This is a genomic window from Variovorax sp. FW301-JW7, assembly GCF_058788795.1.
This window is the reverse complement of record NZ_JBYTBC010000011.1, coordinates 1-186,736: the sequence shown is the minus strand read 5'-3', so window position 1 is coordinate 186,736 and position 186,736 is coordinate 1. Positions and strand designations below refer to the sequence as shown.

The window sequence follows — 186,736 nt, the reverse complement described above, 5'->3', positions numbered from 1 at the left end:
GAAGCCTTCAGGCTCACAAAGCGGGTGGGTCAGTATTCGACGGAAATCTAGGGTCAGAGATTGGCGGAATCCAACAGACTGCGTGGACGAGAGAATTCGCACGCGGATGCCCGATTCAGCAGTCGCAACTTCAATGGCCTTGGCGAAAGTTTGCTTCGATCTTGTCCATGAGGAAATCAGCAGTTGCAGCCAGCCTTCTACCTGGCTTGCATCGGCTTCGACATGGATCGCGCACTGTGTGCGTAGCTGACGGCGCAGCCTACCGACTCTAGCGAACGCGCCACTCCTCTGCTCGCCATAGAGAACCACTACTTGCGCGGACTCTGTTGTGCGAAGTGCTTCGACGGATTCCGCTACAACAAGATCGGCAATCCTGGAGTCCGGAACCCACTCAAAGAACTGTCGAACTTCGTCGCGAAACGTCTCGGGAGAAAGGCTCGGACTTGTCACTACGCACAATCCGCGCTCCGACATTGTCGAGAGGGGGCGTCGCGGCTTGGCACGTCCTTCCCACTCCGGAAACACCTGCCCGGGTCCAATCAATTGCGACAGCTCAGAGGTGACTGCGTCGATGATGCTAGGACCACCTTTCCAATCCCAGACTGATCTGACGACCTTGATCCGAGGCGGACCTCGCCTGTCCAGTGCTTCAAAGGCTCGACCAATGGCAGTAGCCCGGAGTGGGTCAACCCATTGAGCAGCATCCACTACGCTGGAGTCACCGCCCCATTTTGCAAGGCCGCTTTTCGGAACAGTGCGCTCAAGCGACATCCCCGCTTTCGAAGGATCATCCCACCAGGCCCACTCATCGCCCTCCAGAAGGATGCCGAGCGCGGCTCTTGCCGCTGGACCGAGGTGGGCATCCTCTTCGCCCAGCCATCGAATGTCTGCTTGGTTCTTGTCCATGGGGATCCTCAAGGCCTTGCGCTCACTTCTTCCGAAGTGGCCTAGTGTTGCAAAATGTGTCGCAACTATAGGATACGGTGGGCCCCTTCCCTGTACAGCTAGGGAGAGATACGAAGACAACTGCGCTCGCGGAGCATTGCGACCCACTTGCGGCGGACTTGGACGAGCGAGGGTTGCGGCTTGTTTCTGTTAAAGCGTGGCTGCTGCTCGGATAACTTGATCTCCCAGCCGCCCGGATAGAAGAGCCCTGACGGAGGTTCGCAGACGACGTGGCAGGCGCGCACTGCCGTGGCAGGTGCAACGGCATGCGTTCTCCGCTCTGAGTTATTTCGTTTTGTTCGACTTGTCGTAGTCTGACTACGACAAGTCGAACAAATCAAAGCGGATGGCCGCTGAGAAGCTCAGCGCTGCGGCATATCCTTCACCGAATACCCAAGGCTCACAGTCGCATCCTCCGGAATCCCCGGCATCGTCGCATTCCACTCCTGCCACTGCGCCCGCATCGCCTCCAGCCGCTGCGGCTCCTTCTTCCCCAGGTTCGCGCGCTCGCGCTCATCGGCCGGAATGTTGAACAGGTACTCGTTGCCGTCGACCTTCAGGTACTTCCAGTCGCCGTCGCGCATGGCTTCCTGGCCGCGGTGGTTCATGCGCCAGTGCAGGGGGCGGCGGAAGGTGTGGGTGGCGTCTTTCAGCACGGGCATCAGCGACACGCCATCGAGCGGGTACGCCGCGTCGGCCTTCACGCCGGCGGCGTCGAGCATGGTGGCCGACCAGTCCATGGTCATGCACAGCTGGGTGCTCTCGCCGCCCTTGGCGATCACCTTCGGCCAGTGGGCAATCCATGGCACGCGGATGCCGCCTTCGGTCAGGTCCATCTTGCCGCCGACGAGCGGCCAGTTGTCCGAGAAGCGCTCGCCGCCGTTGTCGCTGGTGAACACGACGAGGGTGTTGTCGGCCATGCCGTGCTTTTCGAGCGCGGCCATGATCCAGCCGATGCCTTCGTCCATGTGATGGATCATGCGGCGGTACACGTGGATGTTGCCGCCCGACAGGTCGAACAGGTTGTCCTTCACGAGCGGCGCCTTGTCGGCGTCGTCGCGGGTTTCCCACGGCCAGTGGGGGGCGGTGTAGTGCAGGCTCAGGAAGAAGGGCGCCTCTTGCGTGGCCATGCGCTCGACGTAGTCGACGGCGCGCTTGGAGAGCACGTCGGTCAGGTAGCCCTCGTCGTCCTTGTGCTCTTCTTCGCCGTACCAGAGGTCGTGGCGGCCGGCCGAGTCGCAGTGGGTGAAGTAGTCGACACCGCCCGACATGGGGCCGAAGAACTCTTCATACCCCGAGCGCAGCGGGCCGAAGCTGGGCGGGTAGCCCAGGTGCCACTTGCCGATGAGCGCGGTCTTGTAGCCGCTGTCTTTCAGCAGCGACGGCAGGGTGGGGTGCTCGGTGGGCAAGCCCAGGGTGGTGCTGCCGCGGCTGCGGCTGTTGATGGGCTCTTCGGCCGCGCCGCGCAGGCGGTACTGGTAGCGCGCGGTGATCATCGCGAAGCGCGTGGGCGAGCACACGGGCGAATTCGAGTAGCCCTGCGTGAGCTTCAAACCGTTGGCGGCCAGGCCGTCGAGCACGGGCGACACGCGGCCAAAAGGCGCCTCGCGGCCTCCGTAGCAGCCGAGGTCGGCATAGCCGAGGTCGTCGGCCACGATGAAGATGATGTTGGGGCGGGTGCTGCGTGTCGTCATAAGTCGGAAGGTTTTTCGATCAGGGCTGGTAGCCGGATTTCTGCACGACCGGGGCCCATTGCGCCTTGTAGGCTTTGAGCATCGCGGCGGTCTGTGCCTGGGTGCTCACCACCGGCGTCATGCCGGCGTCCTTGAACTTGCGTTGGGTGTCGGGGTCTTGCATCACGGCGTGGATGGTGGTGGCCAGGCGTTCGACTTTCTCCTTGGGCATGCTGGCCGGCGCGAAGAAGGTGTTCCAGCCGGTGGCGGCGAGGTCGAGGCCGGCTTCCTTGAAGGTCGGAATGGTGGGCGCGAAGGGCGAGCGCTTTTCGCCCGACAGCGCCAGGATGCGCAGCTTGCCGGCGGTGTGCTGCGGCAGCACGACGTCTTCGGTGTCGACGGCAATGGGCACCTGGCCGCCGATCAGGTCATTCAGCAGCGGGGCGGAGCCGCGGTAGCCGATCACCTGGGTCTGCACCTTGGCCTTCTCGCCCACCATGAGGCCGAAGAAGTGCGGCAGGCTGCCGGTGGCGGGCACGCCCACGTTGGCCTGCTGCGGGTTGGCGCGCATCCATGCGAGCAAGTGGTTCAGCTCGCGCACGGGCAGGGTGGGCGACACGGCCAGCGCAAAGTCGTAGGCGTTGACGTGCGACACGGGCACGAAGTCGCGCTCGGCGTCGTAGCCGTTGTCCTTGAAGACGAGCGGCGCCACCACCATCACGGCGGGGTTGGCGAGCATCAGCACGTTCTGGTTGGCGGGCGTGGCCTTGGCCTGCTGCGCGGCCAGGCGGCCGCCCGCGCCGGGCTTGTTGTCGACGATCACGGGCACGCCGAGCTGGGCCGCGAGCTTGTCGCCCACGATGCGCGCCACGCGGTCGGTGGCGCCGCCGGGCGCGTAGCCGACGACGATGCGCAGCGGGCTGTCGAGTGCGGCTTGGGCGGCCTGTGCGCGCGCGAGCGTGGGGGCGGCGATGGCCGCCACGAGGCCGGCCATGGCCAGCACGGTGGCGAGGCGACGGCGGGCCGGGTTGAAGGAAGAAGCGAAAGCGGGGAGGGCGCGCGGGGTCATGAAGGGTGTGTCCTTGGTGTCGATCGGTCGGTCAGTCATTGGCCTGGAAGTTCACGGCCTTCATGATGCCGGCCCAGCGGGCAATGTCTTCGCGCATGGTCTTCACGAGCGCTTCGGGGCCGTCGGCCACGGGGTACATGCCGTTCTGCAGCAGCAGCTGGCGCACGTCGCGCGAGTTCACGGCGCGGATGATTTCGGTGCGCAGTTTCTCGGCGGTGGCGGGCGGCGTCTTCAGCGGCGCGTAGTAGGCGAACCACGCGGTGGCCACCACGTCCTTGTAGCCGCTCTCCACGAAGCTGGGCAGCTGCGGCATGAGCGGCGAGCGCTTGTCGCCGCTGGTGGCCAGCACTTTCACGCGGCCAGTGGGCAGCATCTGCTGCGCGCCGCCGATGGTGTCGAAGTACACGGGCACGGTGCCGCCCATCACGTCCTGGCGCGCGGGCGTGGAACCGCGGTAGGGCACGTGCACCATCTTCAGGCCGGCCGCGCGGTTGAGCATTTCGCCCAGGAAGTGCGAGGGCGTGCCGGCGCCGTACGAGCCGAAGCTCACCTTGTCACCCTGTGCCTTGGCCCAGGTGATGAACTCGGTCAGGGTGTTGGCGGGCACGTCCTTGTGCACGGTGAGCGCCAGCTCGAAGCGCGCGGCGTTCACCAGCGGCACGAAGTCCTTGATCGGGTCGTACGACAGGTTGCGGTAGGCGCTGGGGAACATGGTCATCATGCTCGCGGTGCCCAGCAGCAGGGTGTGGCCGTCGGGCGGCGCGGTCTTCACGGCGTCCACGGCAATGCGGCCGGCCGCGCCCGAGCGGTTGTCGATGATGAGCGGGCCCAGCGAATCGCGCACCTGGTGGGCAATGGCGCGGGTCAGCACGTCCTGCGTGCCGCCGGCGGGCACGCCGATGAGCACCTTGATCGGCTGGCCGGGGGTGAAGGCGGCGGGCTGCTGCTGCGCGAACGCAAGCGGTGCGAAGGACGCAAGGGGGGCAAGGGCCAGCCCGCCAAGGGTGGTCAGGGTGCGGCGGCGGGTCGGGTCGGGAAGCTGGGGCATCGTCAATCTCTCCGGGGTCTCGTTCGGCGTTCGGCAGGGTCTGTGCGTGGCCGGGGCGGGTGGCCGCGGCTGCGGACGATTCTGGAGACGCTACATTCGATTGATCAAATCAACCATCGCCCGGATTTACCCGGCCTTTCGAGACCCCGCCCCATGACTGCCGAAGACGCCGCCACCCCGCCGCGCCGCCCGCTGGACGACCTGCTGCTGTACCGGCTGTCGCGCCTGCTCGCGGTGGCGGGCAGCATGGTGATCCGGCTGTGCGAGGGCCGCTTCGGCATCACGCGGCGCGAGTGGCGCCTGATCGCGGTGCTGGCCAGCCGGGGCGAATTGGGCTCGTCGCAGCTGGCCGAGCATGCCCAGCTGGACCGGGCGCGCACCTCGAAGGCGGTGGGCTCGCTGGTGGCCAAGCGGCTGGTGTCGCGCACGGCGCTGGCGGGCGACCGGCGGCAGGTGCGGCTGGGCCTCACGGCGTCGGGGCAGGCGCTGTACGACGAACTCTTTCCGCTGGTGACGCGCATCAACGCCGAGCTGATGGGCACGCTCGACGCAGACGATGCCGCGCGCTTCGACGACGCGCTGCACCGGCTGCAGGCGCATGCCGAAACCATGGTGGCGCAGGCAGTGCTGCCCAAGGCCGACCGGGGGCGCCATGGGGCGGCGGCTGCGGCTGCAGGCAACGGCAAGAAGAACAGCACGGCGCGCAGCGGCAAGGCCGTCAGTCCACCTTCATCCCGGTCGCCTTGACGATGCGGCCGTAGCGCGCCTGTGCCGTGGCCAGGCGCGTGGCGGCGGCGGCATCGGTTTCGGCCAGCGGCACCATGTCGAGCGAGGCCAGGCGGGCCTTGAGTTCGGGCAGGGCCAGCGCCTTGTGCAGCGCCTGGCGCAGGGTCTGCATCACGGGCTCGGGCGTGGCGGCCGGCACCATGGCGAGGTAGAGCACTTCGAACTCCAGGTCTTTCAGGCCCAGCTCGCCGACGGTGGGCACCTCGGGCAGCAGCGGCGCGCGCTGGCGGCCGGTGACGGCCAGGGCGCGCAGCTTGCCGCCCTGGATCTGCGGCAGCACGCCCGGCGTGGCGACGATGCCGGCCTGCACCTCGTTGCCGAGCATGGCCATCACGGCCGGGGCGTTGCCCTTGTAGGGCACGTGCACGATCTTCGCGCCCGTGGCGCTCGCAAAGATCTCGGCGGCGATGTGGCCCGGGCTGCCGTTGCCGGCCGAGCTGAAGGTGGCGGGCTCGGCCTTGGCTTGCGCGATGAAGTCGGGCAGCGTCTTGGCCTTCACCGAGGCGGCGGTGGTGAAGCTCAGGCCCGACGAGCTGAAGATCATCAGCGGCTTGAGGTCTTTCGCCGCGAAGGGCATCGAGGCGTACAGGTGCGGGTTGACGGTGAAGGTGCTGTCGATGCCCAGCAGCACGGTGTAGCCGTCGGCCGCGCTCTTGGCCACGGCGTCGGCGCCGATGTTGCCGCCCGCGCCGGGGCGGTTGTCGACCACGAAGGGCTGCTTCAGGTCTTTCTGCAGCGCGTCGGCCAGCGCGCGCCCGAGGATGTCGATGGGGCCGCCGGCCGGGAAGTTGACGAGGAACTTCACGGGCTTCGCGGGGTAGCTCGCCTGGGCCTGCGCGGCCGGTGCGGCGAGGCCGAGGGCCAGTGCGGCGCAGGCGGCGGCGAGCGTTAGGCGGCGGCGCGCGCCAAAGGAAGAGGAAGGCTTCGAGGAAAAAATCGTGGTCATGGGCTGCTTTGTCTGTCTCCGTATCCACGGCACTCTAGAAGGCTGCGCGGCGCGGCACAACTGAAGTCTCTTCCGCCAGCTATTCCCTCTGGTTATATTTGAAAGCACGTCGCCCCACAGGCTTCGAGGAGAACCGCATGTCAGCCATGAACTTTGAGCGCCTGAAGATGCGCCACCTGCAATGCCTCGTCATGGTGGCGCAAGAGCGCAACCTGGTGCGCGCGGCCGAGGCGCTGTCGCTCACGCAGCCGGCGGTGTCGAAGACGGTGGCCGAGCTCGAAGAGATCGTCGGCCGCCAGTTGCTGCTGCGCCGCCGCCGCGGCGTGGAGCTCACGCCGGCCGCCGAGGTGCTGGTGCGCCATGCGGTGTCGGCGCTGCGCGGCCTGCGCGAAGGCCTGGGCCTGGCGATGGACCAGCCCGAGGCCGACCAGTTGCGCGTGGCGGTCGGCGCCTTGCCCAACATGGCGGCGCACCTGCTGCCCGAGGCGGTCGCGCGGCTGCATGCGGCGCACCCGGCGATGCGCGTGCGCGTGGTGAGCGGCACCAACGCGCAGCTCATGACGCAGCTGCGCCAGGGCGAAATCGACCTCGTGCTCGGCCGGCTGGCGCAGGCCTCGGCCATGGCCGACCTGGCCTTCGAGCAGCTGTACAGCGAGGTGCTGCTGCTGGTGGTGCGCCCCGGCCACCCGCTGGCGTCGCGGCGCAAGCCCACGCTCGACGCGCTGGCCGCCTACCCGCTGGTGCTGCCGGTGTCGGGCACGCTGATCCGGCACACGGCCGACGCCTTCCTCATTGCGCAGGGGCTGGCGCTGCCGGCCCGCCTGGTGGAGGCGACGGACACCAGCTTTGCCGTGGGCCTGTTGCAGCGCTCCGACGCGGTGTGGTTTGCGCCGCAGGGCGCGGTGGAAGGCTTCGTGGCGCGCGGCGAACTCCAGCGCGTGGCCATCGACACGGCAAGCACCGAAGGCCCGGTGGGCGTGACCGTGCGGCGCGGCAGCGAGACGGGCGAGGGCGCGCGGCTGCTGCTGGACACCATCCGGGGCATTGCGGTCACACGCGCTGCCTGAAGGGTTTCTTCAGGCTTCCTTCAGAATAGATCGAGCGCTCGGTCTAATAATTTGGGCGTGACCGAATTCCGCGAGAACCACCGTGCGCAAAGTTGACCCCGAACGCCAGCAGGCCAAGCGCCGCCAGATCCTGGAGGCCGCGGGCGACTGCTTTGCGCGGCGCGGCTTCCATGCCACCACCACCGCCGAGATCTGCGCCGCCGCGGGCATGAGCCCCGGCAATCTCTTCCATTACTTTCCCAGCAAGAACGCGATCATCGAGGCCCTGGCCGAAGAGGAGTGGCGCGACACGGCCGCGTACTTCGCCGCGATCGACGACGACCCGCCCGACCCGCTGGAGGTGGTGCTGTCTTTCCTCGACGTGGTGATGGTCTTCGCCTCCGACCGCAGCTACTCGCGGCTGGCGCTGGAGGTGGCCGCCGAGACCCTGCGCAACCCGGTGGTCTGCGCCAGCGTGGCTGCGGGCGACACCGAAATGCGCGACGGCCTTGCCGCCCTGCTGCGCAAGGCCGCGGCGCGCGGGCAGATCGACCCCGAGCTCGACCCCGTGCAATCGGCCAACTGGATCGCCGCGCTCATCGACGGTGTGTTCTCGCGCCTGGCGCTCGACACGGGCTTCGACCCGGCGCGCGAGGCCCCGATGCTGCGGCGCGTGGTGAGCCGCTTTCTCGCGAAGCCGGGGCGGGGCGCATGAACCCCACCCCCGTTGCAGTCGAGCGCCAGTCGCTCGTCGATGCGTTGCGCGGCTTTGCGCTGCTGGGCATCCTGGTCGTGAACATCGCGGCCTTTGCCTCGCCGTACTACGGCCAGCCGCTGCCCGACCCGATGATGCGTTCGGGGCTGGACCGCGTGGCGGCCTTTGCCGTCGCCTTCCTGTTCGAGACCAAGTTCTACCTGCTGTTCTCGTTCCTGTTCGGCTACAGCTTCACGCTGCAGATGCAGTCGGCGCAGCGCAGCGGCAAGCCCTTCGTGCCGCGCCTGGCGCGCCGGCTGGTGGCGCTGTGGTGCATCGGCGCACTGCATGCGGTGCTGCTGTTCCATGGCGACATCCTCACGACCTACGCGGTGCTTGGCGCCGTGCTGCTGGCCCTGCGCCACCAGAGCGACGCGGTGCTCGCGCGCTGGGCGCTGCGGCTGGTGCTGGCGACCGCGATGGTGTGGGGTGCCATCGGCATGCTCGCGATGCTGGGCGGCCCGGCGACCGAAGACGTTCTTCGCACCGCGAGGGCCGACGCGGCCTCGGCGCTCGCGGCCTACCGCGGCACGGCGGCGACGGTCATCCGCCAGCACCTGCGCGAGCTGTCGCAGGTGTGGATCGTGCTCGGGCTGGTGCAGGCGCCGATGGCGCTGGCGATGTTCTTCGCGGGCGTCATCGAGGGCCGCCGCAATCTGTTCGCGCGGGCCGAGCGCTACCGGCCGCTGTTCAAGCGCCTGCTGGTGCCCGGGCTGGTGCTGGGGCTGCCGGGCGCGGCCGTGTATGCGTGGACCGCGTCGGTCGTGCCGGGCTCGCGCTGGGACGTGCTGGGCCTGGCGGTCGGCGTCTTCACCTCGCCGCTGCTCACGGCGACGTACGTGGGCGCGATGATGCTGCTGTTCCAGTCGCGCTGGGGCGGTTGGCTGGCGCAGGCGCTCGCACCGGCGGGGCGCATGGCGCTGTCGAACTACCTGCTGCAGTCGGCGGTGTGCGCGTGGCTCTTCCTGGCATATGGGCTGCGGCTCATCGGCGAGCTCGGGCCGTTCATGAGCCTCATGGTCGCCTTCGGCATCTTCGGCGCGCAGATGCTGGTCAGCCGCTGGTGGCTGGCACGCTTTGCGTACGGCCCGGTGGAGTGGGTGCTGCGCGCCTTCACCAACCTCGAATGGCCCGCCCTGCGGCGTATGCAACGGTCACGTTGAGCGACGAGAATGCCCTCGTTCCAACGAGGAGGATGCGCCGATGAGTTCCATGGAAGACGTGTGGGCCTACCGTGAAGAGACGCTCTACCCGCGCCTGTTCGGCCCCGAGCGCACCGGCATCTACGTGCTGGACTTCGACGACTTCAAGGCGCTGGGCGCCGAAGACGTCGATCCGCGCTGGCTGCACCTGGGCGTGTTCGAGTTCGCGCCCACGCCGGTGCGCAACACCTGGCTGTACGTGACCTCGGGCGGCTCCACGCCCTGGGAAACGGAGCCGGCCGACTACGACCCCGAGGACTATTCGTGGATCGGCTCCGAGCTGGTCATCGAGGTGCCCTCGCAGCCGCAGGACCAATGGGCCATCAAGCTCCTGCGCCGCCTGCTCGCCTACAACGTGCTGCTCGCGCACTCGCACTTCGGCGAAGACAAGCAGCCCTTCGACTACGGCGACCGCATTCCCGTCGGCGAAGCGATCCGCGAGAAGGGCACCGTGGCCTTGCGGCATGTGGTGTTGATGGAGCCGAAGCACTACCCCGCGACGGCGCAGCTCGATTCGGGCCGCTTCGACTTCCTGCATCTCGTCGGCATCAACGATTCCGAACGCGACTGGGCCAAGGCCCACAGCTCCGAGGCGCTGCTGCGTTTGCTCGAAGTGCACGGCGGCGCGCCGGTGACTGACGCGCGGCGCAAGGCGGTCGTTTGAGCCGCGCCAAAGGTGCGGCCGCCGCCGGCGGTGCCGAGCGTTCGCACGGGCGAGCGCTCGAGCTGGCCGAGTCGCTCGGTGCGATGGGCCCCATCGAGGTCAAGCGCTTCTTCGGCGGCTTCGGCCTCGTGCAGGCCGGCGTGCAGTTCGCCTTCGTGATGAAGGGCACGCTGTACCTGCGCGTGGACGACGCCACCCGGCCGGAATTCGAACGCCTGGGCGCGGTGCCGTTCTCGTACGCGACCAGCGCCTCGACCGTGAAGGTCGCGAGCTACTACGAGGCGCCGGTCGATGCGCTCGAAGACCCACACGCCATGCGCGACTGGGCGACGAAGGCGCTGGCGAGCGCGCTGGGTGCGCGCAAGCACGTGCGCCGCAAGCTGGGTAGTTGATTCCTCAGCGCGACAGCAACGTCGACAGCTGAAACACCGCAAAGCCCAGCAGCAGCGCGCCCGACAGCTTGTTGATGCCCTGCAGCACGCGCGCGCCGAGCTTGTGCCGCACCATCGACACGATGCTCGACAGCCCCAGCCACCACAGCGCCGAGCCGAGGAACACCCCCAGCACCATCGTGAGCGCCGCACCGCTGCCGCTGCCCACATGGCCGCTGCCGAGCGACGCGAACACCGCGACGAACGACAGGATCGTCATCGGGTTGGCCAGCGTGAGCACGAACACCGACAGCAGCGCCTTCACCGGCGTGGCCGCGTCTTCCGCGGTGCGGGCCTGCGTGGCCGCCGGTGCGCGCAGCAACTGCACGCCCATCCACGCGAGAAAGGCTGCACCACCGAGCGCCAGCGGCACGCGCGCCGCGACCATCGTCGACACCACGGCCGACACGCCGAACGCACCGATCGCGCCGTAGCAGGCGTCGGCCAACGCAGCGCCGAGGCCGCTGAGAAAACCGATGGTTCGGCCGTGCGCGAGCGTGCGCTGGATGCACAGCAGGCCGATGGGGCCCACCGGCGCGGCGATCGACAGCCCGATGACGAGGGCCTTGAGAAAGAGAGCGAAGTCCATGCCGACGATTGTTCGGCGAGGCCTGCATGGCGAGAATGGCGAAATTCAGGCGTAAGGCATGCCTTGCCTGAAATCGGAAGCGAAACTCTCAATCGGGCCTGAAATCCATGGAAATCGACGCCAAGAACTGGCAGATCCTCGACGTGCTGCAGCAGGACGCGCGCACCTCGCTCACGGCGCTCGCGCGGCAGGTGGGGCTGTCGGTGCCGTCCACCTCCGAGCGCGTGAAGCGCCTCGAAGAGGCCGGTGTCATCGAGGGCTACCGCGCGGTGGTGTCGCCGCGCAAGGCGGGCTACACCGTGACGGCGCTGGTCGGCATCACCACCGCGCAACCCGACAAGGCCCGGCTGCTGAAGCTGCTCGGCAGCCGGCGCGAAGTGCTCGAGTGCTTTCACGTCACGGGGCAGGACTCGTACGTGCTGAAGGTGGTCGCGCGCGACATCGAGCACCTCGAAGCCTTCGTGAGCAGCATCAACCACCTGGGCGAGACGCGCACCTCGATCGTGATGTCGGTGCCGATCGCGGCGCGCGCGGTGGCGGCGCCGGCGGGTGTGGACGGGGCCCGCGCCGCAGCGGGCGCATCGAAGGCACGCGGCTCGTTGAACAACGAATGACACCGGCTGCGAACGTGTGTGATCAGCACGCGCTCGAAACTGACGGTTTTCAGGGGCAGTTGACAATTGCTGTCGGTGGGTGGGCTGGCTGCGGGATATGGTGCGAGCGCTCGCCGTGAGGCGGGTCTTCGGGATGAAAAACCAACTCCAACTCTGAACCATCACCACCATGTCTCTTGTTCTTCGTTCTCTGCTGGCCGCCGCATCGCTTGCGGCCTTCACCCTTCACGCACAGCCCCTGGACTACGACCACCAGGAAAGCTGGAAGGCCGTGCACGACAGTGCGCAATCGCCGATCGACATCGCCCCGCAGCAAGCCCGGCCCGGCGATGCGAGCGAACCGCAGGGCCTGCGCCTGGGCCGCACGCGCGCCAGGCTCGAGGTGGTCGACAACGGCCATGCCGTGGAGGTGGAGGCCCGCGGGCCGGAAGCCATGATCCGCGGCCGTCACTTCAAGCTGGCGCAGTTCCACTTTCACGCCGAAAGCGAGCACACCGTGGACGGCGCGCACTTTCCGCTCGAAGGCCACTTCGTCCTGCGCGCCACCGACGGCCGCCTGGCCGTGATCGCCGTGATGTACCGCGAAGGCGCAGCCAATCCGCTGGCCGGCAAGCTGCTCGCGGCGCTGGGCAAGGAGCACCATGGCGAGGTGCCGATGACGGACATTGCGGCGCTGCTGCCCGCGCGCATGGGCTACTTTCACTACCTGGGTTCGCTGACCACGCCGCCGCTGACGGAGAACGTCGAGTGGTACGTGCTGCAGGCGCCGGTGACCTTGTCGTCCGCCCAGATCGCCGGGTTTCGCGCGCACTACGGCCACAACAACCGCGCGCTGCAAGCGCTCAACGGACGCCCGCTGATTCGCTACCCGGCAGCGCACTGAGTCATCCACCGGGCCCGCCCAAAAAAAAGGTCCGCACCAGGGCGGACCGAATGGACCCGCCTGACGGGCTCCTGGAGAAACGGAACATCCGCGGGCGCAGGGCCGCCCGCGGTCATTCACTCACTTGCTTCCTTGCTTCTTTGCGCGTGACAGTCTTCCCTGATCAGAACGAGTGGCGCAACCCGACGTCGTAGCCCGTCGAGGTCTTGGGCACGAACACCCCGGTGTTCACGAAGGCGGGGCCGCCGACCGTGAGCGCCGCGCCGTTCTTGTTGCTGATGCGCGCGACGGTGGCGTACAGGGCGGTGCGCTTGGACAGGTTGTGGATGTAGCCGATGGCCAGCTTGTTGGCCTTGGGGTCGGCGACCGACGGCGTGAACGGCAGGTTGACGGCGTTGAGGTCGTACTTGACCTGTGAGTACGAGGCGCGGATCAGGCCTGGGCCGACCGGCGCGGTCACGCCGATCAGGTAGCCCGTGAGGTCGACGTCCGGCGCGCCGCCGGCCAGGGGCGTGACGGCGTAATCGCGCGTTTTCTTGATTCGCGACAATTCGCCGAACAGCTTGACCACGCCGAAATCGTAGGAGCTGCCGAGATTGAAGGTCTTGACGTTGTCGGTGGTGCCCGCATAGAAATTGTCGGCCGCCGTGCTGTTGCCGTACGACACGGCCACGTCGAACGGGCCATTGGCATACCCGACACGTCCGCCCAGATAACGGCCTGCGCGCGATGCCGCCGAATTGCCCGAATTGAGCGCGCCAAGTGCATTGACGCCAGGTGGCGTTGCTGTGCTGGGGTCGTATTTGGTGTTTTCATGCAGCGCGTACATGAATTGGCCATAAAAGCCGCCAAGATTCTTCGGCAGGAAATAGCCGATCGAATTGCTGGCGCGGTTGTAATTGAGGTCGCCGCCGAAGCCGCCCGAACCGCCGCCGGCGTTCGTGTTGGCGGCGGTGAAGATCAGGCTGCGGCCCACGCCGACGATGCCGAAGGGGTCGAACACGATGTCGTTCCAGGCCGTGGGCACGTAGTCGCGGCCCAGGCGCAGTTCACCGAAACCGCCCGACAGGCTGACCGTGGAACGGCGCTGGAAGGTGGTGATGCCGGTCTTGCCGTCGTCGGGGCTGATCGGCGCCTCGAGCCAGAAGCTGGCCGCAAGCCCGCCGCCCAGGTCCTCGGTACCGCGAAAGCCCAGCCGGCTCGTGGAATAGCCGCCCGAGCTCAGCGCGGTCTGGCTCGCGGTGCGCGTGCCCTGGTTCACGTAGAACGGGTTGAACAGCGTGGCGCCGTTCATGTCCTGCGATTTGGACGAGTAATTGCTGATGCCCGTGTCCACCACGCCGAACAGCGTGACGGAAGACTGTGCATTGGCGAACCCGACACCGAACAGTGCGGCGGCCGTGAGGAATTGTCTTTTCATTGTTGCCCTTGAATTGAATATGAAATTCATCGCTCCCACGCACCGCGTTGGAGCTCCGGTTCGGCGTGCGGAAATAAATTCAATTGATTTCTTCTGCCTTCCGCATGGTTCATGCGTCTGGGCAAATCATATCGATCGATTGCGACAGAAAAAGACCGAAACCGCCTTTTTCAATTACGTTTTCCGTGCAGCCGGGTTACGAATTGGAAAGCTCCGCTTGCCGCTTGCAGAGAATTGATGAATTGGTCTTCATCCTGTCGTTTTTGTAATTGAACCGTTCGCGCGGCGACGGTCCGAATTCCTAGCGTGTCGGCATGGCGAAGCAAAACCGCCATCGCCGAAGCGGGTGGTCCTCTTCGGCGTTCAACGAAGGAGATGACACATGACGAACAGGAAGATGGCCTTTGCGCTGGCGGCGATGGCCGCCGCAGCGCTCCCCCTGGTGGCCGGCGCACAAACCAGCCCGCAGCACGTCGAGGGGCCGGCGCATTTCGCGGCGACCGAAGCCGGCATCAAGGAGCACCCCGAAAACGCCGGCCCGGGCAAGACCGACGCCCAGGTGGTGGCCGAACTGCGCGCCGCGCAGCAAAGCCCCGAGTGGGCCGGCGTGCTGCGCTGGGGCGCACCGATCCCCGTGAAGGCCACGCAACCCCGCACGCGCGCGGAGGTGGTGGCCGAGCTGGAGCGCGCGCAGTCGCAACCGGGCTGGGAGCGCGCCTCGCGGCTGGGGGCGCCGATGGTGCTGCCGGCGGCGGCGCCTGCGCGGTAGGGGAGAAGAGAGAAGACGGCGGCGGGAGCTTCAGCCCGCCGTCGCGCCGTGCATCACCGGCGGCTGCCCCATCGCCGGATCATTGCCTTCGAAGCGCATCTTCGGCAGGAACTGCGGGTACTCGCGCTGCATGAAGTCGATGACGCCTTCGCGCACGTAACAGCGCAGGTCGAAGGCCAGGCCGGAGGTGGCGGCGGTGCAGAGCACGCGGACCTGCATGGTGCGTTCGGTGGCGTCGGTCACGCGCAGGTTGAAGAAGCGGCCGTCCCACTCGGGCGCGGCCTTCACGAGGCGTTCGACCTCGGCGCGCAGCGGCGCCAGCGGCGTGCCGTAGTCCAGGTAGAAGAAAACCGAGCCGAGCAGTTCGGCCGAATGGCGGGTCCAGTTCTGGAACGGCTTCTCGATGAAGTAGGTGAGCGGCAGGATGAGGCGCCGGTCGTCCCAGATGCGCACGACCACGAAGGTGCCGGTGATTTCCTCGACGCGGCCCCATTCGCCCTCGACCACGAGCACGTCGTCGATGCGGATCGGTTGCGACAGCGCGATCTGCAGGCCGGCGATGAGGTTGCTGAAGACGGGCTTGGCCGCCAGGCCCGCCACGATGCCGATCACGCCGGCCGAGGCCAGCAGGCTGGCGCCGACCTGGCGTGCGCCGGGGAAGGTCATGAGCATCATGGCGCCGCCGGCCACGACGACGACCGACATGGCGGTGCGCGCGAGCACGCGGGTCTGCGTGAGCACGCGGCGCGCCTGCAGGTTGTCGGAGATGTCCGAAGGGTGCTGCGCGAGCACGCCGTCGGCGAAGCCGCTGATGGCCTTGAGCACGAACCAGGTGCTGGCCGCGATGAGCAACAACCCCGTGAGATGCCGCACGCTGCCGATGAAGCGCAGGTCGTCCGGCGCCGCCTGCCACACCATCATGAGCGCCGCCAGCGGCAGCACCAGCCGCGCGGGGGCGGTGCAGTTGAGCACCATCGCATGCACGGCGGGCGCCGGGCGGGTGATCCGCCTGAGGACCATGCCCCCGATGCGGTGGGCGAGAAGGGCGAGGGGCGCGGCGATCAGGGCGGCAATCCAGGTGCCGAACCAGGGGTGTGCGAGGAGCTCTTGGGTCATCAGGCGGGGGTGGTCTTTGCTTCTGGGGTGGTGTCGTTCAGTGGTTGAAGAATGCGCGCTGCGTCGTCGCGCAGCTGCGTGGCGAGCGCCGTGGCCAGGTCGAGCCGGCGCACCAGCCAGGGGCTGATGTCGTTGTCGAATGGGTCAGGCAGTGGAATGGGGCCGCCGACGGTGGTGGCCCCCGTGCTCTCGGGGTGAGAGGGCCCTGCGATCGGAATGGTTCCCAGGGCGGCCTCGATGCGTTGCGCGGTGCGCACGAGCGGGCCTTCGATGTCGCCCGGCGTGAGGCGGTCGCGCCGCAGCACGAGCATCGACTTCACGGCGCTGAGCTGCGCGAGCAGCTGGTAGCTGTGGGCCTGCAGATGCTCCAGCGGTTCGAGCGGCGGCTGCACGGCGCGCGGTTCGGAGAGCGAGCGTTGCGTGGCCTGCACGAGCGCCGAGAGGCTGTCGTAGGCCTCGCGGCGCGCGAGCCGCCATTCGAGTTCGGGGCTGCTCTGGATGGCCTGCAGCTGGCCCAGGCCGAGTGCGAGCCGCGCATGGCGCGCCTGCGCGGTGAGCACGCGCGCCACCAGCGCCGGAATCTGCGTGCGCTCCCACGAGGGCAGCACGTAGCAGAAGCCCCAGGCCAGCGCGGCGCCGATGAGCGTGTCGGCGATGCGCTCGAACAGCGCGAAGATGGGCGCGGTGCCGGTGTTCAGCATGTGGGCCTGCAGCAGGCCCAGCACGGTGGCGGCCACGGCGGTGACGAGGTAGCGCCGCACCGCGAAGCTGTGGGCAATGGCCTGCGCGATGGTCACGGTCACCAGTAGCATCAGCGCCGAGGGGTGCGCCGACAGCAGGCCCACCGCGAGCACGCAGCCCAGCAGCGTGCCGGCGACGCGGCTGTTGCGCCGTTCCAGCGTCTGCGAGAGGCTGCCGCGTAGCACCACCACGATGGTCAGCAGGATCCAGTAGTCGTGCGAGCCCCAGGGCATCGACACGGCGATGCCGTAGCCGGCCGCGATGGCCAGCGCGGCGCGAATGGCGTGGCGCAGCGGCGGCGCGTCCCAGCGCCACAGCGCGAGGAAGGGGCGCAGCGACCAGTCGGTCGGGCTCACGAAGAGCTGCCAGTTGGCGCGCACCACGGCCAGGTTGGGCTCGGCGTCGCCGCGCGCCATGGCCGCCAGGCGCAGCACCTCGTCGTTGATGTGGCCGATGCGGCTGGCCAGCCCGCGCGCGAGCATGGCGGCCGAGGGGCCCATCTGGCCGTGCGTGTCTTCGTCGTCGGCCGTCACGTGGATCGCGGCCAGGCGCGGCCGGCGGTCGGCCACGGCGGCGGGGTGGCGGCGCATGAGCAGCGCGTCGGCCAGGCCGGCCGTTTCGTCGGCCAGCTCTTCGAGGATGCGGCGCATCTCAACCAGCGCCTGCGCGTGCGACGGATGGGCGCGCAGGACGTCCAGGTCGAGTTCGCTGGCGAGCAGCTGGTCGCGCATCTCGAGCACGATGATGAGCATGCCGGCCAGGCGCTGGCGGCGCGGCGTGCGTGGCGATTCGAGCACGATGTCGCGCGTGGCCTGCAGCTGGTCGGCCAGCGCGGCCTGCTCACGCAGCAGCTGGCCCAGCAGCGAGGCGGGGGTGTCGCGGATGTCGCGGGTTTCGTCCTGCGGCGTGAACTGGCTGGCCTCGGTGCGCATGAGCGCAGCCAGCGAAAACAGCACGTCGGCGATCGACTGGGTGCGAAAGCGCCCGTTGAGCAGCAGGTTGGCCAGCGTGGCCCACACCACGTACAGGCCCGCGCCCAGGCCGAACTCGGTGGTGCGCGCGATGGCGTCCGACAGCCCGGCGGGGGCGGGCGTGGCCATGGAGAAGATCATCGAGAACATCACCGCGATGGCGATGGGAATGCCGCGCTTGCCCCAGGCCATGGCCACGAAGGCCATGAAGGTGGCGGGCACCAGCAGCAGCCCGAGGCGGATCGGTGCGCCGTGCAGCATCTGCACCGCGAAGAACAGCGGCAGGCCGATGAGCGGCGCCGGCAGCATCTGCAGGAACTTGCCGCGGCGCGGGCCGGGCAGGTCGGGCGGCGCCGTGACGATCACGCCGGTGGCGGCGGCCGAGGCGGCCAGGGTGCCCAGCCACAGGTGCACCCCGCCCGAGATCACGAGCAGGCCGAGCGCGACGGTGAGCCCGCTCGCGACGTAGTGGCTCAGCGCAATGCGCAACGCCGCACGAACCCGCGCGGCGGCACCCGGCCCCGTCATCACTTGGCGGAGGCGTCGCCCTCGGCGGGCGCCTCGCGCTTGATGCGGGTGAGCTTGCGCGGGGCGGCCGGCGCGGCGGGTGCAGCCGCAGGGGCGTCAACGTTGCCGTCGAGCGGGGCGGCCGTCTGGTCGGTCACGGTGCTGCGGGCGTACAGATCGACCGAGGCGTCGTCGGGCGTCGAGCGGGTCGAGGCCGACACGGCGCGCACGCGGTCGCTGGCGCGCAGCTTGTCGTCCACGTTGGCGAACTTGGAGTACTTGGCGAGCAGCGGCACCAACTGGCCGTACACGCGCGGAGCGCCGGCCAGGCATTCGCGCTGGTCGAGGAAGTCGGGTTCGCCCGTGAAGTTGCCGATGAGGCCACCGGCCTCGGTCACCAGCAGCGAGCCGGCGGCCACGTCCCAGGGGTTCAGGCCGGTTTCGAAGAAGCCGTCGGTGAAGCCCGCGGCCACGTAGGCCAGGTCGAGCGCGGCGGCGCCGGGGCGGCGCAGGCCGGCCATGCGGGGCATCATGTCCGCCATGATGGCCAGGTACTGCTTGAAGTTGTCGCCGGTGCGGAACGGGAAGCCGGTGGAGATGAGGCACTCGCTGAGCTTCACGCGCTTGGACACGCGGATGCGGCGCTCGTTCATGTAGGCGCCGCGGCCCTTGGTGGCCGTGAACAGGTCGTTGCGCGAGGGGTCGTACACCACCGCCTGCTCGATCTTGCCGCGCACCGACAGCGCGATCGACACGCAGTAGACCGGGAAGCCGTGGATGAAGTTGGTGGTGCCGTCGAGCGGATCGATGATCCAGACGAACTCGGAGTCTTTGGCGCCGTATTCGGTGCCCGATTCTTCGGCCAGGATGCCGTGCCCCGGGTACGCGCCCAGCAAGGTTTCGATGATGACCTTCTCGCTGGCGTGATCGACTTCGGTGACGAAGTCATTGACCTGCTTCTGGGAGATGCGCACGGCCTCGACGTCGAGGGCAGCGCGATTGATGATGGCGCCGGCGGCGCGTGCGGCCTTGACGGCCACATTGAGCATGGGATGCAGGTTGGGGGACGACATTCTGGATTGTGAGAAGAACGGGTGGGAGAGGTCCCCAAGAATGCAATCTGGGCGACCCTGCGGTCCGGCGATGCGGGCGGCGAGAATCGGGCATTTTACCGGCTCAGCCCGTTTGTGTCTTCCCCACCCGTCATGCGCACCCGTTTCATCCTCATCCAGACCAGCCACGCCGGCAATGTGGGCGCCGCCGCCCGTGCCATGAAGACCATGGGTTTCGACGACCTGGTGCTGGTGACGCCGCGCTGGGCCAACGTGCTGCGGCGCGAGGAAACCATCCAGCGCGCCAGCGGCGCCCTGGACGTGCTGAACAACGCCCGCATCGTCGAAACGCTCGATGAAGCCCTCGACGGCGTGACCCACCTGTGCGCCACGGCCATGATCCCGCGCGACTTCGGCCCGCCCACGCGCACGCCGCGCGAGCACCTGGAGCCGCTGGCCACGCAGGGCGACCAGCACGTGGCCTTCCTGTTCGGCTCCGAGCGCTTCGGCATGCGCAACGAGGACGTCTACCGCTGCAACGTGGCCCTGAGCATCCCGACCGACCCGAAGTTCGGCTCGCTGAACCTGGGCGCGGCGATCCAGGTGGTGGCCTACGAATGGCGCCTGGCGCTGGGCGGCTACGGTGTGCGCGAGGCCATCGCGCCGGTGCAGGCGGCCGACGCGCAGGCCGTGGCCGGCATGCTCGACCACTGGGAGCGCTCGCTGGTGGACATCGGCTTTCTCGACCCGGCGGCACCCAAGAAGCTCATGCCGCGGCTGCAGCAGCTGTTCAACCGCGCGCAGCCCACGCCCGAGGAAATCCACATCCTGCGCGGCATCGCCAAGGCCATGAGCGATGCCACCCGCGAGCCGCGCGGCAGCTGAGCTGTCACAAAACCCCATCGCGCGTAAGCGAAGACGCCCGGCTTTAGACTGCCCGGCCCCTATCGATATAACGACAACAAAGGCAGCGATGTTCTCTCGACTGCGCGCCGACATCCGGTGCATCCTCGAACGCGACCCGGCCGCCCGCAGCGCCTGGGAAGTGATCACGGTCTACCCCGGCTTCCATGCCGTGGTGCTGCACCGCTGGGCGCACGCCTGTTGGACCCACGGTTTCAAGTGGCCGGCCCGCTTCATCGCGCACTGCGCGCGCGCCTTCACGGGCATCGAGATCCACCCGGCCGCCAAGATCGGCGAGCGCGTGTTCTTCGACCACGCCATGGGCGTGGTGGTCGGCGAAACCGCCGAGATCGGCGACGGCTGCACCATCTACCAGGGCGTGACCTTGGGCGGCACCTCGCTCTACAAGGGCACCAAGCGCCACCCGACGCTGGGCAAGAACGTGGTGGTGAGCGCCGGCGCCAAGGTGCTGGGCGGCTTCGTCGTGGGCGACGGCGCCAAGATCGGCTCCAACGCGGTGGTCATCAAGCCGGTGCCGGCCGGGGCGACCGCGGTGGGCATTCCGGCGCGCATCATCCCGTCGAAGGAAGGCGAGAGCGCCGACGTGGCCGCGCCGCAGAAGTTCTCGGCCTACGGCATCACGCAGGACGACGACCCGCTGAGCCAGGCCATGCGCGGCCTGATCGACAACGCCTCGAGCCAGGAGCACCAGATCGCGCTGTTGTGGCAGGCCATCGAGAAGCTGTCGGCGCAGCCGGGCACCAAGGACTGCGTGCCGGGCGACGCGGCGCGCGGCGAGTCGTTCGAGGCCGACAAGCTCACGCAGCTGATCGGCAAGTAGAAGAGGGGCAGAGGGCGCTGTCGCCGTTCAGGCGGGCGAGGCCCTGTCTCGCCGCAGGTTGTCTTCCAGCAGGTCGAGCGCATCGCCGTGGGCCAGCGCCCAGCCATAGAGCGCGCGCAAGGGCTCGACGAAGACCTCGCCCAGCGGCGTCAATGCGTACTCCACGCGTGGCGGCACCACCTGGAACACCTCGCGGTGGACCAGGCCGCCTGCCTCCGCCTCGCGCAGGGTCAGGGTCAGCATCTTCTTGGAGATGCCCGGCAGGGCGCGCTCCAGCTGCCCGGTGCGCATCGCGCCGTGGCTGAGGGCGTACAGCACCATCGAGGTCCACTTGCCGTTCAGGACGTAGTGGATGCGCCGCTGTGGACAGTCCTCGCGCAGGACCAGCGGCGTGTCGCCGGGCGGCGCCGCGACGCGCGGGACACGGCCCGCACGGTTTATCCGGTTCTTCATGGTCACTTTTTTATCCCTATCGCACTTTTACGTCACTACTTCCAGATTGGTGACGTGAAATCTACCATTCCTGTTTCGTTGCGAGGCATGGTGCCCGCCACACGACAGGAGCAGATTTTCATGAAAGCAGCCGTCATCCGATCCTTCGGCGACCCCGATCAGATCCAACTCGAAGAGGTCGCCACGCCGGTGCCGGGACCGGGCGAAGTCCTGGTCAAGGTGCTGGCCGTCGGCGTCAACCGACTGGATCACTATGTGCGCCTCGGGCAGATCGCCCCGGCCTTGCCGTTCCCGCACATCCTGGGTTCGGATGCGGTGGGTGAGGTCGCCGCACTGGGCACCGGCGCTTCGCGCTTCGCGGTGGGCGAGCGCGTGATTGCCATGCCCGGCTACCCGACCGACCCGGCAGAGGGGAACACCCGCCCGGTCACGGCCGCGGCCAGCTACGCGATTCCCGGCATTCACATGCCGGGCACCTATGCCCAGTACATCGTCGTGCCCGAGCACTGGCTGCTGCGCGACACCACCGGCCTGCCCGCCGAGCAGATGGCCGCGCTGCCGGTCTCGCTGCTGATCGCGATCCGCGCGGTGCAGGTCGTCGGCGAGGTCAAGGCCGGCGACCGGGTGCTGGTGCATGCCGGCGCGTCGAGCACCGGCATGATGAGCATCCAGGTGGCCCGCGCGCTGGGTGCGCGCGTCGTCACCACGGTGCAGAACGCGGCCTCCGCCGAACTGGCCCTCCGTCTGGGCGCCGAGCTGGCGATCGACACCGGCACGCAGGACTTCGTCGAGCCCGTGCGCGCCTGGAGCGGCGGGCAGGGGGTCGATGTCGCGATCGACAACCTCGGCGGCGATGTGCTGTCCAGGACCCTCGCGGCCGTGAAGCCCATGGGCATCGTGGTGGCGATGGGGTTCATGGCGGGCACCGACGTGCACTTCGACATCCGCAGTTTCTTCTTCGCCCAGCAGCAACTGCGCGGCACGCTGGTGGGCGACATCGAAGACTTCGCCGCCTGGCTCGACGCGATTCGGCTGGGCCAGATTCGTCCGCAGATCGACAGCGTGCTGCCGCTTTCTCAGGCTGGCGAAGCGCACCGGCGCATCGCGGCCAACGAGGCGCGGGGCAGCATCGTGCTGCAGCCGTGGGCGAGCTGAAGTGGGGCGCGCCATGGACGCTTCGCGTGCGACCGGGGACGACGAGGTGCTGCAGCGGCTGCAGGCCCTGGGACTCGCACTGCCCGAACCGCCGCCGCCGCTCGGGGCCTACCGCGCGGCGATCGAGGCGGCGGGCCTGCTGCATGTCTCCATGCAGGGGCCGGTGGTGGCGGGGCATCCGCTGCCGCGCGGGCTGCTGGGCGCCGAGTTGACGCTGGAAGAAGGCCGCCAGGCGGCCCGGCTGGCGGTGCTCAATGCGCTGGCCCAGGTGCGCCTGCACCTGGGCGGTTTTCAACGGGTGCGGCAGATCGTGCGGCTCGAAGGCCACGTCGCCTGCGTGCAGTCGTTCACCCAGCACCCGCAGGTGCTCGACGCCGCCTCCGAACTGCTGGCCAGCCTGTTCGACACGCGCGCGGGCCATGCGCGGTCGGTGTGCGGGGTGCGCAACCTGCCGGGCAACCTGCCGGTGGCCGTGACCCTGACCCTTGAAGTGGAACCCTCACGTCGCTGAGGTTGCCGATACCGCGGACGCCGCCTGGGCGTTCAGCGGTGCTCATTCCCACCACGCCTCACTCATTGAAGCGGTGCCGAGCGGCCCGTCGCCGACGTGTTCAGTTCGCTGAGCATGTGCACCAGGCGCGCCGTCGAGCGCGTGCCGAGCTTCTCGCGGATGCTGCGCAGCTGATGGTCGATCGTGGAGAGCGAGCGGTCCAGCTGGCGTGCGATTTCCTTGTAGCTCAGGCCGCCGGCCGCCAGCTTCGCCACCTTCAGCTCCGCCGGCGTCAGCGCCGCGAGGTTCGCCGGGGCCCGTTCGCTCTGCGCCTGCGCGAACCGGTGGGCGGCGCTCAGCAGCGGGCCCAGCGCGGTGCGGGCCAGGCCCGGCAACTCGTCGCACACGGCGTGCTTCCAGCGCGGGGCCCTGTGGTGCCAGTCGGCGCAGATCATGCCCACCGGCCGGTCTTCGTCGTGCACGGGAACCGCCAGCTTCGAGGCCGTGCCGGCCTGCATCAGCGTGGCGCGCAACTCCTGCGTGAAGCTGCGCTCCTGCGACACGTCGATGATGGGGGCGATGCCGCTGCCGCGCCAGACCGCGCGGATGCCCGGGTTGGCGGCGCTGAAGCGCAGGCCGATCACCGCAGGCAGCGGTTGCGACGGGCGCTGCACCTCGGCCGCGACCACGTAGTCATGCAGGTGGCCGCTGGCGTCGACATAGCCGCCGAAGCCGGCGTCGACGCGGTCGGCGTCGAGCGTGTCGCGCAGCCATTGCACCGAGATGCGCCAGCAGGCCTGCGGGTCGTCCAGGTACAGCAGCAGCTGCGCGGCCAGCTCGCGGCCCGGTCGCCAGGTGATCGCCCGCTCGCCTTCGAACAGGCGCCGCCGGAGCTGGCGTTGAAGCACAAGGATGTCGTGGTCTTCGAGCATGGGGGCCGGGCTGCAGTGCGGAAGTCGAATGCTACGGCCGGGCGTCCCCGGACGGAAGGGGCCTGCGTCCGATGGCACGCCGGAGTGGACCCGCGACGCTGCCGCCGGTCAGGCGAGCGTCGGGCCAGCGGCCGTCACGCCGCACCGCTGGCCGTCAGCGGGTCGTAGTCCGGCGAGCGCAGCAGCTCGTGCAGCTGGCGACGGCGCACGCCCATGTTGCCGCCGTCGAACAGCGGGAGCACCAGGGCGTCTTGCAGCATGCCGGCGAGCGGCAGGTCGTGGTCGTAGCTGTCGATGCCCACCACGCGCATCAGGTCGGTGATCACGCGCACCGCGGTTTCGGAGCCGTAGATCTTGGCCTGCAGCGCCAGCTCCAGCGCCGCGGGCGATTGCGTGTCCAGCGCGTGGCACGCGCGCCAGTTGAGGTAGCGCGAGGCCTCGATGGCGGTCTTGGCATCGGCCAGCGCATACCCCACGGCCTGGTGCTCGATGATCGGAAGGGTGCCGCCGCGGCATTGGGTCTTGGCGAAGTGCAAGGAGAAATCGAAGGCCCCCTGCATCAGGGCCGTGCCGAACACGCCGACCAGCGCCGCCGTCGCCGAGAAGCTGGCGGCCACGAGGCCCTTGCCGCTGCCCACCGGGCCCAGCACGTTGGCCTGCGCGGTGCGCACGCCCTCGAGGCGAAAGCGGGGCGTGAGGTGCGCGCGGTGGCCCATCGAATCGTGATAACGCTCCACCACGATGCCGCCCTCGGGCCGCGGCACGACCAGCACCGACAGCCCGCTGTCGGGCGGCGCGTCGGCGTCGGTGCGGCACACCACGCACAGCAGGTCGGCGCCTTGCTCGTCCCAGCCGGTCGCGCTCGAAATCCACTGCTTGGTGCCGTCGATGACCCACTGCCCGCCCTCGAGCCGGGCACGCGTGCGCGTGCCTTCGCCAGGGGCTGCACTATCGAAGTTGGCGCTGCCGCCGGGCTCGCTGTTGCACAGGGCGGCCAAGGGCGCGCCGGAGCCTTCCAGGAACGGCCCGAGAAAGGCCTTCTGCTGCTCGGGCGAGCCGCCGATCGTCACGGGCAGCAGGCCCAGCAGCGTGGCGAACATCGTGAGCGACACGTTGGGGTCGACGCGATAGAACTCCTCGGCCACCACGGCCATGTCCAGCATGCCCGTGCCTTCGCCGCCGAACGGCATCGGGATGATGCGCCGCAGAAAACCGGCCTTCACCAGCTTCTCGTAGAACGGACGCGTGGCGACGAAGCGCGCCAGCGGCGTGGGCAGGTGGCGCGTGGCCGGTGCGACCTCGGTCAGTACGCTGCGCGCGAAACGGCCGGCCGAGAGTTGCAACTCGCGCTGCGCGGGAGTGAGGGTGAAGTCGATCGGCATGGTGTCTCCGTTGTAGGTCTGTCCGGCTCGCGGCCCCAAGGTCGCAGGGCGGATGCGCCGGGTCGGCGGAATTGTCTGCCGGGGTCGGCCGCACCGCCTTCGCGAACATTCGCGATGCCGGTGGGCGCGTCAGGCCCTGTCCGAGGAGATGCGTGTCAGTGCGGACACGCGTGTGCATTGGCGCGGAGCCCGGCCACACAGCCTCCACACGAACCATTGAAGTTCGCTCGACGGCGGCGAAGCACGCCCCCCGCATCGCCCGGCGTGGCGCCGGGCCCGACGTCAGGAGCGCTTGGCGGAGGCGCCGTGCAGCGTGCCGTGCACGTGCCCCGCGTGCTGGCCGAAGGTCTCGGGCGAGAGTGCGGCGGTGTCCAGCTCCTGCAGGATGCCGCAGGCGCTCGCCGATTCGGGGCCGCCGCACTGCAGGCGCAGCGCCTTCAGCTGCTTTTCGAGCGTCTTCAGCTCGGCGATGCGCGAGGCCACGTGGCCGATGTGGTCGTCCAGCAGCTGGTTCACCTCGCCGCAGTCGTCCTGCGGCGCATCGCGGAATTTCAGCAGGCTGCGGATCTCGTCGAGCGTCATGTCCAGCGAGCGGCAGCGGCGGATGAAGCCCAGGCGCTGCGTGTGTTCGTCGTCGTAGATGCGGTAGTTGCCGTCGGTGCGCGCGGGCGCGGGCAGCAGCTGCTCGCGTTCGTAGTACCGGATGGTTTCGACCGGCGTGTTCGTGGCCTTGGCCAGGTCACCGATTTTCATGATGCGGCATCTCAAGGAAGTGGCAATCAACGGTTGACTCTACACCTGCTTCAGGGTTTCCAATGAAGGCATGACGAATCAGAACACCCTGAATCAGCCGGTGCCGCGTGCAGCGCCGCATGACCACGACCATGACCATGGACACAGCCATGGCCATGACCATGGGCACGACCATTCGCACGATCACGCCCCCGCCGCGCCGGCAACGGCCTGCTGCGGCAGCCCCGTATGCGGCAGCACTCCGGCATCGACCGAGCCGGCCGACCTGCCGAAGGGCGCCGTGCTGTTTCGCATTCCCACCATGGACTGCGCGGTGGAAGAGTCCGAGATCCGCCGCGCCCTCGAGCCCGTCGCGGGCGTGAAGGCCCTGCGCTTTCGCCTGAGCGAACGCACGCTGGCCCTCACGACCGAAGACGGCGCGCTGCCCGCTGCGCTCGACGCCATCCGCCAGGCCGGCTTCAAGCCCGAGCCGGTGGCATCGTCGACGGGGCAGAAGGCCGAGCCCGCGCGCTTTGCCGGCATGTCGACCGGGCTGGCGCGCCTCGTGGCCGCGCTGGTGCTGGCCATCGCGGCCGAGACCGTGTCCTTCCTGGCGCTCGACGGCGTGGGCTTCATGGCCGCCGAGATGGGGCTCGCGCTCGCGGCCATCGCGCTGGCCGGCCTGGACACCTACAAGAAGGGCTTCGCCGCGCTGGTGCGCGGGCGCCTCAACATCAACGCGCTGATGGCCGTCGCCGTCACGGGTGCCTTCATCATCGGCCAGTGGCCCGAGGCCGCGATGGTGATGGCGCTGTACGCCATCGCCGAACTCATCGAGGCCCGCGCCGTCGACCGCGCGCGCAACGCCATCCAGAGCCTGCTCGCGCTCGCGCCCGAACAGGCCGAGGTGCGGCAGCCCGACGGCAGCTGGCAGACCGTGCGCGCCGACGCGGTGGCGCTCGACGCCGTCGCACGCATCCGCCCCGGCGAGCGCGTGCCGCTGGACGGCGTGGTGCTCGAAGGCACCAGCGCCATCGACCAGGCCCCGGTCACGGGCGAGAGCATTCCGGTCGACAAGGCCGCGGGCGACGCGGTGTTTGCCGGCACCATCAACCAGACCGGCGCACTGGTGTTCCGCGTGACGGCCGTGGCGGCCAACACCACGCTCGCGCGCATCATCCATGCGGTGGAAGAGGCGCAGGGTTCGCGCGCGCCCACGCAGCGCTTCGTCGACAAGTTCGCCGCCATCTACACGCCCACCGTCTTCGTGCTGGCGCTGGGCATCGCGGTGCTCACGCCGTGGCTGCTGGACTGGACCTGGGTGCAGGCCATCTACAAGGCGCTGGTGCTGCTGGTCATCGCCTGCCCGTGCGCGCTGGTCATCTCCACGCCCGTGACGGTCGTGAGCGCGCTGGCCTCGGCCGCGCGGCGCGGCATCCTCATCAAGGGCGGCACGTACCTCGAAGAGGCACGCAAGCTCAAGGCCGTGGCGCTCGACAAGACCGGCACCATCACCGAAGGCAAACCCAAGCTGGTCGAGTCGGTGCTGATCGACAGGGCGGGCGGCGATGAAGGCGCGGTGTACGCGCTGGCCGCCAACATCGCCGGCCGTTCCGACCACCCGGTGTCGAAGGCCATCGCCCAAGGCCTGGGTGGGGCGGTCGAAGAAGTCGGCGACTTCACCGCGCTGCCCGGCCGCGGCGTGCAGGCCACGCACGCGGGCCAGCGCTACGTGCTGGGCAACCACCGGCTGATCGAAGAGCGCGGCCTGTGCTCGCCGGAACTCGAAGCCGAACTCAAGCGGCACGAAGAGGCTGGCCGCACGGTGACGCTGCTGGCATCTGAAAAGTCGGTGCTGGCGCTGTTCGCAGTGGCCGACACCATCAAGCCCTCGTCGCAAGCCGCCGTGGCCGAGCTGCGCGCGCTGGGCGTGACGCCCGTCATGCTCACCGGCGACAACACCGCCACCGCGAAGACCATCGGCGCGCACGCCGGCATCGACGACGTGCGCGGCAACCTGTTGCCTGAAGAAAAGCTCGATGCCATCCAGGCGATGCAGCAACGCTACGGCGCCGTCGCGATGACCGGCGACGGCATCAACGACGCCCCGGCACTGGCCAAGGCCGACATCGGCTTCGCCATGGGCGGCGCCGGCACCGACACCGCGATGGAGGCGGCCGACGTGGTCATCATGAACGACGACCTGCGCCGCATCCCCGAGACCATCCGCCTGTCGCGCCGCTCGCATGCCGTGCTGTGGCAGAACATCACCCTCGCACTCGGCATCAAGGGCGTGTTCTTCGTGCTCGCGGTGTTCGGCAGCGCGACCATGTGGATGGCGGTTTTCGCCGACATGGGGGCGAGCCTGCTGGTGGTGGCGAACGGGTTGCGGTTGATGCGGACCGAAAAGTGAGCGCGCTACGTCCCGTTGCTTGAGGACGTGTCAGGCAGGGCCTGGCGGGCCTCGAGCGCGGCGGCGATGCGTTCGAGGTTGGCGTTCATGCGCCGCGTTTCGACGATGTGATCCGACAGATAGTGGCGCACCTCTTCGATGTACTGGCCTTGTTTCAGGCCGCCGCTGCGGCGCATGAAGAAAATCCAGACACCGATGAGCAGCAGCATGGGGCCCCAGCTGATGATGAGTTCGACAAAGGTTCGCATGGTTCTCCCGAAGGCGTGAGAGGTGATGAAAGGGAAGTCGGCGCACAGCCGTGACGCAGGTTAGCGCAAGGTGGTCGGTCGCCGGCATCGGCGGCGCGCAGAACTCACTAACATCGGGCGACTTTTCCGTCTTCACGACTTCCCCGCCCATGTCCGTCACCACCCTCCTGCTGCAACTCGTCGTCATCCTCACCACCGCGCGCCTGTGCGGCTGGGTGCTGCGTCATGTGGGGCAGCCGAGCGTGGTGGGCGAGATGGCGGCGGGGCTGATGCTCGGGCCGGCGGTCATGGGGCTGCTCTTTCCGTCGCTGCATGTGCAGCTGTTCGCCAAGGAGTCGCTGCAAGGGCTGTCGTCGCTGGCGACGGTGGGGCTCGTGCTGTTCATGTTCGTGGTCGGGCTGGAGCTGCGGGCCACGCGCAACATGCGCGCGCAGCTCAAGGCGGCCGGGGCGGTGGGCGTGCTGAGCGTGGCGGTGCCGGTGGTGCTGGGCATCGCGATCTCGCCGATGTTGCATCCCACGCTCGCGCCGGCCGGCGTGGGCTTCTGGCCCTTTGCGCTGTTCATGGCGGCGGCGCTGTCGATCACGGCGTTTCCGGTGATGGCGCGCATCCTGAAAGACCGCGGCATGACGCGCACGCCCTTCGGCCAGCTCTCGCTGAGCGCGGCGGCGGTGGTCGACGTGTTCGCGTGGATCCTGCTGGCCTTCGTGGTCGCGACCATCGGCGCGGGCGAAGGCTATGCCGGCCTGCTGAAGACCTCGGTCGGCGTGGTGGTGTTGCTGGCCTTCCTGTTCTTCGGCCTGAAGCCGGCCTTCGCGTGGCTGCTGCGCGTGAAGGCGCCCGACGGCGAGCCGTCGACCACGCTGATGGCCTCGCTCATGATCGGCCTCTTGCTGTGCGCGCTGCTCACCGAATGGCTGCACCTGCATGCGGTGTTCGGCGCCTTCCTGTTCGGCGCCTGCCTGCCGCGCGACGACCGCCTGCTGCGCTCGCTGAGCGAGCGCATCGAGCCCATTTCCATCGTCGTGCTGATGCCGCTGTTCTTCGCGCTCGCGGGGCTGGGCACCACGGCCAACGCGTTCTCGGGCGCGAGCCTGGGCGCGATGCTGCTGATCGTGGGCGTGGCCACGGTGGGCAAGATCGCGGGCGGCGCGGCGGGCGCGCGCATCGCCGGCTACAGCTGGCGCGACAGCCTGGCCACCGGCTCGCTCATGAACGCGCGCGGGCTGATGGAACTCATCGTCATGAAGATCGGCCTCGACGTCGGCCTGATCGGCCCCGAGCTGTTCACGATGCTGCTGGTAATGGCACTCGCCACCACCGCGATGACCGGGCCGCTGATGACGCTGTGCATCGGCCGCAAGGCCCGGCCCGCCGAGACGGCACACGCCGAGTCCTGAGCCCGCACTTCAGCCGTTGCGGCGCACGCTGAAGCCGATGCGCGTCTCGCCGTTCTGGCTCGACGCGAACACCTGCCCGCCGTGCATGCGCGCGATCGCCTCGACGATCGACAGGCCCAGCCCGTGGTGGCGCGTGGAGCTTTCGCGCGCCTGGGCTGCACGGTAGAAGCGCTCGAACAGGCGCGGCAATGCCTCGGGATCGATCGGTGCGCCGCGGTTGACCACGGCGATGGTGTTGTGTTCTCCGCCAGGGCCCGCCGCAATCTCGATGCGCACGGTCGAGGCCGGCTCGGCAAAGCGGATGGCGTTGCCCAGCAGGTTGAAGAGGGCGCGCCGGATCAGCCCCGCGTCCGCCTCGGCCACGGCCTCGCCATGCACTTCGGCGCGCAGGCCGGCCTCGTCGAGCATGGCGTCGTAGAAGTCGATCACGTCGCGCGCCTGGTCCGCCAGATTCACAGGCGCCTTCGAGCGCGCCGAGGTGCCTCGGTCGGCCTTCGAAAGAAACAGCATGTCGGTCACGATGCCCGACAGCCGCCCCATCTCCTCGAGGTTGGAGGCCAGCACGCTTTGCAGCTCCTCGTTGCTGCGCGGGCGCGTCAGTGCCACCTCGGTAGAGCCCAGCAGGTTGGCCAGCGGCGTGCGCAACTCGTGCGCCACGTCGGCATTGAACGACTCCAGCTGCACATAGGCGCGCTGCACCCGCGCCAGCAGCGCGTTGAACTGCGTGATCCAGGGGCGCAGTTCTTCGGCGAAGGCGCCGGGGTCGATGGACTGGTGGACGTGGTCGGGCGTGATGGCCGCGGTGCGCTCGGCCAGCGCTTTCAGCGGTCGCAGCCCGCGCCGCACCAGCCATGTACCGGTGAGCGACACCAGCGCCGTGCCCAGCACCACCGCGCCCAGCAGCGTCCAGGCCAGCCTTTCGAGCAGTCGGGTGTCTTGTGCGATGTTCACGCCGACCTGCACCGACAGGTTGGTGTGGAAGTCGCCGTTCTGCCAGGGCACGACGATGGCGCGTCGCAGCCAGCGGCCCTGCGGCGGGGGTGTCGATTGGAAGAGCTCGTGGCCCGCGTTCGCGATCGACAGGGTCACGTCGTCCTGCATCGAGAAGAAGTCGTCGAGCTTGTGGCGCAGAAAGACGAGGTCGCCGCCTTTCTCGGCCTCCTTGAGCAGGTGCTCGACGAGCACCGTCTTCTGGTCGAGCGCGTCGCGCTGCTTGGCGCCGAAGCTCCAGGCCGTGACGAAGTAGATCGCCAGGCAGATGATGCTCAGGCCGAACAGCGTCTGTGCGGCGAACCAGAACGAGAGCCGGCTCTGGATCGAATGCGGCTTCGGGCTCATGCCCAGGAGCGGTCTTCGAGTACGTATCCCATGCCGCGCACGGTGTGCAGCAGCTTCACATCGAAGGGGTCGTCGATCTTGCTGCGCAGGCGGCGGATCGCCACTTCGACCACGTTGGTGTCGCTGTCGAAGTTCATGTCCCACACCTGCTCGGCGAGCGTGGAGCGCGACAAGATCTGCCCGCGCCGGCGCAGCAGCACCACGAGCAGCGTGAACTCCTTGGCCGTGAGGTCCAGCCGCGTGCGGTTGCGCATGCACTTGCGGCTCACCAGGTCGAGTTCCAGGTCGGCCAGGCGCAGCACCGTGGGCTCCTGCGTCTTGCCGCGTCGCAGCAACGCCTGCACGCGCGCCAGCAGCTCCGAGAAAGAGAAGGGCTTCACCAGGTAGTCGTCGGCGCCTTGCTGCAGGCCCTGCACGCGGTCTTCGACCTTGTCGCGCGCGGTGAGCACCAGCACGGGCACGTTCTTCGTGCGGCGAATGGCCTGCAGCACGGCAAAGCCGTCGATGCCGGGCAGCATCACGTCGAGCAGCACCAGTGCGTACTCGCCCTCGGTGGCGAGGTAGCGGCCTTCGATGCCATCGCGGGCGATGTCGACGACGTAGCCGTTCTCCTCCAGCCCTTTTTTGAGGTAGTCGCCCAGTTTGGGCTCATCTTCGATGACAAGAATTCGCATGGTACGGATCGTACCCAAGGCCTCTCGATAGGCTGGTTACGATTTAGTAATCCTATTGAAGGACAAAGCGCCGACACGCTGTCATACAGTGGGCCGGGCCCTCGGTTCGCAGGGCCTTTCTCGGTCGGCGGGTCACGCCCCGTCGATATACTTTTGTCAACAATGCGCCGCTGGCTCCTCATTTTCCTGCTGTTTCTCCTGCCTTTCCAGTACAGCTGGGCGGTGTCGGCAGCCTATTGCCTGCACGAAGGCGACAAGGGCAGCGGGCACTGGGGTCACCACGAGGACGAGCCGCGTGGCACCGACCGCACCCACGCGGGCGACGGCGCCAAGAAAGACAGCACCCGCCAGCCCAACGCGGCGGTCGGCCATTGCATCGTTGCCCATTTCGGGCAGGCCCAGCATGCGGACACCGCCGCCGCGCTGCCGGTCCAGGCGCCCGTGGCTTCGCAGCCGCTGCGCGCCGCTTCCACCGAACGCTTCGCCTCGCACATCGCCGAAGTGCCGGTGCGCCCCGACTGGTTGCTCGCCGCTTGATTCGGCGAGAGCACAGCACCTTTTCTTTTTTCTGATCCCACCGATCCGCTGAGCGCTTTTCGCCGAATTCGTCCGTCCGTTGTTTCGCAACCCAGGAGAATTCGATGCGCACGCTTTTCGTGCCGCTGGCCGTGTTGGCCTTGGCGGTACCCCCGGCCTTTTCACAGCAGACCCCGCAGGCGGCCGGTCCCTCGTCGTCCCTGTCGGCACCCGCCCGCACGCTGGAGCCCGAAGGCCCGCTGACCCTGCGCACCGCCGTCGCGCTGGCGCTGCAGGCCAACCCGGGCCTGTCGGCCGCGCGCCATGAGCAGGCCGCCGCCGACGGCGCCGTGGTGCAGGCCGGCGCCTGGCCCAACCCTACGCTCGACACGCAGCTGGAAGACCTGCGCCGCAACAACCGCACGACCACGCTGCAGCTGAGCCAGCCCCTCGAGCTGGGCGGCAAGCGCGCCGCGCGGGTCACGGCGGCCGAGCGTGCGCGCGACCAGGCGGTGTCGGCGCTGTCGGCGCGGCGCGCCGAACTGCGCGCCGCGGCCGTCACTGCCTTCTTCGACGTGCTGACCGCGCAGGAGCGCCTGCGCCTGGCGCAAGACTCGGTGGGGCTCGCACAGATCGCCACCCGCGCCGCGGCCAACCGCGTGGCGGCCGGCAAGGTGTCGCCGCTCGAAGAAACCAAGGCGCGCGTGGCCGAGGCCGGCATCCGCGTCGAACTGCTGCAGGCCGAAGGCACGCTGCGCGCGTCGCGCCAGCTGCTGGCCGCGCTGTGGGGCAACCCGTCGCCGCGCTTCACGCAGGTGGACGGCGCGGTCGACCAGCTGCCCACCCAAGCCGCCGCGCCCGAGGTGGCGCGCCGCCTGCCCGATGCGCCCGTGCTGCGCCAGGCCCGGCTCGAGGTCGAGCGCCGCCGCGCGCTGAGCGACCTGGAGCAGGCCAAGCGCATTCCCGACGTGACTGTGTCGCTCGGCGTCAAGCGCGTGCCCGCGTCGGAAGGCGAGGGCGGCGAGGCCGTGAGCAGCAGCCGGCGAAACCAGGTGGTGGTGGGCCTGTCGGTGCCGCTGCCGATCTTCGACACCAATCGCGGCAACATCGCCGAAGCACTGAGCCGCGAAGACAAGGCGCGCGACGAACTCGCCGCCGCCGAGTTGCAACTGGGCGCCGACGTGGCCCAGGCCAGCGAGCGCCTGCGCTCCGCGCGCGCCACCGCCGAGACGCTGCAGCGCGACGCACTGCCCGGCGCCGAGACCGCCTACCGCGCCGCCACCAAGGGCTTCGAGCTGGGCAAGTTCAGCTTTCTCGAGGCGCTCGACGCGCAGCGCACGCTGTTCCAGGTGCGCAACCAGTACCTCGTCGCGCTGGCCGAGGCGCACCGCGCGGCCGGCGAACTCGACCGCCTGCTGGGCACCGAGGGCGACGACATCGCCTCGAACGCGACGCCGAACGCGACGCCCAACGCGACGCCGATCGCGCGCTGAAGAAGAACACCGAACCGATTCCGACCATGACCACACCACACAACCGCACCACGTCCTCCGGCCGCAAGCAGTGGATCGCCATTGCCGCTGTCCTGCTCGCCGGCCTCGTCGCCGGCGCGCTCATCCTGCGCACCGCGCCGTCCAAGCCCGAGGCGGGCGGGCACTCGGAGTCCGCCGGCCATGCCGACGGTGAGCACCACGAGGAAGACAAGAGCCACGCCAAGGGCAAGGAAGACGACCACGGCCATTCGCACGACGAAGGCCATGGCGACAAGGAACACCACGCGGAAGAAGGCAAGGACGCGGGCAAGGACGCAGGCAAGGAAACGCCCGCATCGGCAGAGCCGCAGAAAGCCGCCGCCAACGCCCACAAGGAAGACGAAGAAAAGATCCCCTTCACCGACGAGCAGGTCAAGGCCGCCGGCATCGCCATCGACAGCGTCGGTCCGGCGCGCATCAAGACGTCGCTGCAGCTGCCCGGCGAGATCAAGTTCAACGAAGACCGCACGGCCCACGTGGTGCCGCGCGTGGCGGGCGTGGTCGACAGCGTGTCGGCCAACCTGGGCCAGGAAGTCAAGCGCGGCCAGGTGCTGGCCGTGATCTCCAGCCCCGCGCTCTCGGAGCAGCGCAGCGAGCTGCAGACCGCGCAGCGCCGGCTGGCGCTGGCACGCACCACGCACGACCGCGAGAAGAAACTGTGGGAAGAAAAGATCTCGCCGCAGCAAGACTTCCTGCAGGCCGAGCAGGCCATGCAAGAGGCGCAGATCGCCGTGGCCAACGCCAACCAGAAGCTGCTGGCGCTGGGCGCCACGCCCGGCTCGTCGGCGCTGGGCCGCTACGAGCTGCGCGCACCCTTCGACGGCATGGTCGTCGAGAAGCACATCTCGCTGGGCGAATCGGTGGGCGAGGCGGTCAACGTGTTCACCATTTCCGATCTGTCGACCGTGTGGGCCGAGATCAGCGTGCCCGCCAGCAGCCTGAACCTCGTGCGCGTCGGCGAGGCCGTGACCATCCGCGCCGGTTCCTTCGAGCAGGCCGCGCGTGGCACCGTGTCGTACGTGGGCTCGCTGCTGGGCGCGCAGACGCGCACCGCCACCGCGCGCGTCACGCTCACCAACCCGCAGCGCACCTGGCGCCCGGGCCTGTTCGTGAACGTGGAGCTGGTGGCGTCGGAGGCCGATGCGCCCGTCACCGTGTCGGCCGAAGCGGTGCAGACCGTGGACGACCAGCCCACCGTGTTCCTGCGCGTGCCCGGCGGCTTTGTGCCGCAGCACGTGAAGACCGGCCGCAGCGACGGCCAGCGCATCGAGATCGTGGGCGGCCTGAAGCCCGGCGCGGCCTATGCGGCCAGCGGCAGCTTCGTCGTGAAGTCGCAGCAGGGCAAGAGCTCGGCCACGCACACCCACTGAGGACGACCGCATGTTCGAACGCATCATCCGCTTCTCCATCGAGCAGCGCTGGCTGATCCTGCTGGCCGTGCTCGGCATGGCGGCGCTCGGCGTCTTCAGCTACCAGAAGCTGCCCATCGACGCCGTGCCCGACATCACCAACGTGCAGGTGCAGATCAACACCTCTGCGCCCGGCTACTCGCCGCTCGAAGCCGAGCAGCGCGTGACCTACCCCATCGAGACCGTCATGGCCGGCCTGCCGGGCTTGCAGCAGACCCGCTCGCTGTCGCGCTACGGCCTGTCGCAGGTCACGGTGATCTTCAAGGACGGCACCGACATCTACTTTGCGCGCCAGCTCGTGAACGAACGCATCCAGTCGGCGCGCGAGAGCATGCCGCCCGGCGTGTCGCCGGTGATCGGGCCCATCTCGACCGGCCTGGGCGAGATCTACCTGTGGACCGTCGAGACCGAAGAGGGCGCGAAGAAAGCCGACGGCAAGCCCTACACGCCGACCGACCTGCGCGAAATTCAAGACTGGATCATCAAGCCGCAGCTGCGCAATGTGCCGGGCGTGACCGAGATCAACTCCATCGGCGGCTACGCCAAGGAGTTCCAGATCGCACCCGACCCCGCGAAGCTGCTGGCGCACGGCCTCACGATGACCGACCTGGTCACCGCGCTGGAGCGCAACAACGCCAACGTGGGCGCGGGCTACATCGAGAAGCGCGGCGAGCAGTACCTCATTCGCGCACCGGGGCAGGTGAAGTCGGTGGAAGACATCGGCAACGTGATCCTGGGCAACGCCGGCGGCATTCCGCTGCGCGTGTCCGACGTGGCCGAGGTCGGCATCGGCCAGGAGCTGCGCACCGGCGCCGCCACCGACAACGGCCGCGAGGTGGTGCTGGGCACCGTCTTCATGCTCATTGGCGAGAACAGCCGCACCGTCTCGCAGGCGGTCGACAAGAAGATGCAGGAGATCAACCGCACGCTGCCCGCGGGTGTGAAGGCCGTGACGGTGTACGACCGCACGGTGCTGGTCGACAAGGCCATCGCCACCGTGAAGAAGAACCTCTTCGAGGGCGCGGTGCTGGTGGTGGCGATCCTGTTCCTGTTTTTGGGCAACATCCGCGCGGCCATCATCACCGCGACGGTGATCCCGCTGTCGATGCTCTTCACCTTCACCGGCATGGTGAACCAGAAGGTCAGCGCCAACCTCATGAGCCTGGGCGCGCTCGACTTCGGCATCATCATCGATGGCGCCGTGGTGATCGTGGAGAACTGCGTGCGGCGCCTGGCGCATGCGCAGGAGAAACACGGCAGGGCGCTCACGCGCAGCGAGCGTTTCCATGAAGTGTTCGCGGCCTCGCAGGAGGCGCGCCGGCCGCTGCTGTTCGGCCAGCTGATCATCATGATCGTGTACCTGCCGATCTTTGCGCTCACCGGCGTCGAGGGCAAGCTGTTCCACCCGATGGCCTTCACCGTGGTGATTGCACTGCTGGGCGCGATGATCCTGTCGATCACCTTCATCCCGGCCGCCGTGGCGCTGTTCATCGGCAACAAGGTCGGCGAGAAGGAAAACCGCCTCATGCTGTGGGCCAAGCGCGGCTACGCGCCGCTGCTGTCGCGCGCGATGAACGCCAAGCCGCTGGTCATCACCACGGCCGTGGTGGCCGTGGTGCTCTCGGGCCTGCTGGCCACGCGCCTGGGCACCGAGTTCGTGCCCAGCCTGAGCGAGGGCGACTTCGCCATCCAGGCGCTGCGCATTCCGGGCACCAGCCTCACGCAGTCGGTCGAGATGCAAAAGCAGCTCGAACGCACGCTGAAAGACAAGTTCCCCGAGATCGAGCGCGTGTTCGCGCGCACCGGCACGGCCGAGATCGCGTCCGACCCGATGCCGCCGAACATCTCCGACGGCTACATCATGCTCAAGCCCGAGAGCGAGTGGCCCAAGCCCAAGCGCACGCGGCCCGAGCTGCTGGCCGCTGTGCAGGAAGAGGTCGAGAAGCTGCCGGGCAACAACTACGAGTTCTCGCAACCGATCCAGCTGCGCTTCAACGAGCTGATCTCGGGCGTGCGCAGCGACGTGGCCGTGAAGATCTTCGGCGACGACATGGACGTGCTCAACCAGACCGCCGCGCAGGTGTCGAACGCGCTGGGCAAGGTGCCCGGCGCCGCCGAGGTGAAGGTGGAGCAGACCACCGGCCTGCCCATGCTCACCGTGAACATCGACCGCCAGAAGACCGCGCGCTACGGCCTGAACGTGGGCGACGTGCAGGACGCCATCTCGACCGCCGTGGGCGGTCGCGAGGCCGGCACGCTGTTCGACGGCGACCGCCGCTTCGACATCCTCGTGCGCCTGCCCGAGACCTTGCGCACCGACCTGGACGCCATCCGCCGCCTGCCGATCGCGCTGCCGAAGGGCGTGGGAGGCGCGGGCGGCGAAGGCCTGCGCACCAGCTTCATCCCGCTGGGCGAGGTGGCCACGCTCGACCTCGCGCCCGGCCCCAACCAGGTCAGCCGCGAAGACGGCAAGCGCCGCATCGTGGTGAGCGCCAACGTGCGCGGGCGCGACCTCGGCTCCTTCGTGGCCGAGGCCGAGGAAGCCATGCGCGCCGTGCGCATTCCGCCGGGCTACTGGACCGTGTGGGGCGGCCAGTACGAGAACCTGGCCTCGGCCACGCAGCGCCTGCAGGTGGTGGTGCCCGTGTCGCTGCTGCTGGTGTTCACGCTGCTGTTCGCGATGTTCGGCAACCTGAAGGACGGGCTGCTGGTGTTCACCGGCATTCCGTTCGCGCTCACGGGCGGCATCGTCGCGCTGTGGATGCGGGGCATTCCGCTGTCGATCTCGGCGGCCGTGGGCTTCATTGCGCTGTCGGGCGTGGCCGTGCTCAACGGGCTGGTGATGATCTCGTTCATCCGCAACCTGCGCGAGGGCGGCCTGCCGCTGGACGCGGCGATTCGCGAAGGCGCGCTCACGCGGCTGCGCCCCGTGCTCATGACCGCGCTGGTCGCCTCGCTGGGCTTCGTGCCCATGGCCATCGCCACCGGCACGGGCGCCGAAGTGCAGCGCCCGCTGGCCACCGTGGTCATCGGCGGTATCCTGTCGTCGACCGCGCTGACGCTGCTGGTGTTGCCGCTGCTGTACCGCATCGCGCACCGGCGCGATGAAGACGAGGTGCAGGAGGCCAACGCAGAACAGCAGCACGGCGCGCCCCTTGATCCCGCACTGCGAGGTTCCCATGGCCCATGAGCATTCACACGCTGTAGGTGGCAATGAAAAGGCGCTGCGCTGGGCGCTGGCGCTGACCTCGACCTACCTCGTCGCCGAGGTCATCGGCGGGCTGGTGTCGGGCAGCCTGGCGCTGCTGTCTGACGCGGCCCACATGGCCACCGACACCGTGGCGCTGGCCATCTCGCTGGCCGCCATCTGGCTGGGCAAGCGGCCGGCGGACAAGCGCCGCACCTTCGGCTACTACCGCTTCGAGATCCTGGCGGCCGTGGTCAATGCGGTGCTGCTGTTCTTCGTGGCGATCTACGTGCTCTACGAGGCGTACCGACGCATCTCGCAGCCGGCCGAGATCCAGTCGACCATGATGCTGCTCGTGGCCATCGGCGGCCTGGTGGTCAACCTCATCGGCATGCGCCTGCTGGCCAGCGGCAAGGACGAGAGCCTCAACGTGAAGGGCGCGTACCTCGAGGTGTGGGCCGACATGCTCGGCTCGGTCGGCGTGATCGCGGGCGCGCTCGTCATCCGTTTCACCGGCTGGGCCTGGGTCGACTCGGTGATCGCCGTCGCCATCGGCCTGTGGGTGTTGCCGCGCACCTGGCGCCTCTTGCGCGAGAGCCTCAACGTGCTGCTCGAAGGCGTGCCCGACGAGATCGACCTGCCCGAGGTCGAGCGCGCGCTGCAGGCGCAGCCGGGCGTGGCCGGCCTGCACGACCTGCATGTGTGGGCGCTGTCCAGCGGCAAGGTGAGCCTGAGCGTGCACGTGGTGTGCACGCCCGATGTGGTCGACCTGGCACCGCTGATGCTGCGGCTGCGCGGCCTGCTGGCCGAGAAGTTCGACATTCACCACTCGACCGTGCAGGTGGAGCGGGTGCCGTGCGAGCAGGCGGGAGAGACCCATGGGTTCGGGCCTGCGGTGACGGCGGGCTGACGCCAGAGCGGGCACAACAAAAAACGCAACAGTCGCACGGGGCGGCTGTCGCGTTCAGGGCGGCGCCGGTGGGGCGCCGCGTGGCCTGTTTGCAGGCTTAGAGGATGGTCACGTGGACCTTGTCCTCGACCAGCAGCTCGGCGGTGCCGGCGAGGTTGGTGTAGACGCTGTAGGTCACGCCGCCGACGGTGGCTGCATTGCCGATGGTCCAGCCATCGTCGCCGCCGAGCAGGCTCACATCGCCGTTCGCGCCGTTGACCAGCATCTGCACCTTGCCGTCGGCCATCACCATGTCGCGTGTGCCACCGGCCAGTACGTCTTGCGCGCTCAGCGCCAGCGTGTTGCCGCCCATGCCCAGGTCGAACTTCTCGAAGCCCTGCACTTTCGCCCCGAGGGCCGACAGGTCGATGTGCATGGCTTTGCCATCCATGACAAGGGTGTCGATGCCCACGCCGCCGTCGAGGCGCGCGAAGTCGCCGCTGTTGATGCGGACCGTGTCGTCGCCTGCGCCGCCATGCACCGTGTCGCCCGTTCCGACGTTGGTGAACGTGTCATTGCCGGCGCCGCCTTCGAGGCGGTCGGCGAAGCCGAGCTTGGCGATGATCTTGTCGTCGCTGTCGGTGTAGGCCTGGGTCGCGTGGTCGAGCACGTAGGCCTCGACTTCCGGTTCGATGTGGAACGTGCCTGCGCCTGCGTTCTGCAGTGTGACGGTCACCACGCGCTGGCTGAACGCGTCCAGCGTCACGCTCGTGCTCAGCGAGATCACCTTGAAGGAGCCGATGTCCACCAGCTCCGCCGAGGTGTAGGCGAAGGTCTTGGTGTGGCGGGCATCCGTGCCACCGATGAAGTTCTCGGTGTGGATGAGGTTGCCCTTGACGTCGAACACCTGGATCTGAGCGCCCATGGCGTTGTCGATGCCGGTGAGGCGCAGCGTGAAGTAGTTGGCCGGCTTGTTCAGGGTGAACAGCGCGTTGGCCTGCGTGGTGTCGCTGAGTGTCAGGCCCGCCAGCGTGGTCGTCGTCGCGGCCTTGTAGCTGAGGCTGCCCGTGGTCGTGACCTTGAAGCCGGTGCCGGCGTACACATCGCCCACCGGTGCCTTCTGCAGGGTGTCGCTTGCCATCGTCAGCGCGGCCGTGCCCACGACCTCGTAGGGCTTGGACACCGCGCCGAGCGCGCCGTCCTTGCCGATGACCTGCACGGTGACCGAGAAGTCTTTCGCGGCGCCTTGGTACGAGTAGGTCACGGTCGCCGGCACCTTGAGGGTGGCGGTGCCGCTGGCGATGTCGACCTGCGTCAGCACCTGGTCGTAGGTGCTCATGCCCCACTGCACATGCACCGTGTCGCCGGCCTTGGCACCCGTGCCGGCGAGCGACACGTTCACCAGCGAGCCGTCCTGCGCCTTGGTGGTGGTGTAGATGCCCTCGGCCTCCGCAATGCGCACGATGGACGGCGCCTCGGGGGCGGCCACCAGCGTGACTTCGCGCTCGGCCACCTCGCTGCTGTGCCCCTGGCCGTCGCTCACGCGGGCCTGCACGCGCCAGTCGCCGCCGTGCGCCTGGGTGTCCACGAAGGCCCACTGCTTGCCGTTGACCGTGGCGTCGTGCCAGGTCTGGCCGCCGTCGACCGACACCTGCACCTTCAGGCCGTAGGGCAGGGTGCCGCTGAGGCTGCCGGTGACCACGCGGCCCGCGCTGCCGTCGGCCGTGACGAAGTCGGTGGGCGCCCCGCTGTCCTTGCCCAGCGCGTCGATGGTGAGCGTCGTGCCCACGCCCAGCGTGACGGTCACGCCCTGCTGCACCAGCAGGTCGGCGCCGAAGCCCGAGTGCGCGTACACCGTGTAGACCACGCCGTCGAGCGTGACGGTGCCGGCCTGGACCCAGTCGCCCGGGAAGGTGCCGTCGGGCAGCAGGCCGCTCAGCGAGACCGTGTCGCCGGCATTGCCCTTGACCAGCATCTGCACGCGGCCGTTGGCCACGAACTGGTCGACCGCGCCGTTCTCCATCACGTTCGCCAGCGACAGGTTGAGCGTGTTGTTGCCCGTGCCGGTGAGGTCGACGACCTCGATCGAGCTGACCTTGGCGCCGAGCGCGACCAGGTCCAGCACCTGGTTGGCGCCGGTGAGCTTCAGGGTGTCGAGCCCGCCGTTGCCGGCAATCCCCGAGTCGCTGAAGTCGGCCACGGCGCCCACCTGGAAGACGTTGTTGCCCGCATCGCCGTTCAGCACGGCCGCGCTGTCGGCCGTGAGCGTGAACACGCCGGTCGTGGCGACCTTGCTGCTGCTGGAGATGCGGATGTCGTCGATCCACAGCTGGTCGTTGCCCCGCTGCCCCGCGTTGTAGTAAGTGGCGATTTCGAACCTGGAGAACGACTTGCCGGTCGACGAGACATCGATGTTGATGGTGCCGTTCAGGGGCGCCATGCTGGCGCTGTGCAGCAGGCTGCCGTCCTTGGCGTACAGCCGGATGGTGGCGTAGTTGTTGTTGTCGCCGATGTAGAAGCTGAGCTTGTTGCCCACGAGGCTGTCGTCCAGCGACACGCGGATGCTGCCTGCGACCCAGAGTGCGTTCGAGTACGGCTTCTGGTGCATGTACGGGGTGTAGTTGCTGGCGTACAGGCCTTGCGGGTAGGTCATGCCGTTGACCGAGCCGCCGCTGGAGGACAGGCTGTAGAAAGTCAGGCTGCCGAGCTTGTACGACGCGCCCGTGGGCAAGGCCCTCGCGCCGGTGATGGAATTGAAGTTTTCCAGGTACACCGACTCCCGCAGCGACTCGGCCGACACGTTGCCGGCCTTGTCCACGAGGCTGGCGGTGGTCTGGGCGCCGAGGGCGAAGGGCGCGTTGATGACGACGCGCCCGGCCGCCACGTCCGCGGCCGTCAGCACGTGGTCGTAGCGCTTGTCGCCGTTGGCCAGGCTGACGCGCCCGCCGATTTCGGCGTTCGCCTTGTCGAAGGCCACCGTGGCCTGCGCGCCGTTGATCGTCATCGCGGTCGGTGCCGCGGGCGCGGTGGTGTCCAGGGCCACGGTGTGCGCGCTGGTGGCGCCGGTGTTGCCCGCCGCGTCGATCACGCGCGTGTGCACCGTCCAGTTGCCGGTGTGGCCGTGGTCGTCCTGTGCGCTCCACTTGTCGCCGGTGACGATGGCCGGCTTCCAGGTGGTGCCGCCGTCGGTCGACACCTGCAGGGTCTCGCCCGCGCCCAGGGGCGCTGTCAGGCTGCCGCGCATCAGGCGGCCCGCGCTGCCGTCGTTGGTGAGGAAGTCGCTGTCGCTCGTGCCGCTGTCCTTGCCGAGGGCGGTGAGCGTGGCGGTCTGCGTCGGCGCCGTCGTGTCCACGGTGAAGCCGAACAGCTCGGACGGTGCGCTGGTGTTGCCCGCCCGGTCGATGGCGGCCACCGTGATGCGGTGCGGGCCTTCGCTCAGCGCGGTGGCCGGCGTGAAGGTCCAGTGGCCCGAGGCGTCGGCCTGCACGCGGCCGATCTCCACGCCGTCGTCGTACACGACCACGGTGCTGTTGGCTTCGGCCGTGCCGGTGAAGCCGGGGCGCGTGTCGTCGGTGGTCGCGCCGTTGCCGCCTTGGCTCCAGCCGTCGTCACCCGCGTTGCCGCCGAGCAGGTTCACATCGCCGTTGGCGCCGTTGACGAGCATCTGCACCTTGCCGTCGGCCATGAGCATGTCGCGCATGCCACCGGCAAGCACGTCGCTGGCATGCAGCGCCAGCGTGTTGCCGCCGGCACCCAGGTCGAACTTCTCGATGCCCTGGATCTTCAGGCCGAAGGCCGTCAGGTCGATGTGCATGGCCTTGCCGTCCATGACGAGGGTGTCAATGCCCAGGCCACCTTCAACGCGCGCGAAGTCGCCGTTGTTGATACGGATCGTGTCGTCGCCCGAGCCGCCATGGACCGTATCGCCCGTGCCGACGTTCATGAAGATGTCGTTGCCGGCACCGCCGCTCAGGCGATCCGCGAAACCGAGCTTGGCGATGATCGTGTCGTCGCCTTGGGTGTAGCCCTGGGTCGAGTGGCTCAGCACGCCGTCATCGGGGAGGGCGCCCACCACGACATCCGACGGTGCTTCGAACGTGCCGACCGCACCGACCAGCGTCGAGTTGGTGACCTTGACGGTCACGCCTTGCTGCACCAGCAGTTCGGCGCCGAGCGACGAATGCTGGTAGCTGTCATACGCCACGCCTTGTACCGTGACGCTGGTCTTCTTGATCCAGTCGCCTTGGTCGATGCCGCCGGCCAGCAGGTCGCTCAGGTTCACGGTGTCGCCGGCGTTGCCCTTGACCATCATCTGCACGCGGCTCTTGTCGCCTGTGTAGAACAGGTCGACGCCGCCGTTGTTCAGCACCTCGGCCAGCGACAGCGTCAGCGTGTTGTAGCTGGTGCCAGTGATGTCGATGATTTCCATCGAGCTCAACTTGGTGCCTACCTTGGTCAGGTCGAGCACGTGCCCGGGGCCAGCGGGGTGTCGACCTGGAAGCTCCATTGGCCGTTTTCGCCGACGGTGGCCTGGCCGAGTTCGCGCGTGCCGGATGCGTCCCTGACCATCACGGTGACGGTGTGGCCGGGCACGCCGGTGCTGGTGCCGCTGAGCAGCGGACGCGTGTCGTCGGTGGTGGCGCCAGGGGCCACGTTGCCGGTGACGCCGCCCACGGCGTCCATGACGCCGGTGATGGCCAGCTGGCTGGCGTCGGGCGGGGTCACGTCGATCTCGAAGTTGAACGCGGCGGAGGGCTCGCTCTCTTCGCCGGCCGGGTTGCGCGCGACCACGGTGATGGCGTGCAGGCCTTCGCTCAGGTCGCTCGAGGGCGTGAAGCTCCAGGTGCCGTCTTCGGCGACTTCGGTGGTGCCGATCTCGTTGTCGTTGTCGAGGATGACGATGGTGTCGCCCGGCGTGCCCCGGCCGCTGAATTCGGGCTGGCGGTCGTCGGTCACGCCGCCGGGGGCGATGCTGCCCAGGATGTCGCCGGCGTCGTCGGCGGCGCCGCCCACCGAAGGGGGAGGGGGCGCGAAGGGGGATGCGAGGCCGATGTTCTGGAAGGGGGCGACGCTGTTTGTCTGCTCGAGTGCCATGAAATTCCTGTGCTTGACATGAAGAAACGAGACCGCCTCGGCGCGCGAAAGAACGCAGCGTGAGCGACCGGTCTCCTGGGGTAGGGCACTCTAGAAAGAAGCCCTGTGCGAGGCCATCGGACGAATCTGAAAGCCGGGCGCAAAGGAATAGGCCGGTCCCGAAAGCGCGCACTAAGTCGTGCGGGACGGCACAAGACGATGTCGTGTCGCCAGGCAGAAACGAAAAACGCGACAGTCGCGCGGGGCGGCTGTCGCGTGGAGCGTCTCGCATCCGGCGCGGGTGGCGCCGGTGGGACGGGCTACAGGATGGTCACATGGACCTTGTCTTCGACCAGCAGCGCAGTGCCGGCGAGGTCGGAGTAGACGTGGTCGGTGACGCCGCTCACCGCGGCGTCGCTGCCGTGGGCCCCGCCGCCGTCGCCGGGCAGCTCGACCTCGCCGTTGGCGCCGGTGGCCTGCATCTGCACGGTGCTGTCGGAGGGCGCCGTCTTCAAGTCGAGGGCCGACAGGTCGATGTGCATGGCCTTGCCGTCCATCACGAGGGTGCCGACGCCCAGTGGGCCATGAACGCGCGCGAAGTCGCCGTCGCCATGGATGCGGACGGTGTCGTCACCCGCGCCGTCCTCCGACCGGTCTGCATAACCGAATCGGGCGATGTGCGCTTCATTGCTTTCGGTGAACGGTGAGGCTGCGTCCACCGGGTGTGCATCGGCCCCGGGTCCGGCCTCGCTGAACGTGCCGGCGGTGTTCTGCACGTTGACGGTCACGCCCTGCTGCACCAGCAGCGCGGCGTCGAAGCCCGAGTGCGCGTAGGCCTCGTAGACCACGCCGTCGAGGGTCACGTCGGCGCCCCTCACCCAGTCGCCGGGGTCGGTGCCGTTGGGCAGCGCGTCCGACAGCGTCACCGTGTCGCCGGCGTCGCCCCTCACCATCATCTGCACGCGGCCGTCGGTCACGAACTGGTCGAGCGCGCCGTTTTCCATCACGTCGGCCAGCGAGAGCTTCAAGGTGTTGTCGCCCGTGCCGGTGATGTCGATGATTTCGACGCCGCTGAGCTTGCCCGTGGCCGTGGTCAGGTCGAGTGTCTGGTCGGCACCGGTCAGGGTGAGGGTGTCCAGTCCCTCGTTGCCGATGACCTTCGCATGGCTGCCCTCGAAGTACGACACGTCGGGGAGCAGGAACACGTCGTCTCCCGCCCCGCCGTAGTGGACGTCGGAGCCTGCCTGGATTTCCTGCAGGGTGGGGACGTCCACCAGTTCAGGGTGCTGGTAGAGCACGGCGAGGGACAGGTTGTCGACTTCGATCCAGTCGGTCTCGATGCCGTCGACGAGCCCGGTGCGGATGTCGAAGGAGGCAAAGGAAAGCCCGTCGGGCATGATGAATTTCGCGTGTCCATCGGCCGGAAGGCTGTGGTCTTGTCCGAAGGTGCCTTCGAAGATGACCTTGCCCGATGCGTCGTAGAAGGTGATCGACTGCGTGGTTTGGGAATGCCGCCAGTCGAATTCGATGGCGTTGCAGGTGTTGCCCTTCAGCGAGGCACTTGTGGTGCCGCTGATGTGCCATGCCTGCCCCTGGTCGGGCGAGGCGCTGTCGAAGATGCCGTTGTTCGAAGCAGCGTCGGCTGCCGAATCCTTTCTTGTCAGCAGCAGTGCACCGGCATCGGCTGTTTGTCCTGGTGCAAGTTCGACGGTCTCACCGGCATCGAAGTCTTCCCGGTCGGCGTTCGACCGGATCACCATGTAGAGCGAATGATGGCCCGTTGCGCTGACCACCGCCGCGGCCAGGTTCAGCGAAACGTCGCCCACCGCAATGGTGGCCTGGCCTGCCGCCATGTCTGCCGCCGTCAACAGGTAGTCCACGTTCTGCTTGCCGTTGAGCAGGTGAATCCGGTCGCCCGGCGACACCGCGGTCTTGTCGAAGCTCACGGTGACTTGCCCGTTGCCGAGCACGACCGCAGTCGGCGCCTGGGGCGTGGCGGTGTCCAGGGTCACCGCCTGCGAGCTCACCGGTCCCACGTTGCCGGCCAGGTCCACCACGCGCGTCTGCACGGTCCAGTCGCCCGCATGGCTGTGGTCGTCCTGGGCGCTCCATTGCGTGCCGCTCACGAAGGCGGTCTTCCAGGTCTGGCCGCCGTCGGTGGACACCTGCAAGGTCTCGCCGGCCGCCAGCGATGCGCTCAGGCGGCCCGTCATCAGGCGCCCCGCGCTGCCGTCGTTGGTGGCGTGGTCGTCGGCGTTCATGCCGCTGTCCTTGCCGATGCCGGAGACCGTGCTGGTCTGCGTGGGCGCCACGGTGTCGACCTCGAACTGCCAGCCGTTGCTCGCGTCGCCGGTCTGGCCGATCGGGCCGGTGGCTGTGGCGGTGAGGTGGTGCGGGCCGTCGCTCAGGTCGTCCGCGGGCGTGAACGCCCAGGTGCCGTCGGCGCCGGCCTTGGTGGTGCCCAGGAAGTTGGCGCCGTCGTAGAGCGCCACGGTATGGCCGGGCTGCGCGGTGCCGTGCAGGGTCGGCCGGGCGTCGTTGGTGACCTCGCCAGGGGCCAGCATGTGGGGCATGCCCACGTCGTCGTAGACGTGCTCGATCACCGGGGGCGCCGGCTTGCTGGTGTCGATGATCACCTGGTAGCGCCCCGTCGGCGCTGTCTCGTTGCCCGCTGCGTCCTTCTCCACGAGCGTGAAGGTGTTCAGGCCCGCGGCCAGCGGCGATATGACTTGCAGCGACCACTGGCCGTTGTCGCCGACCACTGCTTCGCCCAGCGCATGGGTGCCGGTGCTGTCCCGGACCATCACCGTGACGGTGTGGCCGGGCTGGCCGGTGCTCGTGCCGGTGAGCAGCGGGCGTGCGTCATCGGTGGTCTTGCCGGTGGCCACGTTGCCGGTGATGCCGCCCACGGTATCGAGGACACCGGTGATGGACAGCTTGCTCGCGTCGGGCGGCGTGACGTCGATCTCGAAATGGAAGGGGCCTGAAGGTTCGCTCTCGTCGCCGGCGGGGTCGCGCGCCACGATGGTGATGACGTGGTGGCCTTCACTCAGGTCGGTGGACGGTGTGAAGGTCCATTGGCCGTCTTCATCCACGACGGTCTCGCCGATCTCGACGCCGTGGTCCCTGATGAGGATGGCGTCGCCCGGCGTGCCGCGGCCCTGGAACTCGGGTTGGCGGTCGTCCGTGACGCCGCCGGAGGCGAGGGTGCCCATGAGGTCGCCTGCGTCGTCGATGACGCTGTCCATGGTGGGCGGCGGTGGCGCGAAGGGCCGTGCGCCTGCTGTCTGATCGATGCTCGGGCTGTTGTCGATGAAGACGTTTGCCTTGTTGGATGCCATGCAGTTCCTATGCTCTGAAAAGGGAAAGAAAGATCGGATCGGGTGGCGAATTCACGCTGCTCGATCCGGCGGCCCGGGCGTCAGGAACTCTAGGAAGAACAGGGGAGCGGAACCATCGGACGGGTCCGATAAAAAGCCGGGGCGCGCGATGCGCACGCGAGCGCGCCCCTCGCGCATTGGCGAAGCAGGAGGTCTTCGGTGGTGAATGCCGCCGCGCGAGAACCGGCGGCGAAGGGACTCAGCGCGCGGCGCGGATCGCCGACTTCGGCCGGAAGGCCTTGCAGACCGTGTCGTCGGTCTCGAGGTACGGCCCGCCGATCAGGTCGATGCAGTAGGGCACGGCGGCGAAGATGCCGGGCACGCGCTGTGTGCCGTCGGCGTCCTTCAGCCCTTCGAGCGTCTCGGCGATCGATTTGGGCTGGCCCGGCAGGTTGATGATGAGGCTCTGGTCGCGGATGACCGCCACCTGGCGCGAGAGGATGGCGGTCGGCACGAAGCGCAGGCTGATCTGGCGCATCTGTTCGCCGAAGCCGGGCATTTCCTTGTGGGCCACGGCCAGCGTGGCCTCGGGCGTGACGTCGCGCAGCGCGGGGCCGGTGCCGCCGGTGGTGAGCACGAGCGAGCAGCCGGCATCGACCAGCTCGATGAGCGTGGCGCTGATGCGCGCAGTCTCGTCGGGGATCAGGCGGGCTTCGAACTCAAGCGGGTTTTTCAGCGCGCGGCCCAGCCACTCCTTGAGCGCGGGCAGGCCCTTGTCCTCGTAGGTGCCGCTGGAGGCGCGGTCGCTGATGGAGACGATGCCGATGCGGACCGGATCGAAGCCGCTGGCGCTCATGCGTCTTCTTCCCGGTCTTGCGCCGCAGCCGCTTCGGCGTGATCGTCGCCGCCATGCACCGCCAGCTGCGCGCGCACGAGCTGGAAGATCTCGCGGTAGGCCTTGCCCTGGCGCGGTGCTTCGCCGGCGGGGCCGGACTTCAGGTCCTTGCGGGCCTGGCGCACGAGGGCGCGCAGCTGCTGGGAGTCGGTGGCGGGGTGGGTTTCGATCCAGCCGCCGAGGGCGTCGTCGTCGGCGATCAGGCGTTCGCGCCAGCGTTCGGCCTCATGCAGCGCGGCGGCTTCGGCGGCCGGCACGGTGTTCTGCTCGGTCAGCGCCTGCTTCACGGCCTCGAGCACCTCGGGGTCGAGGGCGCGCATGAGCTTGCCGATGAACTGCATCTGGCGGCGCTTGCCCTCGAAATTGGTGATGCGTTTCGCCTCGGCGATGGCATCGACCAGTTTCTCGCTCAGCGGGAGGGCGTCGAACAGGCCGGCACGCAGGGTGAGCAATTCTTCGCCCAGTTTCTGCAGTTCGGCGCTCTCGCGCTTGAGTTCGGTGCGGCTGGCTTCGTCGGTGCCGCCCTTGAGCTCGCGCTTGAGCTCCAGGTCGAGTTCGCTGCCTTCGGCAACGAAGTGGCCACGGACGAAATAGCCTTTTTTGGGTTTGCGGGACATGGGGTGGATTCTGGGCTGCGCCGTGCGGCGCTGCAACGCGCACAGGGGGCGCGGAAGGGAAAACGTGAAACAGGGGGCGCAAGTATCATAGCCACCACATGACGACATCCTCCTCGCGCGCCGATTCCGGCTTCGCCTACAGCCGCTCCTTCTTCGAAAACCTGGTCGATTCGGCCCTGGCGCACGCCAAAAAGCTCGGGGCCACCGACGCCGGCGCCGAGGCCTCCGAGGGCTGCGGCCTGAGCGTCTCGGTGCGCAAGGGCGAACTCGAGAACGTCGAGCGCAACCGCGACAAGTCGCTGGGCATCACGGTCTACGTGGGCCACCGCCGCGGCAACGCCAGCACCTCCGACTTCTCCGAGGCGGCCATCCAGCAGACCGCCGCAGCCGCCTACGACATCGCCCGCTTCACGGCCGAAGACCCGGTGAGCGGCCTGCCCGACGAGGCCGACATTTCCAAGGACCACCCCGAGCTCGACCTGTTCCACCCCTGGGACGTGACCAGCGAGCAGGCCGCGGCCATGGCGCTGGAGTGCGAGGCGGCGGCGCTGTCGACCGACAAGCGCATCACCAACAGCGAAGGCGCCGGCGTCTCGGCGCAGCAGAGCCACTTCTTCAGCGCCCACACGCACGGCTTTCGCGGCGGCTATGCCAGCTCGCGGCACTCGATGTCGGTGGCGCCCATCGCCGGCAAGGGCGACGGCATGCAGCGCGACGCCTGGTACAGCTCGATGCGCTCGGCCGACGAACTCGCCAGCCCGCAGGCCGTGGGCCGCTACGCCGCCGAGCGCGCGCTGAGCCGCCTGAAGTCGCGCAAGATCAAGACCACCGAATGCCCGGTGCTGTTCGAGTCGCCGCTGGCCGTGGGCCTGCTGGGCGGGCTGGTGCAGGCCGTGAGCGGCGGGGCGCTGTACCGCAAGAGCACCTTCCTGCTCGATTCGCTGGGCAAGCCCGTGCTGCCCAAGCACGTCGACATCGCCGAAGACCCGCACGTGATGCGCGGCAAGGGCAGCTCGCCCTTCGACGACGAAGGCGTGATCACCCGCGCACGCAAGGTGGTCGATGCCGGCCGCCTCGAAGGCTACTTTCTCTCGACCTACTCGGCGCGCAAGCTGGGCATGAAGACCACCGGCAATGCCGGCGGCTCGCACAACCTGACGCTGAGCTCGCGCCTCACGAAGCACGGCGACGACCTCGACGCCATGCTGGCCAAGCTCGGCACGGGCCTGTTCGTCATCGAACTGATGGGACAGGGCGTGAACTACGTGACCGGCGACTATTCGCGCGGCGCGAGCGGTTTCTGGGTCGAAAAGGGCCGCATCGCCTTCCCCGTGCAGGAGATCACGATTGCGGGCAATTTGCGCGACATGCTGATGGGAATTGAGGCGATTGGCGCAGATGCTTACACTTTTGGCGCAAAAACCACGGGGTCGATCCTGGTCAATCGCATGAAGGTGGCAGGCGCCTGACAGGCCCTGTCGCTCGCAACGGCGCTGGCTCGACGACCCCTCCATTCAAGAACAGGGGACAGGACATGAGCAAACACAGCGCCGTACGCAAGCCGGCCCTCGAACACGAACTGCTGCGCGACCCGCGCCTGGGCTTCGAGCCGGCGGGCAGCAGTTCGGTGCGCTGCCTGCAGCACGGCGTGCCCTGGCCCTTCGACTGCTGGCACTACCACGACGAGTACGAGCTGCAGTGCATCAACCGCACCAGCGGCGACGCCTTCGTCGGCAACCACATCGGCCGCTTCGAGCCCGGCTATGTCGCCTTGGTGGGCGCGCGGCTGCCCCACACCTGGATCTCTCACGACGTGCCGCCCGAAGGCGTGGCCGACCGCAGCATGGTGATCCAGTTCCGCGACGAACCCCTGCGCAAGGGCGTGGACCTGTTTCCCGAACTGGAGACGGTGCTGCCGATGCTCGACCGCGCGAAGCTGGGCATCGAGTTCTTCGGCATCGGCGACCTCGTGCGCGAGCGCTTCGCGCGGGTGCAGAAGCAGGAGGGCATGGCGCGGCTGTCGGAGTTCATTGGCCTGCTGCACGAGCTCGCCAACTGGAGCGACTGGCGCCAGATCTCGAGCAATGCCGACCCGACCGACGAGGACCCGACGGCCAACACCCGCATGCGTCGCGTGCTTGACCACCTGCATGCGCACCTGTCCGAAGAGCTGTCGCTGCCCGCCGTGTCGGCCATCGCCAACATGGCCGAAAGCAGCTTCTCGCGCTACTTCCACAAGCACATGGGCAGCACCTTCACCGACTTCGTCACGCGGCTGCGCATCACCAAGGCCTGCGAGATGCTGCAGGTGTCCGACCGGCTGGTGAGCGACATCTGCTATGAGGTCGGTTTCTCGAATCTCGCGAACTTCAACCGCCGCTTCCTGCAGCTCAAGGGCATGACGCCCTCGGCCTACCGGCAGCAGGCGCAGGAGCGTTTCGGCCTGCGCAGCGTGCAGCACACGCCACTCGCTGCCTGATCTCTGGCTGATACGCGCTTGCCTCTTGGGCTAAACCCCGAGACGGCTTGGCAGCAAAGTATCAGATGCCCGGTGGGCGTGTAGGAGGCCCTTCGGATCGGCCGCCTAACCTTTGTTTCGTTGCTTCTGCCGGCATTTCGCCGGCAACTTGCACGAACAACAAAGGAGACACAAATGTCGATTCCGCATCCCCACCGTCTGGCCGGCCTCGCGCTCGCGCTGGCCACGCTGGCGCCCGCCGCGCTGGCACAGGTCTGCAAGGAGGACGTGCGCGTCCTGTCGCAGCCCCGTGAAGGCCTGACGCTGCTCGAGAAATCCAAGGACGAGTTCAAGCGCCTGAGCGGTGCCTCGTTCAGCGTGGACAACCTCAACGAGAACGACCGCCGCGCCAAGTCGCGCGCCGATGCGTCCACGGTCGGCAAGTACCACGTGTACTACGTCGACGAGGCCAACGTCGCCCAGTTCGTGCAGTCGAAGTGGATCGTGCCGCTCACGCCGTACTACCCGGCCAGCTACGACTACGCCGACTTCGACGCCGGCCGCCAGAAGGTCGCGACCTTCGCCGGCCAGGCCTGGTTTGCGCCCCTCACCGGCGGCGGCGACCTCATGGTCTACCGCAAGGACCTGCTGGAGAAGGCGGGCATCAAGCCGCCGGCCACGCTCGACGAGTTCGTGGCGGCCGTGAAGAAGCTCAACGACCCGGCCAACGGCGTCTACGGCGTGGCGCTGCGCGGCCAGCGCGGCTCGGGTGCCAACGTGTGGCGCTGGATGCCGTTCTTCCGCGGCTACGGCGGCCAGTGGTTCGACGGCGACAAGCCGGTCTTCAACTCGCCCGCTGCCGTGAAGGCGACCCAGACCTACCTCGATCTCTTCAAGTACTCCGCGCCCGGCACCAAGACGGGCGGATGGGACGAATCCACCGGAGCCTTCCTGGCCGGCAAGGTCGCGATCCTGGTCGAGTCGACGCCGCTGGCGGGCAACGCACTCGACCCCAAGATGTCGACCGTGGTCGGCAAGATCGCCTACGCCGTGCCGCCCGCGCCGCTCACCGGCGGCGGTTACGGCCACGGCCTGGCCATCGGCGCGCGCGCCAACAAGACCGAAGAGGCGAAGAAGTGCGCGGGCCTCTTCATCGCGTGGGCCACCTCCAAGGAGAACGAGCAGCGCCGGCTCGCGGAAGGCCAGTTCGGCGAACTGAACCGCACCAGCGTGCTGAGCAGCCCGGCGTTTGCCAAGCGCTACGGCGCCGACCTGGGCAAGGCGCTGGCCGACACGGGCAAGGTCACGGCGGTGAACTTCTGGCAAGACCCGGCCTGGCCTGACCTGGGCGACCGCTGGGGGATCATTCTGGAAGAGCTGATCACCGGCTCGCGCACCGACATCCAGGCCGGGCTCGACGAACTCGATGCCTACGCCAAGCAACTGATCGCGCGTCGCAAGAAGTGAGCATGCGTTCCCACAAAACACGGCTGCCGGCCGTGTTCATCGGGCCGGGGCTGCTCGTATTGGCGGTCCTGGCGCTGGTGCCGACGGTGTTCGCCATCGCCATCTCGCTGCAGGACCGTGAACTGGGCCAGGCCGACACGGCCTGGGTCTGGTTCAGCAACTACGTGCAGCTGTTCTCCGACCGGCGATTTCTGAACTCGGTGCGCGTGTCGCTGGTGTGGGAGGTGCTGACCGTCAGCGCCACCATGGCCCTGGCCGTGCTCATGGGCACGCTGATGCACCGCTGCGCCACGCCGCGCTGGCGCCAGGTGCTGTCGATGCTGTTCATCGTGCCGGTGCTGCTGCCGCGCGTGTCGGCCGCCTTCGTCTGGAAGTTCGCCTTCCATCCGCTGTTCGGCCTCATCACGTGGCCGTACAAGGCGATCACCGGCGAGCCGCTGGACCTGTTCGCCGACCCGGTGCTGGCGCTGCTCACGGTGGCCTTCGTCGACGTGTGGCAATGGGGACTGTTCTTCGGCGTCATCGTGCTGAAGCTGCTCGAAACCCTGCCACCGCAGCCCTTCGAGGCCGCGCGGCTGGACCACGCGAAGACCTGGGAGGTGTATGCCTACGTGGCGCTGCCGATGCTGAAGGCGCCGCTCATCAGCCTGGCCTTCGTGAAGATGGTGGAGTCGCTGCGCGCCTTCGACCTCATCTACGTGATGACGCGCGGCGGCCCCGGCATCTCGACCGAGACGCTCGACATGTATGCCTTCTCGCAGGGCTTCATCGAGTCGGGCCGCATCTCGTACGCGTCGAGCATGGCGGTGCTGATGATGGTCGCCTCCACGGTCGCGTTCACCTACATCTGGAAATGGACCAAACCGTCATGAAGAAGCTTGCCATCGGAACGCTGCTGGCGCGGCTGGCACTCGTCGCGGCCGGGCTCTCGGCCCTCGTGCCCGTGCTGTGGACCTTTCTCAACTCGTTCAAGAACCGGGTCGACATCGTCTCGGCCGTGCCCAAGTTCTTCTTCACGCCCACGCTCGACAACTACCTGTACGTGCTGAACCGTGAGGCCGTGGCCGCGGGGCTGGTCAACTCGATCGTGGTGGCGGGCGCGGCGGTGATCATCGGCGCGGTGCTGGGCCTGCCCGCGGCCTATGCATTGGCGCGCTATCCGCTGCGCTGGGGCAACGACATCCAGTTCTTCGTGCTGTCGATGCGCTTCCTGCCGCCGGTGGCGGTGGCCATTCCGCTCATGGTGATCTGGCTGCAGCTGGAGCTGTACGACTCGCGCGTGGCGCTCATCGCCACCTACACGCTGCTCACGCTCTCGACCGTGATCTGGCTCGCCATCCCGGCCTTCAAGGCGGTGCCGAAGGAAGTGGAGGAGGCCGGCCGTGTCGACGGCTACGGCCCCTACGCGATCTTCTTTCGCATCGCGCTGCCGATTGCCGCACGCTCGCTGGTGGGCGCCATCGCCTTCGGCTTCGTGCTGGTGTGGAACGAGTTCCTCATCGCGCTGATGCTCACCACCTCCGAGGCCAAGACGCTGCCCATCGTGGCGTCGGAACTCAGCCAGCTCGGGCGCGACGTGCCCTGGGGCATCCTGAATGCCTCGGTCATCCTGCTGTCGCTGCCGCCATTGCTCATGGTGGGCGTGCTCAGCGGTTTTCTCAATGCCGCGTTCAAGCGCAAGCGGGAGGCTGAATGAACCCCGCCGCTTCTCTTTCTCCAGAACCCAAAATGTCTGCCATCCGCTGTCACCACCTCATCAAGCGCTACGGGGAAACGCAGGTCGTCCACGCCTTCGATCTCGACGTGGCCGACAACGAGTTCGTCGTGTTCCTTGGCCCCTCGGGCTGCGGCAAGTCGACCATCCTGCGCATGCTCGCGGGCCTGGAAGATATCAGCGACGGCGACCTGCACATCGGCGGCCAGCGCGTGAACGACCTGCCGCCGCAGGAGCGCGGCATCGCGATGGTGTTCCAGAACTACGCGCTGTATCCGCACATGACGGTGCGCGACAACATCGCGTTCGGGCTCAAGCGCCTCAAGGTGCCCAAGGCCGAGATCGACAGCCGGATCAAGGAGGTCTCGGACACGCTGGGCCTGGAGCGCTACCTGCAGCGCAAGCCCACCGAGCTGTCGGGCGGCCAGCAGCAGCGCGTGGCGATTGCGCGCGCCATGATCAAGACGCCGAAGGTGTTCCTGTTCGACGAGCCGCTGTCGAACCTCGATGCCAAGCTGCGCAACCACATGCGCATCGAGATCGCGAAGTTGCACCAGACGCTGAAGACCACCACGGTGTACGTCACGCACGACCAGCACGAGGCCATGACGCTGGCCGATCGCATCGTGCTGCTGCGCGACGGGCGCATCGAGCAGGTCGGCACGCCGCAGGAAATCTTCGAGCGCCCGCGCTCGGCCTTCGTGGCCGGCTTCATCGGCACGCCGCCGATGAACCTGATGGAGATGGCGGTGCACGGCCTGGACGGCGGGCAGTGCGAGCTGCGCGGAGGCGGCGGCTCGGTGCGCGTCGATGCGCGCCGCTTCGCGCTCGAAGGCCGCGAGCGCGTGACGCTGGGCGTGCGCCCGGCGCACCTGCACCTCGATACCGCCAGGGTGAGCGGCGAAGGCTTTGCCGGCGAGGTCCAGCTCATCGAGTACCTCGGCAACGAAGTGCTGGTGAGCGTGGGGCAGGGCGACCAAGAGATCGCCGTGCTCCTGCCGTCGGCGGCAGGCCCCCGGCTCGGCGAGCCGCTGCGCTTCGTGGCCGATGCACAGCAGGTGCACCTGTTCGATGTGGCGACGGGCGCTTCGCTGCTGCGTCTGGATGCCGCGCTGCACTGAGTGGCGTCCCCGTTTCAACCCTCTGAGAAAGATGCAATGAAAGCACTGGTTCTGGAAAAGGCGCATGAGATCACGCTGCGCGATGTCGAACTGTCGCTGCACGTCGGCCCGCGCGACGTGAAGATCCGCATGCACACCGTCGGTGTGTGCGGCAGCGATGTTCATTACTACCAGCACGGCGGCATCGGCCCGTACGTCGTCGATGCGCCCATGATCCTCGGCCACGAGGCCTCGGGCGTGGTGGCCGAGGTGGGCGCCGAAGTCACCCACCTGAAGCCCGGCGACCGCGTCTGCATGGAGCCCGGCATTCCCGACATGGACTCGCGCGCCGTGCGCGAAGGCTTCTACAACCTCGACCCTGCCGTGCGCTTCTGGGCCACGCCGCCGATCCACGGCTGCCTCACGCCCTTCGTGGTGCACCCGGCGGCCTTCACTTTCCGCCTGCCCGACAACGTGAGCTTCGGCGAAGGCGCGATCGTCGAGCCGCTGGCCATCGGCCTGCAGGCCGCGAAGAAGGCGGCGCTGAAGCCGGGCGATGTGGCGGTGGTCATCGGCGCGGGCACTATCGGCGCGATGACGGCGCTGGCCGCGCTCGCGGGCGGCGCGGCGCGCGTGATCCTGGCCGACCTCGTGCCCGAGAAGCTGGCGCTGTTCGCCCACAACCCGGCGGTGACGACGGTCGACGTGCGCAGCACGAGCCTCGCCGACACCATGCAGGCCCTCACCGACGGCTGGGGCGCGAACGTGGTCTTCGAGGCCAGCGGCAGCGCGCGCGCCTTCGACAACGTGTTCGACCTGCTGTGCCCCGGCGGCTGCCTCGTGCTGGTGGGCATACCCGCCGCCAAGGTGGCTTTCGACATCGTCGCGATCCAGGCGAAAGAGGCGCGCATCGAGTCGGTGTTCCGCTACGCCAACATCTTCCCGCGCGCGCTGGCGCTCATCGCGTCGGGGCAGGTCGATGTGAAGCCCTTCATCTCGCGCACCTTCGCATTCGAGGACGGCATCGCCGCGTTCGAGGAGGCTGCGGCCGGGCGCGTCACGGATGTGAAGATCCAGATCGAATTTCCCGCCGCCGAAGCCGCCTGAACGCCCCGCAAGGGCGCGGGACAAGGGGAAACGCTGGGGAATGCAGTGGCAGGGCGCGGCTACAGTGGCTGCGCTTTGCCACTCGCCGCCCTGCGCGCTTCCTCGCCCATGCTCTTGCCGTTTCGCAATGTCGTTCTCACCGGTGCCTGCGGCGGCCTCGGGCAGGCGCTGGCGCGGGCGCTGATCGACAGCGGTGCGCGTGTGGCGCTGGTGGGGCTCGACACCGAGCGCCTCGCGGCGCTCGCGGCCCCAGCCGAAGGGCGCTGCAAGGCCTACACGCCCGACGTGTCCGACGGCCCCGCCATGCAGGCGATGGCGGCTGACTGGATGCAGCGCTTCGGCCCGCCCGACCTCGTGATCGCCAACGCGGGCGTGGCCGGCGGCTATGACACCGCCGAGGCCGACGACCTGGCCGTGTTCCGCCGCATGCTCGAGATCAACCTGCTCGGCGCGGCCACCACCTTCCAGCCCTTCGTGCAGCCGATGCGCGCAGCGGGACGCGGCGCGCTCGTCGGCGTGGCCAGCATCGCGGGCTGGCACGGCATGCCGGGCAACGGCGCCTACTGCGCGAGCAAGGGCGGCCTGATCCGCTATCTCGAAAGCCTGCGCACCGAGCTGCGCGGCACGGGGCTCACGGTGCACACGGTGAGCCCGGGCTACATCCGCACCGCGCTCACGGCCGGCAACCGCTTCGCGATGCCGGGGCTGCTCGAGGCCGACACGGCGGCGCGCCAGCTGCTGGCGGGCCTGGCGGCCCGGCGCGAAAAGATCGTGCTGCCGCGGCGCATCGGCTGGCTGTCGAAAGCGCTCGACCTGTTGCCCGCGCCGCTGCACGACCGCCTGCTGCGCGGCCAGCCGCGCAAGCCGCGCGTGGGCGAGGCGGGTGCCACCGCCATCCCCGGTCTGAATTCCCAGAAAGAACCTCCCCGCCGATGACGCCTTCCGCCACTGCCGTTCCGACACACGAACAGATCGCTCTCATCGGCGCCGGGCCCTCGGGCCTGGCGGGCGCCCGCAATCTGCAGAAGCTCGGCGTTCCGTTCCAGGGCTTCGAGGCGCACAGCGACGTCGGCGGCCTCTGGGACATCGACAACCCGCGCTCCACGGTCTACCACTCGGCGCACCTGATCTCGAGCAAGCGCACGACCGAGTTCGCCGAATTCCCGATGGCCGACACCGTGGCCGACTACCCGAGCCACCGCGAGCTGCGTCGCTACTTCAGCGACTTCGCCGACCGCTTCGGCTTGCGCGCGCACTTCCGCTTCGGCACGCGCGTGCTGCGCGTGGAGCCGGTGAGCGACGCGCCCGACACGCGCTGGCGCGTGAGCGTGGAGGCGCCTGACGGCACCGTGGAAACCGACGAGTACAAGGGCGTGGTGATCGCCAACGGCACGCTGTCGGAGCCCAAGCACCCGCAGTTCGAAGGCCACTTCGACGGCGAGCTGCTGCACACCAGCAGCTACAAGCACGCCGAGCTCTTCAAGGACAAGCGCGTGCTGATCGTCGGCGCCGGCAACTCGGGCTGCGACATCGCGGTCGATGCGGTGCACTACGCGCACAGCGTCGATATCTCGGTGCGGCGCGGCTACTACTTCGTGCCCAAGTACGTGTTCGGCAAGCCGGCCGACACGCTGGGCGGCAAGCGCCCGCTGCCGCCGTGGCTCAAGCAGAAGGTCGACGCCACCGTGCTGCAGTGGTTCACCGGCGACCCGGTGCGCTTCGGCTTCCCCAAGCCCGACTACAAGATGTACGAATCGCACCCGGTGGTGAACTCGCTGGTGCTGCACCACGTGGGCCATGGCGACATCGGCGTGCGCGCCGACATCGCGCGGCTCGCCGGGCGCACCGTGCATTTCAAGGACGGCAGCGCGCGCGACTACGACCTGATCCTCACGGCCACGGGCTATGCGCTGCACTACCCGTTCATCGACCGCGAGCTGCTCAACTGGCAGGGCATGGCGCCGCGCCTGTACCTGAACATCTTCTCGCCGCGCTTCGAGACGCTGGGCGTGCTCGGCATGATCGAGGCCAGCGGCATCGGCTGGCAGGGGCGCTACGAGCAGGCCGAGCTGCTGGCGCGCTATTTCCGCGCGCACGCGGCGGGCTCGTCCAAGGCTGCCGCCCTGCGTACAGCAGTGCAGGGGCCGCCGCCCGACCTGTCGGGGGGCTTCAAGTACCTGCAGCTGGAGCGCATGGCCTACTACGTGCACAAGGACACCTACCGCGCGGCCGTGCGCCAGGCCGCTGCCGCACTGGCTGACTGATCGTCTTTCTACAAGGGGTTCCGCGCATGCTGCCTGTCGACGAGATCCGCCTGCACTTCAATCCGGCTTCGCTGGTGCTGCTCAACGTGGTGCTGGGCTTCCTGATGTTCGGCATTGCGCTGGACACGCGCATCGACGACTTCAGGCGCGTGGCGCGCATGCCCGGCGCCATGGCAGTGGGCATCGGCGCGCAGTTCGTGGTGCTGCCGGCCGTGACCTTCGTGCTCACGCTGATCCTGCAGCCGGGCCCGAGCATCGCGCTGGGCATGATCCTCGTGGCCTGCTGCCCGCCGGGCAACATCTCGCAGATCCTCACGCACCGCGCGGGCGGCAACGTGGCGCTGTCGGTGTCGATGACGGCCATCTCGAACGCGCTGTCGATCGTGGTGATGCCGCTGAACTTCGCGTTCTGGGGCGGCCTGCATCCCACGGCCTCGGTGCTGCTCAAGACCATCGCGCTCGACCCCTTCGACATGCTGGGCCACATCGTGATGATCATCGGCATTCCCTTCGTGCTGGGCGTGGCCTGCGCGCACAAGCTGCCGGGGCTCACGGCGCGCATCAAGAAGCCGGCGCGCATCCTGAGCTTCCTGGCGCTGATCGCCTTCATCGTCGGCGCCATCGCGGGCAACTGGCGCTACTTCCTCGACTACGTGGGGCTCGTGCTGATGGCCGTGGTGATCCACGACGCGCTGGCCTTCGGCACCGGCTACCTGTGCGCGCGGCTCTCGGGGCTGGGCGACTACGACCGGCGCGCGGTGGCCATCGAGGTGGGCATCCGCAACGCAGGGCTCGGGCTGGTGCTGATCTTCAGCTTCTTCGGCGGGCTCGGCGGCATGGCCGTGGTGGCCGGCGTGTGGGGCTTCTGGGACATCATCGCGGGCCTGGCGCTGGCGAGCTGGTGGGGGCGCAAGCCTGCGACGCCATGAGCGAGGTCTGGAAGGCGTCCGCGCGACGCGTGTTGATCACCGGCGGTGACGGTTTCCTGGGGCGCAGCGTGCTCGCCGCATTGGCCGGGCAAGGCAGCTTCGAAACGCTGGTGGCACTCGACGTGCGCGAAGTGCCCACCGCGCGGCGGCTGCCCGGCGTGGTCTACCTGCAGCGGGACGTGCGCGACGACGGCATCGCCGACGTGCTGGCCGAACACGCGATCGACACGGTGGTGCACCTCGCGTCCATCGTCACGCCCGGCAAGGACTCGAACCGCGCCTTCGAGCATTCGGTCGACGTGGGCGGCACGCGCAACGTGCTCGACGCCTGCGTGGCATGCGGCGTGGGGCACATCGTGGTGTCGTCCAGCGGCGCGGCCTACGGCTACCACGCGGACAACCCGGCCTGGATCACCGAGTCGCAGCCGCTGCGCGGCAACCCGGTGTTCGCCTACGCCGACCACAAGCGGCAGGTGGAAGAGATGCTGGCCGACTGCCGCGTGCAGCACCCCGCGCTGGCGCAGACGGTGCTGCGCATCGGCACCATCCTCGGCGAGCGCGTCGACAACCAGATCACGGCGCTGTTCGAGAAGAAGCGGCTGATCGCCATCCGCGGCAGCGACAGCCCCTTCGTGTTCGTGTGGGACGAGGACGTGACCGGCGCCATCGCCCATGCGCTCGGCGGCGCGCCGCCCGGCTGCTACAACCTCGCGGGCGACGGCGCGCTCACCATCCACGAGATCGCCGCGTGCCTGGGCAAGCGCGCCATCGCCTGGCCGGCCGGCGTGCTGCAGGCGGCGTTGGCCGCGGGCTCGGCACTGGGCGTGAGCCGCTACGGGCCCGAGCAGCTCGACTTCCTGCGCTACCGGCCGGTGTTGCTGAACACCGCGCTGAAGACCCAGTTCGGCTATGTGCCGCGCAAGACCAGCCGCGAAGCCTTCGAGGCTTTCGTTGCGGCGCGTGCGCAGCAGGGAAGGCCGGTCACTTCCGCGTAGCGTCCGCCGGCGGCGGTGGCGCGATGAGGTAGTCGAGCATGCGCCGCGCATTGAGCGGCAGGTCTTGCGACGAGCGCACGCAGGCCATCAGCGTGCGCTCGGCCCAGGGGTCGGCGAGCGAGGCGCGCGCGATCTTCATCGAACGGGCGCAGCGCTCGGCCGCGGTCTGCGGCACGATGCCCACGCCGATGCCGTACTCGACCATGCGGCACACGGCCTCGAAGTTGCGCACGCGCACGCGGTAGGCCAGGTGCCTGGCGAGCGCGCGCGCATGCCCGGTGATCAGCTGCTGCAGCGCGCTGTCGGCGGGCAGGCCGACGAACTCGCTGTCGACCACCTCGGCCAGGTGCACGCGGCGCCGGCTGGCCAGCGCGTGGCCGCGCGGCATCACCAGCACGAGGTCGTCGCGGCGGAAGGGGTGGCATTCGAGGCCGTCGCTGTCGATGGCGTCGGAGACGATGCCGATGTCGCACAGCCCGCTGCGCAGGGCCTCCACGGTGTCGGGGCTGGCGCGTTCCTCGAGGTCGACCGAGATGCGCGGATGCTCGGCGAGAAAGCGGCTCAGCACCTCGGGCAGGTGCTCGGTGAGCGCCGAGGTGCCGCACATGAAGCGCACGTGGCCCTTGAGGCCCTGGCCGTACTCGCCGAGCTCGCCGCGCAGCCGCTCCATCTGCTGCAGCACGACGCGCGCATGGTGCAGCAGCGTGCGCCCGGCCTCGGTGGGGCGCACGCCCTGCGCGTGGCGCGTGAGCAGCGGGGTGCCGAGCGCGTCCTCCATGCCGCGCACACGCTGGCTGGCCGAGGCCAGCGTCATGTGCGAGCGGCCGGCGCCGGCCGTGAGGCTGCCGGCTTCGACGACGTGGAGAAAGAGCCGCAGGTCGGTCAGATCGAATCGCATGATGGGCCGCAAGGTAGCACGCCAGCCTCAGCCTGTGCCTGAGGCTGGCTGCGCGAAAGCCGCATTTCCAGCCGGTGAGTCGGTCGGCAGACTCCGCGGCGATGACGATCTCCAATGAAGCGATGGGCCTGTGGGCGGCGGCGGCCGCGGTGTTCCTGCTGGCCGGCCTGATCAAGGGTGTGATCGGCCTGGGGCTGCCGACCGTGGCGATGGCGCTGCTCGCGCTGTGGATGTCGCCCGCGCAGGCGGCGGCGCTGCTGATCGTGCCGTCGCTGGTCACCAACCTCTGGCAGACCGGGCCGCGCGCCAGCTTCGGCGCCGTGTTCCGCCGCATCGGTCGGATGCAGGCCGGCGTCGTGTTGGGCACGCTCGCCGGGGCGTGGTGGCTGGGCGTACCGGCCGGGGCCTGGGCCTCGCTGGCGCTGGGCGTGGCGCTGGTGATCTATGCGCTGTGGGGACTGACGGGGCGGCAGCTGCACGTGAGCGACGCACAGGCGCGCTGGCTGGGTCCCGTGGTGGGCGCCGCAACAGGGCTGGTGACGTCCGTGACCGGCGTGTTCGCGGTGCCGGCCGTGCCGTACCTGCAGGCGCTGGGTTTCCAGCGCGATGCGCTGATCCAGGCCATGGGCATCTCGTTCACCACCTCGACCGTGGTGCTGGCCCTGGGGCTGGCGGCCAACGGGAGCTACCCGGCGGCGGTGCTGGGCGGGTCGCTGGCGATGCTGGTGCCGGCGGTCGGCGGCATGGTGCTGGGCACCTGGCTGCGGCAGCGGCTGCCGGTGGCCGTGTTCCGGCGCTGCTTCCTGATCGGGCTGGCGCTGCTGGGGGCGTACATGGCGCTGCGCGCCGTCATGTCCGCCTGATCCCGTGAACGATCAGCTGGCGGCCAGCAGGGCCGCGCGCACGCGCTCGATGGTCTGGCGGTAGGGCAGGGCGAAGTCCTCGATGGCCGCGTCGGCGTCGAGCCAGCGGAACGAGAACACCAGGCCTTCTTCTTCGGGGCTGCCCGTGGCCATGTGCTCGAAGGTTTCGGGCAGGGCGCGGTGGTCGCGCATCAGGAAGATGTGCCAGCGCTGCGGATGGCGGTGCGTGTTGCCTTCGACGCCGGCTTCGCACTCGCGCTCCAGCGTGCCCAGCGATTCGAGCCGGCCGGCGAACACCAGGCCCGACTCTTCGAGCAGCTCGCGCCGCACGGCCGCCTCGGGCGACTCGCCGGGCTCGATGGTGCCCTTGGGCAGCTGCATGTTGCCGTCTTCGGGGTGACGGAACACCAGCAGCCGGCCCCGCGCATCGACCAGGCAGGCGCAGGCCTTCGGGATCGTGGCGACGGGCGCGGCGCCGAGCGGGCTGCTGCTGCCGTTCTTCATGGCGGTGGCCGCCTCAGGCGCCCGTGAGGGCGGCCTTGACCGCGGCGCTGACCTGGCCCATGTCGGCCTTGCCGGCCAGGCGCGTCTTGACCACGCCCATCACCTTGCCCATGTCGCCGGGGCCGGCCGCGCCGAGTTCGGCCACGATGGCCTTCACCGCGGTGGCGACTTCGTCGGCGCTCATGCGCTGGGGCTGGTACACCTCGAGCACCTTGATCTCGGCGGCTTCCTTGTCGGCCAGGTCGATGCGACCGCCGGTGGTGAACGCGGCGATCGAGTCCTTGCGCTGCTTGACCATCTTGTCGACGATGGCGATGACCATGGCGTCGTCGAGCTCCACGCGCTCGTCGACTTCCTTCTGCTTCATGGCCGCGAGCAGCAGGCGGATGGTGGCCAGGCGCTCCGAATCCTTGGCGCGCATCGCCGTCTTCATGTCTTCGGTGATTTGTTCTTTGAGAGTCATTCTTCGCAACCTTTCGGAAAAAACAAAAGCCGCGGCAGGTTTCCCTGGCGCGGCTGGTGCAACGGGGCGCTGGCGAGGACTTTCGTCGGGCCAGCTGCCCTGGGCGTTGCTTAGTACAGCTTCTTGGGGAGCTGCATGCTGCGCACGCGCTTGTAGTGGCGCTTGACCGCAGCTGCCTTCTTGCGCTTGCGCTCGGCCGTCGGCTTCTCGTAAAACTCGCGGGCGCGCAGGTCGGTCAGCAGGCCGAGCTTTTCGATGGTGCGCTTGAAGCGGCGCAGGGCGACGTCGAAGGGCTCGTTTTCTTTAACGCGGATGGTGGTCATTGATGAATCGTTGAAATGGATTTGGCCGGGGGAGATCGAGGCCCCAAGCCGGGGTTCCTCAACTGAAAAATTTTGTGGCCGTTGAGGGAAGGCCAAAAGTTAGCCCGCGATTATAGCGCGGTTGCACATGCGTGTGCGCTCGCCCACGCCCATTGGAAGTTGTATCCGCCCAACCAGCCCGTCACATCGACCACTTCGCCGATGAAATACAGGCCCGGCTGCTTCGATTCCATGGTCTGGGACGACAGATCGCGGGTATCGACGCCGCCCGCCGTCACCTCGGCCTTCTTGTAGCCCTCGGTGCCGCTGGGGGTGATCTGCCAGCGGGCGATGCGCTCGGACAGCGCCGCCAGCGCCTTGTCGGTGGCCTCGTTGACCGGGCGTTGCAGGGCCGGGTCTTCGCCGACCCAGGCGTCGGCCAGCCGCGAGGGCACCAGCGCGGCCAGCTCGTTGGCGATGCGTTTCTTCGAGCGTCGCTTGGCGTCGGACAGCGACTCGGCCACGTCCATGCCGGGCGCAAAGTCCAGCGTCAGCGGGGTGCCGGGCTTCCAGTAGCTCGAAATCTGCAGCACCGCCGGGCCCGACAGGCCGCGATGCGTGAACAGCAGGTCCTCCAGGAAGGTCATCTTGTCCTTCTTGCCGCCGGTCTCGATGCGCACCGGCAGCGCCAGCCCGGCCAGGCTGGCGTAGGGCGCCCAGGCGTCGCCGCCGAAGGTCAGCGGCACCAGCGCCGGACGCGGCGTGACCAGCCGCAGGCCGAACTGCTCGGCGAGCCGGTAGCCGAAGTCGCTTGCACCAATTTGGGGAATCGACAGGCCGCCGGTCGCCACCACGAGCTTGGGCGTGTCGATCGGGCCGCGCGTGCTACTGATTTGGTAGCGTCCGTCGACAAAGGCAATGTCGCCGAGCTTGCACGGCTGCCAGCGTTCGACGTTGCCGGCGGCGCACTCGGCCAGCAGCATGTCGACGATCTGCTGCGAGGAGCCGTCGCAGAACAGCTGGCCCTTGTGCTTCTCGTGGTACGCGATGCCGTGGCGCTGCACCATGTCGATGAACTGCTGCGGCGCGTAGCGCGACAGCGCCGAGCGGCAGAAATTCGGGTTGTCGCCCACGAAATGGCGCTGCGGGGCGCGCACGTCGAGGTCGCGGTTGGTGAAGTTGGCGCGGCCACCGCCCGAGATGCGGATCTTTTCGCCGACCTTCTCGCTGTGGTCGACCAGCAGCACGCGCAGCCCCCGCTGGCCCGCCAGCGCGGCACACAAGAGACCGGCGGCGCCGGCACCGACGACAACGACGTCAAAGGAAGAAGAAGGGGGGGAAGAAGAAGGAGAGCTCAAGCGGGTCCGTCCGCCGCCAGCACCGGCGGCGGGTTGTATTTGAGGTGGCCCACGTAGCGCAGCGGCTGCGTGGCGGCGATCGAGGGCACGTCGCCCTCGCGCATGTGGAGCAGGTCGGCCGGGCTCACCCAGCGCGGGTCTGCGTCGGTGATCGGCGCACCGGCCTGGCGGTAGGCCTCCAGCACGAACTGCGAGCAGAAGAACTGGTCGTTGCGGCTGGCGCCGAGCTGCACCATCGCCATGCCGCTGATGCAGTACGCGCTGACGGCCGAAGGAATCAGCGGCAGCTCGCACAGCCGGCGGTTCAGCACGAAGGGCGCGTTCAGCAGCACGCCGGCCGTGTTGTAGCGGGTGCCGACCTTGGAATTCGCCCAGTCGCGCATCTTCTCGATGTGGGCCGGTTCGAGGCCCGGCACGCGAAAGGCCACGACCATCTGCTCTTCGTCGACCACCTCGGCCAGCGGCCGGGCGCGCACGCCGGTGCCCACCGCCTCGGCGATCTGCCCGTCGCCCAGGTACAGCACGGCATGGCTCACGGGCGAGAAGGTGCCCAGGCGGATGCCGAAGGAGTTCACGGTGGCGATCGAGGTCAGCAGGATGTCGCCGGGCTCAAGCACGTCGGCGCCGATCAGCTCGCCGCCGTTGCCGGGGGCGATCACCGAGCTTTGCACACGCAGGCGCAGGCCGGAGGTTTCGGAGGGCAGGTCGATGCGCGTGGCGCAGGCCGAGAGCAGGAGCGGCAGCGCCGCGGCGAGCCCCGCAGCGCGAAGAAGGGAGGCCATGCTCATCCCTTCCACACGAACGGGAACTTCAGCTGCTTGAAGAAGCCGTTGGGCACGTAGTCGCCCAGCACGCCGTACTTCTCGGGCCAGAGCTTGGTGCTCTTCACCGCGGTGCCGAAGAGGTAGTCGAGGAAGGCGTAGTGCGCCGCGTAGTTCTTGTCGAGCGCCTCGATGTCCTGGCTGTGGTGCCAATGGTGGAAGTTGGGTGTCACGATCAGGTAGCGCAGCGGGCCCAGCCGCACGCTCACGTTGCAGTGGTTGAACACCGCCTGGAAGCCGACCACGACGATGTAGGCGTCGATCACGTCCTTGCTGAAGCCCAGCACGTAGATGGGCGCGAGCACCAGCGTGCGCGTGATCAGCAGTTCGAGGATGTGCTGGCGCGAGCCCGCCATCCAGTCCATGCTCTTCACGCTGTGGTGCACCGCGTGCAGGCGCCACAGCACCGGCACCTCGTGGTAGGCGCGGTGCGTCCAGTACTGCACGAGGTCGGCCACCAGGATGATCAGCAGGATGCCGGCCCAGAACGGCAGGTTGCTCACCCAGCCGCGGATGCCGTCGTTGGCGGCCCAGCCGAAGAGCTTGTGCACCATGAGGTTGGTGGCCAGCAGCACGAAGCCCACGATCATGTGGTTCACCACGAAGTGATGGAAGTCGGTCTGCCACTCTTCGCGGAACACGGGTTGATCTTTGCGCAGTGCAAAGAGCTTCTCGATGAAGATGAAGATCAGCGACGAACCCAGCAGGTCGAGGATGAACCAATCGAGCCCGATGTACGGCGTGTGGTCCGCGAAGTCGTGCAACGGCACCTTGTGCCCGCCCAGCAGCGCCGACACCACCACCAGCAGGAACGCGGCCGACGAGAGCCAGCGCGAGCGGTTGAAGATGATGTTGACCAGCGAGAGCCCGCCCGCAATGACCAGCGCCGTCAGCAGGATGACGCGCATCACGTCGACGTTGTAGCTCTTGCGCAGCTCGGGCGTCGTCAGGTACTGCGGGAAGTGGAAGGCCAGCACGCCCAGGAAGCACAGGGCGGCGAGGCTGAAGGCAATGGTGCCCGTGACCAGCCCGCGCCCGCGGCGCAGCTCGCCGTGGCTTTCGGTGAATTCGTTGAGTTTGTCGAGCATCCCTGCCTCTTCCTTCTTGTTCGTTGGGCCGGGCGGGATTTTAGGCGGCGCCCGGGCGGCGGCGCTACACTGCGCCTCCTCATGGCCCGCCGCTCCCTTCGTCGCTGCGTGACCGCGCTGTTCGTGGTCCTGTCGCTGCTGTTCTCGCAGCTGGCGCTGGCAGGCTATGTCTGCCCCGGCGCGTCGGACAGCCCGGGTTCGATGGCCGACAGGATGGCGTCGGGCGAGCCCTGCGAAGGCATGGACATGGCCCAGCCGGTGCTGTGCTTCCAGCATGCCGCCGACCTGTCGCTGTCCTTCGAGCCGGTGAAGCTGACCACGCCCTCGCTGCCGGCCATCGTGCAGCTCGTGGTGATGCCCCTGGTGCTGGTGTCGGAGGGCCACGTCCTTCCGCCGCAGGCCGTGCCGGAGCGGCAGCATCCACCGCCCGATCCCGTTTTTCTCGCCACGCGCCGACTGCGCGTCTGACATCTCCGTCGACTGACCGGTGCTGGTGCGGCGCGTCCGCTTGCCAGCGATTCGCTCGTTCGTTTGCGGAGTTTTCATGTTCATTTCCTTTTCGCGCGCGGCCGCATGGGCCGCCGCGCTGTTGCCGTACCTGGCGACGGCGGCCCCCCTGTCCCTGGAGGACGCGCTTCAGCGGGCGACGCAACGCTCCGAAGCCACCCGCGCCGCCCGTGCCGGCGTCGCCAGCGCCACGGCGGCGGCCTCCGCGGCCCCGCAGCTTCCCGACCCCACGCTGCGCATCGGCGTCGACAACCTGCCCGCGACGGGCGCGGACCGTTTTCACACCACGCGCGACTCGATGACGATGAAGCGCATCGGCCTCAGCCAGGAATGGCTGTCCGCCGACAAGCGCGCCGCGCGGCAGGCCGCCGCCGAGGCGTCGGTCGGGCTGGAGGCGGTGCGGGTGCAGGCCGCCGTGGCCGACACCCGCCGGCAGGCCGCGCTCGCGTACGTGGACGCTTTCTACGCCGGCGAGAGCCTGACGCTCGCGCGGCGCATGGAGCACCACGCGCACGAAGAACTGGAGGCCTCGCGCGCACGCCTGTCGTCGGCCGCGGGGAGCAGCCAGGACGTGCTGGCCCTGGCCGGCGCCAGAGGCATCGCGGAAGACGAGACGGCCGACCTCCTGCAGCAGCAGGAGGCCGCCGGCGTCGCCTTCCAGCGCTGGGTCGGCGTACCGCCCGACGAACTGCGGCCTCCGGGCGCCATCGCCGTACCGTCCGAAGCCGCCTACGTGGCCGCGCATCCCACGGTCGCGGCCCTGCAGCGCGATGTCGATGTGGCCAGGCAGACGGCGGCCGTCACCGCGTCCAACCGCAAGCCGAACTGGACCTGGGAGGTCGCCTATGGCCAGCGCACCGGCTACGCCGACATGGTGTCGGTGGGCCTGAGCATTCCTCTGCCCATCGCCCCCGGTGAGCGGCAGGACCGGGACACCGCCGCCAAGCTGGCCTTGGTCGAGAAAGCCGAGGCCGACCTGGCCGAAGCCACCCGGGCCGCGACCGCCGAGTACCAGGCGCTGCGCAGCGATGCGCAACGCCTGCAGCAACGCATCGACCGCTACCGCACGGGCGTGGTCGTTCCGGCCGGCCAGAGAACGGCGGCTGCAACGGCGGCCTACCGCTCCAACCAGGGCAGCCTCGTCACGCTGTTCGAGGCGCGCCATGCCGAGGTCGAAGCGCAGCGCAAGCTGCTGACGCTGCAGCGCGACCTGGCCAGAGCCCAGGTCCAACTGGCCTTCCGGCCGCTCACCACCGAGGGGGCCCCATGAACCGCACACGCACGATCGGCGCAGCGCTGCTGGCCGCCCTGTTGCTCGCAGCAGGCGCCTTCTACCTGGGGCGCACGACCGCCCCGTCCACGCAGGCGCCGGCGACCACGCCGTCCACCCCGGACGGCCGCAAGGTCCTCTACTGGCACGACCCCATGGTGCCGGGCCCGCGCTTCGACAAGCCCGGCAAGTCGCCCTTCATGGACATGCAGCTGGTGCCCATGTACGCCGACAGCGCCACCGGCACGGGCAGTGCGGGCGGCGTGCAGGTGAGCCCCACGGTCCAGCAGAACCTCGGCATCCGGTATGCCGGCGTGCGGCGGGCGCAAAGCGCCGCGTCCTTCGATGCGGTCGGCGCCGTGCAGTTCGACGAGCGGCTCAACGTCGTCGTGCAGACGCGTGTGGCGGGCTACGTCGAGCACCTGTCGGTCCGCGCGCCGATGGAGCGCGTGCGCAAGGGGCAGGCGTTGGCGACGGTCTTCGCGCCTGAATGGCTGGGCCCGCAGAACGAGCTACTGGCCCTCAAACGATCGGGTGTTTCCGCCGACCTCGTCGCCGCTGCGCGTGATCGCATGCGCGCGCTGTCCATTCCCGCCGAGCTCATCCGCCGCAGCGAGGAAACCGGCTCGGCGCAGGCGCGCTACGTGCTCACCGCGCCGTCCGACGGCGTGGTGGCCGAGCTGGGCGTGCGCGAAGGCGTCGCGGTCACGCCCGGCATGACGCTGTTCCGCATCGCGGGCCTGGAGAAGGTCTGGGCGGTCGCCGAGATCCCGGAAGCGCAGGCCGTGCGGCTCGCGCGCGGCCAGAAGGTCAGGGCGGTGCTCCAGGCCGATGCGGCCCAGTCGTTCGATGGCACGCTCGACGAGATCCTTCCCGAGGTCAGCGCAACCACCCGCACACTGAAAGCCCGCTTCGAAGTCGACAACAAGAACGGGAAGCTCACGCCAGGCATGCTGCTGCGCCTGCAGGTGACGGGGCCCGCCAGCACCCGGCTGGTCGTGCCGTCCGAAGCCGTGATCCGCACCGGCAAGCGCGCGGTCGTCATCGTGCGCAAGGCCGACGGCGCGTTCGAGCCGCGCGACGTGTCGACTGGCGCGGACCTCGGCGACGACACCGAGATCGTCTCGGGCCTGAATGAAGGCGAGCAGGTGGTGGCCAGCGGCCAGTTCCTCATCGACTCGGAGGCCCGGCTGCGGTCGGTGCTGGGCAGCATGGCATCGTCGGCAGCCACGACCGCACCGCCGGCCGCCGTGCTGCACCAGGCCGAAGGCAAGGTCGAAAGCGTGGCGCCCGACGGCCTCACGATCTCGCACGGCCCTGTCGCCACGCTCAAGTGGCCGCCGATGACGATGGGCTTTGCGAAGGCGACGCCCGAGGCGTTCCCGGACGTCCAGCCCGGCGACCTGGTCCGCTTCGAGTTCAAGGAAGGCGGCCCCACGGGCTACGAGCTGGTCTCCGTCCAGCGCATGCCACAGGGCGCCAAGCGATGATCGCCGCCGTCATCCGCTGGTCGATCGGCAACCGCTTCCTGGTACTGATCGCGACCCTGTTCCTGGTGGCCGTCGGGTGGTGGTCGGTGGTGCGCACGCCGCTCGATGCGCTGCCCGACCTGTCGGACACGCAGGTCATCATCCGCACGCCTTTCCCCGGCAAGGCGCCCCAGGTGGTCGAAGACCTCGTCACCTACCCGCTGACCACCACCATGCTCAGCGTGCCCGGCGCGAAGACCGTGCGCGGCTATTCGTTCTTCGGCGATTCGTTCGTCTACGTGCTGTTCGACGACAAGACCGACCCCTACTGGGCGCGCTCGCGCGTCGTCGAGTACCTGAACCAGGTGCAGAGCCGGTTGCCCGCCGGCGCCAACGCCTCGCTGGGCCCCGATGCCACGGGCGTGGGCTGGGTCTACGAGTACGCGCTGGTCGACCGCACGGGCACGCGCGACATCGGGCAGCTGCGCGCGCTGAACGACTGGTTCCTCAAGTTCGAACTCAAGACCGTGCCCGACGTGGCCGAGGTCGCCAGCATCGGCGGCATGGTGCGCCAGTACCAGGTGGTGCTCGACCCCGACCGCATGCGCGCGCTGGGCATCACGCAATCGGTGGTCGTGGCGGCGCTGCAGAAAGCCAACCAGGCCTCGGGCGGCTCGGTCGTCGAACTCGCCGAGGCCGAGTACATGGTGCGTTCGCGCGGCTACCTGCGTTCGCTGGACGACTTCCGCACCATCCCGCTGGCCGTGACGGGCGCCACGCCGGTGCTGCTGCGCGATGTGGCGACCGTGCAGGTTGGCCCCGAGATGCGCCGCGGCATCGCCGAACTCGACGGCGAAGGCGAGGTGGCCGGCGGCGTGATCGTCATGCGCTCGGGCAAGAACGCGCGCTCGACCATCGAGGCCGTCAAGGCGAAGCTCGAGACGCTCAAGCCCGGCCTGCCGGCCGGCGTCGAGATCGTGCCCACCTACGACCGCTCGCTGCTGATCGACCGCGCCGTCGACAACCTGCGCGGCAAGCTGATCGAGGAGTTCATCGTGGTGGCGCTGGTCTGCGCGGTCTTCCTGTTCCACCTGCGCTCGGCGCTGGTGGCCGTGGTGGCCTTGCCGATCGGCGTGCTGGCGGCCTTCATCGTCATGCACTGGCAGGGCGTCAACGCCAACATCATGTCGCTGGGCGGCATCGCGATCGCCATCGGCGCGATGGTGGACGGCGCCATCGTGATGGTCGAGAACGTGCACAAGCACATCGAGGCCTTCGAGACAGCGCAGGGCCGGCAGCCGACGGTGGCAGAGCGATGGCGGCTCGTTGCCGACGCGTCGGTGGAGGTCGGGCCGGCGCTGTTCTTCTCGCTGCTGGTGATCACGCTGTCCTTCGTGCCCGTGTTCTCGCTCGAGGCGCAGGAAGGGCGGCTGTTCTCGCCGTTGGCCTTCACCAAGACCTACGCAATGGCGGCAGCGGCGGGCCTGTCGGTGACGCTGATCCCCGTGCTCATGGGCTACCTTGTGCGCGGGCGCATTCCGCACGAAGGCGCCAATCCCGTGAACCGCTTCCTGATGGCCGTGTACCGGCCCGCACTGGAGCTGGTGCTGCGCTTTCCCAAGGGGACGCTGGCCGTTGCCGCGGTGCTGCTGGCGCTGACCGTGGTGCCGCTGATGCGCCTGGGCGGCGAGTTCATGCCGCCGCTGGACGAAGGCGACTTGCTCTACATGCCGTCGGCGCTGCCGGGGCTGTCGGTGTCGAAGGCGGCCGAACTGCTGCAGCAGACCGACCGCCTGATCAAGACCGTGCCCGAGGTCGCGCGCGTGTTCGGCAAGGCCGGCCGCGCGGACACCGCGACCGACCCGGCGCCGCTCGAGATGTTCGAGACCACGGTCCAGTTCAAGCCGAAGCGCGAGTGGCGCGCCGGCATGACGCCCGACCGGCTGATCGAGGAACTGGACCGCGCCGTCAAGGTGCCGGGCCTGACCAACGTGTGGGTGCCGCCCATCCGCAACCGCATCGACATGCTGGCCACGGGCATCAAGAGCCCGGTCGGCATCAAGGTGGCGGGCGCGGACCTGGCCACCATCGACGCGCTCACCACGCAGATCGAGGCGGTGGTGAAGGGCGTGCCCGGCGTGTCGTCGGCGCTGGCGGAGCGGCTCACCGGCGGGCGCTACATCGACGTCGATGTCGACCGCCTCGCCGCCGCGCGCTACGGCCTCTCGGTGGCGGACGTGCAGGCCGTGGTGTCCACGGCCATCGGCGGCGAGAACGTGGGCGAGATCATCCAGGGTCGCGAGCGCTATCCGATCAACGTGCGCTACCCGCGCGAGATCCGCGATTCGCTCGAGCGGCTGCGGCAGCTGCCCTTCGTCACCGACAAGGGCGCGCAGCTGCTGCTCGGCGATGTTGCGCGCATCGCGATCGAAGACGGCCCGCCGATGCTGCGCAGCGAGAACGCGCGGCTGTCGGGCTGGGTCTACGTCGACGTGCGTGGGCGCGACCTGCGCTCCGCCGTCAGCGACATGCAGGCGGCGGTCGACCGGGCCGTGAAGATGCCCGCGGGCTATGCGGTGTCATGGTCCGGCCAGTTCGAGTACCTGGCGCGCGCGACCGAGCGGCTGAAGCTGGTCGTGCCGGCCACGCTGGCGGTGATCTTCGTGCTGCTGTACCTGCTGTTCCGCTCGTTCACCGATGCGGCGCTCGTGATGGCGGCCGTGCCGTTCTCGCTCGTCGGCGGCTTCTGGCTCATCTGGGCGCTGGGCCATTCGATCTCGGTGGCGACGGCGGTCGGCTTCATCGCGCTGGCCGGCGTGGCGGCCGAGTTCGGCGTGGTGATGCTGGTCTATCTGAAGAACGCGCTGGCGCGGCGCCTCGATGCCGGCGAGCCGATGAACGACGAGACGCTCCTGACCGCGATCCGCGAAGGCGCTGTGCTGCGCGTGCGGCCCAAGGCCATGACCGTGGCCGTCGTGATGGCCGGCCTGCTGCCCATCCTGTGGGGCAGCGGCACCGGCTCGGAGGTGATGACCCGCATTGCCGCGCCCATGGTGGGCGGCATGGTCACCGCGCCGCTGCTGAGCATGCTGGTCGTGCCCGCGGCCTGGTATCTGTTGCGCCGCCGCGCCCCTTTGTCGTCTGCTGTTTCCAACCCCTCATCTCATCAAGGAGCCACTTCATGAACGTTTTCCATCCCCTTGCCTTCGCACTGATCGCCGGCCTGGCCGGTACCGCCCAGGCCCAGGCGCCGAAGAGCGAGCCTCCGCCCGCGAAGGCGTCCGCGCCGGGCATGCTGACCGAAGCGGTGGTCCAGAAGATCGACCCGGCCCGCGGCCTGATCGTGTTGAAGCACGGCGACATCCCCAACCTGGCGATGCCGCCGATGACGATGGGTTTCGATGTGGCCGAGAAGCAGATGCTTGAACAGGTCAAGCCCGGCGACAAGGTCCGGTTTCATGTCGAGGTGGTGAAGGGCAAGCCGACCGTCACGTACCTCGAAGCGGCGCGCTAGGTGCCGAACCGGCCGGCCTCGCCCGGCTGCAGCGCGGCTGCGGCCAGCCCCTGCAGCACATCGCCCACCACGATCACCGCCGGGCTGGCCAGCCCGGCCTCGGCGATGCGGGCCTGCAGGCCCTGCAGCGTGGTCACGAGGTGGCGCTGGTGCGGCAGGCTCGCGTGCTGCACCACGGCCACCGGCGTGTCGCCCGGCAGGCCGTGCAGCAGCTCGCGCTCGATGTGGCCGGCGCCCGAGACGCCCATGTAGATCACCAGCGTGAGGCGCGCGTTGTGCGCCGTGGCGGCCAGTGCGCGCCAGTCGGTCGGGTCTTCGGCCGCGCCGGCGCCGGTCTTGGCGTGGCCGGTGACGAAGACCACGCCCTGCGCATGGTCGCGGTGGGTGAGCGGCACGCCCAGCGAGGTCACGGCGGCCAGGCCGGCGGTGATGCCGTTGACCACGGTGCATTCGATGCCGGCGTCGCGCAGGTGTTCCACCTCTTCGCCGCCGCGCCCGAAGATGAACGGGTCGCCGCCCTTGAGGCGCACCACGGTCTCGCCTTCGCGCACGGCCGTGATCATGAGGCGCTCGATGAACGCCTGCGGCGTGCTCTTGCAGCCGCCGCGCTTGCCCACGTGCACGATGCGCGCGCCGGGCCGGGCGTAGGCCTGGAGCACGGCATCGTTCACGAGGTCGTCGACCAGCAGCACCGTGGCGGCCTGGATCGCCTTGACGGCCTTGACGGTCAGCAGCTCGGGGTCGCCGGGGCCGGCGCCCACCAGCGTGCAGCGGCCGGTGATGAGGGTGGAGGGGGTGTTCATGCGTGGGAGGCCAGTTCGGTGATGTGCCTGACTTGCGTCGCGATGGCTTCGGGCACGGGAAGCTCGCCGGCCAGCACGCGCTGCGTGTAGGCGGCCGTGGTGGCGACGTCGATTTCTTTCGGCAACCCAGGCACGTCGGCGGCGGTGCCGGCGGCCTGGGCCTGGAGTTCGCTGCGCACGCCGCGCACGAAGCCGTCGATCTGCGCGGTGCGGCGCGGGTCGGAGACCACCTCGCCTTCGAGGCCGCGCGAGAGCAGGGCGGTCATGCCCGTCAGCTCGAAGGTCTCGCCCATCGTGCGTGCGTATTCGGGGTGCGTGTAGCTGGCCACCACCACGCAGGGGCCGGTGGTCGGGCGCATCAGCTTGACCACGCTGTGGCCGGGGTTGCGCAGGCCGACCACGCGGCGCACGTCGAGCAGGCGCTTGAGCGCGGGGTTCAGCAACTCGGTCGGGGCAAAGCCCACCTGGCCGGCGGCGATCGGGCTGACCGTGGTCATCGGGGGCATGTCCAGGGCCGAAAGCACGTTCGATGCCAGTACGCGCGAGGTTTCGCTTGCGCTGCCGTGCACCAGCACCGCCAGGCCTTCGCGGGCCAGCAGCAGTGCCAGCAGCGGCGTGAGCACCGGCAGCTTGCGCGCGCCGTTGTAGCTGGGCAGCACGATCAGCGGTCCGCCGCGGGTCGTCACGGGGTTCAGGCGCGCGTGCGTGGCGTCGAGAAAACCGGCCATCTCCTCGGGCGTCTCGCCCTTGATGCGCATGGCCAGGCAGAAGCCGCCGATCTCCAGGTCGGTGACCGAGCCGTCCAGCACCTGGCCGAACAGGTCGCAGGCCTGCTCGCGCGTGAGCGGACGGGCGCCCCGCGCGCCGCGGCCGATTTCCTTGATGTAGTGGCTGATTCCCATGGGTAGGCGGATTGTCCCGCAACGCTTATGCCGGAATGTGAGTCGGCTTATGCCCCCACGGCCAGTGCCTCGGCCGGGGTGGCCCGCACCATGCGCTTGAGCTCCGGCACGCACGAGCCGCAGTTGGTGCCGCACTTCAGCGCTCCCTGCAGCGCCGCCAGCCGCTCGTCGGCGCTGCCGGTGCAGCGCAGCAGCTCGGCCTCGATGGCGCGGTCGGTCACGTTGAAGCAGGCGCACACCGGCTTGCCGCGCGACTGCACGGCCACCGGCGCGCGGGCGCCCGGCGACAGCAGCAGGCGGCCGTAGCTCTGGGCCGGAAGTTCCTCGCGCAGCAGGGTGGCGATCCAGGCTTCGGCGCTGGTGTCGCCGCCCAGCAGGAAGGCCTCGAGCCCGGCGCTGCCGTCGGCGCGGCGCACCAGCCGCGCGGCGCGGCGCTGGCCGCGGCGGTGGTCGGCGTAGCGCAGGGTGTCGGCGGTCTGCAGGCCCAGCAGGGCTTCGATCTGGCCGACCAGCGCGGCATCGGGCGCGTCGTGCGCGGCGGCGCGGAACAGGACGCCGCTGCGCTCTTCCTCGCCCGGCGCATTGCCCGCGAACGGCACGCAGGTGGCGAAGGGGAACAGCGCCATCAGCGGCTGCAGCGCGCGCTGCGCCGTGAGCGCGTCGCCGGCGGGCAGCCAGGCCATGGCCAGCAGCGACCACGGCAGCTCGGCCTTGAGGATCTTCACCGGCGTGTGCTTGAGCTCGGGCTGCTTCGAGGTCGGGCAGTAGGCCGGCGTGGTCAGCGCATTGATGCCCGCGAGCCGCACGCCGGTCGACGAGCAGCCGCTCAGGTACTCCTCGCCCCAGTGCATGGCGACGAAGGCCTGGCTCATGCCGATCTCGGCGCTGGCGCGTGCCGGCAGCAGGATCGAGCCGCGCTTCGACGTGAGGTGCACCAGGTCGCCCTCGCCGATCTGGCGGCGCGCCATGTCCTGCGCGTTCATCTGCACCACGGGCTCGGCCACGTGGCCGAACAGCTTGCCGACCGTGCCGGTGCGGCTCATGCCATGCCACTGGTCGCGCAGCCGGCCGGTGTTCAGTGAGAAGGGGTAGCGTGCCTCGCGCGCCTCGGCCACGGGCTTGTAGGGCGTGTCGACAAAGCGCGCGCGGCCGTCGGGCGTGGGGAACACGCCGTCTTCGTACAGGCGCACGCGGCCGGTGCGCTCGCCTTCCTTCAGCGGCCATTGCTGCGGACCGGCGCTCTCGAGCATCGCGTAGCTCAGGCCGGTGATGTCGAGGTCGCGCCCGCGCGTGGATTCGCGGTGCTCGTTCCAGACCGACTCGGCGCTCTCGTACGGGAACAGCGTGAAGCTGCGGCCCAGTTGCGCTTCGAGCCGGCGCGCAAAGGCCACGGCGATCGACCAGTCGTTGCGCGCCTCGCCCGGCGCCGGCACGGCGGGGCGCACGCGCGAGATGCGGCGCTCGCTGTTGGTCACGGTGCCTTCCTTCTCGCCCCAGGTCGTGGCGGGCAGCAGCAGGTCGGCGAAGGCGCAGGTGGCGGTGGTGGCGAAGGCTTCCTGCACCACGACGAACTCGGCGCGTTCGAGCGCGCGGCGCACCGTGGCCTGGTCGGGCATCGACTGGGCGGGGTTGGTGCAGGCGATCCACAGCGCGCGGATCTCGCCGTCGGCCGCGGCCTGGAACATCTCCACGGCCGTCTTGCCGGGCTTCTCGGGCACCGAGGGCACGCCCCACAGCGCGGCCACTTCGGCGCGGTGCTCGGGGTTGGCCAGGTCGCGGTGCGCGCTCAGCAGGTTGGCCAGGCCGCCCACCTCGCGCCCGCCCATCGCATTGGGCTGGCCCGTGAGCGAGAACGGGCCCGCGCCGGGCTTGCCGATCTGGCCCGTGGCCAGGTGCAGGTTGATGAGCGCGGCGTTCTTCGCCGTGCCACTGGACGACTGGTTCAAGCCCTGGCAATACAGGCTCAACGTGGCGGGCGAGGTGGCGAACATGCGCGCCGCCGCGAGCAGGTCGTCCTTCGGAATGCCGCACACCTGCGCGACCTTGTCGGGCGTGCACTCGCGCACCGTGGCCTTGAGCGCGTCGAAGCCGTTGGTGCGGGCCGCGATGTAGGCGGTGTCGGTCCAGCCTTCCCACAGCATCAGGTGCAGCATGCCGTGGAACAGCATGACGTCGGTGCCGGGCTGGATCGGCAGGAACAGGTCGGCGATCTCGACCGTGTCGGTGCGGCGCGGGTCGGCCACGACGATCTTCAGCGCCGGGTTCGCGGCCTTCGCGTCTTCGATGCGGCGAAAAAGAATCGGGTGCGCCCACGCCGTGTTGCTGCCCACGATGAACAGGCACTCGGCGTGCTTCAGGTCGTCGTAGCAGGCCGGCGGCGCGTCGGCGCCCAGCGTCTGCTTGTAGCCGGCCACCGCGCTGCTCATGCACAGGCGCGAGTTGGTGTCGATGTTGTTGGTGCCGACCAGGCCCTTGGCCAGCTTGTTGAAGACGTAGTAGTCCTCGGTGAGCAGCTGGCCCGACACGTAGAAGCCGACCGCATCGGGGCCGTGGTCGCGCACCACCTGCGCGAACTTGCCGGCGGCGAGGTCGAGCGCGTGGTCCCACGCCACGGGCGCGGGCGTGTCGTTGCGCGCGAGGCGCTGCAGGGGCTGCAGCAGCCGCGTCTGGCGCGTGACGGTCGCGCTGGCCGTGAGGTGCAGCGTCGAGCCCTTGCTGCACAGGCGCCCGAAGTTGGCCGGGTGGTCGGGGTCGCCGCGCACGCCGGTGATCTGCGCGCCGTCGGACTCGATGATCACACCGCAGCCCACGCCGCAGTAGGGGCAGGTGGACTTCGTTTCGTTCATGGGGGGCGCGGCCGGTCTCAAGCGGAAACGAGCGCGATGGTGCGCGCCGGGCCGGCCACGGGACGGGGCAGGTCGATGGCATGCGTTGCCAGCTCGTGTGCGTCCAGGTGCACCACGCCGTCTGTCACCTGCACCGCGAACTTCGGCGTGCAGCCTTCGTCGGGCGACTTGGCGCAGCCGTCGTCCAGCCCGATGGCCCAGTTGTGCAGCGGGCAGGCCACGCTGGTGCCGAACACGATGCCTTGGCTCAGCGGGCCGCCCTTGTGCGGGCAGCGGTCGAGCAGTGCGAAGACCTGGTCTTCGGCGTTGCGGAACACGGCCACGTCCACGCCGGCCGCGCGCGTTACGCGGCGCGCACCGAGCACGGGAATGTCGTCGATGCGGCAGATGGCTTTCCATTCGCTCATGGGGTGTTTCCTCTCTTTTCTTTGTCAGGCGGATTGGGCGATGTCGCTGGCGATGGCCACCGGCTCGAACTGCCGCACGTCCACCGAGGCCTGGGCCGACTCGAACCACGGATCGGGTTCGCCGTCGAGCGCGAACTGCAGCCGCTCCCACAGCGCCTTGCGGCCCTCGGCGTCTTCGAGGATCTTCTTCTTCACGTAGTCCAGGCCCACGCGGCCGATGTAGTGCACCGTGCGCTCCAGGTACCAGCCTTCCTCGCGGTACAGCTGCAGGAAGGCGCCGGTGAACTCCATCACTTCCTGGCTGGTCTTCACCTTCACGAGGAACTGCGCCACCTCGGTCTTGATGCCGCCGTTGCCGCCCACGTACAGCTCCCAGCCCGAGTCGACGCCGATCACGCCCACGTCCTTGATGCCGGCTTCGGCGCAGTTGCGCGGGCAGCCCGACACGGCCAGCTTGACCTTGTGCGGCGAGTACATGGCCCACAGCGCGCGCTCCAGGTCCTTGCCCATCTGCGTGCTGTCCTGCGTGCCGAAGCGGCACCACTCGCTGCCCACGCAGGTCTTCACCGTGCGCAGCGACTTGGCATACGCAAAGCCCGAGGGCATGCCGATGTCCTTCCACACGCCTTCGAGGTCTTCCTTCTTCACGCCCAAGAGGTCGATGCGCTGGCCGCCCGTGACCTTGACGGTCGGGATCTTGTACTTGTCGGCCGCGTCGGCAATGCGGCGCAGCTCGTCGGGCGTGGTGTGGCCGCCCCACATGCGCGGAATGACGGAATAGGTGCCGTCCTTCTGGATGTTGGCGTGGCTGCGCTCGTTGATGAAGCGGCTCTGCGGATCGTCCTTCGCCTCTTTCGGCCAGGTGCTGATGAGGTAGTAGTTGACGGCCGGGCGGCAGGTGGCGCAGCCGTTGGGCGTGCGCCAGCCCATGCCGCGGTACACGTCGGCGTGCGTGAGCCAGTGTTCCTTGCGGATGGCGTCGCGCACGTCCTGGTGGCTCATGTCGGTGCAGCCGCACACGGCCTTCTTCTTCGGCGTGGCCGAGTAGTCGCCGCCGGCCGTGAACATCAGGATCTGCTCGACCAGCCCGGTGCACGAGCCGCAACTGGCGCTGGCCTTGGTGTGCTTCTTCACCTCGTCGAGGGTGAACAGGCCCTTCTCCTTGATGGCCTTGCAGATGGTGCCCTTGTTCACGCCGTTGCAGCCGCACACCTCGGCGTCGTCGGGCATGCTCGCGGCCTTGCTGTGGCCTTCGTGGCCGATGTCGCCGATGTTCGATTCACCGAACATCAGCTTGTCGCGGATGTCGTGCACGCTGCGCCCGTCGCGCAGCAGCTTGAAGTACCAGCTGCCGTCCACCGTGTCGCCGTACAGGCAAGCGCCGATGAGCTTGTCGTCTTTCAGCACCAGCTTCTTGTAGACGCCGCCGAAGGGGTCGCTCATCACGATTTCTTCGGTGCCTTCGCCGCCCATGAACTCGCCGGCGCTGAACAGGTCGATGCCCGTCACCTTGAGCTTGGTCGACGTGAGCGACCCCAGGTAGCGGCCGATGCCGAACTGCGCGAGGTGGTTGGCCGCCACCTTGGCCTGCTCGAACAGCGGCGCGACCAGGCCGTAGGCGATGCCGCGGTGCGCCGCGCATTCGCCCACCGAGTAGATGCGCGCATCGGTCACGGTCTGCATGGTGTCGGTGACCACGATGCCGCGGTTGCAGTGCAGGCGCATCTTCTCGGCGAGATCGACATTGGGGCGGATGCCCACGGCCATCACCACGAGGTCGGCGGCGACTTCGGTGCCGTCCTTGAAGCGGATCGCCTTCACGCGGCCATCGTCGCCCCCGACGAGGTCTTGCGTCTGCGCGCCCATGAGGAACTTCAGGCCGCGGTCTTCGAGCGACTTCTGCAGCAGCTTGCCCGCCACGTCGTCGAGTTGGCGCTCCATGAGCCAGGGCATCACGTGCACCACCGTCACGGTCATGCCGCGCAGCATCAGGCCGTTGGCCGCTTCCAGGCCCAGCAGGCCGCCGCCGATGACCACCGCGTTCTTGTGCGTGCGCGCGGTCTCGATCATGTAGTCGGTGTCGGCGATGTCGCGGTAGGCGATCACGCCCTTCAGGTCCTTGCCGGGCACGGGCAGCATGAAGGGGTTGGAGCCGGTGCACATCAGCAGGCGGTCGTAGGCGGCCTCGGTACCGTCTTCGGCGCGCACGATGCGCTTGACGCGGTCGACCTCGACCACCTTCTTGCCGGCGTGCAGCGTGATGTGGTTGTCGCTGTACCACTCCCAGCTGTTGAGCACGATCTCGTCCACCGTCTGCTCGCCCGCGAGCACCGGCGACAGCAGGATGCGGTTGTAGTTCGGGTGCGGCTCGGCGCCGAAGACGGTGATGTCGTACAGGTCGGGTGCGATCTTCAGCAGCTCTTCGAGCGTGCGCACGCCGGCCATGCCGTTGCCGACCATCACGAGTTTCATTTTCTTCATGGGGCTGGACCTTTCAGGGAAATCAAGCGAACGACAGCCCGTGGCGCGCGGTCAGAATCGCGCCATGAGCTTTGAAGTGGACATCGGCTACAGCAGCCAGCGCGGGCCGCGCGACGCGAACGAAGACTTCGCCGGCACGGTGCATGCGCCGGCCGGCGACGAGGCGCGCGGGCTCATCGCCGCCATTGCCGACGGGGTCTCGAGCGGCGGACGCGGGCGCGAAGCGGCGCAGACCACGGTGATGGGCCTGCTGGCCGACTACTTCGCCACGCCCGCGACCTGGGAGCCGACCGCCGCGCTCGACCGCCTGATCGGCGCGCAGAACGGCTGGCTGGCCGACCACAACCGCCGGCGCCAGGGCAAGCAGGAGGGGGCCGGCACGGCGCTCACCACGCTCACCGCGCTGGTGCTGCACGGCCAGAGCTACACGCTGGCCCACGTGGGCGACACGCGTGCCTGGCGCGTGCGCGCCGACGGCGAGCCCGCGCAGCTGCTCACGCAGGACCACGCCTTCGACCACCCCGACATGCGCAGCCGGCTCACGCGCGCCATCGGCCTGGACGACCAGGTGCGCGTCGACTACCTGCAGGGCGACGTGCGCGTGGGCGACTGCTTCGTGCTCAGCACCGACGGCGTGCACGGCGTGCTCAAGCCGCAGCAGGTGGCCGCGCTCGCGCTGCAGGGCGACGCCGAGGCCGCGAGCGAGGCGCTGGTGCAGGCCGCGCTGGACGCCGGCACGCGCGACAACGCGACCGCGCTGGTGATCCGCGTGGTGGGGCTCGATGCGCGCCAGCTCGACGACGAACTCGGCGACGGCCGACGCCTCGCACCGCCGCCCGTGCTCAAGGTGAGCGACGTGCTCGACGGCTACGTCGTCACCGGCCTGGTGGCCGACACCGGCGTGCACCTGCTGTACCAGGCGCGCCATCCGGTCACGCGCGAGCTGGTCGCGCTCAAGACCCTGCACCCCTCGCGCGCCGGCGACCCGCAGGAGCGCGCGATGCTGGCGCACGAGGCCTGGCTGGGGCAGCGCGTGGGGCAGGGCGGCGGCTTCGTGCGCGTGCACGAGCGCGCGCCGGATGCCAGCGCGCTGTACATCGTGTTCGACTGGCACGGCGGGCGCACGCTCGAGCAGATGCGCAAGGACGGCACGCGCGGCACTGTGGCCGAGGTGGTCGCCGCGGCCATCGAGGTGAGCCGCGCACTCGGGCGGCTGCACCGCCACGGCGTGGTCCACCGCGACATCAAGCCCGGCAACCTGCACCGGGGCGACGACGGGCGCTGGCGCATCCTCGACCTGGGCGTGGCGATCTCGGGCCGCGAGGGCGCGGCGCAGCGCGAGCTGCATGCGGGCACGCCGAGCTACATCAACCCCGAGCAGTGGGAAGAGGGCGGCGTGGCCGACGCGGGCAGCGACCTGTTCGCGCTCGGCGCCACGCTCTACCAGTGGCTCGGCGGCCACCTGCCCTACGGCGAGATCGAGCCCTACCAGGTGGCGCGCTACCGGCGCGACCCGGTCGCGCTCTCGCGCCTGCGGCCCGACGTGCCCGTGTGGCTCGACCACCTCGTGCGCAAGGCGGTGGCCCGCGATTCGCGCGAACGCTTCGAGACCGCCGAGGAGATGCTGCTCGCGCTGGAGCGCGGTGCTTCGCGCCCCGTGAATGCGCCCGCCGCCACGCCGCTGATCCGCCGCGATCCGCTCGCGCTGTACCAGCTCGCGCTCGGCGTGTCCGTTCTCTTCAACGTGCTGCTCATCGTGTGGCTTCTCTTCCTGCCACGTTGAGCGGGGGTGGGCGAAGCGGGTCATGAACGGGCGGCCTTGCGAACGGGCGACGGCTTGGCAACCGCAGGCGCCGGCGTGACGCGCGCCCGTCCGCCCTTTTCGGCCCAGGTGCGCGTCCAGCGGATCTGCATCACGCGCATCACGCTCAGCATCGCCAGCGAGAGCGCACCGAAGAACACGAAGCCCCAGGCGTAGCTGCCCAGGTACTGCTTCGACAGGCCCATGGCGTTGGGCACCAGGCCGCCGCCGAGGGCGCCGATCTCGCCGATCATCGAGCCGGCCACGGCCGTGCTCGTGGGCCAGCGCAGCGGCACCAGCTGGAACAGCGCCCCGTTGCCCGCGCCCAGCGCGGCGAAGCACACGATCAGCAGCAGCGTGGTGAGCGCCAGCGAGCCCGACGAGAAGCCCACCAGCACGAGGCCCACGGCCACCACCAGCAGCACCACCGTGAGCGTGTTCACGCCGCCCCAGCGGTCGGACAGCCAGCCGCCCACGATGCGCACCGCCGCGCCCATGAAGGCCGCGAGCATCGTCAGCTGCCCCGCCTGCACCTTGCTCACGCCGAACTGGTCGTAGTAGTACGAGGGCAGGAAGGTCGTGAGGCCGATGAAGCCGCCGAAGGTCACGCCGTAGATCAGGCTGAAGACCCAGCCGTCTTTCTCGAACAGGCAGGCGATGTGCGCGCGGAAGCTGCCGTGCGGGTCCACGTCCGGCGGCTCCTTGGCGAAGACCACCATCACGACCATCGGGATGAGGATCGCGACGGCGGCCACGCCGTAGACCGCCTGCCAGCCCAGCCACAGTGCGAGCGGCGGGGCCACCAGCACCGACACGGCCGTGCCCACGTTGCCCGCACCCACCAGGCCCATCGCCAGGCCCTTGTGCTGCGGCGGGAACCAGCCCGAGCCCAGCGACAGCGCCACGCCGAAGCTCGCGCCGGCAATGCCCAGCAGCACGCCCATGGCGAGCAGGTCGTTGAAGCTCTTCACGAAGAAGAAGCCGAACAGCATCGCCACGGCGATGAGGCCCATCTCGACCAGCGTGGCCTTCTTGCGGCCGATGTACTGCGACAGCAGGCCCAGCGGAAAGCGCATGAGCGCGCCCGCGATGATCGGCACCGACAGCATCAGTCCCTTCTGCGCGGGCGAGAGGTTGAAGGTCTCGCCGATGAAGGGCGCCATGGCGCCGTTGAGCACCCAGATGCAGCAGGAGAACGAGAAGTACAGGAAGGCCGCGAACAGGGTCGGACTGTGGCCTGACTGCAAGAAATTCCTGAAACCTGACATGGCGTTCAAAGGTGCAAAAAGCCGCGGCCCGGCCTGGGGCAGGCCGTGTCGACGGACGGGGTTGGGGTCGGGGTGCCGGCAGCGGACGCTGTCGGCGTGGGGGTGTGCCCGGCCTGAGCGTGGCCGGGCGGGATGCAGGAGGCTGCAGCCTCATCACCAAAGCGGTGCTTCGTTACACCGCACCCCATCCAATGCAAGAGGCGTGCCTGCGAATGCAGGCTGGCGTGGCCTATGCTTCCCGGGCCTTGCCACACCTTGCCGCCATGTCCCTTCTCGTCGTCCTTTCCCCTGAAGCCGCTGACGGCGAGCCCTTGCCGGCGTCGCTGCAGCAATCGATCGATGCCGCGGGCGTCGCGGTGCTCGGGCGTGCGGGCTGCCACACGCTGGTGCAGCGCACGCAGGCGCTCGCACCGTCGATGGTCCTGGTGCATCTGGGCGAGGCGGCGCCGCAGCTCGATGCGTTGCTCGAAGCGCTGGCCCCCTGGGGCGGCGCACCGCCGTGTGCACTGGGCGTGATGAGCGCGCCGCTGGACGGCGCACAGCACGCGGCGCTCGTGGCCGCGGGCGTGCACGGGTGGGTACCCATCGAGAGCGCCGATGCGCTCGCCGCACTGACCGCGCAGGCGCAGGCCCGCTGGAGCCGCGAGGCCGCGCTGCGCACCGAACTCGACGCCCTGCGCACGCGCATGGACGAGCGCAAGTGGGTCGATCGCGCCAAGGGCTTGCTGATGTCCGCGCGCGGCATCGGCGAAGACGAGGCCTTCGGCCTGCTGCGCGGCGCCGCGATGCACGCCAACCTGCGGCTGGGCGAGGTGTCGCGCTCGGTCATCGAGGCCGCGCAGTGGGCCGAGGCGATCAACCGCGCGGGTCAGCTGCGCATGCTCTCGCAGCGGCTGGTGCGCGTGGCGGCGCAGCTCGCGGCCGGCATCGATGCGCAGCGTGCGCGCGTGCTGCGCACGCAGTCGACCGAGCGCGTGCAGCAGACGCTGGGTCATCTGACGGCCCTCGAGCTGGGACCGGCCGGCGTGCAGGCGCTCGGCGAGGTGCAGGCCGCGTGGCTCGCGCTGGCCGCGCTGCTGGTTGCCAAGCCTGCGTCGCAAGGGCTGGCTGCGATCGATGCGCGCGGCGAGGCCTTGCTGTCGGCGGCCGAGTCGCTGACGGACGCGCTGGAGGCCTCGGGTGCGCGGCGCGCGCTGCGCATCGTCAACATCTGCGGGCGGCAGCGCATGCGCGCGCAGCGGCTGGCCAAGGATGCATTGCTGGCCTCGACGCTCGCGGCCGGCGCCTCGCGCGAGCGGCTGTTGCCGACCATGAACGAATTCGAAGCCGCGCTGCTGGAGCTGGAGCGTGCGCCGCTCAGCTCGCCCGAGATCCGTGCCGGGCTGGCGAGCGCGCGCGACGAATGGCTGCGCCTCGTCGGCGGTGTGCAGGCGCTCGACAGCGCCGAGGGGCGCGCCACGCTGGTGCGTTCCAGCGAAGCGCTCGTGGACACCTTCGAGCGTCTCACGGGGTGGTACGAGCACAGCCTGCAGGTCATCATGTCTTGACGCCCGTCGTGCTGCGCCGACTGGATCAGGCCGCGGCCTTCTCCACATGCGCCTGGCGCGTGTAGAGAAAATCGATCACCGCCTTGCGCGCATGCACATAGGCCGGGTCTTCGGCCAGCGCCACGCGGTTGCGCGGGCGCGCGATGTCCACCGCCAGCACGTCGCCGATGGTGGCGGCGGGGCCGTTGGTGAGCATCACGATGCGGTCGCTGAGCAGCACGGCCTCGTCGACGTCGTGCGTGACCATGACGACCGTGCTGCGCGTCTTCTGCACGATGGCGAGCAGCTCGTCCTGCAGCTTGGCGCGGGTGAGGGCGTCGAGCGCGCCGAAGGGCTCGTCCATCAGCAGCACCTTGGGCTCCATCGACAGCGCACGCGCGATGCCCACGCGCTGCTTCATGCCGCCCGAGATTTCACCGGGCCGCTTTTGCGCGGCGGGCGTGAGGCCCACCAGCGCGAGCGCCGCGTCGGTGCGCTCGCGCAGCTGCGCCTTGCCCTCGGTGGCCGCGAACACGCGCTCGACCGCGAGGTACACGTTCTCGAAGCAGGTGAGCCAGGGCAGCAGCGAGTGGTTCTGGAACACCACGGCGCGCTCGGGCCCCGGGCCCTTGATCTCCTTGTTGGCGCACAGCAGCACGCCCTGCGTGGGCGTGGTCAGCCCGGCGATGAGGTTCAGCAGCGTCGACTTGCCGCAGCCCGAGTGCCCGATGAGCGTGACGAACTCGCCCTTGGCCACGTTCAGGTTCACGTCGCGCAGCGCGACGAAGCGGCCCTTGGGCGTCTTGAACGCCTGTTCGACGCCATGGATCTCGATGTACTTGCTGTCGTCGTTCATGACTTCACCTCTTCGAACGTGAATGCGGTGGCGAGCTTGATGAGCGCGAACTCCAGCACCAGACCGACGATGCCGATCACGAAGATCGCGATGATGATGTTGGCGACGTTGAGGTTGTTCCACTCGTCCCACACCCAGAAGCCGATGCCGACACCGCCCGTGAGCATCTCGGCCGCGACGATCACCAGCCACGCGGTGCCCACGGCCAGGCGCACGCCCGTGAGCATGTAGGGCAGCACAGCGGGAAAGAGGATCTTGGTGAGGATCTTCCACTCGCTGAGGTTGAGCACCTTGGCCACGTTCATGTAGTCGCTGGGCACGCGCTGCACGCCCACGGCGGTGTTGATGACCATCGGCCAGATCGAGCAGATGAAGATGGTCCAGATCGCGGCCGGGTTGGCGCCCTTGAACACCAGGAGGCCGATGGGCAGCCACGCCAGCGGCGACACCGGGCGCAGCAGGCTGATGAGCGGGTTGAACATGCGCGAGAGGAACTCGAAGCGCCCGATGGCGAAGCCGGCCGGAATGCCGACCGCCGCCGCGAGCCCGAAGCCCAATGCCACGCGCTGCAGCGACGACAGCACGTTCCAGCCCACGCCCTGGTCGTTCGGTCCCTTGCTGTAGAACGGGTCGCTGAACACCGTGAGCGCCTGCTGCCAGGTGGCCAGCGGCGAGGGGAAGCCGGTGGTGCTTTTCATGGCCACGATCTCCCACACCAGCACCAGCAGGCCGAAGCCCAGGAATGGCGGGAGCACGCGCATCCAGAAGGCGCGCAGATCGAGCGGCGTGCGGGGCTTTTGCTCCCTCTCCCCTCTGGGGAGAGGGCTGGGGTGAGGGGCAGCCTCAACGCGGGGCACAGCCTCACCCCGACCCTCTCCCGCACGCGGGAGGGGGAGAGAGACATCCATCGGCGAATGAAAGACAGCGCTGACCATGGTGCGTTTCTCCTCAGACATGGAGCTTGAAAGACTCGGCGTACTTCTTCGGGTCCTTGCCGTCCCACACGGAGCCATCGAAGAGCTTGCTGGTGCGCAGCACGTCCTTGGGCACGGGCGTCTGCGTGGCGGCGGCGGCCTGCTTGTAGATGTCGATGCGGTTGATCTCGGTGGCCACCTTCAGGTAGTCGGGGTGCTCCTTCAAGAGGCCCCAGCGCTTGTGCTGCGTGAGGAACCACATGCCGTCCGACAGGTACGGGAAGTTCACGGCGCCGCCGTTGTAGAACTTCATGTGGTTGGGGTCGTCCCAGCTCTTGCCCAGGCCGTTGGTGTAGCGGCCCAGGATGCGCTGGTTGATGGCGTCCACGCTGGTGTTGACGTAGCTCTTGTCAGCAATGGTTTCGGCCATCTTGTTCTTGTTCTGCAGGCCGGTGTCGATCCACTTGCCGGCCTCGAGGATCGCGGCCGTCACCGCACGCGCGGTGTTGGGGTACTTCTTGACGAAGTCGCCGGTGGTGCCGAGCACCTTCTCGGGGTGGTCCTTCCAGATGTCCTGCGTCGTGATGCCGGTGAAGCCGATGCCGTCCATGATCGCGCGCTGGCCCCAGGGCTCGCCCACGCAGTAGCCGTCCATGTTGCCCACGCGCATGTTGGCCACCATCTGCGGGGGCGGCACGGTGATGTTCTTCACGTCCTTGAACGGGTCGATGCCGGCCGAGGCGAGCCAGTAGTACAGCCACATGGCGTGCGTGCCGGTGGGGAAGGTGTGGGCGAAGGTGTATTCGCCCTTTTCCTTGGCGATGAGCTTGGCGAGCGAGGCGGCATCGACCGCGCCCTTGTCGGCCAGCTTCTTCGAGAGCGTGATGGCCTGGCCGTTGTTGTTCAGGGTCATGAGCACGGCCATGTCCTTCTTCGGGCCGCTCACGCCCAGGTGCATGCCGTACACGAGGCCGTAGAGCACGTGCGCCATGTCGAGGTCGCCGTTCACGAGCTTGTCGCGCACGCCGGCCCAGCTGGCTTCCTTGCTCGGCACGATCTTCACGCCGTACTTCTTGTCGATGCCCAGCACCGAGGCCATCACCACGCTGGCGCAGTCGGTCAGCGGGATGAAGCCGATCTTCACTTCTTCCTTCTCGGGCTTGTCCGAGCCCTGGGCCCAGACGGCGGCGCGCAGCGCGGGGTCGATGCCCACGGCGCCGAGGGCGGCGGCCTGCAGCACGCGGCGCCGGCTCAGTTTGGTTTTCAGCAGCAGATCGGACATGGGCGGGGCTCCAGAAGTGAAAGACAAAAACGAAAAGGCGTCCGCACCGCGCAGGGGCTGCTCGTGAACGAGCCCTTGCGGGATGGGGACGCCTTTGTCCGGTTCGGTGGGCCACACCCGCCGTTGGGTGCAACCTGCCTTTGAGACCTTGCGGTCCCGTGCCAAGGACTACGCAAGCGACGTGCCAGCTCGAACCCGCCGTTGGGAGCTATGGAAAAGATAGCTGGCAGGGCGCGCCGGTGCAGGGGAAAGTTCCTGCTGGCTCGCTAATCCGGGCGACGCACAACTGTTGTGCGCTGCACCAATCCAAGCGGCCCGGGTCAGCGCCGCGGTGCAGCCTCGAGCGGCAGGTAGTCGGCCATGGCCAGCATCGACTCGGCCACGTCGACGAGGCGGCGTTTCTGGTTCATGGCGGTCTGGCGCAGCATCTTGTGCGCCTCGGCCTCGCTCAGGCGGCGGTGCGCCATCAGGAGGCCCTTGGCGCGCTCGACGATCTTGCGTTCGTTGAGCGAGGCACGCACGGTGTCGAGTTCGTCGCTCATGGCCTGCAGGCGCTGCGACTGCTCCTGGACCATGTCGAGCACCGAGCGTTCGAGGTGGCGCCCGAGCTGCGCCGGCGTGGCGTCCTGCGCCTGCTGGGCATCGTCGAAGAAGAGCGCGCCGCCGGCCTGCGGCGCCAGCGTGCCGAGCAGCTGCCGGTAGGCCGCCAGCTCGCTGCGCGCCTGGGCGGTCTTGTGGTCGCACAGCGCGCGCAGGTCGGCCGAGAGGCGGTTCTCGACCGTCTGCATGGCGTCGATGCGCCGCGTGCAGCAGTCGAACCAGGCCTGGCTCAGCAGCGCGTCGGCCGGCACCGAGGTGGCGCCCTTGCGGCGCAGGCGCTCGAGCTCGGCGAGCACGGCGTCCGACTGGCTGTCGTGCCACAGCGTGCGCACCGCGTCGCCCGAGAAGTCGATGAACACCTGGAAGCAGCGCTCCTGCGACTCGATGAGGTGGCGCCACTGCTGGCGCTGCGCGTCGTCGCCCCGGCCCAGCGCGAGCGCGGCGGCGCCGAAGGCGCGCTCCTGGCCGGCGAACTCCTTGCCCTGCATGAAGTTGAACATCGCCACCAGCAGGCGCGAAATCTCGGGGTCGGTGGCGCCGTCGGCCGCCTCGAACACCACCGCCAGCAGGCCGGCCACGAGCTTGGCGAAGGCGGCCACGGCCTGCGCCGGCTGGAGCTCGAGCGCGTCGATGCGCCGGCGCAGCGCGGGCAGGGCGTCCAGGCCGGGCAGCACCCAGGCGATGCGGCTGAACAGGCGCGCGCCGTGGCCGGCGCCCACCGCGCGGTGGTGCTCGGCCTCGAGCCGGTCGAAGCCGGCGCGCACCTGCTGCTCGAGCGCCAGGCATTCGGCGATCTGCGGTGCGCGCTGGTCGGCGAAGCGCCCGCCGTGCGAGGCCAGGAACACGTTCGACATGCCGCGCTCGCGCTGCAGCGCATGCACGAGCCGCCCGATGGCGCCGACCAGCTCGCTGGTGCGCGCGAGCTGGTCCAGCGCGTCGATCTCGCATCGGCGCGCGGCAATCAGGAAGCTCAGGCCGGAAGTCATTCGTTGGGGGCGCGGAAGGGGCGCCTTCCGCTCGTGCAACTTCCGTGCCTCGCTTGCCCCTTCGCGGGCGCCGCCGGCGGGCGGCCCCTACACTCGGCGCCATGCTCTTGTTGGGAATCGAATCATCCTGCGACGAGACCGGCGTGGCGCTGGTCGAGTCGCACGGCGACGCGCTGCCGCTGCTGCGTTCGCACGCGCTGCACAGCCAGATCGCCATGCACCAGGCCTACGGCGGCGTGGTGCCCGAGCTGGCCAGCCGCGACCACATCCGCCGCGTGCTGCCGCTCACCGAAGCCGTCATGGCCGAGGCCGGACGCTCGCTGGCCGAGATCGACGTGGTGGCCTACACGCGCGGGCCCGGCCTGGCCGGCGCGCTGCTCGTGGGCGCCGGCGTGGCCTGCGCGCTCGGCGTGGCGCTGGGCAAGCCGGTGCTGGGGGTGCATCACCTCGAGGGGCACCTGCTGTCGCCGTTCCTGAGCGCCGATCCGCCCGAATTTCCGTTCGTGGCGCTGCTGGTGTCGGGCGGCCACACGCAGCTGATGCGGGTCGACGGCGTGGGCCGCTACGAACTGCTCGGCGAGACCATCGACGACGCAGCCGGCGAGGCCTTCGACAAGAGCGCCAAGCTCATGGGCCTGCCGTACCCCGGCGGCCCCTGGCTCGCGAAGCTGGCCGAAGAGGGCGACGCCGCGGCCTTCAAGCTGCCGCGACCGCTGCTGCACAGCGGCGATCTCGACTTTTCGTTTGCCGGCCTGAAGACGGCCGTGCTCACGCAGGCCAAGAAGCTCGGCGACCAGCTCGAGGCGCGCAAGGCCGACCTCGCCGCCTCCACGCAGGCGGCCATCGTCGAGGTGCTGCTGAAGAAGTCGCTCGCGGCGCTCGACCAGACCGGCCTGAAGCGGCTGGTGGTGGCCGGCGGCGTGGGGGCCAACAGGAACCTGCGCGAGCAGCTGAACGCCGCCTGCGCCAAGCGCAAGGTGCGCGTGCACTACCCCGAACTGCACCTGTGCACCGACAACGGCGCCATGATCGCCATGGCCGCCGCAATGCGGCTGCAGTCGGGCCTGTCGCAGGCCACCGAGCGCTATGCCTTCGACGTCAAGCCGCGATGGCCGATGGCATCGCTGATGACGCCCGAGACGCCGCAGCCGGAAACCGCGTAGCCGGCGCGCGTGCGCCGCGCCCCAGTGAAGGCAGCGGCAGCACGTCAAGCACATTGCGCCAGAGCTGGCGCCATTCGGGCCAGTCATGGCCGCCTTCGGTGGTGAACACGCGTCCCGGCGGCAGGGCGTCGGCCAGCAGCTTGTGGTTGCTGGCAAAGCGGTCGGCCAGGCCGAAACCCAGGTACAGCGGCGGCAGGTCTTTGGAGGGCTTCGGCGCCAGGTACTGCTGGAAGAAGGGCCAGAGCTTGCGGTCGGGCTCCTCGTCGGGCTGCGGCCCGGTGGGCGCCTGCCAGGTGCGCAGGCCGCCGGCCTTCTTGATTTCCGCGCCGAGCACGCGGCGCCCGAGGTAGGGCGCCAGCGCCACGATGCCGTCCACCGAGCCCGGCCGCGCCAGTTCGTGGATCAGCGCGCCGAAACCGCCGATGGAAATGCCGACCAGCCAGATCGAGGTGTAGCCCTTGGCCCGCTGCGGCTCGATGACGTCGGCATGCAGCCGCTCGCTGAGGGTCTGGTCGTAGTAGTAGGAGACGTCCGCATCGACCAGCAGCGCATCGGCTGCGAGGTGCCGTTCGCGCACGGCGCTGATGAAACCCTCGCGCTCGAACTCTTCGGGCTTGAGGTAGGCCCCCGGCAGGAAGATCAGGAGCGTGTCGGACCGTTCGTTGTCATTGGCTGACTGCAGGTGCGTTTTCATGGTGCCTTGAGGCACACCCGCTGTCCGCACCGCCCCGGGAACTCGATGCGTTTACGAGATGCCCACGAAGAAGAAAGTACTAAAAAATCGTCACATCATGTGACGTTATCCAGCGCTATTGTGAATACGACGCTTGTTTAAAGTCAAAACAAGCTGTCACTAACATTTTCTTCGTGGGGGCATCGGTCCGACTAGTTGATCTGCAAGTGCGAAACCTGGCTTGCCGGCACCAGCTTGCCGAGCTTCAGGGTCAGCACGCCGTTCTCCAGCTTGGCTTCGCTGGTGGCCAGGTCGATGGCCTGCGGCAGCTCGTAGGCGAGCTTGATCTGGCGTTTGGCTTCGGCCTTGCTTTCGATGCGGACCACGGCGCCTTCGATGGCCACCGACAGGTCTTCACGCGACAGGCCGGGCACGTCCAGCGACAGGGTCCAGCTCTTGTCGTCCTGCTCGACCAGGGGCGAGCGGCGGGCGCCGGCGAAGGCGTCGTTCACGAAGCGCTCGAAAGCGCGGTCGTGGGCACGGGGGGCGAAATGCGCGCTGCGATGGGTGGGGGTGAAGAACATGGCGAAAACTCCAGGGTGAATGAACACAATGGGGACATGGAATGTGTGTCCCGTACACTGCGCGGCCTTTCCATCGTGAGTGCCGCTTGACACCTCATCTAGGCGCATCGGCACGCGTTTCAAGACAATGAAAACCCCCTTTATTTGGCGTCGCCAGGCCTTGAAATTCGCAGCGGCGGCGCTATGCGCGACCCCGTTCGCCGGCTTCGCGCAGGCCTCGCAGCCCGCCCCGATCCGGCTGGCGCTCATCGAGAGCATGAGCGGCCCGTTTGCCAACACCGGCGAAGCCGTGTTCCGCAACCTGCTGTGGGCCGTGGAGCGTGTGAATGCACGCGGCGGCGTGAAGCTGCCGGGCGGCGCACGGCCGCTGCAGCTGGACCGCTACGACAGCAAGGGCCAGAACGAAGAGGCCCTGTCGGCACTGCGCGCGGCCATGGACGACGGCACTCGCATCGTGCTGCAGGGCAATTCGTCGGTGACGGCCGCGGCGCTGATCGATGCCATCGACAAGAACAACGAGCGCGACCCGTCGCGGCGCGTGATCTTCCTGAACTACTCGGCCGTCGATCCGGTGCTGACCAACGAGCGCTGCAGCTTCTGGCACTTCCGCTTCGACGCCCATGCCGACATGCGCGTGGCCGCGCTGATGGACGTGGTCAAGGACGACGCGGCGCTCAAGCGCGTCTACCTGATCGGCCAGGACTACAGCTTCGGCCAGGCCGTGCTGCGCGAGTCGCGCCGCCAGCTCGGCGTGCAGCGCCCCGACGTGGAGATCGTCGGCGACGAGCTGCACCCGATGGGCAAGGTGAAGGACTTCGCGCCCTACGCCACCAAGATCCTCGCCAGCGGCGCGCAGGCCGTGGTCACCGGCAACTGGGGCAACGACCTCACGCTGCTCGTGAAGGCCGCGCGCGAAGCCGGCTTCAACGGCAGCTTTTACACCTTCTACGGCAATGCGCTGGGCGCGCCAGCCGCCATCGGCGACGCGGGCATCGGCCGCGTGGTGGCCGTGGCCGACTGGCTGCCGAACGTGCAGACACCGCAGTCCGAGGCCTTCTACCGGGCCTTCCGCACGCGCTTTCCGCGCCCGGCCGACGACTACGTGCACATGCGCATGCAGCTCTTGGTCGAGTCGCTCGCGCAGGCGCTGGAGCGCGCGGGCAGCACCGAGGCCGTGCCGCTGGCGCGCGCGCTGGAGCAGGCCGACGTGAGCCTGTACGGCCAGCGCGGGCGCATGCGCGCGGCCGACCACCAGTTCCAGCAGCAGCTCGTGGTGGGCGTGATGGACAAGCAGGGCAAGCCCGGCGTGCAGTTCGACGTCGAGGGCTCGGGCTACGGCTTTCGCGTGATCAAGACGATCGCGCCCGAGCGTGCCGAGCAGCCCACCTCTTGCAAGATGAAGCGCCCCTGAGGTGCATGACCCCGACAGCACAGGAACTCCCAGACATGCGTGAAGCCATCCACCACCTCGAAGCCTCGAAGATCCGCGAAGTCGCCAACGCCGGCATGGGCCGCGACGACGTGCTCGCCTTCTGGTTCGGCGAGAGCGACGAGGTCACTCCCGAGGTGATCCGCCAGGCGGCCATCGAGTCGCTGCAGCGCGGCGAAACCTTTTATGCGCACAACCTCGGCCTGCCCGAGCTGCGCGAAGCCATCGCGCGCTACACCAGCCGCCTGCACCCGACGGTCGATGCTTCGCGCATCGCCGTCACCTCAGGCGGCGTGAGCGCGCTGATGCTCGCGGTGCAGGCGCTGGTCGACGCGGGCGACGACGTGGTTGCCGTCACGCCCGTGTGGCCCAACCTCACGGCGCAGCCGGCGATCATGGGCGCGCAGGTGCGCACGGTGTCGCTGGTGCCGGTGAACGGGCAGTGGACGCTCGACCTGTCCGCGTTGCGCGCGGCGGTCACGCCGAAGACGAAGCTGCTCATCGTCAATGCGCCGAACAACCCCACGGGCTGGACGATGACGCGCGACGAGCAGCAGGCCGTGCTCGACCATTGCCGCCAGACCGGCACCTGGATCCTGGCGGATGAGGTGTACGAGCGCCTGTACTTCGAGCCCACGCCGAACGGTTGTGCGCCGAGCTTCCTCGACATCTCGACGCCCGACGACCGCCTCGTCGTGACGCACAGCTTCTCGAAGAGCTTCCTCATGACCGGCTGGCGCCTCGGATGGCTGGTGCTGCCGCCGGCGATGGTCGACGGCATCGGCAAGTTGATCGAGTTCAACACCTCGTGCGCCAGCGTGTTCACGCAGCGCGCCGCCATCGCGGCGCTCGCGCACACGGCCGACATCACGCCGCGCGTGGTCGCGCACCTGAAGCAGTGCCGCGACACGCTGGTGCCGCTGCTGGCGGCCGTGCCGGGCGTGCAGGTGGCGCCGGCCAAGGGCGGCATGTACGCCTTCTTCCGGCTCGAAGGTTTCGGCGATTCGCTCGAGCTCGCCAAGCGCCTCGTCGCCGAAGCCGGCCTGGGGCTCGCGCCGGGCAACGCCTTCGCGCCCGAGGCGCAGGGTTGGTTGCGCTGGTGCTTTGCGTCGAAAGACCCGCAGCGGCTCGTGCAGGGCGTCGAGCGGCTGCGCGGCTGGCTGGCCAAGCAGCAGGGCTGAGGCTTTCCGGCATGGCGTCGAGGTCCGCGCCCGTCGATGCCGTGCGCATCCGCGGATCGGCGCTGCCGGGCCTGCAGGCGATTGCGGCCGAATCGAGTCGCAGCTTTCCGCGCCACATGCACGACGTGTTCGGCATCGGCGTGATGGACCGCGGCGGGCAGCGCTCGGCCAGCGGGCGCGGCGCGGTCGAGGCGGTGCGCGGCGATGTCATCACGGTGAATCCGGGCGAGGTGCACGACGGTGTCGCGATGCGCGGTGAAGCGCGGGCCTGGCGCATGCTGCATCTGGCGCCTGCGCTGTTGTCGGATGGCGCGCCGCCGGGGTTCGAGCTGACGCGGCCGGTGCTGAGCGATCCGGCGCTGCGGCTGGGCTTCGACCGGCTGTTCACGGCCGTCGTCGAAGGCGACGACGCGCTGGCGCTGGAGCAGGGCGTGCTGCAACTGCTGCGCGATGCGCCCGGCGCACGGGCTCCTGAATCGCCACGGCGCGTGGCGCCGACAGCGATGGAACGCGCACGTGCACGCATCGCCGACGACTGCATCCACGCGCCCACGCTCGCCGAACTGGCGCGCGAAGCGGGCCTGAGCCGCTACCAGCTGTTGCGCGGCTTCGCGGCCGCCTTCGGGCTGCCGCCGCATGCCTGGCTGCAGCAGTGCCGGCTGTCGCGCGCCCGCCGGCTGATCGCGCAGGGCAGGGCGCTGGCCGATGCCGCAGCCGGTGCAGGCTTCTCTGACCAGAGCCACATGACGCGGGCCTTCGTGCGCTTCCTGGGCTTCACGCCCGGGGCGTATGCGGCGGCGCGCTAGCTCGATTCCTGCAATTTCGTTCAAGACCGCCGCGCCCCTGGCGGGAGACGCTCGCGCTTTCTGCAAAACGGAAGGCGATCAGGATGTCGGAACGAAGCAAGGGAATGTGGCTGTGCGCGCTCGCGATGGTCACGGTCGGCAGCACGGTGGTCGCGAGCAAGCTCATCGCCAGCGGCCTGCCGCCGTTCACGGCCACCGCGCTGCGCTTTGCACTGGCGCTGCCCGTGTTCCTGGCGCTGATGGGGTTCATGCGCGTGCGCTGGCCGCGCCCGGACCGCCACGACGCCGTGCTGCTGCTGTGCCAGGCGGCGGCGGGCAGCGTCGGCTATACGGTGCTGCTGATCCTGGGTGTGCGCTGGGCGCCGGCCGCCGACGCGGGCGTGGTGACCGGCACGCTGCCGGCCATGGCCGCGCTGGTGGCCGTGCTGGCGCTGCGCGAGCGGCCGGGGCGCTTCCTGGTGGGCGGGATCGTGCTTGCGAGCCTGGGCGTGCTGGCGATCACGCTGCGTCCGGGCGACGGAGGTGGCGAGCGCACGTCGACCGCGCTGCTCGGCAACCTGCTGGTGCTGGGGGCGGTGGCGCTCGAGTCGCTGTTCATCCTTCTCAACAAGCGGCTGCGCGTGCCGCTGGCGCCGCTCGTGCAATCGACCGCGATGGTCGCGCTGGGGCTGCTGCTGTCCGTCGTTCCCGCGCTGCTGGAGCGCGCGTGGCTGCGGCCGATACCGGGCGAGGCGCTGGCCGGGGTGGCCTACTACGCGCTGGTGCCGACGGTGGCCGGCTTCCTGCTCTGGTACGCGGGCGCCGCCCGGCTGCGGGGCGCCGAGGCGGCGCTGTTCACGGCGCTGATGCCGGTGTCGGCGCTGGTCCTGGCCGCGTGGTGGCTCGGGGAGGCCGTGGGGTGGGCCCAGGTCGCCGGCGGCGCCTGCGTGCTCGGGGCCGTGGGGCTGGTTTCGCTCGACGGAAGGCGGCGGGAAGGAGCGGTCAAGCCGTCCGATGTATACTCCCAAAGCTTTGCATGCCGCAAGGCGCACGGTGAGGGCAGTTCCAGTGCTCACCGCAAGTCAAACATCCCGGAACAAGGAAATTCAACATGATCGCAGCCTCCATCAAGGCCGAAGTTGTCAAGGACAACGCCCGTGCAGCCAACGACACCGGCAGCCCCGAAGTGCAAGTCGCACTGCTGACCGCCCGTATCAACGAGCTGACCCCCCACTTCAAGACGCACGCCAAGGACCACCACGGTCGTCGCGGCCTGCTGCGCATGGTCAGCCGCCGTCGCAAGCTGCTCGACTACCTCAAGTCCAAGGACGCCGAGCGTTACACCGCGCTGATCGCCAAGCTGGGTCTGCGCAAGTAATTCGAATCGCATGAAAAAACGCCTGGGTTAGTCCGCTAGCTCAGGCGTTTTTTACTTCGCGATCCACTTTCGGAGTGCCCAACAGAGCGAAGCTGTGTCATTCCAATGAAGTTCGCCCCGAGCTTCGCTGGAATGGCATCGTGTTCTGAGCAGCCTCCGCCCCTTGCGAATCCTGTGTGATTCGCTATCAAAATAGGAGCAATAATGAGCCTCTTCAACAAAATCACCAAGTCCTTCCAATGGGGCGACAAGACCGTCGTCATGGAAACCGGTGAAATCGCCCGTCAGGCGACCGGCGCCGTGCTGGTCGACATCGACGGCACCGTGATCCTGGCGACCGTGGTCGCTTCCAAGACCGCCAAGCCGGGTCAAGATTTCTTCCCGCTGACCGTCGACTACATCGAGAAGACCTACGCAGCCGGCAAGATCCCCGGCAGCTTCTTCAAGCGCGAAGCCAAGCCCAGCGAACACGAAACCCTGACCAGCCGCCTGATCGACCGTCCGATCCGCCCGCTGTTCCCCGAAGGTTTCCTGAACGAAGTGCACGTGGTGATCCACACCGTGTCGTTGAACCCTGAAGTCGACGCCGACATCGCCGCCATGATCGGCGTGAGCGCCGCGCTGTCGATCTCCGGCATCCCGTTCAGCGGCCCGATCGGTGCCGCCCGCGTGGGTTACATCAACGGCCAGTACGTGCTGAATCCGGGCCCCACGGCCCGCAAGGATTCGCAGATGGACCTCGTCGTCGCCGGCACGCAAGCCGCCGTGCTGATGGTCGAATCCGAAGCCCAGCAACTCAGCGAAGAAATCATGCTGGGTGGCGTGGTGTTCGGCCACGAACAGGCCAACATCGCGATCAACGCGATCCACGACCTCGTGCGCGACGCCGGCAAGCCGGAATGGCTCAAGGAAGGCACCTGGGTGCCTGAAGCCAAGGACGAAGACTTCATCGCCAAGATCAACGGCCTGGCCGAAGAAAAGCTGCGCGCCGTCTACCAGATCCGCAGCAAGCAAGCCCGCACGCAAGCCCTGCGCGAAGCCAATGCCAGCGTCTTCACGGCCCTGAAGGCTGAAGGCGCCGAGTTCGACGCCGGCAAGGTCAGCGACCTGCTGTTCGCGATCGAATCGCGCATCGTGCGCGGCCAGATCCTGCAAGGCGAGCCGCGCATCGACGGCCGCGACACGCGCACCGTGCGCCCCATCGAAATCCGTAACTCGGTGCTGCCCCGCACCCACGGCTCGGCGCTGTTCACGCGCGGCGAGACGCAAGGCCTGGTCGTCACCACGCTCGGCACCGAGCGCGACGCACAGCGCATCGACGCGCTGGCCGGCGAGTACGAAGACCGCTTCCTGTTCCACTACAACATGCCTCCCTTTGCCACCGGTGAAGTGGGTCGCATGGGCTCCACCAAGCGCCGCGAAGTGGGCCACGGCCGTCTGGCCAAGCGCGCGCTCGTCGCCGTGCTGCCGACCAAGGAAGAATTCCCGTACACCATCCGCGTGGTGTCGGAAATCACCGAGTCGAACGGCTCCTCGTCGATGGCTTCGGTCTGCGGCGGCTGCCTCTCGATGATGGATGCCGGCGTGCCCATGAAGGCGCACGTGGCCGGTATCGCCATGGGCCTGATCAAGGAAGACAACCGCTTCGCGGTGCTGACCGACATCCTGGGCGACGAAGATCACCTGGGTGACATGGACTTCAAGGTGGCCGGCACGACCAACGGCATCACCGCGCTGCAGATGGACATCAAGATCCAGGGCATCACCAAGGAAATCATGCAGGTCGCACTGGCGCAGGCCAAGGAAGCGCGCATGCACATCCTGGGCAAGATGCAAGAAGCGATGGGCGAGGCCAAGGCCGACGTGTCGCAGTTCGCACCGCGCCTGACCACGCTGAAGATCAACCCCGAGAAGATCCGCGACGTGATCGGCAAGGGCGGCGCGGTCATCCGTGGTCTGCAGGAAGAAACCGGCACGACGATCAACATCGACGAAGACGGCACCATCACCATCGCCTCGACCGATCCGGAAAAGGCCGAATTCGCCAAGAAGCGCATCGAGCAGATCACCGCTGAAGTCGAAATCGGCAAGGTCTACGAAGGCCCGATCACCAAGATCCTGGACTTCGGAGCACTGGTCAACCTGCTGCCCGGCAAGGACGGCCTGCTGCACATCAGCCAGATCGCGCACGAGCGCGTCGAGAAGGTGACCGACTACCTGAGCGAAGGCCAGATCGTGAAGGTCAAGGTTCTCGAGACCGACGAAAAGGGCCGCGTCAAGCTGTCCATGAAGGCCCTGACCGAACGTCCGGCCGGCATGGAATACAGCGAGCGCCCGCCGCGTGAAGACCGCGGCGATCGCGGTGACCGTGGTGGCGACCGCCGTGAGCGTTCGGACCGTGGCGATCGCGGCGGCGACCGTGGTGGTGATCGTGGCGAGCGCGCACCGCGCTTCAACGACCAGCAGCAACAGCCCCGCGGCGAGCAGCAACAGCAGCCCGCCGGCGAGTCGCAGCAGCAAGCGCCGCGCGAACCGCAGGAGTAAGCAGTGAGGCGCGACGGCCTGGTGCCGTCGCCTCTCGTGGACAGCCACTGATGCCCGCCCCTGTGCGGGCATCCGAGTCTCGGAGACCCCATGAAAGCCATTGAGATCACTTCGTACGGCGCCCCCGAGGTGCTGCGCGTCGCTGCACGTCCCGACCCGGTCGCGGGCGAGGGCGAGCTGCTGATCCGCGTGGCGGCCAGTGGCGTGAATCGCCCGGACGTGCTGCAGCGGATGGGGCACTACCCCGTGCCGCCTGGTGCTTCCGACCTGCCGGGCCTTGAAGTGGCCGGCGAGATCGTGTCGGGCGACGCCAAGGCGTTGGCCGAAGCGGGCTTCAAGGTCGGCGACCGCGTGTGCGCACTGGTGGCCGGTGGTGGCTATGCCGAGCTGTGCGTGGCGCCTGTGGCGCAATGCCTGCCGGTGCCCAAGGGCTGGAGTGACATCGAGGCGGCCTCGCTGCCCGAGACCTTCTTCACCGTTTGGAGCAATGTGTTCGAGCGCGGCCGCCTGCAGAAGGGTGAGACCCTGCTGATCCAGGGCGGCTCGAGCGGCATCGGCGTCACGGCGATTCAGATCGCCAAGGCGCTCGGTGCGACCGTGATCGTCACGGCCGGCGGCGACGACAAGTGCGAAGCCTGCCTGAAGCTCGGCGCCGACCACGCGATCAACTACCGCACGAGCGATTTCGTCGAAGTGGCGAAGCAGCTCACGGGGGGCAAGGGCGTGGACGTGGTGCTCGACATGGTGGCGGGCGACTACGTGGCGCGCGAGGTCGAGTGCCTGGCCGAAGACGGCCGGCTGGTGATCATTGCGGTGCAGGGCGGTGTGAAGAGTGAGATCAACGCGGGCCTCGTGCTGCGTCGTCGGCTCACGATCACCGGCTCGACGCTGCGTCCGCGGCCGGTGGCGTTCAAGGGCGCCATTGCCAAGGCTTTGCGTGAAAAGGTCTGGCCGTTGCTCGAAAGCGGCGCGGTCAAGCCCGTGATCCACAGCACCTATGCGGCAGCAGGTGAGCCCAGCGGCGCGGCCCAGGCTCACACCCTGATGGAATCGAACCAGCACATCGGCAAGATCGTGCTGACTTGGTGAGACGAACAACGCGATGACAACCTTCAAGAAACTGATTGCCGGCAACTGGAAGATGAATGGCGGCCTGGCCGCCAACGAGGCGCTGGTGAAGGCCCTGCAGCAAGGGTTGGCAACCAGCCCTGTGGCTTGCGGTGTCGCGCTGTGTGCGCCTGCACCGTACTTTGCCCAGCTGCAATTGCTGCTGGCGGGCACGCCGTCGCTGGCCCTCGGTGCGCAGGACATTTCGGCGCACCCGCAAGGTGCGTTCACCGGCGAGCAATCGGCAGCGATGCTGAAGGATTTCGGTGTGCGCTATGCCATCGTGGGCCATTCGGAGCGTCGCCAGTACCACGGCGAGACCGATGACACGGTGGCGGCCAAGACGGCGGCGGCACTGGCGAATGGCATCACGCCGATCGTCTGCGTCGGCGAGACGCTGGCACAGCGCGAAGCAGGGCAGACCGAAGAGGTCGTCAAGCGCCAGCTGGCTGCGGTGATCCATCTGAATGGCCACTGCATCAGCGAGATCGTCGTGGCCTACGAGCCGGTCTGGGCCATCGGCACGGGCAAGACGGCTTCGCCGGAGCAGGCGCAGGCGGTGCATGCCGTGCTGCGTGCGCAACTGCACCATGCCGCGAGCGAGCACGCCGCGGGCATCAAGATTCTGTACGGCGGCAGCATGAACGCGGCGAATGCCGCCGAACTGCTGGCGCAGGCCGACATCGACGGCGGCCTCATCGGCGGCGCCTCGCTCAAGGCGCCCGACTTTCTGCAGATCATTTCTGCCGCTGCACGCTGATCGCGGCAACGGCAGCCATCACTTAGGAGTAAGAACGAATGAACGTGGTCCTCAATCTTCTGGTCGGCGTGCAAATGCTGGCGGCGCTGGCAATGATCGGCCTGATCCTGATCCAGCACGGCAAGGGTGCCGACATGGGTGCGGCCTTCGGCAGCGGCAGCGCGGGCAGCCTGTTCGGTGCCAGCGGCAGTGCCAACTTCCTTTCGCGCACGACGGCCGTGCTGGCGGCGGTGTTCTTTGCCTGCACGCTGTTGCTGGCCTACTTCAGCCACGCACGCCCTGCGGGCGGCGGCAGTCTGCTGGAACGCGCAGCCGTGGGTGCGCCTGCCGTGCCGGTCGCTCCTGCGACGACGGGCGCTGCGGGCGAAATCCCTGCTGCAACAGCACCTGCGAAGGCGGCTTCGGCGCCTGCTGCACCCGTTTCGGGCTCCGGCCAGATTCCGGCCAAGTAATCAGGTTGTTTTCATGCAGCCGTTCGTGAGAAACGGCTTCATTTCAGGGTAAACTCTAAATCTGTTCAGAAAGCCAAATGCCTCAACGGCACCTCATGCCATCTGGACAGTTAAAAACCGCGGTCGTGGTGAAATTGGTAGACACGCTATCTTGAGGGGGTAGTGGCGAAAGCTGTGCGAGTTCGAGTCTCGCCGACCGCACCAAATCTCACCGGCAGAAGATCTCTATCCAGAGGCTCTTCTGTCGGTGGCAAGCGGTGAAAATTTCTCGATGAACCTCGATTCCTACCTTCCCGTCCTTTTGTTCATTTTGGTCGGGGTCGGCGTAGGCGTCGCCCCGCAAGTCATCGGATACATCCTTGGGCCCAATCGGCCCGACGCTGCGAAGAACGCGCCCTACGAGTGCGGCTTCGAGGCCTTCGAGGATGCGCGCATGAAGTTCGACGTGCGCTATTACCTCGTCGCGATTCTCTTCATCCTCTTCGATCTCGAAATTGCCTTTCTCTTTCCGTGGGCCATTGCGCTCAAGGAAATCGGCGCTGTTGGCTTCTGGGCCATGATGATCTTTCTCGCCATCCTCGTCGTGGGCTTTGTCTACGAGTGGAAAAAAGGCGCGCTCGACTGGGAATGACAAGGAAGCAACACGATGGCCATTGAAGGCGTTCTCAAAGAAGGCTTCGTCACCACGACCTACGACTCGGTCGTGAACTGGGCGAAGACCGGATCTCTCTGGCCGATGACGTTCGGCCTCGCATGCTGTGCGGTCGAAATGATGCACGCGGGCGCTGCCCGCTACGACATCGACCGTTTCGGCATGTTGTTCCGCCCCAGCCCGCGTCAGTCCGATCTGATGATTGTGGCCGGCACGCTGTGCAACAAGATGGCGCCGGCGCTGCGCAAGGTCTACGACCAGATGCCCGAGCCGCGCTGGGTGCTCTCGATGGGCTCCTGCGCGAACGGCGGCGGTTACTACCACTACAGCTATTCCGTGGTGCGTGGCTGCGACCGCATCGTGCCGGTCGACGTCTATGTGCCGGGTTGCCCGCCCACCGCTGAAGCACTGCTGTATGGCGTGATCCAGCTGCAGCAGAAGATTCGCCGCACCAACACCATTGCCCGCGCCTGAGAGATTGCCGACGATGACTGACTTTGCAATTTCGCCGGAGGTGCTGCGCGCCACGATCGCCGAGGCGCTCGGCGCCAAGGCCAAGAGCGTGACGCTCGCGCTCGAGGAAGTGACCGTCGTGGTCAGTGCTGCCGACTACATCGATGCAGCAACGCTGCTGCGCGATGCGCCCGGCTGCCGCTTCGAGCAGCTGATCGACCTCTGCGGCATGGACTATTCCGACTACCGCGAAGGCGAGTGGCAGGGCGATCGCTACTGCGTCGTCTCGCACCTGCTTTCCGTGAGTCTCAACCAGCGCGTGCGCCTGAAGGTGTTCGCGCCGAATGAAGACCTGCCCGTGGTCGACTCGCTCCAGCCCGTCTGGAGCGCCGCCACCTGGTTCGAGCGCGAAGCCTTCGACCTGTATGGCATCGTGTTCGACGGCCACGACGACCTGCGCCGCATCCTGACCGACTACGGCTTCATCGGCCATCCGTTCCGCAAGGACTTCCCGGTGTCGGGTCACGTCGAAATGCGCTACGACGAAGAGCAGAAGCGCGTGGTCTACCAGCCGGTCTCGATCGAGCCGCGCGAAATCACGCCGCGCGTGATCCGCGAAGACAACTACGGCGGCGGTTTGCACTGACAGATATGGCCGAAATCAAGAACTACACACTCAACTTCGGTCCCCAGCACCCCGCAGCACACGGCGTGCTGCGTCTGGTGCTCGAGCTGGACGGCGAAGTGATCCAGCGCGCCGACCCCCACATCGGCCTGCTGCACCGCGCGACCGAGAAGCTCGCCGAATCGCGCACCTTCATCCAGTCGCTGCCCTACATGGACCGCCTCGACTACGTGTCGATGATGTCCAACGAGCACGCCTACTGCCTCGCCATCGAGCGGATGATGGGCCTGGACGTGCCGATCCGCGCGCAGTACATCCGCGTGATGTTCGCCGAGATCACCCGCCTGCTGAACCACCTGCTGTGGCTTGGCGCGCACGGTCTGGACTGCGGCGCGATGAACATGCTCATCTACTGCTTCCGCGAGCGTGAAGACCTGTTCGACATGTACGAAGCCGTGTCCGGCGCGCGCATGCACGCGGCGTACTTCCGTCCGGGCGGCGTCTACCGCGACCTGCCGGATTCGATGCCGCAGTACAAGGTCAGCAAGATCAAGAACGCGAAGGCGATCGAGCGTCTGAACGAGAACCGCCAGGGTTCGCTGCTCGACTTCATCGACGACTTCTGCAAGCGCTTCCCGAAGATGGTCGACGAGTACGAGACGCTGCTCACCGACAACCGCATTTGGAAGCAGCGCACCGTGGGCATCGGCGTGGTCACGCCAGAGCGCGCGCTGAACCTCGGCTTCACCGGCCCGATGCTGCGTGGCTCGGGCGTCGAATGGGACCTGCGCAAGAAGCAGCCCTACGACGTCTACGACCAGATGCAGTTCGACGTGCCCGTGGGCAAGACCGGCGACTGCTACGACCGCTACCTCGTGCGCGTGGAAGAAATGCGCCAGGCCAACAAGATCATCCAGCAGTGCTCGGCATGGCTGCGCGTGAATCCGGGTCCGGTCATCACCGACAACCACAAGGTTGCTGCGCCTGCGCGCGAATCGATGAAGGCGAACATGGAGGAGCTGATCCACCATTTCAAGCTCTTCACCGAAGGCTTCCACGTGCCCGAAGGCGAAGCGTACGCCGCCGTCGAGCACCCCAAGGGCGAGTTCGGCATCTATCTCGTGAGCGACGGCGCCAACAAGCCGTACCGCCTGAAGATCCGCGCCCCGGGCTTCCCGCACCTCGCTGCCCTCGACGAAATGTCGCGCGGCCACATGATCGCCGACGCTGTCGCGGTGATCGGCACGATGGACATCGTGTTCGGCGAAATCGACAGGTGAGAAAGAGCGAATGACGACTTCCTCAACCCATCACCATGACGCGGTGCCTTCGGCGCCGTTGAAGGCCGCCATCCTCGAGCGCTTTGCGCGCGAGGTCGCGAAGTACCCCGAAGCCGGCAAGCAGTCGGCCGTGATGGCCTGCCTGGCCATCGTCCAGCAGGACGAGGGCTTCGTGAGCGTGCAGCGCGAGCGCGAGATCGCCGCCTACCTCGACATGGCGCCCATCGCCGTGCACGAAGTGACGACCTTCTACAACATGTACAACCAGCATCCGGTGGGCAAGTTCAAGCTCAACGTGTGCACCAATCTGCCGTGCCAGCTGCGCGATGGCGTCACCGCGCTCGTGCACCTCGAGAAGAAGCTCGGCATCAAGATGGGCGAGACCACGGCCGACGGCCTGTTCACGCTGCAGCAGAGCGAATGCCTGGGCGCCTGCGCCGATTCGCCCGTGATGCTGGTCAACGACCGCACCATGTGCAGCTTCATGAGCAACGACAAGCTCGACCAGCTCATCGACGGTTTGCGCAGTGCCAAGCCAGGGGAGGCTTCGTGATGACGCCCGAACAGGTTCTCTCGCAATTCCAGGCCACCGGTGTCCAGACCTGCTTCCATGACCGCCACATCGGCGCTCAGATCTATGCAGGCCTCGACGGCACCAACTGGCATCTGGCCGACTACGAAGCGCGCGGCGGCTACCAGGCGCTGCGCAAGATCCTCACCGAGGGCCTCACGCCCGACCAGGTGATCGCCGAAGTGAAGGCCTCGGGCCTGCGCGGCCGTGGCGGCGCAGGCTTCCCCACCGGCCTGAAGTGGAGCTTCATGCCCCGCCAGTTCCCGGGCCAGAAGTACCTCGTCTGCAACTCGGACGAAGGCGAGCCCGGCACGTGCAAGGACCGCGACATCCTGCAGTTCAACCCGCACATCGTGATCGAAGGCATGGCCATCGCCGCGTATGCGATGGGCATTAGCGTGGGCTACAACTACATCCACGGCGAGATCTTCCAGAGCTACGACCGCTTCGAGGCCGCCCTCGAAGAGGCGCGTGCCGCCGGCTACCTCGGCGACAAGATCATGGGCAGCACGTACAACTTCCAGTTGCACGCCGCCCACGGCTTCGGTGCCTACATCTGCGGCGAAGAAACCGCGCTGCTCGAATCGCTCGAAGGCAAGAAGGGCCAGCCGCGCTTCAAGCCGCCGTTCCCGGCGAGCTTCGGCCTGTACGGCAAGCCGACCACCATCAACAACACCGAGACCTTCGCGGCGGTGCCCTGGATCATCCGCAACGGCGGCCAGGCCTACCTCGAGTGCGGCAAGCCGAACAACGGCGGCACCAAGATCTACTCGGTGAGCGGTGACGTCGAGCTGCCCGGCAACTACGAAGTGCCGATGGGCACGCCGTTCTCCAAGCTGCTCGAACTGGCCGGTGGCGTGCGCAAGGGGCGCACGCTCAAGGCGGTGATTCCCGGCGGCTCGTCGTCGCCGGTGCTGCCGGCCGACATCATGATGGCCTGCACCATGGACTACGACTCCATCGCCAAGGCCGGCTCCATGCTCGGTTCGGGCGCCGTGATCGTCATGGACGACAGCCGCTCGATGGTCGAGTCGCTCAAGCGCCTCTCGTACTTCTACATGCACGAGTCCTGCGGCCAGTGCACCCCCTGCCGCGAAGGCACGGGCTGGCTCTACCGCGTGGTGGACCGCATCCACAACGGACAGGGCAAGCCCAGCGACATGCAGCTGCTGGACTCCGTGGCCGGCGACATCATGGGCCGCACCATCTGTGCGCTCGGCGATGCGGCGGCCATGCCCGTGCGCGCCATGATCAAGCACTTCCGCCATGAGTTCGAGGCCCTGATCCCGGGTCACGTCCCGACGGCGCCCGTCAAGGCCTGAGTGCGAGAAGAAACACAGACATGATCGAAATCGAACTCGACGGCAAGAAGGTCGAAGTGACCGAAGGCAGCATGGTGATGCATGCGGCCGAAAAGGCGGGCACCTACATTCCGCACTTCTGCTATCACAAGAAACTCAGCATCGCGGCCAACTGCCGCATGTGCCTGGTCGACGTGGAAAAGGCGCCCAAGCCGATGCCGGCCTGCGCCACGCCCGTCACGCAGGGCATGATCGTTCGCACCAAGAGCGACAAGGCCATCAAGGCCCAGCAGTCCGTCATGGAGTTCCTGCTGATCAACCACCCGCTGGACTGCCCCATCTGCGACCAGGGCGGCGAATGCCAGCTGCAGGACCTGGCCGTCGGCTACGGCGGTTCTTCTTCGCGCTACGAAGAAGAAAAGCGTGTCGTCTTCCACAAGGACGTCGGCCCGCTGATCAGCATGGAAGAAATGAGCCGCTGCATCCACTGTACGCGCTGCGTCCGTTTCGGCCAGGAAGTGGCCGGCGTGATGGAGCTGGGCATGTCGCACCGCGGCGAGCACTCCGAAATCGAAACCTTCCTCGGCGACTCGGTCGACTCCGAGCTCTCGGGCAACATGATCGACATCTGCCCGGTCGGCGCGCTCACGAGCAAGCCCTTCCGCTACAGCGCCCGCACCTGGGAACTGTCGCGCCGCAAGTCGGTGAGCCCGCACGACTCCACCGGTGCCAACCTGATCGTCCAGGTCAAGAACAACCGCGTGATGCGCGTGGTGCCGCTCGAGAACGAAGACGTCAACGAATGCTGGATCGCCGACCGCGACCGCTTCTCGTACGAAGCGCTCAACGGCACGGAACGCCTGACCCAGCCCATGCTGAAGCAGGGCGGCCAGTGGCAGCAGGTCGACTGGCAGACGGCACTCGAGTACGTCGCCAACGGCCTCAAGCAGATCAAGACCGACCACGGTGCGCAAAGCATCGGCACGCTGGTCAGCCCGCACAGCACGCTCGAAGAGCTGCAGCTCGCCGCCATGCTCACGCGTGAACTCGGCAGCGACAACATTGACTACCGCCTGCGCAACGCCGAGTTCTCGGCCTTCGAAGGCGTGCGCTGGCTCGGCACCTCGATCGCATCGCTCACGCAAGTGCAGCGCGCGCTCGTCGTCGGTTCGAACCTGCGCAAGGAACATCCGCTGTTCGCACAGCGCATCCGCCAGGCCGTGCGCAAGGGCGCCGCGCTGTCGGTGATCACTTCGTCCGGCCTCATGGCCGACCGCGGTGCCTGGGCCATCGACGTGGCGCAAGCGTCGATCGTCGAAGCCGACCAGTGGGTCGAGGCGCTGGCCGCCGTGGCTGCTGCCATCGGCCAGACCAACGGCGCTGCCGCACCGCTGGCACCGAAGAACGCGCCCGACGCTGCCGCGCAAGCCATCGCAGCCTCGCTGCTGAGCGGCGAGCGCAAGGCCATCCTGCTCGGCAATGCCGCCGCGCACCATGCACAAGCCAGCAGCCTGCTGGCCCTCGCGAACTGGATCGGCGCACAGACCGGCGCCACCGTCGGCTACCTGACCGAAGCCGGCAACACCGTGGGCGCACAGCTCGTGGGTGCCTTCCCGCAGAACGGCGGCCTCGATGCCGGCCGCATGCTCGCCGCCGGCTCTGGCCTCAAGGCCGTGCTGCTGCTGAACACCGAGCCGGTGTTCGACTCGGCCGCCGGTGCTGCCGCCGCCGATGTCATCGGCAATGCGCAGATGGTGGTCACGCTGAGCCCCTTCAAGGCCAACCTCGAGTTCAGCGACGTGCTGCTGCCCATCGCCCCGTTCACCGAAACGCCCGGCACCTTCGTCAATGCCGAAGGCCGCCTGCAGGGTTTCCATGCCGTCGTGAAGCCGCAAGGCGAAACGCGTCCGGCCTGGAAGGTGCTGCGCGTGCTGGCGAACCTGCTCGGCCTGCCGGGCTTCGCCTTCGAATCGACCGCCGAGGTGCTCGCCACCATCGGTGACAAGGGCACCGTGCCGGCGAATGCGCTGAGCAACGCCACGTCCGCCAAGGCCGTCGCGGCCAGCGGCGCCGTGGCTGCACCCGTGGTCGCGAGCATCTACCAGCTCGACTCGATCGTGCGTCGTGCACCGTCGCTGCAGCTGACCGCCGATGCGCGCAATGCATCGACCGCACCGGGTGCACCGGCGCGTGCCGAGGAGGCACTGGCATGATCGACGCAATTCATGGCTTCGGCCTGGGGCTGGTCGCCGCAGGCTGGTGGACGTCCGTCGTCTGGCCCGTGATCTGGACGCTGATCAAGATCATCGTCGTCGTGATCCCGCTGATGGGTGCCGTGGCGTACCTCACGCTGTGGGAACGCAAGGCCATCGGTTTCACGCAGATCCGCGTGGGCCCGAACCGCATCGGGCCGCTGGGCCTGCTGCAGCCGATCGCCGACGCGCTCAAGCTGATGACCAAGGAAATCATTCTTCCGACGGTCGCCAACAAGGGCCTGTTCCTGCTCGGCCCCATCATGACCATCATGCCGGCGCTGGCCGCATGGGCCGTGATTCCCTTCGGTCCCGACGTGGCGCTGGCCAACATCAACGCCGGCCTGCTGTTCGTGATGGCCATCACCTCGCTCGAGGTGTACGGCGTGATCATCGCCGGCTGGGCCTCGAACTCGAAGTACGCCTTCCTGGGTGCGCTGCGTGCTTCGGCACAGATGGTGAGCTACGAAATCGCGATGGGCTTCTGCTTCGTCGTGGTGCTGATGGTCACGGGCAGCCTGAACATGTCCGACATCGTGACGGTGCAGGGCAAGGGCATGTTCCATGACATGGGACTGGGCTTCCTGTCGTGGAACTGGCTGCCGCTGCTGCCGATCTTCGTCGTCTACTTCATCTCGGGTCTCGCCGAAACCAACCGCCACCCGTTCGACGTGGTGGAAGGCGAGTCCGAAATCGTGGCCGGCCACATGATCGAGTACTCGGGCATGAGCTTCGCGATGTTCTTCCTGGCCGAGTACGCCAACATGTGGCTCGTCTCGATCCTGACCGTGGTGCTGTTCCTCGGTGGATGGCTGCCGCCGTTCGAGTTCCTGAGCTTCATTCCGGGCTGGATCTGGCTGGGCGCCAAGACCTTCTGCGTGGTCACCATGTTCCTGTGGGTGCGCTCGACGTTCCCGCGCTTCCGTTACGACCAGATCATGCGTCTGGGCTGGAAGATCTTCATTCCCGTCACCCTGGTGTGGCTGGTCGTGGTCGGTGGCTGGATGCAGACACCGTTCAACATCTGGAAATAAGCAGGAAGCGACGACATCATGACTGCTTCACACACCGCCGGAGGGCTCGGACGCACCTCCAAGCTGGCCTCCGCACCGTTCTCGCTCAAGGACTTCCTGGGCAGCTTCATGCTGTTCGAACTGTTCAAGGGCCTGGCCATCACGGGCAAGTACGCCTTCGCACGCAAGATCACCGTCCAGTTCCCCGAAGAGAAGACGCCGCTGTCGCCGCGTTTTCGCGGCCTGCACGCGCTGCGCCGCTACGAGAACGGCGAAGAGCGCTGCATCGCCTGCAAGCTGTGCGAGGCCGTGTGCCCCGCACTGGCCATCACCATCGAATCCGACGTGCGTGACGACGGCTCGCGCCGCACCACGCGCTACGACATCGACCTGACCAAGTGCATCTTCTGCGGCTTCTGCGAAGAGAGCTGCCCGGTCGACTCGATCGTCGAGACGCACATCTTCGAATACCACGGCGAAAAGCGCGGCGACCTGTACTTCACCAAGGACATGCTGCTGGCCGTGGGCGACCGCTACGAAAAAGAAATCGCGGCGAACAAGGCGGCCGACGCCAAGTACCGCTGAGCCGGCTCCGCTCGAAACCCGTACCAATCGAATTCCAATGGACGTCAAGACCGGTCTGTTCTATCTGTTTGCCGCGGTGCTGCTGTTTGCAGCCTTCCGCGTCATCACCTCCCGCAACCCCGTGTACGCCGCGCTGTACCTGGTGCTGGCTTTCTTCCAGGCCTCGGCCATCTGGCTGCTGCTGCGCGCCGAGTTCCTCGCGATCTCGCTCGTGCTGGTGTACGTCGGCGCCGTGATGGTGCTGTTCCTCTTCGTCGTGATGATGCTGGACATCGACGTCGACGGCCTGCGAGAGGGCTTCTGGAAGCACTTCCCGCTGGCAGCAGGCATCGGCGCGCTCATTGCGCTCGAAATGGCGGCCGTGCTCATGGGCGGCTTCCGCCTGGGCGAAGGCCCGCGCGCCATGGCCACGACCTCGCCCAACAGCTCGAACACGCTCGAACTGGGCAAGCTGCTGTACTCCGAATACCTCTATCCGCTGGAAATCGCCGCGGTCATCCTGCTGGTGGCCATCATTGCTGCCATTGCACTGACGCTGCGCACCCGCAAGGACAGCAAGTACGTCAACCCGTCGGACCAGGTGCGCGTGAAGGCGCGCGACCGCGTGCGCATCGTGCAGATGCCCGTCACGCGTGCGGCCGAGCCGGTGGTCGAGGCCCCGGCAGCGGATGCAGCTGCAAAGGAAAACAAGGCATGACGCTCACGCTCGGACACTTTCTCTCGCTCGGCGCGATGCTCTTCGCGCTGTCGGTGATCGGCATCTTCCTGAATCGCAAGAACCTGATCGTGCTGCTCATGGCCATCGAGCTGATGCTGCTCGCGGTCAACATGAACTTCGTGGCCTTCTCGCACTACCTGGGCGACATGCACGGCCAGATCTTCGTGTTCTTCATCCTGACGGTGGCGGCGGCCGAATCGGCCATCGGCCTGGCGCTGCTGGTCCTGTTGTTCCGCAACAAGTCGAGCATCAACGTCGACGAACTCAACTCGCTCAAGGGTTGACAGCAGTATGAGCGCAACCCTTTCCGCATCCACCTTGCTGGCCGTGCCGCTGGCACCCCTGGTCGGCGCCGCACTTGCCGGCCTGTTCGGCACGAAGTTCGGCGGCAACCACATCGGCCGCAAGGTCACGCATTCGCTGACCATCCTGGGCGTGTTCGTCGCCTTCGTGATCTCGGCGATGACGCTGAAGTCGGTCATCGTCGACGGCGCCCGCTTCAACCAGACCATCTACGAATGGATGATGGTCGGCGGCCTGAAGATGGAAGTCGGCTTCCTGGTCGACGGCCTCACGGCCATGATGATGTGCGTCGTGACCTTCGTGTCGCTGATGGTGCACATCTACACCATCGGCTACATGGAAGAAGACGACGGCTACAACCGCTTCTTCTCGTACATCTCGCTGTTCACCTTCTCGATGCTGATGCTCGTCATGAGCAACAACATGCTCCAGCTGTTCTTCGGCTGGGAAGCGGTGGGCCTGGTGTCGTACCTGCTGATCGGCTTCTGGTTCAACAAGCCCACGGCCATCTTCGCGAACATGAAGGCCTTCCTGGTCAACCGCGTGGGCGACTTCGGCTTCATCCTGGGCATCGGCCTGATCGCCGCCTACGCCGGCACGCTGAACTACGGAGAAGCCTTCGCCAAGGCGCACACGCTGGCCGGCATCACCTTCCCGGGCACCGAGTGGATGCTCATCACGGTGATCTGCATCTGCCTGTTCATCGGCGCGATGGGCAAGAGCGCCCAGTTCCCGCTGCACGTGTGGCTGCCCGACTCGATGGAAGGCCCGACCCCCATCTCGGCGCTGATCCACGCGGCGACCATGGTGACGGCCGGCATCTTCATGGTGGCGCGCATGTCGCCGCTGTTCGAGCTGAGCGACACGGCCCTGAGCTTCATCCTCGTGATCGGCGCCATCACCGCGCTGTTCATGGGCTTCCTGGGCATCATCCAGAACGACATCAAGCGCGTGGTCGCGTACTCGACGCTCTCGCAGCTGGGCTACATGACCGTGGCGCTCGGTGCCTCGGCTTACTCGGTCGCGGTGTTCCACCTGATGACGCACGCGTTCTTCAAGGCGCTGCTGTTCCTCGGCGCAGGCTCGGTGATCATCGGCATGCACCACAACCAGGACATCCGCTGGATGGGCGGCGTGCGCAAGTACATGCCCATCACCTGGATCACCTCGCTGCTGGGTTCGCTCGCACTGATCGGCACGCCGTTCTTCTCGGGCTTCTACTCGAAGGACAGCATCATCGAGGCCGTGCATGAAAGCCACCTGTGGGGCGCGCAGTTCGCCTACTACGCGGTGCTGGCCGGCGTGTTCGTGACGGCGTTCTACTCGTTCCGCATGTACTTCCTGGTCTTCCACGGCAAGGAACGCTACGACCAGAACCCCGATGCGCACCATGACGACCATGCGCACGATGCGCATGGACACGACGACCATGGTCATGGCCACGACGCCCACAAGCCGCACGAGTCGCCGATGGTGGTCTGGCTGCCGCTGGTGCTGCTGGCGATCCCCTCGGTGGTGATCGGCTTCATGACCATCGACCCGATGCTGTTCGGCAGCTTCTTCAAGGACGCGATCTTCGTCGACGGTGCCAAGCACCACGCGATGGGCGAACTGAAGGAAGCCTTCCACGGCCCGGTCGCCATGGCGATCCACGGCCTGCAGACCGCACCGTTCTGGCTGGCGCTGGCCGGCGTGGCGCTGTCGTACTACATGTACATGATGAACCCGGCCCTGCCGGCCGCCATCAAGCGCGCCTTCAGCCCGATCTACAACCTGCTCGAGAACAAGTACTACCTTGACTGGATCAACGAGAACATCCTCGCCCGCGGTGCGCGCCTGCTCGGCACGGGCCTGTGGAAGGGTGGCGACCAGGCCCTGATCGACGGCGCGATCGTCAACGGTTCCTGGAAAGTGGTGGGGCGTGTGGCCGGTGTCGTGCGCTGGCTGCAGTCGGGCTTCATCTATCACTACGCCTTCGCGATGCTGCTCGGCATCTTCATCCTGATGACGTACTTCGTCTGGTTCAAACGTTGAGCCCGAACGCTGGAGAAAAAGAAAAATGGGTTTGTTGAGCCTTGCCATCTGGGTGCCGATCGCATTCGGCGCCGTGCTGCTGGCGTTTGGCCGCGACGAGCACGCCAAGGGCGTGCGCTGGGTCGCGCTCGTCGGTGCCATCGTGAGCTTCCTGGTCACGGTGCCGCTGTTCACGCGCTTCCAGAACGGAACCGCCGCGATGCAGTTCGTCGAGAAGACGAGCTGGATCTCGCGCTTCAACGTCAACTACCACCTGGGCATCGACGGCATGTCGCTGTGGCTGGTGCTGCTGACCTCGTTCATCACGGTCGTGGTCGTGATCTCGGCCTGGGAAGTGATCACCGAACGCGTGAACCAGTACATGGGCGCGTTCCTGATCCTGTCGGGTTTCATGATCGGCGTGTTCTCGGCGCTCGACGGCATCCTGTTCTACGTGTTCTTCGAAGCCACGCTGATCCCGATGTACCTGATCATCGGCATCTGGGGCGGCCCGAACAAGATCTACGCGGCGTTCAAGTTCTTCCTGTACACGCTGCTCGGCTCGCTGCTGATGCTGGTGGCGCTGATCTTCCTTTACAACAAGTCGGGCGGCAGCTTCGACATCCTGAGCTGGCACAAGCTGCCGCTGGGTTCGACCGCGCAGACCTTCCTGTTCTTCGCCTTCTTTGCGGCCTTCGCCGTCAAGGTGCCGATGTGGCCGGTCCACACCTGGCTGCCCGACGTGCACGTCGAGGCGCCCACGGGCGGCTCGGCCGTGCTGGCCGCGATCATGCTGAAGCTGGGTGCCTACGGTTTCCTGCGCTTCTCGATGCCCATCGCGCCTGACGCTTCGCACGAGTGGGCCTGGCTCATGATCGCGCTGTCGCTCATCGCCGTGATCTACGTGGGCCTCGTTGCGCTGGTGCAGCAGGACATGAAGAAGCTGGTGGCGTACTCGTCGGTGGCTCACATGGGCTTCGTGACACTGGGCTTCTTCATCTTCAACGAGCTCGGCGTGTCCGGCGGCATCGTGCAGATGATTGCCCACGGCTTCGTCTCGGGCGCCATGTTCCTGGGCATCGGCGTGCTGTACGACCGCGTGCACTCGCGCCAGATCGCCGACTACGGCGGCGTGGTCAACACCATGCCCAAGTTCGCCGCGTTCGCGCTGCTGTTCGCCATGGCCAACTGCGGCCTGCCGGGCACCGCCGGTTTCGTGGGCGAATGGATGGTCATCCTGGGCGCCGTGAAGGCCAACTTCTGGATCGGCCTGGGCGCTGCCACCGCACTGATCTTCGGTGCTGCCTACACCCTGTGGATGTACAAGCGCGTGTACCTGGGCCCGGTCGGCAACGACCACGTCAAGGAACTGAAGGACATCAACGCCCGTGAATTCCTGATGCTCTCGCTGCTGGCGATCGCCGTGCTGTGGATGGGCCTGTATCCGAAGCCTTTCACCGACGCGATGGATGCCTCCGTCGTCGAGCTTCTTCGCCACGTGGCGATTTCGAAGCTGCCCGTCTGATGCCACGCTGAAGAAGAGAACGAGATGATTGACAAACTCAGCTGGGTGACGATCTACCCCGAAATCGTGTTGCTGGTCATGGCCTGCATCATTGCACTGGTCGACCTGTCGGACACGAGCCCGCGCCGCACCCGCACCTACATCCTGACGCTGCTCACGCTGGCGGCGGTGGCTGTGCTCACGGGCCTGGCCGCTGTCGGCGGCAAGACCTCCTACGGCTTCGGCGGCATGGTGGTGAGCGACTCGATGGGCAACTGGCTCAAGTGCTTCGCCTCGCTCGCCCTGATGGTGACGCTGGTCTACGGCCGTCCCTATGCGGCCGACCGCGAGATGCTGCGCGGCGGCGAGATGTTCACGATCAGCATGCTGGCGCTGCTGGGCATGTTCGTGATGATCGGCGGCAGCAACTTCCTGCTGATCTATCTCGGCCTGGAACTGCTCACGCTGTCGAGCTACGCGCTCGTGGCCCTGCGCCGCGACAACGCAGTGGCCAGCGAAGCGGCCATGAAGTACTTCGTGCTCGGCGCGATGGCCAGCGGCTTCCTGCTGTACGGCCTGTCGATGATGTACGGCGCGACCGGCTCGCTCGACCTGAACGAAGTCTTCAAGGCGATCTCGACCGGCAAGGTGAACCACCAGGTGCTGGTGTTCGGCCTGGTCTTCATCGTGGCGGGCTTGGCCTTCAAGGTCGGTGCCGCACCGTTCCACATGTGGGTGCCCGACGTCTACCAGGGCGCGCCGACGGCGATCACGCTGCTGATCGGTGCCGCGCCCGAGCTGGCTGCCTTCGGCATCATCATCCGCCTGCTGGTCGACGGCCTGCAGCCCTTGGCCATCGACTGGCAGCAGATGCTCGCCGTGTTGGCGATCGCCTCGCTGGTGATCGGCAACCTGGCCGCCATTGCGCAGAGCAACCTCAAGCGCATGCTGGCCTACTCGACCATCGCGCAGATGGGCTTCATGCTGCTGGGCCTGGTGGCGGGTTCCGACCAGCAGGGCACGCAGAACGCACAGGCCGCCTACAGCGCCTCGATGTTCTACGTCATCACCTACGTGCTGACCACGCTGGCGAGCTTCGGCATCATCCTGCTGCTGGCGCGCGAAGGCTTCGAAAGCGAAGAGATCACCGACCTGGCCGGCCTGAACCAGCGCAGCCCGCTGTACGCCGGCGTGATGGCCATCGCGATGTTCTCGCTGGCCGGTCTGCCGCCGCTGGTCGGCTTCTACGCGAAGCTGGCCGTGCTGCAGGCGCTGATCGCCTCGGGCGCTGCCATCTACATCGGCCTGGCGGTGTTCGCCGTGATCACCTCGCTGATCGGTGCGTTCTATTACCTGCGCGTGGTCAAGGTCATGTACTTCGACGCACCCGTCACGGCGACCACCGTGTCGGCCTCGTTCGACGTGCGCACCGTGCTCACGATCAACGGCGCGCTGATCCTGATTCTTGGCGTGGTGCCCGGCGGTCTGATGACGCTGTGCTACGACGCCATCGCGGCCACGCTGGCCCACTGACGCGGCCCGCACAGGTGTCGCAAACCGCGTCGGTCTGGGTGGTGCTGCTGGTGGCCCTGGTGGCCGCCAACCTGCCGTTCCTGAATGAGCGCCTGTTCGGGGCGGTGCCCCTGTCGACCGCGCACAAGTCGCTCGCCATCCGCTTCGGCGAACTGGTGGTGCTGTACTTCATTGCCGGCGGCATCGGCCTGCTGTTCGAACGCAGGGCAGGGCAGATCTCGGCCCAGGGCTGGGAGTTCTACGCGGTGACGGCCTCGCTGTTCGTCGTATTGGCCTTCCCGGGGTTCACCTGGCGCTACTTGATGAAGCACAGGCACTGACCGACATGACTTCTTCCGCACCCGATTCGCATCTGAAGGAAGCGCTCGTCAGCAGCGAGGAGCTCTTCAAGGGCAAGTTCCTGCACGCCAAGCGGGACACCATCCGCCTGCCCGATGGCCACAGCGCCACGCGCGAGTACGTGGTGCACCCGGGCGCCGTGGTGGTGATTCCGCTGCTCGATGACGGCCGCGTGGTGCTGGAGCGCCAGTTCCGCTATCCGGTGGACCAGGTGATCGTCGAGTTTCCCGCAGGCAAGCTCGACGCCGGCGAAGATCCGCTGCTGTGCGGCCAGCGCGAACTGCTCGAGGAAACCGGCTACTCCGCGCGCGAATGGGCGCATGCGGGCGCCACGCACCTGGCGGTGGCGTACTCGACCGAAATCATCCACATCTACTTTGCACGCGGCCTCTCGCTGGGCGAGCGCCAGCTCGACCACGGCGAGTTTCTCGACGTGTTCACCGCCACGCCGCAAGAGCTCATCGGCTGGTGCCGCGACGGCACCGTGACCGACGCGAAGACGCTCACCTGCGCCCTGTGGCTGCAGAACGTCCTGTCGGGCGCATGGGCACTGGATTGGCAGGCCGCAGCCTCGCAAGGCGGCGCGGGATAATCCGCGCATGAAGGTCCTCGATCTCCGCTGCACGCACGGCCATGGCTTCGAGGGCTGGTTCGCGTCCAACGAGGCGTTCGACAGCCAGCTCGCGAGCGGCCTGGTCGAGTGTCCGGTCTGCGGCGATACCGCGATCGTCAAGCTGCTGAGTGCGCCCCGCCTGAACCTGAGCAACGCCAAGGCACCGAAGGAAGAAGGGCGTGACGCGGCCCACGCGCCGTCGGCGCCTGCATCGCCGTCCACTCAAGTCTCCGCAACCGCGACTTCACCCGAAGCCCGCTGGATGCGCGCCGTGCGCGAAGTGCTGGCCAAGACCGAAGACGTCGGCGACCGCTTCGCCGACGAGGCGCGCAAGATGCACTACGGCGAAACCGCCGAGCGCGGCATCCGCGGCCAGGCCACGCCGGAGCAGACCGAGGCGCTGCTCGACGAAGGCATTCCGGTGATGGCGCTGCCGATTCCGGCGGCGCTGAAAGAAACCCTGCAGTAACTGACCGACTGGCCCGATCGATCGGGTCAGGCCGTGAACTGCAGCGCGGCCAGCCGCGCGTACACGCCGCCTTGCGCCACCAGCGCCGCGTGCGTTCCCTGTTCGACGATGCCGCCGTGGTCCAGCACGATGATGCGGTCGGCCTTCTGCACGGTCGCCAGGCGGTGGGCGATCACGAGCGTGGTGCGGTTTTCCATCGCCGATTCGAGCGCGGCCTGCACCATGCGCTCGCTCTCGGCGTCGAGCGCGCTGGTGGCTTCGTCCAGCAGCAGCAGCGGCGGGTTCTTCAGGATGGCCCGCGCAATGGCGATGCGCTGGCGCTGGCCGCCCGACAGTCGAACGCCGCGTTCGCCCAGGAAGGTGTCGTAGCCCTCGGGCAGGGCCTGCAGGAAGTCGTGCGCGAAGGCGGCGCGCGCCGCGGCGTGCACCTCGTCGGCGCTGGCATCGGGCCGGCCGTAGCGGATGTTCTCGAAGGCGCTGGCCGAGAAGATCACCGCGTCCTGCGGCACGAGGCCGATGCGGGTGCGCAGGTCGTGCAGCGCAAGCGCATCGAGCGACGCACCATCGAGCACGATGCGGCCCGACTGCGGGTCGTAGTAGCGCAGCAGCAGCTGGAACACCGTGCTCTTGCCCGCGCCGCTCGATCCCACCAGCGCCACGGTCTCGCCCGGCGCGATGTCCAGGCTGAAGTCGCGCAGCGCCGGCGTGCCCGGCCGCGAGGGGTAGTGGAAGGTGATGGCGTCGAAGCGGATGGCGCTGCCCGCCGCGGGGACGGGCGCGACCGCCGGTCGTGCGGGTGAGGCGATGGCCGTCGGCGCGTGCAGCAGTTCCATCAGGCGCTCGGTGGCGCCGGCGGCACGCAGCAGGTCGCCGTACACCTCGCCGAGCACCGCCGTGGCGCTCGCCAGGATCGCCACGTAGACCACGGTCTGGCCCAGGTGGCCGGCCGTGATGTCGCCGCGCAGCACGGCCTGCGTGCCTTCGTACAGGCCCCAGAGCAGGGCGGCCGAGGTGGCGATGATGATGAAGGCCACCAGCACCGAGCGCGCGCGCGTGCGGCGCACGGCGGTATGGAAGGCGTTTTCGGTCGAGCTGTTGAAGCGGTCGGCCTCGCGGCCTTCGGCCGTGTAGCTCTGCACCACCGGAATCGCGTTCAGCACCTCGGCCGCGATGGCGCTGGAGTCGGCCACGCGGTCCTGGCTGGCACGCGACAGCTTGCGCACGCGGCGGCCGAACCACATGCTCGGCAGCACCACCAGCACCAGGATGCCGAGCACCTGCACCATCACATAGGGGTTGGTCCAGACCAGCACCGCCAGCGCGCCCACGCCCATGACGGCGTTGCGCAGGCCCATGCTCAGCGACGAGCCGACCACCGTCTGCACGAGCGTGGTGTCGGCCGTGAGGCGCGACAGCACCTCGCCGGTCTGCGTGGTCTCGAAGAAGGCCGGGCTCTGCTGCAGCACGTGGCCGTAGACCGCGTTGCGCAGGTCGGCCGTGACGCGCTCGCCGAGCCAACTCACCGTATAGAAGCGCGCGGCCGAAAACAGGCCCAGTGCCACGGCCACCGCGAAGAGGGCGCCGAAGTGCTCGCGCAGCGCCATGGTCTGCGCGCCCTTGTCGGCGCTGACCAAGCCACCGTCAATCAGGCTGCGCAGGGCGATAGGAAAAGCCAGCGTCGTGACGGCCGCCATCACCAGGAAGACCCCCGCCAGGACGATCTGCACGCGGTAGGGGCGAAGGAAGGGGCGCAACCCCGACAGCGAGCGGGGCGAACCCTTGGCTGCGGAGGACGACGGAGGGGAAGAAGCCATGGGCGCGAATTCTACCGAGCCCTTGCCCCCACAAAGGTCGCCTTGACAGTAATTGCCATGACAACTAATATTTCGGCCATGAGCGATGCCCCCATTTCCCCGGTCCCTCCGACGCCCGACGAGGCCGCGCGCCCGCCGGCCGCCTTCTATCGCGCCGAGGACTACCGCGCCGAAGAGAGCATCGGCTACCTGATGCGCCGCATCGTCACGTCCGTCGGCCAGACCGTCGGCACGCGCATGTGCGAGCCCGGCAGCCCCACCTACCCGCAGTGGGTGCCGCTGTACAAGCTGCACGCCGGCGCCGCCACCACCGTGGCCGAACTGGCCCGTGCCTGCGAACTCGACACCGGCGCCATGACGCGCCTGCTCGACCGCCTCGAGGCCAAGGGCCTGTGCCGGCGCGTGCGCTCGCTCGAAGACCGGCGCGTGGTCAACATCGAACTCACCGACGAGGGCCGTGCGGCCGCGAAGGAAGTGCCCTATGTGCTGAGCCGGGTGCAGAACGAGTACCTGGCCGGCTTCAGCCCCGAAGAATGGGAGCAGCTCAAGGACTACTTGCGCCGCATCCTCGACAACGCACAGGGCCTCGCGGCCCGTGGAGAGAAGAATGACTGAGTCTTTCGCCGTGCGCGCGCTGCGCCGCACGCCCGTCGTGGCCGCCGCGCTGGCGGTGGTCGCGCTCGCCGGTTGCGCCGACATGGCCGGCATCGGCTCGCACGCCACGCTGCGCGATGCGACCACGCTCGGCATCGCGGCCGACCCCGCGCGCGCCACCGTGCCCAGCCTGGACAGCCAGTGGTGGCAGGCCTTCGGCGACAGCCAGCTCAATGCGCTGGTCGACCAGGCCGTGGCCGGCAACCCGAACCTGCAGGTCGCGCGTGCGCGCCTCGTGCGCGCCCAGGCCTCGGCGGACATCGCCGGTGCGGCGCTGCTGCCCAAGGTCGGCGCCGACCTCAACCTGAACCGCCAGAAGTTCAACAGCAACTACATCTACCCCGCACCGCTGGGTGGCTCGATCCAGAACATCGGTCTGCTACAGCTGGGCGCGAGCTGGGAACTCGACTTCTTCGGCAAGAACCGAAGCGCACTCGACACCGTCCTCGGCGCGGCCAACGCAGCCGCAGCCGATGCCGATGCCGCCCGCGTGCTGCTCGCGAGCAACGTGGCGCGCAGCTACTTCCAGTGGGCGCGCCTGAACGAACAGGTCGAGGTGGCCAAGCGCACGCTGGCCCAGCGCGACGAGACCTTCAAGCTGGTGCGCGACCGCGTCTCGGCCGGCCTCGACACCCGCCTCGAACTGCGCCAGAGCGAAGGCGGCCTGCCCGAAGCACGCCAGCAGATCGAAGCGCTCAACGAGCAGATCGCGCTGCAGCAGCACGCGCTCGATGCGCTCGTGGGCCAGCCCAACGTGTCGGCCTCGCTCAAGCCGCCGGTGCTCGCCGGCGTGAAGCCGATGGCGCTGCAGGCGAACATCCCGGCCGACCTGCTGGGCCGCCGCGCCGACATCGCCGCCGCGCGCTGGCGCGTCGAAGCGGCCACCAGCGACGTGGCCAATGCCAAGACCCAGTTCTATCCCAACGTGAACCTCACGGCCTTTGCCGGCTTCCAGAGCCTGGGCTTCGGCAGGCTGCTCAAGTCAGGCAGCGAGCAGTGGGGCGTGGGCCCGGCCATCCACCTGCCGATCTTCGAAGGCGGGCGCCTGCGCGCCAACCTGCGCGGCAAGTCGGCCGACCTCGACGTGGCCATCGAAAGCTACAACGCCACCGTGCTCGATGCCGTGCGCGACGCGGCCGACCAGGTGTCGAGCGCGCAGTCGATCGTGCGCCAGCAGACCGAGCAGCGCGCCGCGCAGACGGCCGCCGAAGGCGCCTACGACATTGCCGTGCAGCGCTACCGCGCGGGCCTGGGCAACTACCTCAACGTGCTGACCGCCGAAACCGCCGTGCTGGCCCAGCGCCGCCTCGCGGTCGACCTGGCGGCCCGTGCCCTCGACACGCAGGTGGGCCTGGCGCGCGCCCTGGGCGGCGGCTGGCAGCCGCCGGCCACCGCGACGGCTGCGGCCCCGACGGCCGCCACCCAGAACTGATTTGCTGATCCGCCTTCTTCGGAAAGAACTCCATCATGAGCGATAACAACACTCCGACATCCGCTTCCCCCGTGCCCACCCCCGCAGCGCCCGAGGCGCCTGCCAGCAACGGCAAGCGCCGCCGCGCACTCACCGTCCTCGCCACCGTGGTGGTGGTCGCCGGCGGCGGCTGGGGCCTGTACGAATGGCTGGTCGCCAGCCACTACGAGAACACCGACAACGCCTACGTGCAGGGCAACGTCATCCAGATCACGCCGCAGATCGGCGGCACCGTCATGGCCATCGGCGCCGACGACACCGACTTCGTGAAAGCCGGCCAGCCGCTGGTGCAGCTCGATCCGGCCGACGCCAAGGTGGCGCTCGAGCAGTCCGAGGCCGCGCTCGCGCAGACTGTGCGCCAGGTGCGCACGCTGTACGCCAACAACGGCTCGCTGGCCGCGCAGGTCACGCTGCGCCAGTCCGACATCGCCAAGGCCCAGAGCGACATCGCCAAGGCGCAGGACGACCTGCAGCGCCGCCGCGCGCTGTCGGGCAACGGCGCCGTGTCGAAGGAAGAACTCAACCACGCCGAGACGCAGCTGGCCAACGCCAAGAGCGCACTGGCCGCCGCACAGGCCGGCGTGGTCGCCGCGCGCGAAGCGCTGGCCAGCAACCAGTCGCTGACCGAAGGCACCAGCGTGGCCCAGCACCCGAGCGTGCTGGCCGCCGCCGCCAAGGTGCGCGAGGCCTACCTCGCCACGCAGCGCGTGGCCATGCCCGCACCGGTCGACGGCTACGTCGCCAAGCGCACCGTGCAGCTGGGCCAGCGCGTGGCCGCCGGCACGCCGATGATGTCCATCGTGCCGCTGCACCAGCTGTGGGTCGACGCCAACTTCAAGGAAGTGCAGCTGCGCAACATCCGCATCGACCAGCCCGTGAAGCTCACCGCCGACGTGTACGGCAAGAAGGTCGAGTACACCGGCAAGGTCGCCGGCCTGGGCGTGGGCACCGGCGCCGCCTTTGCGCTGCTGCCGGCGCAGAACGCCACCGGCAACTGGATCAAGGTGGTGCAGCGCGTGCCCGTGCGCATCGCGCTCGACCCCGAGCAGCTCAAGGCCAACCCGCTGCGCATCGGCCTGTCGATGGACGCCGAGATCGACATCACGCAGAAGACCGGCAAGATGCTGGCCGACGCACCGCGCAGCACCGCCTTCGCGCAGACGCAGGTCTACAGCCAGCTCGACCGCGGCGCCGACGCCGAGGTGGACCGCATCGTGGCCGCCAACCTCGGTCGCGGCGCGCCCACGGCGGCCGTGAGCCGTCCGGCCGCAGCCACTGCGGCACCGGCCGCGCACGCCGCCACGCAGGGCCAGCCGGGCTGATCGCAGCGCGTACTCGCTGAACCCTCACAGCCCGCGCCATGGCCACTGCTGCTCCTGCTTACATCGCGCACCCCCCGCTCGAGGGCTCCGCCCGCGTGTGGGGCACGGTCGCGCTGTCCGCCGCCACCTTCATGAACGTGCTCGACTCGTCGATCGCCAACGTGTCGCTGCCGGCCATCTCGGGCGACCTCGGCGTGAGCACCACGCAAGGCACCTGGGTCATCACCAGCTTCGCGGTGGCCAATGCCATCGCGGTGCCACTCACGGGTTTCATGACCCAGCGCTTCGGCCAGGTGCGCCTGTTCATGGCCAGCGTGATCCTGTTCATGGTCGCCTCGCTGCTGTGCGGCCTGGCGCCCAACATGACCACGCTCATCCTGTTTCGCGCGCTGCAGGGCTTCGTGGCGGGGCCGATGATCCCGCTGTCGCAGACGCTGCTGCTGTCGAGCTACCCGAAGGCCAAGGCCGGCCTGGCCATGGCGATGTGGTCGATGACGACGCTGGTCGCGCCCGTGATGGGGCCGCTGCTCGGCGGCTGGATCACCGACAACATCTCGTGGCCGTGGATCTTCTACATCAACATCCCGGTCGGCATCGTGGCCGCGGCCATCACCTGGACGCTGTATCACAAGCGCGAGAGCAAGACGCACAAGGTGCCGATCGACGCCATCGGCCTGGCGCTGCTGGTGCTGTGGGTGGGCTCGTTGCAGCTCATGCTCGACAAGGGCAAGGAGCTCGACTGGTTCCACTCGGCCGAGATCGTCACCATGGCCGTGGTGGCTGCGGTCGGCTTCGCCTTCTTCCTGGTCTGGGAGCTGACCGACAAGCATCCGGTGGTCGACCTGTCGCTGTTCAAGCGGCGCAACTTCTGGTCGGGCGCGGTGGCCACGGCCATTGCCTACGGCCTGTTCTTCGGCAACGTGGTGCTGCTGCCGCTGTGGCTGCAGCAGTGGATGGGCTACACCGCCACGCAGGCGGGGATGATCATGGCGCCCGTGGGGCTGCTGGCGATCTTCTTCTCGCCGGTGGTGGGCCTCACGGTCTCCAAGATCGACCCGCGCCGCTACGCGACCTTCTCGTTCCTCGTGTTCGCGCTGGTGCTGTGGATGCGCTCGAACTTCAACACGCAGGCCGACTTCGTGACGATCATCATCCCGACGATCATCCAGGGCATCGCGATGGCGTTCTTCTTCATTCCGCTCGTGACCATCACGCTGTCGGGCCTCACGCCCGACCGCATCCCGGCCGCGTCGGGGCTGTCGAACTTCCTGCGCATCACGGCGGGCGCCATGGGCACCTCGATCGCCACCACGCTGTGGGACAGCCGCGCGGCCCTGCACCACGCACAGCTCGTGGAGTCGGTGAACCCGGGCAACAGCGCGGCCACCAGCGCGATCTCGGGGCTGACGAGCAGCGGCTTCAGCACCGAGCAGGTGCTGGGGCAGATCAACCGCCTCGTCGACCAGCAGTCGTTCATGCTCGCCACGAACGACATCTTCTATGCCTCGGCGGTGCTGTTCCTGCTGCTGATTCCGCTCGTGTGGCTGGCGCGCCCGCAAAAGGGCGGCGCGGGCGGCGACGCAGCCGCCGGCGCGCACTGACCCCGCACGGCCCGCGCGCATGGACCAGTTCGCGGCCATGAAGGCGTTCCGCGCCGTCGTGGAGGCCGGCGGCTTCACCGCCGCGGCCGACGCGATGGACGTGTCGCACACGGTGGTCTCGCGCCACGTCAAGCAGCTGGAAACGGCGCTGGGCGTGCAGTTGCTGAACCGCACCACGCGCCGCTTCGCGCTCACGCAGGCGGGGCAGACCTACTACGAACACACGCGGCAGATCCTCGACCAGGTCGAGACCGCGGCGCTGGTCGTGGCGCAGCACCAGGTCGAACCCACGGGCCTGCTGCGCATCAACGCGCCGATGTCCTTCGGGCTGGAGGAGCTGGCGCAGTGGCTGCCGGCGTTCCTCGACGCGCACCCGCAGGTCAAGGCGGACCTCGTGTGCAACGACCGCTTCGTCGACCTGATCGAAGAGGGCTTCGACGTGGGATTGCGACTGGCGTATGCACTTTCGGATTCGACGCTGATCGTCAAGCGCCTTGCCAGCTTCGAGGAGTGGTGGGTGGCGTCGCCCGCCTACCTGCAGCGGCGCGGCACGCCGCAGTCGCCCGCCGACCTGGCGGCGCACGACTGCCTGAACTATTCATTGGCCGCGAAGGCCGCCCAGCCCAGCTTCACCGCGCCGGACGGCAGCGTCCACACCGTGGACGTCGGCGGGCGGCTGCAGGCCAACAGCGGGATCGTGCTGCGCAGCGCCGCGCTGGCGGGCACGGGGCTGGCGGCGTCGCCGGCGTTCCTCGTGCGCGGCCATGTGGCGCGCGGCGACCTGGTGCGCGTGCTGCCCGAATTCCGCCAGCAGCCGCTGAACCTGTACGCGCTGTATCCGCAGAACCGGCACCTGTCGCCAAAGGTGCGGGCGTTTGTCGACTTTGCTGCCGCGCGCTACCTGCCCGCGGACGGGCAGGGCGACTGAGACTGTTCAGGCCCCGGCCTCCAGCAGCCGCAACACCTCGTCGGTCGAGCGCACCTCGGCCACCACATCCGACACGCCGCGCAGCGCCGCGCGATGCAGTTCGCGGTGGCCCAGCACGCCGCCTTCTTCCAGGTCGAGGTCGCGCGTCGCGCAGGCATCGCCCACGATGAGGCTCTGGTAGCCGCGCGGTGCGGCGTCGAAGGCGGTGGCTGACACGCACATGTGCGTCATGAGGCCCGTGAGGATCAGCGTCGTGACGCCGCGCGCCTGCAGCTCGGCCTCGAGCGCGGTGCCGGCGAAGGCGCTCGGCGTGGCCTTGCGCAGCACCGCGTGTTGCGGCGCCGGGCGCAGTTCGTCGTGGATGCCGAAGGCGTGGCTGCCGTCCGCGAAGATCGGGCTGTCGGCGGGTGCCACGTGCTGCACATGGAACACCGGCACCGCATGCCGGTCGGCGGCATCGATCAGGCGCCGTGCCTGGCGCAGGGCGGCCAGTCCGTCGGGAATGGGCATGCGCCCGTCGAAGTACTCGTTCTGGAAATCGATCGCGATCAGCGCCGTGGCGGCGGGATCGATGCGGCTCGTGGGCACGGCGCCGGTGAGGCTGCGGATGCTGGGGTGCTTCATGTGTTCTCTGCGTGAGTGAAAGAAGGCCTGAAGCGTAGGCAGCCCGCGCGCTGCGGGGTAGGGGCGTGGCCGCACAAGATTTGTGCGGATATTGAAGGGTGACGCGGCTATTTGACGCCGTGCCCCAGCGCCTTCAACACGTCATGGCACGCGCCCATCGTGTGGTAATCGGTCTTGCCCGCCGGGCTCTTCTCGTCGCTGATCTTCGCGTTCTGCGGCGTGAGGATGCGGTACCACGCCCCGTGCGTGTGGTCGACGAAGTGCGCCCAGCTGTAGGCCCAGATCCGGTCGTACCAGTCCCAGTAGCCGGCGTCGCCCGTGCGCACCGCGAGCAGGGCGGCGGCGGCGAAGCTTTCGGCCTGCACCCAGAAGTACTTGTCGCCGTCGCACACCGCGCCGTCGGGCCCGAAGCCGTAGACCAGCCCGCCGTGCGTCGCGTCCCAGCCGCGCTGCATCGCGGTGTCGAAGAAGTGGCGCGCGCGCGGCACGAGCCACTCGGTGCCCGGCGCGTCGGGGCTCAGGTGGCTGTCAAGCTGCAACAGCAGCTTGGCCCATTCGGTGAGGTGGCCGGTCTGGAAGCCCCAGGGCCGGAAGATGTTCGTCTTGTCGCCGCGGTTGTAGTCCCAGTCGACCGACCAGTCCTCGCGGTAGTGCTCCCACACCAGCCCGTCGGCGAGCGCGGCCTGCCGGCCCGTGATGCTTTCGGCCAGCGTGCGTGCGCGCTCGAGGTAGAAGGGCTCGCGCGTGGCGTCGTAGGCCGCAAGCATCGCTTCGCAGGCGTGCATGTTGGCGTTCTGGCCGCGGTAGGGGCCGACCTGCCAGCTTGGCGTCGCCTCGTCGGCATACAACTGGTGCTGCGGTTCCCAGAAATGCTGTTCCATCAGGTCGCGGGTGTGCGCGAGGCCGGTGCGTGCTTCCTCGACGCCGGCCATCAGCGCATGCGCGTGCGCCAGCAGCACGAAGGCCAGGCCGTAGCAGTGCTGCGTGCCGTCCTGCACCGTGGCTTGATGGCCATCCCAGTCGATCTGCCATGCATAGCCACCATTCGGCTGCGCATGCGCGGTCTGCAGGAACGCGAGGCCGTGGCGCACCGCCGCGAGATCGTCGGGCCGGCCGAAGCGGCGCCAGGCCATCGCGTGGTTGAACACGAAGCGCGTGCTGCTCACGAGGTGGCGCGTGCGGCGGTCGTACACCGTGCCATCGTCCTTGAAGAAATGGAAGAAGCCGCCCGAGGCATCGCGGCTGCGCGGCGCGTAGAACGCCAGCGTGTGGGCGATGTGGCCGGCGAGGAATTCGGGTGAGCGGAAGTTCGGCATGGCGGTGATGGATTCAATCCGGGTGAAAGCGCATCGTGGCAGCGCAGCGGGCACGCAAGTTTTTCACGAAGCGCGCATGCGTGTTCGACAGCCTCATGACGGTGCACGTGCATGCGTCGCGCGTTCGCACATGTGCGTGCTGCACTGCGCAATGTCGTCGGGACGACAGTCGTTCGCACAGAGGGTGCGCACTCTGTGAATGGTTGCAGTGCAGCATAGGCATTTGCCCCAGTATGCAATTGCATAGCAGCCACCAACAATCGGTCCGCGCTCGATGGTGGCGCATTGAGATGGACCGCATGACCGATTTCTTTTTTCCGCACACGGACGACGCCGCGAGATGAGCGACGTCATTCTTGAAACACGCCAGCTCACCAAGGAATTCAAGGGATTCACCGCGGTCAGCAAGGTCGACCTCTCGGTGAAGCGCGGTTCGATCCACGCGCTCATCGGCCCCAACGGGGCCGGCAAGACGACCTGCTTCAACCTGCTCACCAAATTCCTCGAGCCCACGGCCGGCACGATCCTGTTCAACGGCCACGACATCACGGGCGAACGCCCGGCGCAGATCGCGCGACGCGGCGTGATCCGCTCGTTCCAGATCTCCGCCGTGTTCCCGCACCTCACATTGCTCGAGAACGTGCGCCTGGGCCTGCAGCGCAAGCTCGGCACCTCGTACCACTTCTGGAAGAGCGAGAAGTCGCTCAAGCCGCTCGATGCGCGCGCCCGCGAACTGCTCGCCGAGGTGGGCCTCGAAGACTTGGCCGACGAACAAACCGTGAACCTGCCCTACGGCCGCAAGCGCGCGCTCGAGATCGCCACCACGCTGGCCATGGAGCCCGAGCTGATGCTGCTGGACGAACCCACGCAGGGCATGGGCCACGAAGACGTGCACCGCGTGGCCGAGCTCATCAAGCGCGTGTCGGCCGGACGCACCATCCTGATGGTCGAACACAACATGAGCGTGGTCTCGACCATCGCCGACACCATCACGGTGCTGCAGCGCGGCGCCGTGCTGGCCGAAGGCCCGTACGCCGAAGTCTCGAAGAACCCGCAGGTGATGGAGGCCTACATGGGCACCACCGACGGCGAAATGCAGGGGGCTCACTGATGACCGCTGCACTCGAAATCAAGGGCCTGCAGGCCTGGTACGGCGAATCGCACGTGCTGCACGGCGTCGACATGGTGGTGCAGCCGGGCGAAGTCGTCACGCTGCTTGGCCGCAATGGCGCGGGCCGCACGACGACGATGCGCGCCGTGATGGGACTCACCGGCGCCCGCAAGGGCAGCATCAAGGTCAACGGCGTCGAGACCGTCTCGATGGCGACGCACCGCATCGCGCACCTGGGCATCGGCTACTGCCCCGAAGAGCGCGGCATCTTCGCCAGCCTCTCGTGCGAAGAAAACCTGATGCTGCCGCCCGAGCTCAAGGGCGCGGGGCAGGGCATGTCGGTCGACGAGATCTACGCCATGTTCCCCAACCTGGCAGAGCGCCGCCACAGCCAGGGCACGCGCCTGTCGGGCGGCGAGCAGCAGATGCTCGCGGTGGCGCGCATCCTGCGCACCGGCGCCAAGCTGCTCCTGCTCGACGAGATTTCCGAAGGCCTGGCGCCCGTCATCGTGCAGGCGCTGGCCCGCATGATCACCACGCTGCGCGCCAAGGGCTACACCATCGTCATGGTCGAGCAGAACTTCCGCTTCGCCGCGCCGCTGGCCGACCGCTTCTACGTGATGGAGCACGGCCGCATCGCCCTGAAGTTCGGCGCGTCCGAGCTCGAAGCCAAGATGCCCGTGCTGACCGAGTTGCTCGGCGTCTGAGTTCTTTCACCCCTTCTTGCCACTGCCGGAGACACCCATGAAAAATCAGCTCACCGCTTTCGCCCTGGCTTTCAGTGCACTGGCGCTCGCAGCGTCCGCCCAGGCGCAAGGCCAGGACAAGGTCAAGATCGGCTTCATCACCGACATGTCCAGCCTGTACGCCGACCTCGAAGGCAAGAACGGCGCGGTGGCGATCCAGATGGCCATCGACGACTTCGGCGGCAAGGCGGCCGGCAAGCCGGTCGAGCTGCTCACCGTCGACCACCAGAACAAGCCCGACATTGCCGCCTCGAAGGCGCGCGAGTGGATCGACACGCAAGGCCTGAGCATGGTCTTCGGCGGCACCAACTCGGGCGTCGGCCTGGCGCTGGCCAAGGTCGCGGCCGAGAAGAAGCGCGTGTACTTCAACAACGGCGCGGCCTCGTCGGCACTCACCAACGAACAGTGCACGCCCTACACCGTGCACTACGCCTACGACACCGTCGCGCTCGCCAAGGGCACCGGCGCCGCGGTGGTCGACGGCGGCGGCAAGACCTGGTTCTTCCTGACGGCCGACTACGCCTTCGGCCACGCGCTCGAAGCCGACACCTCCACCGTCGTGAAGGCCAAGGGCGGCACGATCGTCGGCGCGGTGCGCCACCCGCTCAATGCGTCCGACTTCTCGTCGTTCCTGCTGCAGGCGCAGAACTCCAAGGCGCAGATCCTGGGCCTGGCCAACGCAGGCGGCGACACCGTCAACAGCATCAAGGCGGCCAAGGAATTCGGCATCGGCAAGACCATGAAGCTGGCCGGCCTGCTGATCTTTTTGAGCGACGTGCACAGCCTGGGCCTGAAGAACACCGAGGGCCTGCAGTTCACCACCAGCTGGTACTGGGACCTGAACGACGAAACCCGCAAGTTCGCCAAGCGCTTCTTCGACAAGACCAAGCGCATGCCCACCGAAATCCAGGCCGCCGACTACTCGGCCACCATGACCTACCTCAAGGCCGTGGACGCCGCCAAGACCGACGATGCCGACAAGGTCATGGCCGAGCTCAAGAAGATGAAGCTCAACGACTTCTTCGGCACCGGCCAGATCCGCCCCGATGGCCGCTACGTGCACGACATGTACCTGATGCAGGTCAAGTCGCCCGCCGAATCGAAGACGCCATGGGACTACTACAAGCTCGTGAAGAAGCTGCCCGGCGACACGGTGTTCACCACCAAGGCCGAGTCCAAGTGCACGCTCTGGAAGTGACGCGACACCCACCGAACACCCCACAGGAACAACATCCATGAAGACCACCACATTCGCTCTCTCCGCCGTTTTCGCCGCCGCCGCGCTGGCCGCAGGTGCCGCCCAGGCGCAGGACAAGGTCAAGATCGGCTTCATCACCGACATGTCGAGCCTGTACGCCGACGTCGAAGGCAAGAACGGCGCGCTGGCCATCCAGATGGCCATCGACGACTTCGGCGGCAAGGTCAACGGCATGCCCATCGAGCTGCTGCAGGCCGACCACCAGAACAAGGCCGACATCGCCGCCTCCAAGGCGCGTGAGTGGATCGACACGCAGGGCCTGACCATGCTGTTCGGCGGCACCAGCTCGGGCACCGGCCTGGCCATGGCCAAGGTGGCGCAGGAGAAGAAGCGCGTGTTCATCGTGAACGGTGCGGGCAGCTCGGCGCTCACCAACGAACAGTGCTCGCCCTACACCGTGCACTACGCCTACGACACCGTGGCACTGGCCAAGGGCACCGGCAGCGCGGTCATCGCGCGCGGCGACAAGAGCTGGTTCTTCCTGACCGCCGACTACGCCTTCGGCCAGGCACTGGAAGCCGATGCCTCCAAGGTCGTGAAAGAGAAGGGCGGCACGGTGGTGGGCAGCGTGAAGCATCCGCTCAACACCTCCGACTTCTCGTCGTTCCTGCTGCAGGCGCAGAACTCCAAGGCGCAGGTGCTGGCGCTGGCCAACGCGGGCGGCGACACCATCAACGCCATCAAGGCGGCCAAGGAATTCGGCATCAGCAAGAGCATGAAGATGGTCGGCCTGCTGGTCTTCGTGACCGACGTGCACAGCCTGGGCCTGAAGAACACCGAAGGCCTGCTGCTCACCACCAGCTGGGACTGGAACCTGGACGACAAGACGCGCGCCTTCGGCAAGCGCTTCTTCGAGAAGACCAAGCGCATGCCCACCGACATCCAGGCCGCCGACTACTCGGCCACCATGACCTACCTGAAGGCCGTGCAGGCTTCCAAGACGGTCGATGCCGACAAGGTCATGGCCACGCTCAAGTCCACGCCGATCGACGACTTCTACGGCAAGGGCGTCATCCGCCCCGACGGCCGCTTCGTGCACGACATGTACCTGATGCAGGTCAAGTCGCCGGCCGAATCCAAGCAGCCGTGGGACTACTACAAGGTGGTCCAGAAGCTCAAGGGCGAAGAAGTCTTCACGACCAAGGCCGAAAGCCGCTGCGCCCTCTGGAAGTGACCTCCCGCGGGCGTCCTTGCGGCGCCCGGGTTCGTTGAAACGCTTATGAACATTTCCCTTCCCGCCTTGTTGAGCCAGCTCCTTCTGGGGCTGGTCAACGGCTCGTTCTACGCCATCCTGAGCCTCGGGCTGGCGGTGATCTTCGGTTTGCTCAACGTCATCAACTTCGCGCACGGCGCGCTGTTCATGCTCGGGGCCGTCCTGACCTGGATGGCCATGGAGTACCTGGGCGTCAACTACTGGGTGATGCTGATCGCCGCGCCGATCCTCATCGGCCTGTTCGGCGTGGTCATCGAACGGCTGCTGCTGCGCTGGATCTACAAGCTCGACCACCTCTACGGCCTGCTGCTCACGCTGGGCCTCACGTTGCTGATCGAAGGCGTGTTCCGCTCGGTCTACGGCGTGTCGGGGCTGCCCTACGACGCGCCCGATGCGTTGTCGAGCGCCACCGACCTGGGCTTCATGGTGCTGCCTAACTACCGTGCCTGGGTGGTCGTGGCCTCGCTGGTGATCTGCTTCGCGACCTGGTACGTGATCGAGAAGACCCGCCTGGGCGCCTACCTGCGCGCCGGCACCGAGAACCCGCGCCTCGTGGAAGCCTTCGGCGTCAACGTGCCGCTGATGATCACGCTGACCTACGCCTTCGGCTGTGCGCTCGCCGCCTTCGCCGGCGTGCTGGCGGCGCCGGTGATGCAGGTGTCGCCGCTGATGGGGCAGAACCTCATCATCGTGGTGTTCGCGGTGGTCGTGATCGGCGGCATGGGCTCCATCATGGGCGCCATCCTCACGGGCCTGGGCCTGGGCGTGATCGAAGGGCTCACCAAGGTTTTCTATCCAGAAGCATCGTCTACGGTTGTGTTCGTGATCATGGTCATCGTGCTGCTCATCCGCCCCGCCGGCCTGTTCGGCAAAGAGAAATAAGGCGAGCGGCATGAACATGAAAAAAATCTCCACCGTCGTCTACGCGCTGCTGCTGGTCGCCCTGGTGCTCGCGCCGTTCTTCGGCGCCTACCCGGTGTTCGTGATGAAGCTCATGTGCTTCGCGCTGTTCGCCGCGGCCTTCAACCTGCTGCTGGGCTACACCGGCCTGCTGTCCTTCGGCCACGCGGCCTTCCTGGGCGGCTCCGCGTACGTGGCGGGCCATGCGATCAAGGTCTGGGGCCTCACGCCCGAGCTGGGCCTGATCGCGGGCACGCTCACCGGCGCCTTGCTGGGCTGGCTGTTCGGCGTGCTGGCCATCCGCCGCCAGGGCATCTACTTCGCGATGATCACGCTGGCGCTCGCGCAGATGATGTTCTTCGTCGCGCTGCAGGCCAAGTTCACCGGCGGCGAAGACGGCCTGCAGGGCGTGCCGCGCGGCAAGCTCTTCGGCGTCATCGACCTGTCCAACGACCTCACCATGTACTACGTGGCGCTGGTGATCGTGGTCGCGGCCTTCCTGCTGATCGTGCGCACCATCCACTCGCCGTTCGGGCAGGTGCTCAAGGGCATCAAGGAAAACGAGCCGCGCGCGCTCTCGCTGGGCTACGACGTGAGCCGCTTCAAGCTGCTGGCCTTCGTGATCTCGGCCGCGCTGTCGGGCCTGGCCGGTTCGCTCAAGACGCTGGTGCTGGGCTTTGCCACGCTGTCCGACGTGCACTGGACCGCCTCGGGCCAGGTCATCCTGATGACGCTCGTGGGTGGCCTGGGCACGCTGTCGGGTCCGCTGGTGGGCTCGGCGGTGGTCGTGCTGCTCGAGAACAAGATCGGCGAACTGGGCAGCTTCCTGGCGCGTGTCACGACCATCGACTGGTTCAACACGCTGGGCGAATCGGTCACCATGGTCACGGGCCTGATCTTCGTGATCTGCGTGCTGGCCTTCCGCAAGGGCATCATGGGCGAGATCATCGCCTTCATCGAGCGTCGCCGCGCGAAGTAGCGATGCCGGTGGCGTGACGGCGGGGAGGTTACCCTCCCTGCGGCGCCACCGCTTGTGCCCCCTGTGGCCGGGGCGCAGAATTTGGCTCCCACTTCGAGGAGCCGGCCATGGCCCTTCCGTACTTTGTCCTCACACCCGATCGGCGCGAGACGCCGCTCAACGTGCTCGGCACGCAGGTGACGGTGCTGGCGTCGAACGCCGCGACGCAGAGCTACGGCGTCACCTTCCAGCGCGGCGACGAAGGCACGGGCCCGCCACCGCACAGCCACGACTGGGACGAGTCGTTCTACGTGCTCGGCGGCGAGGTCGAGTTCCTCTGCGACGGCCAGGCTCACTGGTGCCAGCCCGGCACGCTGGTGCACGTGCCGCGCGGCACGGTGCATGGCTTTCACTACGGCAAGGGCGGCGGGCAGATGCTCGAGATCACGGGGCAGGGCGCGATGGCCGCCCAGATGTTCACCGCCATCGACTGCGAGATTCCGGTCGGGCCGGCGCCCGACATTCCGAAGCTGCTGGCGGTGCTGGAGCGCAATGGCGTGACGGTCTCGGCTTGATTCGCGGCCGTCATCGGCATTGGCAAGTCTTCGGGCCTTGTGTGGAGCCGGTCGTTGCGTGCGATGGGGGGACCATCGTTCCGTCTTTCCAGCCGCGCGCGATGCATGTGGTGCGGCAGATTTCGCGGCCTGCGAGGCCCGTTGAATTGCCACCCCGACTGAAGCCGAACAGCACTCCCGCGAGGGCGATCGCCGCGAACACCGCGACCGCGACGAAGGCCGCGCGCAGTTTCTGAGGGCGTGTGGGGTTCGTGGGCGGTGGGCTGCGCGGCATGGCGTGAGGCCGACTCTATCCAAAACCACCGGTTCCCGTGGCGACGCCGCATGCCGCGCTCGGCACAATCATCCGCACCCGGCCGCACAGGCCCACACCGACAAGAAGATGGAGGAGACCCCCATGCGCAGACGGCCGCTTGCACTTTTCATGGCGCTCGCACTGACAGGGTGCATGACCCCGCCGCCGCTGCCGCCGAACGGCGGCCAGCTCGCGAAGGGCGCGAAGGTCGGCCTGCTGGTCCGCATCCCCACCGCCTCCGCGGAACACATGCACGTGGGCACGACCGTCTTCAACAACTTCTCGACCACGTACCCGTTCCCCTGGAACCCCACGGCCAAGGTCTACGAGGCCTTCACGTCGGAGCTCGAAAAGGCCGGCTTCCAGGTGGTGCGCCTCACGAGCTTTGCCACGACCTCCGTCAACGCGCTGGCCACCTTCAAGCACGATCAATGGATCGCGAATCCAGCGCAGGCGTGGGCGGCACGCAAGCTGAAAGACGAGCAGATCGCCGCGGTGGTCCTCGTCGAGGCGACGCGAACGCAGGCGCGCCTGGAGTGCACCGGGGGGCCCTGCGGCGAGAGCTTCATGCAGAACTCGGGCCTCTTCACGCGCGGCATGCTGGGGTCGACGCGGTACTTCGCGGTGCCCGCGATCGAGGCCAAGGTCTTCGTCATGGACCCGCCGCTGAACCTCGCGGCCTACGAGCCGATGCTCGCCCAGCAGCGGCAACGGGTGCGGCAGCTCAAGGATTTCCAGGAACCGCGCGACCTCAAGCGGTTGAGCACTGCCGAGTTCGCGCCCGTCGCGTCGGCGATCGACGACCACGTCCGCGCGCTGTCGCGCAACACGGCGCAGGCGCTGAGCCAGGGCGTGAAGTAGCCCCCGCTTCGGCTCACAGCCGCAGCGGCGCCGCGTAGCCCGTCATCTCGAGGTACCCGCGCCCCACGCGCCGGCCTTGCTGCGCATCGCGCAGTTCGCTCAAGCCTTCCCAGTACACGCCGCCCGTGGAGCCGCGGCTGTCCAGTTCCTGGTCGTCGAGCAGGGCCTGCACCTCGAAGCGGCCCGCGGGCGTGTCGATGCGCCAGTGCGTCGGGTAGCTCGCGCGCGTGCGCGGGCTGGTCCAGCTGCGCAGCGCGTCGAAGCGCACCTCGCCGGGCTGGAAGATGCGCGCCGCACCGCCGCGCGGGCGGAACGAGCCGCCCGACCACAGCGCGCTGCCATCGCGGCGGCGCAGGTGGAAGGCGGTGAGCGCGCTGCCGTCGTCGAGGTTTATGCCGATCCAGTCCCAGCCCACGGCCTCGGGGTGCATCAGCGCCTCGCTCCATTCGTGGTCGAGCCAGGCGGTGCCGGCGATCTCGAACGGCGCCTGGCCTTGCAGCGTGAGACGGCCTTGCGCCTGCAGCTGCGGCTCGCTGTAGTAGTAGCTCGCCTGCTCGGGCTCGGGGCCTTTGCGCGACAGGCCTTCGCGGCCCTGCAGCAGCACGGGTTGCGACGGCGCGAAGCGCAGGTCGAGCGTGAATTCGCCCGCGGGGATGCGCGCGGTGTAGGCGCCGCTGCCGGCGTCGCGCACCAGCGACCAGTCGCGCAGCCGCACCTCGGTGTCGGCCTCGCTGGCCGAGGCCACGTCGAAGCCCGCGCGTGCGATGCGCTGGTCGTGCCGCAGCACGCGGCCTTCGAGGTCGGTGACGGCGGCGTGTGCGAACACCAGCTGCTTGGCGGCGAAGGCCGAGCGCATGGCCTGCGTGGCGTCGACGCGCGAGCGGAAGAAGGTCACCTGGAAACCGAACGCGCGTCCCGTGGCGGTCTGGCCGTGGCCGGTGATGTACCACCACTCGGTGCGCAGCTCGGGGTGGCTGCCGAAGTCGCGCGGAAACTGCAGCGCCTTCGCGGGCAGGGCCCACGCGGCGTGCGGCGCGCCCGAGGCGGCCAGCGTGGCCAGCAGCAACAGCTGCCGCCGCGCGATGAGGCCACCGGGTGCGCGCTCGGCCATCGTCAACCCGCCACCAGCGCGTCGATGCGTTGCTGCGCCGGCGCGATGTCGCCGAAGGCGTTGCGCACCCAGTCGGCGTCGTGGTAGCTCGGCAGGTAGCGTTCGCCCGCGTCGCACAGCAGCGAAAGGATCGAGCCTTGCTGGCCGGCCGCGCGCATCTCGTGCGCCACGGCCAGCATGCCCACGAAGTTGGTGCCGGTCGACGGGCCGACCTTGCGCCCCAGCAGCGCCGACAGCGCATGCATGGCGGCCACCGAGTCGAGGTTGGGCACTTCGAGCATGCGGTCGACCAGCGTGCGCACGAAGCTGGGCTCCACGCGCGGGCGGCCGATGCCTTCGATGCGCGAGCCGGGTGCCGTGAGCGTGGCGTCGCCGCTGCGGTGGTAGGCCGAGAACACCGAGCCTTCGGGGTCGGCCACGCACACCTGCGTGTCGTGGCAGCGAAAGCGCAGGTAGCGCCCGATGGTGGCGCTGGTGCCGCCGGTGCCGGCGCCCACCACGATCCACGCGGGCACCGGATGCCGCTCGCGCGCCATCTGCTGGAACATGCTCTCGGCGATGTTGTTGTTGCCGCGCCAGTCGGTCGCGCGCTCGGCGTAGGTGAACTGGTCCATGTAGTGGCCGCCGGTGCGCTCGGCCAGCGCGCGGGCCTCGTCGTACACCTGCGCGGCGTGGTCGACGAAGTGGCAGCTCGCGCCGTAGAAGGCGATCTGCGCCACCTTCTCGGGCGAGGTGCTGCGCGGCATCACGGCGATGAAGGGCAGGCCCAGCAGCCGCGCGAAGTAGGCCTCGCTCACGGCGGTGGAGCCGCTGGAGGCCTCGACGATGGTCGTGCCTTCGCGCACCCAGCCGTTGCACAGCGCGTACAGGAACAGCGAGCGCGCGAGCCGGTGCTTGAGGCTGCCGGTGGGGTGCGTCGATTCGTCCTTCAGGTACAGGTCGATGCCGTGCGCGGCCAGCGCGGGCAGCGGCAGCGGAATGAGGTGCGTGTCGGCGCTGCGCTGGTAGTCGGCTTCGATGCGGCGGATCGCGCCGGCGAGCCAGCTGTCGCAGGAGGAGGTTGAAGGGGTGGTGGGCTGCATAGCGCGCCAGTCTACAAGTCATGCCTTGTCACCCGTCGGGTGACAGAAATCGGGATACTGCCCGCTGCCAATCCACAACAAGACCGGAGACGAACTGCATGAAGAGAATGAACCATCGGCTTTCCCTGGGCGCCGTGTCGCTGGCGGTGCTCGCCCTCGCAGGGTGCGCGTCCAACGCCCCGGGCGTGAACACGCCCACGCGACCCTCGTCATCCTTCGCGGTGCCCGGCCTCGAGAAGCCCGCCGAAGTGCTGGTCGACCGCTGGGGCGTGCCGCACCTGTATGCGGGCACGCTCTACGACGCCTTCGTGGCGCAGGGCTTCATCGCCGCGCGCGACCGGCTCTGGCAGATGGACCTGTGGCGCAAGCGCGGCCTGGGCGAGATGGCGAAGGACTTCGGCCCCGCCTGGGTCGAGAGCGACCGCGCCGCGCGCGCCGTGCTCTACCGCGGCGACATGTACCGCGAATGGCTGGCCTACGGCTCCGACGCCAAGCGCGTGGCCGAGGCCTTCACGGCCGGCGTCAATGCCTACGTGGCGCAGGTGCGCGCGCAGCCCGCGCTGCTGCCGACCGAGTTCGCGCTGCTGGGCTACCAGCCGGCCACGTGGTCGCCCGAGGACGTGGTGCGCATCCGGCATCACGGGCTCACGCTCAACTTCAGCTCGGAGGTCGACCGCGCACGCGCCTTCTGCGCCGGCGCGCCGGGCGTCAAGGCCGACTGGCTGCGCCGCGAACTCGATCCGCCGGTCACGCCCAAGGTGCCCGAGGGCTTCGATCCCTGCAGCCTTCCGGCGGCGGAACTGCGCGCGGCCTACCTGCGGGCGACCGATGCGCCGCGCTTCACCAAGGAGAACACGCGCGTGGGCATGAACGCGGGCGCGTCTTCCACGCCGGTCGCGCTGCTGCCCGGCAGCGCCGAGGCGATGGCCGCGAAGGCCGAGCAGGACGAGGCGGCGCAGGGCGATCCCACCGCCGCCTACGGCAGCAACAACTGGGTCATCGCGCCGAAGCTCACGTCCACGGGCCGGCCGATCCTGGCCAACGATCCGCACCGCGCGCACGGCGCGCCGAGCCTGCGCTACATGACGCACCTGAGCGCGCCCGGCATGGACGCCATCGGCGCGGGCGAGCCCTTCCTGCCGGGCCTGTCGATCGGCCACAACGGCACCATCGCCTTCGGCCTCACGCGCTTCTACATGGACCAGGAAGACCTGTACGTGTACGAGCTCAACCCGGCCAACCCCGAGGAGTACCGCTACCAGGGCCGCTGGGAGCCGATGACGCGCGTCACCGAGCGCATCGCGGTCAAGGGCGAGGCCGCGCCGCGCGAGGTGGTCAACACCTTCACGCGCCACGGCCCGGTGCTGGTCGCGGAGCCCGGCAAGCGTCGCGCCTTCGCCCTGCGCGCCGCCTGGCTGGAGCCCGGCATGGCGCCGTACTTCGGTTCGATGGACTACATGCGCGCGCGCAACTGGGACCAGTTCCGCGCGGCCATGAACCGCTGGGGCGCACCGGGCGAGAACCAGGTGTATGCCGACAGCAGCGGCAACGTCGGCTGGATTCCGGGCGGCCTCACGCCGATCCGCCCGAACTGGGACGGCCTCATGCCCGTGCCGGGCGACGGCCGCTATGAATGGTCGGGCTTTCGCAACGGCGACGAGCTGCCCTCGGAGTTCAACCCCGCGCGGGGCTACGTGGTCACGGCCAACGAGAACAACATCCCGCCCGACCACCCCGCCGCGAAGAAGGGCGTGGGCTACGAGTGGAGCGATGCGGCGCGCGCGCTGCGCCTCAAGGAACTGTTCGCGGCCAAGGTGGCGGCGGGGTCGCGCTTCACCATCGAGGACTCGGAGCGCATGCAGAACGACATCGTCGCGACGCCGGCGCAGCGCGTGCTGAAGCTGCTGGCCGGCCAGCGCAGCGACGACGCCCAGACCGCGGCGGCGCTGCGCCTGTTGCAGGGCTGGGACGGCGCCATGGACCGCGACAGCGCGGCCGCCGCGTTGTACGAGGTGTGGAGCAGCAAGTTCCTGCGCCAGGCCGTGCTCAAGGCCGGGGCGGGCGATGCCGGTGCCGCGCTGGCCGCGCCCGGCGACAACACGCGCATGGTGCTGCTGCTGGAGAGCCCGTCCGGCTGGGTCAGCAACGCGCAGCGCGATGCCTTGCTGCTGACGACCTTGCCCGCCGCCATGCAGGAGCTGTCCGCCAAGCTCGGGCCCGATCCGGCGGCGTGGAAGTGGGGCGCCTTGCACCGCGCCGAGTTCCGGCATCCGCTGGGCGGCGTGGTCGATGCGGCCACGCGAAAGAAGCTCGAGGTGGGCGACTGGCCGATGTCCGGCTCGTCGTTCACGCCGATGGCTGCCACCTACCGCGCGAACGACTACAAGCTGACCTCGGGCGCGTCGTTTCGCATGGTGCTCGACGTGGGCAACTGGGACGCCTCGCGCGTCATCAACACGCCGGGCCAGTCGGGCAACCCCGACAGCCCGAACTACCGCGACCTCGCGCCGCTGTGGCTCGAAGGCAAGTACGTGCCGCTGGTCTACAGCCGTGGCGCGGTCGAGAGGGAAACGGTGGAACGGATCCAGCTGACGCCGGGGCGCTAGCAGGACCGGTCACGCAAGAGGGCGCTGCCCGCGCCCCGCGGCGGCGCGCCCGGCCATGCGGTCGTCACGCGGTCGTCATTCGCCGATGTGATGCTTGCAGGAGTTGAAATACTGCCCACAAGCTTGCTGACACGATCCACTTCTTCCTTGTTGACTTCAGCGCATGGTGGTCGTGGGCGAGTGGTTGGACGGGGCTTGGGTCGGGGCAGGGACGACAGGCTCGTGCGAGCCTTCGTCTCCGGCCTCACGTGCACCGTGGTGTGCGTCTGCATCGCTTGGGGATCGACAGCGAAGGCCGTGGCCGCGGGCACCGACGTGCAGTCGGCAGATGCCGCCACCCGCGCGTCGTCCGAATCGCAGATGCTGGACTTCGATCTGCCGGCGCAGCCCTTGGCGGCTGCCCTGGCGCAATACGCCGCGGTGTCGGGGCGATCGGTGATGTTCATCGACGAGTGGGTGGCCGGGCGGACGTCCGCCCCGGTGCGCGGGCGCCATACGCCGCATGCCGCCTTGCGGGCCTTGCTGGCCGGCACGGGGTTCACCGCGGACGACGTGGACACGCAGCTTTCCGGCGCCTTCATCCTGAAGCGCGTCGCCGCGGCGCCCGGGCTGGCATCGACCGCCGCTTCGCCACGCGGGTACGACGCTCTGGTCCAGGCCCGTGTCTGGGACGCGCTGTGCGCCGATCTTCGTACGGCCCCCGGTCACTACCGCGCGATCCTGCAACTGCAGGTGACCGCGTCGGGCCGCATCAGCCAGGCCCGCCTGGTGTCGTCTTCGGGAGACCCCGGGCGGGACGCCGCCATGCTTGCGGCATTGGCTCCTCTGAAGATGGACCATCCCCCGCCGGCGGACCTGGCGCTGCCGCTCACGCTGGCCATCCTCCCGCACGACGTGTTGCCCGGACCCCGCTGTGCCACGGTGCACTGACGCATGACGGAGAACGTCATCCCGCTGCTGCGCAGCTTCCTGGTGCAACGCTACGAGCAGCTCAGGCAGCGCCTGGCCGTGCGGCTGGGGAATCGCGAACTGGCGGAAGACGCCCTGCACGAAACCTGGCTGAAGCTGGAGCGCAGCCAGCCCATGGCGGGCCCCATTGCCACGCCCCAGGCGTACCTGCTGCGCATGGCGGTCAACCTGGCGATCGACGTCCGGCGCGCACAGAGCCAGGTCTTGCTGTCCGACGACATCGACATGCTGATGAATGAGCTGCCGGACCCGGCGCCCGGCCCCGCCGAGGTCGCCGAAGCCCGTTCGCAGCTGGAGGCGCTGGACGGCCTGCTGTCGCGCCTGCCGCCGCGCCGCCGCGAGATCCTGCTGCTGGTTCGACTGGAGGGCTGGTCCCAGCGGGACGTGGCCACGCGGCTTGGCATTCCTGTGCGGACCGTCGAGTACGAACTGAAGGCCGCACAGGATCTTCTGTTCTCGCGGCTGGAGCCGCGCTCTGGCAGGTCTTCATGACGGCACGAAGAAATAGTTTGCGGATTGCGGTGTCGGCAACCGTCTATCAAGTACGGGGCCCCTGAAACCGACATGACGACGCACCCTTCACCACCGACGCTTCCCGAGACGCTGCGCGAAGACGCGCGCGCGTGGGTGCGCAAGCTGCATTCGGGCGCCGCCACACAGTGGGAGGCGCAGGCGTTCCGGCGCTGGCGCGACGCGAGTCCCTTGCATCAGGCGGCGTTCATCGAGGCCCGGCAGCAGTGGCGCGTGCTTCAGCCCGCGCTGAACAGGCTGGTGCGCACCGACGCCGAAGCGGCGAGCCTTCACCGCGAGACCCTGCGCAAGCCCGCGGCGAGCCGTCGGGCCTTCCTGGGCGTGGCGGGCGCAGCCGCCGCGGCGGGTGTCGCGGGGGTGGCGGTCTATTCGCCCTTGGGGTTGTGGCCCGCGGCCAATGAGTGGCGTGCGGACTGGCGCACGGCCGCCGGCGAGCAGCGTGCGATCGCGTGGTCCGACCAGATCGACGTGACCTTGAACACCCGCACCAGCATCCGCCGGGTGGCTTCGGACGACCAGGCCGAGGGGCTGGAGTTGCTGAACGGCGAAGCGGCGATCGAGATGCTGCCCCGTGCGCGCACCTTCAGCGTCGTGGCCGGCGCCGGCCGCAGCATTGGCGAATCGGCGCGCTTCGAGATCAGCCGCCTGGAAGGGCGGGTGTGCGTGACTTGCCTGGCGGGGCGCGTGCGCATCGAGCATCCGGCCGGCGACCGTGTGCTGCTGGCACGCCAGCAAGCGGTCTACCGCGATCACTCGATCAGCGGCATCGCCGCCGCAGACCCCGAGGTGGCTTCTGCCTGGCGGCGCGGTGAGCTCGTGTTCAAGCAGGCGCCCTTGTCGGCGGTGCTGGACGAGATCAATCGCTACCGCCCCGGGCGTGTGGTGCTGATGGTGGATGCGCTGCGGGGGAAAACGGTCACCGCGACCTTCAAGCTCGACCGCCTCGATCTGGCCTTGCTCCAGATGCAGCGCTCCTTCGGTTTGAACGCCCGGTCGCTCCCCGCCGGCGTGCTGGTCCTGAGCTAGCGTTGGCCACCGGGGTTGGGTGGTGACCCTGTCTCGATGTCGCGGCTTCCCATGGTCGTCGTGCGCAGCCACTGTGAAGCTTTCGTGACTTTGCCGAGGTGCAGTGCGTCCCCGCCGTTGATCTGCAAGGACTTTCCGGGCCGAGGCCGCAGCGACACGCGCGCGCCCACAACGAGGCCAAAAATATTCTTCTGGAATTCGACGTTTCCGTCCCGTCAAGAAACTGACGGCTCCTGTCGCGTTGGCTTTCGATCGCCATTGCAGGGGCTTCTTGAACGGGGCTGGCCTGCGCGACGCGCGCTGCCCCTTCGGCACAGGCTTTACTTCGGCGGGAACGAGACATGACCATCAGTGGGTGCAACGAAAAGAATCGACCGGCGCGCGCGGCGCAGCAGGTTTTCAGGAGGGCGCCCCTCGCGCGGGCCATCGCGGTGGCGCTGGCCGCCGGTGGGGTTCTCGGCAGCGCGCACGCCCAGCGGGCGTTCAGTCCGGCGTGGTTCGCCGACAAGGGCGCGGCGCAGGCGGGCGCGATCGCCACGGGCAAGCTGCCGAACGGCGCGCCGGCGTCCAGCCTGATCCACCCGACGCAGCCGTCGTCGGCGGCGAGCCAGCAGCTGCAGACGTCCATCACCAACCTGAACCTGGCCGCGCGCGCGATCGCCGCGCAGCAGGCACAGCAGACACAGAAGCGGGCCGAGGCGCTGGCCAGCGGCGACTCCGCGCCGGACGGTCTTACCGACGGCGGCCTGAAGGTCGACACGAATTCGCTGACCGCCGGCTGGCTCAACGCCAGGGACCCCGTCCAGTCCGCAGCCAACGGCAGGACCACGGTCACCATCGAGCAGACCGCCGACAAGGCCATCCTGAACTGGGAGACCTTCAACGTCGGCAAGCACACGACGGTGAAGTTCGACCAGCGTGCCGGCACCCACGCCAAGACCGGTGCCAACGAGTGGATCGCGCTCAACCGCATCAACGACCCCAGCGGCCGACCCAGCCAGATCGCCGGCCGCATCGAGGCCGAGGGCAGCGTCTACCTCATCAATCGCAACGGCATCCTGTTCACCGGCAGCAGCCAGGTCAACGTGCGCAACCTGGTCGCCTCCAGCCTCAAGCTCAGCGACGAACAGTTCAAGGCCGGTCTCAACACGCGCCTGGGCGCGAAATCGGGTGACCCCGGTTACTGGAGCGGCCTCGAAGTGGGCGTCGGCATTCCCACCTTCGGCGAGAACTCCAGGCAGATGCCGGCCGATTCGAACGTGCAGTTCGCCGACATGGGCCCGGCCTTCGATCCGGGCAAGCCGCCGGGCGACGTCAAGGTGGCGGCCGGTGCGCAGATCACGGGGCAGGGCGGCCACGTGCTGATGTTCGCGCCCAAGGTCAGCAACGCGGGCAGCATCCGCACGCCGAGCGGCCAGACGCTGCTGGGCGCCGGCGAAAACGTGTGGCTGGAAGCCAAGGAAATCAGCCCCACCGTGCGCGGCTTCGATGCCGTCACCTCGTCGGTGCGGCCCTGGCTCTTTCCGGCCAAGTTCCTGATCAATCCGCAGACAGCGCCCGCCTTCCAGCCTTATCTCATCGGGCGCATCGTGTCCGACATCCTGCCGCTGATGGAACAGCGCGCGGCCCAGGTCGGCTACAGCGTGCACAACACCGGCATCGTCCAGGCCGATCACGGCGACATCACCATGGTGTCGCGCGAGATCAATCAAGGCGGCATCCTGCAGGCCAGCACCGCACTGAACAACCGCACGGGCTCCATCCGCCTGCGCGCCTGGGGCCAGGGCGTGCACAACATCGACATCAATCTGGCGGCCGACGTCCCGCGCCTGACGGCCTGGTCGGGCGGCACGCTGACCCTGGGGCCGGACAGCATCACCCAGGTCGTCAACGACTGGCAGGACACCACTCGGATCGAAAGCGGCTCGCTGGCCAACCGCTACCAGCCCGGGCGCATCGAGCTCTACGGCAAGACGATCGACGTGCAGACCCGTGCCCAGGTCACCGCCGCTGCAGGCCACATCGACATCCAGGCCCAGGCCAACCCGGCGGCCCTGCAGCGCAACACCCAGGTGGGTGACGGCAGCCGCATCCTCATCGGTGAACACGCCACCGTGAGCACCGCGGGTCTGATGCAGATGCCGGTGGACATGGCCAGCAACTTCGTCGAGGCCGAACTGCGCATCAACGAACTGCGCGACTCCCACCTGCAGGCGAACACCTGGCTGTACGGCCGGAAGGTCATCGTGGATCGCCGCCGGTCGGGCAGCTTCAAGGGGCTGATGGCGGGCGTCGAATGGGTCACCGACGAGTCCGGCAAGGCGCTCAAGGGCGTCTGGGTCGGCACCCCGCTGGCGGACGTGACGGGCTGGGTGGGCAACGGCCTGGTGGGCTTGTCGGAGCTGGCGGCGCGAGGCGGCGACATCACCATCCAGTCCAACGGCTCGGTGATCACGCGGCCGGGCTCCATCCTGGATGTGTCGGGCGGCTCGGTGCGCTACAGCGACGGCTGGAACACGGAAACCCTGCTGCGCGGCGCGGACGGGCGCACCTACACGATGTCGTCCGCGCCGGCGGACATGACCTACACGGGCATCGCGGGCCAGTACCTGCAGGCGCATGCGCGCTGGGGCGTCACGCAGACCTATGTCAATCCGATGCTGTCGGGGCGGCGCTGGGAGCCGGGCTACGAAGAAGGCCGCAATGCCGGTTCGATCGACATCCGTGCCGGCAGCGCCTTCATCCTGGAGGGTGAGTTCAGGGGCTCGGTGCAGCCCGGCGACCGGGTGCAGGAAGTGGCCGAGCTGCCTCGGGCCGGCCGCCTCACGGTGGGTTCCAACCGCGCGCAAGAGGGCATGTGGACCCTGGGCCAGGTCGTCATCAGCGACAAGCCCGCGTTGCTGCCGGCGGGTTTCAGCATCGACAGCCCGCTGGGCAAGGACGCCTTCCTGACCGAGCCCGAAGGGCAAGCCCCCGGCGCCGGCGCGGGCGTGGGCCGCACCACCTGGCTGTCCGCCGCGGGGCTGAGCCATTCGGGCCTGGCCGCCATCGAGTTGAACCTCAATACCGGCTTCGTGCTGGAAGACAGCGCGGTGGTGACTCTGCAGCCGGGGGCGCGCTTCACGGCCGCGGTCTACGACGGCCAGGGCATCCCCGGCAACTTCGACATCCAGGGCAAGCTCATCGCCCCGGGCGGCACCATTGCCCTGAGCGCCGGCGGCAAGGCGGACAGCGTGCTGCGCCTGGGCGCGAACAGCCTGCTGAGCGTCGCGGGCCAGTGGGTCAACGACACCGGCCAAGGCGTCACGCTGGGCCGCGCCATCCACGGCGGCTCGATTGCACTGGGCACCCCGATGAAGGAGGGCCTGGGCACGGTGTACGGCAACGTGGAGGTGGCCGCCGGTGCGGCACTGGACGTGTCCGGCGGCGGCTGGCTGTCCGGTGTCACGGCGGGCGGCAAGGCAGGCAAGGTGAAGGCGGGCAACGGCGGGGCCATCAGCCTCACGGCCTTCGACAACACGGCGCTCGAGACGCTGGACCTGCGCGGCTGGGCGGGGGGCGATGCGTCCCGGCTCACGCTCACGGCGATCGGCGACGTGCAGGTGGGCGGCGCCGCGCCCGCGGCCGACACAACGGGCGACAAGGCATCGGGCGCAGCCAAACCGCTGCACCTGCCGCAGACCCTGTACGCCGAGCGCGGCTTCGGCACGATCGGCATCCGTTCGCTCGGCGGGGACGTCGTGGTCGCGGAAGGCGCACAGGTGCACATCCAGCCCACGAGCTGGGACATGCCCGCCGCGGTATCGACGCTGCGCACGCTGCCCAGCGGCAGCGCCTTGGGCGATGTGCTGGCCCCCAAGGCACTGGACGAACTGAGCGAACAGCGCCGCGCCGCGCGCGCGCCCGGCGGCCTGTCGCTGGCGACCGGCGCGACCGGTGGCGGCATCCGCATCGACGCGAACGCCAGCATCCAGACAGAAACCGGCGGCACGATCTCGTTGGACGCGGACGGGTCCGGGCAGGCTTCCGTGCGGGTGGCAGGCCGCCTTCAGGCGCCGGCCGGGACGTTGAACATCCGCGCCAAGAAAACCCTGACGCTGGCCGACGGGGCCGAGCTGCTGCTGCCCGGCGTGGCGCAGATCTTCCACGACCCGGCCATGCGCCTGCCCCTGGGCAAGGTGCTGCCGGGCGGCACGGTCACGCTGAACGCCGGCACGCTGGATGCGCAGGCGGGTGCGCTGATCGACGTGTCGGGTGCGCGGGGCACGGTGGCGTATTGGGACCGCGGCACGGGTGCGCTCGGCGCCCTGCGGCGCGTGGACCAGGAACTGGGCAGCAATGGCGGCGCGGTCGTGATGGAGGCCGCCGCCGGCGGTGCCATGAACGCCAGGCTGCGCGCCCACGGCGGCAACGCCCAGGCGGCGGGCGGCTCGTTGTCCATCACGGACACGAGCGCGGCCGGGAGTGCGTCCGGGGACCTGGTGGCGCCGGACATCGGCTCCTTCCTCTACTACAAGAGCCCCACCGGCACGTACACCTTCAACGGAGAAAAGTACGCGCGGATCATCGGCACCAGCGGCAACCTCGACGTGCGCGACGAGTACGCCGGCGACGTCAAGATGAGCAGCGCCATGCGCACCGCGATCAACACCACGCTGCCGACGTCGGTGTCCAGCAGCAAGGGGCTCGTCCTCGACGCGGGCGCGGCGCTGGCCGCGGGACCGGGCGCCGACAGGGCGCCGTGGGAGCACGACGCGAGCATCGACAGGCGGGTGGTCGAACTGCTCAACAAGTACTTCTGGAGCGGCACCGGAACGGCGCTGAGCCACAAGATCCACATCGGCAACATCGCCACCTCGGACGGCACCCTGCACGTGTCGGCGAAGGCGCTGCAGGACACGGGCTTCTCGGCGGTCGACCTGCGTTCCACGCAAGTGGGCGTGCAGCTGGCCGGCGGTGTCGACCTGAGCGTCGCCGGCCGCCTGGGCATCACCGCCCCGGTCATCCAGAGCGACGGGCTGGGCGGCGTGGTGCGCCTGCACGCCCACCATCTGCAACTGAACCCGCTGACAGGCGCGGTGGGCGCGGTCGGCGCCCCGGCCCGCAATGCGGGCGAACTGATCCTGTCGGCCACCCAGGCCATCGACATCGCAGGCAGGGGTGCGAAGGGCGAGTCTGCGTCGCCCGTCGACGTCAAGCTGCGCGGCTTCGAACGCACGGTGCTGGACACCGGCGACCTGCGCTTCGTCGCGGGCGCCTACAGCGAAGGCGGCATCGACTACGACGACCCGCAGCTGCGGGCCACGCTGGACGTGGGGGGCGCGCTGGAGATCAAGGCCGCGCAGGTCTACCCGGCCACCGCGGTCACGGCGCGAATCAACTCGGACCGGTCCATCACCGTGCGCGGCAACGGGAGCGCCGCGGCGCCTCTGTCGGCCGGCGGCAGCCTGACGCTGAACGCGCCCGTCATCGAGCAGGACGGCGTGCTGCGCGCGCCCTTCGGGCAGATCGCGCTGAATGCCAGTGAGCGCCTGACGCTGGGCACGAACAGCCTGACCTCGGTGTCCGGCGCGGGCCTGGACGTGCTCTACGGCAGCCTGCGCAACGCCGAGTACTGGCTGGACCCGGCCAACCCGCAGGGCCGCAACCGTGCCAATGCCGGCGATGCCAGTTCCCTGGACGAAAACCGCTACCTCTCGTCCCTGCCGGAAAAGCGCGTGCTCCTGCAAGCGCCGGATGTGGCCATGGCCGCGGGCGCGGTGGTGGACATCGCGGGCGGGGGCGACCTGCATGCGTGGGAGCACGTGCCCGGCTCGGGCGGTTCGCACGACGTGCTGACGCTGCCCGGCATGTACGCCGTGCTGCCGGGCTACCAGGGCCTGTCGCCCGTGGCGGGCGGTGCGGCGGGCCAGAAGGTCTGGCTGGCCGGCGGCGGCCTGGGGGCCGGCTGGTACACGCTGCTGCCGGCGCGCTATGCGCTGCTGCCCGGCGCCTTCGCGGTGCAGAGCACGGGCCAGGCCTTGCCGGCGTGGGCCGCGTCCCGTGGCGAGGTGGTGAGCCTGCGTGACGGTTCGACGATCGTGGCCGGGCGGGAACAGAACACGATCAGTGGCGCGCGCGATGCCACGGCCTCGGGCTGGCGCGTGCTGCCCGCCAGCCTGGTGCGCAAGGTCAGCGAATACAACGAAGCGCGGGGCAACGCCTTCTTCTCGTCGGATGCGTTCAAGCTGACGCAATACCGCCTCACGGGGCAGGACGTCGTGACCCCGCGCCTGGCGCGCGATGGCGGCGCCGTGGTGTTCAAGGCCGACCGCGCGCTGACGCTGGACGGCGAACTGCGCGCGCAACCCGATGCGGGCGGGCGCGGCAGCCTGGTGGACATTGCCGCCGCCAAGATCGCCATCTTCGGCGCGGGGCAGGACAGCAGCGACCTGCGCGCCGACGGTTACCTGGTCGTGGATGCCGGCAGCCTGACGCGCTTCGGCGCGGGCAGCCTGCTGGTGGGCGGCACGCGCACGGGCAACGTGCGGGGCCTGCAGGTGGACGTGGCCGCCAGCGACGTGGTGCTGCGCAACACGGCAGGCACCGCGTTGAGCGGCCCGGAAGTGATCCTGGCCGCGGCGAATGCGGTGTCGATCGAGTCGGGCAGCGTGCTGCGTGCGGACGGCCGGGCGTCGGGCGACGAGGCGAACCTGGTGCTCAAGCCGCAGGTGGCGGCCGTGTGGAGCGACAACAACACGCCCAACGACACCAGCGACGACCACATCGTCACGCCTTCCAGAGACTGGGGTGCGCTGGTGCGCGTGAGCAGCGGCCAGGCCGTGCGGGCGCTGCGCGAGAACGTGGACACCACCGTCGGCGGCCAGGTGCGCATCGGCGCCGGTGCACTGCTGCAGGGCGGCGAGGCGCTGCTGCTCGACGCCACCAACAACACCGAGATGGCCGCCGGCGCGCAGCTGTCGGGCAAGGCCTTGTCGGTGGCCGCGAGCCGCATCGGCATCGGCGGTGGCAGCGGCGGCCTGGTGCTGGACACCGACGCCCTGGCGCAGTTGTCGCGCGCGCAGTCATTGACGCTGCACAGCTACGGCAGCCTGGACTTCTATCGCTCGCTCGACATGCGCGGCCTGGCGCAGGTGGTGTTCGACGCCGCAGCCTTGCGGGGCCATGGCGCCGATGCCGTGCAGGTGCAGGCCTCCCACCTGACGCTGCAGAACACGGGCGCGTCGCTGAGCAGTGCGGGCACGGGCGGTGGTCGTCTGGAACTGTCGGCTGGCGAGCTGGTGCTGGGCGCGGGCGACAAGACGATGTCCGGCTTCGACCAGGTGCTGCTGTCGGCCAGCCGGCGCATCGCCGGCGAAGGCACCGGGAGCCTGGACGCCGGGACGGCGGCGCTGACGCTGCGCACGCCGGTGCTGCAAGGGGTGTCCGGCGCCGACCAGACCGTGCGAACGCAGGGCCAACTGGTGTTGCAGCAGGACGCGCAACTGGATGCGCAAGAGATGGCATCACTGGGCCGCGCCAGCCTGGGCGCGCGCCTGAGCCTGTCGGGCCAGGGCGTGACCGTGGCGCTGCCGGTGCTCGCGCTGGGCGGCAGCATTGCGGTCGATGCCGGCACGGGCAACCTCACGGTTGCAGACTCGGGCCGCCTGCACGCGGGCGGCCTGGAAAAAGTCTTCTTCGACGCGGCCCAGTACGTGGACGCGGGCCAGATCAGCCTGGCGACCCGGGGCGGCCTGATCGACCTGGCCCCGGGCAGCCTGCTGGACCTGTCCGCCCATCCGCGCGGTGGCGACGCCGGCCGCCTGACCGTGGACGCATCGGCCGGCGGACGGGTCCACTTCGGTGGCACCCTGCAAGCGCAGGCCGGTGCCGGCGGCAATGGCGGCAACTTCGCGCTGGCCATCGATCGGCTGGACGATTTCGGCGCGCTGGCGCGAACGCTCAACGATGCGGGCTTCAGCCGCTCGCGGCAGTTCCGCGTCCGCCAGGGCGACCTCACGATCGCGGGCACCACGCGGGTGGCCGACTTCGAAGTCATCACCGACCGCGGCGTGATTGCTGTCGACGGCACGGCGCGCGTCGAGGCCCACGCGGCCTACGGCGGCAGCATCCGCCTGGTCGGCGGGGCAGGGCTGACGATGCAGCCTGGCGCGGTGCTGGCGGCCCATGCCACCGACGCCGTCGATGGCCTGGGCAGCAGCCGCATCGACCTGGAAGCGGTCGACGGCCAGCTGCACCTGGCCGGTGGCACGCTGGACCTGAGCGGCGGCGAAGGCGGCAAGCTGCGGCTGCGGGCGCAGCGCACCGCAGGCAACGACGGCCTGAACGTCACGGCGCTGAACGCCGCCGTGCAGGGCGCGCGCTCCGCGGTGCTCGAAGGCGTGCGCCGCCATGCCAGCACGGACGGCACGGTGGAATCCGTGGCCCCGCAGGCGATCGCCGAGGCCAATGCCTTTGCAGGCCACAGCGGCATCCTGGCAAGGCTGGGCGGCAACGCCGCCGCCTACACCTTGGCGGCGGGCATCGAGATCACCAGCCCGGGCGACCTGACGCTCGGCCGCGACTGGAATCTGTTCGACAGCTTCGGTGCGGCGCACCGCGAAGGCACGCTCACGCTGCGCGCCGGCGGCAACCTGAACATCGACGGCCATCTGAGCGACGGCTTCGACGTGGCGGGCCGCGACAACGGCGCGGGCCGGGCGGCGCGGCTGCAGCAGGCGGCCTCGTGGAACCTGCGCCTGGTGGCGGGCGCGGACCTGGGGTCGGTCGATGCACTGGCCACGCGGCCATCGGGCGCGCTTGCAGCCGACACCGGCACGATCCGCGTGGGCACGGCCGGCACCGAGTCGGGCGCCGGCAAGCTGGTGCGCACCGGCAGCGGCGACCTGACGGTGCGCGCCGGGCGCGACCTGGTGCTCGCCCACAAGGAGTCCGCGCTGTACACGGCGGGCCGGGCCGAGGCCGATCCCACCCTGGGTGGCGGCTTCGACACCGCCAGCGTCGATGCCCAGTACGGCACCGCAGGCGGCCACCTGGACGTCGCGGTCCAGGGCAGCGTGCGCGCGCCGACCCAGCAGGGCGTGCGGTCGGACCAGATCCTGACCGAATGGCTGTTCCGCCAGGGACGCTACGGCGGCGAGTTCAGCAGCCCCACCGGCTACTACGACCCCTACAACATGGGCGACACCTGGGCGCCGGTCATGTCGGCGCGGGGCCAGCAACCGAGCTGGTGGGTGAACCACGCCAGCTTCCAGCAGGGCCTGGGCGCGCTGGGCGGCGGCAACGTGAAGCTGTCGGCGGGCGGTGACCTGGTGAACCTGGTGGTGGCCTTGCCCAGCACCATGCGCGTGACGGGCGGGCGTTCCGCCGGCGATGCCGCGGCCTCCATCGTGACGCGCAACGGCGGGCAGCTGCAGGTGAGCGCAGGCGGCGCCTTGAAGGCCGGCCAGTACTACGTGGGCCGCGGCGCGGGCGAGATCGACGCAGGCACCAGCGCCGCCGGCTATGTCATGACCGGCACAGTGAGCAACGGGTCCGGCGCCACCTATGCCTACGACATCGCGCCCGTGCTGGCGCTGTCGGACGCCACGCTCAAGCTGCAGACGCTGGGCGACCTGGTCCTGCAGACCGTGATCGACCCCATGCAGATACGCCGTGCCTACGTCGACCAGGTCGACAAGGACACCAGTGGCGGGGCCAGCCATGCGATGTTCATGAGCAGCCATACCGAGCGCAGCGCCGTCACGCTGGTGTCCACCGGCGGCAACGTGCGCCTGGAAAACCAGTCGGAATACGTGGCGGGCAACGAGACGGGCAACACCACCAAGCTGGTGAATGGCATGACGGACACCAAGCTCCAGACGGACATGGTGGGCCTGTACCCGGCCAAGCTGAGCGTGTCGGCCCTGAGCGGAAGCATCGACGTCGCGGGCCTGCTGCCGATGGCGCCGGCGAACACCACCGACCTCTCCTTGCTGGCCGCGAAAGACCTGCGCTTCCTGCGCGGCAGCAGCCTGCTGAACACGGGGGCCATCGTGATGACCCAGACCACGCTGGACAAGTGGCCCTCGATCTTCCGGCCATGGACAGGTCTCACGACCGTGCTGGGCGGTGCGTCGGCGTTCGGAGCGCCGCTGAAGTCGGTCTATGGCGGCTTCTCGGTGACGAACCCCTTCCTGACGAACAGCGCCAATGGGGGGGCGGAGCTGTTCGACAACCCGGACACGCTGCCGATGCAGGCGCACGACTTCGCGCCCAGCCGCCTCTATGCGGCCACCGGTTCCATCAGCGACCTGAACCTGATCGCGTCGGAATCGGTGCGCGTGCAGGCCGGCACCGACATCCGCAACTTCGAGTTGAGCGCGCGCAACCTGCGCGCCACCGACAGCACGGTGCTGGCGGCGGGCAACGACATCCTGGCTGTCGCCAACCGGTTCCTGTCGCATCCCTATGCGGGAGCCAGCGGAGGCGCGGCGTCGTACTACTACGACAGGGGCAGCCGCACCGCGCTGCAAGGGCCGGGGGAGTTGCTGCTGCTGGCCGGGCGCGACATCCAGGGCAACAACTTTTCGCTGTACACCAATGGCAACCGCTATTGGGACTACGTGTCGGCCACGCCGCGCGGCGAGGAAACGAACATCATCAAGGCCCTGCCCGCCGAGGGCGCCGACATCACCCTGATGGCCGGCATGAACAAGGCCGCCCGCTACGACGCCTTCGAGTCGGCCTACCTGAACCCGGCCAACGTGGCCGCCATGCCGCAGTACCTGAAGACCACCCTGGCCGACGGGACGGTGGCGCCGCTGTACCTCACCGACGGCGTGGACCACCGCGGCGACCTGCCCAAGCTCACGCGCCGGGGCCTGGTGTCCTTCGTGGAAGGCGTGCTCGGTGCCGACAAGGTCGCCGGCCTGGCCGCCAACGCGGACGGCAAGCTGAGCCCGCAACAGGCGTGGGAGCAATACCGGCAACTGCCGCCGCTGGTGCGCGAGCAGTTCCTGCGCCAGGTCTTTGTCTACGAACTGCGCGAAGGAGGGCGCGACCAGAACGGCGGCGATGGGCAGAACGGCCCGATCAACGGCGGCTACCGTCGCGGCTCCGCGGCCATCGACACGCTGTTCCGCGGTGCGACGGCCGAAGGCCAGCCCGTTCGCTACGCCGCGGACCTGCCGGACAACTGGCGCAGCAGCTGGTCCGGCGTGGGCAGCATCGCCGCGACCCGGATGGCGGCGCGCACCCACCAGGGCGGCGACATCAACGTCTTCACCCCCGGCGGCGGCCTGCAGGTGGCGGGGCTGGGCGCGGTGGTGCCGGACGGATACGGCCTGGTGACGCTGGCCTCGCCGGGGCAGGTCAATGTGTTCACCGACCGGGACATCATCGTGAACCGTTCGCGCATCCTGTCCTTCGTCTCGCAGGCCGAACCGCTGGGCAGCGACCAGGTGTTGTGGTCCAGCCAGGGCGACATCGACGCCGGCCGCGGCGCCAAGACCGTGCGCATCCCGCAGGCGCCGGAAGTCACGTCGGACGTGGACGGCAACATCACCGTGCAGGAAAAGCGCGACATGAGCGGCGCCGGCATCGGCACCGTGGGCGAAGGCGACGTGGACCTGGTCGCACCGAGGGGCACCATCGATGCGGGCGATGCCGGCATCCGGGTCGCGAGCAACCTCAACATTGCCGCGCTGCAGGTGCGCAACGCCGACAACATCCAGGTCAAGGGCGAAACGACCGGGCTGCCGGTGGTGGCCGCGGTGAACATCGGGGCACTGACCACCGCCAGCGCCGCGGCGTCGGCGGCGGCCATGGCGGCGCAGGAGTCCCTGCGCCAGGAGCGGGCCGCGGCACGGCAGAACCTGCCCTCGGTCTTCACGGTGCGGGTGCTGGGCTTCGGCAACGACAGCCTGTCGCCGGGCGGTGCGGGTGCATCGTCGCCGTCACGTCCCGGCGCGCAAGCGGGCGCTGCGCCTCGGTACGACCCTGCCAATCCGGTGCAGGTCTTTGGGCACGGCAACCAGTTCGACGCGTCGGTGATGTCGTTGCTGACCGACGCCGAGAAGAGCAGGCTGCGCCATGCCGGCAAGTAAGACGATGTCCGCGGCTGAGTTCGATCCCGGTCCTTGTTTTCAAGGGCCATTCGCGGGTCACGGCGAGCCCACCGGCGTCGTGCTGCGGGCGTTCCTGACAGCGAACTACACGTACCTGCATCGCCGGTTGGCCCGCGATCTCGGCTGTTCCGACCAGGCCAGCGAGTGCCTGCACGACGCCTGGCTGCGCCTGGGCGAGATGACGGCATCGGAGCCCGTGCGCAGTCCCGGGGCCTATGTCTATCGAACGGCGCGCAACCTGGCGATGGATCGCCTGCGCAGCGACCGGTCCTGGCAGTACGTGGGCGAATGGGATACGGCACTCGATCTCCTGGCCGATCACGCGCCCGGCCCCGATGCCATCGCCGAGGCGCGTTCGGCCGTGGAGGCCGTCGAGCAGGCGATGCAGCGGCTTTCGCATCGGCATCGTTCGGTGCTCGTGGCGCTGCAGATCGAGGAGATGACCCGCCAGGACGTGGCAGACCGGCATTGCATCTCTCTGCGCAGAGTGGACACGGCACTTCGCCAGGCCCTGGACTACTGCGCGCATGCGTCCGGTCACACCGTGCGGGCGGAGGGCGCTGCGCCCCGGCGCGGTCTGTCCCGGCGATGGCAGGAGAAAGTCGTCGCCCCGCTGCGCGCCAGCGCGCCGCGCGCGCAGACGTGAGGCGCTACCAGTCCTCTTTCACCGCCAGCACCACATCGCGCCCCGCCGCGGCGCGCCCGGCCATCCACGCCGTGAACGTGCCGGCCGCCACCACGGCCGCGCACAGCGCCAGCAGCCGCACCCAGGGCACCAGCAGGTCCATGCTCCAGTGGAAGCTCTGCGGGTTCACCACCTTCACCAGCACCACCGACACGGCCAGCCCGAGCAGCAGCCCGGCCACCGCGCCGATGGCGGTCCAGGCCGCGCCTTCGCCGGCCACCACGGCCAGCACCTGCCGCCGCGTGAAGCCCAGGTGCGCGAGCAGGCCGAACTCCTTGCGCCGCGCCAGCACCTGCGCGCTGAAGCTGGCCGCGATGCCGAACAGGCCGATGGCGATGGCCACGGCCTGCAGCCAGTAGGTGACGGCAAAGCTGCGGTCGAAGATGCGCAGCGAGGTGGCGCGGATCTGGCCGACTGAGGCAAGTTCGACTGCGCCGTCGCGTGATGCGCGCGAGGCGAGGGCGCGAACGGCCGCCTGCACTTCCGTTTCGGACGCACCGGGCGCGAGCCACAGCGCGACGTCGCTCACGTCGTGCTCGCCGGTGATGCGTTCGAAGTCGCGCGCGTCCATCGCGATCGCGCCGAACTGCCGCGCGTAGTCGCGCCACACGCCGGCCACGAAGAACACCTGCGGCGTCGCCGTGCGCATCGCATCGGACAGCGGCGCGAACGCGCTGCCCGGCTTTGCGCCGTACAGCTCGACCATCGGCTCGCTCACGTAGATGCCGGTCTGGCCGGGCGGCACCGGCAGCGCCTCGCCCACCAGCGGCAGGCCGCGCACCACGCCGCCTTCGAGGCTGCGCGCGATCAGCGTCACGGCGGGCTGCGCGGGGTCGAGCTGCAGCGACTGCGTGCGCAGCGTGCCGGTGCGCGCCACGCCGGGCAGCTGCGCCAGCGCCTGCACGAAGGCCGGCGCGAAGGTCGCGGTGTCGGTGCTGCTCGTGCCGCCGCTGTTGCCGCTGCCGCGCCCGCCCGAGGTGGCACGCACGTACAGGTCGGCCGGCAGCACCACGTCGAGCCAGTGCGTGACCGATTCGCGAAAGCTCGCGACCATCACCGTGAGCGCCACCGCCAGACTCAGGCTTGCGACCACGCCGCTCACCGCCACGGCCGCCGTGCCGCGCATGCGCCGCGCGCGCTCGACGGCGAGCATCGGCAGCACGCGCCGTGCAAACGCCGGCGCCACGCGGTCGTACAGCAGCGCGATCAGCCAGGGCAGGGCGGTGATGCCGCCCACCAGCAGGCAGGCCACCGACAGGTACGCCGCCACCGGAATGCCGCCGATGGCCGGCAGGTTGGCCAGCGCCGCGCCCGCGCCGATGAGCCCGAGCGCGAGCCAGTGGTGGCGGCCCTGCGCGGGCGCCGCGCCCAGGCCCTTGAGCGTCTGCGCCTCGGGCAGCGCCTGCGCGGCGCGCGCGGGCCACCAGCCGCCCACCAGCGCGGCCACCACGCCGAGCCCGCCGTACAGCAGCGCGGCGCCACTGCTCCAGTGCAGCCGGGGCGCCACGCCTTCGAAGTAGCCGCCGCCCAGGTCGCCGCCCAGCACGCGCAACGCGAAGGCCGCGAGCGCGGTGCCGAGCGCCAGGCCGGCGGCGCTGCCGATCAACCCGAGCACCAGCGATTCGGCCAGCACCAGCCGCAGCCGTTCGCGTGGCGTGAGGCCCAGCACACCGAGCAGCGCGAACTGCTGCGCGCGCTTGGCCACGCTGAGCGCGAGCACCGAGAACACCAGGAACGCGCCCGTGAACAGCGCCACCAGCGCCAGCACCGTGAGGTTGACGCGATAGGCGCGCGACAGGTTGCTCACGCGCTCGGCCGCATCGCCCGGCTCGGCGAACTTCAGGCCCGCGGGCCAATCGGGCGACTTCTCGAGCGCGGCCACGAAGGCCGCGCGGTCGGTGCCCGGCGCGAGCCGCAGGTCGATGCGGCTCAACTGGCCGAGCGGGCCGAACAGCTCCTGCGCGACCGCGATGTCCATCACCGCCAGCGCCGCGCCGCCGGCCGTCACGTGGCCCGACACCGCAAGGCGCTGCCACGCGGCGCCGCTGCGCAGCTGCAGGCTTTCACCGGTCGCAGGCTGCAATGACAGCTGCAGCGCCTGGCGTGCCGCCGCGTTGAGGAACACATGGCCGGGCGCGAACAGCGCGAAGCGGTCGGCACCGGCGACCGACTGCGGCATCAGCGCGGGCGCGATGGTGGGCAGCGCGAGCGCATCGACGCCAATCACGCGCAGCGGCACCTGGCGCCCGTCGCCGCTCAGCGCAAGGCCCTGGAACTCGAGCACCGGGCTCGCCAGCGCCACTTCGGGCCGGCGCGCGAGCCGGCCGAACACGGCCTCGTCGAAGCTGCCCTGCGCGGCGCGCAGCTCGAGGTCGGGCTGGCCGTTCACCGAGCGCACCGCGCTGGAGAACTCGTCGAGCGCCGAGGCGTTGATGAGCTGTACCGAAAACGCCAGCGCCACGCCCAGCATCACGGCCAGCACGGCCGCCGCGTTGCGCCAGGGGTGGTGGCGCAGTTCCTGCCAGGAGAAGGTCGAAAGCAATGCACGCATGGGGTCATTGTGGCCGCCGTGGCAGGATGGCGGCTGTTCGACGATGACGACTTCACGCCCGAGGATTCCGACGATGCGGCTTCTGCCCTCCGCCTGGTGCCGCCGCTGGCTGGCGCCCTGGCTTCTCGTGCCCTGGCTGGCGGGCGCGGCGAGCGCGCAACTCGCACCGCCCTCCGCACCGCTCTCGCTCGCCAGCGACCCCGCCGTGCTGGCCCGCACCGCGCTCGGCGCCGAGCGCGGCACGCTGGTGGTCGGCCTGCTGCGCGGCGACAAGGCCGCCTACGGCATCGCCCACAACCCCGAGCCGCTGGTGGCGCGCGCCATTGCGCCGGCCAGCGCGGAGCAGCCGATGTTCGAGATCGGCTCGGTCACCAAGGTCTTCACCGGCCTGCTGCTCGCGCAGGCGGTGGAGCGCGGCGATGTGGCGCTCGACGACAGCGTGGGCAAGCTGCTCGCCGGCCATGCCGAGGGCGTGCCGCTCGCCGTGGCGTCGATCACGCTGCGGCAGCTCGTCACCCACACCGGCTGCCTGCCCGTGATGGCCGACGGCGTGACCGGTGGCGCCGCGCTGGCCGAGCAGTTCCGCAGCTTCGACCTGCCGATGTTCTGGGCCGCGCTCGCGCGCATCCACCTGACGGCCCTTGCGGCGCCGTGCGAGGCGCGCTACAGCAACTTCGGCATGGCGCTGCTCGGGCAGCTGCTGGCGCTGCGCTACGGCACCTCGTGGGGCGAGCTGGTGCGCGCGCGCATCACCGAGCCGCTGGGCATGAACGACACCGTGATCCCGCTCGGCGACAAGGCCTCGCGCATGGCGCCGCCGTTCGCGGGCGACCAGCGCCAGCGCCGCTTCGATATGCATGCCTACGCGCCCGCCAGCGCGCTGCGCTCGACCGCCGCCGACATGCTGGCCTTCAGCCGCGCCATCCTCGCCGGCGCGCACGGCCCGCTGGGCCCGGCCGCCGCACGGCTGCTCACGCCGCTCGCGCGCTACGAGGGCGCCGAGATCGGCTATGCCGTGATGGTGCGCGGCCCCGAGACCGGCCGTCGCACCTACTACCACGCAGGCGTCACCGAGGGCTACCGCACGCTCTGGCTGCTGGCGCCCGACACCGGCGAAGCGCTCATCGTGCTCGCCAGCAACCAGCGCGCACCGCTGCAGCCCGTGATGCTCGCCATCGGCAAGAGCCGCTACCCGGTGCCGACGACCGAAGTGCCCATCGATCCGAAGCGCCTGGCCGACTACGCGGGCGAGTTCCGCGTCGGCAAGGCGCAGATGCTGGGCTTCACCGTGCGCGACGGGCGTCTGCTGGCGCGTGAATCGGGCAAGGGCTACAACCTTCTCACGCCCACGGGGCCGGATCGTTTTGCGGTGACGGCCATCGGCGCGCAGTTCGTGTTCCGGCGCGGCGATGGTGGTGAGGTGAATGGGGTGACGCTGACGCAGGGCGGCAGCCGGCTCGAAGGGCGACGCGTGGGGGCCGCCGCTGCCGTGAGGTCGGAGTGAGCGCGGGCGCGTTCAGCGTTGTGCCAGCGCGAGCAGGTCGTTCGCCATGTGCGTGATCTTGTCGCGCATCACGAGCTGGCGCAGCCAGCCGGCGGGAATGCCGTCCACGCCGTAGAAGGCACCCGCGATCTGGCCGCAGATCACCGCGGTGGTGTCGGCATCGTCACCCAGGTTGGCGGCCGCGAGGACCGCCTGCTCGAACGAGTCGGTGTGCGCGAAGCACCAGAGCGCTGCTTCGAGCGATTCGACGCAGTAGCCCGAACCCTTGATGCGTTCGATCGGCTTCGAGGCGTAGTCGCCGCGTGCCAGCGCCGCGACCTTCTCGCTCAAGGGCGCCAACGGTACGGTGGCAAGGATCGCCGCCTTGCTTTCGCCTTGCAGCGCTGCGCGCAGTTGCAACGCGAAAAGCTGCGAGCACTCGATAGCCTCCTGCGCGCCGTGCGTGGTGCGTGTGCTTTCGCCGGCCTGCCGCCAGGTGGCTTCGGCGCTCGGCGCGTAGAACATCGGCACCGGCGCGAGCCGCATCAGTGCGCCGTTGCCTGCCGTGCGAGGACTCGGGTCGCCCGCGAACGGATCACCGGAGCCGACGTAGCGACTGAGCGCTGCCGACACGGTGCCACCAATGTCGAAGCAACGGCCGTTGCTGCTCATGTAGCCTACGCTGCGCCAATTGCAGTAGCGGTTCATCTGGTCAGTGGCGTCGAAGTCCTCGCGATAGATCAGGCTTGCCGCAAGGCACAGCGCCATCGAGGTGTCGTCGGTCCATTCGCCGGGCTCCAGGTCGAACGGACCGCCGCCGTGCATGCCCGTCACAGCCACGAAGCTGCCGCGGGGGCTGAATTCGACGGTGGTGCCCACCGCATCGCCGCAGGCCAGCCCGAGCAGGCATCCCTGGTAGCGCGCCGCGTTCATGGGGCCGCCCTCAGTTCGTCGCGGGCCGCCATCAGCGCATAGCCCAGCAGGTTCAGGCCTTTCCAGGTGCGCGGGTCTTGCGCCGCCGCGTCCGTCGCAGCGAGGCCGATGCCCCAGATCGCATCGACGGGGCTCGCCTCGACCAGCACCTGCCGGCCGGTGCCGAGCAGGTACGCGCCGAGCGCCGCGTTCTGCGAGAACTTCGCAACGTTTCCGCGCGTCACGAGGTCGAAGCGCGCTTCGAGCCACGCCGCTTCATCGAAGTTGCCGATCTGGCGCCCCAGCTTCTTTGCTTCGCCGGGCGTGCGCGCGGCGATGATCTTTTCGCAGGTGGCCGCGTCACCGAAGAGCCGCGCCTTGCCGGCCATCATGAAATGCTCGGCGGTACGGTAGGTGACGCCTTCGACAGTGAAGGGCGCCTCGTACCACTGGCTGAAGCAGCTCTTGCCGATGCTGCCGTCCTTCGGGACCTGGTGGCCCCAGAAGAGCAGGCAGTCGATCTTGTGGCCTTGGGCGATGTGCGCGAGCAGGTCTTCGTTGCTGCGCAGCGCGTGGGGTCTGTTCGTCGTCATTCCTTGTGGTCCTCAGGATTCGAAGCCGAGCACATGCTCGACCGGCAATTGCAGCCCGGGGTTGTCGTTCTGCGCCATCGGGCGTTGAGCGTCCACGAAGGCGCGCATGTCGATCACCTCGAGCAGTTCTTCGTTCGCAAACGCGGCGAGCGTTCGGCCGCGCAGGCCCAACTGAATGGCGCGGCGTTCCAGCTTGTTGCCTGCCGGTGCGTGGTCGGGGTCCCATTGCAGGCGAACCTCGGAACGGTTGACCGCCTCCTGCCACGCATCGCGATCAGGATAGCGCTCGGCATCGAAGGTCGAGGGCACGGCCTCGCGCACGACCCGTTCGAAGAACGCGCGGCGCAGCCGCAGCCCGAGCGTGACCTCCTGGCCTTCCTTGGTGCCCCAGCCGGAGCGATACATCATCCAGAGGAAGTTCGGTTTGATCCAGCTCATCCGTGAAAGGCTGAAGTCCGGTCCGTCGAGACGGCCGTGCCAGATCGCGTATTCGCCGATGGCGGGGCGGTAGGCCTGATAGACGATGACGGACTGGGCATCGTGATGCGCCAGGATGTGCTTTCCGTCCTGCGGCCAGCGCTCGCGTTGGGCGAGATGGGGCTCGGTGGGAAGCGGCATGGTCTGCTTGTTCATTGTTCTGGGTTCCTCTCGTTGTTGTTCTTCTTGCGATCTCATTGAGTTGCTCTGTGCAACTAATGATGGGTTGTATAGTACAACTAATAAATCCGGAGTCAAGCTGATCGTGACCATGCCCGCTTCAACGTTCCCTGCCTTGACCTTTCCCCGCCCGTTGGTCACTGTCGATGTGGCGATGTTCACTGTGCTCGATGACGCACTGCAGGTCTTGTTGGTGAAACGGGCGGCCGACAGCAACGAGCCGTTTCCTGGCAAATGGGCATTGCCGGGCGGCTTCATCAACACCGATGAAGATGCCTCGTTGCTCGATTGCGCACTGCGCAAGCTGCGCGAGAAGACCGGCGTGGTCACGCCCTATCTCGAGCAGCTCGGGAGTTGGGGCGGGGCGCAGCGCGATCCGCGCGGGTGGTCGGCCACGCACTGCTTCTATGCACTCATTCCGGCGCAGGCCATGCAATTGCGAAGCGGCGCCAACGCCGCCGAGGTGGCGTGGTTCGAGGTCGATGCGGCCATGCGCAAACGTCTGGCGTTCGACCACGGAGAACTGCTCGAGGCGGCCGTTGCGCGTCTGCGCAGCAAGGTGGAATACACCTCGCTGCCGGCCTTTCTTCTGGAAGAGCCTTTCACCTTGCCATCGCTGCAGCACGCCTATGAGGTCGTGTTGGGCCGCGACATCGACAAGAGTGCCTTCCGCAAGCGGATGCTGGATGGTGGGTTCATGGAAGAAGCAGGCATGGTGGCGGGCAGCCTGGGCCGGCCCGCCATGGGCTACCGATTGCGAGACCGTTCGCAGGCCGCGTTGTTTCCGCGCACGTTCAATGCGCGGTAGGCGCGGGTCGCCTCAGGCCCGTTCCGACATCGCGTGCAGGTACGCCCGCACCGCGCCATTGCTGCTCAACCCGATCGCCCGGTCGTAGGCCTGTCGCGCCGCCACGCGCGCGCCGCCGGCCGCGAGCAGGTGCGCGCGCGCCGCCCAGAACGGCTGGTAGCTCGCCACCTCGTCCGATGGAATCGCATCGAGCGCGCGCAGCCCGGTCTCGGGCCCGCGCGCATTCGCCAGCGCGCACGCCAGGCTGACCTGCGCGCCGATGCTGGGCCGCAGCGCGAGCAGGCCTTCGTACAGCGACACCAGCACTTCGGGCGGCACCGGTGCGCCCGCGCGGCGCTCGCAGTGGGCCGACTGGATCGCGGCCTCGAGCTGGTAGGGACCGAGCGACTGCATGGCCGACGCGATGCGCAGATGGTGCTCGGCCTCGGCCAGCAGCGCGTGGTCCCAGCGCGTGATGTCCTGCTGGTCGAGCGGCACGTAGGCGCCGGCCTCGGTGCGGCGCGCCGCGGTGCGCGCCTCGCAGAACAGCATCAGCGCCAGCAGGCCCAGCGGCTCGGGCTCGGCGGGCAGCAGGCGGCACAGGATGCGGCCCAGGTCGATGGCCTCGGTCGTCAGGCCGCGCGGCAGGGCGTCGGCGCCGTCGACGTCGTCCCAGCCGGTGCCGTAGGCGGCGTAGATGCCGTCGAGCACGTCACGCAGCCGGTGCGGCAGGTCGCGCGCCTGCGGGTATTCGAAGGGAATGCCGGCGGCGCGGATGCGGGCCTTGGCGCGCACCAGCCGCTGGCCCAACGCAGAAGGCGAGGTGAGGAAGGCGCCGGCCATGCGCGCGGCGTCGAGCCCGAGCACGGTCTGCAGCATGAGCGGCGCGCGCGCGGCGGCGTCGATGGCGGGGTGCGCGCAGACGAACAGCAGGCGCAGGCGCTCGTCGGGCACGGTGGCGGCATCGGGGTCGGCCTCGTCCATCTCGCCGGCGAGCAGCAGCAGCGTCTGCGTGGCGTCGTCCTGCACGCGGCTGTGGCGCCAGGCGTCGAGCTTGCGGTGCCGCGCGACGCTCAGCAGCCAGGCGTCGGGCTGCACCGGCACGCCGTCGGCGGGCCAGCGCTCGAGCGCGCGGGCGAAGGCGTCGGCCAGGGCGTCTTCGGAGGCCGCGATGTCGTGCGTGCGGGCGGACAGGATGGCCAGCAGCCGCCCGTACGACGCGCGTGCCGCGCGTTCGGCTGAATTGCGTGCCGCCTGTTCGGCGGCGTGATGTGCCGCCGGGGTGGTCACGTCTGGCTCGCGCCCGCCATCGCGGTGGCCGTGAAGACCGGCCGCACTTCGACACCGCCGCTGGCGGCGCAGGGCGCACGCGCGGCCCATTCGAGCGCGGCGTCGAGGTCGGGCACGTCGACCACGAAGTAGCCGCCGAGCTGCTCCTTGGTGTCGGCGAAGGGGCCGTCCTGCACCTGGCGCTTGTCGCCGCGCACGCGCAGCGTGGTGCCGGTCATGGGCGGCAGCAGGCCGTGGCCGCCGAGTGCGACGCCCGACTGGCGCACCGCATCGGCATACGCGACCCAGCTCGCGCGGTAGGCCTGCGAGGAGGGGTCGTCACGTTGTTCGAATTCGGCGGCGGGTTGGTAGAACATCAACATGTACTGCATGGTGTTTCTCCGTGAGGAAAAGCTTGCCGAGCAAGAGCGCTCACCACAATGACGGCCCGCAACCGGTCATTTCGACACCGGACCGGTGCCGAGCAGAAGATTCTTGATCTGTTCGCCCTTTGGCGCAATGAGAGGCCCCGCTGCCGCGGGGCCGTTCAGGTCGCGCTCAGGCGGCGCGGGCGCGCACCGCGGGCGTGAACAGCGCTTCCATTTCCTGGCGCAGCCGGTAGGCGGCCGTGGTGGTGTCCATCGCCACGTCGGCCCAGCTCAGGCTCTGGCCCTTCTTCACGGGGCGCACGAGCCTGACGTTGTGCGCCAGCCCGAGCGGCAGGCCGCCCAGGCGCAGCGAGCGCTCGGCCGGCAGCAGCTTGCCCCAGACGGTGTAGCCGCCTTCGCCGTCGAGCATCTCGCCCGCGGCGAGGTCGCGCTTGGCGGTGGCGACCACGTCGGCGTTCCAGCCGGTGGCCACGCCGGTGGGCTCGCCGCGCAGCGCCACGCTGGCGACCGACATGCCCACCTCGAGCCCGATCAGGTGCCAGCGCTTGTACAGCGTGAAGTAGCGCCCGCTCGGGTCGGTGTGGGCGTTGTATTCCTCGAAGCAGTTCTTGATGTAGTCGGTCTCGGCCTCGACCGTGACCCACACGCCCATGCGGATGTCGTACGGGATCTTGCGGCCGTCGGCCTCGAGCGACGAGATCACCTCGACCATGCCCTTGCGCTCCAGCACGCCGCCTTCGCTCTTCGGACGCGTGACGAAGGGAATGTCTTCCACGCTCGCGGGCGGATAGAGCAGGCCGTCGGAAGGAACGCCCAGGCCGGTGGCGTTGGCCACGGCCGAGCTTTCGATCGACGGCTTGGAGCCGTCGAGGAAGCTGTTGAACATCTTCGGGTTGAGCCCGCCGCGTTTCGCCTGCTCGGGCGTGAGGCCGTAGTTGCCCCACACGGTCTCGGGCGTCGATTCGGTGAAGTGCGCCAGCCACTTGTGGCCGCGCCCGGCCGCCACCACCGGAAAGCCGCAGGTGCGTGCCCAGTCGACCAGGTCGCAGATCAGCGCGGGCTGGTCGCCGAAGGCCAGCGAATACACCACGCCGGCCTGCTGCGCCTTGTGCGCGAGCAGCGGGCCGCAGAAGGCGTCGGCCTCGACCGTCACGTTGACCACGTGCTTGCCGTGCGCAAAGGCGTCCAGGCAGTGGTCGACCGCGGCGACCGGGTTGCCGGTGCACTCCACCACGATGTCGATGCCGGGCTCGCGCGTCACGGCCTGCCAGTCGTCGGTGATCCAGGTGGCGCCGGTCTTCAGCGCCTCCTGCACCGAGCCGGCGTTGCTGCGCTCGGCCTGCCAGCCCACGCGCTCCAGGTTGACGCGCGCGGCGGCGGGCGAGAGGTCGGCAATGGCGACCAGCTGCACGCCGGGCGTGCGCGGAATCTGCGCCAGGTACATGGCGCCGAACTTGCCGGCGCCGATCAGGCCGATGCGGATGGGGCGGCCTTCGGCGGCGCGTTGTTGCAGGCGGGTGTGCAGGCTCATGGCGGTCAGGCTTCCACGGTTTCGATGACGTCGGGCGAGGTGCGCAGCGCGCTCTCGGGCAGGCCGTCTTTCCACGGCACCTCGACGGGGTAGGGCGTCAGCAGGCAGTCGTCGGGCAGCACCTCGATGGGCGTGAAGTTTCTGTGCGCGATGTACTCGGGCCGCTGGTGGCGGCGGATGTGGTTGCTGACCGCGCACAGGCTCAGGTACACGGCCACGCGGTTGAAGGGCGAGAGGTTGCTGCCCGAGGCATGCACCAGGCAGCTGTGGAACAGGATCATCGAACCGGCCGGCCCCTTGGGCGAGACGATGCCGCCCTGCGTGCCGCCGGCGCGGTCGACCAGCTGGCGGATCAGGTCGTTGTCGACCGTCCACAGCGGGTAGCTGGTGGTCGTGAGGTCGTGCCTGGCATCGACCACGCCCTTGCGGTGGCTGCCCGGAATGAACATCAGCGGGCCGTTGTGCTCGGTCACTTCGTCCAGAAAGATGGCCACGTTCATCGCGCGCTCGGTGGGCATCAGGTCGTCGTTGAGCCAGGTGCCGTAGTCCTGGTGCCACTGCCACACGTCGCCCTCGAAGGCCATCTTGCCGTTGATCTTGAACTGGTGCATGTAGACCGCTTCGTCGAACAGGTCCATCACCGGCTCGACCATGCGCGGGTGCCGCGCCAGCCGCGCGAAGGGCTCGCTGATGAGGTGCGCCGCGAAGTTCGTGCGCACGGCGTCGGAGCCCTTCTCTCGCACGTTGAAGGCCGCACGCTTGCTGTACAGGTCGGGCACCGCTTCGGTCAGCACCTTCGTCTCTTCGGGCGAGAAGTGGCCGGGGAAGAACAGGTAGCCCTCGCGCTCGAACTGCGCGCGTTGCTCGGGGGTCAGCTTCATGCCTTGTCTCCTTTTTTGGTGGGGATTCCAGATGCGGATGCCATGCGTGCCAGCTGCTGCGCGAGCCGCTCGGCCAGTGCATCGCTGGCGCGCGAGACGTGCTCGTCGCTCAGGCGCGCGGCGCGCTCGACGTCGCCGGCGGCAATGGCGTCGGCAATGGCTTCGTGCTCGTCCCACAGCGACTCGCGCTGCGGCTCGGCCTGCAGCACCGCGCCCATCGCGCGGCGCAGGTGGCGCCAGTGCGGGTCGGCGCTCTGGCCGATCAGCGGGTTGCCCGAGGCGGCGTAGATGGCCTGGTGAAAGGCCACGTCGGCATCGATCATGGCTTCGACGTTGCGCCCGCGCGCCGCGCGCCGGCCGCGTTCGATGAGCTTCGGGTCGATGCGAAAGCGCTGCTGCGCCGCCAGCCGCGCGGCCAGCACGTCGAGCGCGCCGCGCACCTGGTAGACCTTGCGCATCGCCTCGGCCTCCAGCGGCGCCACCAGCACGCCGCGCCCGGGGGCGTCCTGCACGAAGCCGTCCTTCTTGAGCAGCCGCAGCGCCTGCAGCACCGGCTGGCGCGACACCGCGAGCCGCGCCGCGATGTCCTCCTGCGTGAGCCGCTCGCCCGGCGCGAGCGCGCCGCTGCTGATGGCGCCGAGCAGGGCGCGGTAGACCTGGTCGACGAGGTCGGGGGCGACTTCGATGCTGAGCAACTGGGCGGGCATGGTGGGCCTTTTCTGAACTCTGTATACAGAGTACGGACTTCGACCCAGGGGTGCACTGGGGGTTTTCACCCACGCGGCGGCGCGTTACCAGGGCGCTGGCAGTGGCGCGACGCTCTCGTGGGAAGGAAAGTGCGGCAGCACCTCCTCGGCCAGCTCCTGCAAGACTTCTCTCGCAGGCCGGCGCGAGAACTGAATGCCGAGCGCGGCGTGGTTGACGCCGGCCTCGCGCCATTCCGTCAGCAGCGCGATCAGACCCTTGCGGCCCGTCTTGAGCACGTAGCCGCCGTTCATCGGGATGCGCGGATGGTCGGGGTCTTCGCTCAGGTCGATCCATTCGTTCGTCATGTGCGGGCGGAAGCCGCCGCCGGGAATCAGCGCGCGCCAGGCGCGGATCTTCTCGGCCAGTTGGCGCGGCCCCATGACGTTCTGCGTTGAGCCCGGGTAGGTGAGCCAGCCGTCCGCGTGCGTGCCGATCCACTCGAGCGACTGCTGCGAGGAGCCGGTCACCATCAGCGGGATCGCGCCGCTGGCGGGCCGGGGCAGCAGCGTTGCATCGCTGAGCTGCCCCAGCGGCGATGCGATGGGGCCGCCGCCTGGTTGCACCAGCTGCCGGAAGTAGGCGACCGATTGCGCGAAGCGCGCGCCGCGTGTGCCGTGCTCCAGACCGTAGGCGGGAAACTCGACGGGGCGGTCGCCCGACGCCACGCCGAGCACCAGCCGCCCGCCCGAGAGCTGGTCGATGGTGACCGCCGCCTTGGCGAGGTCGATCGGGTGCCGCAGCGAAAAGATCGCGCTCCCGATGGCCAGCGACACGCGCTGCGTGCGCGCGGCCAGGAAGGCCAGGTAGGTGAACGGATCGAACACCTGGCCCGCGTCGCCGAAGCGCGGATCGAACAGCGGCACGTCGCGCGCCCAGATGGCCGCAAAGCCCTGGCGGTCGATATCGGCCAGCAGCGCCGACTGACCTTCGAGCACGGCCATGTCGCCCTCGAAGAAGCGCAGCGGCAGGAAGATGCCCAGCGTGAGCGCGTCGGGCGCGAACATGCGGCGGTAGCCGGGGTGGGTGGCGAAGGCGTGGGCGGAGGCGCCGGTGGGCAGAGAAGCTTGCATGTCGGAGGTTGGAAGAGGAAGGGAGAGCGCGGCGTCAGGCGTCCGTCGCGGGTTCGGGCAATGCGATGCCGCGTTGCACCGCCGGCCGCGTGGCCACGCGTTCGTGCCACGCGGTCAGGTGGCGGTGGCGGCTGAAGTCGAACGCGACGATCCGCGCGATGTGCGTCCAGCCGAAGGTCGCGATGTCGGCCACGGAGTACGAATCGCCCGCCAGCCAGTGGTGGCTTGCGAGGTGACTGTCCAGCGTCGAGAACGCGGCCTCGGTGAGCTCGCGATAGCGGTCGATGGCCTCGGGGTTGCGTTGCGTGGCGATTCGCTCGAAATGCACGCGCTGCCCCAGCAGCGGCCCCATGCTCGATGCATGGAACATCAGCCACGTGATCGCCTGCCAGCGCGCGGCAGGTTCCGTCGGCAACAGGCGCCCGGCTTTGTCGGCCAGGTACAGCAGGATGGCCGCCGACTCGAACAGCGTGATGCCGGCCGCATGGTCCACCAGCACCGGAATGCGGCCATGCGGGTTGAGTGCGAGGAACGCGGGGAGGCGGTGCTCGCCGCGGTCGATGCGCACGTGGTGCAGCGTGTAGGGGAGCGCGAGTTCCTCCAGCGCGATGGTGATCTTGAAGCCGTTGGGCGAGCTGTCGGTGTAGAGCGAGAGGCTTGGTGTCATGAAAGATAGAAAATCTGATTTCCTTGGGCATCGATGAACCGATGCTAGGGAGAGAGAATCCGATCGACAAACGATGATTCGTCGATCAAAAAATCAGTTTTTCTAATGACTGGAAACCCATGGGAAGCGTCCTGCCTTTGCTCGCCTTGCGTGCCTTCACCGAAGCCGGCCGGTGCGGCAGCCTCAAGGCCGCCGCCGAAGTCCTGGGCGTGACGCCGGGCGCGGTGAGCCAGCAGATCCGGGTGCTTGAGCAGCGCCTGAACGTGTCGCTGTTCGTGCGCGAGCGCTACGGCGTGCAGCTCAGCGAAGCGGGGGCGCGCATCCATCCGAGCCTGGTGCGCGCGTTCGACCAGATTGAACACGCCGTGTCCGTGCTGGAAGCCGCGTCGAAGCAGCAGACCCTCACCGTGAGCACCGTCGCGTCATTCGCCGCAAGCTGGCTCGTGCCGCGCCTGGGCGCGTTCTCGGCGCTGCACCCGGAGATCGAGGTGCGGGTCGAGGCCTCGTCCAAGCTCGCCGACCTGCAGCGCGACGGGGTCGACGTGGCGATACGCCACGGGCTGGGCGTCTACCCCGGCCTGCAGGTCGAGCGGCTGATGGCGCCCGTGCTCTTGCCGGTGGCCAGCCCCTCGTTGCTTGCCCAAGGCCCTGCGGTCCGCAAACCCGCCGATTGCCTGAAGTACACGTTGCTGCACGACAGCGACCGTGCGGACTGGGCGCTGTGGCTGCAGGCGCACGGCGTCGAGCCTGAGGATGCCGCGCTGCGGGGTCCCGGTTTCGAGGAAGACCTGTTGCTGCTGCGCGCCGCAGCCGCCGGTCAGGGCATTGCGCTCGTGCAGGACACGCATGCGCAGGAGTATCTCGACGAAGGCCGCCTCGTCGTCGCCCTGAACAAGCGCTGGCCGTCGCGCTTCGCCTATTACCTGGTGAGCAAACCGGGCGCCACGCGGCGGCCGGCGGTGAAGGCGTTTTCGGCATGGGTGATGGCGCAGGCCGCATCCCCCGCGCGTGCGCCGCAGGCCAGCAGCCGCTAAGCTTGCGCGATGCAACTCCCTACCTACGACGACGTCATCGCCGCGGCCGCGCGGCTCGAAGGCCATGCCCACCGCACGCCGGTGCTGCAATCGACCACCGCCAACGAGCGCTGGGGCGCGCAGTTCTTCTTCAAGTGCGAGAACTTCCAGCGCATGGGCGCGTTCAAGTTCCGCGGTGCGTTCAATGCGCTGTCGAAGTTCGACGCGGCGCAGCGCAAGGGCGGCGTGATCGCCTTCTCGTCGGGCAACCACGCGCAGGCCATCGCGCTGTCGGCGCGCCTGCTGTCGATGCCGGCCGTGATCGTCATGCCCAAGGACGCGCCCGCCGCGAAGGTCGCGGCCACGAAGGGCTACGGCGCCGAAGTGGTGATGTACGACCGCTTCACCGAAGACCGCGAGGCGCTGACGAAGCGGCTCGCGCAGGAGCGCGGCATGACGATGATTCCGCCCTACGACCACCCCGACGTGCTCACGGGGCAGGGCACGGCGGTGAAGGAACTCATCGAAGAGACGGGCCCGCTCGATCACTTGTTCGTGTGCCTCGGCGGCGGCGGGTTGCTCTCGGGCTCGGCGCTGTCGGCGCGTGCGCTGTCGCCCGCCTGCAAGGTCTACGGCGTAGAGCCCGAGGCCGGCAACGACGGCCAGCAGTCGCTGCGCGCCGGGAAGATCGTGCACATCGAGACGCCCAAGACCATCGCCGACGGCGCGCAGACGCAGCACCTGGGCGAGTACACCTTCGGCATCATCAAAAGGGATGTCGATGACATCTTCACCGTCACCGACGAGCAGCTCGTCGAGGCGATGCGCTTCTTCGCCGAGCGCATGAAGATGGTGGTGGAGCCGACGGGGTGCCTCGCGTTCGCGGGCGCCATCGCGGCCGCAAAAGCCATCGAAGGCCAGCGCGTGGGCATCGTGATCAGCGGCGGGAACGTCGACCTGTCGCGCTACGCGTCGCTGATCGGCTGATTCTTCTCAGGCCCGGATACCGCTCGCCGTCAAGTGCAGCAACCGGTCCGCGCGCGCCGCCGCGCTCTCGGAGTGCGTGACCAGCACCAGCGAGGCGCCGTGCTCGCGCGTCTGGCCGATCAGCAGGTCCATCACTTTCGCGGCGGTCGAGGGGTCGAGGTTGCCGGTGGGTTCGTCGGCCAGCAGCAGCGCGGGCCGGTGCACCAGCGCGCGGGCGATGGCCACGCGTTGCAGCTGGCCGCCTGAGAGCGTCTGCGGCAGCCGCGCGCCCATGCCGGGCAGGCCGACGGCCTCCAGCATGTGGGCGACGCGCGCGTCCTCGCGCGGGCGACCCAGCAGCATCAGCGGCAGCGACACGTTCTGCGCCACGTCGAGGTGCGGCAGCACATGGAAGGCCTGGAACACGAAGCCCACGTGCTGGCGGCGCCAGAGCGCGCGGGCTTCGCCGTCGAGCGCGCCGATGTCGGTGCCGTCGTGCGACACGCTGCCTTCGTCCCAGCTGTCGAGGCCGGCCATGCAGTTGAGCAGCGTCGACTTGCCCACGCCCGATTCGCCCACGATGGCGACGAACTCGCCGGGCGCGACCTGCAGGCTCACGTGTTCGAAGACGGGCGCGTCGCCGTAGTGCTTGCCGAGGTTGGAGAGGTGCAGGGTCATGCGGGCGTCGCCGAACTTGCAATATGGGCGATGTGATGCACGGCGGCCTGCACCGCGTCGGGCGCGTCGCAAGCGATGACGGTGCGCTGCGGCATGCTGCGCAGCCAGGTGATCTGCCGCTTGGCGAGCTGGCGCGTGGCGGCGATGCCGCGCTCGCGCAGCTCGCCCAGGGTCTTGGCATCGGGCGTTGTGTCGCCGCAGGCGTCGAGCATCTCCCAGGTTTGGCGGTAGCCGACGCAGCGCATGGAGGGCAGGTCGGGCGACAGGTCGCCGCGCGCGCGCAGTGCCTTCACCTCGTAGAGAAAACCGGCTGCGAGCATGGCGTCGAAGCGCTCGGCGATGCGCCCGTGCAGCCAGGCGCGGTCTTCGGGTTCGAGCGACACGAGCACGCCGCCGTCGACGGCCTTGGCGGCCTTGGTGTCGCTGGCATGGAAGCTCGACAGCGGCTGGCCGCTGCTTTCCCACACCTCGAGCGCGCGCTGGATGCGCTGGCTGTCCTGCGGCGCGAGCCGCGCGGCGGTGACGGGGTCGACCTGCGCCAGCCGCGCATGCATGGCGGGCCAGCCGAGCGCAGCGGCTTCGGCATCGAGGCGCGCGCGCACGGCGGGGTCGGCGGCAGGCATGGCGTCGATGCCGTCGAACAGCGCCTTGAAGTACAGCATGGTGCCGCCCACGAGCAGCGGCAGCGCGCCGCGCGCGCGGATGTCATCGATCAGGCGCGTGGCATCGGCCACGAAGGCGGCGGCGCTGTAGCTGTCGCGCGCATCGAGGATGTCGATCAGGTGGTGCGGTACCGCAGCCTGCTCGGCGGCGGTGGGCTTGGCGGTGCCGATGTCCATGCCGCGGTAGACCAGCGCCGAGTCGACGCTGACGATCTCGACCGGCTGCAGCCGGGCCACGGCCAGGGCGACGGCGGTCTTGCCGGACGCGGTGGGGCCGGCGAGCGCGATGTAGCGCGGGGGAACAGGGGAAGCGGGGGGCATGCGTCGAGGGTAGCAAATGGCACACACCGGGCCGCTGCACGGGGCTTGTCTGGGACGCCGGGCGGCAGCGCGGGGCTTGCCCGCGACGCAGTGCTCAGGCGACGGCGGTCGCGTCCCGCATCCGCCGGATGTCGCGCAGCGGCGGCGCACCGAACAGGCGCGCGTACTCGCGGCTGAACTGCGAGGCGCTTTCGTAGCCCACGCGTACGCCGGCGGTGCCGGCATCGATGTTCTGATTCAGCATCAGCTGCCGGGCTTCCTGCAGCCGCAGCTGCTTCAGGTACTGCATCGGGCTCATGCCGGTCACGGCGCGGAAGTGCTGGCGGTAGGTCGACGGGCTCATGTGCGCCGACGCGGCCAGCTCGTCCGCCTGCACGGGCTTCCTGAAATTCATCTTGAGCCACGCCAGGCTCTGCGCCACCTGCTGGCAGGGCGAGCCGACGGTCACTAGGCGCTGCAGCTGCGGGCCGTGGCGCCCGGCGAGCAGGCGCACGACGATTTCCTTCTGCAGCAGCGGCGCGAGCTGCGGAACGAGCTGCGGCTCGGCCAGCAGCTCGACGAGCCGCGTGACGGTGCCCAGCAGCGTCGGGTCGAGCGCGCCCAGCGACAGGGCGCGCTGGTTGTGGGGCTCCCTGGAGGGCGGCGGCAACGCCATCTCGGTCGCCACCTGCACGATGGCGCGCGGATCGAGCCGGATCATGAGGCCCAGGAAGGGCTGCGCCGCGCTGGCGCGGGTGACGTGCGCCACCACGGGCAGGTCGGCCGTGATCAGCAGCGACTGGCCGGCACCGTACTCGTAGATCTCGTCGCCGAGCGCCGCGCGCTTCTGTCCGCCGACGGTGATGCCCAGGCCGAAGCCGTAGATGCAATGCACGGGCTCGGTCGCGGCGCTGCGCCGGTGCAGCGAGAGTTCGGGAATGGCGGTGGCGTGGTCGCCGTCGTTTCGGGCAATGCGCCCGACCGCCGCGGCCAGGGCACCGAGGACGGCCGAATCGTCTGGCTGCGTCGGCTGTAGCACTTCCATCTGAATCCTTTCGGGTGCTTGCGCAAAGTCTAGCGGGCGCATCTCATGCGCTTGGCGTTTCCGGCGCAGTCTCGTTGTTTCAGGCAAGAACGCGCGCGGATTGGGCAAGTGGCGGCGGGCGCTTCGTCGGACACTGGCCGCCGTGAAGTCCTGCCGCGCGCGGCGCGAGGACCGTGCTTCCCCTCCACGATGATGAAAAAAGAAATGACCCACGACGAACGACATCCGCATCGCATCACCGCCTCGCTCGTGGCCGCACTGGCCATCGGCGCGAGCATGGCCGGGTCCGCACCTGCTTTCGCCAGCACCGCGCTGGCGCAGAAGTACGCGTGCGTGGCCTGCCACCAAGCCGCCGTGAAGGTGGTGGGCCCCTCCTGGAAAGAGATCGGCGCGCGCTACGGCGACGGCAAGGGCACGGCCGCGCAGCTGGCCGCCAGCATGAAGGCCGGCAGTTCGGGCAAGTGGGGCGCCATGCCCATGCCCGCGCAAGCCCAGGTCCCCGACGCGGACCTGCAGGCGCTCGCGCAATGGGTGCTCGACGGCGCCAAGTGAACAAGATCGTTTCAACTCACCCACGGAGAAAACCCACATGAGTGCGCTCCACGTCAACGGCCGTGACCACACGGTCGACGCCGACCCCGGCACCCCCATCCTCTGGGCCCTGCGCGACACGCTGGGCATGACCGGCACCAAGTTCGGCTGCGGCGCGGCGCTGTGCGGCGCCTGCACCGTGCACATGGACGGCCAGGCCATCCGCTCGTGCATCACGCCGATCGCGGCGGCCGAGGGCAAGAAGATCACCACCATCGAAGCCGTGACCGGCGGCAGCGACCGCGTGGGCGCGGCCGTGCATGCCGCGTGGGTCAAGCACGACGTCGCGCAGTGCGGCTACTGCCAGAGCGGCCAGATCATGAGCGCGACCGCCTTCCTGCAGTCGCTGCCCAAGGGCAAGCAGCCCAGCACGGACGAGATCGACTCGGCCATGGCCGGCAACATCTGCCGCTGCGGCACCTACGCCCGCATCCGCGCCGCCGTGGCCGATGCGGCCAAGACCCTCGCCTGAAGGAGCCGACGACATGCTGCCAAACATCGACTACAACGACCTGCCGCGCGCGCTGCAGCGCCTGATGGCCCAGCCTGCAACCGATGACGCCGACGCGGTCGCCACGCTGCCCCGCCGCAGCTTCCTGAAGATGGCTGGCGCCGGTGGCCTCGTGCTCGGCGCGTTCCCGCACCTGGCCATGGCACAGGCCGACGGCCCGGCCAAGGCCGGCGGTGCGCTCAAGCCGACGCAACAGCCCTCGGCCTTCGTGCAGATCGCGCCCAACGGCGAGGTCACGGTCACCATCAACCGCCTCGAGTTCGGCCAGGGCGTGCAGACCGGCCTGCCGATGATCCTGGCCGAGGAGCTCGATGCCGACTGGGCCCTGGTGCGCAGCCGCAGCGGCACCAACGATGCCGCCTACGCCGACCCGCTGTTCGGCATGCACCTGACCGGCGGTTCCAACTCGATCAAGAACAGCTACACGCAGTACCGCGAACTGGGCGCGCGTGCGCGGGCCATGCTGCTGTCGGCCGCGGCGCAGCGCTGGAAGGTCGACGTGGCCACGCTGCGCACGCAGGCCGGCACCGTGATCGGCCCGGGCGGGCGCAAGGCGGGCTACGGCGAGCTGGCCGAAGCGGCCATGGCGCTGCCGGTGCCCGAGACGGTCACGCTGAAGAGCCCGAAGGACTTCCGGATCATCGGCCGCCCGACCACGCGCCTGGACGCGCGCGCCAAGAGCAGCGGGCGACAGGACTTCGGCATCGACGTGAAGCAGCCCGGCCTGCTCACGGCCGTGGTGGCGCATCCGCCCGTGTTCGGCGCCCGCCTGGCCTCGGTGGACGACAGCGCCGCGCGCGCCGTCAAGGGCGTGAAGGCCGTGCTGCGCATTCCGCTGGACCGCGGCGCCGAGGGCGTGGCCGTGGTGGCCGACGGCTACTGGCCCGCCAAGCTGGGCCGCGACGCGCTCAAGCTGCAGTGGAACACCGATGCGGTGGAGAAGGTCGACAGCGACAAGCAGCTGGTGCAGTACCGCGAACTCGCGGGCCGCCCCGGCAACCGCAAGTTCGACGCCGACATGGCGCCGCTGGCCGGCGCGCCGCACAAGCTCGAGGCCGAGTTCGTGTTTCCCTACCTGGCCCACGCGCCCATGGAGCCGGAGAACTGCACCGTGAAGCTGTCGGACAGTCGCGCCGAGCTGTGGGTCGGCACGCAGTCCGCCGACCTCGACGGCCAGGCCGCGGCACGCACGCTGAAGCTCGACCCCGCGCAGGTGAAGGTGAACGTGCAGATGGCGGGCGGCGGCTTCGGCCGGCGCTTCGTGGGCTCGAGCGACTTCGTGGTCGAGGCCTGCGAGATCGCCAAGGCCGCGCGCACCGCCGGCCTGAAAGACGCCCCCGTGCGCCTGCTGTGGAGCCGCGAGGACGACATCAAGGGCGGCTACTACCGCCCCATGCACCTGCACCGCGCACGCATCGGCTTCGACGAACGCGGCAAGATCCTCGCGTGGGACCACGTGATCGTGGGCCAGTCGATCACCGGCGGCACGGTGTTCGCCGGTTCCATGGTGAAGGACGGCATCGACGCCACGGCCGTCGAGGGCATGCGCGATCCGTACCCCGTGCCGATGCGCCTCACGGTGCATCACCCGCAGGTCAACGTGCCGGTGCTGTGGTGGCGCAGCGTGGGCTCCACGCACACCGCCTTCGTGATGGAAACGCTGATCGACGAGATCGCCCGCACGACGAAGCAAGACCCGGTGGCCTACCGCATGAACCTCTTCGGCGACAAGCACCCGCGCCACCGCGCCGCGCTGCAGCTGGCGGTCGACAAGAGCGGCTACGGCAAGAAGAAGCTGGCCGAAGGCCGCGCCTGGGGCGTGGCCGTGCACGAGTCCTTCGAATCGGTGGTGGCCTATGTGGTCGAAGCGTCGGTGAAGGACGGCCAACCCGTGCTGCACCGCGTGACCTCGGGCGTGCACTGCAACCTGGCGGTGAACCCGCGCAGCGTGGAAGCGCAGGTGCAGGGCGCCGCGGTGATGGGGCTGTCGACCTGCCTGCAGGGCAGCGCCATCACGCTGAAGGACGGCGTGGTGCAGCAGGGCAACTTCGGCGATTTCACGGTGGCGCGCATCACGCAGGTGCCCGAGTTCGATGTGCACATCGTGCCCAGCGCCGATGCGCCCAAGGGGATGGGAGAACCCGGCCTGCCGCCGCTGGCGCCTGCGTTCGCGAATGCCGTGGCGCGGCTGACGGGCAAGCCCTTGCGCCAGCTGCCGTTCGACCTGGCCTCGGCCTGACGCGGGCGGGAACGGGACCGGCTGAAAAGCCGGGCTAGATGGCGGCGGGGGCGGGCATCTGCGCCTCGCCCCGCACGCTCTGCGGCGACAGCGCGGCAGAAGGCGAGGACGGCTGCGAAGGCTGCGGCGACACCAGCCGCGGCTGCGGCCGGTTGTCCGCCACGGTGCTGCTGCCTTCGGGCTTCATGCGGAACAGCTGCGAGAGCGCCGCGCGGTACTGCGTCGCGCCCACCGAGTTGGTGTTGTGGTGCGAGCCGCCTTCGACCAGCACGAACATCTTGGGCACCGTGGCCGCGTCGTACAGCTTGCGTCCGAGCGTCGGGTTGATCAGGCTGTCGGCGGTGCCGTGCACCACCAGCAGCGGCGCGCCGATGTCCTTGACGGTGTTGATCGCCTCGAAGCGCTGCGTGATGAACGGGCCGAAGGGCAGCCAGCCCCACTTGAAGCTGCTCACCACGTCGGCGATGGAGGTGAAGGTGCTCTCGACGATGGTGCCGCTCTCGTCGTTCACCGTGGCCGCCAGGTCGATGCCGATGGCGCCGCCCAGCGAGTGGCCGAAGATGTAACGGTGTTGGCGCGGATGGCGTGCGGCGAGCCAGGTCCAGGCGGCGCGGGCGTCTTCGCGGGCCGAGGCTTCCGAGGGCAGGCCCTTGGAGCTCTTGCCGAAGCCGCGGTAGTCGATGGCCAGCACCGAGAAGCCCAGCTCGTGCATGCGCTGGATGCGCGGCGCCGAGCCGGCCACGTTGTAGCGCGCACCATGCAGGTACAGCAGCACGGGGGTCTCGGTGGTTTCGGGGGCGCCGCCGAGCCACAGGCCGTGCAGGCGCGCCGGTTCACCGGTGATGGACGATTGAAAGTCGATCCAGACGTCCTGCATGCCTTCGGTCATCTGGGCCGAGTTGCCCCAGCTGCGGTCGCTGGGCTGGAAGATCCATTCGCGCTGGCGTTCGTCGAGGGTCGAACAGCCGGCGGCCAGCAGGGCACAGAGCGAAAAGATGGACGCGAGGAGGGGCCAGCGTTTGATCATTGCGTGGAGGGACAGCGAAAGTCGGCCGAAAGTTCATCTGCTTGCTTTCTGAAACGCGTCGGCATCGCGAGTCATATTCCCCCTGTGCAGCGCTCGCCGGCGCCTGGCACGAGACCATGCAACGTGCGTGCCCGCACCGTGGATGACGCTGCAAAACCCTCGAAAACCCTCGAAATGGGCGCTGACGGCGCCGATCTGCCCCGCAGGCCGCGGGATTCAGCCCGGTGCCGGCTGCACGAAATACACCACCATCCGCAGGTGCCGGTGCGCGTCGACGACCAGCGTTTCGTGGTGAAACTCCAACGGCCCGGTGTCGGTCCTGTCGGCCATCCGTACGCATCCGAGGCCGCGCCGGGCGGTCGCGCTGTCGGGGGTGTCCCACCAGCGGCGGAAGTCGGGCGAGAGTTCTTTCAGGTCCGCGACCAGGCCGAGCATGGCCGGATCGTCGGGGGCGATGGCGAAGTCGTAACGGAATTGCGCCAGCAGCCGGGGCGCATCGTCGCGCCAGGCGGGCAGGCGGCGCCGCAGTTCGGGGTCGGCGAACACCATGCGCAGCAGGTTGCGCACTTCGGGTTCGCGCGCGCTGAAGCCGAACAGCGCCTCGGCCGCGGCGTTCCAGGCCACGACATCCCAGCGCAGGTTGCACACGTAGGCAGGGCGGGTCGGCAGGTCGTCCATCAGCTGCTGGATGTGGGGCGTGACCGACACCGGCTGATAGGCCTCGGGCGGCGGCGGGCGCTTGTGGGCCAGCAGGAACAGGTGGCTGCACTCGGCGTCGTCGAGCTTCAAGGCATGCGCCACGCCGAGCAGGAATTTCTGCGACACCTGGATCTCGCGCCCCTGCTCGAACCAGGTGTACCAGGTGAGCCCCACGCCGGCCATCACCGCGACCTCTTCGCGGCGCAGGCCGGGCGTGCGCCGCCGCCCCTGCGAGGGCAGGCCGACATCGGCGGGCGTGAGCTTGCGGCGGTGCCGGGTCAGGAACTCCGACAGCTCGTTCTTGGTGCGGCTGAGGCTGCGTTCGATCAAGGCTGTTGCCTTCAGTAATAGGATAAACACTTAAATTGTAATGTGATGATCTTGTCCTGAAGATGGGGCTTCCGCAACCCGAACGCGCACCCGGAGGCCCCTTTTGACCGCACCTTGCGATTCACTTTCCCTTTCCGACAGGCCACCCGCCGCGCGGCGCGAAGGCCGCGCCGGCGCCCGCGAATGGACCGGGCTCGCGCTGCTGGCGCTGCCGACCTTCCTGCTCGGCCTCGACCTCACGCTGCTGCACCTCGCATTGCCCGCGCTGGCCCTGGACCTGCGACCCACGAGCGCGCAGGCGCTGTGGATCGTCGATGCCTACGGCTTCATGATTGCTGGCTTTCTCGTCACGATGGGCACGCTGGGCGACCGCATCGGGCGGCGCAAGCTGCTCATGGTGGGGGCGGCGGCGTTCGGCGTGGCGTCGGTGATCGCGGCCTCTTCGACCAGCGCCAACCAGCTGATCGCCGCGCGTGCCGTGCTCGGCGTGGCGGGCGCGACGCTGATGCCGTCGACGCTGGCGCTGATCAGCAACATGTTCCTGCACCCGCACCAGCGCGCGCTGGCGATCGGGCTGTGGGCGACCATGTTCGCGCTCGGCATGGCGGCCGGGCCGGTGGTGGGGGGCCTGCTGCTCGCGCATCACGGGTGGGGCGCGGCCTTTCTGGTCGCGCTGCCGGTGGTCGGGCTGCTGCTGGTGGCGGCGCCGTTCCTGCTGCCGGAGTACCGCGCGCCGCAGCAGGGGCGGCTCGATCTGCCCAGCGTCGCGCTGTCGCTGTTCGCCTTGCTGCCGGTGGTCTACGGCATCAAGCAGGTCGCGAAGGACGGGATCGGCGTCGGTGCCGTGCTGGCGCTCGTCGGTGGGTTGGGGTTCGCGCTGTGGTTCGTCCGGCGGCAACGGCGGCTGCGCCATCCGCTGATCGATCTCGACCTGTTCGCCAGCCGGGCCTTCAGCATCGCGCTGGTGGTGTTGCTGGTGGGGCTGGTCGGTGTCGGCGGCACGATGCTGCTGGTGACCCAGTACCTGCAATTGGTGGCAGGGCTGTCACCACTCGCGGCCGGGCTGTGGATGGGCCCGCCGGCGCTCGCCATGGTGGCGGCCGGCATCACGGCACCGCTGCTCGCGCGGCGCATCCGGCCGGGCCATGTGATGGCGGGTGCGCTGGGGCTGTCGGTCGTGGGGTACCTGGTGCTGAGCCAGCTCGATCGCACGCCGCATGGCATCGCGTGGGTCACGGCCGCGTTCTCGCTCGTGTACCTCGGCCTGGGCACGATTGCCGCGCTGGGGACCGACCTGGTCGTGAGTGCCGCGCCGCCCGAGAAGGCCGGGTCGGCCTCGGCCTTGTCCGAAACGGTGCAGGAGCTGGGCCTGGCCGTGGGCATCGCCACGCTGGGCAGCCTGACGACGGCGGTGTATCGCACGCGGATGGGCGAGCCGATCGACGGCATGGCCGTGGCGCTTCAACGCGCGGTATCGGACAGCCTGGCTGGCGCCACGGCGGTCGCGCACGAACTGCCTGCCGGCGTGCTGGAGCAAGCACAAGCCGCCTTCCTCGCAGGACTGAATGCCGCCGCAGCCACCAGCGCCGTCAGCATCGCGGTCCTGGCGGTGCTGGCCGCCGTCACGCTGCGGCATGTCGGCGTGGCCGCCGATGACGGGCTCAGCGCCCGCGCATGAACAGCGAATCGAGCTCGCGGATCGACAGCTGGCGCCAGGTCGGCCGGCCATGGTTGCACTGGTCGGAGCGCTCGGTGGCTTCCATCTGGCGCAGCAGGCCGTTCATCTCGTCGATGGTGAGCTTGCGGTTGGCCCGCACCGCGCCGTGGCAGGCCATGGTCGACAGCAGCTCGTTCTGCGCGCGCTGCACCACGGTGCTCGCGTCGTGCTGGCCCAGCTCGGCGAGCACGCTGCGCGCCAGCTCCACCGGGTCGCCGTCGGCCAGCGTGCCGGGCACGGCGCGCACGGCCAGCGTGCGCGCCGAGAAGGGCGTGATCTCCAGCCCCAGCGTGGGCAGCACCTCGGCGCAGGCCTCGGCCGTGGCCACTTCCTGCGGCGTGGCGGCGAAGGTGGCCGGGATCAAGAGCGGCTGGCTCGTGATGGCCGCGCCGTCGAGCTGGGTCTTGAGCCGCTCGTAGACGATGCGCTCGTGCGCCGCGTGCATGTCGACGATCACGAGGCCCTGGCTGTTCTCGGCCAGGATGTAGATGCCCTGCAACTGGGCCAGCGCGCGGCCCAGCGGCCAGGCGTCCTGGTTCATGACGGGGGCGGGAGCGGGCGCTTCGTCTTCCGGCAGCCCGACCGGCGCGCGGAACGACATCGCCGGCGCTTCGGTCTGCCACTGCGACGGGGCCGTGACCGGCGCGTGCCCCTGTTCCTCGGTACGCCGCGGCCACATCGCCTCGAAGTCGCCGGTGCCGCGCTCGCGCGCCTGGAACGGGATCGCGGGCTGCGACCAGCTGGCGCTCGGCGGCAGCGGGGTCTGCTTGAAGAAGGGCTGCGGCGGCGCGTCGGCCGGTGCCAGCGCATCGCCGGCGCGCGGTGCGGCCAGGGCGTCCTCGATGGCGTGGCGCACCGCCTGGTGCACCTCGCGCCCGTCGCGAAAGCGCACCTCGATCTTGGTCGGGTGCACGTTGACGTCGACGCGCGCCGGGTCGATCTCCAGGTACAGCACGTACACCGGCTGGCGCTGGCCGTGCAGCACGTCTTCGTAGGCGCTGCGCACCGCGTGCGACAGCACCTTGTCGCGCACGAAGCGGCCGTTGACGTAGAAGAACTGCTGGTCGTTGCGCGAGCGCGCCGCATCGGGAATGCCGGCACGGCCGACCACGCGCACCGGGCCGCCTTCGCGCAGCACGGAGACGCTTTGCGACACGAAGTCGTCGCTCAGCGCATCGGCCAGCCGCTGCTCGGGCGTGGCGGCGGCGCGCCATTGTTCGATCAACTTGCCGTCGTGCCAGACCGAGAAGCCCACCTCGGGCCGCGCCAGCGCATGGCGGCGCACGGCCTCGATGCAGTGGGCCAGCTCGGTGGCGTCGGTCTTCAGGAACTTGCGCCGCGCGGGCGTGGCAAAGAACAGCTCGCGCACCTCGACCGTGGTGCCCACCGCGCGTGCCACCGGCCGCAGTTCGCCGGTGCCGCCGTCGAGCACGAAGGCGCTGTCGGCGCCGGTGAAGCGCGAAAGGATGCTGAGTTCGGCAATCGCGTTGATGGCCGCAAGTGCCTCGCCGCGAAAGCCCATGGTGCCGACCGTTTCCAGGTCGCTCAGGCTCGCGATCTTGCTGGTGGCGTGGCGGCGCAGCGCCACCGTGAGTTCTTCGCGGGGAATGCCCAGGCCGTCGTCTTCGACCGAGATCAGTCGCACGCCGCCCGAGGCCAGCCGCACGGTGATCTGGCGCGCGCCGGCGTCCAGCGCGTTGTCGAGCAGTTCGCGCACCACCGAGGCGGGGCGCTCGACCATTTCACCGGCGGCGATCTGGCTGATCAGCTCGTCGGGGAGTTCACGGATCGGGCGGCGTTCGGCGGGGGGGAGGGAGGAGGGTAGGGCACTCACCGGAAACATTCTAAAAGCGGGGGCGCGGACCGGACTTTCTACAGGGTATCGAGGTGTTCGGGAGGTGTATTTGGCGCGCTTATACCGATCCTCAACCGATCTCATTGGCTTTGGCGAAGGCGAAAACCTAAGCTCCCTCTCGCCAACGTATTCGCACAACAAGAACGCACCGGAGACACCCAGGACACCGCCATGGCCCACCGCCATGCCGCGCAGGGGGCCGCCGCGCGCGTTCGCCGACCCTCCTGAAAGCCGACGCCATGACGACACCCCGCCCCCTGCGCTCCGCCGCCTGGTTCAACAACCCCGAGCACAGCGAACTCTCGGTCCTGCACCTGGCCTGGTTCCTGAACTACGGCCTCACCCGCGAAGAACTGCAATCGGGCAAGCCGATCATCGGCATCGCGCAAAGCGGCTCCGACCTCACGCCCTGCAACCGCCATCACCGCGAGCTGTCGCTGCGCGTGCGCGAAGGCATCCGCGAGATGGGCGGCATCGCGATGGAATTCCCGATGCACCCGATCCAGGAGAACGGCCGCCGCCCCACGGCCGCGCTCGACCGCAACCTGGCCTACCTGGGGCTCGTCGAGATCCTCACCGGCTACCCGATCGACGGCGTGGTGCTGACCACCGGCTGCGACAAGACCACGCCCGCCGCGCTGATGGCCGCGGCCACCGCCAACATCCCCGCCATCGTGCTGTCGGGCGGCCCCATGCTCAACGGCTGGCACGAAGGCCAGCGCACCGGCACCGGCACCACGCTGTTCAAGGCGCGCGAGCTGTTCGCCAAGGGCAGCATCGACTTCCCCGGCTACATCGACCTCGTGGGCTCCACCGTGCCCTCGGCCGGCCACTGCAACGTGATGGGCACGGCCTCGACCATGAACGCCCTGGCCGAGGCGCTGGGCATGAGCCTGCCCGGCTGCGCGGCCATTCCCGCGCCGTACCGCGAGCGCGGCCAGATGGCCTACGAAACCGGCCGGCGCATCGTCGACATGGTGCGCGAAGACCTGAAGCCCTCGGACATCCTCACGCGCTCGGCCTTCGAGAACGCGATCGTCGTCAACTCGGCCATCGGCGGTTCGACCAACGCGCCGATCCACCTCATCGCCATCGCCAAGCACGCGGGTGTCGAACTCAACATCCAGGACTGGGAAACGGTCGGCCTCGACGTGCCGCTGCTGCTCGACATGCAGCCCGCCGGCAAGTACCTCGGCGAGGAGTTCTACCGCGCAGGCGGCGTGCCCGCCGTGGTGGCCGAGCTGCACCGCCACGGCCTGATCCGCACCGATGCGCACACCGTCAACGGCCACACCCTGGCCGCCAACTGCGCCGACGCGCCGGTGAAAGACGCCGACGTGATCCGCCCCTTCGACCAGCCGCTGCGCGAGAACGCCGGCTTCCTCGTGATGTCGGGCAACCTGTTCGACAGCGCGATCATGAAGACCAGCGTGATCTCCGACGAGTTCCGCGCGCGCTACCTGAGCCAGGCCGGCGACCTCGACGCCTTCGTGGGCCGCGCCATCGTGTTCGACGGCCCGGAAGATTTCGAAGCCCGCATCGAAGACCCGTCGCTGGACATCGACGCGAGCTGCATCCTGTTCATGCGCGGCGTCGGCCCCATCGGACACCCGGGCTCGTCGGAAGTGGTCAACATGCGCGCGCCCTCGCACCTGCTCAAGAGCGGTGTGTCGGCCTTGCCCTGCATCGGCGACGGCCGACAGTCGGGCACCTCGGGCTCGCCGTCGATCCTCAACGCCTCGCCCGAAGCCGCAGCGGGCGCCGGCCTGGCGCTGCTGCAGACGGGCGACAAGGTCCGCGTGGACCTGAAGGAGCGCACCGTCAACATGCTCGTCGACGACGCGGTGCTGCAGGCGCGCGCCCGCGAGCTCGAGGCGAAGGGCGGCTACCCGATTCCCGCGAGCCAGACGCCGTGGCAGGAGATCCAGCGCGCGATGGTGGACACGCTGTCCGAAGGCATGGTGTTGAAGCCGGCGACCAAGTACCAGCGCGTGGCGCAGACGGCGGGGATTCCGCGTCGCAACCACTGAGGGCTGTTGCTGTTCAGGGCGCGATCCCGCCGACGGGGCACCTTGCTCCGCGAATGTCCCCCGGGGCTTCGCCCCTCCTCCTTGATTTCGCTGCGCAAGGCACC

157 protein-coding genes and 1 tRNA gene are annotated in these 186,736 nt (G+C 68.8%); 95 read left to right on the top strand and 63 right to left on the bottom strand.

Annotation, left to right across the window (positions count from 1 at the left end; genetic code table 11):
• From AC3WQM_RS26370 to AC3WQM_RS26355, 4 genes are all read right to left on the bottom strand, one after another.
• Positions 1-906 (bottom strand): hypothetical protein (locus AC3WQM_RS26370; protein ID WP_492682891.1); only part of this gene is annotated, 906 nt, incomplete at its 3' end.
• A 401-nt stretch (positions 907-1,307) separates the two neighbouring features.
• Positions 1,308-2,639: a sulfatase family protein gene (locus AC3WQM_RS26365; protein WP_492682889.1), complete on the bottom strand. Its 1,332-nt coding sequence runs from the start codon at positions 2,637-2,639 to the stop codon at positions 1,308-1,310.
• Positions 2,640-2,658: 19 nt separating this feature from the next.
• The gene (locus AC3WQM_RS26360; RefSeq protein WP_095949153.1) at positions 2,659-3,612 is read right to left on the bottom strand and encodes a Bug family tripartite tricarboxylate transporter substrate binding protein; all 954 of its coding nucleotides are present in this window, start codon (positions 3,610-3,612) and stop codon (positions 2,659-2,661) included.
• A 106-nt stretch (positions 3,613-3,718) separates the two neighbouring features.
• A complete protein-coding gene (locus AC3WQM_RS26355; protein ID WP_492682887.1) occupies positions 3,719-4,735 on the bottom strand; it encodes a Bug family tripartite tricarboxylate transporter substrate binding protein in 1,017 nt (338 codons plus the stop codon).
• A 153-nt stretch (positions 4,736-4,888) separates the two neighbouring features.
• On the opposite strand from AC3WQM_RS26355, the gene AC3WQM_RS26350 reads away from it, so the two are divergent.
• On the top strand, positions 4,889-5,482 hold the full coding sequence (locus AC3WQM_RS26350) for a MarR family winged helix-turn-helix transcriptional regulator (protein WP_492682885.1): 594 nt from the start codon (positions 4,889-4,891) through the stop codon (positions 5,480-5,482).
• Here AC3WQM_RS26350 and AC3WQM_RS26345 read toward each other — a convergent pair.
• Complete coding sequence (locus AC3WQM_RS26345; RefSeq protein ID WP_095746123.1) at positions 5,454-6,467, bottom strand: tripartite tricarboxylate transporter substrate binding protein; 1,014 nt, start codon at positions 6,465-6,467, stop codon at positions 5,454-5,456. The two genes, AC3WQM_RS26350 and AC3WQM_RS26345, sit on opposite strands and share 29 nt — an antisense overlap.
• 137 nt (positions 6,468-6,604) lie before the next feature.
• Between AC3WQM_RS26345 and pcaQ the strand changes: the two genes are divergently transcribed.
• The 5 genes from pcaQ to AC3WQM_RS26320 all read left to right on the top strand — a co-directional run bounded on the left by pcaQ (position 6,605) and on the right by AC3WQM_RS26320 (position 10,525).
• The gene (pcaQ, locus tag AC3WQM_RS26340) at positions 6,605-7,534 is read left to right on the top strand and encodes a pca operon transcription factor PcaQ (protein WP_492682883.1); all 930 of its coding nucleotides are present in this window, start codon (positions 6,605-6,607) and stop codon (positions 7,532-7,534) included.
• Between the two features lie 82 nt (positions 7,535-7,616).
• Complete coding sequence (locus AC3WQM_RS26335; RefSeq protein ID WP_492682881.1) at positions 7,617-8,228, top strand: TetR/AcrR family transcriptional regulator; 612 nt, start codon at positions 7,617-7,619, stop codon at positions 8,226-8,228.
• Positions 8,225-9,430, top strand: coding sequence for a DUF418 domain-containing protein (locus AC3WQM_RS26330; protein ID WP_492682879.1), 1,206 nt, complete (start codon positions 8,225-8,227; stop codon positions 9,428-9,430). The genes AC3WQM_RS26335 and AC3WQM_RS26330 overlap by 4 nt, the downstream gene beginning before the upstream one ends.
• A gap of 40 nt (positions 9,431-9,470) precedes the next feature.
• Positions 9,471-10,133, top strand: coding sequence for a suppressor of fused domain protein (locus AC3WQM_RS26325; protein ID WP_307589002.1), 663 nt, complete (start codon positions 9,471-9,473; stop codon positions 10,131-10,133).
• Positions 10,134-10,216: 83 nt separating this feature from the next.
• Complete coding sequence (locus AC3WQM_RS26320) at positions 10,217-10,525, top strand: TfoX/Sxy family protein (protein ID WP_492682895.1); 309 nt, start codon at positions 10,217-10,219, stop codon at positions 10,523-10,525.
• A gap of 4 nt (positions 10,526-10,529) precedes the next feature.
• Here the strand turns inward: AC3WQM_RS26320 and AC3WQM_RS26315 are convergent, their stop codons facing one another.
• The gene (locus AC3WQM_RS26315) at positions 10,530-11,153 is read right to left on the bottom strand and encodes a LysE/ArgO family amino acid transporter (protein ID WP_492682877.1); all 624 of its coding nucleotides are present in this window, start codon (positions 11,151-11,153) and stop codon (positions 10,530-10,532) included.
• A 107-nt stretch (positions 11,154-11,260) separates the two neighbouring features.
• Here AC3WQM_RS26315 and AC3WQM_RS26310 point away from each other — a divergent pair, with 107 nt between their 5' ends.
• Complete coding sequence (locus AC3WQM_RS26310; RefSeq protein ID WP_492682875.1) at positions 11,261-11,767, top strand: Lrp/AsnC family transcriptional regulator; 507 nt, start codon at positions 11,261-11,263, stop codon at positions 11,765-11,767.
• A gap of 169 nt (positions 11,768-11,936) precedes the next feature.
• Positions 11,937-12,650, top strand: coding sequence for a carbonic anhydrase family protein (locus tag AC3WQM_RS26305; protein WP_492682873.1), 714 nt, complete (start codon positions 11,937-11,939; stop codon positions 12,648-12,650).
• A 163-nt stretch (positions 12,651-12,813) separates the two neighbouring features.
• Here AC3WQM_RS26305 and AC3WQM_RS26300 read toward each other — a convergent pair whose 3' ends face one another.
• Positions 12,814-14,070 carry a porin gene (locus AC3WQM_RS26300; protein ID WP_492682871.1) on the bottom strand — a complete coding sequence of 419 codons (1,257 nt, stop codon included), beginning with the start codon at positions 14,068-14,070 and terminating at the stop codon, positions 12,814-12,816.
• 382 nt (positions 14,071-14,452) lie between these two features.
• On the opposite strand from AC3WQM_RS26300, the gene AC3WQM_RS26295 reads away from it, so the two are divergent.
• Positions 14,453-14,839 (top strand): DUF4148 domain-containing protein, encoded by a 387-nt coding sequence (locus AC3WQM_RS26295; protein ID WP_489058821.1) that lies wholly within the window; start codon positions 14,453-14,455, stop codon positions 14,837-14,839.
• Positions 14,840-14,869: 30 nt separating this feature from the next.
• On the opposite strand, the gene AC3WQM_RS26290 is transcribed toward AC3WQM_RS26295, so the two are convergent.
• The 3 genes from AC3WQM_RS26290 to AC3WQM_RS26280 are packed head-to-tail and all read right to left on the bottom strand — an operon-like array spanning position 14,870 to position 19,247.
• Complete coding sequence (locus tag AC3WQM_RS26290) at positions 14,870-15,955, bottom strand: mechanosensitive ion channel family protein (protein WP_492682869.1); 1,086 nt, start codon at positions 15,953-15,955, stop codon at positions 14,870-14,872.
• Positions 15,955-18,195, bottom strand: a complete 2,241-nt coding sequence (locus tag AC3WQM_RS26285; protein WP_492682867.1) for an FUSC family protein — start codon at positions 18,193-18,195, stop codon at positions 15,955-15,957. Before AC3WQM_RS26285 ends, AC3WQM_RS26290 begins: the two co-directional genes overlap by 1 nt.
• Positions 18,195-19,247, bottom strand: a complete 1,053-nt coding sequence (locus AC3WQM_RS26280; protein WP_492682865.1) for an inositol monophosphatase family protein — start codon at positions 19,245-19,247, stop codon at positions 18,195-18,197. Before AC3WQM_RS26280 ends, AC3WQM_RS26285 begins: the two co-directional genes overlap by 1 nt.
• A 132-nt stretch (positions 19,248-19,379) precedes the next feature.
• On the opposite strand from AC3WQM_RS26280, the gene AC3WQM_RS26275 reads away from it, so the two are divergent.
• The gene (locus tag AC3WQM_RS26275) at positions 19,380-20,111 is read left to right on the top strand and encodes an RNA methyltransferase (RefSeq protein ID WP_492682863.1); all 732 of its coding nucleotides are present in this window, start codon (positions 19,380-19,382) and stop codon (positions 20,109-20,111) included.
• A complete protein-coding gene (gene cysE, locus AC3WQM_RS26270) occupies positions 20,083-20,970 on the top strand; it encodes a serine O-acetyltransferase (protein ID WP_492682861.1) in 888 nt (295 codons plus the stop codon). Before AC3WQM_RS26275 ends, cysE begins: the two co-directional genes overlap by 29 nt.
• Positions 20,971-20,997: 27 nt before the next feature.
• Here cysE and AC3WQM_RS26265 read toward each other — a convergent pair whose 3' ends face one another.
• Positions 20,998-21,423 (bottom strand): winged helix-turn-helix transcriptional regulator, encoded by a 426-nt coding sequence (locus AC3WQM_RS26265; RefSeq protein ID WP_492682859.1) that lies wholly within the window; start codon positions 21,421-21,423, stop codon positions 20,998-21,000.
• 120 nt (positions 21,424-21,543) lie between these two features.
• On the opposite strand from AC3WQM_RS26265, the gene AC3WQM_RS26260 reads away from it, so the two are divergent.
• Together AC3WQM_RS26260 and AC3WQM_RS26255 are read left to right on the top strand one after the other, a co-directional pair.
• On the top strand, positions 21,544-22,578 hold the full coding sequence (locus AC3WQM_RS26260; RefSeq protein WP_492682857.1) for a quinone oxidoreductase family protein: 1,035 nt from the start codon (positions 21,544-21,546) through the stop codon (positions 22,576-22,578).
• Between the two features lie 13 nt (positions 22,579-22,591).
• Positions 22,592-23,089, top strand: a complete 498-nt coding sequence (locus AC3WQM_RS26255) for a RidA family protein (protein ID WP_492682855.1) — start codon at positions 22,592-22,594, stop codon at positions 23,087-23,089.
• A gap of 62 nt (positions 23,090-23,151) precedes the next feature.
• Here the strand turns inward: AC3WQM_RS26255 and AC3WQM_RS26250 are convergent, their stop codons facing one another.
• The 3 genes from AC3WQM_RS26250 to cadR all read right to left on the bottom strand — a co-directional run bounded on the left by AC3WQM_RS26250 (position 23,152) and on the right by cadR (position 26,135).
• Positions 23,152-24,000, bottom strand: coding sequence for a helix-turn-helix transcriptional regulator (locus AC3WQM_RS26250; RefSeq protein ID WP_492682853.1), 849 nt, complete (start codon positions 23,998-24,000; stop codon positions 23,152-23,154).
• Positions 24,001-24,134: 134 nt separating this feature from the next.
• A complete protein-coding gene (locus tag AC3WQM_RS26245) occupies positions 24,135-25,382 on the bottom strand; it encodes an acyl-CoA dehydrogenase family protein (RefSeq protein ID WP_492682851.1) in 1,248 nt (415 codons plus the stop codon).
• 282 nt (positions 25,383-25,664) lie between these two features.
• Complete coding sequence (gene cadR / locus AC3WQM_RS26240) at positions 25,665-26,135, bottom strand: Cd(II)/Pb(II)-responsive transcriptional regulator (protein WP_492682849.1); 471 nt, start codon at positions 26,133-26,135, stop codon at positions 25,665-25,667.
• Positions 26,136-26,205: 70 nt separating this feature from the next.
• On the opposite strand from cadR, the gene AC3WQM_RS26235 reads away from it, so the two are divergent.
• The gene (locus AC3WQM_RS26235; RefSeq protein ID WP_492682847.1) at positions 26,206-28,527 is read left to right on the top strand and encodes a heavy metal translocating P-type ATPase; all 2,322 of its coding nucleotides are present in this window, start codon (positions 26,206-26,208) and stop codon (positions 28,525-28,527) included.
• Between the two features lie 5 nt (positions 28,528-28,532).
• On the opposite strand, the gene AC3WQM_RS26230 is transcribed toward AC3WQM_RS26235, so the two are convergent.
• Complete coding sequence (locus AC3WQM_RS26230; protein ID WP_492682897.1) at positions 28,533-28,775, bottom strand: hypothetical protein; 243 nt, start codon at positions 28,773-28,775, stop codon at positions 28,533-28,535.
• A gap of 149 nt (positions 28,776-28,924) precedes the next feature.
• Between AC3WQM_RS26230 and AC3WQM_RS26225 the strand changes: the two genes are divergently transcribed.
• Entirely contained in the window at positions 28,925-30,175 is a 1,251-nt protein-coding gene (locus AC3WQM_RS26225) for a cation:proton antiporter (RefSeq protein ID WP_492682845.1), read from the top strand.
• Between the two features lie 9 nt (positions 30,176-30,184).
• Here AC3WQM_RS26225 and AC3WQM_RS26220 read toward each other — a convergent pair whose 3' ends face one another.
• Positions 30,185-31,513, bottom strand: a complete 1,329-nt coding sequence (locus tag AC3WQM_RS26220) for a heavy metal sensor histidine kinase (RefSeq protein WP_492682843.1) — start codon at positions 31,511-31,513, stop codon at positions 30,185-30,187.
• Positions 31,510-32,187 (bottom strand): heavy metal response regulator transcription factor, encoded by a 678-nt coding sequence (locus tag AC3WQM_RS26215; protein WP_489058799.1) that lies wholly within the window; start codon positions 32,185-32,187, stop codon positions 31,510-31,512. The genes AC3WQM_RS26220 and AC3WQM_RS26215 overlap by 4 nt, the downstream gene beginning before the upstream one ends.
• A 162-nt stretch (positions 32,188-32,349) precedes the next feature.
• Here AC3WQM_RS26215 and AC3WQM_RS26210 point away from each other — a divergent pair, with 162 nt between their 5' ends.
• The 5 genes from AC3WQM_RS26210 (at position 32,350) to AC3WQM_RS26190 (ending at position 39,741) form a co-directional block, all read left to right on the top strand.
• On the top strand, positions 32,350-32,724 hold the full coding sequence (locus AC3WQM_RS26210; protein ID WP_492682841.1) for a hypothetical protein: 375 nt from the start codon (positions 32,350-32,352) through the stop codon (positions 32,722-32,724).
• Between the two features lie 104 nt (positions 32,725-32,828).
• Complete coding sequence (locus tag AC3WQM_RS26205) at positions 32,829-34,196, top strand: TolC family protein (RefSeq protein WP_492682839.1); 1,368 nt, start codon at positions 32,829-32,831, stop codon at positions 34,194-34,196.
• A 26-nt stretch (positions 34,197-34,222) separates the two neighbouring features.
• Positions 34,223-35,605, top strand: a complete 1,383-nt coding sequence (locus AC3WQM_RS26200) for an efflux RND transporter periplasmic adaptor subunit (protein WP_492682837.1) — start codon at positions 34,223-34,225, stop codon at positions 35,603-35,605.
• A gap of 10 nt (positions 35,606-35,615) precedes the next feature.
• The gene (locus tag AC3WQM_RS26195) at positions 35,616-38,834 is read left to right on the top strand and encodes a CusA/CzcA family heavy metal efflux RND transporter (RefSeq protein WP_492682835.1); all 3,219 of its coding nucleotides are present in this window, start codon (positions 35,616-35,618) and stop codon (positions 38,832-38,834) included.
• Complete coding sequence (locus AC3WQM_RS26190; protein ID WP_492682833.1) at positions 38,824-39,741, top strand: cation diffusion facilitator family transporter; 918 nt, start codon at positions 38,824-38,826, stop codon at positions 39,739-39,741. The genes AC3WQM_RS26195 and AC3WQM_RS26190 overlap by 11 nt, the downstream gene beginning before the upstream one ends.
• 97 nt (positions 39,742-39,838) lie before the next feature.
• Here AC3WQM_RS26190 and AC3WQM_RS26185 read toward each other — a convergent pair whose 3' ends face one another.
• The 5 genes from AC3WQM_RS26185 to yjgA form a co-directional block, all read right to left on the bottom strand.
• Positions 39,839-44,188 (bottom strand): beta strand repeat-containing protein, encoded by a 4,350-nt coding sequence (locus tag AC3WQM_RS26185; RefSeq protein ID WP_492682831.1) that lies wholly within the window; start codon positions 44,186-44,188, stop codon positions 39,839-39,841.
• Complete coding sequence (locus tag AC3WQM_RS26180; protein ID WP_492682829.1) at positions 44,176-44,814, bottom strand: Ig-like domain-containing protein; 639 nt, start codon at positions 44,812-44,814, stop codon at positions 44,176-44,178. Before AC3WQM_RS26180 ends, AC3WQM_RS26185 begins: the two co-directional genes overlap by 13 nt.
• 299 nt (positions 44,815-45,113) lie before the next feature.
• Complete coding sequence (locus tag AC3WQM_RS26175) at positions 45,114-48,134, bottom strand: Ig-like domain-containing protein (RefSeq protein WP_492682827.1); 3,021 nt, start codon at positions 48,132-48,134, stop codon at positions 45,114-45,116.
• Between the two features lie 238 nt (positions 48,135-48,372).
• Positions 48,373-48,969 (bottom strand): molybdopterin adenylyltransferase, encoded by a 597-nt coding sequence (mog, locus tag AC3WQM_RS26170; RefSeq protein ID WP_492682825.1) that lies wholly within the window; start codon positions 48,967-48,969, stop codon positions 48,373-48,375.
• Entirely contained in the window at positions 48,966-49,625 is a 660-nt protein-coding gene (gene yjgA, locus AC3WQM_RS26165; RefSeq protein WP_062476481.1) for a ribosome biogenesis factor YjgA, read from the bottom strand. The genes mog and yjgA overlap by 4 nt, the downstream gene beginning before the upstream one ends.
• 98 nt (positions 49,626-49,723) lie before the next feature.
• Between yjgA and pmbA the strand changes: the two genes are divergently transcribed.
• From pmbA to AC3WQM_RS26110, 11 genes are all read left to right on the top strand, one after another.
• Entirely contained in the window at positions 49,724-51,094 is a 1,371-nt protein-coding gene (gene pmbA / locus AC3WQM_RS26160; protein ID WP_489058790.1) for a metalloprotease PmbA, read from the top strand.
• Positions 51,095-51,159: 65 nt separating this feature from the next.
• Positions 51,160-52,104, top strand: a complete 945-nt coding sequence (locus AC3WQM_RS26155; RefSeq protein WP_489058789.1) for a cupin domain-containing protein — start codon at positions 51,160-51,162, stop codon at positions 52,102-52,104.
• A 174-nt stretch (positions 52,105-52,278) separates the two neighbouring features.
• Complete coding sequence (locus AC3WQM_RS26150) at positions 52,279-53,550, top strand: ABC transporter substrate-binding protein (protein WP_492682823.1); 1,272 nt, start codon at positions 52,279-52,281, stop codon at positions 53,548-53,550.
• 2 nt (positions 53,551-53,552) lie between these two features.
• A complete protein-coding gene (locus AC3WQM_RS26145; protein WP_492682821.1) occupies positions 53,553-54,422 on the top strand; it encodes a carbohydrate ABC transporter permease in 870 nt (289 codons plus the stop codon).
• Between the two features lie 11 nt (positions 54,423-54,433).
• Positions 54,434-55,246 (top strand): carbohydrate ABC transporter permease, encoded by an 813-nt coding sequence (locus AC3WQM_RS26140; RefSeq protein WP_492682893.1) that lies wholly within the window; start codon positions 54,434-54,436, stop codon positions 55,244-55,246.
• A 32-nt stretch (positions 55,247-55,278) separates the two neighbouring features.
• A complete protein-coding gene (locus tag AC3WQM_RS26135) occupies positions 55,279-56,385 on the top strand; it encodes an ABC transporter ATP-binding protein (RefSeq protein WP_492682819.1) in 1,107 nt (368 codons plus the stop codon).
• Positions 56,386-56,421: 36 nt separating this feature from the next.
• Positions 56,422-57,471, top strand: a complete 1,050-nt coding sequence (locus AC3WQM_RS26130; RefSeq protein WP_492682817.1) for an NAD(P)-dependent alcohol dehydrogenase — start codon at positions 56,422-56,424, stop codon at positions 57,469-57,471.
• Between the two features lie 108 nt (positions 57,472-57,579).
• Positions 57,580-58,407 (top strand): SDR family oxidoreductase, encoded by an 828-nt coding sequence (locus AC3WQM_RS26125; protein ID WP_492682815.1) that lies wholly within the window; start codon positions 57,580-57,582, stop codon positions 58,405-58,407.
• Positions 58,404-59,735, top strand: coding sequence for a flavin-containing monooxygenase (locus AC3WQM_RS26120; RefSeq protein ID WP_492682813.1), 1,332 nt, complete (start codon positions 58,404-58,406; stop codon positions 59,733-59,735). The genes AC3WQM_RS26125 and AC3WQM_RS26120 overlap by 4 nt, the downstream gene beginning before the upstream one ends.
• Positions 59,736-59,761: 26 nt before the next feature.
• On the top strand, positions 59,762-60,664 hold the full coding sequence (locus tag AC3WQM_RS26115; RefSeq protein WP_095949103.1) for a bile acid:sodium symporter family protein: 903 nt from the start codon (positions 59,762-59,764) through the stop codon (positions 60,662-60,664).
• Positions 60,661-61,659 (top strand): SDR family oxidoreductase, encoded by a 999-nt coding sequence (locus AC3WQM_RS26110; protein ID WP_492682811.1) that lies wholly within the window; start codon positions 60,661-60,663, stop codon positions 61,657-61,659. Before AC3WQM_RS26115 ends, AC3WQM_RS26110 begins: the two co-directional genes overlap by 4 nt.
• Here AC3WQM_RS26110 and AC3WQM_RS26105 read toward each other — a convergent pair.
• Positions 61,646-62,557, bottom strand: a complete 912-nt coding sequence (locus AC3WQM_RS26105; protein ID WP_489058780.1) for a LysR family transcriptional regulator — start codon at positions 62,555-62,557, stop codon at positions 61,646-61,648. The two genes, AC3WQM_RS26110 and AC3WQM_RS26105, sit on opposite strands and share 14 nt — an antisense overlap.
• Positions 62,558-62,658: 101 nt before the next feature.
• Between AC3WQM_RS26105 and AC3WQM_RS26100 the strand changes: the two genes are divergently transcribed.
• Positions 62,659-63,420, top strand: a complete 762-nt coding sequence (locus AC3WQM_RS26100; protein ID WP_492682809.1) for a sulfite exporter TauE/SafE family protein — start codon at positions 62,659-62,661, stop codon at positions 63,418-63,420.
• Positions 63,421-63,432: 12 nt separating this feature from the next.
• On the opposite strand, the gene AC3WQM_RS26095 is transcribed toward AC3WQM_RS26100, so the two are convergent.
• The 6 genes from AC3WQM_RS26095 to AC3WQM_RS26070 all read right to left on the bottom strand — a co-directional run bounded on the left by AC3WQM_RS26095 (position 63,433) and on the right by AC3WQM_RS26070 (position 67,956).
• On the bottom strand, positions 63,433-63,924 hold the full coding sequence (locus AC3WQM_RS26095; RefSeq protein WP_492682807.1) for an NUDIX domain-containing protein: 492 nt from the start codon (positions 63,922-63,924) through the stop codon (positions 63,433-63,435).
• Positions 63,925-63,937: 13 nt separating this feature from the next.
• Positions 63,938-64,387 (bottom strand): GatB/YqeY domain-containing protein, encoded by a 450-nt coding sequence (locus tag AC3WQM_RS26090; protein WP_489058778.1) that lies wholly within the window; start codon positions 64,385-64,387, stop codon positions 63,938-63,940.
• Between the two features lie 110 nt (positions 64,388-64,497).
• Positions 64,498-64,710, bottom strand: a complete 213-nt coding sequence (rpsU, locus tag AC3WQM_RS26085) for a 30S ribosomal protein S21 (protein ID WP_007833691.1) — start codon at positions 64,708-64,710, stop codon at positions 64,498-64,500.
• 110 nt (positions 64,711-64,820) lie between these two features.
• Complete coding sequence (locus AC3WQM_RS26080) at positions 64,821-66,047, bottom strand: BaiN/RdsA family NAD(P)/FAD-dependent oxidoreductase (protein WP_492682805.1); 1,227 nt, start codon at positions 66,045-66,047, stop codon at positions 64,821-64,823.
• Positions 66,044-66,829, bottom strand: coding sequence for a YaeF family permuted papain-like enzyme (locus tag AC3WQM_RS26075; RefSeq protein WP_492682803.1), 786 nt, complete (start codon positions 66,827-66,829; stop codon positions 66,044-66,046). The genes AC3WQM_RS26080 and AC3WQM_RS26075 overlap by 4 nt, the downstream gene beginning before the upstream one ends.
• A gap of 2 nt (positions 66,830-66,831) precedes the next feature.
• A complete protein-coding gene (locus AC3WQM_RS26070) occupies positions 66,832-67,956 on the bottom strand; it encodes a sterol desaturase family protein (protein ID WP_492682801.1) in 1,125 nt (374 codons plus the stop codon).
• A gap of 81 nt (positions 67,957-68,037) precedes the next feature.
• Here AC3WQM_RS26070 and AC3WQM_RS26065 point away from each other — a divergent pair, with 81 nt between their 5' ends.
• The 5 genes from AC3WQM_RS26065 (at position 68,038) to AC3WQM_RS26045 (ending at position 74,716) form a co-directional block, all read left to right on the top strand.
• Complete coding sequence (locus AC3WQM_RS26065) at positions 68,038-68,424, top strand: hypothetical protein (RefSeq protein WP_492682799.1); 387 nt, start codon at positions 68,038-68,040, stop codon at positions 68,422-68,424.
• 76 nt (positions 68,425-68,500) lie between these two features.
• Positions 68,501-69,733, top strand: coding sequence for a TolC family protein (locus AC3WQM_RS26060; RefSeq protein ID WP_492682797.1), 1,233 nt, complete (start codon positions 68,501-68,503; stop codon positions 69,731-69,733).
• Positions 69,730-71,223, top strand: coding sequence for an efflux RND transporter periplasmic adaptor subunit (locus AC3WQM_RS26055; protein WP_492682795.1), 1,494 nt, complete (start codon positions 69,730-69,732; stop codon positions 71,221-71,223). The genes AC3WQM_RS26060 and AC3WQM_RS26055 overlap by 4 nt, the downstream gene beginning before the upstream one ends.
• The gene (locus AC3WQM_RS26050; protein ID WP_492682793.1) at positions 71,220-74,387 is read left to right on the top strand and encodes an efflux RND transporter permease subunit; all 3,168 of its coding nucleotides are present in this window, start codon (positions 71,220-71,222) and stop codon (positions 74,385-74,387) included. Before AC3WQM_RS26055 ends, AC3WQM_RS26050 begins: the two co-directional genes overlap by 4 nt.
• Positions 74,384-74,716: a copper-binding protein gene (locus AC3WQM_RS26045; RefSeq protein WP_492682791.1), complete on the top strand. Its 333-nt coding sequence runs from the start codon at positions 74,384-74,386 to the stop codon at positions 74,714-74,716. The genes AC3WQM_RS26050 and AC3WQM_RS26045 overlap by 4 nt, the downstream gene beginning before the upstream one ends.
• On the opposite strand, the gene cobA is transcribed toward AC3WQM_RS26045, so the two are convergent.
• The 5 genes from cobA to nirB are packed head-to-tail and all read right to left on the bottom strand — an operon-like array spanning position 74,713 to position 82,155.
• Entirely contained in the window at positions 74,713-75,519 is an 807-nt protein-coding gene (gene cobA / locus AC3WQM_RS26040) for a uroporphyrinogen-III C-methyltransferase (RefSeq protein WP_492682789.1), read from the bottom strand. The two genes, AC3WQM_RS26045 and cobA, sit on opposite strands and share 4 nt — an antisense overlap.
• On the bottom strand, positions 75,516-76,421 hold the full coding sequence (gene ybiB / locus AC3WQM_RS26035; RefSeq protein ID WP_492682787.1) for a DNA-binding protein YbiB: 906 nt from the start codon (positions 76,419-76,421) through the stop codon (positions 75,516-75,518). The genes cobA and ybiB overlap by 4 nt, the downstream gene beginning before the upstream one ends.
• A 47-nt stretch (positions 76,422-76,468) precedes the next feature.
• Positions 76,469-79,267 (bottom strand): nitrate reductase, encoded by a 2,799-nt coding sequence (locus AC3WQM_RS26030; RefSeq protein WP_492682785.1) that lies wholly within the window; start codon positions 79,265-79,267, stop codon positions 76,469-76,471.
• Positions 79,268-79,284: 17 nt separating this feature from the next.
• Positions 79,285-79,674: a nitrite reductase small subunit NirD gene (gene nirD, locus AC3WQM_RS26025; protein ID WP_489058766.1), complete on the bottom strand. Its 390-nt coding sequence runs from the start codon at positions 79,672-79,674 to the stop codon at positions 79,285-79,287.
• Between the two features lie 24 nt (positions 79,675-79,698).
• Complete coding sequence (gene nirB / locus AC3WQM_RS26020; RefSeq protein WP_492682783.1) at positions 79,699-82,155, bottom strand: nitrite reductase large subunit NirB; 2,457 nt, start codon at positions 82,153-82,155, stop codon at positions 79,699-79,701.
• A 64-nt stretch (positions 82,156-82,219) separates the two neighbouring features.
• On the opposite strand from nirB, the gene AC3WQM_RS26015 reads away from it, so the two are divergent.
• Positions 82,220-83,938 carry a bifunctional protein-serine/threonine kinase/phosphatase gene (locus tag AC3WQM_RS26015; protein ID WP_492682781.1) on the top strand — a complete coding sequence of 573 codons (1,719 nt, stop codon included), beginning with the start codon at positions 82,220-82,222 and terminating at the stop codon, positions 83,936-83,938.
• A 20-nt stretch (positions 83,939-83,958) separates the two neighbouring features.
• Here the strand turns inward: AC3WQM_RS26015 and AC3WQM_RS26010 are convergent, their stop codons facing one another.
• A complete protein-coding gene (locus AC3WQM_RS26010; protein ID WP_492682779.1) occupies positions 83,959-85,224 on the bottom strand; it encodes an MFS transporter in 1,266 nt (421 codons plus the stop codon).
• 263 nt (positions 85,225-85,487) lie between these two features.
• Here AC3WQM_RS26010 and AC3WQM_RS26005 point away from each other — a divergent pair, with 263 nt between their 5' ends.
• Positions 85,488-86,771, top strand: coding sequence for an ANTAR domain-containing protein (locus AC3WQM_RS26005; RefSeq protein WP_492682777.1), 1,284 nt, complete (start codon positions 85,488-85,490; stop codon positions 86,769-86,771).
• 25 nt (positions 86,772-86,796) lie between these two features.
• Here AC3WQM_RS26005 and AC3WQM_RS26000 read toward each other — a convergent pair whose 3' ends face one another.
• The 4 genes from AC3WQM_RS26000 to AC3WQM_RS25985 all read right to left on the bottom strand — a co-directional run bounded on the left by AC3WQM_RS26000 (position 86,797) and on the right by AC3WQM_RS25985 (position 91,388).
• The gene (locus tag AC3WQM_RS26000; protein ID WP_492682775.1) at positions 86,797-87,606 is read right to left on the bottom strand and encodes an ABC transporter ATP-binding protein; all 810 of its coding nucleotides are present in this window, start codon (positions 87,604-87,606) and stop codon (positions 86,797-86,799) included.
• Positions 87,603-88,541 (bottom strand): nitrate ABC transporter permease, encoded by a 939-nt coding sequence (gene ntrB / locus AC3WQM_RS25995; protein ID WP_492682773.1) that lies wholly within the window; start codon positions 88,539-88,541, stop codon positions 87,603-87,605. Before ntrB ends, AC3WQM_RS26000 begins: the two co-directional genes overlap by 4 nt.
• A 13-nt stretch (positions 88,542-88,554) precedes the next feature.
• Positions 88,555-89,802: a CmpA/NrtA family ABC transporter substrate-binding protein gene (locus AC3WQM_RS25990; protein WP_492682771.1), complete on the bottom strand. Its 1,248-nt coding sequence runs from the start codon at positions 89,800-89,802 to the stop codon at positions 88,555-88,557.
• Between the two features lie 320 nt (positions 89,803-90,122).
• A complete protein-coding gene (locus AC3WQM_RS25985) occupies positions 90,123-91,388 on the bottom strand; it encodes a nitrate- and nitrite sensing domain-containing protein (protein WP_492682769.1) in 1,266 nt (421 codons plus the stop codon).
• 101 nt (positions 91,389-91,489) lie between these two features.
• Between AC3WQM_RS25985 and tsaD the strand changes: the two genes are divergently transcribed.
• Positions 91,490-92,551, top strand: a complete 1,062-nt coding sequence (gene tsaD, locus AC3WQM_RS25980; RefSeq protein WP_492682767.1) for a tRNA (adenosine(37)-N6)-threonylcarbamoyltransferase complex transferase subunit TsaD — start codon at positions 91,490-91,492, stop codon at positions 92,549-92,551.
• Here tsaD and AC3WQM_RS25975 read toward each other — a convergent pair.
• Together AC3WQM_RS25975 and AC3WQM_RS25970 are read right to left on the bottom strand one after the other, a co-directional pair.
• Positions 92,487-93,245, bottom strand: a complete 759-nt coding sequence (locus tag AC3WQM_RS25975; protein ID WP_489058758.1) for an alpha/beta hydrolase — start codon at positions 93,243-93,245, stop codon at positions 92,487-92,489. The two genes, tsaD and AC3WQM_RS25975, sit on opposite strands and share 65 nt — an antisense overlap.
• A gap of 191 nt (positions 93,246-93,436) precedes the next feature.
• Positions 93,437-93,808 carry an Hsp20/alpha crystallin family protein gene (locus AC3WQM_RS25970; RefSeq protein WP_492682765.1) on the bottom strand — a complete coding sequence of 124 codons (372 nt, stop codon included), beginning with the start codon at positions 93,806-93,808 and terminating at the stop codon, positions 93,437-93,439.
• 127 nt (positions 93,809-93,935) lie between these two features.
• On the opposite strand from AC3WQM_RS25970, the gene AC3WQM_RS25965 reads away from it, so the two are divergent.
• The 27 genes from AC3WQM_RS25965 to AC3WQM_RS25835 all read left to right on the top strand — a co-directional run bounded on the left by AC3WQM_RS25965 (position 93,936) and on the right by AC3WQM_RS25835 (position 119,668).
• Positions 93,936-95,219, top strand: coding sequence for a branched-chain amino acid ABC transporter substrate-binding protein (locus AC3WQM_RS25965; RefSeq protein ID WP_492682763.1), 1,284 nt, complete (start codon positions 93,936-93,938; stop codon positions 95,217-95,219).
• A 5-nt stretch (positions 95,220-95,224) separates the two neighbouring features.
• Positions 95,225-96,418 (top strand): pyridoxal phosphate-dependent aminotransferase, encoded by a 1,194-nt coding sequence (locus AC3WQM_RS25960; RefSeq protein ID WP_492682761.1) that lies wholly within the window; start codon positions 95,225-95,227, stop codon positions 96,416-96,418.
• An 11-nt stretch (positions 96,419-96,429) separates the two neighbouring features.
• A complete protein-coding gene (locus AC3WQM_RS25955) occupies positions 96,430-97,224 on the top strand; it encodes a helix-turn-helix transcriptional regulator (RefSeq protein ID WP_492682759.1) in 795 nt (264 codons plus the stop codon).
• 83 nt (positions 97,225-97,307) lie between these two features.
• A complete protein-coding gene (locus tag AC3WQM_RS25950; protein WP_492682757.1) occupies positions 97,308-98,318 on the top strand; it encodes a DMT family transporter in 1,011 nt (336 codons plus the stop codon).
• Positions 98,315-98,581, top strand: a complete 267-nt coding sequence (gene rpsO / locus AC3WQM_RS25945) for a 30S ribosomal protein S15 (protein ID WP_056579564.1) — start codon at positions 98,315-98,317, stop codon at positions 98,579-98,581. Before AC3WQM_RS25950 ends, rpsO begins: the two co-directional genes overlap by 4 nt.
• A gap of 204 nt (positions 98,582-98,785) precedes the next feature.
• Complete coding sequence (gene pnp / locus AC3WQM_RS25940) at positions 98,786-101,125, top strand: polyribonucleotide nucleotidyltransferase (protein ID WP_489058752.1); 2,340 nt, start codon at positions 98,786-98,788, stop codon at positions 101,123-101,125.
• Between the two features lie 90 nt (positions 101,126-101,215).
• Positions 101,216-102,214, top strand: a complete 999-nt coding sequence (locus AC3WQM_RS25935; protein WP_492682755.1) for an NAD(P)H-quinone oxidoreductase — start codon at positions 101,216-101,218, stop codon at positions 102,212-102,214.
• Between the two features lie 13 nt (positions 102,215-102,227).
• On the top strand, positions 102,228-102,992 hold the full coding sequence (gene tpiA / locus AC3WQM_RS25930; protein ID WP_492682753.1) for a triose-phosphate isomerase: 765 nt from the start codon (positions 102,228-102,230) through the stop codon (positions 102,990-102,992).
• A 38-nt stretch (positions 102,993-103,030) separates the two neighbouring features.
• Positions 103,031-103,444 (top strand): preprotein translocase subunit SecG, encoded by a 414-nt coding sequence (gene secG, locus AC3WQM_RS25925; RefSeq protein WP_492682751.1) that lies wholly within the window; start codon positions 103,031-103,033, stop codon positions 103,442-103,444.
• Positions 103,445-103,563: 119 nt separating this feature from the next.
• Positions 103,564-103,648 (top strand) — tRNA-Leu (locus tag AC3WQM_RS25920).
• Positions 103,649-103,715: 67 nt separating this feature from the next.
• On the top strand, positions 103,716-104,075 hold the full coding sequence (locus tag AC3WQM_RS25915; RefSeq protein ID WP_055805154.1) for an NADH-quinone oxidoreductase subunit A: 360 nt from the start codon (positions 103,716-103,718) through the stop codon (positions 104,073-104,075).
• 15 nt (positions 104,076-104,090) lie between these two features.
• Entirely contained in the window at positions 104,091-104,570 is a 480-nt protein-coding gene (locus AC3WQM_RS25910; protein ID WP_007837763.1) for a NuoB/complex I 20 kDa subunit family protein, read from the top strand.
• Between the two features lie 13 nt (positions 104,571-104,583).
• Positions 104,584-105,195: an NADH-quinone oxidoreductase subunit C gene (locus AC3WQM_RS25905; protein ID WP_489058749.1), complete on the top strand. Its 612-nt coding sequence runs from the start codon at positions 104,584-104,586 to the stop codon at positions 105,193-105,195.
• A 5-nt stretch (positions 105,196-105,200) separates the two neighbouring features.
• Positions 105,201-106,454: an NADH-quinone oxidoreductase subunit D gene (locus AC3WQM_RS25900; RefSeq protein WP_492682749.1), complete on the top strand. Its 1,254-nt coding sequence runs from the start codon at positions 105,201-105,203 to the stop codon at positions 106,452-106,454.
• 10 nt (positions 106,455-106,464) lie between these two features.
• Positions 106,465-107,007: an NADH-quinone oxidoreductase subunit NuoE family protein gene (locus AC3WQM_RS25895; protein WP_492682747.1), complete on the top strand. Its 543-nt coding sequence runs from the start codon at positions 106,465-106,467 to the stop codon at positions 107,005-107,007.
• Positions 107,007-108,347, top strand: a complete 1,341-nt coding sequence (gene nuoF, locus AC3WQM_RS25890) for an NADH-quinone oxidoreductase subunit NuoF (protein WP_159271073.1) — start codon at positions 107,007-107,009, stop codon at positions 108,345-108,347. Before AC3WQM_RS25895 ends, nuoF begins: the two co-directional genes overlap by 1 nt.
• Before the next feature lie 20 nt (positions 108,348-108,367).
• The gene (gene nuoG / locus AC3WQM_RS25885; RefSeq protein ID WP_492682745.1) at positions 108,368-110,539 is read left to right on the top strand and encodes an NADH-quinone oxidoreductase subunit NuoG; all 2,172 of its coding nucleotides are present in this window, start codon (positions 108,368-108,370) and stop codon (positions 110,537-110,539) included.
• The gene (gene nuoH / locus AC3WQM_RS25880; protein WP_492682743.1) at positions 110,536-111,612 is read left to right on the top strand and encodes an NADH-quinone oxidoreductase subunit NuoH; all 1,077 of its coding nucleotides are present in this window, start codon (positions 110,536-110,538) and stop codon (positions 111,610-111,612) included. Before nuoG ends, nuoH begins: the two co-directional genes overlap by 4 nt.
• Before the next feature lie 18 nt (positions 111,613-111,630).
• Positions 111,631-112,176, top strand: coding sequence for an NADH-quinone oxidoreductase subunit NuoI (nuoI, locus tag AC3WQM_RS25875; protein ID WP_062475395.1), 546 nt, complete (start codon positions 111,631-111,633; stop codon positions 112,174-112,176).
• A 37-nt stretch (positions 112,177-112,213) separates the two neighbouring features.
• A complete protein-coding gene (locus tag AC3WQM_RS25870; RefSeq protein WP_062475392.1) occupies positions 112,214-112,873 on the top strand; it encodes an NADH-quinone oxidoreductase subunit J in 660 nt (219 codons plus the stop codon).
• On the top strand, positions 112,870-113,178 hold the full coding sequence (nuoK, locus tag AC3WQM_RS25865; protein WP_056579591.1) for an NADH-quinone oxidoreductase subunit NuoK: 309 nt from the start codon (positions 112,870-112,872) through the stop codon (positions 113,176-113,178). The genes AC3WQM_RS25870 and nuoK overlap by 4 nt, the downstream gene beginning before the upstream one ends.
• Positions 113,179-113,185: 7 nt before the next feature.
• Positions 113,186-115,231 (top strand): NADH-quinone oxidoreductase subunit L, encoded by a 2,046-nt coding sequence (nuoL, locus tag AC3WQM_RS25860; protein ID WP_492682741.1) that lies wholly within the window; start codon positions 113,186-113,188, stop codon positions 115,229-115,231.
• Between the two features lie 25 nt (positions 115,232-115,256).
• Positions 115,257-116,735 (top strand): NADH-quinone oxidoreductase subunit M, encoded by a 1,479-nt coding sequence (locus AC3WQM_RS25855; protein ID WP_492682739.1) that lies wholly within the window; start codon positions 115,257-115,259, stop codon positions 116,733-116,735.
• A gap of 24 nt (positions 116,736-116,759) precedes the next feature.
• Positions 116,760-118,247 carry an NADH-quinone oxidoreductase subunit NuoN gene (nuoN, locus tag AC3WQM_RS25850; RefSeq protein WP_489058743.1) on the top strand — a complete coding sequence of 496 codons (1,488 nt, stop codon included), beginning with the start codon at positions 116,760-116,762 and terminating at the stop codon, positions 118,245-118,247.
• A gap of 14 nt (positions 118,248-118,261) precedes the next feature.
• Complete coding sequence (locus AC3WQM_RS25845; RefSeq protein ID WP_307635456.1) at positions 118,262-118,567, top strand: DUF2818 family protein; 306 nt, start codon at positions 118,262-118,264, stop codon at positions 118,565-118,567.
• Positions 118,568-118,572: 5 nt separating this feature from the next.
• The gene (locus tag AC3WQM_RS25840; protein WP_492682737.1) at positions 118,573-119,178 is read left to right on the top strand and encodes an NUDIX domain-containing protein; all 606 of its coding nucleotides are present in this window, start codon (positions 118,573-118,575) and stop codon (positions 119,176-119,178) included.
• Positions 119,179-119,185: 7 nt separating this feature from the next.
• Positions 119,186-119,668, top strand: a complete 483-nt coding sequence (locus tag AC3WQM_RS25835; RefSeq protein ID WP_492682735.1) for a DUF1178 family protein — start codon at positions 119,186-119,188, stop codon at positions 119,666-119,668.
• Between the two features lie 26 nt (positions 119,669-119,694).
• On the opposite strand, the gene AC3WQM_RS25830 is transcribed toward AC3WQM_RS25835, so the two are convergent.
• Positions 119,695-121,482, bottom strand: a complete 1,788-nt coding sequence (locus AC3WQM_RS25830; protein WP_159276100.1) for an ABC transporter transmembrane domain-containing protein — start codon at positions 121,480-121,482, stop codon at positions 119,695-119,697.
• Between the two features lie 78 nt (positions 121,483-121,560).
• Between AC3WQM_RS25830 and AC3WQM_RS25825 the strand changes: the two genes are divergently transcribed.
• From AC3WQM_RS25825 to AC3WQM_RS25805, 5 genes are read left to right on the top strand one after another with little or no spacing between them, the layout of a single operon-like run.
• The gene (locus tag AC3WQM_RS25825; protein ID WP_492682733.1) at positions 121,561-122,097 is read left to right on the top strand and encodes a MarR family winged helix-turn-helix transcriptional regulator; all 537 of its coding nucleotides are present in this window, start codon (positions 121,561-121,563) and stop codon (positions 122,095-122,097) included.
• Positions 122,090-123,568, top strand: coding sequence for an efflux transporter outer membrane subunit (locus AC3WQM_RS25820; RefSeq protein WP_492682731.1), 1,479 nt, complete (start codon positions 122,090-122,092; stop codon positions 123,566-123,568). The genes AC3WQM_RS25825 and AC3WQM_RS25820 overlap by 8 nt, the downstream gene beginning before the upstream one ends.
• A gap of 35 nt (positions 123,569-123,603) precedes the next feature.
• Complete coding sequence (locus AC3WQM_RS25815) at positions 123,604-124,929, top strand: HlyD family secretion protein (RefSeq protein WP_492682729.1); 1,326 nt, start codon at positions 123,604-123,606, stop codon at positions 124,927-124,929.
• Positions 124,930-124,967: 38 nt separating this feature from the next.
• Entirely contained in the window at positions 124,968-126,530 is a 1,563-nt protein-coding gene (locus AC3WQM_RS25810) for a DHA2 family efflux MFS transporter permease subunit (RefSeq protein ID WP_492682727.1), read from the top strand.
• A 19-nt stretch (positions 126,531-126,549) separates the two neighbouring features.
• Positions 126,550-127,458, top strand: coding sequence for a LysR family transcriptional regulator (locus AC3WQM_RS25805; protein WP_492682725.1), 909 nt, complete (start codon positions 126,550-126,552; stop codon positions 127,456-127,458).
• A gap of 6 nt (positions 127,459-127,464) precedes the next feature.
• On the opposite strand, the gene AC3WQM_RS25800 is transcribed toward AC3WQM_RS25805, so the two are convergent.
• Together AC3WQM_RS25800 and AC3WQM_RS25795 are read right to left on the bottom strand one after the other, a co-directional pair.
• Complete coding sequence (locus AC3WQM_RS25800; protein ID WP_492682723.1) at positions 127,465-128,082, bottom strand: cysteine hydrolase family protein; 618 nt, start codon at positions 128,080-128,082, stop codon at positions 127,465-127,467.
• Between the two features lie 107 nt (positions 128,083-128,189).
• Positions 128,190-129,398 (bottom strand): AGE family epimerase/isomerase, encoded by a 1,209-nt coding sequence (locus AC3WQM_RS25795; RefSeq protein WP_492682721.1) that lies wholly within the window; start codon positions 129,396-129,398, stop codon positions 128,190-128,192.
• A gap of 340 nt (positions 129,399-129,738) precedes the next feature.
• On the opposite strand from AC3WQM_RS25795, the gene AC3WQM_RS25790 reads away from it, so the two are divergent.
• From AC3WQM_RS25790 to AC3WQM_RS25755, 8 genes are all read left to right on the top strand, one after another.
• Positions 129,739-130,509 (top strand): ABC transporter ATP-binding protein, encoded by a 771-nt coding sequence (locus tag AC3WQM_RS25790; RefSeq protein ID WP_307693422.1) that lies wholly within the window; start codon positions 129,739-129,741, stop codon positions 130,507-130,509.
• Positions 130,509-131,216 (top strand): ABC transporter ATP-binding protein, encoded by a 708-nt coding sequence (locus AC3WQM_RS25785; RefSeq protein WP_492682719.1) that lies wholly within the window; start codon positions 130,509-130,511, stop codon positions 131,214-131,216. Before AC3WQM_RS25790 ends, AC3WQM_RS25785 begins: the two co-directional genes overlap by 1 nt.
• Positions 131,217-131,253: 37 nt before the next feature.
• Positions 131,254-132,453: an ABC transporter substrate-binding protein gene (locus AC3WQM_RS25780; protein ID WP_492682717.1), complete on the top strand. Its 1,200-nt coding sequence runs from the start codon at positions 131,254-131,256 to the stop codon at positions 132,451-132,453.
• 37 nt (positions 132,454-132,490) lie between these two features.
• On the top strand, positions 132,491-133,687 hold the full coding sequence (locus AC3WQM_RS25775; RefSeq protein ID WP_489058731.1) for an ABC transporter substrate-binding protein: 1,197 nt from the start codon (positions 132,491-132,493) through the stop codon (positions 133,685-133,687).
• Between the two features lie 45 nt (positions 133,688-133,732).
• Positions 133,733-134,608, top strand: a complete 876-nt coding sequence (locus tag AC3WQM_RS25770; RefSeq protein WP_101489724.1) for a branched-chain amino acid ABC transporter permease — start codon at positions 133,733-133,735, stop codon at positions 134,606-134,608.
• A 10-nt stretch (positions 134,609-134,618) separates the two neighbouring features.
• The gene (locus tag AC3WQM_RS25765) at positions 134,619-135,605 is read left to right on the top strand and encodes a branched-chain amino acid ABC transporter permease (RefSeq protein WP_492682715.1); all 987 of its coding nucleotides are present in this window, start codon (positions 134,619-134,621) and stop codon (positions 135,603-135,605) included.
• Between the two features lie 107 nt (positions 135,606-135,712).
• Complete coding sequence (locus tag AC3WQM_RS25760) at positions 135,713-136,159, top strand: cupin domain-containing protein (protein WP_492682713.1); 447 nt, start codon at positions 135,713-135,715, stop codon at positions 136,157-136,159.
• Between the two features lie 397 nt (positions 136,160-136,556).
• Positions 136,557-137,315 carry a hypothetical protein gene (locus AC3WQM_RS25755; RefSeq protein ID WP_492682711.1) on the top strand — a complete coding sequence of 253 codons (759 nt, stop codon included), beginning with the start codon at positions 136,557-136,559 and terminating at the stop codon, positions 137,313-137,315.
• A 13-nt stretch (positions 137,316-137,328) separates the two neighbouring features.
• On the opposite strand, the gene AC3WQM_RS25750 is transcribed toward AC3WQM_RS25755, so the two are convergent.
• Both AC3WQM_RS25750 and AC3WQM_RS25745 read right to left on the bottom strand, forming a co-directional pair.
• Positions 137,329-138,426, bottom strand: coding sequence for a lipocalin-like domain-containing protein (locus AC3WQM_RS25750; protein ID WP_492682709.1), 1,098 nt, complete (start codon positions 138,424-138,426; stop codon positions 137,329-137,331).
• A gap of 2 nt (positions 138,427-138,428) precedes the next feature.
• Positions 138,429-139,508, bottom strand: a complete 1,080-nt coding sequence (locus AC3WQM_RS25745; RefSeq protein ID WP_070063094.1) for a PLP-dependent cysteine synthase family protein — start codon at positions 139,506-139,508, stop codon at positions 138,429-138,431.
• Between the two features lie 98 nt (positions 139,509-139,606).
• Here AC3WQM_RS25745 and AC3WQM_RS25740 point away from each other — a divergent pair, with 98 nt between their 5' ends.
• From AC3WQM_RS25740 to AC3WQM_RS25715, 6 genes are all read left to right on the top strand, one after another.
• On the top strand, positions 139,607-142,114 hold the full coding sequence (locus tag AC3WQM_RS25740) for a penicillin acylase family protein (protein WP_492682707.1): 2,508 nt from the start codon (positions 139,607-139,609) through the stop codon (positions 142,112-142,114).
• Positions 142,115-142,336: 222 nt separating this feature from the next.
• On the top strand, positions 142,337-143,044 hold the full coding sequence (locus AC3WQM_RS25735; protein WP_492682705.1) for an STN domain-containing protein: 708 nt from the start codon (positions 142,337-142,339) through the stop codon (positions 143,042-143,044).
• A gap of 3 nt (positions 143,045-143,047) precedes the next feature.
• Entirely contained in the window at positions 143,048-143,575 is a 528-nt protein-coding gene (locus AC3WQM_RS25730) for an RNA polymerase sigma factor (protein ID WP_307635466.1), read from the top strand.
• Positions 143,576-143,647: 72 nt separating this feature from the next.
• Entirely contained in the window at positions 143,648-144,640 is a 993-nt protein-coding gene (locus tag AC3WQM_RS25725) for a FecR family protein (protein WP_492682703.1), read from the top strand.
• A 341-nt stretch (positions 144,641-144,981) separates the two neighbouring features.
• On the top strand, positions 144,982-156,726 hold the full coding sequence (locus AC3WQM_RS25720) for a filamentous hemagglutinin family protein (RefSeq protein WP_492682701.1): 11,745 nt from the start codon (positions 144,982-144,984) through the stop codon (positions 156,724-156,726).
• Positions 156,713-157,393 carry an RNA polymerase sigma factor gene (locus AC3WQM_RS25715; protein WP_492682699.1) on the top strand — a complete coding sequence of 227 codons (681 nt, stop codon included), beginning with the start codon at positions 156,713-156,715 and terminating at the stop codon, positions 157,391-157,393. The genes AC3WQM_RS25720 and AC3WQM_RS25715 overlap by 14 nt, the downstream gene beginning before the upstream one ends.
• Before the next feature lie 4 nt (positions 157,394-157,397).
• Here the strand turns inward: AC3WQM_RS25715 and AC3WQM_RS25710 are convergent, their stop codons facing one another.
• Positions 157,398-159,983: an FtsX-like permease family protein gene (locus AC3WQM_RS25710; protein ID WP_492682697.1), complete on the bottom strand. Its 2,586-nt coding sequence runs from the start codon at positions 159,981-159,983 to the stop codon at positions 157,398-157,400.
• 73 nt (positions 159,984-160,056) lie between these two features.
• On the opposite strand from AC3WQM_RS25710, the gene AC3WQM_RS25705 reads away from it, so the two are divergent.
• Positions 160,057-161,487: a serine hydrolase domain-containing protein gene (locus AC3WQM_RS25705; protein ID WP_492682695.1), complete on the top strand. Its 1,431-nt coding sequence runs from the start codon at positions 160,057-160,059 to the stop codon at positions 161,485-161,487.
• A 12-nt stretch (positions 161,488-161,499) separates the two neighbouring features.
• On the opposite strand, the gene AC3WQM_RS25700 is transcribed toward AC3WQM_RS25705, so the two are convergent.
• From AC3WQM_RS25700 to AC3WQM_RS25690, 3 genes are read right to left on the bottom strand one after another with little or no spacing between them, the layout of a single operon-like run.
• The gene (locus AC3WQM_RS25700; protein WP_492682693.1) at positions 161,500-162,399 is read right to left on the bottom strand and encodes an ADP-ribosylglycohydrolase family protein; all 900 of its coding nucleotides are present in this window, start codon (positions 162,397-162,399) and stop codon (positions 161,500-161,502) included.
• Positions 162,396-162,971, bottom strand: coding sequence for a riboflavin biosynthesis intermediates N-glycosidase (gene ybiA / locus AC3WQM_RS25695; protein ID WP_492682691.1), 576 nt, complete (start codon positions 162,969-162,971; stop codon positions 162,396-162,398). Before ybiA ends, AC3WQM_RS25700 begins: the two co-directional genes overlap by 4 nt.
• 12 nt (positions 162,972-162,983) lie before the next feature.
• On the bottom strand, positions 162,984-163,604 hold the full coding sequence (locus AC3WQM_RS25690) for a DUF4291 domain-containing protein (RefSeq protein WP_492682689.1): 621 nt from the start codon (positions 163,602-163,604) through the stop codon (positions 162,984-162,986).
• A gap of 115 nt (positions 163,605-163,719) precedes the next feature.
• Here AC3WQM_RS25690 and AC3WQM_RS25685 point away from each other — a divergent pair, with 115 nt between their 5' ends.
• Positions 163,720-164,436: an NUDIX hydrolase gene (locus tag AC3WQM_RS25685; RefSeq protein ID WP_070063084.1), complete on the top strand. Its 717-nt coding sequence runs from the start codon at positions 163,720-163,722 to the stop codon at positions 164,434-164,436.
• 12 nt (positions 164,437-164,448) lie between these two features.
• On the opposite strand, the gene AC3WQM_RS25680 is transcribed toward AC3WQM_RS25685, so the two are convergent.
• The 7 genes from AC3WQM_RS25680 to AC3WQM_RS25650 all read right to left on the bottom strand — a co-directional run bounded on the left by AC3WQM_RS25680 (position 164,449) and on the right by AC3WQM_RS25650 (position 170,969).
• Positions 164,449-165,705, bottom strand: a complete 1,257-nt coding sequence (locus AC3WQM_RS25680; protein WP_492682687.1) for an RNA polymerase sigma factor — start codon at positions 165,703-165,705, stop codon at positions 164,449-164,451.
• Complete coding sequence (locus AC3WQM_RS25675) at positions 165,702-166,076, bottom strand: YciI family protein (RefSeq protein ID WP_492682685.1); 375 nt, start codon at positions 166,074-166,076, stop codon at positions 165,702-165,704. The genes AC3WQM_RS25680 and AC3WQM_RS25675 overlap by 4 nt, the downstream gene beginning before the upstream one ends.
• Positions 166,077-166,242: 166 nt before the next feature.
• Positions 166,243-167,604: an NAD(P)H-dependent oxidoreductase gene (locus tag AC3WQM_RS25670; RefSeq protein ID WP_492682683.1), complete on the bottom strand. Its 1,362-nt coding sequence runs from the start codon at positions 167,602-167,604 to the stop codon at positions 166,243-166,245.
• 5 nt (positions 167,605-167,609) lie between these two features.
• Entirely contained in the window at positions 167,610-168,485 is an 876-nt protein-coding gene (locus AC3WQM_RS25665) for a phytanoyl-CoA dioxygenase family protein (protein ID WP_492682681.1), read from the bottom strand.
• Positions 168,482-169,192 carry a GntR family transcriptional regulator gene (locus tag AC3WQM_RS25660; protein ID WP_492682679.1) on the bottom strand — a complete coding sequence of 237 codons (711 nt, stop codon included), beginning with the start codon at positions 169,190-169,192 and terminating at the stop codon, positions 168,482-168,484. Before AC3WQM_RS25660 ends, AC3WQM_RS25665 begins: the two co-directional genes overlap by 4 nt.
• Before the next feature lie 84 nt (positions 169,193-169,276).
• On the bottom strand, positions 169,277-170,302 hold the full coding sequence (locus AC3WQM_RS25655) for an LLM class oxidoreductase (RefSeq protein ID WP_492682677.1): 1,026 nt from the start codon (positions 170,300-170,302) through the stop codon (positions 169,277-169,279).
• Between the two features lie 34 nt (positions 170,303-170,336).
• Complete coding sequence (locus AC3WQM_RS25650) at positions 170,337-170,969, bottom strand: glutathione S-transferase family protein (RefSeq protein WP_492682675.1); 633 nt, start codon at positions 170,967-170,969, stop codon at positions 170,337-170,339.
• A 119-nt stretch (positions 170,970-171,088) separates the two neighbouring features.
• On the opposite strand from AC3WQM_RS25650, the gene gcvA reads away from it, so the two are divergent.
• Both gcvA and AC3WQM_RS25640 read left to right on the top strand, forming a co-directional pair.
• A complete protein-coding gene (gene gcvA, locus AC3WQM_RS25645) occupies positions 171,089-172,003 on the top strand; it encodes a transcriptional regulator GcvA (protein ID WP_492682673.1) in 915 nt (304 codons plus the stop codon).
• A gap of 9 nt (positions 172,004-172,012) precedes the next feature.
• Positions 172,013-172,969, top strand: coding sequence for a threo-3-hydroxy-L-aspartate ammonia-lyase (locus AC3WQM_RS25640; RefSeq protein ID WP_487848416.1), 957 nt, complete (start codon positions 172,013-172,015; stop codon positions 172,967-172,969).
• Between the two features lie 6 nt (positions 172,970-172,975).
• On the opposite strand, the gene AC3WQM_RS25635 is transcribed toward AC3WQM_RS25640, so the two are convergent.
• The 3 genes from AC3WQM_RS25635 to AC3WQM_RS25625 form a co-directional block, all read right to left on the bottom strand.
• Positions 172,976-173,626, bottom strand: coding sequence for an ABC transporter ATP-binding protein (locus AC3WQM_RS25635; protein WP_062478488.1), 651 nt, complete (start codon positions 173,624-173,626; stop codon positions 172,976-172,978).
• Positions 173,623-174,609, bottom strand: a complete 987-nt coding sequence (gene miaA / locus AC3WQM_RS25630; RefSeq protein ID WP_492682671.1) for a tRNA (adenosine(37)-N6)-dimethylallyltransferase MiaA — start codon at positions 174,607-174,609, stop codon at positions 173,623-173,625. The genes AC3WQM_RS25635 and miaA overlap by 4 nt, the downstream gene beginning before the upstream one ends.
• 94 nt (positions 174,610-174,703) lie before the next feature.
• The gene (locus AC3WQM_RS25625) at positions 174,704-175,633 is read right to left on the bottom strand and encodes an AraC family transcriptional regulator (RefSeq protein ID WP_492682669.1); all 930 of its coding nucleotides are present in this window, start codon (positions 175,631-175,633) and stop codon (positions 174,704-174,706) included.
• 204 nt (positions 175,634-175,837) lie between these two features.
• Between AC3WQM_RS25625 and AC3WQM_RS25620 the strand changes: the two genes are divergently transcribed.
• The 3 genes from AC3WQM_RS25620 to AC3WQM_RS25610 are packed head-to-tail and all read left to right on the top strand — an operon-like array spanning position 175,838 to position 178,974.
• Complete coding sequence (locus AC3WQM_RS25620; RefSeq protein WP_492682667.1) at positions 175,838-176,185, top strand: c-type cytochrome; 348 nt, start codon at positions 175,838-175,840, stop codon at positions 176,183-176,185.
• Positions 176,186-176,222: 37 nt separating this feature from the next.
• A complete protein-coding gene (locus AC3WQM_RS25615) occupies positions 176,223-176,696 on the top strand; it encodes a (2Fe-2S)-binding protein (protein ID WP_062478499.1) in 474 nt (157 codons plus the stop codon).
• A gap of 13 nt (positions 176,697-176,709) precedes the next feature.
• Complete coding sequence (locus tag AC3WQM_RS25610; RefSeq protein ID WP_492682665.1) at positions 176,710-178,974, top strand: xanthine dehydrogenase family protein molybdopterin-binding subunit; 2,265 nt, start codon at positions 176,710-176,712, stop codon at positions 178,972-178,974.
• A gap of 34 nt (positions 178,975-179,008) precedes the next feature.
• On the opposite strand, the gene AC3WQM_RS25605 is transcribed toward AC3WQM_RS25610, so the two are convergent.
• Both AC3WQM_RS25605 and AC3WQM_RS25600 read right to left on the bottom strand, forming a co-directional pair.
• The gene (locus tag AC3WQM_RS25605) at positions 179,009-180,001 is read right to left on the bottom strand and encodes an alpha/beta hydrolase (RefSeq protein WP_492682663.1); all 993 of its coding nucleotides are present in this window, start codon (positions 179,999-180,001) and stop codon (positions 179,009-179,011) included.
• Positions 180,002-180,217: 216 nt separating this feature from the next.
• Complete coding sequence (locus AC3WQM_RS25600; RefSeq protein WP_492682661.1) at positions 180,218-181,030, bottom strand: helix-turn-helix transcriptional regulator; 813 nt, start codon at positions 181,028-181,030, stop codon at positions 180,218-180,220.
• 103 nt (positions 181,031-181,133) lie between these two features.
• Between AC3WQM_RS25600 and AC3WQM_RS25595 the strand changes: the two genes are divergently transcribed.
• Positions 181,134-182,708, top strand: coding sequence for an MFS transporter (locus AC3WQM_RS25595; protein WP_492682659.1), 1,575 nt, complete (start codon positions 181,134-181,136; stop codon positions 182,706-182,708).
• Here the strand turns inward: AC3WQM_RS25595 and mutL are convergent.
• Entirely contained in the window at positions 182,692-184,590 is a 1,899-nt protein-coding gene (gene mutL, locus AC3WQM_RS25590) for a DNA mismatch repair endonuclease MutL (protein WP_492682657.1), read from the bottom strand. The two genes, AC3WQM_RS25595 and mutL, sit on opposite strands and share 17 nt — an antisense overlap.
• A 251-nt stretch (positions 184,591-184,841) precedes the next feature.
• Between mutL and AC3WQM_RS25585 the strand changes: the two genes are divergently transcribed.
• Positions 184,842-186,632: an IlvD/Edd family dehydratase gene (locus AC3WQM_RS25585; RefSeq protein ID WP_492682655.1), complete on the top strand. Its 1,791-nt coding sequence runs from the start codon at positions 184,842-184,844 to the stop codon at positions 186,630-186,632.
• Positions 186,633-186,736 lie beyond the last annotated feature (104 nt).

Bases quoted from the DNA above. Each gene is read 5' to 3' on its own strand.
- AC3WQM_RS26365 (WP_492682889.1), bottom strand. From the start codon at position 2,639: ATGACGACACGCAGCACCCGCCCCAACATCATCTTCATCGTGGCCGAC.
- AC3WQM_RS26360 (WP_095949153.1), bottom strand. From the start codon at position 3,612: ATGGCCGGCCTCGTGGCGGCCATCGCCGCCCCCACGCTCGCGCGCGCA.
- AC3WQM_RS26355 (WP_492682887.1), bottom strand. From the start codon at position 4,735: ATGCCCCAGCTTCCCGACCCGACCCGCCGCCGCACCCTGACCACCCTT.
- AC3WQM_RS26350 (WP_492682885.1), top strand. From the start codon at position 4,889: ATGACTGCCGAAGACGCCGCCACCCCGCCGCGCCGCCCGCTGGACGAC.
- AC3WQM_RS26345 (WP_095746123.1), bottom strand. From the start codon at position 6,467: ATGACCACGATTTTTTCCTCGAAGCCTTCCTCTTCCTTTGGCGCGCGC.
- pcaQ (WP_492682883.1), top strand. From the start codon at position 6,605: ATGTCAGCCATGAACTTTGAGCGCCTGAAGATGCGCCACCTGCAATGC.
- AC3WQM_RS26330 (WP_492682879.1), top strand. From the start codon at position 8,225: ATGAACCCCACCCCCGTTGCAGTCGAGCGCCAGTCGCTCGTCGATGCG.
- AC3WQM_RS26325 (WP_307589002.1), top strand. From the start codon at position 9,471: ATGAGTTCCATGGAAGACGTGTGGGCCTACCGTGAAGAGACGCTCTAC.
- AC3WQM_RS26320 (WP_492682895.1), top strand. From the start codon at position 10,217: ATGGGCCCCATCGAGGTCAAGCGCTTCTTCGGCGGCTTCGGCCTCGTG.
- AC3WQM_RS26315 (WP_492682877.1), bottom strand. From the start codon at position 11,153: ATGGACTTCGCTCTCTTTCTCAAGGCCCTCGTCATCGGGCTGTCGATC.
- AC3WQM_RS26310 (WP_492682875.1), top strand. From the start codon at position 11,261: ATGGAAATCGACGCCAAGAACTGGCAGATCCTCGACGTGCTGCAGCAG.
- AC3WQM_RS26305 (WP_492682873.1), top strand. From the start codon at position 11,937: ATGTCTCTTGTTCTTCGTTCTCTGCTGGCCGCCGCATCGCTTGCGGCC.
- AC3WQM_RS26300 (WP_492682871.1), bottom strand. From the start codon at position 14,070: ATGAAAAGACAATTCCTCACGGCCGCCGCACTGTTCGGTGTCGGGTTC.
- AC3WQM_RS26295 (WP_489058821.1), top strand. From the start codon at position 14,453: ATGACGAACAGGAAGATGGCCTTTGCGCTGGCGGCGATGGCCGCCGCA.
- AC3WQM_RS26290 (WP_492682869.1), bottom strand. From the start codon at position 15,955: ATGACCCAAGAGCTCCTCGCACACCCCTGGTTCGGCACCTGGATTGCC.
- AC3WQM_RS26285 (WP_492682867.1), bottom strand. From the start codon at position 18,195: ATGACGGGGCCGGGTGCCGCCGCGCGGGTTCGTGCGGCGTTGCGCATT.
- AC3WQM_RS26280 (WP_492682865.1), bottom strand. From the start codon at position 19,247: ATGTCGTCCCCCAACCTGCATCCCATGCTCAATGTGGCCGTCAAGGCC.
- AC3WQM_RS26275 (WP_492682863.1), top strand. From the start codon at position 19,380: ATGCGCACCCGTTTCATCCTCATCCAGACCAGCCACGCCGGCAATGTG.
- cysE (WP_492682861.1), top strand. From the start codon at position 20,083: ATGCCACCCGCGAGCCGCGCGGCAGCTGAGCTGTCACAAAACCCCATC.
- AC3WQM_RS26265 (WP_492682859.1), bottom strand. From the start codon at position 21,423: ATGAAGAACCGGATAAACCGTGCGGGCCGTGTCCCGCGCGTCGCGGCG.
- AC3WQM_RS26260 (WP_492682857.1), top strand. From the start codon at position 21,544: ATGAAAGCAGCCGTCATCCGATCCTTCGGCGACCCCGATCAGATCCAA.
- AC3WQM_RS26255 (WP_492682855.1), top strand. From the start codon at position 22,592: ATGGACGCTTCGCGTGCGACCGGGGACGACGAGGTGCTGCAGCGGCTG.
- AC3WQM_RS26250 (WP_492682853.1), bottom strand. From the start codon at position 24,000: ATGCTCGAAGACCACGACATCCTTGTGCTTCAACGCCAGCTCCGGCGG.
- AC3WQM_RS26245 (WP_492682851.1), bottom strand. From the start codon at position 25,382: ATGCCGATCGACTTCACCCTCACTCCCGCGCAGCGCGAGTTGCAACTC.
- cadR (WP_492682849.1), bottom strand. From the start codon at position 26,135: ATGAAAATCGGTGACCTGGCCAAGGCCACGAACACGCCGGTCGAAACC.
- AC3WQM_RS26235 (WP_492682847.1), top strand. From the start codon at position 26,206: ATGACGAATCAGAACACCCTGAATCAGCCGGTGCCGCGTGCAGCGCCG.
- AC3WQM_RS26230 (WP_492682897.1), bottom strand. From the start codon at position 28,775: ATGCGAACCTTTGTCGAACTCATCATCAGCTGGGGCCCCATGCTGCTG.
- AC3WQM_RS26225 (WP_492682845.1), top strand. From the start codon at position 28,925: ATGTCCGTCACCACCCTCCTGCTGCAACTCGTCGTCATCCTCACCACC.
- AC3WQM_RS26220 (WP_492682843.1), bottom strand. From the start codon at position 31,513: ATGAGCCCGAAGCCGCATTCGATCCAGAGCCGGCTCTCGTTCTGGTTC.
- AC3WQM_RS26215 (WP_489058799.1), bottom strand. From the start codon at position 32,187: ATGCGAATTCTTGTCATCGAAGATGAGCCCAAACTGGGCGACTACCTC.
- AC3WQM_RS26210 (WP_492682841.1), top strand. From the start codon at position 32,350: ATGCGCCGCTGGCTCCTCATTTTCCTGCTGTTTCTCCTGCCTTTCCAG.
- AC3WQM_RS26205 (WP_492682839.1), top strand. From the start codon at position 32,829: ATGCGCACGCTTTTCGTGCCGCTGGCCGTGTTGGCCTTGGCGGTACCC.
- AC3WQM_RS26200 (WP_492682837.1), top strand. From the start codon at position 34,223: ATGACCACACCACACAACCGCACCACGTCCTCCGGCCGCAAGCAGTGG.
- AC3WQM_RS26195 (WP_492682835.1), top strand. From the start codon at position 35,616: ATGTTCGAACGCATCATCCGCTTCTCCATCGAGCAGCGCTGGCTGATC.
- AC3WQM_RS26190 (WP_492682833.1), top strand. From the start codon at position 38,824: ATGGCCCATGAGCATTCACACGCTGTAGGTGGCAATGAAAAGGCGCTG.
- AC3WQM_RS26180 (WP_492682829.1), bottom strand. From the start codon at position 44,814: ATGGCACTCGAGCAGACAAACAGCGTCGCCCCCTTCCAGAACATCGGC.
- AC3WQM_RS26175 (WP_492682827.1), bottom strand. From the start codon at position 48,134: ATGGCATCCAACAAGGCAAACGTCTTCATCGACAACAGCCCGAGCATC.
- mog (WP_492682825.1), bottom strand. From the start codon at position 48,969: ATGAGCGCCAGCGGCTTCGATCCGGTCCGCATCGGCATCGTCTCCATC.
- yjgA (WP_062476481.1), bottom strand. From the start codon at position 49,625: ATGTCCCGCAAACCCAAAAAAGGCTATTTCGTCCGTGGCCACTTCGTT.
- pmbA (WP_489058790.1), top strand. From the start codon at position 49,724: ATGACGACATCCTCCTCGCGCGCCGATTCCGGCTTCGCCTACAGCCGC.
- AC3WQM_RS26155 (WP_489058789.1), top strand. From the start codon at position 51,160: ATGAGCAAACACAGCGCCGTACGCAAGCCGGCCCTCGAACACGAACTG.
- AC3WQM_RS26150 (WP_492682823.1), top strand. From the start codon at position 52,279: ATGTCGATTCCGCATCCCCACCGTCTGGCCGGCCTCGCGCTCGCGCTG.
- AC3WQM_RS26145 (WP_492682821.1), top strand. From the start codon at position 53,553: ATGCGTTCCCACAAAACACGGCTGCCGGCCGTGTTCATCGGGCCGGGG.
- AC3WQM_RS26135 (WP_492682819.1), top strand. From the start codon at position 55,279: ATGTCTGCCATCCGCTGTCACCACCTCATCAAGCGCTACGGGGAAACG.
- AC3WQM_RS26130 (WP_492682817.1), top strand. From the start codon at position 56,422: ATGAAAGCACTGGTTCTGGAAAAGGCGCATGAGATCACGCTGCGCGAT.
- AC3WQM_RS26125 (WP_492682815.1), top strand. From the start codon at position 57,580: ATGCTCTTGCCGTTTCGCAATGTCGTTCTCACCGGTGCCTGCGGCGGC.
- AC3WQM_RS26120 (WP_492682813.1), top strand. From the start codon at position 58,404: ATGACGCCTTCCGCCACTGCCGTTCCGACACACGAACAGATCGCTCTC.
- AC3WQM_RS26115 (WP_095949103.1), top strand. From the start codon at position 59,762: ATGCTGCCTGTCGACGAGATCCGCCTGCACTTCAATCCGGCTTCGCTG.
- AC3WQM_RS26110 (WP_492682811.1), top strand. From the start codon at position 60,661: ATGAGCGAGGTCTGGAAGGCGTCCGCGCGACGCGTGTTGATCACCGGC.
- AC3WQM_RS26105 (WP_489058780.1), bottom strand. From the start codon at position 62,557: ATGCGATTCGATCTGACCGACCTGCGGCTCTTTCTCCACGTCGTCGAA.
- AC3WQM_RS26100 (WP_492682809.1), top strand. From the start codon at position 62,659: ATGACGATCTCCAATGAAGCGATGGGCCTGTGGGCGGCGGCGGCCGCG.
- AC3WQM_RS26095 (WP_492682807.1), bottom strand. From the start codon at position 63,924: ATGAAGAACGGCAGCAGCAGCCCGCTCGGCGCCGCGCCCGTCGCCACG.
- AC3WQM_RS26090 (WP_489058778.1), bottom strand. From the start codon at position 64,387: ATGACTCTCAAAGAACAAATCACCGAAGACATGAAGACGGCGATGCGC.
- rpsU (WP_007833691.1), bottom strand. From the start codon at position 64,710: ATGACCACCATCCGCGTTAAAGAAAACGAGCCCTTCGACGTCGCCCTG.
- AC3WQM_RS26075 (WP_492682803.1), bottom strand. From the start codon at position 66,829: ATGGCCTCCCTTCTTCGCGCTGCGGGGCTCGCCGCGGCGCTGCCGCTC.
- AC3WQM_RS26070 (WP_492682801.1), bottom strand. From the start codon at position 67,956: ATGCTCGACAAACTCAACGAATTCACCGAAAGCCACGGCGAGCTGCGC.
- AC3WQM_RS26065 (WP_492682799.1), top strand. From the start codon at position 68,038: ATGGCCCGCCGCTCCCTTCGTCGCTGCGTGACCGCGCTGTTCGTGGTC.
- AC3WQM_RS26060 (WP_492682797.1), top strand. From the start codon at position 68,501: ATGTTCATTTCCTTTTCGCGCGCGGCCGCATGGGCCGCCGCGCTGTTG.
- AC3WQM_RS26055 (WP_492682795.1), top strand. From the start codon at position 69,730: ATGAACCGCACACGCACGATCGGCGCAGCGCTGCTGGCCGCCCTGTTG.
- AC3WQM_RS26050 (WP_492682793.1), top strand. From the start codon at position 71,220: ATGATCGCCGCCGTCATCCGCTGGTCGATCGGCAACCGCTTCCTGGTA.
- AC3WQM_RS26045 (WP_492682791.1), top strand. From the start codon at position 74,384: ATGAACGTTTTCCATCCCCTTGCCTTCGCACTGATCGCCGGCCTGGCC.
- cobA (WP_492682789.1), bottom strand. From the start codon at position 75,519: ATGAACACCCCCTCCACCCTCATCACCGGCCGCTGCACGCTGGTGGGC.
- ybiB (WP_492682787.1), bottom strand. From the start codon at position 76,421: ATGGGAATCAGCCACTACATCAAGGAAATCGGCCGCGGCGCGCGGGGC.
- AC3WQM_RS26030 (WP_492682785.1), bottom strand. From the start codon at position 79,267: ATGAACGAAACGAAGTCCACCTGCCCCTACTGCGGCGTGGGCTGCGGT.
- nirD (WP_489058766.1), bottom strand. From the start codon at position 79,674: ATGAGCGAATGGAAAGCCATCTGCCGCATCGACGACATTCCCGTGCTC.
- nirB (WP_492682783.1), bottom strand. From the start codon at position 82,155: ATGAAGAAAATGAAACTCGTGATGGTCGGCAACGGCATGGCCGGCGTG.
- AC3WQM_RS26015 (WP_492682781.1), top strand. From the start codon at position 82,220: ATGAGCTTTGAAGTGGACATCGGCTACAGCAGCCAGCGCGGGCCGCGC.
- AC3WQM_RS26010 (WP_492682779.1), bottom strand. From the start codon at position 85,224: ATGTCAGGTTTCAGGAATTTCTTGCAGTCAGGCCACAGTCCGACCCTG.
- AC3WQM_RS26005 (WP_492682777.1), top strand. From the start codon at position 85,488: ATGTCCCTTCTCGTCGTCCTTTCCCCTGAAGCCGCTGACGGCGAGCCC.
- AC3WQM_RS26000 (WP_492682775.1), bottom strand. From the start codon at position 87,606: ATGAACGACGACAGCAAGTACATCGAGATCCATGGCGTCGAACAGGCG.
- ntrB (WP_492682773.1), bottom strand. From the start codon at position 88,541: ATGGTCAGCGCTGTCTTTCATTCGCCGATGGATGTCTCTCTCCCCCTC.
- AC3WQM_RS25990 (WP_492682771.1), bottom strand. From the start codon at position 89,802: ATGTCCGATCTGCTGCTGAAAACCAAACTGAGCCGGCGCCGCGTGCTG.
- AC3WQM_RS25985 (WP_492682769.1), bottom strand. From the start codon at position 91,388: ATGACTTCCGGCCTGAGCTTCCTGATTGCCGCGCGCCGATGCGAGATC.
- tsaD (WP_492682767.1), top strand. From the start codon at position 91,490: ATGCTCTTGTTGGGAATCGAATCATCCTGCGACGAGACCGGCGTGGCG.
- AC3WQM_RS25975 (WP_489058758.1), bottom strand. From the start codon at position 93,245: ATGAAAACGCACCTGCAGTCAGCCAATGACAACGAACGGTCCGACACG.
- AC3WQM_RS25970 (WP_492682765.1), bottom strand. From the start codon at position 93,808: ATGTTCTTCACCCCCACCCATCGCAGCGCGCATTTCGCCCCCCGTGCC.
- AC3WQM_RS25965 (WP_492682763.1), top strand. From the start codon at position 93,936: ATGAAAACCCCCTTTATTTGGCGTCGCCAGGCCTTGAAATTCGCAGCG.
- AC3WQM_RS25960 (WP_492682761.1), top strand. From the start codon at position 95,225: ATGACCCCGACAGCACAGGAACTCCCAGACATGCGTGAAGCCATCCAC.
- AC3WQM_RS25955 (WP_492682759.1), top strand. From the start codon at position 96,430: ATGGCGTCGAGGTCCGCGCCCGTCGATGCCGTGCGCATCCGCGGATCG.
- AC3WQM_RS25950 (WP_492682757.1), top strand. From the start codon at position 97,308: ATGTCGGAACGAAGCAAGGGAATGTGGCTGTGCGCGCTCGCGATGGTC.
- rpsO (WP_056579564.1), top strand. From the start codon at position 98,315: ATGATCGCAGCCTCCATCAAGGCCGAAGTTGTCAAGGACAACGCCCGT.
- pnp (WP_489058752.1), top strand. From the start codon at position 98,786: ATGAGCCTCTTCAACAAAATCACCAAGTCCTTCCAATGGGGCGACAAG.
- AC3WQM_RS25935 (WP_492682755.1), top strand. From the start codon at position 101,216: ATGAAAGCCATTGAGATCACTTCGTACGGCGCCCCCGAGGTGCTGCGC.
- tpiA (WP_492682753.1), top strand. From the start codon at position 102,228: ATGACAACCTTCAAGAAACTGATTGCCGGCAACTGGAAGATGAATGGC.
- secG (WP_492682751.1), top strand. From the start codon at position 103,031: ATGAACGTGGTCCTCAATCTTCTGGTCGGCGTGCAAATGCTGGCGGCG.
- AC3WQM_RS25915 (WP_055805154.1), top strand. From the start codon at position 103,716: ATGAACCTCGATTCCTACCTTCCCGTCCTTTTGTTCATTTTGGTCGGG.
- AC3WQM_RS25910 (WP_007837763.1), top strand. From the start codon at position 104,091: ATGGCCATTGAAGGCGTTCTCAAAGAAGGCTTCGTCACCACGACCTAC.
- AC3WQM_RS25905 (WP_489058749.1), top strand. From the start codon at position 104,584: ATGACTGACTTTGCAATTTCGCCGGAGGTGCTGCGCGCCACGATCGCC.
- AC3WQM_RS25900 (WP_492682749.1), top strand. From the start codon at position 105,201: ATGGCCGAAATCAAGAACTACACACTCAACTTCGGTCCCCAGCACCCC.
- AC3WQM_RS25895 (WP_492682747.1), top strand. From the start codon at position 106,465: ATGACGACTTCCTCAACCCATCACCATGACGCGGTGCCTTCGGCGCCG.
- nuoF (WP_159271073.1), top strand. From the start codon at position 107,007: ATGACGCCCGAACAGGTTCTCTCGCAATTCCAGGCCACCGGTGTCCAG.
- nuoG (WP_492682745.1), top strand. From the start codon at position 108,368: ATGATCGAAATCGAACTCGACGGCAAGAAGGTCGAAGTGACCGAAGGC.
- nuoH (WP_492682743.1), top strand. From the start codon at position 110,536: ATGATCGACGCAATTCATGGCTTCGGCCTGGGGCTGGTCGCCGCAGGC.
- nuoI (WP_062475395.1), top strand. From the start codon at position 111,631: ATGACTGCTTCACACACCGCCGGAGGGCTCGGACGCACCTCCAAGCTG.
- AC3WQM_RS25870 (WP_062475392.1), top strand. From the start codon at position 112,214: ATGGACGTCAAGACCGGTCTGTTCTATCTGTTTGCCGCGGTGCTGCTG.
- nuoK (WP_056579591.1), top strand. From the start codon at position 112,870: ATGACGCTCACGCTCGGACACTTTCTCTCGCTCGGCGCGATGCTCTTC.
- nuoL (WP_492682741.1), top strand. From the start codon at position 113,186: ATGAGCGCAACCCTTTCCGCATCCACCTTGCTGGCCGTGCCGCTGGCA.
- AC3WQM_RS25855 (WP_492682739.1), top strand. From the start codon at position 115,257: ATGGGTTTGTTGAGCCTTGCCATCTGGGTGCCGATCGCATTCGGCGCC.
- nuoN (WP_489058743.1), top strand. From the start codon at position 116,760: ATGATTGACAAACTCAGCTGGGTGACGATCTACCCCGAAATCGTGTTG.
- AC3WQM_RS25840 (WP_492682737.1), top strand. From the start codon at position 118,573: ATGACTTCTTCCGCACCCGATTCGCATCTGAAGGAAGCGCTCGTCAGC.
- AC3WQM_RS25835 (WP_492682735.1), top strand. From the start codon at position 119,186: ATGAAGGTCCTCGATCTCCGCTGCACGCACGGCCATGGCTTCGAGGGC.
- AC3WQM_RS25830 (WP_159276100.1), bottom strand. From the start codon at position 121,482: ATGGCTTCTTCCCCTCCGTCGTCCTCCGCAGCCAAGGGTTCGCCCCGC.
- AC3WQM_RS25825 (WP_492682733.1), top strand. From the start codon at position 121,561: ATGAGCGATGCCCCCATTTCCCCGGTCCCTCCGACGCCCGACGAGGCC.
- AC3WQM_RS25820 (WP_492682731.1), top strand. From the start codon at position 122,090: ATGACTGAGTCTTTCGCCGTGCGCGCGCTGCGCCGCACGCCCGTCGTG.
- AC3WQM_RS25815 (WP_492682729.1), top strand. From the start codon at position 123,604: ATGAGCGATAACAACACTCCGACATCCGCTTCCCCCGTGCCCACCCCC.
- AC3WQM_RS25810 (WP_492682727.1), top strand. From the start codon at position 124,968: ATGGCCACTGCTGCTCCTGCTTACATCGCGCACCCCCCGCTCGAGGGC.
- AC3WQM_RS25805 (WP_492682725.1), top strand. From the start codon at position 126,550: ATGGACCAGTTCGCGGCCATGAAGGCGTTCCGCGCCGTCGTGGAGGCC.
- AC3WQM_RS25800 (WP_492682723.1), bottom strand. From the start codon at position 128,082: ATGAAGCACCCCAGCATCCGCAGCCTCACCGGCGCCGTGCCCACGAGC.
- AC3WQM_RS25795 (WP_492682721.1), bottom strand. From the start codon at position 129,398: ATGCCGAACTTCCGCTCACCCGAATTCCTCGCCGGCCACATCGCCCAC.
- AC3WQM_RS25790 (WP_307693422.1), top strand. From the start codon at position 129,739: ATGAGCGACGTCATTCTTGAAACACGCCAGCTCACCAAGGAATTCAAG.
- AC3WQM_RS25785 (WP_492682719.1), top strand. From the start codon at position 130,509: ATGACCGCTGCACTCGAAATCAAGGGCCTGCAGGCCTGGTACGGCGAA.
- AC3WQM_RS25780 (WP_492682717.1), top strand. From the start codon at position 131,254: ATGAAAAATCAGCTCACCGCTTTCGCCCTGGCTTTCAGTGCACTGGCG.
- AC3WQM_RS25775 (WP_489058731.1), top strand. From the start codon at position 132,491: ATGAAGACCACCACATTCGCTCTCTCCGCCGTTTTCGCCGCCGCCGCG.
- AC3WQM_RS25770 (WP_101489724.1), top strand. From the start codon at position 133,733: ATGAACATTTCCCTTCCCGCCTTGTTGAGCCAGCTCCTTCTGGGGCTG.
- AC3WQM_RS25765 (WP_492682715.1), top strand. From the start codon at position 134,619: ATGAACATGAAAAAAATCTCCACCGTCGTCTACGCGCTGCTGCTGGTC.
- AC3WQM_RS25760 (WP_492682713.1), top strand. From the start codon at position 135,713: ATGGCCCTTCCGTACTTTGTCCTCACACCCGATCGGCGCGAGACGCCG.
- AC3WQM_RS25755 (WP_492682711.1), top strand. From the start codon at position 136,557: ATGCGCAGACGGCCGCTTGCACTTTTCATGGCGCTCGCACTGACAGGG.
- AC3WQM_RS25750 (WP_492682709.1), bottom strand. From the start codon at position 138,426: ATGGCCGAGCGCGCACCCGGTGGCCTCATCGCGCGGCGGCAGCTGTTG.
- AC3WQM_RS25745 (WP_070063094.1), bottom strand. From the start codon at position 139,508: ATGCAGCCCACCACCCCTTCAACCTCCTCCTGCGACAGCTGGCTCGCC.
- AC3WQM_RS25740 (WP_492682707.1), top strand. From the start codon at position 139,607: ATGAAGAGAATGAACCATCGGCTTTCCCTGGGCGCCGTGTCGCTGGCG.
- AC3WQM_RS25730 (WP_307635466.1), top strand. From the start codon at position 143,048: ATGACGGAGAACGTCATCCCGCTGCTGCGCAGCTTCCTGGTGCAACGC.
- AC3WQM_RS25725 (WP_492682703.1), top strand. From the start codon at position 143,648: ATGACGACGCACCCTTCACCACCGACGCTTCCCGAGACGCTGCGCGAA.
- AC3WQM_RS25720 (WP_492682701.1), top strand. From the start codon at position 144,982: ATGACCATCAGTGGGTGCAACGAAAAGAATCGACCGGCGCGCGCGGCG.
- AC3WQM_RS25715 (WP_492682699.1), top strand. From the start codon at position 156,713: ATGCCGGCAAGTAAGACGATGTCCGCGGCTGAGTTCGATCCCGGTCCT.
- AC3WQM_RS25710 (WP_492682697.1), bottom strand. From the start codon at position 159,983: ATGCGTGCATTGCTTTCGACCTTCTCCTGGCAGGAACTGCGCCACCAC.
- AC3WQM_RS25705 (WP_492682695.1), top strand. From the start codon at position 160,057: ATGCGGCTTCTGCCCTCCGCCTGGTGCCGCCGCTGGCTGGCGCCCTGG.
- AC3WQM_RS25700 (WP_492682693.1), bottom strand. From the start codon at position 162,399: ATGAACGCGGCGCGCTACCAGGGATGCCTGCTCGGGCTGGCCTGCGGC.
- ybiA (WP_492682691.1), bottom strand. From the start codon at position 162,971: ATGACGACGAACAGACCCCACGCGCTGCGCAGCAACGAAGACCTGCTC.
- AC3WQM_RS25690 (WP_492682689.1), bottom strand. From the start codon at position 163,604: ATGAACAAGCAGACCATGCCGCTTCCCACCGAGCCCCATCTCGCCCAA.
- AC3WQM_RS25685 (WP_070063084.1), top strand. From the start codon at position 163,720: ATGCCCGCTTCAACGTTCCCTGCCTTGACCTTTCCCCGCCCGTTGGTC.
- AC3WQM_RS25675 (WP_492682685.1), bottom strand. From the start codon at position 166,076: ATGCAGTACATGTTGATGTTCTACCAACCCGCCGCCGAATTCGAACAA.
- AC3WQM_RS25670 (WP_492682683.1), bottom strand. From the start codon at position 167,604: ATGAGCCTGCACACCCGCCTGCAACAACGCGCCGCCGAAGGCCGCCCC.
- AC3WQM_RS25665 (WP_492682681.1), bottom strand. From the start codon at position 168,485: ATGAAGCTGACCCCCGAGCAACGCGCGCAGTTCGAGCGCGAGGGCTAC.
- AC3WQM_RS25660 (WP_492682679.1), bottom strand. From the start codon at position 169,192: ATGCCCGCCCAGTTGCTCAGCATCGAAGTCGCCCCCGACCTCGTCGAC.
- AC3WQM_RS25655 (WP_492682677.1), bottom strand. From the start codon at position 170,302: ATGCAAGCTTCTCTGCCCACCGGCGCCTCCGCCCACGCCTTCGCCACC.
- AC3WQM_RS25650 (WP_492682675.1), bottom strand. From the start codon at position 170,969: ATGACACCAAGCCTCTCGCTCTACACCGACAGCTCGCCCAACGGCTTC.
- gcvA (WP_492682673.1), top strand. From the start codon at position 171,089: ATGGGAAGCGTCCTGCCTTTGCTCGCCTTGCGTGCCTTCACCGAAGCC.
- AC3WQM_RS25640 (WP_487848416.1), top strand. From the start codon at position 172,013: ATGCAACTCCCTACCTACGACGACGTCATCGCCGCGGCCGCGCGGCTC.
- AC3WQM_RS25635 (WP_062478488.1), bottom strand. From the start codon at position 173,626: ATGACCCTGCACCTCTCCAACCTCGGCAAGCACTACGGCGACGCGCCC.
- miaA (WP_492682671.1), bottom strand. From the start codon at position 174,609: ATGCCCCCCGCTTCCCCTGTTCCCCCGCGCTACATCGCGCTCGCCGGC.
- AC3WQM_RS25625 (WP_492682669.1), bottom strand. From the start codon at position 175,633: ATGGAAGTGCTACAGCCGACGCAGCCAGACGATTCGGCCGTCCTCGGT.
- AC3WQM_RS25620 (WP_492682667.1), top strand. From the start codon at position 175,838: ATGACCCACGACGAACGACATCCGCATCGCATCACCGCCTCGCTCGTG.
- AC3WQM_RS25615 (WP_062478499.1), top strand. From the start codon at position 176,223: ATGAGTGCGCTCCACGTCAACGGCCGTGACCACACGGTCGACGCCGAC.
- AC3WQM_RS25610 (WP_492682665.1), top strand. From the start codon at position 176,710: ATGCTGCCAAACATCGACTACAACGACCTGCCGCGCGCGCTGCAGCGC.
- AC3WQM_RS25605 (WP_492682663.1), bottom strand. From the start codon at position 180,001: ATGATCAAACGCTGGCCCCTCCTCGCGTCCATCTTTTCGCTCTGTGCC.
- mutL (WP_492682657.1), bottom strand. From the start codon at position 184,590: ATGTTTCCGGTGAGTGCCCTACCCTCCTCCCTCCCCCCCGCCGAACGC.
- AC3WQM_RS25585 (WP_492682655.1), top strand. From the start codon at position 184,842: ATGACGACACCCCGCCCCCTGCGCTCCGCCGCCTGGTTCAACAACCCC.